Source organism: Legionella nigrisilvae (genome assembly GCF_977063395.2).
The window spans coordinates 115,343-346,028 of the sequence record NZ_CDRUGZ020000022.1 but is presented as its reverse complement, the minus strand read 5'-3'; the positions used below and the strand labels follow the sequence as shown (position 1 = coordinate 346,028).

The following is a 230,686-nucleotide window of genomic DNA, read 5'->3' as shown; positions in this document are numbered from 1 at the left end:
TATTCCAATTTTTAACCCACTGAGGATATTGGGTATAGTAGTAGGTACTGGTAACAAAACCACCATTAGTTGTATCAAACCAAAACGCTTTACCCGCATGTCCAGCTAGGGTTATAGCTGAACGATCTTTTAAAGACACACCAAAGACACGTCCTTTTTGGGAGAGTATCACTTCATCGCTTAATGTCGAGGTATACAAATTTTTAGGAGAGCGCCCTGGAATCACAATACGGGTATGAGGTGTTCGCAGTACATTAGTTTTTAAATCCTCCATGCAATAGACCATTTGCTGTGATTTTCGGTCATACCATTCATTATTTACAACGCCATGTAGTGCGGGGAAGCTTCCTGTTGCAACTGTAGCATGACCTGCACAAGTAGTAGTATTGGCATGCGGATGATGCGTATTATGGTAATCTATGGCATGACTTAATAGATAATTAAATCCGCCATTACCAAATTGTTGCTGATGTTGAAAGATTAAATCACCACGTAATTGATCAATTACCAGTTGAACAACCAATTTGGGTTGATTTATTTGTGCAAATGCATTGAGGCTAATTAGAACAAGAAAAAGGGAGCATAGGTATTTTTTCATAACCATTCCTGATGCGAACTTAAAGAGGTAAATTAATCAACACAGCGGAAAAAAGCAAATAAATAGGTTAATTTCCTGTTTAAACTCTTTTGACCTGGAGGAGAAGGCAACCAAAAGAATTGTTTTCATAAGGGACATCCTCAAAATCATCGAACCTATGTTATTGACTTTTAAAGATTAAAAATTAATTAAGCAGTAAAAGGAAAATGCATGACTGACTTTCTGAATTAGTTTAAACTTCGCGTTGGAGTAAATTTTACTAATCCCGATTCATGGAGTTTAAGGAGAGCAGAAATGGGTTTTCAGTATGTCGAATATGATAAATTAGCAAAATACATTAGGGAGAGTATTGCAACTGAATTAAAAAGCCATAAATTAGATGAAAAAAACATTCCAAAGTCATTAAAGATTCTCACCATTAGTCATCCAGAACGCGCGATTCAGTGTAAGTATTTATGTGCGGTCCTTAACTGTCTTGAACAATCTGAAAGTCCAAATAAAAAAATTGTACTTAATGCGGCGGCATTTTATATTCGTGATCAAATTTTTAAAAGTTATCAAGGTACTGTAACTCCTTATTTTTTATCTCCAGAAAACAGCACTCTATATAATGCATTAACCACTTCACTCAATCTTACTTGGGACAATTTCCCAGATTCTAAAGATTTGATAGATATGTATGATGCGTTGAGCAATTTTATGCACGCACATGTGTATGTCGACTCGGATCCCAGAAAAGGTTATTTAGCACCCAGCGAACAGCCTTTTTCAAAAAGGAAAATCAAGGATTATAAAGTAGAAGATGTACTCCAAGATTTACTAAAAAAAGTAGCGAATTTCAGAACAAAAGAGATTGATTTGACTAGGGTACAACAGATAGTTAAAGAATCTGATGTAAAAAATCGTGCAAGACTCTTTACAGACAAGGGAATTCCTCCAACTCTGGAGTCTCCTGGCAGCGAAGATTCTATGGAGCCGATCGTCTATACTCTGTTTACAAATAATGCCCTTTAATTGAATGTCTTACAACTCCAGTCAAATGCAGCGAAGTAGCCCCTATTTTTCGGTCAAAAATTGTAGGAACTCCTTTGCTGCATCGAGTTGTGCTTAGAATTTAGAATTATAATTGTGGCTCTAGTCGTTCTTTCTGTTGTTCTATTGGGTAACCCGATTTAGCCCAATCAATAATACCACCATCTACTGAATAAACTTCTTGATATCCTAAATCCATTAAGCATTGAGCAGCAAATAAAGATCGAACTCCACCTTTACAATGTAAATAAATGGGTTGATTTTTATTTGGGAATTGGACAGCAATAGAGGATGGAATAAGATCTTTAGGAATATGAAGCGCTCTAGCGATATGGAATTCTTGCCATTCTTCCAATTCCCTAACATCAATTAAACAAAGATCGGGATCATGATCCATCATTTTTTTTAGTTGATGCACATCAATGGTTTTAATATTAGGCTTGGTCATAACGAATCTCTCTTATGGTCGGTCTAGTAATTGTAGAGTGGTGAAGCAACCAATAAATCGTTGCAGTGAAGACACCGCCTATTAATGTAGCGAATGCCCAGGTAGCAGCAGAAACCAAGACTGGTTTTTGTCCGGTTCGATTCATATTCCCTGCATCGTGAGCTACAGCACCAGCAAAAATCAAATGTAAAATACCATTGATGATCATCATGATATATAGAAAAGTCTGTATTTGCGTGGAAAATTGTTGTATCAGCGCATTGATCATGAATAAGGTTCCTTTAGTTGTTAATCAATGTAGTGGACTTTAAACCCAAACAAAAATCTTTTTTAGTACGATCATGAAATTAACGGATTATGTTAGGTATAAAAATCGAACTTGCAATATAATAACAGAAAATCAATAAAATCTTTTATTTCTGTGATAACCCCGGTAACATCATCAAAAAAAATAGTAAGAGAGAAAGCATGAATGCACATGAAATCCCTGTTCCTCATTTAACCACCGCACATTCTGGACCATTGTTTCATGTTGAAAAAATTGTTTTAAATCAAATCGCAGCTATTGAGGCTTGGTTTAGGCATCAATGGAAGGAAACTCCCCCTCCTTTAACCTCATCAGTTGACTTACGTCATGCGGGATTCAAACTGGCGCCAGTAGATACTAATCTATTTCCAGCTGGGTTTAATAATTTGAATCCGGAATTCCTTCCCCTATGTATTCAGGCAACACAGTCTGTTTTAGTTGACTATATTCCAGATTGCACACGCATCTTATTGATTCCAGAAAGTCATACACGCAATATGTTTTATTTAAAAAGTCTTAATGTTTTAAGAACTATTTTTATAAAAGCGGGATTTGTGGTTCGCATAGGTAGTTTAGATCCTGAGATTAAAGAACCTACAGAGGTGCTTCTTGATGGGGGGGAATCGCTACTGTTAGAGCCTATTCAGCGCGATGGTGATAGAGTGGGCCTCGCTAATTATAATCCCTGTTTTCTTATGTTAAATAATGATCTCTCTCAGGGGATTCCTGAAATTTTACAAGGTATAAAACAAAAAATAAGACCTACAGCACAGTTAGGTTGGTCTTCACGCTTGAAATCGAGTCATTTTAATTTTTATGACAAGGTCGCGATGGAGTTTTCCGAATTGGTAGGGATGGATCCTTGGTTAATTAATCCTTATTTTAGTGCTTTAGAAGGTCTTGATTTCATGGCCCAGGAAGGTATAGATAAATTAGCTATTGAAGTGGAGAAAATTCTCACTTTAATGAATGATAAATATGCAACTTATGGGATAAAAGAAAAACCATTTGTAGTAATTAAAGCGGATAATGGCACTTATGGCATGAGCGTGATGATGGTGCATGAGGCAGAAGAAGTACGTAAATTAAATCGAAAACAGCGCACTCGAATGTCGACCAGTAAAGGAGGTCGCAAAGTGGATCGGGTTATTATTCAAGAGGGTGTCTATACCTTTGAAACCATGCCAAATGGCTCCGTTGCCGAACCTGTTGTGTATATGATTGGTCAGTTTGTAGTGGGTGGATTTTACCGAGTTCACAAAGAACGTGGCATTGATGAAAATCTGAATGCACCCGGAATGCATTTTGAACCTCTAGCTTTTGCCCAAGCCTGTAACATGCCTTGCGATGATTTAACTGAGGTAGATGAATCGAACCGGTTTTATGTATATGGAGTTATTGCTCGCTTAGCTGCACTTGCTGCAGCAAGAGAAATAGCAGCAATAGGAGATGAATAATGAAACTTGCTGTTTTACTAGATCCTCTAAATCAATTAAAACCTTATAAAGATACCACTCTAGCTATGATCAAGAAAGCTCAAGAAATGGGTTGGTCTTGTGTTGTTTTTACCCAAGAGGATTTATTTTGTAAGGATGGACGGGCTTTCGCACACGTTTATGATTTAAGTATCGGAGATTTGAATAGCAGAGATTGGGCCACCATTAATGCTTCATATGAAACGTCTTTGGGTGAGTTCGATATCATCCTCATGAGAAAAGATCCTCCTTTTAATACAGAATACATTTACACAACGTATTGTTTGGAGCTGGCCGAACACGAAGGGGTTCTTGTTGCCAACAAACCTCAAAGCTTGCGTGATGCAAATGAGAAGTTTTTTACTTTAAATTTTCCTCAGTGTTGTCCGACTACCCTGGTTTCGCGAAATATGAAGCAATTGAAATCATTTTGGGAGGAGCACAAACAAGTTATTTTTAAACCCTTGGAAGGCATGGGAGGTAATTCCGTTTTCCATGTTGAGGAGCAAGGAAATAATTTAGCAGTTATTTTAGAAGTCCTGACTAAAAATCAAACACAAACAATTATTGCCCAACGTTATATCCATGAAATAAAACACACTGGTGATAAACGCATTTTATTAATCAATGGTGAGCCTGTTCCTTTTGCTTTGGCGCGTATTCCCGCGCAAGGAGATTTACGCGGAAATTTAGCTGCGGGTGCACGCGGGGAGGTCGTACCTATTACAGATCGAGACAGATGGATTTGTGGACAAGTGGCTCCCACTCTCAAGGCCAAGGGGTTGTATTTTGTTGGTCTCGATGTGATTGGTGATTATTTAACAGAAATTAATGTTACAAGCCCAACCTGTTTAAGAGAAATAGAAGCAGAAACAAAACTTGATATCGCTGGTGATTTTTTGCGTTGCCTTGAGAAGATATGTAGGGCTTAATTAAAACTTGTAAGAGAAGCTTGGATGAAGCGTAGCGAAACCTGGAGTTGAGAAATTTATCTATATCCTGAAACCTGGGTTTCGCTACGCTTCACCCAGGCCACAAAGTATTGGAGTACTAAAATTATTCATCTACATAATCACTACCAGTTTCAGCAGCTGCTTCCTGATCGGCTTTTTTATCATCAACATAAAGAGAACCTGTGTCTGAATGAGCGCCGGTGATTAGATGATTTCGATATTGTAAATACGCATCTCTCATAAAGGCATATTTATCCAAAGCTTCATCCATTATTTGTTCAGTATCTAATAGTTGTGAGCGCAAATCCACTGTACGAAGAGCTAATAGACTATAGACTACAGCATCTTCATTTATATAAACATAGGGGCTGTATAAAGCAAATTGGAATAACCATCCTGCTCCATCTCTAAGGGTACTTGGACCTAATAGAGGAAGCATTAGGAAGGGAGAATTTTTATCGCCCCATTTAGCTAAAGTAAGACCTAAATCATTTGAATGGGGAGGTAAGCCAAAGGTTTTAGCTACGTCAAATAAGCCACCCACACCAAGAGAGGAGTTTATAATGAATCGCCACGAGTCACGAATTGCCCATTTTCCCTCAGCTTGCAGAAGATCGTTTCCTACAGATGGGATAAGATCAAGATTGTTGTAAAAATTATTTATACTTTTACGGACAGGAGCAGGTAAAACAGCCCGATATGCTTTTGCAGTCGGCTTTAAAATGGCATTATCTAAGGCAGAATTGAATTTATATACCTTGCGGTTAAAGGGTTCAAAAGGATCGGCTGGGTTCGTTCCCTTGCAAGCACATCCTGTTAAAGCTAGAGCACCAGTAAAGCTAATGATTCTTAAAGTTAATCGCATGATTTTTTTAATTATTTGATTTAGAGAACGATGTTACACGAGTTTGATGTTCTTGCAAACAATCATCCACGACCATAGTGTTTTGTTGAGATTTTACACTTGATATACGACCTGCCTTAGAATTTTAATAAAAAGGTCACAGGACCATCGTTGCACAAATGAACTTGCATGTCCGCACCAAAACATCCACTTTGTGTATGAGGATATAACTGAGCGGCTTGTGTTAAGAGATTATCAAATAATTGACGACCCAGCTCAGGTGGAGCTGCATTTGAAAAACTGGGACGCAATCCTTTTTGGGTTTCGGCCATCAACGTAAATTGAGGAACTAATAATAACCCACCTTGAACCTCTTTAAGGCTTAAATTCATTTTTCCTTGATTGTCATTAAAAATACGATAATTAAGACATTTATCTAACATTTTTTTGATATTTTGTTCTGTGTCCTCATGTTCAAAACCACAGAGTATCAGAAGTCCTTGGCCTATTGTTCCAACGGTTTCACCATCAATATCTACTCGGGCTTGATTTACCCTTTGAATTACAATCAGCATGCATCAGGCCCTTGTTTGGAAATTTCTTTACTCGCATAAATCAGGGCGTCAATGATTCCTGATTCTCTATCTGAATGTCCTGCATCACGAACTATTCTTAAATTGGATGCCGGGATTGCTTGATGAAGTTCAAAGGCGCCAGCCAGAGGCGAAATTAAATCAAAACGGCCGTGTACAATGTATGTTGGGATATGTCTGATTTTATGAACATTGTCCATTACCTGATTTTCTTCAATGAAAAAATGGTTATTAATGTAGTGAGATTCTAACGTTGCAAGAGCCAGCGCAAAATGAGGGTCGCTGAATTGATCAATGACATATAAATGAGGATGTAAGCTACTGCAACGAGCCTCCCACAATGCCCATGACTTTGCTGCACTCATCCGTGCCAGTTCATTGGGTCCTTGCAAACAGTTGGCATAATATTGGGGAATTTTATCTAGCATGTTTTCAGGCACACTGCTAATAAATTCTTGCCAGTAATCAGGATAAACCAGGTTAGCACCTTGTTTATAAAACCAATCAAAATCTTGCTGTCTTCCCAAAAAAACTTGATGCAGTTGTAGTGCCTTAATCTGTTGGGGAAATTTTTGCGCGTAGAGTAAAGCAAGTAAAGAGCCCCAGCCGCCCCCAGACAATACAAATTCGGACAATCCTAAAAAGTCTCTGATGGCATCGATATCATCTAATAATAAATTGGTCGTATTTTCACGAACTTCCAGGTGAGGAGTAGAGCGTCCACACCCGCGTTGATCAAAAAGTACGATACGATAGTGTTGTGGATCAAAAAAACGTCTAAGGTAACCATCTCCCGAAGAAGCACCAGGGCCTGGATGTAATACAATAACCGGTAATCCATCAGGATTGCCGGTTTCTTCAATATAAAGCGTATGCAGTTCACTGACTTTTAATTCGTGTTGCGCATAAGGTTTAATTGACGGATAGAGTGAGTGCATTTTAGTCCTTTGGGAATTTTGTTTTGCCATATTGGGTTATTTTGCGCTGGGAAGCATTTTAAAGCAATACGTAATCACTATAGCTTAAAAAAACACGCGTATAATTATAATTAGTATAGCTTCTATTTTCTTTCCCTTGCGGGATAGTGGGATCTATTAATAGAATACACCATCATTTTTTCCTGGAATTTATTTATGACTCTTGCTGCAATTCTTAAAGGACTGAACGAGCGACAACGCGAAGCAGTTACTTCTCCGCTGGGTAATACGCTAGTTCTTGCTGGGGCAGGAAGTGGAAAAACAAAAGTTTTGGTTAGTCGCATTGCATGGCTTATAGAGGAGAAACATATTTCCCCACATGGAATTCTAGCCGTAACGTTTACTAATAAAGCGGCTGGTGAAATGAGGACGCGCTTAAATCATATGTTGAGTACGCCTGTATTGGGGTTATGGGTAGGAACTTTTCATGGGTTGTGTCATCGTTTGCTCCGTCGACATTATCAAGAAGCTCGTTTGCCTGAACTGTTTCATATTTTAGATTCTGAAGATCAAGCACGATTAATCAAGCGAGTGATTAGTTCATTAAATCTTGATTCAGAACAATGGCCCGTAAAACAAGCTCAATCATTCATAAATGGACGTAAAGATGAGGGACTTCGACCTCAGCACGTCCATACATTGTCTTATGGGCCTGGTAAAACGTTACTCAATATTTATAGTGCCTATGAACAAGCTTGTCAGACAGCAGGAGTAATCGATTTTGCGGAATTGTTATTGCGAACTCATGAGTTGTTACGTGATAACCCAGAGATTCTTAATCATTACCGTCAACGATTTCAAGCCATATTAGTGGATGAGTTCCAGGATACTAATACAATTCAATATGCCTGGATACGTCTGCTTGCTGGTGAACATGCCGCTGTCTTGGCGGTTGGCGATGATGATCAATCTATTTATGGATGGCGTGGCGCTAAAGTTGAGAATATCCAGCAGTTTTCCCAAGATTTTAAAAACACACAGATTATTCGTTTAGAGCAAAATTATCGTTCAACCGCGACGATACTCGATGCAGCCAATGCTCTAATCACACATAATAATTCTCGAATGGGAAAAGACTTATGGACAGAGGGCGCCACTGGAGAAAAAATTATAGTCTATAGTGCTTTTAATGAGCTGGAAGAGGCACGCTTTGTTTGTGAACGAATTATGATGGAAATAAATCAGGGCGTAAGTGCTGATGAAATTGCTATTCTATATCGCTCGAATGCTCAATCGAGGGTTTTAGAGGAAGCCTTATTACGTGCTGGAATTGCTTATCGTATTTATGGGGGATTGCGCTTCTTCGATCGAGCAGAAGTAAAAGATGCTTTAGCTTATTTGCGTTTATTGGTGAATCCTGATGATGATAATGCTTTTGAGCGAATCGTTAATTTTCCCACTCGTGGTATCGGTGAAAAAACGCTTGAAGATCTGCGTCATTATGCCAAATCCGAACAGTGTTCTTTATGGCGCGCGGCCAAAACCTTATTACAATCAGGTGAAATGGCTCAACGGGCGGGTTCTTCTCTTGCAAAATTCATTGAGTTAATTGAACAATTGCAACAAAATACCGCAGCAATGGAGCTGGATGAGCAGTTATCCGTAGTAATTCAGCAGAGTGGATTGTATGCGCATTTTAGCAAAATCAAAGGCGACAAATCTGAGTCTCGTCTTGATAACTTACAAGAATTAATCAATGCGGCAAAACAATTCCGTTATGAACAAGAAGAGGAAGAAGAAATTCCCCTAGTGAATGCATTCCTAGCACATGCCTCTTTGGAGGCCGGAGAAATGCAGGCAGAAGAGCACGAACGTTATGTCCATTTGATGACCTTACATGCTGCTAAAGGGCTTGAATTTCCAATGGTATTTTTAGTGGGGATGGAAGAAGGAGTGTTCCCTGGGAAACAATCTTTGGAAGAGCCTGGACGATTAGAGGAAGAGCGTCGGTTATGTTACGTGGGAATGACGCGTGCGATGCGCAAACTGGTTTTATCCTATGCTGAAATCCGACGACAATATGGGCGAGAAGAATATCACCGGCCTTCACGATTTTTAAGGGAGTTACCTCAAGAATTGCTTGATGAGGTTCGTGTCAAGGCGAAGTTTCAAGCACCCGTTATTTCGCGAAATAAACCTTCAGTGGTACAAGAAACTGCAGGCTTATCTTTAGGCCAAAATGTAACTCATGCAAAATTTGGATCGGGCATCGTATTAGCAGTTGAGGGTAGTGGGGCACATACCCGCGTTCAGGTGAAGTTTAGTGAACATGGTGTGAAGTGGCTGGTCTTGGCTTATGCTAATTTAGCCGTAGAAATATAAGTAATTTTGCTTGAGATAGTAGAATTGTAAACAGGCCCTATTGAATTTTCTTCAAGTGGATGCTAGGGTGCCGGTTGGAAAGTTGTTGGTATTATGTAAACTATTAAATAAGGGGAACTGTGTGAAATTTACAAATTTATTAACAGTAGGAGCGCTGACCGCATCTTTAGTATCACCTGCAATTATGGCAGCAGATACCAATAATACAACTCCTATGTCTGATACCCAAAAAAAAGAAATTGAAAAAGTTATACACGACTATTTAGTTACTAATCCAGAAGTACTTTTGGAAGCTTCTCAAGCGTTGCAACAAAAACAACAGCAAAGTATGCAACAACAAGCTCAATCTGCAATTAAAGAAAACACAGACCAATTGTTCCAGGGTAAAACAACGGTTGTAGGTAATCCAAAAGGTAATGTGACCATTGTTGAGTTTTTTGATTATCAATGCATTCATTGCAAAAAAATGTCACCAATTATTAATAGTTTAGTCAAGAAAGACAGTGACTTGAGAATTATTTATAAAGAATTCCCAATTTTTGGTAAGAGTTCTGAATTGGCTTCTAGAGCCGCTTTAGCTGCTGGTATGCAAGGCAAATATCAAGAAATGCATAATGCATTAATTTCCATTGATAAGCGTTTAAACGACCAAATTGTTATGGCTACTGCTAAGTCGTTAGGTTTGGATATGAAGAAGTTAAAAACTGATATGCAAAGCAAAGACGTAACTGCTGCTTTGGATGCAAACCGTGAATTAGCAGAAAAGTTACACTTGATGGGAACTCCTGCGTTTATAATCGCTTCAACTCCAAATGGTCAGTTTAAAGCAGGTTCTGAACCTTCATTCATACCTGGTGCTGCCAGTGAAGAATCGTTGCAAGAGTTAATCAAAAAAGCAGCAGGTAATTCCTAAGTCATCGCATAAGTACAAGTAAACCTGGGTGAAGCGGAGCGGAGCCCGGGTTTCCCAGGATTCAGTTTTGCTTTACCAAGGCTATATCGAGATTTTCATGACAAAACCATCTACATTTCAGGATATTATACTTACCCTGCAGCAATATTGGGCTGCTCAAGGATGTGTTATATTGCAACCTTTTGATATGGAAGTTGGCGCGGGTACTTTCCATCCAGCAACGTTCTTAAGAGCAATAGGTCCCGAACCTTGGTCGGCAGCCTACGTACAGCCTTCCCGAAGGCCTACGGATGGTCGCTATGGAGATAATCCAAATCGTGTACAACATTATTACCAATTCCAAGTGGTTCTCAAGCCTTCTCCTTTAGATATACAAGATAAATATTTAGATTCATTGCGCGCCCTAGGAGTTGATCCTTTGGCGGATGATATTCGTTTTGTTGAAGACAATTGGGAATCGCCTACTTTAGGTGCTTGGGGACTAGGTTGGGAAGTCTGGCAAAATGGCATGGAAGTATCCCAATTTACTTATTTCCAACAAGCAGGTGGATTGGCGTGTAAACCTGTAACAGGCGAGTTGACTTACGGCTTGGAACGTTTAGCTATGTATATATTGGGGGTGGATAACTTATTTGATCTACCTTGGAGTAATACTGCAAATGGTATCATAACTTATGGTAACGTGTTTCATCAAAATGAAGTGGAGATGTCTGCTTATAATTTTGAACATGCTAATGTAGAAGAGTTATTTAAACAATTTGATTATTATGAACGTGAAGCGCAAAAGTTAATAGAATTACAATTACCACTTCCTGCTTATGAAATGGTAATTAAAGCATCGCACTCATTTAACTTACTTGATGCACGCAAAGCAATATCTGTTACTGAAAGGCAGCGTTTTATCTTACGGGTAAGACATTTATCAAGAGCAGTAGCGCAAGCTTATTATCAAGCACGCGAAGCTTTGGGTTTTCCTATGCTTAACCAAAAGGTGTGTGATGGTCAATGATTTTATATTTGAATTAGGTTGCGAAGAGTTACCTTCTGGTTCAGTATGGCCTCTTGCTGATGAATTTGCTAACCATTTATTGGCTGCATTGGACAAGGCACAATTAGGTTATGGGCAAGTGAAGCGTTTTGCTACGCCACGACGTATCGCAATTGTTATCTCTGATTTACAAGAAGAACAAAAAAGTCAAAGCGTGACCCGGCGTGGCCCTGCTTTAGCTGCTGCGTACGACAAGGAAGGAAAACCTACCCAAGCCTTACTAGGTTTTGCTAAATCGTGTGGTGTTGAAGTAGAGCAACTCTCTCGGATTGAAACAGAAAAAGGGGATTGGATTGCTTTCGAAGCAGAGAGCCAAGGAAATAAAACCAAAGATTTGTTGCCAGTTTTAATTAATCAATCTCTGGCTGCTTTGTCCATTGCAAAACCCATGCGTTGGGGGGCTGGGGATGAAGAATTCGCTCGGCCTGTGCATTGGGCAGTAATGCTCTATGGGGACAAGGTAATAGAACATACGGTATTGGGAATTAAAAGTGGCCGTGAGAGTAGGGGGCATCGTTTTCATCATCCCCAACCCATTGCTATTAACTCCGCACAAAGCTATGAATTGCAAATGAAAGAGGCTTTTGTTCTTGCTGATTTTTCCGCTCGAAAACACATGGTTAAAAAACAAGTAGAGGAATTGGCTGAATCCATCCAAGCTACAGCAATTATGCCTGAAGATTTGCTGGATGAAGTAACTTCAATTGTTGAGTGGCCTCAAGCTCTGATGGCGAATTTTGAAAAAGAATTTCTTGAGGTTCCTGCTGAATCCTTAATTGCATCGATGCAATCGCATCAAAAATGTTTTGCTTTAAAGGATAAGCAGGGAAAGTTATTGCCCCATTTCATTACTGTATCAAATATCGCGAGTACCAATCCCAAACAAGTTATTTTAGGGAATGAAAAAGTGATGCGAGCACGTTTGAGCGATGCTGCATTCTTTTTCAGACAAGATAAAAAATCACCTTTAAGTCAACATATAGCGGGTACCGAACACGTCATTTTCCAAGCAAAATTAGGTAGTTTAAAGGATAAAGCATTACGAATTGAAGCACTAATGACCTATTTAAGCTCTGCTTTACATTTAAGTTTACATCAGGCACAACGTGCAGCACAGTTAAGCAAATGCGATTTGCTGACCGGAATGGTGGGCGAATTCCCTGAATTACAGGGATTAATGGGATATTATTACGCGCTAAACGATGGAGAAGATCAAGGTGTTGCCCAAGCTTTAAATGAACAATATATGCCACGTTTCGCTGCAGACAGTTTACCGGAATCTGATTTAGGGTTGGCTCTATCGCTTGCAGATAGAATTGATACTTTAGTTGGCATTTTTGCCATAGGACAAAAACCTTCGGGGGTAAAGGATCCATTTAAATTACGCCGTCATGCTTTAGCTGTGGTTCGATTACTCATTGCCACATCAGCACAACTCAACTTAAGTACACTAATTGAGCAAGCCATAATTCATTATGGAACCCAATTATCTATGGAACCTAATTTATTGGATGAATTGAAATCATTTATTCTTGAACGCTTACAATCTCATTATCAAGCTCAAGGATTAAGTGTTGATTTAGTTCATGCTGTTAGAGCTCGTCAGGATGATTGGTTGTATGATTTGGACAAGCGCTTGAGTGCTCTACAGTTATTTGTAAAACTACCTGAAGCAGCTTCTCTTTCTGCCGCGTGTAAACGTGTGAATAATTTACTTACACAGGCAGGACGACAAACTTTATCCGCTGTGAATGAAGAACTGTTTACCGAGGAACCGGAGCGATTTTTATTTATCCACATTAATCAAGTTGCACGAGCTGTTGAGCCTTTATACCGTAGTGCCGATTATGGCCCATTATTGAAATTATTGGCCAGCCTTAAAGAACCGGTAGATTTGTTTTTTGATAAAGTCATGGTCATGGTGGAGGATAAGGCAATAAAGGTAAACCGTTTAGCCCTTTTAGCACGTCTGCAAGATTTATTGCAGGGTGTCGCAGATATTTCATTGTTGCAAATGGGGTAATACGTTATCTTGGATGTGAGTTCTGGATCACTACCATTATAAGCAAAATTTTCATTCCCGCGAAGGCGGGAATCTATTTCTATCAAGTTACAGTGCCATTTTAAGAATACAATTCCTCCTTCGCAGGGTATATAAAACTCTTAAATAATGGCAGAAAGGCAACACCCAGCTCCACTGGAAATCAATCTTACGGTTAGCAAATATGATCAATATTTCAGTAGTAGGTTATGAGCAGGACAACCTATATAACAAAGCAAAGGCAGTCGCAGATGAACTGAATTTTAACTTAGACAAAAACGCTGATCCTTGCCTTTTTGTTACCGAAGATAAGCTTTCATTAAAAATGCCGGGATTTTCCCCAATTTTTGCTGAATTTAGTGCTGAATTTTGGAATAAAAGAAAATCTGAGGGAAAAAAGCAAGGATTAGTTCGCGCTTGTAAGCCATCTCCTGGACTTACGGTTTTGGATGCAACAGCGGGTTGGGGACGTGATGCGGCTATTCTAGCCAGTTTCGGTGCGGAAGTGATAATGCTCGAACGCCATCCTGTTATGGCAGCGTTATTATCGGATGCCTTAGCGCGCCAAACGAAGTCGGATCAACAACAATTACATCTAATGCTTCATTCTGAAAATGCTCATACTTATTTAAGTTCCTTAGCACCAAACCATTACCCTGACATTATTTATATTGATCCCATGCATCCTGAACGGAGTAAATCCGCATTGGTAAAAAAAGAAATGCAAGCGTTACAACAAATAATCGGTGTAGATAAGGATGCGTTGGAGTTAATTCAATTGGCAATAACGCGTAGCAAACAAAAGGTCGTTGTAAAATGGCCCCAAAAAGCAAAACCTTTATTACCCGCAGATGCCTCGATAGAAGGGAAAACAGTTCGGTTTGATATTTATTTTTCTAATCTAAGGTAAATAAGTAGGGTCGCCTGGATGATGGAAGCGAACCCCGGGAAAAAAGTATGCCACAATCCCGGGTTCGCTGCGCTTCACCCATGTTACAGAAGCTACTTTTTATATTTAATTAACCAAATTCTGCGAGTTCATCTCGGAGGCGTTTTTCTTCAAACAAATCCTCTATCCGTCTTCGTCGTTCCAATTTTGTTGAAGGGCTTGTTTCAGGGGTCAGAATCGTATCGACACTAAACTCCTCTGTATCGTTTGCATCTTCATCAAATTCACGAGTATTCATAGCTATCTCCTTAGCATAACCCGTAGTGAACTTAATAAAATAACAGAAATTGTATTGAAGGGACAGTGGAATTTTTTGAGCATCTTTGTAATCACTACAAAGATAGATACCTAATCTTTCTGTTGTGTAACATCAGAAAGATCAGGTTGTTTTAAGGAGCATTAAGAACATTTTGTACTTTTTCTGCGTGTACTGTTTCTTCCTCTTGTTTAAAGGCCTCTTTACCTTTAGTAGCTCTTATTCGATTTCTACCCTCGTCTAATTCAGCGCGGAATTTTTTAACAGTTTCCTCGGGCACGGGTGTTGTAGGGGCCTTATCGAGTAATTTTGCCAGTTTTTCACGTCGTGCACTTGCATGCTCATGAAGTATTTGTAATTCACTGGGTGTGTAGAGTGTTTTTGGATCAATTTCTTTTCCATTTCCATCTTTGAGTACAATTCCTTTTAGTGCTTTTTCACCTTTTGATTCTTCTCCAGGTAGGGGTCCAGGATCAAAACCACTTTCAAGTAATGCTTCATAGGCTTGTCTGGCTCTTTGTTTTTGAGTTTTTGGATCATCAATGTTAATAACGGCGGTAACTGTATCAAATCCTGAGGCTCGCGCTGCTTGCGCCATAGTTAACATATCGACCTTGGGATTCTCTTGGCGGCTTAAATAATAAAAAGGAGAAAGTATTCGGGGTGACAATTGTACTCTCCAAGTACTTGGCTGATCATCTTTCTTCTTAATATGGGTTAACTTAGATCCTGATAAAGAAATGATGAAATTTAAGTCTTCAGGATTTATAGTCGAAATGGTTTTTTTATCAACATCGATTTCAGCAGATGTAAACCCTGTGGGGCTAGTTAAATTTCGTCTTTTACGATTCTCTTCCCTTGCCAGCTCCATTTCTTGCAGCATCTCATCTCTTTGTTTTGCACTAAGTTGATGAGCCCAACCCTCCAGTTGTCCAGAGAAAAGGATTTGTTTGCGTTCAAGAGCAGATGCTTTGTCGAGTATCGTTAGATTTTCACGAGTAACCGTATCAAATGCGCTGAGTTGTTCGTTATGTTTTGTTTCTAATTCAGCAATTAAATCTTTTTTTATTTTCTCTACTTCATCAGCGTCTTTATCTAAAACAGTTTGGAGTCGACCCATAAACCCAGCATTCTTTGTATCATCAAAAGTATCTTTGAGTCTTTGGAGTTCAATTTTCTGTTGGGCTTTTATTGCATCTTTTGCATCCTTCGCAATTCGTTCAAGCTCCCCTCGAAGCACTTCAACGGAGTATCCAGGAACTTGATTAACTCGTTTTTTAAAGGATTCTACGGATTCTTGATACTTCTCTTGGGCGGGGACAAAAAAAGATTCAGGTGTAAATACCTTATTAAGGTCTGCTATAACTTTATTCTTCTCAGGATCGTTTCCTTTGAGGGCTTTCTCAAGGGTATCGTCTTCTTCTGGACCAATTTTTGTTTTGAAACCTTTATGATCTTTGACTCGTTTACTGGCATGTTGTTCAAAAGCCCCTAAGCCAAAAGTAAGATCCTGAGTCAAATTGATGTCATCTCGATACTTTTGAAAAATTTCCTCTAGTTTTTCAGGTGAGAACTGACCTTTCCTATGTTGAGAGTTGAGCAAGTTAAAAAATGCTTGTCTATGTGAAGGCATAGTGTACCTCAAGAGCTTGTAGTTCTTATAAAGTATAACACTTTTTCATTAAGATAGAATTAAGATTTGGTCTAGGTTTTGATTTAGAATCATGGTAAAAAATTCTAAATGATAGCCTGATGCAGCGAAACAAAACCCTTGTCATCTCGAGTTTTTCTTCGCCGCACAGCACTATAAAATACTACCAAGCTGAAATAGCCGAGTCTCCAAATAATGTTTTAGCTTTTTCTTTAACTTCTTCTGAGTTTAAAGCTTTAACAAAAAGCTCCAATTGTGCTTTTTTGGGTGAGTCCTTACGAATAACAATGATGTTGGCGTAGGGTGAATCCTTGTCTTCACTAAATAGAGCATCATGCGAGGGATTCAAGCCTGCAGGTAAAGCAAAAGTAGTATTAATAACGGCTGCATCTACATCAGGTAAGACTCTGGGTAATTGTGCTGCATCCATCTCTTTGAACTGTAAATTATGTGGATTTGTTGCAATATCTTTTAAACCAGCATTTTGAGTTGTTTTCAATGTAATGAGTTGAGCTTTTTCCAATAATTGTAAGGCTCGCATTTCATTGCTGGGATCATTAGGCAGGGCAATGAGCGCTTTTTCTGGCAATTGGGTTAATGTCTTGTATTTTTTTGAATAAATTCCCATAGGATAAACAAAGGTTCTACCTATTGCCTCAAGCGTATATCCATGAGCTTTAACTGCGGCATTAAGATAAGGTAAATGTTGATAGACATTAGCATCCAGGCTACCGTCTTGTAATGCTTCGTTGGGTAAATTGTAATCATTGAAAGTTACAATTTTTATGTTTAAGCCATATTTATTTTTTGCGACTTCTTGTGCCGTCTCAACCAGTTCAGTTTCTGGTCCGGCAATGGTTCCTATCACCAGGGTATTTGGTGAAGGTTTGTTGCATCCAACAAGACTTAATAATAAAACGCAATAAGCTAAAATCCGCATTTAAAACTCCAAAAAGTGATTCAAATCAATTATGTAAAAAACGTTTCGCCAGATAATCCCCAACCATTTGCGTTAGTTGGACCATGACAATTAAAATAATTACTGTGGAAATCATGACTCCAGCATCAAAACGTTGATACCCGTAATTAATGGCTAAAGTACCCAAACCACCAGCACCAACGGTTCCTGCCATTGCGGAATAATTAACTAAAGTAATCGCGGTCACAGTAATGGCATGAATTAAAGCAGGTTTGGCCTCTGGCAATAAAATATGCAAAATAATCTGCCTGGTGCTTGCCCCCATTGCATAACCCGTTTCGATAAGACCCGATGGTAAACTCCGATAAACATTATCTACCAGTCGAGCAAAAAAAGGTGTTGCACCTAGGGTAAGAGGTACTATTGCCGCATTCATTCCGATTGAGGTTCCTACGATGAGCCGAGTGAATGGAATGATCGCTACCAATAAAATAATAAAAGGTATAGACCGTGCCATATTAATTAGGCCCGATAATGCTTTATGTAACTTCGGTCGGGGCTTGATGTGGCGTGATGAGTAGAGCCAAGTCCCTAAAGGTAAGCCAAGAACTACAGCAAATAAGGTACTGATTGATACCATGTATAATGTTTCAGTTGTTGCAATGAATAAATCATATGCCATTGGGAAGGACATAACCTAAAACCTCCACAGTTAATTTGGCTTGTTCGCAGCGTTCAATGAATGCTTGCAGTAAAAATTGATGTGCAGTTAATTCAACAACTAAAACGCCGCAGGTTACTGTATCATAACGATCAATATTGGCGAGTAAGATGTTAATATCAAGATTTAACTCACGACTTGTCCTACTAATAAAAGGTACCGTTGCTTCTTCCCCCTGGAAAAATAGACGTAGTAACGGTTTTTCGGTCACATAGTCAGCAAGTCTTTTGGTGAGGCACTCAGGCAATTGTGGACTCAGCTGAGCGTAGAGCATACTTCGTGCTAAGCTATCTTTGTTATTAAATACATTGGCTAGGGCAGTAGTTTCAGCCAATTCGCCCTCGACCATCACTGCTAATCGGTTACAGATACGTTTCACTACATCCATTTCATGCGTAATGAGCACTATAGTGATGCCATAAAGTGCATTAATTTTTTTCAGTAATGCTAAAATAGAGTCGGTTGTCTCAGGATCCAAGGCAGAGGTCGCTTCATCGCAAAGTAGAATTTTAGGGGAGCAACTTAAGGCACGGGCAATAGCAACTCTTTGCTTTTGACCGCCACTTAGCTGTGCTGGATAGGAGAATTTTTTATCGGTTAACTCGACAAGAGGTAGTAATTCTTCAATTTTATTACGAATGGTCTCTTCATCTATACCCTGAATGCGCATAGGAAGCGCAATATTGTCGTACACATTTTTGGAGTTGAGTAAATTGAATTGTTGAAAAATCATTGCCATTTTGTGGCGAGCTAAAGCTAAATTCTTTCTTGAAAGACTTGTCAAATCTTGACCATCTAGGATGACATGTCCTTCATCGGGTCGTTCAAGAAGATTAATACATCTTAATAGAGTTGATTTTCCTGCTCCACTTTTACCAATAATTCCGAAAATTTCACCTTCTTGGATAAACAGGTTAATGCCACGTAGGACAGGTTTACCCGAAAAGGATTTGAATAATCCGCTTAATTCAATCATTTATTATAACCTGAGATTATGCTGCGGGCGGGAGCTCAGAGGAATGCAAACATATCCGCTTTAGCCGTATTTTCAAAAAAGAATTCTTTTTTGAGCGTCCGCAAGCTGAAATTCAAATCGACGCCATGCAATATTATACATAAATTGTGAGCATAAACAACGTAAAGTTCCTTATTTATGGGCTTTGAAGGAAATCGGAATCTTGATAGAACGGTTTTTAAAATTTACTGGGGTGCGGAGCGAAATCCGGTGAGGGTTGCGATGGGATCCCGGGTTTCGCTACGTAACAAAGCTCCATTTTATCTTTATTCTTGTAGCTCTTCGCGATTCTTAAAATAATCTAAGGCTTCTGGATTTGCCAGAGATTGTAAATTATTCACTGGTAAACCATGAACAACTTGTCTAACTGCTATTTCAACAATCTTGCCGCTGATCGTGCGTGGGATATCCGCTACTTGCACTATTTTTGCTGGCACGTGCCTTGGTGAAGCATTTTGACGAATCGTTAAACGAATTTTATTCATCAATTCTTCTGTGAGTTCCATTTTGTCTCGTAATTTAACAAATAAAACAACTCGCACATCATCTTGCCAATCTTGGCCAATCACAATGCTATCAATTACTTCATCTATTTTTTCTACTTGGCGATAAATCTCTGCAGTACCAATACGGACTCCGCCAGGATTTAAAACAGCATCGGATCGTCCATAAATAATCAATCCATTGTGGGCGGTAATTTCTGCAAAATCACCATGGGCCCATACTCCAGGAAAGCGTTCAAAGTAGGCATGTTGGTAAGCGGTTCTGTCAGGATCATTCCAAAAACCTACAGGCATGGATGGAAAGGGTGCGGTACAAACTAATTCCCCTCGCTCTTCGTGAACCGGCTGGCCTTGTTCATTATAAACTTCAACAGCCATCCCAAGCCCAAAACATTGTAATTCACCTCGGTAAATAGGGAGTATGGGATTACCTAAGGCAAAGCAAGAAATGATATCCGTTCCACCTGAAATGGAACAAAGCTGGACATCATTTTTAATTTGTTCATAAACGTAATCATAATTTTTGGGGAGAAGGGGTGATCCTGTGGAAAGAATGCATCGTAAATGGGTTAAATCAAATTCATCTTTCGGTTTTACTCCTGCTTTTTCTATGGAAGAGATGAATTTGGCGCTGGTACCAAAAACAGTTACTTGTTCTTCAGCAAGGAGCTTAAATAAACGATTACTTTCGGGATAGGTCGGCGAGCCTTCATATAAGGTTAGCGTTGTTCCTAAGGCAAGCGCAGAAACGGTCCAGTTCCACATCATCCATCCGCAAGTAGTATAAAAGCATAAGTTGTCGTTAGGATGCAAATCTGTATGTAACCCTAATTCTTTAATGTGTTGCAATAGGGTGCCGCCTGCTCCATGGATAATGCACTTAGGTTTGCCAGTCGTTCCTGATGAGAACATAATATAAACTGGATGTTCGAAAGGTAAAGAAACAAATTCGCAGTGACTTGCTGGACGAAGAAAATCATTCCAATATTGTGCTTTGGGCAATCCAGAACTATCTATAGATTCATTTATATTGGGACAGATAACGATTTGCTTGAGCGAAGGAATAGCATCGTTTAGTTGTTTGATTTTTTCCAACCCACTGTGTTTTTTACCTTGGTATTGATGTCCATCACATATAAACAATATTTTAGGCTCAATTTGACCCAACCGATCAATTGCCGCTTGTGCGCCAAAATCAGGTGAGCAAGACGACCAAATTGCTCCTAATGAAGTAGTGGCAAGCATAGCAATAATGGTTTGCGATGTATTGGGCATTAAAGCAGCTATTCTATCACCAACCTTAACCCCTGCTGCTTTTAAACCTGCTGCACATTGTGCAACCAGTGCATAAAGTTGCTCATAGCTAATTACTTTTTTATCGTTATCTTCATTAAGACTAATCAAGGCTGGATGTTTGTCTGTACGTGATAATAGTTTTTCAGCAAAATTAAATTGAGCCCCCGCGAACCAATGCGAGTTGAGCATTTGATTATTTTTACCGTGATTCAAAATCTGGTATGGTACTGTATCGAACTTAACATGAAAAAAATCGCAAAGTGTGGGCCAAAATGAGTCTGGATGTTTAGTAGACCAGGTATGCATATCTTGGTAATTTTCAAAAATTTGGGCGTTTTTTTTGGCCGCGAATTCCATAAAATGCCACATCCTACTGTCTTTAGGGTGTTTTGGCTTCCATACGGTTTCATTCATGTTTCATTCTCTCTTAATTATTGAAACGATTCTATGCTAATTTTTACACTTCATATCGGTCAACTCGATGCAATTAGATAGTCTCAACGGAGTGAGTTGTAACTAGGATAATGTCTTAAGTACAAGGATTTGCTAACATTGCATTTGCAACTTTAGATTGATTTTTACGTCCTAAAATTTTACAGATCATGTCGCCAGCTGTCACAATTTTAAATATATCAACCCCAGTGTTAATTCCTAAACCATGCATTAAGTATAAAACGTCTTCAGTGGCTACATTGCCGCTTGCTCCGCGTGCATAGGGACAACCGCCCAGTCCAGCAACGGAACTATCAAAACGGTGAACTCCATGTTGTAATGAGGAATAAATATTAGCTATGGCTTGCCCATACGTGTCATGAAAATGCATTGCTAGCTGGTGCAAGGGTACTATTTTTAAGACGTGATCAAGCAAAAGATGGGTTTGATGGGGTGTTCCCACGCCAATCGTATCTCCTAATGAGATTTCATCGACATCTAGGTCTAACAACCGTTTAGTTACCTCAACGACTTTTTGTGGCGCTACACTTCCTTCATATGGACAGCCAAGAACACAGGAAATATAGCCTCGTACTCGGATGTTATTTTCTTTAGCTAAGGCGAGAACAGGTTTAAAACGAATAATGCTTTCTTCGATAGAACAATTAATGTTTCGTTGGTTAAACTGTTCGCTTGCTGCGGTAAATACTGCAATTTCTTTAACACCTGCTTCTAGTGCTTTGAGCATTCCCTGTTCATTAGGAACCAGTGCCGAATAGTGAAGGGATGATACTTTTTCTACAGCCCGGAATACTTCATTATGGTCCGCCAATTGTGGAATTGCCTTCGCAGATACAAAGCTGGTCACCTCGATATATTGCAGGCCGGATTTACTTAATAAATTGATTAATTCAATTTTGTGTTTGCTCGACACAAAAGAAGATTCATTTTGCAACCCATCTCGAGGGCCTACTTCTATAATGGTTACATTTTGCGGATAGTCCATAATTATCTCTTTTAATATTCCCGAGGCGGTTTTACGTGCTGGTGGACGAACTATAATCCACGCGAACCTGGAGTATTTTGGCTTCAGCCAGCTTAATCTACTGTTCAAACTTAGTTTAAGAATCTGCCTCACTTAATGCCAGTAATTCCTCTCCTTCATTCACTTGAGCGCCTACAGTATAAAATATATCCAGTAAAATTCCGTCGGTGGGGGCATGAATGGTATGCTCCATTTTCATAGCTTCTAATACAATCAAGCGATCACCAGCTTTCACCTTTTCACCAATATTTTTTAAAATGGCGACCACCGTAGCTGGCATGGGCGCAGTAAGTTGCCCTTTATGAGCAGTGGTTTGGGTACCTAGGGTTTCCCAATTAAATCGTTCAATAGTAATTTGCCCTTGATTCGTATACAAGGTTAGGGATTCTTTTTTATTCTCAATTGTAGCGTGAAAATATTGTTTTTTTGTTTCAATATGAAGTTTATTCCCGACTAAATGTGCATGGATCACATGTTCGTACGTTTTGAATTGCACTTTAAACTGACTCTTATTAATTGGAGTAATAAAAGCTTCAATCAGCTCATCCCTATCTTTATAGCGCCATATCCAATGACTTGTTAATTGAGATTGCCAAGAAAACGTTTCTGCCAATAAGGGATCTTGTAAAGAACTTATATTGTGCAAATAATCAAAGCCTACAGCCATGAGTAGGGCAGTTTCTTTGTTTGGTATTGGGAGTTTTATTTCTTCTTTACTTAAAAAATCAGTACTGAGTTCTGCCTGTTTAAATTTAGGGTGTTGGCAAATAGCTTGTAAAAATGGAATATTTGTTTTTACCCCACCAATAAAATATTGGGATAGAGCCTGTTCTAATCGAGATAATGCTTCATCACGATCAGTTCCCCACACAATAAGCTTAGCGATCATGGGATCATAGTACATAGTAATTTGCGAGGAGATTTGTACTCCAGTATCTATGCGTATGCCATCCCCTGAAGATTCTTGCAAAAAATGTATTTGCCCTATTGAAGGGATGAAATCGTGATGCGGATCTTCAGCGTAGATGCGGCATTCTATTGCATGACCCTGTGCTTGAATTTTATCCTGTGACAAAGGTAAAGGTTCATTAGCAGCAATTTTTAATTGCCAGGCCACTAAATCAAGTCCCGTAATCATTTCCGTTACTGGATGTTCTACCTGCAATCGAGTATTCATTTCCATAAAATAGAATTGTTCTGAGCCATCTACTAAAAACTCAACGGTACCTGCACCACTGTATTTGATAGAGCGTGCTACTTCGCAAGCGGCCTCAGCAAGTTTTTGGCGTAATGTTGAAGATAAATTGGGTGCAGGGGCTTCTTCAATAATTTTTTGATGTCGACGTTGAATGGAACAATCGCGTTCGAATAAATGAACTACATTGCCATGATTATCAGCCATGATTTGCAATTCAACATGTCGAGGATGAAGAACTAGTTTTTCAATAATCATGGTGTCATCAGCAAAACTTGCCATGGACTCACGTTTGGCTCCCGCTAAGGCAGCACTAAACTCCGATTCCTGGTGAACCGCCCGCATTCCTTTCCCGCCACCACCATTTGCCGCTTTAATTAAGACAGGAAATCCTATTTTTTTTGCCTCAGCCAGCAATTTGTCTTCGGCCTGTTCACTGCCATGATAGCCAGGGGTTAAGGGCACTTTGGTTCGTTCCAGTAATTGTTTGGCTAATTGTTTGGATGCCATCGCTTCCATAGCTTCAATAGAAGGGCCAATAAATATAATACCCGCCTCCCTACATGCTTTGGCAAACTCAGGATTTTCAGATAAAAATCCATAACCAGGGTGAATGGCTTGTGCACCAGATTCCTTGGCAATCTGAATTATATTAGTGATATTGAGATAGCTGTCTTTAGCAGGTGCATCACCCACAAAATAAGCACTGTCAGCACTGCGTACATGCAAACTGTCTTTATCAACCGAGGAATAAATAGCCACTGTTTGAATGCCCATAGAACGAGCAGTTTTGATAATTCTGCACGCAATTTCACCGCGGTTGGCAATAAGAATTTTATTAAACATAGTGCCTCATTAATTTAACTTTTATATGCTCTCATCATTATCTAACGTAGTCCGAATGCTTTGTAGCTTGGTGCAGCGAAGCGGAACCCGGGAATAATAGGTCACCAATCCAGGGTTTCACTGCACCTTCACTAAGCCCTACATTAACATACTACGATTTTAGCCCCAATTAGGCGTTTCTTTCTTTAAGAATGCATTAAGCCCTTGTTGTCCTTCACTGGATACTCTTTTTTTAGCAATCAAAGATGCAGTGTAAGAGACAAGCTCTTCATTTATTTTTTTATGTGCTACATAACTTGTTAGTAGTTTGGATGCTTTGACTGCTTCAGGAGCATTACTGCTGATTTGTTTTGCGTAATTAAGCGTGAACTCCAGCAATTTGTCTTCGGGAACACAATGTTGTACTAAATGCAACGACAATGCTTTAACTGCATCGAAAATTTCCGCGCTCATGAATAACGCTTTAGCGCTGCGCTCACCGATAGCTTGAACTACGTAAGGACTAATTACTGCGGGTATCAAACCTAATTTCACTTCCGAAAAACAAAAACGTGCTGATTCAGAGGCAATAGTAATGTCACATGCTGCAGCAAGTCCTGCGCCACCACCAAAAGCTGATCCGTGGACCATGGCTAAGGTCGGTTTGGGACTTTGATTTAATGTGAACATTAGCTTACCAAGTACCATGGCGTCTCGTAAATTTTCTTCTTCATTATACTGAGCCATGTTTTGCATCCAACCTAAATCAGCGCCTGCAGAAAAATGTTTTCCATTTGCCTTAAGGACAATAACTCGGACATTGGAATTGACAATTGCTGCATCAAGTTGGTGTTGCATTTCACTTAAAAGTTTATTATCAAAAGCGTTATGTTTGCTCACTCGATTTAGGGTGAGTAAACATAAGCGATCATGAATTTCGTACAACAAATCGCTCATGAGTATGCTCCTTACATGCGAAATACGCCAAATCGGGTTGGCTCGATAGGATTATTTAATGCTGCTGATAAACCTAAACCTAATACTTTGCGTGTATCCTGTGGCGCAATGACTCCATCATCCCACAACCGAGCACTGGCATAATATGGATTTCCTTGCATTTCATATTGAGAACGCAATTGTTCTTTAAAGCGCTCTTCCTCAGCCCGAGGCCAATCGCTCCCTTGCTTGGCTAATTTATCTCGATTTACTTGTGCTAAAACATTAGCTGCTTGTTCTCCACCCATTACTGAAATACGTGAGTTAGGCCAAGACCACATAAAATTAGGATTATAGGCACGCCCACACATGGCATAATTACCCGCTCCAAAACTACCGCCAACAATTACCGTAAATTTTGGAACATTTGCATTGGCCACTGCGGTCACCATTTTGGCACCATGTTTTGCAATACCCGAGGCTTCATATTTAGAACCAACCATAAAGCCGGTAATATTTTGCAGAAAGAGTAAAGGAATTTTACGTTGGCAACAGAGTTCGATAAAGTGAGTTCCTTTCAGGGCACTTTCACTAAACAAAATACCGTTGTTGGCAATTATTCCTATAGGATAACCATATAAATGTGCGAAGCCACAAACTAGAGTGGTACCAAAGAGGGCTTTGAACTCATCAAACTCTGAACCATCTACAATCCGTGCAATAATTTCACGAATCTCAAAAGGTTTTCTTGGGTCAGCAGGGATGATGCCGTTAAGATCCTTACTGTCATAGAGTGGTTCAACGGTCTCAATACGCTTTAATTGTTGCGGTTTTTTGCGGTTCAAATGACTTATAGCGACACGTGCCAGATGAAGCGCATGGGCATCATCTTCTGCATAATGATCTGCTACACCTGAGTGCCGGCAATGGACTTCTGCACCACCTAATTCTTCTGCACTGATGACTTCGCCTGTCGCTGCTTTGACTAGAGGAGGGCCGCCAAGAAAAATCGTGGCTTGATTCTTCACCATAATAGATTCATCTGCCATGGCTGGAACATACGCACCCCCAGCAGTACAAGAACCCATTACTACTGCAATTTGAGGAATATTTTGCGCCGACATTTGTGCCTGATTGAAAAATATCCGCCCAAAATGATCACGGTCAGGGAATACTTCATCCTGATGAGGCAGATAAGCGCCTCCTGAATCTACTAGGTAAATGCAAGGTAAATGATTTATTAAAGCGATTTCTTGCGCTCTTAGATGTTTTTTTACCGTTAATGGATAATAAGTGCCGCCTTTTACAGTGGCATCATTGACCACAATGACACATTCAATGCCTGAAACCCAGCCAATTCCTGTAATTATCCCTGCAGCGGGAACCGCATCATCATAAACTTGATATGCTGCAAGCTGGGAAAGTTCAAGAAAAGGACTGCCAGGATCAAGAAGTTGTTGTAACCGTTCTCTTGGTAATAATTTACCATGTTTTAAATGACGAGCTCGTGCTTTTTCGTCGCCGCCTAAAGCAATGTGCTGAATTCGATTTTGTAATTCATCTACTAAAGCTTGCATGGCCGCCTGATTGGTCTTGAACTCTTGACTGCTTGTATTGATTTGACTGATTAATTTTGCCATGCCTATCCTCATCGTACCAAAATATCGCTTAAAACGATGATTGTCCAAATAATCCAGGTAATCGCAATAAAGTGAGGCATATCCCCACCTTTTATAAGCCTATAAGCAAGCGCCGGAATGGCAGTAATGATCAGAGGCAATAGGATAAGAACGAGAATTTTGCGAATCACCAGTCCCCAACCCGTTTGGCTGAATATAGGGGTTAATTTCAAATTAATATAGGTAAAAAATACATCAATGTAGACAATAATGAGGTGAGCGTATTTAGCAAAAAGGACTACTAAAATACTCATTAATAGGTAGATAAGACTGTGTCGTATCATGAACATCCTTTTTATTAAAGATCCCCCATCTCACAGATAGGGGATGTTTTCATTTTAAATTAATTCAATTGCCATTGCGGTTGCTTCACCACCACCAATACATAATGAAGCGACACCACGTTTTTTCCCTTGATGTTTTAATGCGTGAATTAATGTTACTAAAATACGCGCGCCGGATGCCCCGATAGGGTGACCCAATGCACAAGCTCCGCCATGAATATTAACCTGTTCTGGATTTAATTCAAGTTGTGTCATAGCGGCCATTGTTACTACTGCAAATGCTTCATTTATTTCATAAAGATCTACATCATTTTGTTTCCAAGAGGCTTTATTCATGACCTTACGAATCGCATCTACAGGTGCTGTAGTAAACCACTCAGGGGCTTGCGAATGGCTGGCATGGGCAACAATGCGAGCAATGGGCTTGATCCCGCGTTTTTCTGCTTGTCCAGCACTCATTAAAATTAGACTTGCTGCACCATCAGAGATGGAGCTTGAATTGGCTGCGGTAACGGTTCCGTCGGATTTAAAAGCGGGTTTTAATTGAGGTATCTTTGACATTTTTGTGGCATCAGGACCTTCATCTACAGACACAGTGATGTCACCCTTACGAGTATTAATAGTTACTGGGACAATCTCTTCTTTAAAGGCACCGTTTTCGATTGCTTGTAACGCTCTGTTCATGGAACGAGTAGCAAATTCGTCTTGTTGCTCTCTGCTAAAATTAAAGTGACTTGCTGTTGCTTCGGCAAAAACACCCATTAATTTCCCTCTATCATACGCATCTTCTAATCCATCCAAGAACATATGATCTTTTAATTCACCATGTCCTAATCTGTATCCTGAACGTGCTTTACTCAAGAGATAAGGTGCATTACTCATACTTTCCATCCCACTTGCAAGAACAATATTTGTAGTTCCTGCACGGATTAAATCATGAGCGAGCATCACGGCTTTCATTCCTGAGCCACACATTTTGTTGATTGTAGTTGCTCCTGAAGAATTGGGTAAACCTGCTTTAATTGCAGCTTGTCGCGCAGGAGCTTGACCAATTCCAGCTTGTAAAACACAACCACTAATTACTTCATCTATTTCAGCTGGGCTAACTCCTGCTTGAGATAGGGCAGCCGCATGTGCAATTGCTCCTAATTCTGGAGCTGAAAGACCTGATAAATTGCCTAACATGCCCCCCATAGGTGTTCTTTTTGCTGCAACGATTACTATGTCATTCTGTTCCATTTTCATTCTTCCTTATGCTGTTTCTTTAAAAAGTTCTCGTCCAATAAGCATTCTTCTGATTTCAGAAGTACCAGCCCCTATTTCATACAATTTTGCATCACGCAGTAGGCGTCCTGTAGGATACTCATTGATATATCCATTACCACCAAGGATTTGTATTGCTTGTAATGCCATTTGGGTTGCTTTTTCAGCAGTGTATAAAATCACGCTTGCAGCATCTTTACGACTAACCTTACCTTGATCACAAGCACGTGCAATGGCATATAAATATGCTCTTGAGGCACCCAGGTCGGTGTACATATCGGCTAATTTCCCTTGAATGAACTGAAATTCGCCTATAGGTTGTTCAAACTGTTTACGTTCATGTATATAAGGTAAAACAACATCCATACAAGCTTGCATAATCCCTACTGGGCCTGCGGCCAAAACAGTACGCTCATAATCAAGTCCACTCATTAATACTTTTACACCTTGATTCACTTCACCTAAAACCTGTTCCGCAGGGATTTCACATTGTTCAAATACCAATTCACAGGTATTTGAACCACGCATTCCTAGCTTGTCGAGTTTTTGAGCTGTTTTAAATCCGGGCATTCCTTTTTCAATCAGAAACGCAGTGATACCTTTACTCGCAGCCTGTTTATCGGTTTTGGCATAAACAACCAGAACATCGGCATCAGGCCCATTGGTGATCCACATTTTTGTGCCGTTGAGAATATATTTATCGCCTGCTGGACGAGCATGTAATTGCATACTGACTACATCGGAACCTGAGTTGGATTCACTCATAGCCAGTGCCCCAACATATTCTCCACTAATAAGTTTAGGCAGATATTTTTGCTTTTGCGAATGATTACCATTTAAATTAATTTGATTGACGCATAAATTGGAATGAGCCCCGTAGCTTAGGCCTATGGAAGCAGATGCTCGAGAAATTTCTTCCATAGCGATGACATGTGCAAGATATCCCATATTGGCACCACCATATTCTTCACTGGCAGTAATTCCTAGTAACCCCATATCCCCTAATTTTCGCCATAAATGATTTGGAAAAGTGTTACTTTCGTCAATTTGAGCAGCAAGTGGGGCAATTTCAGCACGAGCAAATTGGTAGACACTGTCGCGCAACATGTCGTAAGTTTCGCCGAGTTGGTAGTTCGGGCCTATGTACATAGCTGACTTCCTGTTGTTGTAACTACCTCTCTGCACTAGATTTTAACGAACACAAAAAAATTCGTCTGTTAATGCAGAGTGGGTAGTCTGTTGATTTTTATAAATGTGTTAGACTATACCCAATCAAGTTGAAGATGCAAATAGAATTTCTCATATCTTTTTTGCAATGGAACAAGTTAAAGAAATGATTTGATGAACCCATTGAAATAAGCCTTGATGAAATCAGCTTTTTGGGGATTGACGGGCTTTGTTTAAGTTAAATAGGCAGGGTTAAATAATTATTTATTTTTACTATTCAATTTATAGAGTAATAAGTGTTTTATAAATGCTCCTTTACCTGATTTGAAAAATCGCCTAATCTTAAGCCAATGGAAAAACTGCTGAGATTTTTGAGGTAGTTACAACCAAGTTTATGCGTTTAGTTTTATCTATTTAGGAGAGTCATACATGCGTAAATTAGTACTCTGGGGACATAGTGTTGATGAGTATCGTGAGATGTTTGATTTGTCTCAAGAGGATATGAATTCAAAGATATTGGAATATGGATGTGGTCCCAGTGCAGTAAACGCTCAACAATTCCAAGAAGCGCATCAAGCTGTAAGTTGTGATCCCTTGTTTGTTTTGGATAAAGATACCTTATCCTCCAAAGCAGTTATGATTTTTGCACAAATGGCCGATGAAGTAGGTAATCACCAAGAACAATTCGACTTCAGTCGCTTTGGAAGTTTAGAACAATTGCTTGAGCATCGACGTAATGGAATGAAAAAATTTTTTGCTGATTATGAGCAAGGTAAGGCAGAGGGACGATATTATGGTGCAGCAGATTATCATTTGCCTTATCCCGATTTTTCTTTTGATTTTGCATTAAGTACGAATTACTTATTTGCAGACTTAGAAGATCAAACTGTTGAATTTCATTTAAATGTAATTCGTGAACTAGCCAGAGTAGCTAAGGATGTAAGAATCTTTCCCTTAAATGATATGGAGGGAAAAACTTCTGAGTTCTTAGGTCCTGTATTATTGGAACTCCAAAAACAGGGCTATGGTGTAGAAATTAGAGAAGTTGATTATCATTTGCATAAATCCGAAAGCGCTATGTTGCGTGTTTGGGCACAGAAATGTGATATTTAATTAAATACACCCTGGGTGAAGCGAAGCGAAACCCAGGGAAGAATCAACTCAAACCTGGGTTTCGCTTCGCTTCACCTAGGGCCAAAAGGTTTTTTATGTATTCGATGTTACGTCCTGTACTTTTTAGTATGGATCCCGAAAGGGCGCATACTCTTAGTTTGTCTGCTTTGCATTATATACCTAAGTTTTGTTTCAAAAAGATAAAGCCTAAACCTATTGAAGCCATGGGATTACAATTTCCCCATGTTGTTGGTTTGGCTGCCGGGTTGGATAAAAACGGCGAACATTTAGATGCATTAGCTAAACTAGGTTTTTCCTTTATTGAAATAGGTACGATCACCCCAAGACCCCAAATTGGTAATCCTCAACCACGATTGTTTCGTTTGACCGAGGCTCAGGCGATTATTAACCGTATGGGGTTCAATAATCAAGGTGTGGATGCGATGGTGGACCATGTAAAAAGAGCACGTTATAAAGGAATTTTGGGTATTAATATTGGCAAAAATAAAGATACACCTTTGGAAGATGCTGCAAATGATTACATTCATTGTTTGGGTAAAGTATATGAGTATGCGTCCTATGTGACCATTAATATCTCTTCACCCAATACCCCCGATTTACGTCAATTGCAGCAAAAAGAATATTTTGCCAATTTATTGTCGCAAATTCAGGCTGAACAAACTAAATTGTCCGATAAATTTCAACGCCATGTACCTTTAGTGGTTAAGGTTTCCCCAGACGAAGATTCAGAAACATTAAAACAGATGACTGAAGTAATTCTACAGTATGGCATTGAAGGAATTATTGCGACGAATACAACCTGTTCTCGAGAAGGGGTAGCTCATTTATCAGATGCTAAGGAAACTGGGGGGTTAAGTGGTAAACCTTTATGGGGGTTATCTACCCAGTGTTTGAGTTTGCTCAAACAATATGTGGGAAATGATGTTAGCTTGATAGGAGTCGGAGGTATCGATAATTGTGATAGTGCTCAGGCTAAATTGGATGCTGGTGCTTCATTAATCCAGGTGTATACGAGTTTGATTTACAAAGGACCTGGTTTGATATATGAGCTATCAAAAGAATTAAAATGGTAATAATTTGACCTACGGAATCCTGATCTTTATCACGATGCACTGAGGATAAATATTTAGATGAAATGCATTACTAAAAATTTGGCAAGACAAATGGAGTCTTGCATCAAGCAAACCCATATAGAAGTAACCAAGCAGTATTCCGAAGGAAAGATATTGGAACTTAACGGAGGCGCTGCTTGTTTTTCAGGAACTGACTCTTATTTATCACAAGTAGTGGGGTGGGGATTTAATACCAAACCCACGAATTTTCGTTCGGAAATAGAGCGTATAGAGCTCTTTTATAAAGCATTGAACCATACTCGTGTAGATATTGAATTATGTCCTTTTGTGGGAAACGACCTTACAGTTTTTTTAAGCCAGCGTGGTTATTGCATCAGCGAATTAAACAATGTCTCAATATTAGATTTAAATATATATCAGCCTTTTGACTGGGTTGCCGAGCCTTTAATTATTAAAGAAATAAAACCTCATGAATTGAATGAATGGGCTAAAAAGGTTGCCTTGGGTTTTGATGCTCCTGAGGCAGAAGATCAATTTTCTCGTTATGTTCAATCTAAAGGGGTCAGTGCTTATGCAGTTTACGATCAGGAGGTCATTGTTGCAGGCGCTACGATAGCTATTCACGGGGATTTTTGTGATTTAGGGGTGACCAGCACTTTGCCCGCTTATCGAGAGAAAGGTTTACAAAAAAAATTACTTAAGGCTCGATTGAATCATGCAAAACAACAAGGCGTGTCTTGGGCAACAGTTACTACAGAGCCGGGAAGTGTTTCTGATTGTAACGTGCAAAAGATAGGTTTTCATTGTGCTTATACACGGATCAAAATGACCTTAGAATGACAGTTGATCTCCATCAATTTTTGAAACCCTTAGTTTAACCTAATAAATTTGGATGGACATAACTCACTTATAATCGAATTCCATATGCGGAACCACTAGGGTACATTTTTGTATTTTAAGGAATATTAGCACTTCCATGTAATAACAGTTACAATAACCCATGTTTCGATTGAGTTACTTGAGTCATGAAAAAGAAACTTACTGTTAAAACCAGCATTTTATACAAACGTTTATTAGCTTATGTGAAACCCTTTTGGCCCATTCTGGCGTTAGGTATTTTCGCTAACATTTTGTACTCCCTGATTGACGCTGGTTTTACATACATGATGCGTCCTTTTTTCGATAAAAGCTTTATTAATGTCGACATGGATTTCATTAAGAAAATTCCTTACATCGTTTTAATAGGAATTACTTTGAGAGGGCTTGTCAGTTCATTGGGTAGTTATTGTATGACCTGGGTTGCCCGCTCGGTAGTTAAAGTATTAAGAGAAAAGGTTTTTAATCATATTCTTCACTTACCTGCTGATTTTTATGACGAGGCCACTTCCGGACAAATGCTTTCCAAAATTCTGTATGACGTGGAACAAGTTGCGCAGGTTAGCGCCGATGCTTTGACGGATATTGTACAAAATATTTGTTTAATTATAGGTTTTCTCACCGTTATGATGGTAATTTGCTGGCAATTATCCCTCATGTTTTTGTTAACTATTCCCTTTGTAGGCATTATTGTGAACTACACCAATAAACGTGTACGCCGAATAAGTCATAAAGTACAAAAAACCATGGGGGAGGTTACTGAAATTGCCAGTGAAGCAATTGAGGGCTATAAAGTAGTGCGTATCTTCGGAGGGGCTACTTATGAGTCTGGAAAATTTTGTAAAGCTATAGAACATTCACGCCAAAATGATATGAAAGTTGCTGCAAGTAAGGCGCTGAATGTGTCTGGGGTACAAATTGTTATCGCGGTAGGCATCGCAGCAATTATTGCAGCAGCAATTCAATTATCTACAGTAGTGATTATTTCTGCAGGTTCATTTTTAGCAATTATTGCTGCAATGATACAACTCATTAAACCGATGAAAACCCTAACTACATTAAACGCTGTAATACAAAAAGGTTTGGCCGGTGCTGAAAGCGTATTCACCATGTTGGATCTGCCTATTGAAGAAGAACAAGGTATCGTTTTATCCCGGAGATCCAAGGGCACTCTTGAATTTAAGCATGTATCTTATGCATATAGAAAAGGTGAACAAATATTACATGATGTAAGTTTCACTGTGGAAGCAGGTCAAACGGTTGCATTAGTTGGTCATTCTGGAAGCGGTAAAACAACGATCGCCAGTTTATTACCTCGTTTTTACGAAGTAACTCAAGGCGTTATCACGTTGGATAAGACTCCTATTAATCAGATAAGTTTGCCCAGTTTGCGTGAGCAAATGGCTTTAGTGAGTCAGAATGTGACTTTATTTAATGACACTTTAGCCAATAACATCGCATATGGTCGTTCGGACGTAAGTCGTCAACAAATTATTCATGCTGCCAAAATGGCTTTTGCTGATGAATTTATTATCCGTTTTCCCGAGGGTTATGATACGCGGATAGGTGAAAATGGTGTATTACTCTCTGGTGGCCAACGACAGAGAATAGCAATTGCACGTGCCATTCTAAAAGATGCCCCTATTTTAATTCTGGACGAAGCAACATCTGCTTTGGATAGTGAGTCAGAGCGATATATCCAAATCGCCTTGGATGAAGTGATGAAAAATCGCACTACTCTGGTTATTGCGCATCGTTTATCGACAATCAAGCATGCGGATAAAATCATAGTAATGCAACACGGCCGTATTATAGAACAAGGTACTCATCAGGAGCTGCTTGATTTACAAGGCTATTATGCACAACTTCAAGGAATGCAGCACATAGATATGTTTCGTGAGGACGTGGTAGCCTGATGTCTATTTTCCTAAATAGATTATGGTATGGTGACGAACATCCACTTCGTTGGATCTTGCGTCCCTTGTCTTGGGGATACTCCGCCGTAGTTTCAGCGCGACGTTTTTTTTTGCAACGTTTTAGTCAAATAGACTGTCCGGTTCCTCTGATAGTTGTAGGTAATATAACGGTAGGGGGAGTAGGTAAAACCCCTTTAGTTATTGAATTGACCAAGAGAATACAGCGAAAAGGGTTACGAGTTGGTATCGTTAGCCGTGGTTATGGGGCAGCGACCAAAAATTTCCCCTACGAAGTACATATTAATGATTCGGCTCTAAAAGTTGGAGACGAACCGTTACTATTAGCCCAAAAGACCCAATGCCCTGTAGTAATTGCGCCCAAACGCACCGAGGCTGTACGGTATCTTTTAGAAAAACATCAAAGTCAAATTATTATTAGCGATGACGGGTTACAACACTATCGGATGGGAAGAGCTATTGAAATTGCCGTCATTGATGGGACGCGAGGCTTAGGCAATGGCCTTTGTTTGCCTGCGGGTCCACTGAGAGAGTCTGCGGCACGTCTGGAACAGGTAGATTTTATTGTAGTTAATGAAGGCAAATGGCATGAAGACTCAAAGACCTTATCTGCGAAAAAATCCTCTTCAAGATCGTTTCAAAAGAGTTCTAATACCTATTCAATGGTATTAAAACCTGGAAAAATTAGAAAATTAAGCACAGATGAGGAAATTGAACCACCTCAAAATGAAAAATGGGAAGCGATTGCTGCGATAGGTAATCCCCAACGTTTTTATTCCACTTTGTTGCAATTAGGGATAGAATTCGATACCTGTTCTTATCCTGATCATTATCAGTTTAAGTCAGATGATTTGAATTATTCGAAATCACTTATTATTATGACGGAAAAAGATGCAGTGAAGTGCCGAGCATTCTGTTCGGATAATATGCATTATTTACCCGTAGAGGCTGTATTGGATGATGCATTTTGGGACGCATTGTGGTTACATCAACAGTTAAAAGGTTATTGCTGATTATGTTTGCTTGGATTCGCTGTTTTTTATTATTAATCATGTTCCCCATAAGTACAGGGCTGTTTGCATTTGAAATAGAACCAGTGCCGCAAATGATACAAGCTCTTGATCCTACGGTAGGAAGCTGGACATTTTCAGGTATGGTAAAAAATGAGAGCGGCGATCATTATGGCTATTTTTTTGAAATGCAGCGCCAAGGCTCAGATTTTCATACTAAAGCGGCCTTAATTGATGGGCAAACAAATCAATTGGTCTTTTTTTATGAAGGCCAGGAGAAAATAGAACAATCTACATCGCTTGATTGGCATATTGGTTATTCCTTTATTCGTCACAACCCCATCAATGACAGCTGGGTTTTTGGTGTTAAAGCAGCAGATAAGAAAGGCTTTAATTTCAAGGTGGATATGTTAAAGCAAGCAAATAATGCCAATGAATCGATATTGCGTCCTGGGGTTAAACTTCAAGTGTTACAGACCAGTCAGCTCAACGGACATGTCCGTATTGATGAAAAAGAGCAATTTGTTACCGGGAATAAAGCCTGGTTTGGTAAATTAGTATTAAATGATGTGCAGAAAGACACCCATGATATCAGCACAACTTTTTGCCGCTTAAACGATGATAACGGGTTTTACTCGGCAAACCTTAAAGAAAAGGATGCAACCAGTGCAGCTGTTGCAGGTTGGCTTGATCCATTAGGTAATAAAGTAAAAATGTCCCAATTTGTTGCTTTAAAGCCTTTAAAAGATGATCAGTGCATGCTTAGTATTGGTCTACCTAAATTGCACCTCACTCTAATTAATACCCTCAAGACGAACGATCCAGCACTACATACAGTTGCAGGGTTCTCTAAAGAGGGTCGAGAGGGTTTTTGTTTTGTAACACAACAATCTTTTTTAAAAAACCAACCGAATGAAGCCAGTGTGAATCAAGATAAGATTACGGCTTGAGCTATTTACTCTGTAGCCTCGATGCTTTTAGCGTGTTCTTGGCATAAAGAACTTCATATCCCGAGATATCGCTGAGCTACAATCAGGCTACATTGTGGGTATTGAAGGCTCTTGTTTTTGTAAAGTCTGTTCTTTGTCTTTATCCCATTGAGTTTGCAGCTTTTTCAATCGTTCTTTTACGTCAGGAGCCAGTTCAGGGAAAACTCTTTTGGGAAGAGGTTTTTTATCCACTTCGGGAGTATTCAATGCCCCTAGCATCATTCCAGATGAATCATGTTTTGCCAGATGAGGGTCTGATTGCTCTTCTAGTTCGCGTGCATGTTTGGGATCTACAATCCACATAGCATCCGATAGTGCGGGGATACACATATTCGGCTTATCATTAACCCACCAACCTAAATCACTCATGGCTGCACGTACGAAATCTGCATCATCGTTTTCTTCATCAAGTGCATAGCTTAGTATCGTCATGAGTGCTTTTTCTGGATTCTTATACTCAATTGGAAGTTTGGCATTTAAATTCAAGAAACTAAACCAACCATGGTTTAATTTTTCATGGTACTTTTGTGCAAATTGTTTGCATAATAGTTTAGCACTTTGTTCTGGAGGTGCTGAGAGTTTATATTTACCCAAACCTTCCGGACTTTTGTAGTATTCAGACATCAATAAAGCATGCATAGTAGCAGTTGGATGTACGTCATCCCAAAACATGTGTCCTTCGCCTGGGGAAACACCGCCAGGTTTTATGGTAATATTGTGTGACTTTGCATATTCCAGGTAAGGTTCTTGTAGTTTATCTTTCTTGAAGTAGCCAGAATATATAGAATTTTCGTTATCTCGGACATCTTCGTAAACTTTAGTAAAGACAGCATTTATATTAAAAAGATCCATTGAACATTTAGGATTCTCTTGTTTTAATTGTTCAAATTTTTTATTTAGTTCACTATTAAAATATTCTGAAATTGTGTGAGCTTCAGCTTCTTTATCCGTACCTTTGAAACGTGGGGTAAGGGATAAATCGGGCAAGTTACATAAAACAAAATTGGTATAGCCATTTGCCATTAATGTCTTAATATTTTCTATAGTACTTTGAACAGCAAGATCAGCGGCTCTTTTTGTCATGTCCGAATTAGCCGTAATTAAATCATTTGCTCCAGAAAACAAGGTGACTAGTGTTTTTTTCTTTTGCTCACTAGTAACTTCCTGTTTTTCATTATCTACTAAAAATTCTTTTACCTCCTTTGACAAGCTGGAGATAAGCAAGCGAGTGAAAAAAAGTTTTATCGCGGTGAGCGGGGAAAATATTGAAAGTAGGGTAAATTCCCAGCTGTAATCATGAGAAGTGGCACCACCTTGGCTGTAATTTGCAAAGAAATTCCGGCCGTTAAATTGAGCTGTGCGCCCATTATCGAGTGAGTAATAGTCTTGAACATATTGCCTATAACTAGAATCCGATATTAATTTATCTGATATATCATCTGAAGATTCTAGCAATGAAGCCTTAGTGAGTAGCTTTTCTCTCCGATGTTTTAGTACATCTTTTTTGTATCGACTGGCGAGGGCAGCATCAGCTAAATCTGCATTATCAAGTGCATATCGGGGTTTTTTTTCGGTTTCTGCGATGTTTTCTCGCTTTGCCCTGAATAAATGGGCTATTTCTCTATCCTTTGCTTGCTTTTTCCGTTTCACTTCATTGGATTCAGCGGTAACTGCATCCAAAGTGTATTTCTTTCGCTGGAAATGTGATTGAGAAAGAACATCATCACTGATATCTGCATTATCAAGGTTATATTTTCCAAACCGATGTTCAGTATCTTTCTTTATTTTGTCGTCATTAATAAATTTACTAATGAGCGTTGCTCGCAGCACATCTGCCCAAGTATAACCATTGGTAAAACGTTCTTTAGGAGACTGATCGAGTTTTAATGTTTTGCGCCACAGTTCACTCACTAAGGATCCCAGTGAAGAGAACTTTTCACCCATATTTTTACCGTCAGAAAGGCTATCGCCAAATACGACAAAGTAACTTATTTCTTTTGGAGAAGACTCAAGGGATTTAATTAATTCTTTAGGAGTCGCCATATAAAATATCAACATACTGGGCAATATTTGTAATTTTATAGATAAATTATTAAGGTTTTATTAATCAAGTAAGAATTACTGAATAGAGTGGGCTTCTAAAAATAAAGAAAAGGAGAAAAAGAAATATTTTGTCGCTTACATTTCTTTTTCGGGAAGAAATTGCGACAGCACACTTGCAATAATTAACGCAGAGGGAATAATTAATAGAGTCAGTTGATAATCGGCTAGGGTATGAAGATTTGTGTCGCCTTTAGAGAAATCCAGCAAATAGCCTACCAAAGGTTGCAAAAGAGGGGCTGAAGCCATTGCTAAGGTGTTGGTAAACCCTGTACAAGCAGAGAGCGACTCTGGTGGGGATAGTTCATTCGCAATAGTAAATGCAAGCATATACGCGCCGCAACAAAGCCCAATTGCAAACAAAAGTACTCCAAGAAGGAAAATGGAGTGTGTGGGTATGAAAAGAACAAAAATAAATAGAATGGCAGTAGATAAACATGAAATATGAATTAGGGGTTTGCGTTTAGGTAGATGAATGGAAAGCCAGCCGTAAATAGGGCAACTTAAACCCGCTCCTAATAAAATCATGGATGTAAGTATACTGGCAGTTTCTAGAGAACAATTTAATTTTAATTGGAGGAAAGGTACGGCCCACATTGCAGCAAAAACAGTGATAACAGAAAACTCCAGACCCACAAATAATCCGTTAATCCATACTAATTTATTTTTTAACATAAGGAGCAAATGGTTTTTATACTGTTGAGAATTAGTAATAACGGGTTGATTACTTGGAATGAAATTTGAGCATAAAAAAGCAATTAAAAGGCCGATGATACCACTTCCTGCAAGAAAATAATGCCAGCTAATCCGAGATATCTGTGAACCCATTCCAATCATGCAGACTACGGTAACAGTAAATCCTAGAGTTTCTGTAAGACCAATCATAAATGCATATAGTCTTAGGGGGTAATGTTGGCGCAGTACACGAGTCATACCTACAAAAGCAAAAGCAGAACCGCCACCGATAATGAGCCGTCCAAGAAAGAGTACAAATAAGTTATATCCTGTAGAAAATAACAAACAACCTACGGCACATAATAAGGCGTTTAAAGACAATAAAGTTCGCGTATTGTATCGATCAAAAAGCAGGCCTACGGGAATTTGCATTGTGGTATACACATAATAAAAAGCGCTACTTAATAGTCCAGCAGTGAATGCAGTGAGTTGTTTTTCCTGCATTATAGCGCCAATAATAATTCCTGAAGATAATTGCAAGAAAAATTGAAATAAGAGAAAAAATACACTGACCAACCATATAGTGGTTCTTTTTGAGCTGTTTGTAGGTGTTGAGGCCAATGAATTCATTAATTCTGTTTAAGAAAAAAGGCGAAATATATAGCATCATGGAGAAAGTGTAAATTTATTTTAAAAAATGAGAGCACTTTTATGGGTGTAATTAAACTTTAGTCTGGATGCAGTGCAGTTAGCTTCGTATTTAAGTTAAAAATTAATTCCCCAAGCAATGGGATAACCCACCCTATAAATACAACCAGGTTTTGATCGTATCTAAGGAAAATGAATGGTAGGTGCACCAACGCGCAATAATATTTTTATCTAATGTGGAAGATATTCCATGGACCTCATGAGTTAATTGTTTTGTAAGAAGTCCTATTGCAGCAAGGTTATGAAGGTAAAATTCGGGATCAATATATTTCATCGGTGTGGGGTCATTAAGTACAAAATTAATTGGCATTTTATGATTTAAAACCTCATCGTCACTAAAGTGAGGACCAAATTCATCATAGATTCCTAAGTTGGCGAGAATTTTTCCGCTAAACCAGGAGTGGGGATAATTGCTCATCACAGCTTTTTCACCAGTTGCGGTCACAACCACATTTGCTTCCATTAATACACGCTCTAACACACTGAAATCATCAGGAGCAATTGCTTTCATACCTAAGTTTTGGGCTAAATTTCGCTGGTTTTCATTCGGATCAACCACTACAACTGGAACTTTATTCTGAGTGCAGAAAAAGGCAAGCCCACGACCAATTTTTCCAAATCCAAAAATAACCCAGGAGGTTTCAGCGGGATTAATTCCTGTCAGTTGTGCCAGAGCCATATGACTGCTTTCAGCACATCCAAAAACTGTCTCGAGCTGTTTTGTCTTCGTACGATCCACACTAATCACAGGAAAATTAAGTGAAAGTTGTCGGTAAAATTGATCTCCAGAAGCAGTCAATTCAATCGCACCTATTTTAGGTTTTCCCAGGAATTGATAAAGCTGCGCACCACAATCGAAATATAGATCAAATGTTTCTCCAGCAAGTTCCCCTGGATCTTCTATATATCGGATTGTGGCTTCATTCAAAGAGGATACCGCTTGGGGATGAGCACGACAGAAGTTCGTAGGATTGGTTACTGTCACATCAGCACCTGCTGCGAGTAAGCAGGTTATTTTTAATAAGGTATTTGTTACTACCGGAACATGATGAGCTACTCTTAATCCAGCCAAAGGGCGTGTAGTACTCCATTCTGCAAGTTGTTCATGCATAAAAGGAGCTTCTGTGGGGGGATATTTTTGAAAGATCTTTTTTAGTGCGTCATGCATCATATTTCTGAGAAATAGTAAAGAAGGCTCCATCCTAGCATAATTGATCGATGTAGAATATTTTCCAAAATAAAAAATAGTTTGAGTAAGTGGCGCTTAATTCAGGTTTTTTAAGTAGGGGTAGATGCGCTACCCCGAACTTTTTGCGCTTTGAACCGGACTCATAGCGCAATGAGATTTTCATTTTCCTGAGGATAATTTATGTTCATTACTGGGGTTTATGGTGCCACTAAGCCAACTTACAACCCATTGTAAAAATCCTACAAGTGGATGCTGGGTATTAAAGAAAGAATAACTCTTCATGGGTCCTTGAGATCGAGGCTTACCTAAGTGTTTTAAATAATCCAATTCCTCTTGAAACAAGATCGAAGTGGCTTGATCATCACTTCCATTGGCTTTTTGGTTGATTGACTCAATTAGAGCATCTATATGAGGTAACTCATCCTTACCAAAAGAGTTTCTAATCATCACCTTGAGGTTTTTTTTGGCTGCATTCCCATCTTGAAGTTTAAGTTTAAACATCAAATCATTTTTCAGATGAGTAGTATCATCATTAACTAGAATGGCATATTTAAGGATATCTAATTGTCGTTCGGTTTGAGCTGATTTAATTAATTCAAGATAATGCTTTGCGCGAATTTGCCCGCAATAATAATCAAAAAAATAAGAGAAATAACTTAAAGTTTGATCGCGATGTTTTAGATAATAATCCATAGCCTCAGTACATTCTCTTTTTAATTGATCTAAGTTCGACTTTTTCAAATTGGATTTTTTCGCAACCGTTTTAGCAGGTAAAGATACTTTCTCCTTTTCGTGTTCCCCTGAAACAGATACTGTAACTTTCATTTCTGATTCTGGTGATGCTGGTTTTGAGGGTACAGAGGGGTTATCTTTCATTTCGGGTTCGGGTGATACAAGGTTTGAGTGTAATGAAACCACGTTGGTTTGAGACGGAAAAAAATGTTGAATTGCAGGCAAAACAAAATGTTCGGGTAAGTTTGCTTGAACTAAACGTTCGCGAAGTAATTTAATTGTTTCATGGAATTCTTTAGAAACTTTTTCATTTTGTTCCAACAGCGGTTTTTGAAATTGTCGGAGAAGACAGTGAAGTTTAAATTCCAATCGACAAACCTCTTTAAATCGAGGGTTTTCTAGCAATTGTTCTAATAGCTGATAATGGCTTTCACTTAAGTAATCCGGAGAGACATCTTTTCCAGCCATAACGATTTTTATTTGTGCTAGATGATTTACTATTTCCGGATTTTCAATGGGTTGATCCAAATCAATCTTCTGTTCGCTAATGATTTTCTGACATTCTTCAAATATTTTAGCAAGTTCTTCAAGGGCTTGATCTAATGAGATATAGTCAAAAGTATAACGATAAATGTGATTATTTAGATCGAGCTGTTTTTCCAACATCTTAAGCTCAATACGCTGTAAAGCTTCATAAATTTTTGCTTGATATGGGAATGCCAGTTCCTTGAGTAAATAAGGATTATCTCTATTAAGGAGTTGGAAAAGGCGAGGGCGGACATCAAGTTTGTCATAATAGGCCTCAAGATTTTGCAAATGAGCTAGGACGATATCTTGAGCATGATCCTGTATAACTTTTTGAAGCTCTAAGTCAACATCGGTCAATTTTTTATGTTCAATAAGATTTGCTACTGTTTCCCAGGCTTCTTGGTGCAAAGCTTCAACTAAGAGTTTACTCAGTGTGTATTTTCTTTCAAATAAGGGAAAAACTTTTTCAAAAAGGATCGGGTCTTTCAACGCATCTAAAATAACTTTATCTGGAGCATTGGGAAAGTTGCTTTGAGCATATAAAGTGTTAAATTTGTCTTCGTTTTTTTCCGCCACCGCTCTTTTTAAAATTTTTAAACACACTGTGTTTTTTTGGATGGAGGGGTCTTCCAATGGACTTTTAAGAGAACTCAGTAACTGGGCCCTGGGATTATGGACGTTTGATTTTAGTACAAGTTGATAAAGTCTTCCGTAGCCTTCTTTATAAAGAGTTTCAAATAAAACTGTAGGGTTTTTATCTTCAAATATGTTCTCACCAAATAATTGCTTAAGGGCATATTCTCTTTCAGACCGCATTAGATAAAATTGTTTAGAAAGGAGTTGATTGGCTATTCTTGTTTGCTTTTTCTCACAACTAAAAAGGAACAATTCTTTATAATCTAAACCGAAATCAAGATTAGATTCTATAAAGGGTGTTAAAACAGCGTCATGACCTTTTTCTATTGCCTCTTTAAGTAATTTTACTAGCGGTTGTTTTAAAGGGGTATGTGGGGTTATTATTTTTTGCTCCAGGAATTGGGCAACTAAGCGTTTATTGTTATTGGCTAAAGCAGAGGTAAAAATTTCCTCTGCTAAAACTTGATTAATAATAAATATAAAGGGTTTTAAAACAAATTCTTGCCCTTCTTTTATGGCCTTTTTGAGTAATTCAATGAGTTCTTCAGGAGTTTGAGGAGTTACTTCTTCTGTAGGGGGTTGGGAGGGTAGTCCTTCTTTAGGAGTTTTATCAACTATAGCTTTTTGTTTAAAAAATTTGGCTAATAAGCTTTCCTCGTTTTTTGCTAAAACAGAAACTTGTTCCGTTATTTCTTCATTAATTATAATTGTTTCGTTCTGGAACAGAGATTCCAGAGGTATTAAAAAGTTACATTTTGCAAGTCGAGCAATCAAATTTTGTTCTTGTTTTAATTCAGGCTTGAGTAGCAATAGTAATTTAATCCCATTTTCATTTTTGTCCTGGATTAACTCTTCTAAGAATTCCTTCAGTTCGTCGGTTTCCCATTGGACGGTTCTAAATAGTGTTTTCGCGAGAGCGGGTAGCTTATTCTTGAACAAATCCTTAATTCGCTTTTTTTGTTCTTGTGGATTTGTATTCCATGAAAAAGGCACTCGGGGAATACTGGGGATAGCTCGTTGGAGCTTGGCCAAATTTCTCGTATTTGTAGCGTTAGTATTAAGGTAATCATTAAAAAGTTCGGGTGCTTTTTCTGCGCATATTTCTATAACTGGTGCAATATTCCAATTTAAGCTGGATTCTAATATGAGTTTCTTCATTTCGGGGCTTGCAGATGCAAGACAAGTTTTGATGACGGAATAATCGTCATAATCAGAACACAGTATGAAAAGAGCTCGTATGTCCTTCGTTTTATGCAATACATTGAAATTTAAATAAGTAAGTGTATCTAGAATTGATAAGTTTGATTCTTCCAATCCTTTTTCGTAGAGAAACTCCAAGGTATCGGGTTCAATATTTGCCTTTTGGGATTGCAATTTCTCTTGCAGAAACAGACTCATATCTTTATTCCCATTCAATATGGCAATTGTGAGAGCGCTTTTAATCATTTCTACAGGAATATTAGCGTTCCATGCTCTTTTCACATGCTCATTTTTTCGTAGGAAAATAAGGGCATTGAGTAGAGTTATTGACCCAAGTGGTTTCGTTAGATCAATTAAATCATATTCTCGTTTCTCAACATGTTCCCAAAGCGTAGAATTTGATTGGGTAAGCCATGCTTGGGCATATGTTTCAAAAATGGTTTTATCATTTCGTTGCATGCATTGCGTCAGCAAGTCAGGATCTTGAATATTTACCAGGAATCCATTTTTGAGAAGTTTTTCAAGAGTTGTCACATTGATCTCTTCAATAAGCTCTTGGTTAAAAATGGAAGGGTATGATTGTGGGGTGATTTTGGCTTTTTCTATATGTTGAAATAATAAATGCAAAACATGATGTTGATTAGCAATAGCCGCATATTGAACTTGTGTCACTATCTGTTCTGGTGTCAATTTGTTTAAAAAAAGATCTATGGTCGGAGAGTCCACCTCTTTTTTAATAAATGTTAAAAGTTGCAAATGATTATAAATCGTTTGATTTTTGGGTCTTACTGTAAGATTCAATTGATCAAGTAATTTTAACACCCTAGTGTGATCGACTTCTCTTCTCATGAGCAGTTGAAGCTGCTTTATGGGTTCATCAAGTAGTAACTGCAACTCAATTTTTAATTCTTCTTGATCACCAAGCACAGTATAGGTCTTGAGATAGTGCTCAATCAGTTTTTCGGCTTCGTGGAGGTTTCCAACATACAGATTACATCGAATCCCTCGCAAAACAGCTTTTTTAATAACGGGGGAGACAGGTTGTTTAATGAGAAGATTATTGAATTCAGGACGGAAATATTCTTTTGTCAACTGGTCAAAACTAATTTTATCTTGTTGAAATAAGTATTCGAGGGTGGCGGTGTCATTTGCAACAGCAGCAAAGAAACTTGACTTGGCGTCGACTTGATTCGCAAAAGCAATTTTATGCAATTCATTGTGCGAAGGGTACTGTTCGGGTGCTGCTGAGGGAGAAGCAAAACCACGAATAGCTAGACCAAAAGAATCGTCTTTGTAATCAAAGCAATCTTTAATTTCCTTGATTAAGTCATCAATGGTTTCAAACTGTTTTGTTTTTCTGGTGTAATTTGGATCGTAAACAACGTATTTTCCATTTTCGACAGATAAAGTGATAGCATGGTTGTTGCTAAAAATGGAATAAGATCGGTTATTGCGAGTAATCTGTTTGAACAGTTCTTTCCATTTTGCTTCAGTTGTTACAAGTCCTAAATTTATTTCGTTTCTTAATGGCTTATTTTCAATATCTAATATTTTTTCGACGTCGGTTTGCAAAACCTCATAATAACTATATTCATCGGCACGGAATGTTTTTTCAATTTTGATTATGAAGTTGTCAATGGTGGGATTATCACCAATACAATAAGTGCTGGGTAGGTTCGCCAATTGGGTGAGCAAATCAAAAAACGGTGCAGTTTTAGTCTCTAAACTTTCTTTGGTATTTTTTGTAGCATATTTAATATATAGAGCAGCGAGTCCAGCGCAAATTCCTTTTTTATTTAAAGTAAAGTCAATATTGCCTTTTTGTTTTAGACAAAAATTTACTACATTAATAATTTTGCCTTGATTTGCCACAGTGATCCCCCTTTTTTTAAGTGTTGCAATTATAATTGACGTATTAATTTAATACAATTCATATTGAATTATATTTGGTCACTTTCGAGAGAGGATTGTACTAAAAAGTAGGCAAAGTTAAGGGTATTCTTCTAAAATAACCTCTGCTGCGGGGGGCCTTAAATTATAATGGGAGCTCATACAATATCCATATGCTCCAGCATTTGCAATTAAAATGATATCTTTTTCTCGAGTTCTCGGCAGTAAACGATCATATCCCAAAGTATCCCCGGATTCGCAAATTGGGCCTACCAGATGTGAAAAACCGGATTTTTTCGAGTGCAGTTGACTTAGATTGACAATTTCATGATAAGCACCATATAAAGAAGGTCTGATTAATGAATTCATTCCCGTTTCAATGCCTATAAATTGTATTGTTCCTTTTTCTTTACATTGAGTTACTTTTGCTAAGAGAACCCCACTTTCTGCGACGAAATAGCGCCCAGGCTCCAACCAGAATTTTAAATGGGGGTATTTTGCTTTTACTTTTAATAGTCGTGAATCAAGTTTTTTCAGATTTAAGGGTTTTTGTCCTGGCCTTTCAACAATTCCCAAACCACCACCTAAATTAATGAATTGGGTTTTAGGAAATTTCTCGGTGAGTAAGGAGAGCATTAAAGCAGTTTGTTCCCAAAGTTCTGGTGTAAGAATTCCGCTCCCCGAATGTGAGTGCAGGCCAATAACTTCGGTATTATACTTCTGAGTTAAAATTCTAAGTTGTTCTATGTCATTTTGATCAATGCCAAACTTTGATTCATTACCGCCAGTAACTACATGTTTGTGATGACCAGCGCCTGCGCCTGGATCGAAACGAACGATTATCTCGCGATTTTTAAATAGCTCAGGCCAGTTTGCCAAAGGGTATAAATTATCTATTGTGACATAACAGCCTAAATCCATGGCAAATTTATATTCTATCTTGGGTGCAAAATTCGGCGTGAATAAAATTCTTGTTTTATTTATATGAGGGAACAAATCGATTACTCGCTTTAACTCTTGAATGGAAACACATTCAAATCCAACTCCCTGTTGTTCCAATGTTTTTAGGATAGAGGGATGGGGATTGGCTTTGATAGCATAAAATAGAGTATCAATTGATTGTAATTTAAGTAACTGTTTAGCCCGAGAAACTTGTGTTGGGGTGTGATATACATAGCAGGGGGTGTCTTGTGCTCCAATTGCAAGCAGACGATTACGCTCGATTTCCCACCATGGGGTAGGGCGTTTAATTCGTTTTTCAGTTTTTTGAGGATGAAAAACTTTTTCAAATTGAATAATAAAACTATCCAAAATTGGATTATCTCCAAGAAAATAATCATTGGATATCATGCATAATTGTTCGAATCCTTCAAAAAATTGATCGGTTTTATTTTCGAGGGAATAATGTAGATATAAATCAACTAATCCGGCATAGGCTGCTGATTTATTCAATTTAAAATCCTTGTCGGACTTTTGTTTGATACATAGAGTGAGCGCATCAATAATTCGGCTATTTTGGGTCATTTATGAGCTCATGATTTGATTGCATCATATGAGAGTATAATTTACTAATTGGTCTAATTCAATTCACTTTGGGTCTGCTGTAATATTGGTCAATATGATGTATTCATTTATGCTTGCAATTTTATTGAGGCTCACTTAGTCTGTATTAAAAATAATTAATAAGGAATATTGATATGGCTCAAGATAAAATAAATATGGATGATGCAGGAAAGACGGGGACTTTAATTGCTCTGGGAAATACAATATTAGCACCTTTGTATTGGGTAGATGCGAAATTGGGGTTAACTACAGCCATTATTGGGACTGGTGTATTTTTATATGGGGCACATGAAATAGGCAAGAAAAGAAGACCGATTCAAAATGGGGTAAATAACTTAAATTCTTTTTTTGGTGGGAATACAGGGGACAAAAGTACTGAAGTTGAAAATGCTTTTGCAAATATCGTTGTTGGCGGTGCGGCTATGTTTGACGAAATTATGCCCAGTGATAAAAAAAGTCATCCATAATATTTTAGCATCTAAAATAATTACTCAAGGAAGTGTAGTATGCCCCGAGATCAAGTAAGTCCTGAAAAAGTTCTAAAAACTGGAGCATTAATCAGTTTCGGAAATTTATTTATGTCACCTTTTTATACGAGATTAGGTCCCTTTGCTTCACTAACTTTAACCGCAGCTGCGTTATTTGGACTGCATGAAGTAGGCAGGAACAAACAATCGGTAAATGGCTTTTGGAGTTTTTTTTCAAATAAAACCAATCCTAGAGATTCCGATTTAGATACTACCATCAAACAGGTTATGGAGGGTGGGGCCTCGGTGTTTGATCAGATTTTTCCTCCGGGGAAAAAATGAGTGAAATTGTCCTCCAGGACTCAAGAATATACTTGAACGATTACAAATGAGCTGGTAGAGAATGTGAGTAATCGAACTCTGGGAATCTACAAAGAAACCCCTGGGTTCGTTAAATCCTGACTATAATTATTTAACCTACTTTATGAATTTTAACTAACATGCCAATCTGAGCATTGTCGAGATAATAAACTACATTATCTTTTAAGCGTTGCTTTTGTGAAACACTGAATGATGTTTGTGGGTTATCAGGTGGTGATATCTGAAGTTCGGCATCAAAAGAATAATAATTGCTTTGCTTTATGTTTAAAGTACCTTGCATTTGCCAACCGTTATGATCCGCGAAAGGTAGGGCAACAGAACTTTGATTATTCCCAGGTTGCTTCCATGAATAATATCCCAAGACTTGATAACGGGATTTTCGAGTCAGGAGATAGTATTCATCGCGTAGGCTTGAAGATGAAGGGGATAATAAGTGATAAGGTTTTCCCGATTTTTCTGAATCTAATTTCAAGGATATTGCATTCGGGTTCGTTGGGATAAGCGGCACATCAACAGAGAATGTTTTGTTTTGATTTGGCTGAGCAAATATAATTAAATCAATTTGATAAGAAGACTTTGCTAAAGTCAGGGCTGAATAAAGCAGGCTTAGAGTTATTATTATTAATCGTTCCATGGCTTATCTATTGTTATTATTAATTGGTTTTAACCTATCGCATCACAGTCACTCTGCTTCTAGTTTAAAAAATATATGTCTTTCTCAGCAATGTTTTATAATGCGATTATAGCTGCCTCTATGGAATTCACTCAACAACAATTTTGGGAAACTTATCTGCATAATTAATTGGTTTTTTAGCTAACTCTATAGCACTCTTCATGGCTGTTTTAAGTAATGTATCCGTTAGCTCATTACGGTTTTGAGTAGCAGTAGGGTTTCCCTCATCACAGTTTTGTCTTATGCGTCCATCCAAAGGAAGTTGTCCTAGTAATGTGGTATGGTGTGCCGCACAAAGAGTTTCAGCACCACCTGCACCAAAAATGGCCTCTTGATGCCCACATTTAGTGCAAATATGGGTGGACATGTTTTCTATAATACCCAAGACATCAATGCTTGTTTTAGCAAACATGGTAATCGCTTTTTGTGCATCAAGAGTTGCTACGTTTTGTGGAGTCGTTACTACTATGGCTGCGGTTAAAGGGATTTTTTGGACTAAAGTCAACTGGATATCACCGGTTCCTGGTGGTAAATCAATGAATAAATAATCCAGATCATCCCAAAGGGTAATATCCAGCATTTGGATAAGCGACTTAGCAAGCATAGGACCTCTCCAGATGAGTGCCTGCTCACTGTTTGTTAAATAACCAATAGACATGGTCTGGATTCCATGGGCTTTTGCCGGAAGATAGTGCTCGCCGCTGAGGGCTACTGGTTCGGTTTTTCCAAGCATTAAAGGCATGCTTGGTCCATATATATCCGCATCCAGAATACCTACCCGCGCTCCTAACCGTGCTAATGCTGTTGCCAAGTTTACAGTTACAGTAGACTTTCCTACCCCTCCTTTCCCTGAGGCGACTGCAATCGTATTCTTAACGCCGCGCAATCCTTTCCCAGCAAGTTGTGTCTTGTGCGGTTTTATTCGTTGGGTGATTTGAATGATTATATCTTGATTGGGGAATGCAGATTGTAGCTCTGCGCATAATAAAGGTTTATATTGTTCTTCTAAGGAGTTACAAGGAAATCCGGCAGTTAAGTTAAGGAGCAGTTCTTTGTCGGTCATTTCGAGGCTGCACTGCAAATTCATTTCCTTACCGGTCAGATCAAGAAACGGATCTTTTATAGTACTCAGCAAATGGATTACAGTCTGTTCAGTGGTCATTGGTTGGCCTTTTAACACAAAAGATAAATAATAGCGCAGAGCAGTTTTATTTCATAGGATTAGTTTTCCAGATTAAAAAGTGACTTCAGCCGGCTCATATTCCCAACTAACCCAGTGATTAGTAGAGAGGTAATAAAGGCCACAATAAATAGGAAGCGACGTATGAATGCTAAGATAGGAAGCATATTCGTCTAATTGTTGTCGATGTTTCATCATGGATGCTTCATCTTCTTTTCCTGTCTTGAAATCGATAATCCAGCGTTTGCTTTGGTCCTCAAAAGTGCGGTCAATGATACGAGTAATCGGTCTATCTTGCTGTTTTACCAATAACTCATATTCATTTTGCTCCTGGTTATGTTGACTAATAATCCAGAGTCCTATTTGATCTTCAAACATTCGAGTAATTTGCTCTTGGATACTTGCCAGAGTCTCATGTTGCATATTTTCATCGAATCCTAATTTTCGTAACTCATAGTGTACAAGGTTCCAAGGAACATCAGCTATGCTTTCTGGATGATGATCACATATCCACTGCAATAGTTGATGCGTTACGATGCCTGCTAATCGAGGGATAGTTGTTGAGAAAGTAGATGGAGTAGTTTTGAGGCTAAGACGCACATCAAAAGATTCAGATTCTTTATTTTGGTAAAAAGCAAGTGGTAAACGTCCGAGTTTGGGTAAAGACCCGTTGATTTCTTCAATTAGGGACATAGTATTGTCTTCAGAAAATTCTAAATCTTTAAGAAGATATCTGAATGAAGCTTTGGAAGTACGTTCAGAGTGATCCATTAAATACAGACGTGATTTTGCCCTTGTTACGGCTACATAGAGCAATCGTTGTGCTTCATAATGACTTTTAACACCATCTAAACGACTTAAATAATCATATAAAGCACAATGTTCTTGGTGTGCCCCTTGTATTGGAGACATGAGTAGCAAATTGCCATGTTTTTGAGTCGGTAAATTAAGCCAACGTAACATAGGATTATCGCCGCGATTGGGTTGCATACCCAAACCTGGTAAAAGTACCGCATCAAACTCAAGCCCTTTGGATTTATGAATAGTCATTATTTGTAAACGAGAGGGATTCGCTTGCTGTGAGTAAAGCTTGTTTAATTCTGATAGAAATTCCTTTAGATCAGGTATACGACCATCTTGTTCATAACGATCCAGTAAGCTCCAAAATTGCTCCAAATCGTTGAGTTGAGCAGTCTTGAGAATATTATCCATATGTAATTCTTTTAAAGTTTGGATTACCCAAACTGAAAGCTTGCTTTCATATCTTTGAGTTAAAGCTTTATGCATGACGCGTATAAAAAAATCGGCACGAATCCTACCTTCTTCACTTAGTCTGGGAATTTTATTTAAATTTAATAAGGCAAAGTAAATCGATTTTCTCTTATTAAACTCAGCTATGGCATGAATGTCACTTAAAGCCAAACCGCAATAGGGACTGTGAAGTGCCGCAAGCCAGGAAAGACGATTTGCTGGCGTCAACAAAGCCTGGGTCAAGGACCACGCATCCCGTATATGACCTAGATTGGCTAACAGAGTAATATCTGTGCCTTGATAGGGAATTTGATGTTGGCGCAAGAGCTGGATGATTTCACCAAGTTGCGTTCTTGAGCGTACCAGAATCGCAATCGTTTGATCAGGAAAAGTTTGTAATTCGTTTTGAACAATTTCGATGAGTTTTTTTGCTTCTTGTTCCCGATTTTTAAATTGTAAAGAGTGAATGGTACTGCCGTGTTCATCTTGAATGACATTGACACTGGAATGAAATGAAACGGCCCCAGACTCTATATCCACTTGTTTTGGAAAAATATTGGCAAATTGATGATTGACCCAATTAACAATAGTTTGGGTCGAGCGGAAGTTGCAGCTTAATTCCAGTGATTTCAATTTAACTGGTCCAATGCCTTCTTCTTTAGCACGAAAAAATAAACCTACTTCAGCTTGCCTGAATCGATAAATCGATTGCATGGGATCTCCGACTATAAATAGAGTTTTCCCATCCTGTTCTTGCCAACCTAGAACAAGTTTTGTTAATAATTCAAATTGAGTAATTGATGTATCCTGAAACTCATCGACTAGAATGTGATGAAGCGTATGATCTAGATATAAAGCTAAATCAGTAGGATTTTCTGCATCGCCCAATGCATTCAATGCTTGCTGTGATATAGCAGTGAAATCCACTTCATTTTGCCCGCTAAACAAAACGTGTAGATGGCTTACAAGAAGGGGAAGCAACAAAAAGAGCGCTTGTAAGACCTCCCATTGTTCCAAATCATATTCAGGTTTAGGTAAATTACTTACTTGGATTAACGCCTCTAGAAAATCAGGATATTCATTGAGTTCGTTGAGTAATTCTTTGCTGGCATTTTTAAGTCTCTTGTATTCATCGGGAGCGCAAGAGGTACTAAGCAAACCTACGTGATGATCAAAGCTTTTCCGGAATTGGGCATCCCCTGTAAGTAAGAGTTTACTTAGAGCGGTTGCTATCTCTTGAGTGGTTTGTTGGAAATCATACCAATTTTTGAGTAGATATCGTGGTGAATTGGAATTATTTTCTATAATGGCCAATTCCCGGGCGCATTGCGTTAACTCTTGAGCCAAATATGAGGGCAAACTTTGGGTAAAGCGTTTTAACTCATGCTGCTCTATAAGAAGTAATGCATGTTCAAATGCTGATTTTTCCTGAGTTCGGGCTTGAAATAAAGGAGCTATCCATTGATCTCTTTTAGCCAGCAATCCAGTGAACAATTCAAGCAATCGATCCTGGCGATTATCCACATGCAACAACAGAGTTTTTATAGCATTCTTATATTCCGGGGATGTCAGAGCAAACTGAATACAGCATCGACTGGCGTTTAAATAATGATGTTCCGCTTTTTCAGTAATTTGTGAATAGGAAATTTGCTTTTCTAAAAGCGGAATTGACTGATTAATGCTTTGACATAAGGAATCTATTGTAATGATTCTTAGCCGATTAGGCTGCTGTAACAAATTCCATTCATAGGAAGCATCACGTTGAAGTGCTGCATGGGCAAAATCAAGCGTCTTTTGTTGATGCGGGCTATTTGCTTTATTATTGCGAGCAGCCTGTTGAAGCGCTAAAACGATACGCTCACGCATTTCACTCGCAGCTTTACGGGTAAAGGTTAAGGCGACTATCTGTTCTGGTGATGTTACGGTGCTTAACAATCGTAAATAACGCTGAGTCAGAATTTCAGTTTTACCCGATCCTGCAGGGGCTTGTACGATAAATGATAATGAAGGATCAGTAGCTTGACTTCGTTGATCACTGTCGACTAGCATTATTTTTATATCCCTGTATAAACATGATTGAAAAAACTTAGGGGGAAGGAGATTAATTTAGTCTTACGAATGCCTCTCAACCCCTGGAGAACACCTTCTCCCCGTAGGGAGAAGGGAGGTTAGTCAATAACAATTTCTTGTGCAGGTGGACGCAAATTGTAATGGGAACTCATACAACGACCATAAGCTCCGGCATTAGCAATTAACAATACATCGCCTTCTTCTGTTACGGGTAATAATCGGTCATAGCCCAAGGTATCTCCAGATTCACAAATCGGGCCTACGATATGAGAAAAACCCGCTTTTTCTTCATGTAATCGACTTAGGTTTACGATTTCATGATAAGCACCGTATAACGAGGGTCGGATTAATGAGTTCATACCGGTTTCTATACCCACAAATTTTACCTTTCCTTTTTCTTTGCATTGGGTAACTTTGGCGAGGATTACACCACTTTCCGCTACAAAAAAACGACCCGGTTCAAGCCAGATTTGAATTTGAGGATAACGTGATTTAACCGCCATTAGCGAAGCATCCATACTTGAAAAATCTAATGGTTGTTGGCCGGGCTTCTCTACTATACCCAGTCCACCACCAAGATTAATGGATTTGACCAGTGGAAATTGCTCTGTCAGCGAGGCGAGCATTAAAGCGGTTTGTTGCCATAATTCTGAGGTGAGAATGCCACTACCTGAGTGTGCATGCAAACCGACTACCTGGATTTTATATTTCTTGGTTAATGTGACAACTTGATCAATATCATTTTGCGTAATGCCAAATTTTGATTCATTTCCCCCAGTTGAAACATGTTTGTGATGCCCCGCACCAGTACCTGGATCAATACGAATAATAACTTCACGATTTTTAAATATATCGGGCCAATGTTCCAATGGATATAAACTATCTATAGTAACATAACAGCCTATATTTAGAGCATATTCATATTCTGCTCTAGGCGCAAAATTAGGAGTAAACAAAATTCGTTTTCGGTCTATATTAGGAAAGAGTTCCAGTACTCTGGTTAACTCTTGAATGGAGACACATTCAAAACCGATCCCTTCGTGTTCCATTGTTTTTAAAATCGATGGATGAGGATTGGCTTTGATTGCATAAAATAAGGTGTCTATGGACTTTAAGGCCAGTAGTTGCTTCGCTCGCTCCACTTGTGTTTGACTGTGATAAACATAACAAGGCGAATTAACTGAGGCTATAGTTAATAAATGATCGCGCTCTTTTTCCCACCATGGAATAGTGCGCGCCGAAGGTTTGCCAAACTCTTCATGCCAGCTTTTTGAGTAGTAAAAAATTTGAGGGTTATTTTCTATAAGTAAGTGGTGTAGTTTTTGGCATAATTGATTTGCTTGTGACTCATCCACCACAAATGTGAGGTTTAAGTCATTGGATGCCAGTGACATTAAGTAGACTTGTTTCGCTTCAAATACTTCTAATGCTGGGCCAAGTTGTGGCAATACAGTTCTGATATGATGACCAACGAGACTCACTGCACTACAGGGTTCAATGAGTTTTGCTCGACCAAATTGATTTAGCTCTGCAAGTAAGGCATTAATTGCAGGACGATCATGTATTTTACTATTAATATCCAGGGATAAAGTAACATTAAACTCGGAGGAGGAGAGTAAGTCTACTGAGAAGCCATGATGTTTGAAGGCTGTAAATACATCAGATAAAAATCCTACTTGTTGCCACATGTGCAAGGTATCTATAGAGATCAATAAAATACTGTTTTTAATCTGTATGGATTTTATTAAAGGGGCCGTTTCATCAATATCCTTAGTAATCAATGTTCCTGAATGTTCCGGCATTTGAGTAAATTTGACTGACATTGGAATATTGGCGCGTCGGACCGGAGGAATACAGTTTGGGTGTAATACCTTCGCTCCCATGGTGGCAATTTCCTGAGCTTCATCATAATTTAATTTTTTCAATAAACGCGCTTGAGGCAGTTGATGAGGATTGGCCGTATAAATTCCAGGAACATCAGTCCAGATTTCACATGATGCAGCTTGAAGTTTGCCTGCAAGTAATGCAGCGGATGTATCTGAACCTCCGCGACCCAATAAAACCGTCTCCCCTTGAGGATTGGCAGCAAAAAATCCTTGAGTAATAATGGCTTGAGCACCACTGTTAAGAAATTTTTCAACTAACTCGGGAGCATATTCACTTTCACAGCGAGCAGAAAGGTAATTTGCCGAGCCACCTTCAGGAAAGGGTGTACTGATTAAGAGTTCACGAGCATCATACCAAGTACAATGAATTCCTTGTTTTTCGAGAAATGCATGTCCTAAGCGGGTCATCATTAATTCACCCATACTTAGAATTTCCGCATGCGTTTTTGCAGGAGCTTGCTTTAGTAAGGCAATTCCAGTAAGCCATTGCTCGAGTTGAAGTAATTCTTTTGCTATTAATTCAGGATCAACTTCCAGCTGTTCAGCAAGATTAAGATGCCCATTACGAATATCAATAAGAATACTCTGATGTTCATTGATTAAAGCCGCTTCAATAGCCTTTTCGAGTTTGTTAGAAATTTGGGTTAGTGCGGAGCATACAATAACAGGCTGTACTCCAGAACTCATATGTTTTTTAGTAATGGAAACAATATTATTCCAATTGTTGCGAGTTGAAACGCTGGTACCACCAAATTTAGTTACTATTTGTTGCATGATTCATTTCCGCACAAAATTAATACACATTATCATGGACAGGAGTGGGTACACAAGTTCTTATAACTTGAATTACTGATCTAGCGCCATTTTTACTCATTAATTGCCCACGATGGATTTAATTAATTCACTCTGAATTAATTTTCATTACCTGTTGAATATAAATAAGAAAAAGGTATTTTTAATGATTTGAAAACAGGGTAAACTCGTTTTTTAGCGGACGTATTTTATTCAATTTTTGAAGTATGATATCTGAGGAGTAACAGGAGTGAAAAATATGTACAAACCTTTAAGAACACTGGTTAATGCAGCTGTTCTTAGTGTTCTGGCTAGTGGTGGAGTTCATGCAGCTGGATTTTCTTTATATGGAGAAGCTACCGGTTATACAGTGGGTAACTATGCAGCTGGTTCTGCCGCAGAAGCAGCTGATGCATCAACAGGTTGGTATAATCCCGCTGGTTTAGCTTTACTTCGTGAGCAACAAGTAGTTTTTAGCGGTGTTGGCATATTTCCTACTCTTAAGCTGGATGGTACAAGTACCTTTACTACTTCTACAGGTCTTCCTCCTCCGTTCCCCTCAGCAGTTCAATATGTACAAGAGTTTGAAGGAGTAGATGGCAGTTATAATGGTTTTGTTCCTTCATTCCATTATGCGCTTCCTTTAGGTGAGCGTACTACCTTCGGTTTTAGTGTTACTGCTCCATTTGGTTTGTCTACAGATTGGGCTCCTGATTCTCCTGTACGTTATTCTGCGACCTACACTGAAATTTTAACTACTAATTTTTCGCCAGAATTAGGCACTCGCTTAACAGAAAATTTTGCATTGGGAGCTGGTCTTGATTTGCAATGGTCTCGTGCTAAATTCAATCAAATGATTGGTGCACCAACTTTATTTCAAATTCTTGGAGAAAATCCTGCTACCGTTGATTCTTTAAGTTACAACAAAGCGGCTTCTTGGGGTGTTGGATTTCATGTTGGGGTGATGGGAATATTTAATGACAATCACACACGTATAGGTCTTAACTATCAATCCAGAGTAAGACATGTGTTCTATGGGCATAGTCGTTTTTCTGGAATTTTAGCCAATAATAATTTTAATCTGGTTTTCCCTGTATTACCTCCTTCAACATCTCGAACAAATAATGATTTATTCAGTGACCCACAAGAATTTCCAGATGTACTTACTCTAAGTGCTTATCAAGATATTAATGAGCGACTCGCTTTATTGGGATCTGTTGTTTATACCGGATGGGGTGTTTTTAAAGAAATCCAATTAAATAATGTGGCTGTACCCAATATCGGACATGCACCAATTTTTCCTGTGACTCAGGCAAATATTAATAGCAATGTACCCCAAAATTACCATGATTCTTGGCGTGTTGCGCTTGGTGCAAATTATCATGTAAATCCCAAGCTAATGCTTCGTGTAGGTGGCGGTTATGATGAGACTCCAACAAATGATACGGATCGAAATGTTCGTTTACCTGACGTAGATCGTTGGGCCGTGGCTGTAGGTGCTCATTACCAATGGCGTCCAAATGTTGGTGTTGATGTGGGCTACACCCATTTGTTTGCTGGGAACAAACCAAACGTTCATTCTGAACAGGCTCTCTCACAAACTTCTGTATATAATGTGGACGTGGATGACGGTAATTTTGGTGCAGATTTGGTCGGTGCTCAATTGACATGGATCATTGATAAAGCCCCACCAGCGCCTACAAAATAACTATTTATTAGATATAAATAAAAAGCCACTAAAAGTGGCTTTTTTATTTACTGAGTACATATGAGTTCAATTGGAGACGAGTTTTGTTCCCTAAACTCATTAAAATAAAATAAATTATTTTTTAGTTATGGTTGCTTCGCCGAGGCCATTTACCGTAAGTGTATATCCGTTTTTAGATAAAAACTTTGGAGTGATATCTCCAGTATCAAGATCCATATGAACCTCGCCAACCTCTATAGGATTGGATGTATTAGTGGCCATTTTAATTACTGCAGAACATTGTCTACCAGTTGTGTGTCCGTAGCAGGCCAATTTTACTAGATTCCAATAAACTCGTTGAGTTGAATTGGCGGGAGTTGGGTATGCAGAAGGTACGCCTGCTATATAAGCGTTTGATTCTTCAGAAGTATTATTATGAGTGATCAAATAAGTTGGACTTGCAAAAGCTGTTAAAGCACTAATGCTTAAAGCTACTGCTGAAAAACCTTTAAATATTAAATTCATTATATCTTTTTCTCCGTTTAATTATAATTGATTGGTTAGTTGTTATCGTGTCCACTATGACTAGTGGACAGTCAAATATTCGCACCAATCGGCTGTTCTACATCTAAAACCCATCAAGAGTATATCGGAAAATAACTAAGTGTCTATCACCATAAGCTTTTCGTAAACACTCTCTGGGTGGGTTTTTGTTGTAAGAATAAATGTCGCATGGGAGTCTTAGAGGGATGCATTATTTTGACTTAACATACGGGCAATATCTTTAGCAAAATAAGAAATAATAAAATCTGCTCCCGCACGTTTTATTGCAGTCAAGCTTTCTATAATAGCGTGTTCTTCATTGATAAGTTTGTTTTGAGCGGCTATTTTAATCATTGAATATTCGCCACTTACCTGATAAGCACAAAGGGGCACTTCAGGGAAGTTTTGTTTTAGTTTTGCGATAACATCCAAATAAAATCCAGCAGGTTTTACCATAATCATGTCGGCACCTTCTTCAAGATCAAGGGCTGTTTCTCTTAATGCCTCAGCTCCATTTGCAGGATCCATCTGATAGGCCTTGCGATCACCAAATTTTGGCGCTCCTTGGGCTGCTTCTCTAAAAGGGCCATATAGGCAAGAACAATATTTAGCACTGTAACTTAAAACAGGAATATGTTGATATCCTTGAGTGTCCAAGGCTTCGCGAATTGCATATACCATTCCATCAGTCATTCCGCTCGGTGCAACCCAATCAGCACCGGCTTGCGCATGACTTATGGCTTGTTTTGCGAGGAATGCTAAGGTTTTTTCAGTATCAATGCATTCTCCATCAAGCACACCACAATGACCATGGTCTGTGTACTCACAAAAGCAAAGATCGGTAATAATGAGGATGTCTTTATTTACAGCACGAATTTCTTTTATCGCTTTTTGAATAATTCCTTCGTTACTAAATGATTCACTTCCATAAGCATCTTTATGTTTAGGAATGCCAAATAGAAGTACTGCAGGAATCCCTAGGGAACTCAGCAATTCAATTTCCTTAGGGATGCACCCAAGACTCAATTGAAACTGACCAGGCATTGCATTTATTTCTTGAGGTTCATTGAGTAGTTCACTGATAAATAGAGGAGCAATAAATTGCTGCGGATGTAAGCGTGTTTCTTTAACTAAAGCTCGAGACATTGCATTACTTCTTAAACGAGTTAATCTTAATGGCATCTGATAATTGGTCATGGAATTCATCCTAATCATATAGTTCACTCTGTGTCTTAAAGATCGTAGAGCCTCAAATTGTGGATATTTTAACACAACTCGTAGCGATCTGAGTGGAGGCGCGTAAATCCGTAAACGCTGGGGTACTTTTACGAATTCTTAACCAGCTTATTTTTAGGTTTTCGTCGTTTTATTTTCTTATTGGAAGTATATAAAAAATCAATAGCGCTACTGGTATCACTGTTGCTTATTTGAATACTAAAAAATCGATTGAGTAAGTACCTCAGTGTCAACATATTCGTATCGGTTTGTGACAGCCCGATGTTATAACTTAAATAAAGCCGCTTTGAAATAGATTTACCTACTATAAAAGAAGTCGTGTCGCTTGAAGTATTGGTGAGTTGATTGTAATTGGTATTCGTTTGTACATTAAAATCAATACCCGCAGTCTGCTTGAGTTGCTCTAAAAGTTGAAGACCGTTCGTATTACTACCAAGATTCATTGAAGAAATCGCTGCTAAAAGTAGTTGTCCTCCAGCTTTGTCTGCTTGATTTGCTGGACGACCTAAAACAAGCCAGGAAAGAATTTCTGCTTGAGGAAGCGTTGCTGGATCAGAAAATAATTGTATTTTGGGACGAGTTAATCGCCCTGTGGCTTCTACGCCTAAAATCATGGTTTCCCCATAATTCATATTTTGTAGATTGCTACTATTAAAGTCTAAAAGTTGACTTGAACTGGAGAAGGAGGTTGAGGTGGTTGTAATTTTTTTCGCAGCTCGAAGGTTAATTCCCGGGTTACTAATGGGGCCACCTGTGAAAATTAATTGTCCTTGTTGTATGGCTAAATCTTGCCCATAAGCTTTATAAATACCCTGTCTTACTGATAACTCACCATAGGCATTGATTGAGCTTTGTTGCGATTGTTTTAAATGGAGTATTCCATCCAAATAACCCTTTAATCCTTTGATATTGACTGTAACTTCTTTTCCCATCTCCAGATCAATATCCATACTGTTAAACAGGCTAAAAGAAGGGGATGATTTATCTTTACGTTTAAAAACCACATCATCGGGCAAGGATACACTGTTATGGAAGGAGCGGGGTTTTATTTCAGCATAAGGAACCAAGATAGTACCTGAAATGGATTGTATCTTTGGTGTAAAATGTAGATTGAGTTTTGGTGAAATGTCAATTTTGTATTCGCGGGTTTGCACCAGTGGAAAATCATTGCCTTCTAGTAGGATATCACCTGTATATCGGGAGGTAAGAGTCCCTTTCCCAGTCAGTGATAAGTGTTTATCTGAGGATTTGATTGAGCCGGCCATTTCCCAAGAGCGTTCTTTTCCGTGCACATTCATTTCCAAAGCATTTATATTAAGTCCTAATCTAGGTAATTCAAAACTGGTATTAATCAGTTTTATTTGACTTTCGATTTTGCGTTTATTCAAAGTACCACTTACTTTTAATGAAGCAATTAATTGCCCTTTGAGTTTGTTAATTTCAGGACTAATTTTTTGTAAAAAATCCATAGAATTTATTTCCAATACTACTTCACTGTTAATTAATTGTTCCTCCTTCAGACCGGTATCCAGTGCAAATTTAGGTAATTGAAACTCCAATTTTAAATCTTTATGTTCATCAATTGTCAAAAGACCTGTTCCTTTAAGAGATTGAGGTGAGAGGAGAATCTTTAAAGAACCCCCTTTGAATTGAAGAACCGGGAGAATGTCATTACTAGGTTCACGATAAAAACCAGGGCGTATTGTAAGTGATAAAACCCCCTGATCCTTAGCAGTGATCTCACCTTGCGCTGATAAATTGGTATACAAACGAGCATTTTTTGGGGGGAGATTCTGAGGACTTAGGCTGGCATCAAAAGTCCATTGCCAAGGTAATCTTCCGTGAATTTTTGCTTTTATAAGCCAATGGTCCTCAGGGGCAGTGAGTATTTGGGAGCGTATAGCAATTTGTAGATTAGGAAAGACCCCGGTTGCTGTAATCGTTCCGCTTTTGCTATCGATGATTTTATCTTCCGCAGTATTCCATTGCAAACCTTGCCACTGAGCCGTTATTAACTGACTTTCTCGTAGATAATGAGGATGCCATTCGACATTCAATTGTTCAATTTTTAGAGTAAGTGATTTATTTTGATATTCGATTCCGCTCACAGTGAAGTGATTTAATAAACTTCCCTCAATTTGTTGAACTTTTATACTTCCGGGAAGATATAAGCGGCTGAATTGAATTACAGTATGGAGTCCTGACTTGGTTCCTAATAAAAATAAAGCAATACCCCCCAATAGAATAAGGAATATCAAGCTAATATAAAGTACTTTGACTAACACTTGCAGCGTTCTAACCAGAATCCGGTTCATAAGTCTGGTCCCATTCTGATCACCAATCGTGGACTGCTGCTATTTCGCTGCCAACGTTTATTAATTTCTTGAGCCAATCCTACTTTAATTGGGCCTATTGGTGAAACCCACATTAATCCACCGCCTGCATCGTAATAACTAGCTAAAGGAGAAGGATTGTACACAGCTCCTGCATCATAAAATGCAACGAGGTACCAATTTTTTTTCGTTTCTTTTTGAATTTCAAATCCAGCATAACTAATTACTCTGCCTGGACCTATTGAATTAAAACTAAATGCTTTTAAATTATCTGCTCCTCCTAAAAGTAATGCAAGTGACAAGGGTTGTTCATTGATGTTATTGATGGCAGTAGCCCCTTGAATTGCATGTCCGTAGAGCCGTAAACGGATGGGTTCTATTCGCATCGCCGCTTTCATATCTACTGAAGCTTGAGCAAAATTAATCGTGGACAAAAGAGCTTGGTTTGCAGCAAGCGCATTTAGGGTGATGTTATATCCTGATGGTGAAAAAAGCAGATCTTGTGTTTTGCTAAACGTTAAACTTGCTTTAGGGTAGAGTAAAAATTGTTTTGTATTTTGCTGTAACGCATAATGAAAGCCCTCATATAAGGTATTTACTGATAAAGTACGTTGATAATTAGTTACACGATGCTGTTGCGCCAATGAAATAAGAAAAGAATTACTATAGCCTGCACTGTAGCTTAAATTCGAGAAATTTCCGGTTAGAGTGTATTGATCATTTACAGGATTTTTTCCTGGAACAACATACTGGGCTTGCAAGGCATTTTGGACAAAAGAACCTTGCGCCATAAGATTGAATTTATGTCCTTGCCTATTGACAGGTATTACATGCAAAGCAGCTCGGCCACGAGGCCCTGTATCGGTTCCATAACCTGCACCAAGGGTATAGGAGTACTTGGATACGGGTTCAGTATAGATTTGCACAGGAGTTGTGGGGTTTTCTGTAATTTGTGGTTTAACCAGAACGGAACTAAAGTAGCCGCTGTTTGATAAATCATTATTTAATTTGAGTATCTTATCTCCGGAATAGACTTGTCCTGGATGAAAAGGGACAAAACGATGCAGTAATTTGGGATTAATGTAGGTAGGATTAAATTGTATTTGTCCAAAATAATAAAGAGGTCCAGTGTCAAGAATGATTGTGATTTCTGCTGTATAGTTATCTTCATCGATTAAAATTTCACTTTTCTGAAATCCTGCACGCATGTAACCCTGCGTTTCTGCGCTATCTAGAAGCTTTAATTTAGTCTGTTCATATTGTTCCGTGAAAAGGGGATTTCCTTGTTTTAGCGGTACATTTTTTATTGCATCACGTAAGATTGGATTATGTGAGCCTTCGCCAATGACTTCCATTTTGAGCTGTGAAATCATTATTTGAGGGCCAGGATGGATGGAAATAATCAACTGCTGCGTGTTAGGTCTTTGAAGTATTGCTTCTGCTTTAAAATAGCCAAAAGGTTGCACTGCTTGGATTACTTGTTCCTTCAATTCTTCCAAACTAAATTGAGAGAGGGGTTTTAATTTTTGTAATTCACTCAATCGTTTTTCAACGTTTGCTTCTACTTTCCCAGCGACTCCATGAATTGTAATGGATGCTAGGTTATTACTTTTAGCAAATAAGGTAAAACAGGTAATGAGAAGTATCATATAAATTAATTTTTTCATGATAGTCTCAGTACTCGTTTCACCAGAAATATCCTCTTGTTCAGCGTATAAAACGCTTTTACGAATATACACTTAATCGAAATACAGAGCTAGAATAAAACTTAGCCGCATTATAATGTAGCGCAGCGAAACTCACGATTTCTGAAATTAAATAAAATTCTGCTCCCGGGGTTTCGATGAGTTTATGCTTTTATTACACATCCGCGGTTTCCATCTCTTTAAGTTTATAAATCAAATCGAGAGCTTCTCTTGCCGTCAATTGATCGGGATCAATTTGCCTCAACTCACGTAAAATAGGTGATTTAGGATTTACCTGGACTATTGCTTGTTCTTGAACTATTGAAGGGGTCTGATTTTGTATTTGATTTAAGTGCGTATGAGCAATTTTTAAAACTTCAGCTGGTATCCCGGCCAGCTCAGCGACTTCAAGCCCATAGCTTCGACTTGCACTTCCTGGCTCCACTCGATATAAAAAGATGATGCGGCCAGTATCTAATGAGGCTTGTAGATGGACATTCCGAATACAGGACCATTGTTGGGGAAGCTTGGTTAATTCAAAGTAGTGAGTGGAAAATAATGTATAGGCTTTGATGGTTGTTGCCAAATAAGTGCAGGCAGCATAAGCCAACGCCATTCCATCGTACGTACTGGTGCCACGACCGATTTCGTCTATTAAAACCAAACTTTCATGGGTGGCTTGTCTTAAAATTTGTGCTGTTTCAGTCATTTCTACCATGAAAGTTGAACGTCCCGAGGCCAAATCATCACTAGCACCAATACGAGTAAAAATTCTATCAATAGGTCCTAAAGTTACTGATTTAGCAGGTACAAAACTGCCTATATGAGCGAGAAGTACAATTAACGCAGTTTGGCGCATGTATGTGGATTTACCGCCCATATTTGGACCGGTGATGAGTAAGATATTTTGCGAGGGTTTCAGGTGGAGGTCATTGGCGATAAATCGTTCTTGTAGCAAATGTTCAATGACTGGATGGCGACCAGCCTCAATGATTATTTGGGGCTCCGTCACGAGATTTGGACAACACCAATGGAGACTTTGTGCACGCTCCGCTAGAGTGGTTATCACATCCAGTTGTGCTAGAGCCTGGGCTATCTGTGTTAATTCCCTTATATTTTTCTGGATTTCTACCAGTAAATTCTCATACAACCATTTTTCGCGTGCTAAGGCTTTTACTTGTGCCGATAATACCTTTTCCTCAAATTGCTTCAATTCTGGAGTGATATAACGTTCTACATTTTTTAAAGTTTGTTTTCTATGGTAATGAGGAGGAGCTTTTTCTGATTGCATTTTGGACAGTTCAATAAAATAGCCTTGTACGTTATTGAAGCCAAATTTAAGAGAGGAAAGTCCCGTTCTTTGTTTTTCTTCCAACTCCAGTTGCATCAGTTTATCGTTGGCACGTGTGCTGAGCATTCTTAGTTCATCAAGCTCTTCATCAAAACCCGGAGCGATAACCCCGCCATCACGAATTAATACGGGTGGGTTTTCGATGATTGCGATTTGAAGCAATTCCTGGAGTACTGGTACTGGTTTAAGATGATTTTTTAAGTGTAACGTGAGCTCGCTTTTGTTGTGTACTAATACAGCATTCAATTGGGGAAGAAGGGCTAAAGTATGACTTAAAGCTACTAAATCACGTGGTCGAGCTGATTTTAGAGCAATGCGTGAAATAATTCGTTCCACATCACAGGTTTGTCTCAATAACTCATGGATGGATGCATCGTTTTGTAAATGCATTATTTCCATGACTGCATCCTGACGGGCGATGATCTGGTCACGATGTTTAAGTGGTCTACCTAACCAGCGTTTGAGTAAACGACTCCCCATGGAGCAGGCGGTTTTATCCAAAAGAGATAACAAGCTGTTTTCATAATTACCACTTATATTATCAAATAATTCTAGGTGTTTTTGGGTTGCAGCATCGAGTTGCAAGTAATCCTTCGTATTTTCGAGGGTTATAGTAGTTAAATGAGGCAGCGCTTGTTTTTGTGTGGTGTGTAAATAAGCCAATAAAGCACCGGCAGCGACCAACGCGGTGGTATATTCATTTTCCCCAAATGCAGTAAGATCATGTACTGAAAATTGTTCGCATAAAAGTTTTTTGGCATTGTCGAAGCAAAACTCCCAACCTGGTCTTTGTTTTATGGGAAAATTTTGGCAATATTCTTCTAGAAAGGAGGATTCTTTTAAGAGGAGTTCAGCCGGTTGTAACCTCGTAAGCTCTGCGCTCAGCTGGTTAACTTCTGCGAATTCCAGTAAATGAAAACGGCCACTACTTAATTCAACCCATGCAAGACCGATTTTTTGCTTTTGGTGGTGAACAGCTAAAAGTAAATTATCCTTTTTAGCTTCCAAAAGCGCTTCATCAGTCACAGTTCCCGGAGTAATAATACGGGTAACTTTTCGTTCTACAGGTCCCTTGCTCGTTGCAGGATCTCCTATTTGTTCACAAATAGCTACTGATTCCCCTTTTTTAATCAATCGAGCCAAATAATTTTCTACAGCATGATAAGGAACACCAGCCATGGGAATGGGTTTGTCAGCAGATTGGCCACGATGGGTTAAGGTAAGATCTAATAATTGTGATGCACGTTTGGCATCATCAAAGAATAATTCATAAAAGTCACCCATACGATAGAGCAGAAGCATATCAGGATATTCTGATTTTATGCGTAAATACTGTTGCATCATCGGGGTATGGGAAGTAGTCATGAATGGTTACACTCAAGTTGAAGTTTCGGGGATTTTAACAAAATCACATAAGGTAGAGTAGACTCAATTTGAAGTGACTGATGAGAAGATGCGTTAATACGAGTTGTAGAGATAAAATGGGTGCAATTTTTACATTTATGCCATCTTAAACATCAATAAATACTCCTGGATCCAAGAACAGAATCTGGATATTATCAAATAGACTAATTTAACGATTCATCATGAACAGGCAAAGGAAATGCTATGTTAAATCCAAAGGATGTAAAGACCGTTGAAGCAGCAAGAAAAATTGTTGAGGAGCGTAATCTAACCCACGTCAAAGTTGGTTTATTTGATATCGATGGGGTAATGCTTGGAAAGTACATGAGCCGTAAAAAGTTCTTCTCGGCTCTGGATAATGGTTTTTCTTTTTGTGATGTGATCTTGGGGTGGGACTCCAAAGATAAACTTTACGATAATGGAAAATATACCGGTTGGCACACGGGTTACCCTGATACTTTAGTGCGTATTCTTCCCGAAACGTGTCGCGATCTCGTTTTTGAAGAAAATCAGTTGTTATTTATGGCTGAATTTGCTGGAGAGGCTGAAACCATATGTCCTCGAGCGTTGCTGCGTCGGGTTGTTAATAAAGCAGATTCAATGGGGTTTGCCGTCTATGCAGCATTAGAATATGAATTCTTTATGTTTGATGAAACACCTGACAGTGTGCGTTCTAAAAGTTTCCGCAATTTAAAACCTATAACACCTGATTTCTTTGGTTATTCTATGATTCGCAATACCGTTCATGCGGATTTATATCATCAGATCCTTAATATGAGTGAGATTATGGATTTCCCTATTGAGGGTTTGCATGCGGAAACAGGGCCTGGGGTGATCGAAGCAGCGATTGCTGTAGATAAGGCCATTGAAGCCGGGGATAAGGCTGCCTTGTTTAAAACGTTTATGAAGATTTTAGCGCAGCGCAACAATATGATGGCAACTTTTATGGCTAAATGGTCGCCGCATTATCCTGGTCAAAGCGGGCATATTCATCTTTCTTTACGTCATAAAGAGGAGGGAGCTAGTGCATTTTATGAACCTTCTATGCCTTATAATATGAGTGAAATTCAACGGCATTTTGTCGCAGGCCAACAGAGACTCATGCCCGAGTTCTTGGCAATGGTTTCACCCACTGTGAACAGTTTCTCTCGCTTGGTTCCAGGATTCTGGGCTCCAACTGATGCAACCTGGGGTGTAGAAAATCGTACCACGGCTATACGAGTTATACCCGGAAGTGACACATCCCAACGAGTTGAATATCGTTTGGGTTCTGCAGATTCGAATCCATATTTAGCTCTGGCTGCCGCTTTGGGCTCTGGTTTGTATGGAATTGAGCAAAAACTAGAACCCTATCCTGAAATTAAAGGCAATTCTTATACACAACAACACGAAGTTGAGCTTGCTTTACCACGAACTCTTTGGGAAGCAGCGACTCGTCTTAGAGAGTCAAAGGTCGCTCGTTCTTTATTTGGCGATTCATTTGTTGAACATTTTGCCGGTTCTCGTGAATGGGAAGAGCGCGAATTTCGTCGTCATATTACAGATTGGGAATTGGATCGTTACTTTGAAATTATTTAACCAGGGTTTGCTCGATTATGAACGACACTTTGAAAACCTATTCGCCTATAGATAATTCTCTATATGTAGAGCGTGCATTTGCCAAAGACAATGAGATTCAATTTGCTTTGGATAGCGCATTAAGTGCAAAAAAACAATGGGCAGCCACTACCTTATCCGAACGTGAGAGTTACTGTATTGCAGCAGTAGAGGCTTTGGTAGCTAAAAAGGATGAGATAGCCAAAGAAATTTGTTGGCAAATGGGGAGACCAATTCGTTATGCTGCTGGGGAAATAAATGGTTTTGAGGAGCGAGCTCGTTATATGATCGCTGCTGCACGCGATGCACTTGGGCCTATCTCATTACCTGAAAAAACGGGCTTTATTCGTTACATCAAACGTGAACCATTAGGGCTGACATTTGTTATTGCTCCTTGGAACTATCCTTACCTCACTGCCGTCAATGCCATCATCCCAGCTATAATGGCTGGAAATGTGGTCTTACTCAAACATTCAGCGCAAACACCACTTGTAGCGGAGCGATTTGATCAAGCTTTTAGAGAAGCAAATCTTCCTCGAGGAGTGTTTCAGTATTTACATCTGACTCATTCAGATACTGAAAAAATTTTGCGTGATTCGTCTATAAACAATGTCGCTTTTACAGGTTCGGTTGCGGGTGGGACAATGATTGAACGAGTAACCGCCGGGCGTTTTTTGAGTATTGGCTTGGAACTTGGAGGGAAAGATCCCGCTTATGTTCGTTGTGATGCGGATATTGATAATGCCGTAGATACACTGATGGATGGGGCCTTCTTTAACTCCGGTCAATCCTGTTGCGGTATTGAACGTATTTACGTTCACAAGAGTATTTACGAACAATTTGTTAATAAGGCAGTAGCCTTGGTTAAACAATATAAACTTGGGCGTCCCGATGATCCGGAAACAACCTTGGGACCCCTTGTTCGTCCTTCTTCTGTCGCTTTTGTGCAGGCACAGATTCACGAAGCATTGGCGCAAGGGGCTATAGCACATATTGATAGTCGAGATTTTTTGATGGATCAACCTGGAACTGCTTATATGGCGCCCCAAATTTTAACGCAAGTAAATCACAACATGCGGATAATGACAGAAGAGACTTTTGGGCCAGTGGTCGGTATCATGGCTGTTGATAATGATGAAGAAGCGATTACATTGATGAATGACAGCCAGTATGGATTAACCGCTGCTGTTTTTACTCAAGATATACCCCAAGGAGTGGCTCTTGGTGAACAACTTCATACAGGAACATTTTTTATCAACCGTTGTGATTATCTAGATCCTGCCTTGGCTTGGACTGGAATTAAAAATTCTGGGCGTGGATGTACGCTTTCTTCTATAGGATATGACGTATTGACTAGACCCAAATCGTATCATTTAAAAACGGTTAATTTAGAAAGGAATCTATCATAATGAGTACCTCACTGACGGCTAATTGGAATTATCCTACTTCGATAAAGGTAGGAGCAGGACGTATTCGTGAACTTGTCGAAGTATGTCATACCTTAGAAATGAATGCGCCTCTCCTAGTCACCGATAGTAATTTCGCAAAATTGCCGGTGGTTGAGTCCATCCTGGCACATTGCCAAGATGCGGGGTTGTTTTGTTCTGTATTCGCCGATGTTAAAGCCAATCCATCGGGAGAACATGTTATGGCCGGTGTAGATGCGTATCAAAAGGGGAACCATGATGGGATTATTGCTTTGGGTGGAGGCTCTGCGCTTGATGCCGGTAAAGCCATTGCCTTGATGGTTGGACAAGATCGTCCACTATGGGATTTTGAAGACATAGGAGATAATTGGCGCCGGGTGAATGCTGCAGGCGTAGCGCCCATAATCGCTGTACCCACTACAGCAGGTACTGGTTCAGAGGTGGGACGTGCTTCGGTAATTACCGATACCCAAGAGCAACGCAAAAAGATTATTTTTCATCCAAAAATGATGCCAGTTATGGTTATTTTAGATCCGGGGTTGACTGTTGCTTTACCACCGAACATTACGGCAGCAACTGGGATGGATGCACTGTCTCACTGTTTGGAAGCTTATTGTGCTCCTAGTTATCACCCGCTTGCCGAAGGAATTGCTCTGGAAGGGATTCGTCTAATAAAAGAACATTTACCCCGAGTAATGCAAAATGGTACTGATATCAATTCGCGGACCCAAATGCTCGTAGCTTCTTCGATGGGGGCAACGGCTTTTCAACGTGGGTTAGGGGCTATGCATGCACTTGCTCATCCTTTGGGAGCAATTTATGACGCACATCACGGACGATTAAATGCCATTCTCATGCCGTATGTGCTACTCGCGAATCGATCTGAAATTGAATATAAGATAAGTAGGTTAGCAACCTATTTAGAGATTGAAAGTGGGTTTGATGGATTTCTTGAGTGGATAATCCAGTTGCGACGTGAGTTAGGTATCGAGCACTGTTTAATTGAAATTGGTATTGATGAACGACAAGTGAAACGTATTGCAAATATGGCCACAGAAGATCCTTCTGCCCAGAGCAATCCCATTCTCTTCGATACAGAACAATATGAACGCATTCTGTTGGGAGCAATCCGCGGCAATTATCCCCATCCTTCACAGACAATAATGAAGCGATTGGCAGAAGCACCTTAAGGACTGCCATGAAAATTGGAATATTGCAATGTGACCAAGTAGACTCAAGGTTAATTGCTGTACATGGAACCTATCTTGAAATGTATATCCAGCTCCTACAAGTAGAAGAACCCAATTTAAAGTTCACTGTTTTTGATGTTCGTTTTGGTGAATTACCTAGCAATATGGATGTCGTGGATGCTTATATTATTACTGGAAGTCGCTATGGCGTTAATGAGGATTTATCTTGGATTAGAGCGCTTGAAGAATTTGTTCGATGCCTTCATGCGGCAAGGAAAAAAATCATAGGGATTTGTTTTGGTCATCAACTTATTGCAAAGGCATTAGGAGGAAAGGTTATAAAAGCTCATCAAGGGTGGGGTATTGGAGTGTCCGTAAATAAAATTACGCAACTCAAGCCATGGATGTCGCCATCTCTCGGAATTTTAAATCTAATCGTTAGCCATCAGGATCAAGTGGTACTCCTTCCGGAGGGAGCAGAGGTTTTGGCAGCGAGTGACTTTTGTCCATTTTACATGGTGCAGATTCGCGACAACCTACTTACTGTACAAGGTCACCCTGAATACAGCAAAAGTTATTCCCGGGCCTTAATTGAACTTCGCAAAAATAATTTAAGCCAAGAAGTAGCTGCGCAGGGATTAAAATCGCTGCAGCAACACTGTGATGACAGGGTATTTGCTAAGTGGGTTGTTAATTTTTTGAATATCTAAATAAGATAATGGCATACTTTTTTACTGAAATATCAATAGGTCATGGTTGAAGTCAAATTTATTTGCTAGAATCTAAAGGGATTTAAAAAAAATATTAAACTTATAGGGAGAAATTAAATGAATCGTATCGCTTTAATCGCTGCAACTGGTTTTTTAGCGTTAACGCTAACTGCATGTGGTGAGTCAAGTAACAAACAACCTACTGCTACCACTACTACTGAAACTACTACAACACAACAACAACCAGCTCCAGCACAACAACCTGCTGGTGGAAATCAAACTCAAAACCAGTAAATCTTTAACCTGGGTGAAGGCTTAGGCCGTAACCCAGGAAAATTACGACCTGTCATGAGTTCTTTTGAGAAACTTATCAAACAAATATCAGCAATTCTTAAAAAAATGAATTGGCAATTAGTTACGGCTGAATCATGTACTGGCGGGCTCATTGCAAGTTATCTCACTGAAGTTCCTGGAAGTTCAGTCTGGTTTGAGCGTGGATTTGTTACGTACAGCAATCTCGCGAAAGAAGAGTTACTTTCAGTGCCTAAGCAATTGATTGAAGAATACGGTGCGGTCAGTGAACCTGTTGCCCTGGCGATGGCGACTGGTGCGTTACAACATAGTGTAGGGCATGTAGCTGTATCGGTTACGGGTATTGCTGGACCTGATGGGGGCAGCTCTGAGAAACCTGTAGGAACGGTGTGTTTTGGTTGGGTAGCTAGGGACATGAAACCCAAAATATTAAGAAAGCAATTCACTGGAAGTCGGAACGATATACGTTTGGCTGCATGCGAAGAGGCGTTATCTGGTATTCTTTCTTATATCAAAAACCGATAAATATTACGACGATAAGGTAATCTAGACAGGAATATCTTAGCCCATAGTAATTCCGATCTATGTAAATTTGATATTTACTCTAGTTAAAACCTCTAGTGCATTTATTTATTTTCCTATGGTTATGGAGGTCAAATCTTCAGCTATTGGGAGTGCTTTTCGTTCAAATTGAACTTGCATACGATCTTTAAAGGGTACATTAGCTTCCTCGGGTGTCTGAAAAAATATATGTTTGGCTGCATTAGAAATATTTATTGCTAGGCGTGCTGCATATAATGAATTCGCTGCTACCTTAGAACTCAGTTCCTCGCTTTTACTTTGCATGATCTCAACCTCAAAAAAATATGTTCTTAAATTTTACCAAATGATTAATGTTTGTTCAATGCCTGTCGATTTTTCAGTAGCGCGCTGGTTTTTGGCCTGAATGCAATAGTTTATTTTTACTTCATTTGAGTTTGAGGCAAAAAACTCCTTAAATAGGGTGAATCAATTGCTGCTTATTCCTATCTGTGTGATAATTTTACCCTTGCATATAACTATCTGGAACTATTATGGAAGAAAATAAACAAAAAGCATTATCCGCAGCCCTCTCGCAAATTGAACGTCAGTTTGGCAAGGGATCAGTGATGCGTATGGGTGACAGTACTGTCTCTCGAGATATAGAGGCCATTTCAACAGGGTCTTTAGGATTAGACATTGCATTGGGAATTGGCGGTTTGCCCAAAGGACGTATCGTTGAAATTTATGGCCCAGAGTCTTCTGGTAAAACCACTTTAACATTACAAGTTATTGCCGAATGTCAAAAAATAGGAGGCACTGCCGCATTTATTGACGCAGAACACGCTTTGGACCCAAGCTATGCGCAAAAACTGGGTGTAAATGTGGATGAGCTATTGGTCTCTCAACCTGATACCGGGGAGCAAGCTTTAGAAATTACCGATATGCTGGTACGTTCCGCTGCAGTTGATGTCATTATCGTGGACTCTGTTGCTGCCTTAACCCCGAAAGCAGAAATTGAAGGAGAAATGGGAGATTCACATGTGGGTTTACAAGCTCGACTGATGTCCCAAGCGTTACGGAAATTGACTGCTAATATTAAACGTTCCAATACGCTGGTCATTTTTATTAACCAGATTCGTATGAAAATTGGCGTAATGTTTGGTAGTCCCGAAACCACCACTGGAGGTAATGCATTAAAATTCTACGCTTCTGTGCGCCTGGATATTCGTCGTATTGGATCAATTAAAAAAGGCGAGGAAATCTTGGGTAGTGAAACACGAGTTAAAGTGGTTAAGAATAAAGTGGCTCCGCCATTTAAGATGACCGAATTTGATATACTGTATAACGAAGGTATTTCTCGTGAAAGTGAAATTATCAACTTAGGTGTCCAACTCAATCTGATTGAAAAATCTGGAGCTTGGTACAGCTATAAAGGTGAGAAAATTGGCCAGGGGAAAGATAATGTTCGCTTATACTTAAAAGAGAATCCTCAAATTGCAGCAACTCTTGAACATCAAATTCGTACGGAGCTTTTAGAGAAAAAACTCCCTATGCTTGCGTCAGCTAGTGCGGAAGAATTTGAGGCCGTTGATGACTAAAGCATTTGATTGTGCTGTGCGTCTGTTGTCCAGGCGCGAGCACAGTGCCTTAGAGCTTTGTGATAAATTAAAGCAAAAAGGATATAGTGCGATAGAAGCAAAAAAAGCATTGGATGAATGCCAACGCTTGGATATACAAAGTGATCGACGCTTTGTAGAACTATGTTGTCGCTTACGAATACGTCAAGGTTATGGACCTTTAAAAATAAGCCAGGAATTGAGTAGTAAAGGGATTGATAAGGAATTAATTAATCAATTCTTACAGCAGGAAGAAGATAATTGGCTGACTTATGCTTTAGATGTATGGCAGAAAAAAACTAAAGGTCAATGTGATTTATCGTTTGATGAACTTCAAAAACATCAGCGTTTTTTGCTTTACCGTGGATTTGGTATGGATACCATTGCTCAAGTGAAAAAAGAATTAAAAAAATAAAAATGAAATCGTAGCCTAGGTGCTTGTAGCCTGGGCGATGTGTAGTGATTGTGCTGCGCATTTGCATAGTACGACCGAAATTAAAATTAACTCAAATTGGTGTTGATTCGAAATGAAAAGTTCTGAAATTAGAGAAGCATTTTTTGATTATTTCACACAACGTGGTCATCAACTCGTGGAATCCAGCTCCTTAATTCCTGCTAATGATCCGACTTTATTGTTTACTAATGCGGGGATGGTGCAATTTAAGGATTTATTTTTGGGACTTGAAACACGCTCGTATCAGCGAGCGGTTACGGCACAGCGCTGTGTTCGTGCAGGTGGTAAACATAATGATTTGGAAAATGTAGGATATACAGCAAGACACCATACATTTTTTGAAATGTTGGGTAATTTTAGTTTCGGTGATTATTTCAAGAGAGAAGCAATAAAATTTGCTTGGGAATTTTTAACTCAAGTGCTGCATTTGCCTGAAGAGCGGTTGTGGGTAACTGTTTATAAAGAAGATCAGGAAGCAGAAGATATTTGGTTAAAAGAAATGAATGTTTCGGCTGCACGTTTCTCTCGTTGTGGTGAAAAGGATAATTTTTGGTCTATGGGGGATACAGGTCCTTGTGGTCCATGCACTGAAATTTTTTATGATCATGGCCCTGAAATTCCAGGAGGTCCTCCAGGCAGCCCGGATGAGGATGGGGATCGATATATTGAAATCTGGAACCTGGTGTTCATGCAATTTAATAGGGATAAAGATGGAAATCTGCATCCATTACCCAAACCCTCTGTGGATACAGGAATGGGACTTGAACGCCTTGCTGCAGTTGTTCAAGGCGTACATAGTAATTATGAAACGGATATATTCCAGTATTTGATTCAAGCAACAGCGAAACTTGGATCTGTTACCGATCTAAATCACACTTCTTTGAAAGTAATTGCTGACCATATTCGTTCTTGTGCATTTTTAATTGCTGATGGAGTAATCCCTGGAAATGAGGGACGAGGCTATGTGCTAAGAAGAATAATAAGAAGGGCTATAAGGCACGGGAATAAGTTAGGTTTACCGACGCCATTCTTTTCACAATTAGTAGATCCTTTAATTACGGTAATGGGTGATGCATACCCGGAATTGATAAAAGCTAAAGCGCATATAGAAAAAATTCTTAGCCAAGAAGAAAATCAGTTTGCCCGCACCCTTGATCAGGGGTTACGTCTGCTGCAAGACCAGATGCATTCTCTTGGAGGGCACGAAATATCAGGGGAAATCGCATTTAAACTATATGATACCTACGGATTTCCAGTGGATTTAACCGCGGATATAGCTCGAGAACAAGGGCTCTATGTAGATATGGATGGTTTCAATCAATTGATGCGACAGCAAAGAGAGCAATCTCAAGCAGCAAGTCAGTTCAGCGTGGATTATAGCAACAATGCCCAATTGGATTATCAATCCAATTTTCATGGGTATGAGCAAAAAGAGACCGAAGCAAAAATTATTGCATTGCTTCGAGATGGAAATGAAGTCGAAGTCTTGAGTAAAGGTGCAAAAGGAGCTGTAGTTTTAGATCATACACCTTTTTATGCAGAAAGTGGTGGGCAAGTAGGGGATAAGGGAATATTAACAAGTACAGGTTTACGGTTTCGTGTGGATGACACACAAAAAAAAGGTTTAGCCATAGTGCATTATGGTGAAGTTGTGGAAGGTTCTGCAACTTTAGATCAATTGGTGAGAGCTGAAATAGATAACGAGCGTAGAGAAGCAATCCGTTTAAATCATACAGCAACTCATTTATTACATGCTGCATTAAAAACAGTAGTCGGACCACAAGTCCAACAAAAGGGATCCTTGGTTGATGCTGAACGCGCCCGTTTTGACTTTTCCCATTTTGAATCATTGACTACAGAACAAATAAAAGAAATTGAAATATTAGTTAACAATCAAATTCGAGCCAATAACGAAGTAGTTACCCGGGTTATGGATATTGAGTCTGCCAAAAAAAGTGGTGCAGTCGCTCTTTTTGGAGAAAAATATACCGATGAGGTGCGTGTATTATCTATGGGTGAGTTTTCTAAAGAACTTTGTGGCGGAACCCATGCACGACGAACAGGTGATATTGGGTTGTTTAAAATTGTTGCTGAATACGGAATTGCAAGTGGGGTACGACGTATCGAAATGGTAACAGGTCGTTATGCATTAGGCTGGGTTAATGAACAACAATCGCTTTTAAGTGAGTTGGCTTCATTATTAAAAACCACCCCGAATAACTTACCGGATAAATTAGAGCAACTTATTGCCGAAAGTAAAAGTTTAGAAAAAGAAATTGCCAAACTGCAAAGTGAAAAAGCACAAAAGTCAGGGGCAGATCTGGCTAATGAAGTAGAACAAATCAATGGAATTAGTTTGCTGGTTAAACAATTGGAGGGTGTTGACAGCCAAACCATGCGAACTACTCTGGATCAATTAAAATCTAGACTTGATTCAGCTGTAATCGTTTTATTTACAGTGGATCAAAACAAAATGAATGTAATTGCCGGTGTAAGCAAGAGCATTTTAGGGAAAGCTCCCACTGCAGCTACATTGGTAAGACATCTCTGTGGAAAAGGTGGCGGTCGAGATGATATGGCTCAAGGAGGAGGAGAGGTTCCGGCTGATTTGGAGAAAAAGATAGAGGAAATTAGGGAGATGGTGCGTCATTCATAAATGGTATTTGTGTAGCCTGGATTTTCTTCTCCCGGCTACTATTTGTAGAATAATCATTGCATAAGGAAATGGCATGAGATTTATAAATGAATTCAAAGAATTTGCGATCAAAGGAAATGTAATTGATCTTTCAGTGGCTGTTGTTATCGGGGCGGCATTTGGCAAAATCATTAGTTCATTAGTTAGCGGCATTCTTATGCCATTAATTGGTTTATTATTAGGTGGGGTGAATGTCGCAAAGAAAACGTTTACTGTAGGAGATGCAATTGTAAAGTGGGGTGAGTTTCTTCAGGCAGTAATTGACTTTACTATCATTTCATTTTCAATTTTTATCGCAATTAAAGCACTTTCCTTATTAAGAAAAAAAGAAGAAAAGAAAGAAAAACTCACTAGAGAAGAAAGATTATTAATTGAAATTCGCGATCTGTTGAAAGAAAAAAATGTAAAAAACGAATGATTTTCTGTAATCTTGTCCTTCATTATCCCTGTCTCCAGTATCAAACTCCTAAGTCTTTGTAAATCTGCTATAATTTAAAACAGAAAATCATAATAAATAAGGACAGTTATGAACGAGCTCTTGAATTTAATTGCTATAATTGTTGTCTTCGGGGTGGTTTTATGGCTGATAGATAGGTTTATACCTATGCCGCCTTCAATTAAAAGCTTACTGAATGTGCTAGTTCTTATTATTTTGGTTATCTATATTTTACAATTTTTTGGGCTCATAAAAACAATATTACCCATGATTAAAATTATGAAGTAAACGAGTGGGATGCGCCAAAGAAATTTAGAAAACAATGCACTTGGCCATAGCGTACTTTGGTAATTAAGGGGTATTACATCTTTCCCATTTTCTTATAAAGAAAGAATGGCAATCGGGTAATAATTGCCATAATAAAGCGCCAAAAAAAAGGATAATAAAATAGTCTTTTTCTAGTTCGCAGTGCGTTCCAACAGGCTTTTGCACAAGAGTTCGGTGGGGCTGCATAAAAAATTCCGGGCATGCCATAGGTTTGTTTGGTGTCAATAAAACCCAAGCGAGCAATGGTGATGTTTAAATTACTTTGAGCTGTTTGTTGCAGCCCTTGCAGATAAACTTCAATACATGCTTTACTTGCTCCATAAAGACTGTTTTTGGCGCGTCCACGACATGCAGCAACAGAACTTAAAAACAATAAATTATATTCTTTTTGCTGACGATTTAAGTAGGTGTGGATCAACAAAGTAGTAGCCAAAATATTTACTTTGATGAGGTGAGAAATTGTTTCGATATTCAAATGATCGTTATCGGTGAAGTCACTGTGTGCGATCAATAAATCGAGTTCGTGCTGATTATTTTTAAAAAACTCGATCAGATCATTAACTTGCTCGACCAAATCCAAAACAAGTACATCACAACTCACGTGATATCGAAGTTTGATATCATTTGCAATGAGTTGGAGCTGATTTGGCTGACGTCCTACAAGAATTAATGGGTGTCCTGATTGGGCAGCAATGTGAGCCAATTTTTCCGCAATGATTGAAGTTGCACCTAGTATAACCCACGTCCTTGGTATCATTTTTTAATTCCTAACCGTAGTGCCATGTCAGAGTTCATAGGGCATGCATGACGTTCAAGAGTTTGAGAGAATTGCTCATGTTGATCATACATCGTTTTAAACTGGTCTTCGGTTAAAAGGAAATCTTTAGCTAGATACACTCGACCATTAAGTTCACTGATTAATTGATTCATTGCATAAATTGCCTGTTTCGAGTGTAGATCATGAATAAAATCCACCGCTAGGGTAAATCCAGGTTTGCAAAAGGAAAGCAAACCTTCTCCTGATTGGGTAAACAACTTGAGTACGGCAAGAGTGGGTGTGGCTTTATGAAGCCGCATCAATTGAACTAATCGATCTAAAATTTCTGAGGCATGCTCTGTATTAAAAACTGCCTGAAATTGAACTAATCCTTTGGGACCATAAAGTCGGTTCCAATGCAGGAGTTTATCTAGTGGATTATTAAATTGCTCAAGAGCTAGTTTTTCTTGCCCTTTTTTATGATTAAAAAAATACTGATTAAATAATTTGATACCCCACGGCTTGATTAAAGAAAATGGAGTTTTTGGTACTGTGTGGATCTTTAATTTCTTATCCTCGAACGGTTCACAATAATCTGCCACAGAAAAAACAGCACGGGGAATAGGATGAAGAAGATCAAGCCAGGCGACTTGATAATCATGATGAATACCCTCTGTTCCCATACATTCCACAAGTGTTTGCAGCGATTCAAATTGTTTATGTGTGGTTTGCACAAAACGAGGAGCCTTTTTTAGACGGAGTGCCGCCCGGGTAATAATTCCTGTAAGACCAAATCCGGCAATGGTGGCATGAAATAAATCACTATTTTCTTTACGGCTGCAATGAACTTTCTTACTTCCGATCAATAAATCGAATTCAATGAGATGATGTCCAAAACTACCCTCGTGATGATTATTTTTACCATGGACATCATGAGCAATTCCACCTGCGACTGTAGCATGGACAGTGCCAGGGAGAACAGGAGGAATAAAATCGGGATGCACTAAAAATAAATCTTTAAGCGGCACGCCCCCCTGGCACACTACAATGCCCGTTTCAGGGTTAAAATCGATAAAATGATTCAGGCGTTCGCTATCAATAATAAAACCATCCGTATTAAAACAACTGTCGTTGTAACATAGTCCTGAACCACGTACGAGAATGTTGTTCTGATGATTGTAAGAAAGGTATTCAACAAGTTGTTCTTCGCTATCTGGACGTAAACAGAACGACTGGCTAAAGTGCGCACGGCTAAAATTGGTGAATATTTTGGTTTTGCTGTGCATTGTATGTGTTGTTTCATTATTTCCAATATTTAAGACTATAATTCATTTAGAGATATATCAAAAGGAATTATGATGATGAAAACTATTTTAATCGTTTTTGGCTTTCTCTTTTCCCTTTCGCTTTATGCAGCCGATATTCCGCAAGATTATTTGGGTGCACAAAAATATGACAGGACCCAGTGTTTCCACAACGCAAGCCAAGATTGTATCAACTCGCAATGTCTGAATTCAAATGAGATTGATTGTCAGGAAAATTGTCGAAAGATGGCAAAGTCAAAATGTCAGCAAGATATTAATGAGTAGGATTTTTTGAATGGTTTCAACCATTTGGTTTGATTGTCAAATGATTGGCGGTGATTTTATAACCTGTCAAATCATGAGTCCATAAGGTGGCTTATACCTTATCTTTTCAAGAGTCTGTAGCCCGGGTAAAGATGGACGCCTCACACTGGCTATAATTATCCAGCTCATTTTATAAATGGCATATAGTTTGCATAATGGTATTCAATAAAAAATCATGTGGATTACTTGAATTCCCTTAGTGAATTCAAGTAAAAAAATTAGTATGGATAGCTTATATGGCTGATAAAAACGTTTTATCACAAGAAGAAATAGATGCATTACTAAAAACAGTGGGGGAGTCTTCTGAAGAGGAACATCTAGAATTAGAAAGTGCAGCAGGTACTAAGGAAAAATCGGATAAAAAAGCAAAAGCGGATAAAAATGATGTCGCAAGTTCTGCATTTGAGCCTATTGAAATAAAAAAAGAGAATGATGTTAAAACACTTAATTTTACTGCTCAAGAACGTATCGTCAAAGGTAAGTTGCCTGTATTAGATAGAATTTATGATCGGGCGGTGCGCTTATTTGCATCAGATATCTACAATGTCACAGCCAAGGATTTTGAGATCAAGCAAGATTCATTACTTATTATAAAACATCGCGATTTTATGGAGAGTTTGCCCAACCCAAGTTTAATGAGTATTTTTAAATTTAAACCATTACGAGGCAAAGGGATAATTCTTTTTGATAGTACTTTTGTCTATGATCTTGTCGACTATTATTTTGGGGGCAGCTCTCAATTCTTTGCCCAAAAAGACAGAACTGATTTTACTGCTACCGAGCTGCGTGTAATGGATGTGATAACGAAAAAGCTTATTGCCAATCTGAGCCAAGCCTGGAAGCCTATTATTCAGCTTGATATCACTAAATTTAATGATGAAACAAACCCACAATTAGTCAATATAGCAGAACCTGAAGAAATGCTATTGGTGGCACGTTTTTCTATGGATTTTGGTAAGGAAGTAGGTATTTTCTATTTTATTTTGCCTTACTCCATGGTTGAGCCAATTAAAGAGCAACTAGAGCTTGGTGCTTCTCGTCCAGATGACGAAATTGATCCGAACTGGGTCAAATCACTCAAAGAAGAATTAATGGATGTTGAATTAACTGTAAGTTCGATAATGGCTGAAACAAAAAGCTCTCTCGGAGCGGTAATGTCATGGCAAGTAGGAGATTTTATACCTATGGAAATGAAAGAAATAGTTACTTTAGATATTGAAGGGACCCCAGGATTTACAGCAACTCAAGGTACTGCAAATGACAAGCGTGCTGTGAAAATAATAAAAAATATTAGTTATTAGGAGATAAGTAATGTCTCAAGAAGCAATTGAACAACCCAAACCATCGAATACTCTTCCCCAGGAAGCAGACAGTGAAAAAATGGATTTGATTTTGGATATCCCAGTCTCAGTGACCGTAGAAATCGGCCGCACTAAAATGACTATTCGTAATTTACTCCAACTAAACCAAGGAGGAATTGTAGCACTGGATCGTTTGGCAGGGGATCCGCTTGATGTCCTAGTCAATGGGACTTTAGTTGCTCATGGGGAAGTGGTTGTGGTTAATGATAAATTTGGAGTTCGATTAACCGATATCGTCAGTAAAGCAGAACGTATTAAGCGATTAAGATGATGGACTCTACACTCAATCATGGGGAACTCATCCGGGTTCTCATGGGTTTATTGTTGGTTTTATTGATCATTCTTATATTGTCTTGGGTGGTGAAGAGGTTACATGGTATGCAAATGGGCTCGGCCAAAGGATTTCAATCCGTAGCGAGTATGATTTTAGGTCCTAAGGAAAAAATTACCTTGTTAAAAGTGGGAACGCGTTATTTGTTGATTGGATCGGGTTCAGGATATGTCACCATGCTTCATGATTTTGGTGAACAATTACCTACAGGATTTGAGTCCATAAATAAAGCTTCGTTTGCCGATCTCCTTAAATCAGTTAAGAAATCATAAAATGACGATGAATGTATATGGACAAAAAGGGTTATCATTTTCCAATCGAAAATCGATGCTAATTCACAAATGGATTTCTGTTTGCACGGGAATAACAAGATTAATAGCAGAGGGAGATAGAGAATTTAAATCCCGAATTCCGCTGCGCTGCACCCAGACTACATTATTTCTTATGCTATTTTGTTTTTTCCCCTTAGTCTTACAGGCTGCCCCTTTATCCTTACCGGCAATGACGGTTCAACCTGGAGCAAACGGGGAACAAACTTATAGTGTTAATCTGCAAATTTTGATTTTTATGACCTTGTTAACTGTTTTGCCAGGGATGTTGATGGCAATGACGGCTTTTACAAGGATCATCATCGTATTGTCTATATTACGTCAAGCTATAGGTATGGCGCAGACGCCTACAAACCAAATCTTAATTGGTATTGCGTTATTCATGACTTATTTTGTGATGTCTCCGGTTTTTAATAAAATCAATGATACGGCAGTGCAGCCTTATCTCGCAGAGACGATGAAATTCCCTCAAGCTTTAGCCAATGCACAGGCTCCTTTGCGTGAGTTTATGTTAAATCAAACGCGTAAAAATGATTTATCTTTATTTGAAAAATTTGCGCAAAAAAATCCAGCCAACCTTAACGAGGTGCCAATGAGTGTAGTGATTCCTGCATTCATTACTAGTGAATTAAAAACAGCATTCCAGATTGGCTTCATTTTGTTTCTACCCTTTTTAATTATTGATATGGTGGTGTCTAGTGTTCTAATGGCTATGGGTATGATGATGCTATCACCTTTGATTATCTCATTACCCTTCAAGATCATGCTGTTTGTTATGGTCGATGGGTGGACCCTTATTTTGGGATCGCTGGCGTCGAGTTTTGCTATGAGCTAAAAACTTTTCGCTTTCAGATCATGAATCAAAGGAAATAAAAATTATAGGGAAATAATATGACTCCAGACTCTGTAGTTTCTATATTCAGTGAAGGTGTGTATTTGATGCTGTTATTGATCATGGTACTCATTCTTCCTGGTTTGATTGTTGGTGTGATCGTTTCTATGTTTCAGGCAGCAACACAAATAAATGAAACAAGCCTAAGCTTTATACCCAAATTATTTATTACTTTTTTAATGCTTGTATTTGCCGGTCCTTGGTTATTGAAGACTATGGTGAATTACACCGATTCTTTAATTACCAATATTCCTTATTTAATCGGTTAACTAAAGATGAAGCTGGATTATCCAACAATAATAGATATGATAAGCCAGGTGATTTGGCCAATGGGGCGCATTGGTGGATTACTGCTTACTGTGCCTGTGTTTTCTTCTATCTTGGTACCCACTCGCATTAAAATTATTTTACTTTTTGTTTTAAGTTGTGTCTGTGCGTTTATGGTTCCTAAAGAGCTTTCTTTCCTTAATTTCAATGGACTTTTTTTAGCTTATATTATCCAAGAAGTTCTGTTTGGATTGTTAATGGGCTTTGTCTTACAGCTTGTTTTTCAGGTTTTTGTTTTGGGTGGACAAATTATTGCGATGCAGGCAGGTCTCAGTTTTGCTTTGATGGTGGATCCATCAAGCCGAGCAAGTGTTCCCTTAGTAAGTCAGTTTTATTCTATGATGATGACCCTAATATTTTTGTCACTTAATGGTCATTTAACCGTTTTCGAAACCTTGTTAGATAGTTTTAGAGTAATGTCTATAGGGCAGTTATCTGTAACCCCATCGATGGTGTGGAATGTTGTGTTATTTTCGGGATGGATGTTTAAACAGGCGCTACTCATCTCAATTCCTGCATTGCTGTCTTTGCTTATTGTGAGTCTAGCATTCGGAATTATGTCGCGAGCAGCGCCTCAATTAAATATTTTTTCTTTAGGATTTCCCATTACCTTAATTATGGGAATGGTGGTGATTAAGGTAGGTTTGTCGAGTATTGCAATACAGATGGCAGATCTGATCAAAGAAGGGATGCGTTTTATGGTGGGGATGGTACCCTGATGAGTGATCAAGAGCAAACACAAGAAAAAACAGAACAACCCTCGGCCAAGCGACTGAAAGATGCCCGTAAAAAGGGGCAAGTTGCACGCTCGAGGGATTTCAATACTACAGTAACCTTACTTTTTACTGCCTTAGGATTTTTAATTTTCGGAAAACAATTAGCCATGCAATTAGCAGTCCTGATGCGAGATGCATTTGAATTTAATACGCAAGTTACGCAGACTTCTGTGGTAAGTGCGGAGCGCTTGTTTTTTTTAGCTAAAATGGGATTTTGGTCTTTAATGCCCCTATTGCTAGTTATTTTTCTCATTACCTTAGCCGCCCCTTTGCTAATGGGGGGGTGGGTTTTTAGTGCACAAGTAGTACAACCCAAATTTTCTCGACTCAATTTATTTCAAGGACTCAAACGCATGGTTTCGTTGAAAGGTTTTGTCGAGATGTCCAAATCATTCTTTAAATTTCTTTTAGTCGCAGTGGTTGCCATAGCAGTGCTTAAAATACAAATTCCTGCATTACTCCATTTAGCTCATGTTCCTATAGAGACAGCAATTGGCAGCGGTAGCTTAATCGTAGTGAAATCATTTGTATTGATTTCTGCTAGTTTGATTTTGATCGCTGTCTTTGATGTACCTTTCCAATTGTATGAACATCAAAAAAATATGAAAATGACCATGCAGGAATTGCGAGATGAATACAAAGAAATAGAAGGTAAGCCCGAAATAAAAAGCGCTATTCGTCGTGCGCAGCAAGAGATATCAAGACGACGTATGATGAATGAAATTGCTAAAGCAAATGTGGTGTTAACAAACCCTACCCATTACGCGGTAGCAATCTGTTATAAAGAAAAAAGCCATAAAGCACCAATAGTCGTAGCAAAAGGCAAAGATTTGATTGCTTTTCAAATCAACAAAATTGCAACATCACATAAAATTCCCATTATTTCAGTACCACCTTTGGCTCGAGCGCTTTACTTTTCTACAAAATTAAATGCAGAAATACCAAGAGGACTTTATGTTGCTGTAGCTCAGGTTTTGGCTTATGTATTTCAATTGCGGGACAAGGAACGTTATGACTATAAACCTACTGTACTACAGAATGTTCCTATTCCAACAGAGTTAGTCCGTGATGCAGAGGAGGCTGATAATGAATAAGGCATTACAGTATATGCAATATTGGATGCATCAAGGGTTGGGTACACCCTTGGTCCTAATCACAATGCTTGGCATGATGATGTTACCTTTGCCTCCATTTTTATTGGATGTGTTTTTTACTTTTAATATTGCTTTGTCACTTGTAGTCTTGTTAGCCGTGATTTATAGCGAAAGACCTTTAGATTTTGCTGTATTTCCAACGGTTATTTTACTCGCAACTTTATTACGTTTGTCGCTAAATGTTGCCTCAACGCGAGTGGTTTTATTAAATGGCTATAAAGGTACTGATGCAGCTGGTCATGTAATTCAATCATTTGGTGAGGTTGTTATTGGAGGAAACTATGCTGTAGGTTTAGTTGTTTTTATAATTTTAGTAGTCATCAATTTTGTGGTGGTGACTAAAGGTGCTGGTCGGGTATCAGAAGTAAGTGCACGTTTTACTTTGGATTCTTTACCTGGAAAACAAATGGCTATCGATGCAGATTTGAATGCGGGATTAATTAATCAGGAACAAGCGGTAAAACGTCGATTGGAAGTTGCGCAGGAAGCCGATTTTTATGGTTCCATGGATGGTGCTAGTAAATTTGTCCGTGGCGATGCAATTGCCGGGATTTTAATTCTAGTTGTTAACATTATCGGCGGATTGATTATTGGAGTTTTTCAGCATGGAATGAGTGTTTCGGATGCCTTGCATAATTATATTCTACTAACTATTGGGGATGGTTTAGTGGCGCAAGTGCCTTCGCTTGTTTTATCCACTGCAGCCGCCATCATAGTGACTCGTGTTTCCAGTGCACAAAATATGGGGCATGCGGTAATTTCTCAGTTATTAGCTAACCCACGCTCATTGATTATTGCATCGGGTATCATTGGATTAATTGGTGTTATTCCTGGGATGCCTCATGTTGCATTTATTCTTCTTTCTGCAGGTTTGGCAGGAATTGCTTATCTATTTCTCAAGCAAGACAAAGCAAAACAAAAGGAGCAGCTTACCCAGGAAAATGAATCTCTTGCTGTTCCAAATTCAAATCTCTCTACGGAATTGTCTTGGGATGATGTGAATCCTGTTGATGTGATAAGTCTTGAAGTAGGATATCGCTTAATACCTTTAGTGGATCAAGCACAAGGAGGGATTTTACTTTCTCGAATTAAAGGGGTACGGAAGAAAATATCACAAGAGTTGGGTTTTTTGATTCCTTCAGTACATGTACGTGATAATTTGGATCTAAAACCTAACCATTATCGAATTAGTTTGGCGGGAGTAATAATGGGAGAAGCGGCGATTCATCTTGATCGTTGCTTGGCGATAAACCCTGGACAAATTTTTGGCGAAATAGAAGGGATAAAAACTCGTGATCCCGCTTTTGGTATGGAAGCGGTTTGGATAAATGAAAGCCAAAGAGAGCAAGCCCACACGTTAGGGTATACTGTAGTCGACTCTTCAACAGTCGTTGCTACACACTTAAGCCAAATATTGGAGCAGAATAGCCAACAATTATTAGGTTATGAAGAAACCCAACAACTTTTAGATAAACTTGCAGTGAGCTCACCCAAACTCGTGAAAGAATTAGTACCTGATGGCTTGTCCTTAGGAATGGTGAGTAAAGTCTTACAAGGTTTATTAATAGAGCATATTCCTTTAACAGATATTCGCACCATAGTCGAAACTTTGGCGGAATTAGCGCCAAAATCTAAGGATACTGAGTATTTAATCAGTCAAGTACGTATTGCTTTATCTCGATTAATTACTCAAAAAATCAGTGGTGTTCATGAAGAGTTACCTATTATTACGTTAAAACCTGAGTTGGAACAATTATTGCAAAACATTATTCAGAGTAGTGGATCTGGAGGTGTAAATTTCGAGCCAGGAATGGCAGATAAAATACAACATTCACTGACTCAATTAGCAATGCAACAACAGGCAAAACAAGAGAGCTCTGTATTAGTGGTACAGCCCGGGATACGCGCAGTGTTGGCACGATTTGTGCGTAATATATCCTATGACTTTCATGTTTTGTCTTATCAGGAGATCCCTGATAATAAACAAATAAGAATAGTAGGCACAGTAGGATAAAAATGAAGAACTGTAGATGTGGAATATAATGTAATAAGCAATACAAGTTACAAACTTCTCAGTTTTCTTACAAGCAGGCTACAATTTCTAAAGAGGCATTGCGTGAATAGTGACAAATTTCTTCATAAGCAGGAGGCTTTATGAAATTAAAACGTTTTGTTGCGGCCGATACACGCAGCGCTATGAAACAAATTAAAGAGACACTTGGTGCCGATGCTGTCATTTTATCCAGCCATCATGTTGATGCAGGTGTGGAGGTTGTTGCTGCGATTGATTTTGATGAAACCATTCTATCAACTTCAGCAGCAGTAGCTTGTGCTGAACCGATCAGCCAAACACCAAAATTTCAAATGCAAACTCCGCTTGATGATATGCGTCAAGAGATTCAAACATTAAGAGGGATGCTTGAGGCACAATTAAGAGGGAATGTGGGTGTCTATGAGCCCTTGCATACTATTTTACTCCAAAAACTTTTGTATCTGGGAGTAAGTCATACAACTGCTGCGACTTGGGCATGCTCCGTGCGATCTGATTTAAACCAACAGAGAGGGTGGGAATCTGTACTAAATATTATTACGGATCAATTAAGCATTTGTGACACACGTAGAATAGAAGAGGGGGGTGTTTATGCTTTTGTTGGACCAACTGGTGTTGGGAAAACAACAACACTCGCTAAAATTGCAGCGCGATTTACTTTAAGATTTGGAGCAGATAAGTTAGGTCTAGTCACTATGGATACTTATCGAATCGCGGCACAAGAGCAACTTATGATGTATGGAAAAATCTTAGGAGTTAAGGTGTGTGTTGCTCAAGATGAGGTTTCTTTGGCCCGAGTGTTACGGCAATTAAGTGATAAGAAACTCATTTTGATAGATACAGCCGGAATGAACCCTGCAGATGAGCGAGTGGTTAAACAAATGCAAGTGTTAGGCACATATTTACAGTCTGTTTCTAAGGTTCTAGTTTTACCGGCAACAAGTCATTATCAAGTATTAATTGATGCTATTAGACGTTATGAAGCGAATCAAATTGATCAGTGTATTTTGACTAAACTGGATGAATCGTTAGCTGTGGGCGGAGCATTAAGTGCACTTATTGAATCGGGTTTGGGTGTGAGCTATTTGACACACGGACAACGTGTACCCGAAGACATTAAAATGGCAACACGCCATCAGCTCGTTGAGTTATTTGCTGAACAGGAAACACAACTGTTTCTGGCAGATAATGTTAAGAAAGCACATCAGAGTGCTGGGAGAGAATATCATGTCTAAAGTGAGACGAAATATAAGTGATCAAGCTTCGGGGCTGAGGAGTCTATCGCGTGCGAAGCCAATTAAAGTAATTGCAGTTTCTGCTGGAAAGGGTGGAGTCGGCAAGAGCAACGTTTCTGTTAACTTGGCGGTTGGATTGGCTCAACTTCATAAAAAAGTAATGTTGCTTGATGCTGATTTGGGGTTGGCAAACATCGATATCATGTTAGGGCTGCATACTAAATATAATCTATCGCATGTAATTCAGGGAATTTGCCATTTAAGTGACATTATTTTACCTGGACCTAATGGTATTAGTGTTATTCCTGCCGCTTCTGGAACAGAATTTATGACCCAACTCTCTCCACCTGAGTTAGCTGGAATTATTGATGCGTTTAATGAGCTTACTGATGATTTGGACTACATGATTATTGATACTGCGGCGGGTATATCAGACACCGTTTTAAGTTTTACCCGGTCATCGCAAGAATTAATTGTCGTTGTATGCGATGAGCCTACGTCATTAACCGATGCATATGCTTTAATTAAAGTAATGAGTAAGCGGTATGAATGGACACGATTTCATATTCTCGCCAATATGGTGAGAAATGAGCGGGACGGACGTGAATTATTTAATAAATTATTCAAAGTTTCCGAGCAATTTCTTGAGGTTCAGCTAGACTATTTAGGAGCAGTTCCTTTTGATGAACACATACACAGGGCAGTGAAAATGCAAAAACCCGTATTAATTGCTTATCCAGATTCTGCCGCTGCTTTAGCGATGAGGCAATTAGCAGACGAAGTATCTGAATGGCCACCTTGCTCTTTGTTGGGGGGTAATACCAGTTTCTTTTTAGAACGTTTAGTTGCGGGTGAATTTTAAGGAGATTAATGTGGATGCTTTGGCTGCCTATAGCAAAGTGAACCAGCAAATTCAGGAAACGCTGGTAAAAACTCATGCCTTGTTGGTGAAGCGCATAGCACATCATTTATTGGGGCGTTTGCCGCAAAGTGTACAACTGGATGACTTAATACAAGCGGGAATGCTTGGTTTGCTGGAAGCAACAAGACATTATGATTCTTCCAAAGGAGCATCATTTGAAACCTATGCGGGAATACGTATCCGAGGATACATGCTTGATGAAGTAAGACGTAATGATTGGGTTCCACGTTCAGTGTATCGTAATGCAAGAATGATTTCTGAAGCAGTGAAAGCAGTTGAACATCGATTAGGAAGAGAGGCCAAAGATTCAGAAATAGCGACTGAACTTGGAATAGCCCTGAATGAATATCATGAAATGTTACAAGACTCAGTGAGCAGCCATTTGTATGGTTTTGAAGATTTGGGTGTGACTGATGATGCCCTACAGGCTGAAGATGGGCACGCCTCTACCGAACCTCATGTCAATGTATTTCATAGTGATTTAATGCGACGTTTATCTGAGGTGATTCGCGGCTTACCTCAAAAAGAACGAATGGTACTCTCTTTATACTATGAACAAGATTTAAATTTAAAAGAAATTGGTGAGGTTATTGGCGTTAGTGAGTCACGTGTCTCACAGATCCTTAGCCAAGCAACACATCGTATAAAATCAAGATTACCGGAATAAAAAAGAATGGATGCGTTAACTTTAATTGGGATGTTAGTCAGTTTTTTAGCGATTACACTAGGGCAAGTTTTGGAAGGTGGAAACATGCAAGCCCTACTCAACTTTTCTGCGTTGTTAATTGTTCTGGGAGGAACAATTGGTGCGGTGATGGTGCAAACACCACTGAGTACCTTTAAACGAGCCTTTAAAATCTTGCCCTGGGTTATCACACCACCAAAACTCGATTTTGAACACTGCCGTAATAAGATGTTTGATTTGGCACGTAAAGCCCGTCAGCTGGGTTTGCTTTCCTTGGAGGAGCATTTAGAAGTTGAAAAAAATCCACTCATCAGTAAAGGATTAGAGTTGTTGGTTATTGGCGTAGATAAATTCACCATAAGACAAGTTCTAGAGGAAGAGATAGATCGTGTGGAGACACATGATTCGCACGCAGCACAAGTTTTTGAAAGTATGGGGGGGTATAGTCCAACCATAGGAATTTTGGGTGCTGTATTGGGATTGATTCAAGTGATGCGCCATTTATCGGAACCGAGCGAATTGGGATTAGGTATTGCAGTAGCGTTCGTAGCTACGATTTATGGAGTAGGAATGGCTAATTTAATTTTTCTACCCGTGGCAAATAAATTAAAAAGTTATATTGCGCGCCAGGTTCACTACGATGAAATGATTGTAGAAGGGTTAGTTGCCATAGCTTCCGGAGAAAGTCCAGGAATTTTGCTGTTAAAACTCAATAATTTTGGCCAACAGAAGAAAGATGAAACAAAGAAAAAAAAGAAATGAGCAACATAACGATAATCACCGTTGGGTTGTCTCCTATGCTGATTTTATTACCTTGCTATTTGCATTCTTTGTAGTGATGTATGCTATTTCCTCTGTAAATATTTCAAAGTATCGCTCTCTTTCTGAGGGGATGAAATCAGCGTTCAATAAAAAAGATGAAGCTCGGGCACTTAAATCAACGAAGAGTATAAAAGATGGACCACAAACGACACCATTTCAAAGTCCCTTTAATGATGGACTTGATGAATTAAATCAATCACTAGCAGAATTGGAAGATGGAAATTATAAAATCAATCGACAAGAAGGTTGGGTTGAGTTGGATATTAAATCTGGGGCTTTATTTGACTCGGGCGAATCCGATTTAAAACCAGAAGCTTTTGTTAAATTGATGCGATTAGCCAGTAAAATTAAAAAATCGTCTTCTATTGTTGCCATAGAGGGATATACAGACAATATTCCTATAGAAACCCCACAGTTCCCCTCAAATTGGGAGCTTTCAGCTATGCGCGCAGCAGTTGTTGGCCGAATTCTAAACTCATTTGGGATTGCAACCCAACGCCTTTTAGTAACGGGATATGGAGAACAATATCCAGTTGCTGATAATGTTACAGAGCAAGGACGGGCTGCAAATCGTAGAGTGATTATTATCATTGCTTTGGACCGAAATGTTCCCCGCCTATTAAATCCAGCATTAAGTCATCCAGCAGCTCATCGTGTAGTTATCGGCAATAAGGATACAAAATGATTAATTTTCTTTTAAGTTTAAATGGGGTTATTTTTCTATTCGTACTGAATTACTTATTTAGCCAGCGGAAGAAATTAATTGATTTTCAAGGACGATTGGATATGCAACAAAAGCTAATTGATCAAATTAACAAAGATCATCCCATGTTAATCCATGCTGATTTGTTATTCTCAAAACAATTAAAAGAGATAAATACCCAAATGATTAGTATGGATAACCAAATTCAGGATTTGGAAAATAAAAGAGCTAATGATGGCGGGTATCGTCATGCTTTGCGTATTTTGGAAATGGGGGGTAATCGCGATGAAATTGTCGAAAGTTGTCATTTATCACTGGCAGAAGCAGATTTATTAATGAATTTGCAAGCATATCGAACAGCAATGAAGACTTCATAGCTGTTTTTTTGCCTACTTTCACGGTAAAATCTCAAACTTATTTTTACGAGTCATACTAAATCATCATGGAGCCCAGTAATGTAGCTGGATGCCGCGAAGCGGAGCTCTCGTCATCCCCCAAGTGCTGCGAGGTATCACCACGCTTTAGTACCAGGCTACGATGGGCGATCCCTTCGCCTCACTCGGGGTGATGGCAGAATGCCAGGGCATGCTTCGCCGCACGCAGGCTATCTTATGATAAGGTATTGATCCAATTAATATTTTTTAAAGAGACACTATGTTAGAAGTAAACCAAATTAATCTTAATCTGGTGGATCTTCTTAAGCGAATAGAAGCGCTTAGGGGGTATCTTTGACTTTGACGCTAAAAGTGAGCGTTTAGAAGAAGTCGTTCGCGAGTTGGAGTCATCTAATGTTTGGGATAATCCGGAAGTTGCCCAAGCTTTAGGTCGTGAACGAACCCAACTGGAAGCAATTGTTTCAACTTTAACGCAATTAGGTCAATCCATAACTGATTTAAATGAGTTGTTTGAAATTGCACGTGAGGAAGGGGACGAACAAACCATTAATGAAATTGGTGACGAATTAGTTTCCATTGAGAAAAAAGTTGCTGATTTAGAGTTTCGTCGGATGTTCTCCGGAAAAATGGACGATTCAAATGCATACTTAGATATTCAATCAGGTTCTGGGGGTACAGAAGCTCAAGATTGGGCAGAAATGTTATTGCGGATGTATTTACGCTGGGGCGAACAACATGGATTTACTACAGAACTAATTGAGTGTTCTCCAGGAGAGGTTGCCGGTATTAAAAGTGCCACTATTTATTTTAAGGGAGAGTATGCTTTTGGCTGGCTGCGTACGGAAAGCGGTGTGCACCGGTTAGTGCGAAAATCTCCTTTTGATTCAGGTAATAGACGACATACTTCATTTGCAGCAGTATTTGTTTCGCCTGAAATTGATGATGATATTGATATAGAAATTAACCCAGCTGATTTACGTATTGATACGTATCGAGCTTCCGGAGCGGGGGGCCAGCACGTTAACCGGACTGATTCTGCAGTTCGTATTACTCATGCTCCCAGTGGAATTGTAGTACAATGTCAGAATGATAGAAGCCAGCATCGTAATAAAGATCAGGCATTTAAGCAGCTGCGCGCTAAGTTATATGAACTGGAAATACAAAAGAAAAATGCAGAACAGCAGGTGTTAGAAGCCAGTAAATCAGATATAGGTTGGGGATCCCAAATTCGTTCCTACGTATTGGATCAATCTCGTATTAAAGATCTACGAACCAATGTGGAAACAAGCAATACACAAGCTGTATTAGATGGGGCGTTGGATCAATTTATTGAAGCCAGTTTAAAGGCAGGAGTAGGGCAGCATGAGTGAAGAACAAATTGAACATATAGATGAAAGCGAAGTTTATTATATTCGTAAACAAAAATTGGCTGAGTTACGGACAAAAGGTTTTAATTTTCCAAACCAATTTCGTCGTGAAAATTTAGCTCAAGAAGTCACAAAACATTATGATTCATTAGATAAAGAAACCTTAGCGCAAGAGCATGTGAAGGTAACAGTTGCCGGTCGTATCGTGTTGAGACGTATTATGGGCAAGGCGAGTTTTTTTCATATTCAAGATTTCTCCGGTCGGATCCAAGTATATATCCGCGCCAATGATCTCCCTGAGCAGTACGAGGAATTCAAGCATTGGGATTTAGGCGATATTGTTGGGGTTAAAGGTGAATTATTTAAGACCAATACAGGTGAGCTTACTGTAAACGCAGAGCATATTGAATTATTAACTAAATCATTGCGCCCCTTACCTGATAAATTTCATGGCTTAGCTGACCAAGAGGTTAAATATCGTAAACGGTATGTAGATTTAATCGCCAATGATGAAAGTCGGCTTACTTTTCTAACTAGGTCGCGATTAATTCAAGCATTTAGACAGTTTATGGATCAAAACTATTATCTAGAAGTAGAAACACCCATGATGCATCCTATCCCGGGTGGAGCTTTGGCACGTCCTTTTGTGACACATCATCATACTTTAGATATGACTATGTATTTACGTATCGCTCCAGAACTTTATTTAAAACGTCTCGTGGTGGGTGGATTTGAGCGTGTTTATGAAATTAACCGTAACTTCCGTAATGAGGGTATTTCAACCCGTCATAATCCAGAGTTTACTATGGTGGAATTTTATCAAGCCTATGCAGACTATAAAGACTTGATGAATTTTACTGAAGAATTATTACGTTATCTCTGTGATACCGTGATGGAAAAACGGCAGATTGAATATCAAGGTCAAATTATTGATTTTAATAAACCATTTACACGTATGACAGTGAAAGAAGCAATTTTATATTATCATCCAGAAATTAACCCGCAACAGCTGGAAAGCATTGTTAGTTGTCGTGAGATTTTGCAGAAAAAAGGGTTTCCTTTCAAAGCAACGGATGGTTTAGGGAAGCTGCAAATCATATTGTTTGAAGAAACAGTGGAACATCAATTATTTCAGCCCACGTTTATTACGGGTTATCCGACTGAAATTTCACCTTTAGCCCGTCGTAGTGATCATGATTCGGATGTGACTGATCGCTTTGAATTTTTTATTGCGGGTCGAGAAATTGCCAATGGATTTTCTGAGTTGAATGATGCAGAAGATCAGGCCGAGCGTTTCCGTAAGCAAGTTGAAGAAAAAGATGCCGGTGATTTAGAAGCCATGCATTTTGATAGCGATTACATTGAAGCACTGGAGTATGGATTGCCTCCTACAGCAGGAGAGGGTATAGGGATAGATCGTTTGGTCATGTTATTTACTAACTCTCAATCAATCCGTGATGTTATTTTGTTCCCACATTTGCGGCAATAATAACAGCAATAAGCCAGAACTATAGCCTGACTATTGATGGGTTCATAATCTAGGTTTTGTGATTATCACAAACCACTTTATGGCTTTCTTCAAGTCAGGCTATTTTTAGGCGCTCTAATTGGGTTAAGCCCATGCAAAGGAATAATAATAATTTATCAGGTGGCTTATGTTTGTTACTCACTTCCAGAAGGCGATTACATACATTAGAGAAACTCAGGAAATAGCTTTATTTGCTACGATGGCTGATGCAAGGCTATCCGCAGCATTTAGAGCTTCTCCTTTGTTTTATATCATTTTGCCTTTTATTGGTTTTTTACTAACTGTAAGTGCCTTAATCAATGGGTATCACCTCGCAAAAGCCAGCAATCAAAATGTAGATCGGTGGTTACTTTTCGCTGTTTCAGCTGTTTGTGCTGTTTTAGCAAGTATCTCACTTTATGGGGCTGCAATATCAAAGATTTTTGATTTTAGCTTCGTAGCAGGCCCTTGGTTTTTCTTTAGTAGTTTAATGGTAGCATTGAGTCATCAGCTCATAATGTTTGGACTCAATTTATATAGGGCTTTTGAATCTCCCAAAGACAGTATTCAACGCATGCGTTATATGCAGGCAGCTTTAAGTAACACGTTTGCAATGGCCTTTTTAGCTGCGGCGTTAGGTGCAGTGGTTTTTGTATTGCTTTTTCCTCTGGCTCCAGCTGCAGGTACAGTTTTTTCAATTACAGCAGTTTTATTTACTGGTGTAGATTTATTGTGGCGTATGGCTCCATATTCTATAAAACAACTTATCAAAGGTTGGCTTAACCTGAGCAAACCTGATCTAACGCAAGACGCAATTGTGAATAGGGAAGCAATTAATCCGCAAAATAAGGTAGAGGAACCGAAACATTACCGAATGTTTACTTCTTGTGATTACAGTGCAGTCATTCGAACAATGGATAGAGGAGTAGCTAAGCTTTATCTTGTAGAGCTGATGCAAAACAAATTGAAACTATTGGAGCAAAAATTCAATTCCGGGAATGATAAAATAAAAGATAAGATTGAATTATTAAAAATGCTATCAAAAGAAATAGAACATTCCCAAGAAATTTCTAAAAAGGATGTAAGGGCTACATATCCTTTAGCTTTTCAGAGTTTTTGGTCTGAAACCGGTGAGGTGGAACAAATATTAGATGCAATCATTGCGTTTCAGAAGAAGCAGCAAATTGAGCAGTATACTCGAATAAGCCTAGTCATGGGATAAACACATATCTGCTGTATGTAACATAGATTATAATGAAGGTATCCCAAATGAGGATGAAGAAATGTGTGACGAAAAGCATAATCTCAGTTTAAGCATAATAGAACTTATCAGGTTAAAGTGATGGTTTGGGAAAATACTTTAAAAAGAATCAGTACTGAGACAGCTTTTAAAGCCGCTTTGCAGTGGGTAGAAAATCCTGAGAATTTGCAACTGGTTAATAACCAAATCAATTGTGTTTATCGTTTTGAGGCGGAGGGCAATAGATTCTATTTAAGAATAACTCATGAAAAAATTCGTCCTCAAAAAGAATTACTAGCTGCGATCGATTTTCAACAGCACTTGTTTCGGAATGAAGCCCCAATTTGTGAAGTACTTCCTTCAAAAAATGGAGCTTATATTGAAACTGTAATACAGGAGGAACTCCATTTTTTAACCCAAGTATGTTCTGAGGTACCGGGAACGATCATGCATTTCGGGTATCCGGATAAAAATGCATACGTTCATTGGGGGGAAGCATTGGCTCGTTTACATCGCGCTGCAGAGAGTTATAAAGCGAATGGCCATCATTTTAGAAATTGGCAGGATTTATGGAGCGAAACGGCGGGCTACCTGACTCATGAAGACTCAGCTATCCAGGATTTGTTCCAAACGATCGAGGAGCACTTCAGAAATTTTACAATAAATAATGTTAATTTTGGTCTCACACATGGGGATCATCGTCCAGGGAATGTATTGTTCGACGGCAAACAAATTCATTTTATTGACTTCGATGAACCCGTTTATCATTGGTTTATAGCGGATATTGCTAAACCTTTTTTAGATTTATGCGGCACCCCTTATTCTGAATGGGCTGAAAAATTTGCATGGATGATAGAAGGATACCAGCGGATCTTACCTATAGATGCTGGTTTATTACATGCAATTAATGATTTTAGCCAAATGAAAAGCTTGGAGATTTATCTTTGGTGTAAAAATAATTGGTATGAATCTACGGCACCAGGTGGAAAACCAAGGGAGCAGTGGCTCAATGAGCTAAGGCATATGGCATTTAAACCCTTATTTAAATTTTCAACTGAAGAACGCAATGGTAAAAAAATCAAATAAAAATAAAGTCTATGAAACTTATGATGAAATAATTGATTGGTATGATGCGCATCGCAATAAAGAGCTCATCATGGAGCAATTTTATTTGCAACAAATAAAAAAATATGCACCCCCTGGGGGACGTGTGTTGGATATTGGTTGTGGCACAGGAGAACCTATTGCAAAATTTTTAATAGAATCGGGTTTCGAATTAACCGGTGTTGATGCCAGCAAAAAAATGATAGACCGTTGTAAACATAACTTCCCACAGGCGCGATGGCTCTTAAAGGATATGAGGACAATGGAATTTGCTGAACCGTTTGATGTGGTCATTGCCTGGCATAGTTTTTTTCATTTACCACAAGCTGATCAACGTAAGGCCTTGAATTTATTTTCTTCATTAGTCAAAACCAACGGTCTATTGCTTTTTACTACCGGTCCTGACGCTGGAGAGGTTTGGAGTGACAATGGTGGCCATGATTTATACCATGCTTCACTGGATGCTAAAGAATATGGAAGGATTTTGCATGCGAACCATTTAAAGATATTGGTCCATAAAGTGAGTGATCCAGATTGTGGCGGAGCTACGGTGTGGCTTGCCCAGAAGAATTAATAAATAGGTAACCTGGGTGAGGGTATGCCATAACCCAGGATTTAAGAAGGTATTTCTAAACTACAATTATCAGTTACTTAAACTGCAAACTTTCTGTATTTGGGGATATCAAAGAAGAATTGTTATTCACTAGAGGGTCAAAGAAAGCTTGGTCAGTTAATGAAAGCACAGATTGAGATTTTGATTGTTTTAGATTCTCCATTTCTTTAACTATCTCTGGATCTTGAGGTGCTAATCTCTTTGCTACATTGAGAGATGCTTTTGCTTTTTCCCAATTTTTTTCTAATCGATAACAACAGGCTATATTTAACCATGCATCCGCTTTATCCTGTTTGTCCTCAGAGAGGTCAATTAGTTTTGCAAACGGAGCTCTGGCTTCAGCATAATTACCTTGTTTAAATAAACACATACCCATTTGATTGAGTGCGGGGATATGAGTTTGGTCCAACTCAAGAGCTGCTAGGTATAATTCCTGTGCTTTTGCATATTCTTGGTTCTGATACAGATAATGGCCAAATTGTGCATAACATTCAGTAAGATTTTCTGTGATTGCACTGTGCAGTAATTGGTCATTTTCATGGCAGTGAGCTAGAGCTTCAAGATAATAGTGAATTGCATGATTAAACTGTTTGTTTATCATTTCTGCTAGACTGTTCTCTTCCGATAATTTCTTCAGTAGCTCGATATACTGTTCATACCAACTTGCAATAGAATGCAAAAACATAGGATTATTACTACATAATTCCAGAGATGATTTAAGCGCAATTTGAGCATCACGTAATAAAGTAAGACATTTTTCTAAATTGAGCTCAAGGTATTCCTGAGCTTGCTTCATATAAAGCAAACCTAAATTTTGTCGTACGGATGCGCAGGAAGGATCAATCTCTATAACATTTAAGTAACAAGTGATGGCTATCTCGTCCTCATTGTCAGCGGCATAACATTGTCCTAACAGATCAAAAGCATACGATTTATTTGGCTCGTCTTTTAAATCCTGAGTTAATTCGATAAATTTTTTTAAAAAAAATAAGGCTTCCTTTTTTTCATCGGCTAAAAAACAGGTTTTTCCTAAAAAAAAGTAGGTTTCGTGAACTTCGGGATTTTGTTCTATTGCTTGAAGTAAGAATTTTTTGGCTTGTGTAAGGTCTCCTTTATTAAGGGCTTCTACACCTTGTAAGTGGAACGAATTAAACATATTTACCCTCCTGTAGAGTAGTTAATTTTACGTCCCTATAGATCCAATCCAACTGGAGTGTAGAATATAATAAACAAATATTTTTTAATAGTAACCAAGCGGAAGCATTGATGACAATGATATAGTGCATGCCTATTTGATATGAGTAGTTGAAAAAAACTTGATTTGACACTTCATAGCCTATATGCAACTGATTCAGGTACAATGGTTTAGACGTTTTAAGTCCAAAGGAAAAGCCGCGAATGCAAACCAATCCTATTATTGAACTGAGTTTTTGGCTGACCAGAGAACGGGAAGCTGGAGCTCCTAATCCAAGCCACGCCGTGTTGTCGTCAAATTCATTAGAGGGTGTCCCACATAGTCGTGTCGTGGCTATTCGCGAAATTTCAGATGAAGGTATTTTATTTTTTACACAAAAAAATACTCGCAAAGTAAACGAGTTAAAAAATAATCCTGAGGTAAGTCTGGTATTCTGGCTGGAACTTTTGCAACGAGAAGTGATAATTGAAGGAAAAAGCCTATTTTTAAACCATGCGGAGAATAAACATTATTGGGATAGTTATCCGCGATGGTCTCAAATTCGCTTTTTAAGTTATGCACCTACGTCAATGCAATTGATTGAGAATAAACAAATAATAGAAAACAAGCGCCAGAAGATAGAAGATTCGTTTTTAAATAAAGCAATCCCTCTAAGTCCTGAATATTGCGGTGTTCGGATTCAGCCGAAACGCATGGTATTTTATTCTTACCGACAAGACGAACTATCCGATGTTTGGGAGTATGTAAAGCGTAATGAATGGAATTTACAACGCTTATCCCCTTAAAACCTAGGTGAATTGCTTAATCTGAGTGAGTGACCTGCTACATTAAGTTTAAAAATTTAATAATTGTGCTAGAAGAACATTTTGATTTTTATTTGATCTGAGGGGGTATTCTCAACTAGAATTTGCCTGTTTTTTAATTTAAGGAAGAGTATTATGAAAAAACAAACTTTTGTTAGCAAATCGCAACCCTCATCTCCCCGCAATTACGAATCTCCCCAAACCCCCAGAAGCAAATCCCGGCCTTCCTCGCCACGAGAGATTAATGTTCCTGATTCTCAGGGAGAAATAAAAGTAGGTGACCCTCCCCTTATTGACGAATCAATTAAAGAGAAGAATGGGTCTTCAGAGACGTCCGCGGGTAAAGGATCAATTACCCAGGCTTTAAAATTCTTTCGAAGTGGAAAATCCACATCCTTCCCAATCTTACCCTCCGTCACTCCTCAAGCCCCTCCTTCTCATACTCCACCAGCGATACCTTTAGCGCTCAGTAGTGAAATAATAAAAAGTAAGAAAAAAACGGCTAAGGTTTCAGAATCTAAAGAGGTAGAGGTGCCCGTATTAAAAAAAGTCGAAAGTCATCGAACTGTGTTTGGTGTGCTTAGCCTGGATAATTTAATTTCAGAAGAAAAGTACCCCGAGTTATATCGTCGAACGATCGCATGTATCGTTTTAGCGAAGCATTACAATGCCTATATCGAATCGTTAGCTGAGTGCCAGTGGTACACAGCAGCAAGCTTAAAGTCTATACACACTGAAAAAGCTCAAAGACTCCTTCAACATGCGCAAGGTGAGCAGGTGAAACTAATAAAAGAGCTTTGCCAAATACTTGATAAAGCATTAACTGTGTATTTAATAGAGACAAGTGATAAGGCAGGGCAAGTCGATAAATTTTGTGATTTTTTAAGAGAACGTATCGATACCGTAATGGGGCTCACACAATTTGATAATTACCCATTCGTCAAAGGTCTTTCTTATAAAGACAAACGTCATTTTTTTCCTAAAGAGATAGATTGTAATTTAATAACAATGAAGAGAATCCAAAAGAAAGAATATGAATTAAGAGCGGAAATTCAAACAGCTGCCTTGGATTTCTTGCAAACAGAACAATTTAATGAACCCCTGGCAATAATTTTACCGTTTTTGGCACATTATGTGAATGTTTATCATGGGCCAGCATACGTTAATGCCTTAGAGAAATTAGGTCACTCAATAGTTCAGGTATATGATTATTTGGAGGAGCTACGAATCAAGGAGGCTACTTTTGACTCTGCTATAAAAAATAAATTTACTCCTCCTGGATTTATTAGCTTTAGTTCCTTGTTACCGAAGCATGATGAGTTTCGGAGGCTTCTCATAAGTCAAATAAGTTTGATCTTAAAGCAGAAGGATTCTAAGCCCACATGTTCTTCTTCTGAGACAGACTTTTTTATTTGCAAGGATAGTGAATTTCTTTCAGCGATAAAGAATGAAATTTCTTCTTTTACAAAAGGATTTAAAAAGACCTATAAAGAGGTTCCAAAAAATCTGCCAAAATTGGCACAAAAAATTGCTGAAAAGATGTTAGAAGCGAATGCAACCTTAGAGCCTCAAGAAAACCAGGAAAAGGTTGAGTCTCGGGTTTTGGGCTGTTAAACCTATTTCTTTAAAAATCTGAGGGATATTTTACTTCAGCAAGCATAGCAACTCTCTTCAAGACAGTTGCTCCTTGCTGAAATATAAGAATTTACACGAAATGATGAATATTGAATTCATACCTATTCCAAAACCTCATCAGACTGTTTCTCCTGGTTTTCGGGTAAAAAACCACCAACCTGGGCATCCCATAAGGTTTTATACAAACCACCTTGTTTGAGTAGTTCACTGTGAGTTCCATCTTCAACAATATGTCCGTTATCGAATACTAAAATACGATCCATGTGGAGAAGGGTAGACAAGCGATGGGCAATAACCAAAGTTGTTTTTTCTTGCATTAGTTGCCATAAACTATCTTGAATATTCGTTTCGGTAATGGAGTCAAGCTGCGAAGTGGCTTCATCAAGCATTAAGATCGGGGCATTTTTTAATATGGCTCTTGCAATTGCAATGCGCTGGCGCTGACCGCCGGAAAGCTTAATTCCCCGCTCTCCTACTAATGCACTGTAGCCTTCTGGCAATTTTTTAATAAACTCATGAGCATGAGCTTTTTGGGCGGCATCAATAACTTCCGCCTCGGTCGCATCAATCTTTCCATAGCGGATGTTATCCGTCAAGCTTCGATGAAAAAGCGTTGGATCTTGTGGAATCATAGCAATGGCTCGTCTTAAACTTTCTTGGGTGACCTCTGTGATATTCTGGCCATCGATGAGAATTTGACCATCCACTACATCGTAAAGTCTTAATATCAGATTAATAAAGGTTGATTTGCCACTTCCTGAATATCCAACTAATCCAACTTTCTGACCCGCTTTGATAGTCACTGACTTATTTTGAAATAGCGAATATGTGCCATGATAATGAAACTTAACCTTAGAAAACTTTATTTCCCCCTGAGGTACAATTAATTCCAATGGGTTGTTTTTATCCTTAATTTCATGAGGTATAACCAAGGATTTTAAACTTTGCTTACATTTACCCTGAGCTTGGTTAAATAAATCCACTTGGAACATGGTGTACCACATCATATGCCCCAACTCCATTGATAGTCCGATAATTAAAGCAAAATCTCCAATACTTATTAGTTTTTTGCTGTATAAATGGATTAATGTAAATCCTGCCACTCCCATCATCACTGCAATCATGGCGCCTTGAACACTTCCTAATAACATAATGAAACGTTCTTTTTTCTGAAAGGCCTCTTGGACCCGCTCAGAGTAGGTGTTCATGCGATTTATTTCATAAGTCTTTTGTGAAAAGATGCGGATATTTGATTGGTTACTTAATGCATCGACCAACTGGCCAGAAAGCTGAGACTCACTGCTTGCATGTTTATCAGACAAGAGCACTAGTCGTGTTGACATCCAAATGCTAAATGATGCAAAGGCAATGAACCAAATCAACAAAATATAAAAAAACAGGGGGTTGACATAATAAGCTGTGATAAACGAAACGATCAGTAACGAGGCTCCCCGAATGAAATCCACAGTTACTCTATGAAGTATAATTTCAAGATTATCTGCAAGTGTTGTAATTTGATCCGTAATTCGCCCTGATAAGTTATCTTGAAAAAATTGATGAGAAGAACCTAAGACATAATTAAAAGTTTGGCTAATAACTTCATTTTTGATGAGCGTTTCAAACTTGTAATTTAGATAACCAATTGTTCTCCAGGTGATATTATCAAACACGATAAAGTTCAAAACCAATAATCCTGCTATCCAATAAAGATAGGAGGTATCAATGCTTTGCTCAGATGCTAACGCGTTAATGAAGGATTTAATCAATAGACTATTAAATGGACCCCAAAATCCAGCTAAGATGGCTATGAAGATAAATAAAACAACCATTTTACGATACGGTTTTAAAAAATGTCCTATAAAAGATCCTAAATGGTTCGGTAAATTGGTGTTGTTCATTTGCTAACTCCCACAGCATACCAACGGTCGCAGTGAACGTTCAGTAGTATCGACTTATCTGTTTCACTACGGATAATTAGTTCAACCAAATTCATAGACATAGGTTACAAATAAAGGGTTCAAAATCGGATCTAGGAGAATAGACAAGACTTAAACATCGAAGTTGAGTTCAGTTTATAGTTTATGATTTACTCTTAAGTTTGCCCTTCAGGGCAGTAAAATAAAAAGTCAAAAAAGACTATGTTCACATTCTCCTATGGATGAACGTTTTAAGATGTAGTGTTTATGACGCTCTAAACCTAATTTTTATTGGCCTTTTAAACTAAATTTACATCTTAATGTAAAACAATTGAACAGTCAATGGTGTTCATGCAAAGTTTTTGTTCCTGATCAGTCTCATTTATATCGATGAGGGATAACACCTTAGTAACCGGGTGAAGCGACGTGACTCATTGAATTTAGCTCGAGAGTCAATTTAAAACTTCGCTTCACCCATTTCATTATTAGTTATATGGCTATACTGTGAAATGAGATTCAACTTCATTTTGTTCAACTAATCGCTCATTTGCTTGCATTAAACCCTTGAGACAATCTTCTGTTACTCTTTGATAATCATCAAAACTTAATTGGGTATCAAATAGTTTAAATAATTGTTCAATAATTTCTTGAATTTCTAAGCCACGAAATGAAATATTAGAGGGCGCCTCAGAAGCAAATTGCATTCTTAGATGTCCAATCAATCTTTCATGAGGAACATCAAGAAATGAACGAATAAACGGTTTCAGAAGTGGAGCATAGGTTTTTGATAATAAATTTTGTTTTTCTAATGCTTCAAAATTTGATTGTGTTCCTACTCCACATATAAATAAAAGAAACTGCACTGCCACCTTAACCACTGGATTAAATTGTTTGTCTTTAAATACAGGGCTTTCTTTTTTTAATCGAACAGCTGCTAATAATAAGGAATGAGCGATTTTCTCTAAAGATTTTTCAGTTTGTTTCAGTTTTGAGTAATGGTCATGTCGATCAAAATACATCTTAGACCATACTTGAAACTTATCCAGGAATGTTTTGCTGTCTTCAATATAGCGTAAGGAAGGTTGGGGAGCGCTAGGGATCATCATCTCAGGTTTTTGAGGAGTTTCCATGGGAGCTGAATTCGACGCCGCTACAATTAATGCAGCTAAACCATCCCATTCAGGCTTGAAGTATTCACTATTTGAACCCGGTTGTAATGGAATTTGATCTGCTGGGCTAGATTCATTCTTGTTTGCTACGGTTTGCCTCATTTTCTTTCTTAATGGTGTAACTACCGGACTTTTCTCTTGAGAAGGTTCCGAAACAGTTTCAGAAAGCTGACGTTTTGCGGTTGGATTTCGTGGTAGTTTCTCTAATAAATCCCTTGCCTGCTGGAGTCCCATTTCAATTGATGAGTAGAGGTGGTTGTTTATTGAAAGTTGAGCTTGGTGAGTCCTATCTTTATATTTACTTTCTAAAATTCTTTTAAACTTAATGTATTCATCAATAATATTTGTTAGCTCTTTTCTGATTGAAGCAACATTTGACATATTATTTACTTCTTCTTTTTGAATATAAAAGAGCTGCATCTCCGCTTTAAGTAATTTAATCTTATGGAGATGAAAATTAGCTTTTAGTATGTGCTCTGAGTGTATTTCATTTAATTGAGAAGGGTGGAGCAATAAATAGGAATCAATAATTCTTTGAAAACAATGATTCGCTTTGTTTAACATAATAAGCGCGTCATTAAGGTTGGTTGCTTCTTTATTTTCATAAGCATAATGGATATAGCTGTAGGCCATAATTAATAAAGCATCATTGTTTTTCGCAAACTCAAAGGTTGTGATAGTTTTATAGAGTTTATCTAGATATTTATTGGGTATGGCTTCGAATAGTTCAATATTGTTAGCTAATAACTGAATTTGATTTGTGTCGGAAACAAAATTGTTAAAATTAGTAAGTATCTTTTTATGTATTTTTGTAAGTCTGGACATGGGTACACCTTAATATGTTTTAATGTAAAAAACAGCACGAGGCTTTTACTATTAATTTTTCGTGGCGAATTATGATTGAGAATGATTAAAAAAACACTAAAAAAATGGCATTTTTTTGAAAGAGTGTGCAATAAATGAATAAATTCAGGTTGAATTTTAAACCCAACCTGTTTCGATGGTTACATTCCTGAGTAATTGGGTCCGCCCCCTCCTTCCGGGGCATGCCAAACAATATTTTGTCGAGGGTCTTTGATATCGCACGTTTTACAGTGGATGCAGTTTTGAGCATTAATTTGCAATCTTGGGCCTTGCTCTTCCTCAATAATTTCATATACCCCTGCAGGACAATATCGGCCCTCTGAAAATGCATAAGTCTTTAAATTAATCTCTATTGCCAATTGTGGTTTTTTCAATACGAGATGGCAAGGTTGATTTTCTTCATGATAAGTATTCGATAAAAAAACAGAGGACAACCTATCAAAAGTAAGCACACCATCAGGTTTAGGATACTCTATTTTCTTTGCTTTTTTTGCTGGAAGTAAAGTCGTGTGATCGGCATGATTTGTCAGTGTCCAAGGGGAATGTCCACGGGTAATATATGTTTCAAAGGCGGCATTGATCAAGCCAGGAATTAAACCATATTTAAACCCTGGTCTTATATTGCGTACCGAATAGAGTTCTTTCTCTAACCAGGATTTTTTGATTTTTTCTGAATAGCGGGTTAATTCAAATTGTACTTTACTTTCTTGTTGTAAAGCTTCGAAGCATGCTTCTGCTGCAAGCATTCCTGATTGCATTGCTGTATGTATCCCTTTAATTTTAGGGACATTAAGGAATCCTGCTGCATCACCAATTAATGCTCCTCCCGGGAAGGTGAGTTTGGGTAAAGATTGCCATCCCCCTTCATTAAGTGCGCGTGCCCCATAACTGATTCGTTCGCCTCCAGTTAAAATAGGTTGCACCAAAGGATGGGTTTTGAAACGTTGAAGCTCTGCAAATGGATTTAACCATGGATTTTTATAGTCCAAACCCACTACAAAGCCAAGGGCAATACGTTGTTTTGATAAGTGATAGATAAATGAACCACCGTAGGTTGAATAATCCATTGGCCATCCCACAGTATGAATCACTTGCCCGGGCTTATGGTGTTCTGCTTTGACCTGCCATATTTCCTTAATACCCAACCCATAGGTCTGGGGATTTGCTTTATCCCTCAGGTGGTAACGTGTCATTAGGCTTTGGCTAAGTTGTCCACGACATCCTTCAGCAAGCAGAGTTTGCTTAGCTAGTAAATGCATCCCGGGTTGATAATTGTTTGTTTTCTCTTTATTTTTATCGAGACCTACACTCCCAGTTGCAACGCCAATCACTTGATCGTGATCATTGTAAAGCGCTTGAACTGCAGCAAATCCAGGGTAAATTTCGCAACCCAGAGACTCTGCATGTTGGGCAAGAAACATGCAAAGTTCACCCAGACTAATGATGTAATTGCCATCATTATGCATGGGCTTAGGAGTAGGGAGCTTATAGTAGTTTTTTTGAGTTAGAAAATAAAACAGATCTTCGCTTACAGGAGTATCAAGTGGTGCCTCTTGCCAGACATTAGGAAGTAATTCTTTTAGGCTTCTCGGTTCCAGAACCGCCCCGGAAAGAATATGAGCCCCAACTTGTGCCCCTTTTTCTAGTATACAAACAGATAATTCCTTTTTTTCAGCTAAAGCCAGCTGTTTTAATTTAATCGCGGCAGATAGTCCCGCCGGTCCTGCACCGACGATGATTACATCAAATTCCATGGTCTCGTGTTCCACACGCGCTCCTACTGTGATTATAAAAAGATAAAATAATCGCTTTTCTATGCGCTAATATCAAGATTTATATTTAAAATTAATGTACTTTGGAGTGGGGAGACGCGTATTGAAAATGCGGGATGGTTTATATTGCATTTTTAGGGTGTGCATAACGCGTCAGCCTAGCTTAAACCATACGTTAAAGAGTATATTGATAACCATCATCACAACCATCGGTTGTTGCTGAAACTGCTGTGGCGACTGGACGGCTAAAAAGCGAAAAAATGCTATGTGGAATACTGAGAAGGGCAACCAACACACCTGCTCCCGTCCCAAGAAGCATTAAACCCGTTAGGGCAAGACTGTCTGTAGCTCCTTCTAAAGCAGTGTTACGGTATTCGGCACTCATCATTATAATTGATAAAAGCGCGAGTAACATGCATCCAACGAAGTAGCACGCAGCCACAACTGCAGTAAATGCCATAAGTGCACTACCCAGTGAAGAAATTAAAGGATACCAAACCGGTGCTAATAATTCTCCCGCAAACTCCTGGCCATTTTGATACGGAGTAAAAAAACCAGGACGTTCTCGATATTTACTTGTTGTTCGCTCAATAATTCCTGAAAGGTAATTTTCATCTCCTGCTTCATTTTTTAAATCCAGTATTTCACAAATTTCATCCCAGCCAATTAAATTTAACATAAAATCCTCTCGGTGATTGAGCTTCGGGCAGAGTATCCAATTTTTTTAATAGAGTCAAATAGTTAAAATTTATTCGTGCAGTTGCAATTTGATAAGTTTCTGCGCAATCGCATTTGACAATCTTTTGGGCAGAATGAAGAACTTAAGATAACAGAACCCAACGAAATAGGCTAAACTGATTGTAGAATATCCAAAGGGAGTTGTTCATGAAAACCGTACTCTATTTATTGCTTCTTAGTTCTTCCACGTTGATTTATGCAGATAATAACTCGTCCATGAACGTTGATGTGAATGATCCGAGTTTTGTAGTAACGTTACCCGCAAACCCAACCACCGGATTTCAATGGTCGATTGTACGCTTCGATAAAAATTTATTAACACTACGTAGTAGCAATTATGAAAGACCGAAAACTAACCTAATTGGTGCGGGTGGACAGATGCATTTTACCTTTACTCGACAGAAGGGTAAAAGCTATCCCGAAAGTACGGTTATTGTTCTTAAATACGCGCGTTCTTGGGAACCGGATACGGCTACGTTGAAAAGTATTCAAGTAAATTTTGTTAAGTCTAATGGGAATTAGATATCCTGGCGCAGCACGGTCTAGCATAATAAAAACCAGGGTTACTCTGCGCCGCACCAGCCTACTAATGTTATCCTTTTTTATATTTAAATGGTAAATATCTTGGTTCCCAAAACATATCTTCGATAAGTTTTTCTAAATCAGCATCCTTATTTTTTTGCGCAAGCCCTGAATCGATAGCGCAACGTGCAACCGCAACGGCAATTTCTTTAGCTACGGTTTGTGCATCATCTAAAGAGGGTAATAAAGGTAAATAACTTTCTTTTTTACTGGGCGCAAATTTACATAAAGCATGTGCTGCGGCCAGGATCATTTCTTTTGTTAGTTTTGTAGCGTTTACCGCGAGGACTCCCAATCCTATTCCAGGAAACACCAATGCATTATTGCATTGGGCAATTTGTACCATGCGATTATGATATTCAACTGCAGGAAAAGCTGTACCGGTAGCAATTAGAGCTCTACCTTGACTCCAGTTTAGTATGTCTGAAGGTTTAGCTTCGCATTTTTCATCTGGGTTAGACAAAGGAAAAATAATAGGGCGCTCACAATTGACTGACATAGTTTCAACGATGTCTTGCGAGAACGCTCCTGGTTGCGCAGAACAACCAATAAGTACTGTGGGTTTTACATGTCGTACAGTATCCGTAAGAGAGGGATGTTGTTTTTCATTAATAGCCCATTTATTTATTTCTTTGGGATCCCGCGCATAGCATTTTTGTGCTTCGGTAAGCTCGGGATCAGTATTGAGCAATAAACCTTGACGATCAATTAGCCAAAATCGTTTATAGGCTTCATCTGGGCTAATCCCCTCCCGTACCATCGCATCAATAATTTGATCGCTTATACCAGTTCCTGCTGATCCAGCACCAAAAACTACAATACGCTGCTCATGAAGCTTTGAACCCGTTACATCACAGGCAGCTAATAAAGCAGCTAATGTTACAGCACCAGTACCTTGGATATCATCATTGAAAGTACACAATTGATCTTGGAATTTTTCCAAGATGCGTCGGGCATTACCTCGACCAAAATCCTCCCAGTGTAAAAAAGCATTGGGAAATTGTTTGTGTATCTCATGAACGAAAGTGGAGATAAACTCATCATATGCTGCTGGACTGATGCGAGGATGACGACAACCTAAATACATAGGGTCATTGAGGAGATCTTGGTTGTTTGTACCTACATCAAGAAATATCGGTAAGGTGCGAGTTGGTTCAATACCGCCGCATAAACAGTAGACCATCAGTTTGGCAACTGGAATATCCATCCCTCCGATCCCTTGATCACCAATACCCAAAACTCCTTCGCCATCAGTAACAACAATCACATCAATTTCTGGATTAGAACGATTTTTTAATATTTCTTCGAGTTGATTTTTATCTGAATGCGAAATATATAAGCCGCGGGGTTGGCGGTATTCATGACTGAATCGTTTTACCGCAGTCCCTACTATAGGGGTATATATTGTAGGTAACATTTCACCTAAATGACGATTGATTAATTTGTAGAATAAGATCTGATTCTTATCGTGCAAATTATTTAAATAGATATTTTGTTGTAGACGTGTTGTATAACTGGAGTATTGTAAATAAGCGCGCTTGACTTGTTCATCCAATGTTTCAACCCGATGTGGTAGCTTTCCTAATAGGCCAAACTCTTTTCTTTCTTCGTTTGTGAACGCCGTACCTTTGTTCAACTGAGGAGTGGTAAGAAGTGGTTTGCCGCAAAGAGAAGTTTCTATATATTGTTCTCCTGTTTGGGGATCACGTAGCAATTTAAAATCAAGCATGGGTCTCTCATAAGATGGCGTTAGCAGTTGTGTAATGATAATATCGGTTTTTTGTAGTTTACAATAGGTTGCTTATGAATAAATGTTTGATAGCACTATGGGTCATTTTCGGATTAACCTCTTGCTCAGCGAAAAATGAACATTATTACAAATCACATCCTAATGAATTGCAACAAGCGATCAAAGCTTGTCCTGAACGACAACCACAGGGTATGACGTGTAAAGAATTAGAAGTGCTTGCCAATCGTATGAATAAACTAGCATACCAGTTGCAACTCAGTCCCCAGGGTTTTGGGAAAAAAATTATGGCCTTACAAGAGACGATTATTAAAGAACAAGCACAATTAAAAGCTGAAAATAACAATGCAAATTTACAAGCCAATTTAAACCAAAATAAACGCGACTTAGCTGACCATTTAGCAGTGGTTAGATGGTTTGAATCACCTACGAGTTAAAAATGAAAGTACTAATAAGTAATGATGATGGGGTTTATGCACCTGGAATTAATAAACTAGCCAATGAACTATCGACTTTCGTATCAATTGAAGTAGTTGCTCCAGATAGAAACAGAAGTGGCGCGAGTAATTCTTTAACTTTGTCACGTCCAATCAAAGTCAAAAAATTGGATAATGGCTATTATAGTGTTGAAGGAACCCCAACTGACTGTGTGCACCTAGCAGTAACTGGTTTTTTGGATACTGAGTTCGATATGGTTGTTTCTGGGATTAATGATGGGGCTAACTTAGGCGATGATATTCTTTATTCAGGCACAGTAGCTGCAGCCATGGAAGGTCGTTATCTAGGATTGCCTGCCCTGGCGATATCCATGGTAGGGGAGAATATCCAGCATTATGATACGGCAGCGACAATTGCGAAACAGTTGGTGATGAAGTTAAGTAAACATCGCTTGCCTTCCCAAACCATTTTAAATGTTAATGTTCCTAATCTGCCCTTGGACAAAATTAAAGGGATGCAAGTAACTCGTTTGGGAACGAGACATGGCGCTGAGCCTGTAGTAAAAGATCAGGATCCCAGAGGACGCCCAATCTATTGGATAGGTTTGCCTGGGGCGGAAGCTGATGCCGGACCTGGAACTGATTTTTATGCAATAAGCGAAGGGTATGTTTCAATTACCCCACTTCATTTGGATATGACGAATTACAAATTGTTCGATCAATTAGCTAACTGGCTCGATGGGATCAACATTCAATTTGCTTGAGGTAATAAATGATAGTCACATTTTGCAAAAGATTTTTATGTCTTTTCCTCATTATAACTTTAGTAGGTTGCGGAAATAATTTAGCTCCCGTTATGGAATCTAGATGGAATCCATATTGGCGCCATCAAAAAGTGTATGTCGTGAAACGGGGAGACACCCTGTTTTCTATTGCATTTCGCTATGATACTGATTATATAACTCTAGCTCGCTTGAATCGTATTAATCCCCCTTATTCTTTGAGAGTAGGGCAAGTCATTAATTTGCGAGGCATTACTCCAAGACATAGACAAATGGCCCGTCGGCCAACTCAAAAGAGAAACTATTATATTGCACCCAAAACACCAGCACGGCCTGCTGTAATTTATTCTCCCGCAAATCGATATGCTCGCTCTGCTTCGGGTTGGATTTGGCCTGTGAGCGGACGTGTTGTTGCATCATTTGTTCCTGAGCAAGGTAAGAAAGGCATAAATATTGCATGTAAAAAAGGTGAGCGAGTAATTGCTGCGGCGAGTGGTGTGGTCGCTTATGCTGGAAGTGGTTTAGCTGGTTATGGTAATTTGATTATTATTAAACATAATCAGGGATATTTAACTGCGTATGGTAATAACTCACGAATTATGGTTTCTGAAGGACAACATGTAAGAGCAGGACAAATTATTGCAATAGCGGGTGTTATAGATCGCAAGTATACAGGTGTACATTTTGAAATCAGAAGGTCGGGTGTACCCGTCAATCCTTTGAATTATCTACCAAAAGGTTGACAGATAACTTATAGTTATAGCAACAATGATATTTTTATGAAGTATAATGTAGTTATGGATTAAATATTTCAACATAACGAAACACTATAGGTGAAAAACAATGCACGAGGACGATGAGTCAATTAAAGAACCGGAACTTAAGGATGAAGATTGGTCTGAACCAGACGATGAATCGCTCTTAATAGAGGAGGACATTGATTCGCTTATTGAAAAAGGCGAAGAAGAAGTCTCCGAGTTTCCTGATTTTTCAGATGATATCGCGTTCCCTTCATTTCGGGGCAAAAATGCACAAAAAATGATGGATGCGACCCAGCTTTATTTAAGTGAAATTGGATTTTCTCCTTTGCTCAGCGCCGAAGAAGAGGTGCATTATGCAACTCTTGCTTTAAAAGGAGATGTTGCTGCTCGTAAAAAGATGATCGAATCCAATTTGCGTCTCGTAGTTAAAATTTCACGTCGCTATCTTAACCGGGGTCTACCTCTTCTTGATTTAATTGAAGAGGGAAATTTAGGCCTAATGAAATCAGTCGAGAAGTTTGATCCTAAACGTGGTTTTCGATTTTCAACTTATGCTACATGGTGGATTAGACAAACCATTGAGCGTGCTATTATGAATCAGACGCGCACAATCCGTTTACCCATACACGTGGTAAAAGAATTGAATGTATATCTTAGGGCTGCAAGACAGCTCACGCAAAAACTAGATCATGAACCCTCACCTGAAGAAATTGCAGAAATGGTAGATAAACCATTGGAAGATGTACAAAAGCTGTTGGGTTTAAATGATAAAGTAACTTCTGTTGATACACCCATTGGCTTTGATGAAAATAAATCATTATTGGATACTATTGCTGATGAAAACAGCGTGAATCCCGCAGAGCTTCTAACTAACGAAAATTTACGTTTACATATAGAATCTTTATTGGATAAGCTGACTGAAAATCAACAACAAGTTATTGCAAGAAGATTTGGTTTAAGAGGGTTTGAAAAAGCCACGCTTGAAGATGTAGGTAAAGAAATTGATTTGACTCGAGAGCGCGTTCGTCAAATCCAAGTTGAAGCATTGAAAACATTGCGTGGCTTATTGGAAAAAATGGGATTAACGCAGGAAGATTTGTTTTAAATTTTAATGAAAAATCTCAAAGCTACTATTTTAGCCTGGTAAAAATGAAGGAACTGCTTCATTTTTACCAGGCTAATTTTTTATGTCATAACAAAAAGATAAGGAGTAGTTGTAATGAAGAAAATGATTTTATTGATTTTAGTTGTTTTAACATCAAGTGTTCGTGCAGAACAATTAACCACATTTATGGATATCGCTGATACAATCTCCCAAGGGAAAAAAATTACTTTAGTTATGAATATTCAAGAATGCAGCTCACAAAAAATGCCAGTGAACTCTGTAATCGCCTCAGTACAACCAGCTTCTTTTCTTATTATTGATAACGATCGAATTACTACTTCAATAAAGCATTTTACTTTGGATAATCCTATTGCGCGCGGTAATCCCATCTTTGAATTTGTTAAATATAATATTCATTCAGATGGAAGCATTTCTATAAAAAATACTGTAATGGACGCTGGGAATTTTAAACAACTTGCAACGTATCAGCTTAATTGTACTTTAAATAAAGGATTTAAAGTTTTTAGTTGAGAAACAATTGCCTCGTGAAAGTTTGTTTATACTATTACCCTGGGTTAAGGCTTTGGCCTTTCACCCAGGCTACAAAATTAGGGGTATTTAAAATTTGCTTTAAGTCCTTTCCAGCAATCAGTATAATCTTTTTGCATTTGAGGAATACGCATTGCTAGCTCAGTAACCTTCCATGCATCTCTGGTTTCAAACATAAAAGCCAAGGTATTCAAGTACAATTCAGGCTCTAATTTTTGTGCTATCGCTTGTTCATAACTTACTTGGTCGGGTCCATGGGGTGTCATGCAATTATGAATACTTACTCCGCCGGGCAAGAACCCTTCCTTTTTAGCATCGTATTCACCACGGACAAGACCCATGAGCTCATTCATATAATTTCGATGGTAATAGGGAGGTCTAAATGTATGTTCGGCAACCATCCAACGAGGAGGAAAAATGACAAAGTCTAAATTCGCTACACCGGGTGTATCACTTTCGGAAGTTAATACGGTGAAAATGGAAGGATCCGGATGGTCAAAACTTACTGTATTTATAGTATTAAACAAGCTTAGATCATAACAATAAGGGGCATAAGTACCGTGCCAGGCAACTACATTAAGAGGGGAGTGATCACATTTAGCTATCCATAATTTATTTTGGTATTTGCAAATAAGAGTTGCTTGCGTAATCCCTTGTTCAAACGCTGCAACGGGATATTGAAAATGCCGTGGATTAGCTAAACCATTTGCACCTATAACTCCTAACGGCGGCAGAGTAAGTGGGCTACCACTATTTTCGCATAAATATCCCTTTGTTTCGCTACCAATGACTTCCATTTTGAATTTAACACCTCGAGGGATAACAGCTATCATGCCAGGGCATATATTTAATTTTCCAAACTCAGTGTGTAGGTTTACTTCCCCAAGATAAGGAACAAAAAGCATTTCTCCGTCATTATTGGCAAAGTATTTATTCTGCATAGATCGAGTACAGTGATAAACGTATGCATTCACATGTGGGCTTCCGGCAAGATGAAACATGCCGTCAACAAAATCAAAATCTTCTTCATTAAATAGTTCAATTGGGGACCACCGTAAGGGATTTGGAGATTGTTCCGCATAATAGGGTTTAAACAGCTCCATTTCATAGGCTTGATAAGTACCTTGAGCCACAGAAGGTAATATGCGATAAAGCCAGCTATGTAAGTTATTCTGTCTTGGACGAGTAAAGGCAGTTCCACTTAATTGTTCCGCATAAAGACCTAAGCTACAGTGTTGTGGTGAATTTTGGCTACTGGGTAAAGCGCCTGGAACTGCTTCAGTTTGATGATGATTACCAAATCCCTGCAAATACACTGTGATCTCCTTTAGTATTTATGGTTCATTGAGTAGCCTTGGTGGAGCGCAGCAGAAACCAGGGAAACATAACTCTAGCGTTAACCTAGGGTTCACGTGCTTCACCCAGGCTGCATTTATTTTCGATAGCTTAAAAACGTAATGATGGTGGCTACTATAGTCTAAAAAAGTTAAAAATGTCGAGTCCAAATGTAAGTTAAGTTATTCTTTTTAACAAAAGAGCATGTATAATTTATACAAAATTAAATATGGTTTTGAGGTAGTGTATGGCAGGTCATAGTAAGTGGGCAAATATTAAATTCCGTAAAGGAGTTCAAGACGCAAAACGTGGAAAAATATTCACTAAGTTAATTCGTGAAATTACCGTTGCGGCTCGTATGGGGGGAGGAGAGGAGTCTTCTAATCCAAGATTAAGGGATGCAGTTAAAAAAGCGCTTGCTGCAAATATGAAGCGCGACACAATTGATAATGCCATCAAGCGCGGTGTAGGCGGACTAGAAGGCGAAACAATGATGGCTATGCGTTATGAAGGCTATGGGCCAGGAGGAGTTGCAGTCCTCGTGGATTGTTTATCTGATAATAAAAATCGAACTGTATCCGAAGTTCGTCATGCTTTCACTAAGTGCGGCGGCAATTTGGGGACCGATGGTTCAGTATCTTATCTCTTTAATAATCAAGGAGAGATTCTTATGGCCCCGGGACAGTCTGAAGAACAGATTATGGAAATTGCTCTAGATGCTGGCGCCAATGATGTTTCTGTGGATGAGGGTCAGATTGAAGTAATTACTCCTGTAGAAGCGTATCATAGTGTATTGAATGCGCTAACAGAAGCAGGTGTGGATATTGAGCAATCTCATTTAACCATGCGTGCACAAACTTTAGTTTCTATCGATGATGAATCAGCAGAAAGCCTCTTGAAATTAATCGATATGTTGGAAGACTTAGATGATGTTCAAGAAGTATACAGTAATGCTGAATTCTCAACAAAACTCTTAGAATCCATGAACTAATGACTATTATTTTAGGGATAGATCCCGGATCAAGGATTACGGGTTACGGTCTGATAAAAGAATCAGACCGTAAAATCGAGTACGTTGATAGTGGGTGCATCCGTACAACTCCGGAGGGTGAGCTAAGCCAAAAATTATTGCAAATATATAATGGTATTTGTCAATTAATGGATCATTACTCGCCTACTGAAGTAGCTATCGAACAAATATTTATGCATGAAAATCCAAACTCAGCTCTAAAATTAGGGCATGCACGTGGGGTTGCTATGGTTGCTGCTGCATCTCATCGTGTTAAAGTGAGTGAATATTCGGCTCGAGAAATAAAGCAAATGGTGGTCGGTTACGGAGCTGCAGAAAAAGCACAAGTAAGTCATATGGTTGTGCATTTGCTTGCCCTTAATAAGGCGCCACAGAAAGATGCTGCCGATGCATTGGCCATAGCGATTTGCCATAGTCATATGCGTCATAATTTGTCCTCAGTAATTGGACGTCGAGGATTAAGGAGAAGAAAGAGATGATTGGTTGGTTGGATGGACAAATTATTGATAAACATCAACCAGGGAAATTGGTTCTTAATGTCCATGGTGTAGGATATGATGTCGAAACCTCATTAAATACCTTTTTTCAGCTGGATAGTTTAAATGGCTCAGTCGGGTTACATATACACACTGTAGTTCGTGAAGATGCCTTGCTTTTGTATGGTTTTTTGGAGAGACAAGAGAGAGAGCTATTTAGAGCGTTAATTAAAGTCAATGGTATTGGTCCAAAACTTGCTATGTCAATTCTTTCCAGTATTACTCCGCATGAGTTTGTTCAATGCATTCAACAAGAAAATGCTTCCATTTTGATGAAGTTACCTGGCATAGGCAAAAAAACCGCGGAGCGTTTGGTAGTTGAAATGCGCGATAGCATGAAGCAGTTTTCTGGATCCACTTCGGTTTCCCCAAATAAATCAATTCCTATAATGAGTGGTCAAGATGAGGCAGTGTGTGCTTTAGAAGCATTGGGTTATAAGCCTCAGGAAGCATTAAAAGCAGTTAATAAAGTCAATGATAGCTCTAAAAGTTGTGAGCAACTTATCCGAGACGCATTGCAAGTTTTAGCAGCCCGCTAACTAATTGCATGAATTGGAACGACATTTTATTCATTCTGATGCGATACGCACCCGATTAAACCTTATTTATTTTCTTGGACAGGTATAAAGAATCTTACAATTAAGCCTGTTCCCTCTTTAGGGGTGTCAAGCATAAGTCTTCCCCCATGCAATTCGGAAATTTGCTGGACTATTGCTAAGCCAAGACCACTTCCTGGACTTTTGTTTCCTAAGACACGGAAAAAACGCTCAAACACACGTGATTGTAATTCAGCTGGAATACCTGGTCCGTTATCACAGACCTCAAGCATTATTTCATTATTCAATTTTGCCAAACGTACGATGATTCTTCCATGCGCATTACAGTAGCGTATGGCGTTATCAACAAGGTTACGAATTAATATCCCTAAGGCAGTGGAATTACCATAAACAGTTAAATTTTCTGCGTCACTTTCAAATTCAAGATCGATTTGTTTTTCTACTGCAGCTGGTGCAAGCATAGCAAGTATTTCGCGAGTTAATCGGCTTAAGTTAACTTCATCTTTCTCGTCCATGTGCGCTGCTTCTGGTACAAGTCGGCTCATTGTAAGTAACTGTTGAACGATGTGGGTACTGCGATTAACACTTGCAATAAGCTTTTGTAGTGCCTGATTTTTTTCTTCAATATCATTAGAGTGCAACGCAACCTGAGCTTGTGTTTTCAGGGCGGCAAGTGGGGTACGTAGTTCATGCGCTGCATCTGCAGCAAACCGTTTTTCCCGTTCAAATCCTTCTTTTAACCTGAAAAACAATTTATTTAATTCATCAATTACGGGTTTAATTTCTTCTGGAACTTCATGCAAATCAACCGGTTCAAGATGGCTGGGGGCGCGGTTAGCTACTTCCTCTGCAACCTTATCCAGACTATCCAAGCCTCGTCCAATAATAATCCATATTAATAAGCCAGATAATGGGAATGTTAAAAGCATAATATAGAGGTCATCTTGAGCAATTCTATGACCTAGTTCATTTCGTGTATCGTAGCGCTCAGCTAGAACCGTACGAATTCCTGCTTTATCATTGTACGTAGTGAAGACACGCCAATCTTGAGTGGATATTTTTTTATCACTAAAGCCGTCAATTTCAGAAGTTAAAGGAATTTTGGGGGCTGATGAGGAATGCAATAAGAGTTTTCCACCATTGGTCCAAACCTGAAAATTAAACTTATCCAGATAATTTTCCGGGGGCTCTTCATTTAGAAATCTTTTTTGATAGTAGGTGTCAATCTTTTGAGGAATTGTTTCAAGGGCTTCTTGAATTTTCGCGAGAGGGCGTTGATGGAGATCATCACCTAGTAATGCTTGATACGAAAGTGCCGAAACGGCCATTAAACTATCCAAGTGATCTTGAATATCCTTTTGATCAAGATAATAGTTACCTATAGCAGTTAATGTGGTCGTTATAGTAATGGCCAACAATAGATTGATTAGAAGAAACTTTCTTATAGAAGATTTCACGATACAGCAATACCATCATTTTTTTCTGCCATATATCCTACACCTCTAATTGTTCGAATAAAATTGGCATTAAGTTTTTTACGTAAATTATGTATATGAACTTCCAGTGCATTACTATCTACATCTTCTTCCCAACCATATATACTTTGCATGAGCTGTTCGCGTGATAAAACCTGACCGCTGTTTTCCAGAAGTTTCTGGAGTAATGCAAATTCTCTACGTGGGACATTAACTAAAACATCATCAACGAATACCGAGTGTGCTGCGGGATCCAGAGTTATATTTCTGTATTGCAGAACGGAGTCAGCCCGACCTTGTGAGCGTCTGACCAGTGCTCTGATTCTCGCGCTAAGTTCATTGAGATCGAAGGGCTTAATTAAGTAATCATCTGCTCCGCTATCCAATCCTTTCACACGATCTTCAACTGATTCTCGGGCAGTTAAAATAATAACCGGGGTCGGATTGCCATCATGACGTATACTTTGTAATAATGCGAGTCCAGATAGCTTGGGTAATCCCAAATCTAGAATAATTAGCTCAAATGATTCAGATTTTAAAGCAGCTCGAGCTGCTTCCCCATCTTTAAGCCAATCGACAATATAACCAAATTGGGTTAATCCGGTTTTTACCGCATCACCCAGTAATTCGTCGTCTTCTACTAGCAATAGTCTCATTCTTGCTCCTATTGTTTTTCAAGGCCAGTCTCATCCATGTGTTTTGTTAGATAAAAAGCTTGAATTAGTACAAAAAGCAGAGTAAAACCAACCCCACCAAATAACTTAAAGTTCACCCAGGCATCCGTATTAAAATTATAGGCAACGTAAATATTTACGGCTCCCATTAAAATAAAAAACAATACCCACGCTGTATTCAGTCTATACCAGATCCGTCCAGGTAGCGTTACATTCGCTTCCATCATTTTTTGGATCAATGGTTTGCTGCCAATGTAACCTGAACTAAAAAAGACTAAAGCTGAGAGCCAATAAATACCGGTTGGCTTCCACTTAATAAACCAGGGATTATGGAAAAAGAGAGTAGCTCCTCCCAAAATCATAATTATTGCAAGGCTGATAATATGCATTTTTTCATAATGCTGGAATTTTAATCTGTAAAAAGCGACCTGACTCACAGAGGCTATCATTGCAATAGCCGTCGCAGTATAGATACCAAAAAATTTGTATACTATAAAGAATAAAACTATAGGAAAAAAATCAAATAGTAATTTCATATAATTTAATGCAATAAAATAAGTTACTTTCAGTATAACACAAGTTTTTGTGCTCACCTCCTTGCTTTATACTAGAAATGCAAAATAATTGTTAGCAGAAGGACATTATGTATTGATTAAAACGATTAGTTCAGTACAAGAACAGATATCGATGAGAAGTCATAAATTCCTTTTGAATTTATAAATTAATTAACCCACTAATATCTTTTGTCCACTATATAAAGGCTCATTCCGGTTGAGGCCAGGGTTTAATGCCATAATACGTTCTATTTTGGTTCTATGTTGTTGAGCTATAGTGCTGAGGCTATCGCCCTTTTTTACAATGTACTGAATGGGTTGGACTACTTTTTTCCAAATTATAAGTTGTTGGCCTTTTTGCAATGATTGGTTGTTTGCTAATTTATTCCAAATTTGAATGTCTTTAGCACTGACGTTATAAGCTTTTATCAGGGTTTGATAGGTCTCATTTTCTTGAACAATGTGAATTACACGTTGATTTTGCGGCATAGCTATTTGATGCGGCACTTGTTGGACAGGAGTAGAGGGCTCTTTTCTAACTATAACAGGAGCGTTTCGAGTGCTCGGAATTAAAAGGAATTGATTGGGCGCTACATGATTGCTCCTGAGTTGATTCAATTGTTTTATTAAATTCACGGTCGTATGATAGCGAACAGCGATATTATCCAAGTTGTCACCGGGTTGTACTATGTGTTTTTCCCAGCTAACCCGTTTTTCTGCAGGCAGATTAGCTAAGTTAAAATTAAATTGATGCACTTTTTCCGCAGGGATAAGTAATTTAATCGGTTTGTTTGGATCGGTAGTCCAACGGTTAAAACCAGGATTTAATTTGATTAATTCTTTATAGCTGATCCCTGCCATTTTGGCCGCATGGTTTAAATCAATTGGACTTCCAATATTTACTTCCACGAAGTAAGGGAGGTAGGGTATCTCAGGTAGCGTCAATTTATATTGTGCTGGACTTTGAATTAGTTCAGCCAAGGCGAGAAGACGAGGAACATAAACTTGAGTTTCTCTAGGCACACTCAAATCCCAAAAACTTAAAGCGCGCCCCCCTGTAGCTTTTATGGCTCGGTCTATAGTTCCTTCACCTGCATCATAAGCTGCTATGGCCAATACCCAATTACCATTGAAGAATTTATTAAGATAGAGAAGATAGTTGAGCGCAGCATCGGTTGAGGAACTAACACTACGTCGCGCATCAAACCACCAATCTTGTTTTAATCCTAAGCCTGCACCGGTTTGAGGCATTAATTGCCATAGTCCAGCGGCACCTGCAACAGAATAAGCAAACGGGTCATAAGCACTTTCAATCATAGGTAACAGGGCCAACTCTCCAGGGAGATTTCTCTTTTTTACTTCATAAATAATATGATAAAGATAGGGTTCAGATTGACGACATACTTTAGTAAGAAAGCCCGGATGAGCTAAAAACCAACGGATTTGCTCCTGTACTTCAGGCCGCGATGTTTCATGGTTTAAGCTAAATTGGGCGCGCAACACTTCCCATGAATCAGCCGCTGCAAACGCTAGAGTATCATTAGTAATACCAAAAAAAATGAGTAGGCAGAATAAAAAAACTTTTGTTTTGAAAAGCTTAAATATCAATGATAATTACCGATGAATAAATTGGTTACTGAGTTTACTAAAATAAACCTCAGGATTAAACCCTTCACTGAGAACGCAACTAATCCTTTTGATAATTATTTAGATGCATGAAACAATCGAGCCTGTTTCGCTGCAATTTTAATACCTTCTTTATTGTGTAACACTCAAGAAAAATATAATATCACCTTGCTCATTGAATAATCAGTGCTTGAATTGATAGCTCTTGTTATAACATGGCATAAATACTCAAATTAGAATAATTACTCAAATTTAGATATTAAAATAAAAGTGATTTGTGGATGCATGATTCAGTTGTTCCTTTTCTTTACATAAAAAAACAGCCTACTTCTTTTTTTTCTGGCTCTGATAAACCAAAATATATGTGGAGTTCTTCTGAGTCTGGGGTAATAAATGATGTAAGTTTTACTTTGCTGAAAAGTGTTTTAAGCTGGTATAAAAATCCATTTACCGAAAAAATTTCTGCTCTAGTACCTAAAGATACTCAAGCCATAAAAAAAAATGACAATAAGCAATTTTGGAAAAGTAGAAAAGGATATATTTCTTTAGAAACTATTGCCGAACTTGATGATATTGGAAATTGGCGGGATAAATCTTTTTTAATCAATATCCTTCTTGATGAATTTAATCTTTATCTCCAAGAAGGTTTTACAATTGGTATAAATTTTCGTGAAATATTTCTTGTGCCGGAGGGTGAAGAGCCACCTTCTCACTTTCGGCCGGGTATCGATCTGTGTGTAAGAAGCCATGTCGAATACAAAGAAATGACGGGACGACTATCTTATCAACTCGGCAAGGCGATATTTTATCGCTATAAACCGTTCATTTCCTCGGATCGTACAAAAGATTCTGTAAATCAAACCATTATTGACTATTACTCCAATAATCCTTTTTGCTCAACTTGGAATAAACCTTATATTGATTACACCACCTCTCTGAAAAATTATCATTTCTTTGATTCTGCTTTTGCCTGTTTTATTGCTTACAAAATGCCTCTCTCCTATGAGTACTTATCAGCGTCTCGTCCCATCTCTAAAGTTGTTGCACTGACATATCCGGTGCAGGTTACCGAACTGTTGCCTTTTTTTCAAAATAGTACAGCGTACGGTAATCAAGAATTCACCATTGTTCTTAAAGGGAGTCAATATAAAGATAAATCCATACGACAAAGTGTTTATGAAGAGATTGCTCAGTTAATAAAAGAAAGCAAGTGTACTTCAATGATACACCTCTTTTTAATAACAAAAGATGATATCGATGCGAATCTACTTTCACTTAAACCTGAATCCCAGGAAAAAAACTCACTCTATGAGTCACTTCCTCAAGATGCGGGATATTACCTCTCTTCAAGCAAACTTCTATCTTTGACCTACAGAAACATCCAATCATTAGCATTATCTTCTGAGTTGTTTGATAAAGAGCTACGAGTGTTGGATAAAGTTTATGAGGGTAGAGCCAAAAAAAAACCAGGAGCTTATATTTATGCGAAAGAAGTGAGCAATAATATACGCAAATCAAAGACAATGACTATTAGCCAACTCAAGTCAAAAGCACGATTATCAGTAACCCAACAACAATCTGTTGCGCAGACCCAAGTGGTTAATCAACAAGTACAAGAGACACATCAGCAGACCTTAAACCAGCAAACCATGCAAAATGTAGCCATTTCTACCCAAATGACTTCAAAATCTTCGTGGGATTTAAAAGTTAATTTAGATAGTTTTTGTAAAAGATTGGAAAGTTGTGCCAAAAAATATTTATCGCAAGTAACTGATGAAGAACAATTATTAAAGCAAGCCGGTTGTCTTACAGAGTTTTATCTTAAGCACCACAGCCGAAGTCAATTTTACAATCAACTTGCCAATGATAAAGGCTTCCGTTTGCAAATGGCTGCTAAATTATTTGGTACCGCATTGGTCTCTAAGCATGATTCATCCTCCTTAGTTAAAATTAAATTACCTCATTATGCCGTTGATAATATTGAAGTTGTGGTAGCTAATTCGTTAATCACTAATATTGAATCAGTACGAGATGGACTGTTTGAAAAATATCGAGAAGTTAAGAATTACTATCTATTTGGGCAGACGATTGATAATTACACACTAGTCTCTTACCGAAGCCATATAATACCCCGTCTTGCTCTTTCTCAATTGTGGAATATGTCTACAACAAGTCAAGAGGAGCACCTTGCGAGACCCTTCGTACCCTCTCTTTCATATAATATATTGCTTAGTGAAGAAGAACTGGCTTCTGTAGAGAGCGGAAAAAAACTAGAGCTCATTGAGTGTGTTGAATCCCTGCTAAAACTGTTCAAACCGCATCCCCCTTGCAATCCTGATGAGATTCGTATTCTTGAACAGCAAATGCTCGTTTTGATACGTTTTTATTGTATGAACCGTAATGAGGAAATTGAGCAAATAGAAGATTTTATAAAATGTTTTCCCACCCATAATGAAGACAATCTAAAAATTCTATTACATGTACTTACTTGCAATCACAAAAAAGGACTGGACTCATTATTAAAATTGTTATCATTTTTAAACGATAGAGGGTTATTAGCTTATTTTTATAAAATTTATTTCCAGTATGCAGTTGATACTTCAGTACTCAAAGAGCTCCTTAACTCTCCCCTAAGATCTATTTTTTTAAGATTAGCGGCACGAATTCCTACAGCAAAATCAAAAGAATCGTGGCCTGATTTTGAACGATTTTGCTTGCACTTAAGTTTATTTGCAGCGCAGAATAATTTCCAACTTGATGCGAATGATTTACGTACGGTCGAAAACTTATGGCATCGTTTATATGCAAAATTTTTAGCATATAGCGGAAACAAAGAAACAGAGGCACAAAAATTATTATCCCAGCTCACATTAAATTTAATAGATGAGCACAGCTTATGCATTGCTCCAGTAAGTAAACTCGACACATTTTGTACGGGTTTAGAATATTTACTTGACCATGCCATGTCAAAGCAGATGTTGGAAGAACAAATTGAAGAAATTAAAGGGATTTCCCTGTTACCCATGGATGCACCTTATGCTTGTGAATGGAATGGATTTCGTCTTGTATCTTCTGAAATGCAGATTTATTCCTCAGCAATCAACCCTGAAAATAAAGCTTATTCAATTTCCCCGGATGAACTCTTACAAATTATGTCCTCTCATCAACGAGGGAAGGATGATCTTAAAGTAGCTGTCTTTCGATATTTGGGTACGCAAAACTTACGTGAACATCTTAGTTTTTATAGAAACCTATACCAGTCACTGACTCAAAAAGCGATAGAGCCGAACGAGATGGATATTGCAGAACTGTTATTCAGCTTCTATGTTATTCAGTTTACTGGGAAAGGATATTATCGGGATATTGATAAAGAAAAATTCACAAACCAATTAATTCTCTTTTTAAAGAACCAAAATTTATACCATTTATTTCCAACTCAGAAAGTTTATTCACTCATAGACGATTTATTTCTTTCATTAAGTCAATCAACAACCGACAAACTAAAAGGAACTGTCAGCATATGGTGTCTCTGGCGAGAACAGCAAAATTTTTCTCATAAGATAACAAAACCAATTCCCGAAATTTTCCTAAGGAAATTTTCAAGAAACAACATAGAGCATTTTTTATTAACGCAAAAAGAAAATTTAATTCAGTCACTCCCTGATATAAATGATGTTGGTGAGAATGCCTGGTCACTCATCAATGTTTGGTGTGATGAATTAAATAGCTCCCCAGAATATAAAAAAATTGTTAGGCATTACCTAATGACGCTTTATCCAGAGATGGATATGGGAATTTTATTGAGGGATATTGATAAGATTGCTGTGTTTTTACATTCCATTACTTCAGTTTACCAAATGAACTCGAGAAGTTTAATTTATCTTGTCTTTGATCAATTTCTTGATAAAACCCCGAACAAAGAAGCCTTCTTTTCTCTCAGTGAACTTGTAATGAATGAGATGGCGAAACATCAGAATCCAGCGTCAAAAGATAAGTTAACCAACAGTTTCTTACTGATTCTTAGGAATAGTTCACAACTTTACCAAGGACTCCCACAAACAAAGGATTTAATAAGTCTTCTCCTGGATACTTTTTTCAAAATGGAGATTACAGAAAGCCCTAAATTACTGTTCACTCTAATGGAAATTTTATTGCCATTAGGGATGGACGAAGCTCAGCAACTTTTTAAAAAGCTTCTTCCTATGGTTGCTAGTGAAGAAGGGAGGAAATTTCTAAAGTTTCACTCTGATTTAAATACAACTCAACTCAAAGAAATAATACTATTTGCACAAAAAGTGAAATCCACTGCACTTGCCTTGAGTGCCCTGGAATGGCTTTTTCAACAGGGTCTTTCCAAAGAATTGACTGGAATGACTTCATTGTTTGAGCAAAAGGATGAGGAAGATATCCGTTGCTTATTGCTTCTTGGTCAAATCCTTTATCAGAAAAAAGATAAATCGCTACTGACTCAATTGCATAAGTTAAATAATAAACCCATACAGGTTTTAAAGAAGATTGTATCTCTTTATCAGCTAAAAACTGCAAATGCAGAAGAAGTAGTCGAATTATTGAGCACATCTTCCTTAGAGGAAGGAATTGCATTATTTTTGCGTAAAAAATATCAACACAATCTCGAGCGATACGACTACCATTCTGAAAGAGTAAGAGAACACATAGCCCAAATTAAATTAAAATCTCCGGAAAGTGATGCCGATTTACCATTGAGCCATCAGGAACAAGAAGAGTTATGGCATGACTATCAATTTTTAATGTCCTTTCTGGCAAAGAAGACTATCAAAATTAATTTTCGGGGATCCAATAAAGAAGTCACTATTAATGAGTTGACTGAGAAAGAGTTTCAGCTTTTATTTAAGGAACTCCAAGAACAAATTAAAAATGGACTAAATGTCCATCGTAACCAATTACTCTTAATTGCTTTAAGCGCTGAAGCTCTTTATAGAACTACAAACAAGTTTCCTCGTCATACTCAAATATTAACTCTTCTCAAACATCTTCACCATCCAGGTAACATCATACATGAAATTAAAACTGGAGAAGGGAAGAGTATCGTTGCTGCAATGCATGCTGTTCTATTATGTGGGAATGGTCGGACGGTTGATATTGTCACCGAAAATGAGCAATTAGCTAAAAATGCTCTGGAGAAATTTGCGCCATTTTATCAGTATTTGGGAATACCTCATGGAACGAGCATTATATCAGCGCAAAGCACCCATTCGGAATATATCCCTAATGGGATCAACTATTCGACGGCATCTGATTTGTCTTTATTTCGTATGCGGATGGCTTTGGAGAAAAGAGCAATGCCAACCAATCCCTCCCTAATTGGGGATGAGATTGATGCAACCTTAACTTCAACAGTGCAATTTCGTTTGGCAGCACCAATAGATTTTATATCTAATGATACGAAATTTTGCCACCAAATGAATCAATTGGTCCTTGATTTTGTCAAAGAAAAGGAGATCTATTTAAATAACCCATGCAGCCAAACGGACGATATCCTTAATTTAAAAAATTATTTTATTGCCAAGAATCCTAGTAAAGAATTTCTTGATTTTACCCAAAAAGTTTCTGATGAGATTTTAGGGATATTAATTGAATCAGCGATGATAGCTCAGGAGCTGGAAGAAAATGAAGATTATTATATTGTTAAAAAGAAGGATAGCAAAAATGAATACTTCTATGCCGCCCCAATTATTGCCAGCACTAAAAGACCAGCTCCCTATGTAAACTATTCTGATTATGTTCAACAGTTGTTGCATACCTTACTCAATAATAAACAACCACCTCCAGCTTATCCATTCAAAATAGAACCAAATACAGAAACGATCCTTGCCACTAGTTCCAAAAATTTTTTTGACTATTATCGATTACATGAAGGCCCTATAATTGGTTTGACTGCAACCGCAGGAGCCTGTGTAGAACGTGCTGAGTTTTTTGAACAACAGGGTTTAGTAGCATACAGTTATCCTTCCTTTTACCCAGATCGGTCTACAGATTTGGGATTAATAACGGTATTTGGAAAAGAGCCACTTCTTCAAAAAACATTCGAATGGATTAAACAACACAAACAACAAAATCCCACTCAACCTATTTTGTTAATTACGCGTTCACCGCAAGCTACTGAGCAATTCAAGAATTTTATTATGTCTCAAACGGACTGGAAAATTCAGAGTTATCATGGCCTCGAAGATGCAGGAAAATCAGAAGAAAACATTATTTATACAGCTGGAAAAGATGATGTTCTCACTGCTGCAAATCAAAGCCTGGCTCGGGGTGCAGATATTGATCCTGACTATGAGTATGGTTTATTAGCCATCAATACATGTACTGATTTAACACCGAGCGAATTGCGTCAAATTCAAGGAAGAGCTGCTCGTAATGGAAAACCTGGACAATTCATTTCGATCATTGATGCACAGAACCTAGGTTCTCCTTCTGACTCCGCCGAATCTTTGGCGGCTGCTTATAAAAGACATCAACTCGATATTAGTATATCTCAACAAAAAATGCGTGCAAAAAGTCGCTTATTGGAGGAGTCTCGTTATTGTATAGTGAGTCATCTTCTCAAACTACGTGAAGCTGCTGACAAAATATTAGCATCTCAATTTGGGGAAGAGCATTCTATTGCGGATCATCAACAATTAATGCGTTCCTTGAGTTCATTGAATCGGAGAGCAGAAAAACATTATGCAAAGTTATTGGAGCAACACTCTGAAATAGATGATGAAACAACCAATGAATTTCTTTTCACACTAATTAATGATTACCAGCAGGTCTTGGACAATTGGCTTCCAGAAGATCAATTTAGTCAGATGCAATTCGTCCAACCATCGATTCCACTTGAATCCTTGAAAATGCTTTCACTAAAGTTGCAAAAAACTTCAGTGGGGCAATTACGGAATTTTGCCGAAATTTTTCACCGCAAATGGAAATTAGATGGACATAAACAAACCAAACAACACTTGGATAGTTTGGATGAATTAGCGGAGCTGTTTGAGCCTTATTTTAAAAAGAGATGTAGCTTTAAGTTTGCACTGGGGCATGCATTGAATCAAAAGGAGCTTCTTGAAACAGAAAAAATAAACGCTCAATTTACTGTTATTAAAGAAAGTATTGATGAAATGCTGGAGTTTGCCCAATCCATTCCTGTAATTGGTAAATTAGTTCCTGTCGTAAGTATCAGAACATATGTGGAGCAGTACCTTGATGTAACTAAAAATCAAATTCGAGAAAAAAAATGGGATGAGATAAGTCCTCCGACCATAGATATTTCTAGTATCACTAATTGGTTTCAAGGAGTAAGTCAAATACTTTCCGTGGGCTCCATTTTAATTGGAGGACCAATGTCTTTTGTTATAAAACGTTTTATCATACCCACTATATTGGGATGGATAAAAAAAGCGCTTAAACGTAGTTTTGCAAATTCAGAATCACTGGTTGCACAAATACTTATTGGTATCGATGACATAGGCAATGATTTATCGGAAGCAATTAATGCCCTTACTACTTTAGATAAAGAAAAAAATATTACAGTAGGACTCTTATTAGATAAGTTTGGCCCGTTGTTAAGAAATAAAGCACTTCTGTTGGCTTTATCAAAATATTTGGAGCTTATTGAAAAGCCGCAATACATTCCATGGTTGGAAGCTATTCCGGATGTACTGGCTATGTTTGAACGTTATCGAAACAATAAACCTGATGAGTTGCTGAAAGTTAATACTGTAATGTTGTTTTTAAAACAGGCCGCAAGTTCAAAGTTGATTTTAAAAGTACTTAAAAATAGCTCGTATCACGAAAGTTTCCAGCGATTAAGTCAGTTAGACTCAAGATTTGTAAACCAAATGAGTACCCTTTCTTTTACTGATTTTATCAAATTAATCAGGATTGCCGCTCATCCCAATTTCTTTATATTAATGGAAAAACTCCCGGAAAAAACTACCTTTGTAGAATTGGCCCAATGGTTAGAATCCATCCCAGAGGATCTGCCCAATGAGACTCGACAAACGATTCAAGAGCTCCTGGATTACCAAAGAAATCATGAACGAATTGCTGAAGAAAATAAGCAAAATATACTAAATTTACGTAAAAAAAGTTATTTAACACTTAGTAAGTTTAAAGACGAACTTGAAAAATTGAAGCCTGTGTTCAAACCAGGGGGATTAAAGCCAGAGCCAGAGGTTAAAGATTCTTCTAAACCTTTTGACATGAAGAACTTGGTCTTTCTATTGGCAGTAGCAGCATTTATAAGTTATAGTGTTTTATATTTTTCTATTCCCATTGCATTAGTAAGTTTGGCTCTTGCTGCGTGGATACTCGCTCCCACCGTTCTCAATCATTTTTCACAACAAGAAAATGAACTTGTAAAATCATCGGAAAATTCCTTATCTTCGGAAGATGTTCCTTCATTTATCTTAAAGGAAGACCTTAAATCACAGTTAATAACAGGTAAAACAAATAATATTGTACGTGAAGTGAAAGAAAGCACACTCTCTGGTATTGGAGAGGCAAAATTAGGTTTTTTTAGAGGAAAAATACAAAAAAATGAAAAAGGAATAATGGAGAATAAATTACCTCCCACATCTATCGATCAAGAATTACAAGTACAGCAATTGATAGGGCATGCTTCGTTGTCATCTCGATAAACCATTCAAAGTTTATTAAAATACGTTTTTTTCTTCTCTTAAGATTCTAAATATTTCAAACGAATTTTTTGATGCTGCTCCATGTGCGAGTGCATATTTATGTACTTCAGGTTCATCGGTACGTAAAAAAGGATTAATTAATAATTCGAGTTCTAATGTCGATGGAAGGGTGCAGGCTCGGGGTGAATTATGTATGTTGTTTAAGTATTGTTGAATCACCTGGTTATTAGGTTCCACTGTTTGAGCGAAGCGTAAATTCTGTTCTGTGTACTCATGGGCGCAAAATATTTTTGTGGTAGGTGGTAAGGTTTTGAAAAGATGCAATGATTGATGTAATTGTTCCATTGTTCCGTCAAAAACACGGCCACAGCCCGCAGAAAAAAGGGTATCCCCACAAAATAATAATCCCTTACTTGACTCATAATAACTAATATGACTTGAGGTATGTCCCGGATTGAATAAAATTGTGAAAAAACATTGTCCGATTCGAAGGGATTGATGTTCACATAGCCTATTATTTACATTCGGAATGCGAGGATCGTTTGGACCATAAACAACACATGAGGGATAGACTTTGAGTAATTGACTTACTCCTCCAATATGATCATGATGATGGTGAGTTAGCAGAATAGAATCCAATTGCAGTTGGTGTGTATGAGCAAATTGCACTACTGGTTCTGCATCACCAGGATCGACACAATCAAATGTTCCTGCAGCTTTATCAATAATTGCCCAAATGTAATTATCGGAAAAAGCAGGAATAGGGTAGATATTCATGAATAAGCCTCAATGAGAAAAGAGGAACTACCTGAATTAAAATAAGTTTTAAGGGTATTTAAGACTGTTTTCATTTCTTCTGCTAAAGTGAAGGGTGGATTAATTATCCATAGACCACAACCCCCCATACCGTTCATTGGTGTTGAAGTCAGATTGAATTCAATACGTAGCGCATTTGTGGGATTGATTTCTTTCATCCCTCTATTAAGTCTATCATTTAGTTTTTTATCGACCAATGGATACCAAAGACAAAATACACCTGTAGCAAAACGAGAATAAGCATGTTTAATTGCAAGAGGAATCTCTTTATATTCTTCTTTTATTTCAAATGAAGGATCAATAAAAATTAATCCTCTCTTTTCTGGGGGGGGAAGTAGTGCTTTCATCGCTGCGATACCGTCAGTATTGCTGAAATGTACTTTTTTATTCATGCACTTAAGCTGACTTAGAGCTTCGAACTCTCTAGGATGAAGCTCACAAAAATACATCCTGTCCTGCATGCGGAGCATGTTAATCGCGAGGAACGGTGAACCCGGATAATATCGCAATGAATGAGTAGAGTTGATTTGATTGAGCGATTGAAAATAGTTTTGAAAAACAGAGGGCAGGGATTGTCGGTCATGCCAAATTAATTGAATGCCTTGTTTGTATTCCTGAGTTTTTTCAGCTTGCTTATTCTTTAAATCATACAACCCTTTCCCGGAATGAGTTTCAAGATAAAATAGAGGTTTATCTTTACGCGTTAAGTAATCCAAAAGATGGGTTAAAACGATATGTTTGATGACATCCGCAAAATTTCCTGCATGATATCCGTGTTGATAACTGAGCATGGTGTTCCTAAAACATTTTTATAATTGTCTACTATACTCTTTTTAAGAGAGTATAAAAGGGGAAATCTATGGATCTTCACGAAGACTATGATGACCAATCATTCTCTGATTATAATTACGATGATGATATCGAATCTACAGCTCATCGAAAAAATGTTAGACGTATGCTTGAGGAGAAATTGGAGCGTAAACGTTTAAAAGAGGAATTTAAAGATGATTTCGATGAGTTGAGCGGAGATTTTGACTGGGATATTTTAGATAAGTAATTGAGCCTCTCTTACTGATGCTCAAATGAAAAACGCTTTGAAACAACATGCGGTGTATCTTATTATCACAAGAAAAGTCGTCTATTGATGAACTAATGTGGCTGCTTTTAGGGTATTTTCGAGTAATGTGACTATGGTCATTGGTCCTACGCCACCTGGTACGGGGGTTATCCATGAGACTTTGTTTACGGCATTTTTAAAATCTATATCACCTCTAATGCTGCCATCTGCGAGTCTATGGATGCCTACATCAATGATGATCTGTTTTTTACTAAGCCATTCACAATCAATAACATCCATTTTTCCTGTGGCTATAATGACAATATCAGCAATACGCACAAATTTTTCTAATTCTTGAGTGAATTTATGGGCGATAGTTACTGTCGCTCCAGCAAGGAGTAATTCTAAACTCATAGGGCGTCCGACAATATTAGACGCACCAATAATCAGAGCATGTTTCCTTTTCACTTCAATTTGGTAATGTTGTAAGAGGTGCATTATGCCAAGAGGCGTACATGGACGTAATAATGGGTTACGTTGTGCCAGTCGGCCCAAATTATAAGGATGAAAGCCATCAACATCTTTTTCTGGTTTGATATGTTCAATAATCACACTTTCGTTTATATGCTTCGGTAAAGGCAGCTGGATGAGGATCCCATCAATTTGATCAGAGCCGTTTAATTCATCAATTAGTTTGATAAGTTCTTTCTGGGTTGTTTTTTCTGGCAGATCGTAGGAATGGGAAATTATACCTACTTCCAAACATGCTTTACGCTTATTGGCAACGTAGACAGTAGAAGCAGGATCGTTGCCAATGAGAACTACAGCAAGACCGGGGGCGCGATGATATCTTTGTACATAATCATGCACATGGTGTTTTAGTTCTTCTCGACGAAGAGAGGCGACAACCTTTCCTTCAATCAATGATGCTGACATAGTTACCCATAAGAAAAGCAAGGTAATAAATTATGAATTAGAGGTAGGGGTAATGCAATAGATTAATGATGTCTGAAGTAATTATCCAGAATTTTAAAGATACTTACCCCGTTTTTAATTTAATATTTTAGGTCCTAGTTCAAACCTTTGTCCTTAACGTGTTGTAGAGCCAAGCGATTAGAAAGCTACTAATAAATGTACTAATAAATACTCCGACTGCACCAAGAACGCATTGAAGTAAGGAAAGATCATAGGTCATGTATACTGTCCCCATTACCCCAGTAAAGGGTTTGCCTTTATTAAAAATTAAAATCATCAATCCCATGAAGAATGTAGAGATTCCCGATAGAGCGCCAAGAGATACTCCTAAAGCAATTGGATCTATTTTGCCGAATTTCATATAGTTACCTATTATTTTCCAAATAATTCGTACCATTATTCATTATTATGATTGTTATGTGAAGCATCTTACTTTATGCAAGAAGGATTAAAAATTGAGTATATTTTGTTCAGGAAAGCCATGGTTAAATTACTAAAAGTTTTGCTAGAGAGCATGATTGACTCATAAGCTTGCTATCTCTATACTGAAATCCCTTTGATTTTAAGGTAAATATCGTGGAAGAACTTAGTGAATTACTTAGACCATCTTGGGGTGCAGAAAAATGGATTTTAGAAGGATGGAACAAGATTACCGCAGATGAGAAACAACTCATTAAAAATAGAATAGATGAGTTATTTTGCGATGGTTTACCTTTTGAACTTCAATCTGACAAGCTATTTTATATTTACACGTTTTCACTTTTAGCACAGCTCGAAGTATTGGCAGTTCAAATTCCCCTGAAATTTGAATCAAAAATGTCAACCGTTGAATACAGAGAGCGTATGCGTCAACAATTGCTTGACGAAATATTTCATGGCTTAGTATTCACTAAAATCGTTTACATGCTTTGTGCTCCATATGCTTCGCCACCTCCTTACAGCCCACATATTGAAATCATTTGCAACTTTATTCGAGCAGAAAGCTGCCCTAAAGTAGCAATTATGTTGCTTAACCTCATTGGTGAAGGATGGATTGAGGAAATTTTTGAAAGTTTACACCGCTATGGTGTTGCACCAAAAGTGTTCACCACAATTCTCGAAGATGAGCATCGTCATGTGTGTGAAGCAGATTTATATCGTGATATTGGCATGCCAGATGTTGAGCAAATAAAACCGAAAATTGCTTATCTGGAAGAACAATTAATCACCAATATTTTTATGCAATATAAATATATGTCTTCTGTTTGTGCTTTGTTGGGTGTTGATGGAGTGATGCATTTTAAAGAATCATTGAATAACAAACATACTCAGCAGCTAAATAAAGTCAATCTTGAACCCAGTGAAAATTGGAAAAATTTCATGGAATTTGCAGATGAACTTTTGCCCAGAGTTCGAAATTATACTGAGTCAAATCGCGAAGTTGAGATGACTCCAATTCGCAAAGCACTCATGACGCAGTGGGATAATCCTAGCGATCCAACTATGACTGGGCAGTTTAGTATCGATGTCTCATGTCTTGATTTTTTTAATAAAAAATTTGCCTCAGAGACATTAACTACTTTAATGTTGCAGGCAGTTAGTTCCTGGATGACTTTATCGGATTCATTTAGAAATTATTTGAGTTTTAGAAAAATTTTTCAAACGAAAGAAGCTTATGTCGGTCTTGTTGTCTTGCTACCGGGATGTGGGGATCATTTAGGTACAATTGTTTTCGAAAATTGTCATAATCTTAGCTTTTATGAGTTATCTGCAAAAATTCGCGCCATAGTCGGCATGATGGTTTATTGCTATAAAAAACGTGAACAATTAGAAAAAACAAATCCACGTGTACAGCAACTTATGAAAGATATGGTTTATGAATATGCATATAACACTTATCCCTATCCTCTAGCAGGAACACCGTATATTTCGTTAAGTAATATTGGCGTTTTTGGCTATACCCAATCTATGGCCCCCCTTCGTAAAACTGAGTCCATGCGCTTTACTATAATGGAAGTTGATCGAAGACCTATTTGGCAACATGAAACTGAGTCATTTGTACCTAAGGATATGTTGCCTGTATCAATCAGCGCTGATCATCGTATTTTTGATGGTAATTCGACCGTACCTAAAATGGTTGAAGAAAGGTTCCAGGCTATGTTTGCTAAAATGTGCAAGGAAAAGCCTAAATCAAAACAACCATCGCATCAGCATGAACAATTAGAGTTACTTATAGATCAATTGATTGAAACTAATGTTGAAATGGGATACAAGACTTTAATGCTACTTCAAACCTGTTGGTTTGATTTTATTTCCATTGAAGACTGTTATACTGCATCCCATTATCATGGGATACAAGATTACACTCAGGAACCCACCCTTATCTAATGTAATCGAGTAAAAAGTTATATACCCAAGCAGCAATATAACTACTAACAAAAGTGTTCATAAGTACTATGCCTGCACCTAGACCCGCATTAGCCACGGAAGGAGTATATGAAAGATATATACTTCCAACCATGGCTACAAAGGGTTTACCTGTATAAAAAACAAAAGCCGCCAAACCCATAAAAAATGAAGCAAGTGCTGATAGAATACTAATAGAAATACTTAAAGCAAGTGGGTTTATTTTGCTGAATTCCATGATTTTTATCCTATTTTTAATAATAATTCATGCTATTATTAATTATTCCTTTTGAGATGGGAAGCTCAATTTTATTAGAAATTTTATAGAGATAGCCATGGACTCTTGTCTGCATTACAAGTAGAGTTATCAAATTAATAATGCATTTTAATAGAGCTTTGCTTCGTGAGCCAAGTAGAATATTTTAAAATGGAAGAATTCTATGTAAGATGCTCATAAGAACGCTAATTACTTGAATGGATTAGTAAAGAATGTTAATTTTTTTTAAACTAATTTCCTGTCTTCAACCCCAAAGGGCATGGAGCTCTGATTGAAAAAAACGGTTTTATTCTCATCTCTATTTTCCCTTACTTTGCCAATAAGTGCGTACACTTTAGGTTTGGGTGAAATGAAAGTAGAATCAGCGTTAGACCAGCCTTTTCTGGCTGAGATTGAATTACTTGATGTACACGATGTTTCTTTGTCAGGTATCAAAGTAGGACTTGCGGATCCACAAAGCTATCGAAGTCTAGGTATTGAGCAATCTGAAATAATTGGTTCTCTTTTCTTTGATATTAGAAAAAATAAACAGGGAAAATTCGTGGTGGTGGTTCATTCAACCGACCGAATGACGGACCCTTATATGCAACTTGTGGTTGATTTGATCTGGTCTAAAGGGCAAATTAATAAAGTTTATACAGTATTGTTGGATCCACCTGGCTATAAACTAGCAAGTACCACTGCACAAAGCGGTTTAACCTATCAGAGAAAATTTACAAGTTATCATCAAAATGCAACGAGTTCGACTAAAAAATATCGTGAAGTAAGTCATGTTGTACAGAAGAAAAAAGCAGTATATGGCCCGACAGTATCTAATGAAAATGTCTGGCAAATTGCACAAAGATATAAAACTTCTGATGCTATTTTACCGCAAATTGTTCTTGCAATTGTGGGTGCAAATCCAGATGCCTTTACGGATGGAAATTTAAACGGATTAAAAACGGGAGTTCGCCTTAAAGTTCCTTCTGATAAAGATTTTCAGGAAGTTCCTGCTGACTTAGCTACAGTTGAAGTAATGGCTCATGACAAAGCATGGAACGAAAAAACATCAATTAATCATGTATTAGCTCCGCCTTATATAACAGGACAAGCCTCCAGTGCAGCCTCTGAGTACTCACAAATACCTCCGGTGCCAAAGTTTTCTGATGTTTCAACTTTGATGCCCAGTCAAACATTGTCTCGATTTACTGTGCCCAGTTCCATTCCGTCCTTGGATACTAAAAAACAAGTAAGTCCCGAGCAGAATAGAACATTGAAGGCTGAAATATCAATTACATCTGCTGCAGTAGATTCTTTGAGGGAATCTAATGCACTATTAACAGAACAACTTAGTTTATTACAAACACAAAATAAAAAATTACAAAAACAATTAGATATACGGGATCATGAGCTTCAATTAATTCGTAATCAAATTCAAACTATGATGAAAGAGCGGATAGCCATTGCAGGACAAAGCAGCTCCATGAACAATTCAGATCCATCCTATGAGTTTTGGATGTTATTCCTTTTATTGTTTGTAGCGGGAGGGACAAGTGGTGCTGCTGCATATTTTTATTTTAAATGGCGTGATCAAGGAAAAAAAGCCAAGAGTTCAGTCACTAATACTCCACCCATCATACATTCTACTCCAACTCAACCAACTATTGGTGCAGATGAGCAACTCATTACGAAAGAACCCTTACAGGAATTTAAAGCTGAATCTCAATTAAAATCTGGGCCTGAGACAGAATTGAAGCCTGAGCCTAAATTAAAGCCTAAGTCTGAATTAAAGGCTGAGCCTGAGTTAAAGCCTGAGCCTGAGTTAAAGTCTGAGTTAAAGCCTGAGTTAAAGCCTGAGCCTGAGTTAAAGTCTGAGCCTGAGTTAAAGTCTGAGCCTGAGTTAAAGGCTGAGCCTGAGTTAAAGTCTGAGCCTGAGTTAAATCATGAGCCTGAGTTAAAGGCTGAGCCTGACTTAAATCCTGAGCCTGAGTTAAAGGCTGAGCCTGACTTAAATCCTGAGCCTGAGTTAAATCCTGAGCCTGAGTTAAATCCTGAGCCTGAGTTAAATCCTGAGCCTGAGTTAAATCCTGAGCCTGAGTTAAATCCTGAGCCTGAGTTAAATACTGAGCCTGAGTTAAATCCTGAGCCTGAGTTCAAGTCTGAGCCTGAGTTAAAGTCTGAGCCTGAGTTAAAGCCTGAGTCTGAGTTAAAGTCTGAGCCTGAGTTAAAGCCTGAGCCTGAGTTAAAATTTGAAACAGAGATAAAAACTTCGCCTAATGTAGAGAATGCTACTAAGTCTCAATTATTGGCAACAGATGAAGAGCACTTGTTGGAAATTATACCTACGGAAAAGAAACTTGAATCATCTAAGCAAACTGATGAGGGCACAAAAAATAAACCGCAAGAGGATAATTTACTTGAGTTTGAATCGGGCTTACATCATGAACTTACATCCAAGTCGCCTGCTAAAGAAGAGAATTCTCAAGAACATATTGATGAAGACAATGGTTTAGATTTTACTCTTTCATCCTCTGATGATGAAATTCAAACCCCGAAGAAAGAAGAGAATAATGATCTCTCGCTGTTAAAAAATAAAAAGGCTTTAGATACCCTTTTAGCACTGGCAAAAACTTATATAGGAATGGAAGATATAGAATCCGCATTGCATTCATTAAATGAAGTTATGGAGCATGGGACTAAGTCTCAAAAAGAAGAAGCACAACGCTTAATTGATGAAATCAAAGGAAAATCTTAAATTTACTGGTTGCCTAGTTGCATACACAGCCGTAACCTGGAAATCCAGGCGACGATGCTTTATTTCTTCATTTAATAAAGTTCTTTTCTTTGCCGAAAAGATAGGTGGCTGTAATTAGGACTTCATTTGTACGATAGGAACCCAGAGTTAATGATTCCCCCGTCCAAGTATTAACCCCGTTACCAGAGGCGAGTGGCCCTAAATCCTGAAAAATATAACCCACTGAAAGAAACAATTGTGGAAGGAGTTGCACATCCACCCCGGCACCTATATTGTATGCGAACTCACTTGTATTAGAGTTTCTAAATTCAGGACTAACTCTGGGGTTAACTCCTGCGAAAGCTGATTCATTATAGTTAGAAGCATTGTTAAAAGAACTACCTATTCCTCCGTTAACAAACGGTGAAAATATTCCATATCGCATTACATTTATTTTTCCCGAGGCTAATAAGAGATTGGAAGTAAAGTCGAGATTATATTTGTAATTTGTAAATTGAGGTAAAGAATACTGTGTAATTTCGCCACTAATATGTGTTGTAAAAAAATACTGCCAAAAGATGCTTAATGAATAAGAAGGGAACCAGATACTCTCATTTTGCCAACGCCGGCCAGCAGATACAGCAACAACTCCTCCATTATTATCCCTAATTGAATAACGATCAGCACCATAAGGAGCTGGAAACCCAGATCCATTATTTACTTTCGTATGGGAATTTAATTCAGGAAATTGTGCGCCGCCTCCAAGCGATATAAACCAACTACCTTGTGCATTGGAAAGGGAGTGATGTAAGGAATTTTGTATATTATCGATATTTTTAGAGAAAGAGGGGCTTTGGCAGACAAATAATAAAGTAGTAATGCCAAAGTAAAATAAATTCCTTTTCATATATAGGTCTCAATTAATGATTATAATGTTATGCAAAATTAATGGCGCCAATTAATTGCGGCATGAGAAAGTATCATAATTGAATGAATCAAATCAATAAAATAGTCGAACACACTTTGTAAAAGGGATTACAGCTGTAAATTTATATTAAGCAACATCTTTAATTAATAAAACAGAATTGAGACAAAAGAAATTACTATAATATTTAATAAACTTGTAAATCAATTATATTAAGGTATAGACAAAACATATACTGTATTATAAATTGACCCTTTTATCAGGAATATTCATGCGTATCGCCTTAGTGCTTGAGTACGATGGTAGCCAGTATCATGGCTGGCAAGCACAAACAGGCTTGCATACTGTGCAACAAGCCGTAGAACATGCTTTATCAAAGGTAGCGGATGGCCCTATTTCTGTAGTGTGTGCAGGTAGGACAGATACTGGAGTACATGCTACCAACCAAGTTATTCATTTTGACTGTGATAAAGTGCGCAGTATTCGTGCATGGATTCATGGTGTGAACTCTTTTTTGCCCAAAGATATTTGTGTTAAATGGGGAAAAGAATTAACCGAAGAATTTCATGCAAGATATTCTGCTACAGCGAGAAGGTATCGTTATGTTATTTATAATGGCGCCATTCGCCCCGCTTTATTTAGAAGTAATATAACTTGGCAATATCGGCAATTAGATCATCGCCTGATGCATCAAGCAGCCCAGGTTTTGTTAGGCGAGAATGATTTTACTTCATTCCGTTCTGTTGAATGTCAGTCGAATACGCCTATGCGAAATATCCATAAATTACAGGTTAGTCGCTCTGGTGATTTAGTGATAATAGATATTACTGCTAATGCTTTTTTACATCATATGGTACGAAATATTGCTGGTGTACTCATAGCAGTAGGGTCAGGAAAACATCCTGTATCTTGGGTAAATGAAGTACTACAAGCAAAAGACAGAAGACTAGGTGCTGAAACAGCACCTGCTTATGGATTGTATTTAGTACAAGTGACTTATCCTCAGACATTTTCTATATTACAGAATAATCCGGGGCCTTCTTTTCTTGTGGAGAAATAATGAATTTGGCACGAATACGAGTCAAAATGTGTGGTATGACGCGTAGCCAAGATGTCGCACATGCGATTAATCTAGGGGTTGATGCTATAGGTTTGATTTTTTACCCGAAAAGTGCACGTCACATTTCAATAGATAAAGCAAAAGCTTTATTAAAAGATGTGCCTGCATTTATAGACTCTGTTGCTGTTTTGGTGAATCCTGAGCGAGATTTCGTCCATCAAATAGTAGAAGAATTACCTATTCAATTATTGCAGTTTCATGGTGATGAATCTTCTGAGTTTTGCGCTCAATTTAATAAGCCTTTTATTAAAGCCATACAGTGTAATTCAGAAGCATATATTCATCAGGCCGCACAAGATTTTGCAATGGCGAAGGCGCTATTGTTAGATACACCTTCAAAGAATGCGCGGGGTGGGACTGGATGTACGTTTGATTGGAACATTATTCCACAAAGGGTAGAAAAACCATATATATTGGCGGGTGGATTGGATGAGTTTAATGTACTCGAAGCAATTAAATCATGTCATCCTTATGCCGTAGATCTGTGCAGTGGTATTGAGGTATCACCTGGGATTAAAGATCATAACAAAATGAGCCGATTTATGCAGAAATTGTTACATTGGTAGTATAGTAACCTGAGTGAAGCGCAGCGTAACTTGGGAAATTTGGATCGTTGATCTCGGGTTACGCTGCGCTTCACCCAGGCTATATTTTAGAAGTTAATGAAGGTAGACATGAACAAAAAAGAACTTCCTGACGAGCACGGACACTTCGGTCCTTATGGTGGTATTTTTGTAGCAGATACTTTGATGTATGCACTCAAGCAATTAGAAGAAGCTTATGCAAAATATCGGAAAGATCCCAATTTTTTAGCCGAGTTGAATGCTGAATTAAAAGATTATGTAGGACGACCCAATCCACTTTATCATGCACAACGCTTAAGTAAGGAAATTGGAGGTGCACAAATCTATTTAAAACGTGAGGATTTAAACCATACCGGAGCCCACAAGATTAATAATACAGTAGGCCAAGCCCTACTTGCTACACGTATGGGAAAAACTCGGGTAATTGCCGAAACAGGCGCCGGTCAACATGGGGTGGCTTCTGCTACAGTAGCGGCTAAATTGGGTTTGGAATGTGTGGTCTATATGGGGGCTGAGGATATAAAACGGCAGTCATCCAATGTTTATCGCATGAAATTGTTAGGGGCGGAAGTTGTCCCAGTTACATCAGGCTCTCAAACATTAAAAGATGCATTAAATGAAGCGATGCGTGATTGGGTTAGCCATGTGGATGATACTTTTTATATTATCGGGACAGTTGCCGGGCCTCATCCTTATCCGCAGATGGTTAGAGATTTTCAATCGGTTATTGGCATTGAAGCAAAAGCTCAATTTATGGAAAAAACTGGACGTTTACCCGATGCTTTAGTTGCTTGCGTAGGGGGTGGTTCTAATGCAATCGGTTTATTTTATCCCTTCCTAAGTGACTCAACGGTTGCTATCTATGGAGTTGAAGCAGGAGGAAAAGGTTTAGAAAGTGGAGAACACTCGGCCTCGTTGATTGCCGGAAAACCAGGTGTGTTGCATGGTAACCGGACTTATTTACTCTGTGATGAATACGGTCAAATTAAAGATACTCACTCGGTCTCAGCTGGTCTTGATTATCCTGGGGTAGGTCCTGAACATGCTTATTTAAAAGATACTGGGCGTGTAATTTATGAAGCAATTAATGATGATGAGGCATTGAATGCTTTTCGTACTTTAACACGGGTTGAGGGAATTATTCCTGCTCTTGAGTCCAGTCATGCAGTGGCTTATGCAATGAAACTTGCCAAGAAGATGTCAGTGGATCAAAGTATCATCGTGAATTTATCAGGTCGCGGTGATAAGGATATGCACACTGTGGCACAAATTGATGGGATTACCGTATGAATCGAATCGACAAAACATTAATGCGCCTTAATGCTAATGATAAAAAAATGCTTAGCCCGTACATTACTGCCGGAGATCCTTATCCTGAAATCACGGTGAAACTTATGCATGAGCTAGTTAGAGCCGGGGCTGATATTTTAGAACTAGGTATTCCTTTTTCTGATCCTATGGCGGAAGGACCAGTTATTCAAAGAGCCATGGAACGAGCGCTTGCTCAGGACGTGCACTGTCAGACTGTATTGAATATGGTGAAAGAATTTCGCTTTCAGGATCAAGAGACGCCCGTTGTTATAATGGGTTATTTAAATCCTATTGAACATTTTGGTTATGAACGTTTTGCGCAACAAGCAATAGAATCCGGGGTGGATGGAACAATCCTGGTAGATTTACCCCCAGAGGAAAGTGGAGAAGTAGCTAAAATCTGGCAAAAATATGGTTTATACAGTATCTTTCTTTGTTCTCCTACGACCTCAGATGAGCGAATGTCATTAATAAACCAATTCGCAAAAGGATATTTATACTATGTGTCTTTAAAAGGTGTTACGGGTTCAGATACGTTGGATTTATCCTCGTTACAAGCACAGTATCAACACCGAAAAGCACAAACTAAGCTTCCATTAATGGTAGGTTTTGGCATTAAAACACCGGAAATGGCTGCAGAAGTTGCAAGATTTGCAGATGGGGTTATCGTGGGTGCTGCCCTGATTACGCGAGTTTTGGAAGCTTATAACCTGAACAAAGATATGTTGGAAGCGGGAGCGGATTTAATTTACTCTATGCGGCATGCAATGAATAAGAATTAAAATAGTAACAAAAGGCTACTTTAAATTTGTTCCAGTTTATTGAGTTGTAAAAAAATGCATTATGGGGTGGGCTTGAATGAACTTCCAAGCGTACCCTAGGAATCCGGTTCCATAACCGGAATATAAGTTTAATCGAGTTATAGCTTATTTTACTGAAGCTACTTAGTAATAACAGTGACGGAAAAATCCCAATGATAGAATTAACTGAAAAACGAGCTCATTTTATAAGACAACTGATTACTGATGAACTGGCGAGTGGCAAACATAAATCTGTAGTGACTCGTTTTCCTCCTGAACCTAATGGATATTTGCACGTAGGGCATGCTAAATCGATTTGTTTGAATTTTGGTTTGGCACAAGAGTTTGGTGGGATCTGTTACCTACGTTTTGATGATACGAATCCAATTAAAGAAGAGGAAGAGTATGTCAACGCTATTATTGATGATGTACGCTGGTTAGGATTTGAATGGCATGACATGACACATTCTTCAGACTACTACCATGAGTTGTATGATTTTGCCGTGTTACTCATTAAAAAAGATTTGGCTTATGTAGATAGTTTAAGTATGGAAGAAATTCGTGCTTATCGCGGAACCCTACAAGTGCCTGGGCGGGAAAGTCCATACAGAAATCGACCCATCGAAGAAAGTTTGGATTTATTCGCACGCATGAAGGCAGGGGAGTTTGCTGATGGTGCCCATGTATTGAGAGCAAAAATTGATATGCAGTCCGGTAATCTAAACATGCGTGATCCAGTCATCTATCGCATCCGACATGCACATCATCAACGTACAGGTGACGAATGGTGTATTTATCCGATGTATGATTATGCACATCCTATTTCTGATGCTTTAGAAAAAATTACTCATTCTTTATGTACTTTAGAGTTTCAAGATCACCGACCGCTATATGATTGGTGTGTTGATAATTTGCCGTTACCTGCAAAACCAGTCCAAACGGAGTTTGCTCGGTTAAATTTATCTCACACAGTTACTTCCAAGCGAAAATTACGTGAGCTGGTTGAACAAAAGGCTGTCAATGGATGGGATGATCCAAGAATGCCTACTATACGTGGAATGCGAAAACGGGGTTATCCAGCGGCTGCAATTCGTCAGTTTTGTGAAGTCATAGGAATATCTCGTAGTGATTCTGTAATTGATATGTCCATACTTGAGGAATGTGTTCGTGACGAGTTAAATAAAACAGCGAAAAGAGCTTTATGCGTAATGGACCCTATAAAAGTAGTTTTAGAAAATTATCCTGAAGATAAGGTAGAAATACTAAAACCCGCTTATAATCAGCACGATCCTGATTCGGAGCGTCGTGATTTACCGTTTACTCGAGAGCTTTTTATTGAACGTTCAGATTTTATGGAAGAGCCGCCTAAAAAATACTTTCGTTTATCTCCCGGAGCTGAAGTTCGTTTACGTCATGCTTATGTAATTAAATGTAATGAAGTGATTCATGATGAACAGGGTAATATTATTGAATTGCGCTGTACCTATGATGAAAAAACTTTAGGAAAAAATCCTGAAGATAGGAAAGTAAAAGGCGTCATCCATTGGGTATCGTGTGCGCATGCTTACCCTGTGACCGTATTGGAATATGACCGTCTATTTAATGATCCAAACCCAGGTCGAGAGGACGATTTTTTCCAATTTTTAAACCATAATTCATTGCAAATAAAACAAGCTTATTGTGAACCCGCTTTAGCAAACCAGCAACTAGGTGAGGTGTTTCAGTTTGAGCGATTAGGATACTATGGTGTTAATGAATTAAAAGATGGACGTGTAAGCACATTTCATCGTGTCGTTGACTTGAAAGATACTTGGGGAAAACTAGGGTAAGCTAGAGGGGCAGATATGTTGCATTTATATAATTCTTTAACTAGAACAAAAGAACCATTTGTTTCCATTTCACCGGGAAAAATTGGGATCTATGTTTGTGGCATTACTGTATATGATCATTGCCATATAGGTCATGCTCGCTCTATGGTAGCTTTTGACGTTATTGTTCGTTATTTGCGGTCTCAAGGGTATGAGGTGAAGTATGTGCGTAATATTACCGACATTGATGACAAAATTATTGCCCGGGCACATGAGCGTGCAATACCAATAGATGAACTGACTGCTCAATATATTGCTGCAATGAATGAAGATACACAAGCTTTAAATATTTTAGCACCGGATGTAGAGCCTCGGGCTACAGAACATATAGACAGTATTATTCGATTAATTGAACGATTGCTTGCGAAAGGAAATGCGTACCTCAGTGATAATGGTGATGTATGTTATCAAGTCGACTCATTCGCTGACTATGGAAAATTATCCCACAAGGATTTAGAGGGATTAGTCGCTGGAGCGCGGGTGGAAATTGTGAAAGAAAAACGTTCTCCATTGGATTTTGTTTTATGGAAAAAAGCAAAACAAGGTGAGCCTAGCTGGCCATCTCCGTGGGGGGAAGGACGTCCAGGCTGGCATGTTGAATGCTCTGCAATGGCTATGAGTGAACTAGGCGAGCAATTCGACATTCATGGAGGAGGATTGGATTTACAATTTCCTCATCATGAAAACGAGATCGCTCAGAGTGAAGCAGCTACTGAAAAACAATTTGCAAATTACTGGTTGCATGTAGGAATGTTGCAAGTTAATAATGAAAAAATGTCAAAATCATTGGGTAATTTTTTCACTATAGCTGATGTTTTGGCCCAACATCATCCTGAAGTTGTCCGTTATTTTCTTCTAAGTAGTCATTATCGTAGTTCATTGAATTACTCTGAAGAAAACTTGGGGAATGCAAAAAAAGCACTAACTCGTTTGTATCAAACCATAAAAGACATCCATGATATTGCTGACGGTGAATTAGATAATCATTGGATTAATGAATTTAACCAGGCAATGAATGATGACTTTAATACCCCCGTTGCATTATCTGTTTTGTTTCAACTTAGTCATGAAGTAAATAAGAATAACTCAGCTGTTTTAGGGGCCACATTGAAGTATTTAGCTGGGATCATGGGGCTATTACAGGCCGATCCTGCTTCGTTTTTACAGTCTGGATTTGCTGAAGAGGATAGGGTAGAAATAGAGCAATTAATTGCTGAGCGGCTTCAAGCACGTGCTGATCGGAACTGGGAACGTGCTGACCAGATAAGAGCAGACTTACTACATCGTGGCATTGAGCTAGAGGATGGAGTTAACGGGACCACCTGGCGTCGAGTCGAATAGGTTTAGAGTTCAAAATAGAGAAACCGGGGGTTATGAAATAGAACTCCCAGGTTTCGCTTCACGATAGTTCATCAAAATTATAAAGTTTCAACGGATGGGAACCTCTTTCCAATTGCTATTTTGAATTAACTCTTGATTACTTTATAATCACCCCGATTATTTTTAATGACTGTTTTTGGAACTTATTTTTGTATAGTGTACCTGTGAAATTTTTAATTTGTTTAATATTATTTTGTTCTGCTGTAAGTTATGCAGAAATTGCTGATTCGATCTTAGATAATTATCAAACCAATTTAGATAAATTGCCTATAATAAGACAAGAACACTTTTCAATCCGAATGTATCGCATAACAGGCGACAAAAAGCATTTGAATTCTGTTGTCGATTATGTGTATTTTTTAAGCAACAAATATCAATATCTATTTTCAGGTCTTGACCAACCGGAGCTCACTCTCCAAAAATCAAAGAATTTATTATTAGATGCTAACGAAAAGCTTGCACATAAGCATAAGTTACGGATCAAAAAGATATCAGAATATGGTGATTTGTTTTTTTATCTTTATTTATTAGAGACAACTAATAAGATTTTTTCATACCATTTGGAAAATACTTCGTTATTCCCACAAACAAATACAGTTATTGACGTTTTAAAAACTCAAGTCCCTCGCTTGGAGGAGTTTATCGTTAATGAGGAAAATATTAGAATTTATGGGGCTCAATTAGTTAATTATGTTTATTATTTATATGATTTAAATATTGTTGATTTAAGAAAATCCTATACCAAACTTTTCCAGCAAACTTTTCCAGACTCTATGGATAGTCAACTATCTGAATGGGAATATGAAGCAAAACTTTATGGAATGACGCATTTCATAACTGCGGCGAGTCATTATTATCAAAACTTTGTTAACGACGATTCCTTTTTCTGGATAAGCGATTATTTTGAGCGTAATATGGAACAAATAATGGAGCGGGCTGAAAATGATGTTATTGCTGAAGTAGGGGTTTGTTTATTGTTATTAAATAAAAAAGACTCTCCAGGGATTAAAAAAATAAGGGAGCATTTAGAAACAGTGTATAACCCGCAACATCAGATGATTCCTGCCCGCACTAATTCAGTAGATTTTATATTTGGTGAACATCGAAATATTCTTACAGTGATGCTTTTTAAATGGCCCGAAAGATTAATGGACGGTCCATTTTTTTCAGAGGAATTAACATTAATTCCTAATATTTTTAGTGGAGCAAGTTAGAGTTAGCTTCTCTTTAGCTTTAAACATGTGAGCGGAAACCAGGTCATTGATTTCAAATTTTAACTCAATTTGGTCGGGGATACGATCTGGGCTCCACTGATCTAGGGAAAGACAGTGAAAGATTTTACTAAAGAAGATATATGCACTATGTACCATATTTTTTTAGGACGTGAACCGGAAAATATGGAAGTATTAGATTATCATTATGCCTTGTATCACTCCTTAATTGAAATGTTGAATTCATTTTGGCACTGTGGTGAGTTCCAAAAAAGAATAGAATCAATAAAAAAGTCAGTTGTTAAGAAAAGTCAAAAAACGGATAGTCTTACCTACCATATCACTGCTACCGGAAATTATTTTTTGCCAACCGATGCGCATGAAGATATTATTGCGAATGCCATCATTGCTGGAACCATTTTTGATAAGCCTATTTATGACGTGGCAAAGTCTTATATTAAACCAGGGACTACCGTATTAGATATAGGTTCTAACTTTGGTCAAATGGCAGTTTTGTTTTCTAAATTAGTAGGTGATGAAGGTGTGGTACATGCGTTTGAAGCAGATGATTTCGTTCATGCTTTATTGGTTAAAAATATATCAGTAAATGCCCAAAATATAATAAGTCATTTTGGTGCAGTCCATAATCGTAGTGATGAGATTCTATTTTTTCCAGTACAAGATTTTGAGCGATTTTCTACCTACGGTTCTTACGGAATAGATTATGTCCATGGGAAAGGGCGACCGGTCAAATCCCTAATGATTGATGATCTTGAGTTTGAAAAACCAGTTAGCTTTATAAAAATCGATATTCAAGGAGGAGATTTATTTGCAATGCAAGGGGCGGTAAAAACAATAGCGCAACATAAAATGCCAATTGTTTTTGAGTATGAATATTTATTTGAGGAGGAATTAAATTTAAGCTTTCAGGAATATGTGGATTTTGTGAAAACTATAAACTATCAATTCAAGAGAGTAATTAATGGACAAAATTTTCTAATTGTTCCGAAGGATTAAGCGATTTGAAGATAGGTCCCAAAATTGTTTTAGATTCCCTCTTTATTCTGATTAAATATAAAGCCTCTACGAGTGCGAAGTTTCTTTGTACGCATTAGGTAAATGAAAACCAATACAAAAAGCATTGAAAGAGCCATATATCCCATAAGATAAAAACAATCATCAAGTGCCAAAGCAATAGACTTACGTGTAAGGTAGTCATTTAACTGAGCGAAAGCATGCTTTCCTGAAATATGGAATAGTTTTGCTTGTTGTAAAAAATTTTGAGTTTCATGGGAAAATGGAGTCAGACTGCTTCCTAATCGAAGATGAAAAAAAACTTCGCGTCTATGCCATAAAATAAGAAATAAAGAGACTCCTAGCCCACTTCCAAGCAAACGTGAAATATGAAACAAGCAAAGGCATTCAGCGAACTTTGTTTCATGACAAGTGGCTACTGATAAATGAAAGAGGGGAGATAAAAATAATGCTAGGCCTATACCTGCTAAACCTCGTGAAAATGCAATGCGATTAAAATTTATATCCACATTAAAGTAGGCAGTATAAAAACAGGATAAGGCAAAGAACAGTAAAGCAATGAATAAAGGATAAAATGGTTCATATTTTCTTTTATTAATAAGTACTGGAATCCATCCACAAAATGCCATTGTTCCTATGATCAGCGCGATCCAATCAGGAGTATAATTAACATAAAGTTTTAACCACAAAGACAATAAGATAACCATTCCAAAATAGAGTCCGAAAAATAGGGCGATATAAATCATTGCAAAGCAAAAATAAAAATTTTTAAGTAATTTCAAATCAATGACAGGATGCTGAGCTGACCAGCTGCGTAAAATAAAGAATACAAGACTGATTACACCGAAAATCAATAAAAAAGTAATTAAAGAAGAGCGAAACCAATCTAACTCTTGGCCAGTAGTTAAAGCGGTTCCAATAAACACCATGCTGATGCAATAGTAAAAATATCCAATTTTATCAAAATATATCTTTTTTACAGGCTCATGATATCTTCTATATCCAAAACCAACATACAAAATTAAAAAAATACATAAAGGAATGTTTGAGAAAAAAAGGAATCGCCAATGGTAGTTGTACGCAATCCAGGCACCATATGAAGCGCCGATTACAGGGATTATTGAAAGACACATTAAAACCAAGGAGACAATATAGACTTTATCTTTATTAGGGGAGAGCAAAGGGATAAGCGTACATGCGATCAGAAGAAACATCGGTCCTGAAGCAAACCCTTCTAAAAATCTGAATAAGATAAACGTAAAGAAATCCTCCGCTGTCGCACATCCCCATGAACAAAATGCAGTAAGACTGAAACAGACAACAAAAAGTTGAATAGGACTTAAGCATGTTACGGCGGGTTTTCCTAAAGGTACCCCTAGAAGATTTCCAATGCAGAAAAAACTGACTGTATACGAAGTCATATAAGAACTGCCACCCAGATCACTCACAATATATAAACCTGCCATTATGGGTAAAGTAAGATTAAAGATTACTGCGGCAAGTGATAAAAGTAAGATATAGAGAATCATTATTTATTCATCTCTTTTAGGTTGATTTTATTTATGATGAGGGGGGATTTTGCATAGTGCTTAAGATTAGGGTCCAAATTACTCTTAATAATTTCAGCGATTAACTTTTCATTGCCTATCTCTTCTTTTTGGAAAATATCAGTAACATAATGGGGAGACTCTGAGGTTGTGGTGGGCACTAAGGGGCCATTTTGATCAGAGAGATCTGTCGTAACCTCCAAAGAAAGGCCGATTCGCAGAGGATGTTTTATTAATTCATCTTGTACTAGAGCAATCCGAACAGGTAACCTTTGAACGATTTTAATCCAGTTCCCTGAAAGGTTTTCGGGGGGTAATAGTGAAAAAACATTACCTGCCCCTCCTGGTAAACCCACAATTTTTCCATGAAATACCACCCCAGAACCGTAAAGATCAGAAGTTATCTTAACGTTTTGTCCAATGCGCACTTTGTTCAGTTGGGTTTCTTTATAATTAGCATTTACCCATATTTGATCGAGAGGGATAATAGACATAAGTGGTTCTTTTGGTGAAATCCACATCCCGACTTGAATTGTTCTTTGTGCTACCAATCCATCTACGGGCGCATAAATTTTAGTTCGATATAATTGGACCCATGCATCACGTACTTCTTGCGCCACTGCCTGCACCGATGGATGCTCGGTTATGGATGTGCCTTGTACGAAGGCGAGCATCTTTTGATATTTATTTTGAGTGCTTTTTAATGAAGCAATGGAAGCCTTTAGATCATCTTGTGCATTTTGATAATCCTCTAAAGAAACACCTTTAGCCCCAATGAGATCACGGCGATGTTTAAGGTTTTGTTGTGCTTTTAAAAGTTGCGCTTTTCTCATTTCAATGTCTGCTGCCAGTATAAACACATCATGAAATGCCTGGGATATATCACGTACCGTACTGGCAAGTTTCTTTTTCGCTTTTTCCAAAGCGATATGTGAATCGGTTTCATTTAATGTAACAAGGAGCTGTCCTTTTCTTACCAGAAAACTATCGTCAGTATAGATCCCTGTAACAAATCCTGGGCGTAACGATTTGATATAGACCTGATTCCCTTGTACGTAGGCATCATTGGTATAAACTTGCCGGCTCCATACAATAAGCCAATACACAAAAAAGAAAATAAATAGAACAATAAGAATGACTGTAAAATAAAAAGAGGCGGATCGTTCTTTCATGAGTTGTTCACCAACGGAATCGTATTTTGATAGTAGCCTCCTCCCAAAGCTCTGGTTAATTTTATAGAGGCTAAGTACTGGTTATAAAGTAGAGTAACATCTACAAGTTCTTTTTGAATCACTTCTTCTTGTAAAAAGTAAAGATCAAATAAACTATCCAAGCCCTTTTTTTGACGCAGGGAACTTAATTGATAACGTTGTTTTGCATACTCTACAACTTGTTTTTGTTCTATTTTTTGTTGATAGATATTCTCAGCGAAAGCCAATACATCAAGTACTTCTTGGGTACTGAATAAGAGTAAACTATTGTATGCTTCGATTGCTGCATCAAATTGTGCCTTAGTCGAATTGATGTTTGCTTTTATTGCACCTGCCGTGAAAATAGGTAATTGTAAAGCAGGTCTAATTGCTGCCGTCCCACTCGATAAATCAAAGAACTTTCTCCAACTTGTGCTTTCCAGCCCAATCAGACCAGCGAGGTTAATATCAGGATAATATTCTGCCATTGCTGCCCCTGCTCTGTAGGCTAAAGCTTTAGCTCGCCATATTTGTGCCATTAGATCAGGCCTTCGAGCTAAAAAATCCAATGGGAGTATTTGGGGGATATTTAGTGTTTTAGGTAATGAGGGTAATGTGGGTTTAATTGATAGGTGTTCGTCTGGTCCACGGCCAGCTAATATATTGATTAAATGTTTGTTGGCAGTTAATTCATCGGTAATACTTGAAAGTAATTTTTGGGATTCGAGTAATTTCTCTGAGGTTTCTAAGGCGGGCAATTTCGACGAAAGTCCCTTTCGTACCATTAAGTTTTGTAATTTAGCTATTTTTTGTCGTACTTCGATGAGTTGGGAAAATAATTTTTTTCTAATTAGATTTGTTTTATAGGCAAAAAAAGTTTGAGCCAGTGCAGTGCTAGTAATTAACTCAACCTCTGCAGCTTCAGCCTCTCGAACTTTTGCTTCTCCTAATGCAGCATAAAAAAGATTACGGTTTTTTCCCCAAAAATCAAACTCATAAGTAAACGAAAGCGAAAGATCTAAGAGTCTAACGTTTAAAGGAAAGTTATGATTGAATGCACGATATAAACCGTTTTCACTGACATATTGTCGATTTTCATGGGCATTAAAAAAAACTAAAGGTGATAATAATGAACGGGTAACGATGGCTTGCTGCTGAGCAACTTCAATACGCTTTTTGATTTCATGAATGGAAGGATTATTTGCTAAAGCTTCTGTTACTAGCACATTGAGTTCCGGGGTATTATAAGACAACCACCAGTGGTTATTTGGCCAATTACCTCTAGAGAAAATTTCTTTTTTTTGTAAACTTTTTTCAATGGAGTGCTTCATGCTTGGAACTGTTTTTATATTTTTAATCTGGCTTTGATGCGGTAGCGAAATAGTACAGGATACTAATGGATATAAACTAAAAAAAATAAATCCTCTGATCCAAAGCCGCATAATAATCCCATTTTATTTTCCAAGACATCTTTAAAAGTAAACTTTAATTCCGTATTAACATAAGCTGTTGGCAGGCTTCTAAGCTACCTTATATAGTAACCATTAACGTTTGATTTTCAAAGGAATTTTATGGTGTTTATAGGTGGAAAGTTCCTAGCATATCTAGTACTTAACAAACTTCGTTCTAGTATCTAAAGTTTTATAGCTCGAGTGTACTTACTATAAAGGTTTAGGAAGTAATGAGCTATTAGGCAGTGATTTAAATTATAACGCTATTAAGGATTAATTTTGAGTGGTTACTCGAAGAATTTCTGCAAGGGATGTATCACCGGCAAGAACTCTTTTAAATCCATCATCTCGAATACTGGGTGTGGTGGGCCGTAAATAATTTTCCATTGTCTGTGAATTTTCCTGTCGATGAATCATTCCTCTAAGTACTTCATCGACCGTAATGAGCTCATAAATTCCTGTTCTTCCTTTATAGCCTAAGTGATTGCAGAAGTCACAACCTTTAGGCTCAAAAACTTTTGAGATATCTGTGTCTGCTGTAAGCCCCATAAGTTCCTTTTCATCATCTCGTAATTGATGGGGAGTTTTGCATTGAGGGCATAATCTTCTAACGAGACGCTGGGCAATAAGTCCCACAATACTTGAGGATAGAAGAAAAGATTCTACTCCCATATCACGCAAACGAGTCAGGGCTCCTAGTGCGCTATTGGTATGTAAGGTGGATAGTACTAAGTGTCCTGTAAGACTGGCTTGAACTGCAATTTCTGCAGTTTCCAGGTCACGAATTTCTCCAATCATAACTACATCCGGATCTTGCCTTAGAATTGCCCTTAACCCTTTAGCAAAGGTCATTTGAACTTTGGTATTAACCTGGGTCTGACCAATACCCTCCAGATCATATTCTATAGGATCTTCAATGGTTAGAATATTACGTGTGACTTGATTTAATTCAGTTAACATAGCATATAGGGAAGTAGTTTTTCCGGAGCCGGTGGGCCCAGTAACTAAAATAATGCCATGTGGCTCTGCGATCATTTTTCGCATATTTTTGACTGTGGATTTAGGCATTCCCAACAGGTTTAAATCCAATTGAGCCGCTTGTTTGTCTAAAATCCTTAACACCACGCGCTCACCATGATTAGAGGGAAGGGTTGATACCCTGACGTCAATATTATGCCCACCAATACGTAGAGAAATACGGCCATCTTGTGGAATACGTTTTTCTGCGATATCTAGTTTAGCCATCACTTTGACCCTAGATATAACTAAAGGAGCGATAGCGCGCTGAATCTCTAAAACTTCATGTAAAACGCCGTCAATTCGATTACGTACCAGTACTCTATCTTCATAAGTTTCAATATGAATATCAGATGCTTTTTGTTTAATTGCTTGAGTAAACAATGCATTCAATAAGCGAATTATTGGTGCATCATCTTGATTTTCCAATAGGTCTTCACTGACTGGCAATTGACTCGCTAGTAGTGAAAGATCCATATCTTCCTCCATACCTCCAGCAGCTTCGAGTATCGATGATTTTGATTGATACACATGAGCTAAATGTTGTTGAAACGCTGATTCATCAACCTGTTTTAAAGTAAATTCACATTGTAATAAACGTTTTATTTCGGCAAGAGATTGCAATGAAGTATTGGGTAAATGATAAACGAGAGCTTGGTTGTCACTCTTTTCATTGGCAACAACAATCCCATGGTTTTTTGCAAAACTGTAGGGGATTTTTAGTAATTTTTCTTCGCTGTCCATGGTTTATTTCGTGACTAACAAAGGTGGACGATTAAACGGTTTTGGTAATTCGGCGCGTTTCAAAGCGGGTAATACCGTTGCGTTATTGCTTTGTACAAAAGCATCTTGCGATTTTAACCAATCCAGTTCGAATTGGCGTACATTATTGTATTTTTGACTGGTCATAAGCATATTTTCTCGTTCATTACGCAAAATAATTGGCTTTATGAAGACCATAAGTACTCGTTTTTCCCGAGAATTTATATTTCGTTTGAATAAACGACCCACACCCGGTATATCTCCCAAAACAGGTAAACGATTATTGTCATTACCTAAACTATCTTGCGTCAAACCTCCTAAAACAACTATATCACCGCTCTCAACATGAACCGAGGTAACGATACTACTAATTCTAAATGTCGGTGTGGTTGAGTTTGGTGCAACAACGGGGGGATCCAACGTGTCATTTCCTTGATCAATTTGCAGTTGGATTCCATTTCCGCGTGTAATTTGTGGTCTGACATAGAGATGTAATGCAACATTGACCCGATCAAATGTGGTAAATGGGACCCCATTATTTGTTGTACCTCCGGCATTTGCAGGTTGAGTGGTGGACGCTATCGAAACCTGTTTACCCACTAATATCTTAGCTTGGCGGTTATCAAGAACTACAACTGAAGGTGTTGATAAAATATTCGCTTTATTTTCTCTTGCTAAAGCATATATTTGTGCTTGAAAATCATCAAGTCTTGTACTGCTGTTAATTATAGCAAATCCTGGTCTAAAGGTGTCAGGTCTTCCTGTTTGTTGATCACTTCCCCATTCAATACCTAAGTCATTAACATCCGATTGATTAATTTCGGCAACTAACGCTTCAATTAGTAATTGGGCTGGTTTGATGTCCAGTTGGGCAATTACCCTTTTCAGAATACGGATTACCGATGCTGGCGCATTAAGGATGATAGAGTTCGTATTGGGTTCAGCAATAATTTGTACTGAGGGTTTGGTCGTTCCTTCATTTTGTGTCGTGGTAGTCGTAGTATTTGCAGTAGCTCCTGAAGCAGTTAATGAAGAACCACCCCCACCGCCACCTGATCCGGTTGAGTAAAGAGAAGTGGAAGTGGTGGTAGAGCCTTGTATATTTGAGTTACTGGCAAGATTGGAAGCGGGATTAGTACTATCCAAAATAGGGCGAGTAATGGTACCAATGGTTGTTCCAACATTCCCACTAAAATTTGCCTGGGCAATTCCGGCCAGGATGGGGACCAAGTCTTCAGCTCTAAGGTAATTTAGATAGACTACCTGCGTGTTTGAGTTAAGGCCTTCGGAACTTTCCCTATCTAACTTTAATATCAACATTCTAAGGCGTATTCTGTCGGTTTTAGAGCCGCTGACTAATAGAGAATTGGAGCGGTCATCTGCCGCTACAGTGAGTTGAGTGCGTGTCCCCCCCATGTTGGGCTGGGTTTTAACAAGATCTTTTAAGGTGGCAGCAATATCCATTGCTAATGAGTGTCTTAAATGAACTATATCAATGCCATTTGCAGATGAGTTATCCACTTGCTTTATGATGTCTGCAAGACTACGAATGTTATTTGCTCTTCCTGATAAAATAAGCATATTTGAAGGAGCGTAAGCAGAAATGCTACTCCATTGTGGCATTAAGGGGCGTAAAACCGGAACTAATTGCTCTGATGGAACATAATGAACAGGGACTACAGCCACCATCATGTCGTCGCCTCTAGGAGGTTGTTTTATGCCGCTTAAAATATCAGGAGATTGTGTTTTTGCATCAATATTGGGAATAATTTTAATGATTGCACCACTGGGTATTGCAGCATAGCCTGAGACTTGTAAGACTGAAAGAAATACTTGATAAAGCTCGTTATTGTTCATTGGTGTTGCCGATACGATTGATATTTTCCCTTGCACTCGGGGGTCAATGACAAAATTTTTACCAGTAACTCGTGACACCTCAGCGATAACCGCTCTAATATCAGCATTCCTTAAATTCCATAGTTTGCCATTTATTGGCGGAGTTTCAATTGGATTGCTGGAGCTTTCAGGCGGAGTGGATTGGTTTATGTAAGGATGTTGATTCTCGTTGGGCTCATTTTTCTTTGAACTGATCTTTTGGGATAGCTTATTTTGTAATTCTCGTGCTGTGAGGTAATCGCTAATTGGTCCTATTTGTATCAAATAAAGTTTTTTATCGGATAGATTCTTAATTTCAACAGGTTCGCTGACCAGTGCAGATAATTCTTTTTGACGTTGCTTTGCATCTTTTTCCAAATTAAATGCGCCAGCTTGCAGATAAAAAGTAGTATTCCCATTTTTAGTGGTCGTGGAAATATTAATTTCGTTTGCATAAGTTAATGCTGAGCAAATAAATGTTAAAATTATAATGACTATCGAGCGCATCAAAAAATCGTAAAATCTTAGGTAAATAACATAATAACTAAATTTATAAACTTACCATAGCTTTTTTGGCGAGTATCTGAATGTATTTTGAAGCATTTTGCAATTCTGCTTCAAGATTATCTTAATTGGTAAAAAAATCTAGAATGTGTTGATTTTTGTCACGAATCTCCATTGTGCATCGTATTCTCTTTGCTTACAGATTTTATACTGACTAGCGCAAAAATAGTTCGACTTTTTTTGTCTTTCTTGATAATACTTCCGCCCCGTTAGAGCATTCAAATATTTTAAACAACAAAGGAGCTTAACACATGCAACAAAAATTTGATGAAAATACAATAAAATATGGGCCGGATTTCAATCTTATTCGTTCCCTTCAGGGAAAATTTTATTCCATTCTAGATGATATTAAGGCCACTGCAGATCCAGCATTTATTGCGCATTGTCTTGGGGAATGTCAGAAAATGCTTTCTATGGGAAGTGAGATTATCAGGATGGATACGATGCAAACATCTGTTAATGATCCTGATACACCAATGGCAACCTCAACAATAACCCCGTCAAAGACAGCTATCATCGATATTATTCCTGTGAAAAAAAGAAAGCACTCCGAAATAGTTGATCCCAGAACAGATATTGGAAATGGAGAGCGGTTCATCCCCCAACCCACGATGAAACCACAAGACACTTCTGGTTTAATTAAAAGATCTAAAACGACACATCCTCATGCAGAGAAAAAGCATACTCCAGAAGAAAAAGGAAAAGAAAAAGAAATTCCTCAGGCTATGACGGTAAATCGAATTAAATCAAAGCCAGCTAAAATAGAACGAAAATTAATTTCACCTTTTTTAAATGAATATATTAAACAAATGGCGGAAGGCGATCCTAAAGAATATTATCAAGTGCAACGTGAAATGATGCAAAGAAATGAGCGTTATAATCAACAGATTTCAATGAAGCACATATCGTCTATAGGACGGCGATCGGATTTAAAAAACGAAATTAAAGCAAAATATCCTGATGAGCTTAGAAATAAATTTATCTATAGCCATCATGTCAGTTTTCCTTTTACTGTAAAAAAAAGCGACCATAGCCTGAAACGATCAGCTCTCTACCAAAATGAACAATCAAGACGAGAATTTGTTTCTAAAGAAATTACTCCCTATATAAAAACGTCTCCCTCAATGGCTGCCCAGAATTTAATTTATTTATATCAGCATCATTTGATGTACAGCATTTATTTACAACGTAAATCAGGAGAAAATTTAGGTGAAATCCTAATTTATCATTTGCAAAAATTGGGTTTAAATTTAGAAAAAGCAGAAATAAAAAGATTAAAATCGGCTATCAATTCGAGTTACGCTCTTATTAAACGCAAGAAGCCTTTTGATAATCTTGTTATGCGAACACCTATGCTTCAAGTTGAACTTCCTGCGGAAAGACCTCAGGATAGAACTCCTGATGGGACTAAGATTGCTACATTAGTATTGCACGATAATCCTCTAAAAACAGTTAAAATAAATGATAGGTTCGATGAACCTTTTCCTAATTCCACGAAAATTACTCAAGATACTAATTTTTATGATAACAAAGGAAGATTAATAGGTGTATATCGTATTGGTGCGATTCAACCCGAGATGATAGCGGATAAATTTCGTAAAGAACTTTCTTCGATAAACGAAACACAGTTAAGTAGGATGGGCGCTGTATCTTCAGAAGAAGCTGTTACAAAAAAGCAAAATAAAGAAAAAACCCACGCAAGGATCCGTTCAGCTCCGTTTGGTGTGCTAGGAAAAAAAACGGGAAGAATTAGACCTACTCAATTTTCAGAGACAAAATTTGAAATTGAAGAAGGGCTAGCGCCTCTTTTTAAAATGGTTGAAAAGCTCTATGCAGAATGTGCTCCAGTTGAATATGCAACCCGCCGTCGGATGATGGATTATGCATCTTATTTTACCCTCAAGGGCTCGAGTTATCTTTTGTCCGCCGAAGCAAATTATGACAAACAAACCAGTGCTCACTTGGACAGCAATAAGTTTCCTATCCACAGTCTGAATCCACTCTTTATTATCTACCCCACTAATCATGGCGAGCAGGGTGCTCCTCAACGAACTTATGAAGGGGCATACACTTTTTTTCCTGGCGTAAAGGGTATTTTGGCAAATAACTCTCAGTCTTATTTTGAAGGCATATATTTTGACTTAAAAGAGGGGGATATATTGTTATGGGATTTTGATAAATATTTCCATTGCAACACAAAATTGATTCCTACTAATGGAACCTCTGATTCAAGATGGCATCGTATCTCGATTGTTGGATTTACCAAAGGTGAAGCATTAGACAAAATGATAGAACCCCTTGTACTTGAGGACTCTGATGATGAGGATAGTTCTCTTTTTATCGCTGAGGAGAATACACCCTCCGGGCAATCCTTAGAGGAATCATTATCTGAACTTCCACAATGCATGCAAATTAAGGAACAAACTGCCTCGCAGGATCAGTATGCTGAAAGCAATATTTCATATGGAAAAGAAGATGAAACGATTGATGGATTGCAGCTAATGAGCCTGGATTCATTGTTATCATCCGATAATGTCATTGGATTAGAACAATTTAATGATCAAGTGGAAGCTATATTAAAAAATACTCCTTCAGGAGATGTGGTAGGACAGGAAGAAAGTCGAGCCCCTGTGTATGCTAGAACAAATCCTTCAAACCTTACATTTTTTAGGGCTGAAAAACCATCACAAGGTAAAGAATCATTAACAAGTGCGCTCACTATAACAAGTGCATCCACTATTAGACATAATTAATAGATGGGTTTACATTATAAACATTGTAGTTTCGACCCGGATTCCATGAGGTTAATCCGGGTATTTTTGTTAGAAGTGATGATGCGTATTTGTCTGAGTCTCGTGATCATGATGATGAACGTGTGGCTGATGTAAATGTTGTACTTGTGGGTACGGGGGATGGGCATGAAAATGTGGTTGAAAGAACCCATTAGGGTGTGCACCTTGCAATGGAGGCGTAACAACCACTACAGTTTGCGGCTGGGTAGTTGTTGGATGATTATGTTGGTGATTGTGGTGCTGATGTCCTGTTCTTTTCATATGTTCGTCCTCGCTAAATAAAAGAAATCGATTTTATTTATTAATTCGTGTCCTAGATGATAATGCACAGTTGTACATTTTAAATATCATCTTAACGCATTATAAACAGATGGTTTGGTAAATGTATATGATTTTCCTGAACCTTTAACTGGAATGGCAGAGAGTAGCCTTCGACTTTTATTCGATTTCATTATGCAGAAGGCTTTGTAGAAATTTTATTTTTGGGGGATTAAGGGCAATAAATTGTATCTTGAACTTCTTCCAGATCCTTATTAGTTGGATGCTTTAAATCAAAATTGCCGTGATATTCTTCTCCTAATGCGCTTATATAATGCCTTTGAAAATATTTTCCTGCTGACGCATTTTGTCTGTGAAGTTGAGGAGTTGGAGGCATTTCTTCAGGATCAGGTAATTGAATTAACGGATTGTCTGATAGATCCGTTACGGCAGTTTTTCCTCCGGTAATAAACAACGTTTTAGTTTTCTTATCAAAAAATTTTGTCATGATAATCTCCAGATGAATAGGTTTTGTGGTGATTACATACAACATCAATTGGACTGATGCAAAAAGTCCAGTCAATAACTTTTCTACACGAACCCGATTACTGCGTCAACAATCCTATAGAGGTGCTACTTTATTATTCAAACTTTTTTAGTCACGACCTGATATTTCAATTGAACAATTCCACAACCTATATTTTTCGTTTCCATCAATTCGAGATCGATATCCTGTTTTAGCGGACCAAATAATGAACGCCCAGAACCAAGTAGTATAGGAATTAATGTAATTGTTAATTCATCGATAAGATTTTCAGAAATAAATCTTTGAATGGTGATTCCTCCATCAATATAAAGATGTTTCATTCCTTTTTCTGCCAAGCGTTCAACAAGGACGGATGGTTTTTCAGCAGATAAAGAAACGCATTTTTGCAAATGTCTGGGAATATTTATTGTTTTGCTACTCAGGACCACTACGGGAAGATCCCCATATGGCCATTCATCAAATGATAGGACCTGTTCAAAGGAGTTTCTTCCCATAACCAATCCATCGACTGTAGAAATAAATGATTGATAACCGCCATCTTCACCTGGGGGCACTAGAGAATTAAAGTGGTTAAGCCAATCAATAGAACCATTCTCTCGAGCGATAAATCCATCCACAGTTGTGGCAATAAATACGGAGCACTTCATGGACATGCGAAAATTCCTTGTGAAATAATTTTGACTTGTGAACTGAGTCATTGAATCTAGGCTTAACTTACTAGGAAAAATATTACAAAAACAATACTTAATAATAAGAGTAAAAGATTAATTTTTTGTCGTGTTAAAAGCTTTAATAAAGTATATAGAATAATACCTCCACCAATTCCATCAGCAATAGAAGCAGTAAAAGGGATCATCATAATCGTTACCATACATGGAGCGGTTTCACTGACATCATGCAACTTCATATCGGTGAGATGTTTCATCATACAGCAAGCCACATACAAAAGGGCGGGACCTACTGCATAGTTAGGAATCATCCGTGCCAATGGTGAGAAAAACAACATAAGAAGAAATCCGATAGCAATCACTATAGCTGTTATTCCGCCGCGTCCACCGGCTTCAATTCCTGCAGCAGACTCGATGTAGGGAGAGGTACTCGCAGAGCCTAATAATCCTGCTACAGCAGAAGCAGCTGCATCTGCAGTTAAACAATTGCTAAGACGTTTTGAATAATTTTCTTGTTGTTTAAATACAGATGGATTTAATAAACCAATCAACGTCCCAGTAGCATCGAACACAGCAATTAAAAAAAAGGTAAATGTGGCTTTTAAAGCAAGAGCGGTATTTAGGCCAGAAAAATCAAGTTTTAAAAAAGTAGGTTCCATGGAAGGGGGCATGGAAATTAATCCTTGCCAGGTCGATAAACCCAGCAATAAACTTAAGAGAGAAATACTGAGTATTCCAAGAATTATTGCTCCTGGAATTTGAAAATAATCTAAAATCAATATGAGTAAAAAACCTAAGAAAAATAAGCCGCTTTCCGGACGATTGAGTTCACCAAGACGCATTAAATTGTGCTGATCCTCAATAATAATTTGATTGTTTTGCAAGGTAATTAAAGCAATTAATAAACTGATTCCTATTAAGATAGCAATTTGTAAATTATGGGGAATTGCTTCGATTAAAAGACGTCTCAGACTGGTAAGTGACATTATAAAAAATAAGACACCTGAAAGAAATACAATGGCTAAGGCTTGTTGCCAAGGTATTCCCATGCCTTGAACTACCGTATAAGAAAAGAAAATATTTAATGCCATACCAGGCGCAATCCCTATAGGAGTGTTGGCAAATATTCCTGCAATGAGACAAGCGAAAGCAGTAATCAGACAAGTGGCTGTAAAGACGGCTCCCTGATCCATCCCAGCATCATGAAGTATGCTTGGATTAATGAAGGCGATATATACCATGGTTAAAAAAGTGGTAATTCCCGCAATGATTTCAGTTCTCAAGGTAGTGTCTTTGAGAAAATAGGACTTTAACCGTTCCATAGTATTCTATTCTCGTATTTAAAAGAAAATTTAAAGGCACTGGCAATCTTATGATTGTGGGCCCTAAGTAATTGTCCTACTAAACATAACAAAAAATCAATTTAAAGTATCTAGGGTTATTGTAATTAATGACCGCTCTCTGAGTCTTGCTCAATCAATCATTTGCACAGACTCCATTCATTAACCATTGTGCCGATTGGTTACTCAAAGGTTAATATTTTTATCATACGATAGTTTTTAAATTGAATACCATACAACTCCTTATTTTGTTTCGCTTCAGTAAAATACCCACAATGTTCGAAAAATGCTTTGGCGGTAATGCTCACGTCAGCGAAGAGTTTTGGAATTCCTAATGCTATGGCTAAATGTTCGCGAACTTCTAACAATGCTTTACCAATACCTTGATTTTGATAGTCTTTATGCACATAACCTCGATTGAGATAACCGTTTTTTTCTAAGTCGGAAAATCCAAGGATTTTGCCATTTTTCTTATCAATAGCAACAAAGGTATAGTTTTCAGCTAGAGATTTTCTCCATTGGGATAGATCGGGATTTTTTGGTGCCCATACATCGAGTTGTTCTTTGTTATAATCCCTACAGTTGACATAATGGACGGTATCATAAAAGAGTTGATAAATTTCTGCCTCATCTCCCTGTTCATAAGCTCTAATATAAAATTTTTGATTTGCAATTGATGTTTTAAAGGCAGGGTAGAATTCTAAGAGTTTTGCATCAGTCCAGAGTTGTTTGATTTCAAAGAGCATGTCTTCTGCCATTTTTCTTAAGTGAGGCAATAAATTGTTTCTGGATGCAATATGAATAAATGCTTGTAAACGCGATAAAACTCTCGGTCGTACCCAATTTTCTTCAGCCTTCCACAATGAATCCTCTGGAACAGGACCTGAAGGACCTAGTCTGTCTTTTTCAAAAGTTGAATCAAGGAAAGGGAGCGTTTGTTGTAATAACCAAAAACCACAGGCTTCAGTATAGGCTTTGGCATAAGCTAAATCATTTGATGCCGCAGGAATGGTTAGTTTGAGTTCTTCTCGATAAATAATTTCTAAAGAATCGATGACTTCTTCTGGGATGGCCTTGGCGCACCAACACGTGGGCATGCTCATCCTCAGATAGGTACCATCCAATAGCGCATTTCGAATAAAAGACCACTCAAAATCAATAAGTTGTAACTCAAATGTTTTTTCATGATCGAAAACATTATCTGGGCAAATATCACCATGAGTTAGAACAGTAAATGGACCTGGCTTGAAAAGAGAATGAATTAATAACATTGCCTCATCAATACATTCAGTTGTGAGAGATAGTTTTAATTTTTTATTAGCAGATTGTAATTTTTCAAGTAAATCAGCTTGAGTAGAATCTAGATCTTCTTGCAAGGTTGCGGCACTTTTATGAATTTTTTTTAAAATCGTTTCATATATAGCCGTTTTACCAAAGCTTGCCGCATGGAAACTTCCTAATGCCTTCATAAAACGACTTAATGCCCCAATCGCTTGTTTTTTATTTGAACTGGTCAATGAGTCGACTAAACTTATATGTAATTCTCCTAAATCTTCAACAAGAATAAATCGGTGCTCTTTGTTACCGCCGTAAAAGTAGGGAACATTATGCATGCTTTGATGAATTTGATTTGCAAACTCAAGACCAGCCCAATCACGAGCAAATCGGGCGTTAGCATTTTCGTCATCACAATCTGATTTTTCAGGTAGAGACTGTTTGAGAATGATGCTTTTAGGTACAGAGTCCGAGTTGCTTCTAAGGAAGATGCGCACGATTATATTTCGCCGTTCTTGTTCACTTAAAAAGTGAAGAGAACTTATTTCTAAAACCGTTTTAAAATGGTGTTGAAGTATTTGAATCGCTTTTTGTAAAACATTGGGATTAATTTTTTGTTCATGTACTGTCATGCTATTCAACCTTTTAAGATAGAGGTTTAATTAGGATTAAATAAGCGTTGTCTTCACTATAATCGGTACGCGTAAAACCTGCTTTTTCATAACAATGAATTGCTTGATGATTATACACTTGTGGATCAACAAGAATGGCATCAATGGTATTTGGAAGCTTTGTTACGAACGAATCTAAAATCTGTTTACCTAATCCTTTTCCACGTTGATTACTGGACGCGATAAAGAGGTCAATACCTGCTAATTTATGAGGTGAATAACAATGAAACAATGGATGATTATTGTGATGTACACCTTCTGGAAGATGATCACTTAGATAATAATATTGGATAAAGCCAAGAGGAAGATCTCCAGAATAAATAATAAAACTTGGTACTTTATCTTCGCCTAAAATTCGAGGGAGATATTTTTGTTGAATCTTCTCAAATGACCAGGATTGATCTCGAGCGTACCACTGATTGATGAGGGGTTCTTGGAACCAGTGATATAACAATGTGAGGTCATTTTCGCTCAATGGTTTAAAGATAAAAGACTGAGTCTGATTCATTTTGAGTTATTATTTAAGCCAACATGAGGAGGTTTTTGGGGACATAAATGAAATTTTATTCATTTTTGTGTCCAAAAGTATTTTTGGTTTTTTATTGTAACTTATTGATTTGATGGTGGCTATGGGTGGACTCGAACCACCGACCTCAGCATTATGAGTGCCGCGCTCTAACCGGCTGAGCTACATAGCCACAAGACGCGTGATTTTGTCTTTTTAAGGGAAAGATGTCAAGTCTGTAGCGTGTTTTTTTTGATTTTTTTTCTATGGATAGATGATTTTACTTGCCTTGTGTTTGTAATTTCGAAATTTGAAACTTAGGGATAAGTGAACCATATTTTCAATATTCTGCAGGTCGTTATCTAACATTTAAACAACTAGCGCAAAAAATGTTTCTTTGGCTGGTATTCTAGAGTATAATGCGCCGAAATTTTATTCAGAAAGGAGATTTAATGTTACAGAAGTGTATTTTAAAACTTGTGTGTGGCGTAATTGTATTAGTGAGTTTGTCATCTTGCGCTGTAGTAAAGGCGACTAATCAACCTGGAAAAAAAGATTTATCTGTTTTACGGCTTCATACACCTCGTTCTCATGTTATTGCAGAGTTGGGTAAGCCAGTGAATACTCAAATTCATAATGGAAAAAGAACAGATATTTACAGTTTTGTACAAGGATATTCTAAGGGCAATAAAGCGGCTAGAGCAATTGGACATGGTGTAGCTGATGTTTTCACTTTAGGTTTATGGGAAGTTGCGGGCACCCCTCTGGAAGGGATTGCAAATGGTCGCAATGTACAAGTAGAAGTAACCTACGGTAAGACCGATCATGTAGAAAAAGTTAATTACATCAAAGGTCTTCCTAGCGACTATACTCAGACTAGACGATTACATCGTTAATTTCTTCCTTAAATTCACCATGCTACCAGGATAAATAAATTACTCATCCTGGTGGCATAACATCTTTCAGCATTCAAATTGATAAGTTTAATTGTACGTTTGGTCATCAGCTTGACGTAGGGTTTTTTTGATACCGTTTGGTGAATTCATCATTGGAGGAAAAATTATCAAATTAACGTCTGAAATCATTAAACTCGTCTTCACATTTTATGCCAAATTTAATTTGTTAATTAATAGATTAAATTTAGATAGTTCATTATTCCATAATAGTCTATCCCATCAGGATTCATTAATTCTGATGCCTTATGCAATTCCAATAAAGATTTTTTCAAACTCTTAAGAGGAGAATACCTAGGTTGCTAAAAGATGCAGCAAAAAAAGCATTAATTTACATAATCCATAATATATTTAATATTTCCTTTTTGCTCATTTTAGTTCTTCAATAATTAGAATCTCGTTACTAGAATCTAAGAAAGACGGCATTAAATTCTTAAGAAGGTTACTCGAGGAGAGGAGGATATTGGAAGAGCCTGGGTGTATCACATTCACCCAGGCTAATGTGCAGAAGGTTTAAATAATCAATAAATACATGGCTCCGGGTCCACGTAATATTTGAACTAACAATTCTTGCTTTTTCTGTTGAGCAACTTGCTGTAGTGATTTAACGTCTTTAATAGGTGACTTATTTGCAGAGATAATGATGTCTCCGGGTCTTAAACCAGCACGCCATCCAGCACTTGTTTCTGAAGCCCCCACGACTTGTACACCAATGACATTACCATGAGGTGGTGTTTCTTGCTCAAAGTTTCTTAATGCAAGCCCATAAAGAAAAGGGTTTTCTGATTGGAGTTTTTGTTCGTGTGATTTAATGTCAGTTACCACTGCATCAAGGGAGATTGTTTTGCCGTCACGTAGAACAACCATTTTAACATTAGAACCGACACGTAAGAGGCTAATGGTTGTTTTTACCTGAGTTGCTTGGGTTATTTTTGTATTGTTAATTTGAGTAATAATATCACCTGATTTCAACCCAGCTCGTTCTGCGGGTGAATTTGGATTAACTTGTGATACCAATGCACCTTGGAAATCTTCGGGATATCCTAAAGAATGGGCAAGTTCAGGTGTCAAATGTTGAACAAATATACCCATTAAGCCCCGATGAATTGAGCCGAACTTAATAATTTGTTGCGCTACATCTTTTGCCATATTAATGGGTATAGCAAAACCAATTCCGACATTACCGCCATAAGGAGAAAGAATTGCAGTATTAATTCCAATCAATTCTCCTTTTGTATTAACCAATGCACCCCCAGAGTTACCTGGATTAATTGCTGCATCAGTTTGAATAAAGTTTTCTACTCCCTCGATATTTAGGTCACTACGTTTTAATGCACTAACAATACCAAAGGTCGCAGACTGACTGTTACCAAAACTGTTTAAGCCGAAAGGGTTACCAATAGCAACTACAAAATCACCTACTTGTAATTGATCTGAATCCCCTATAGGCAATGATTTTAAGTTTGTTGCGCTGATTTTTAAGATAGCTAAGTCTGTTTCGCTATCACTACCAATCAGCTTCGCTTTTAAACGTCGACCATCTTGTAGCGTAATGGTAACAAGGTTCGCATTGCGAATTACATGATCGTTAGTAATAATAATTCCGTTTTGCGCGTCTACGATAACACCAGAGCCTATACTTTCAAATTTACGCCCTTTTTCAGGAGCAGTTTGATTAGGCTGTCTACTATTCTGCGCTTCCTCATCATTGCCAGCAGAACCGGGTGACGTAGCATTAGGGGGTAAATAACCCTGTACCGCAACATTGACTATTGCGGGCATAATATTTTTTAAGACCGGAGCTAAACTCGGTATAGGAGCGGGAGCTGCTTCGTTAGCCGCATAGGTGAATGTGGCTGTCAAAAGAAGCAGGGTACTTATAATGAATTTGATATGTTTAATCATATTATTAGTCCTGAGGTTGATCATTAAACCAGATTAAGGTAGCTATTCTACCTGTTTGTGACGTTCTTCGATAGGAATACAACTCATTTTTTAACTCAAAAGTACATAAACCAGACTGATAAACCGCTTTAATCCCTTTAGAGATCAGAACAATTTCAGCAATTAGAGGTAAATTAGCCAGCCATTTTCCGTTAGCAGGTTTAAAAGCTTGCTTACTTAAAGGGTAATGGTTGGTAAATGTTTGGTATACCTCCTCTCCAATTTCATAACACTTTTGACAAATTGATGGCCCTATCCAAGCCAATACATCAGATGGAGTGCTCTTCATTTTATCAAGTGTATTTTCAACAATACCTTGAGCCAGGCCTTTCCAGCCTGCATGAATTGCTGCAATCTCAGTGCCTTGCACATTACAAAGCATAATAGGAAGGCAATCGGCAGTAAGGATCACTAAAGGGAATTTTGCTGAACGAGTTATGGAGGCATCTACATTTCTATTGGAGTCGTCTTCAACAATAACACAGCGAGTGCTATGAGTTTGGGATAACCACTGAGGTTCACCTGGAAGATGTAACATCTCCACAAGTTGTTGTCTATTTTTTAGCACATGTTCCTCACGATCCCCCACACCCAATCCCATGTTATTGCTGTCATAAGGAGCTTGGCTATATCCTGATAAACGTGTTGTACTCAAAGCCATGACATTTTTTGGCGCTGGCCAATTTGCTAAGTTAGTCTTCATAATGCGCGTCCAATGTGTTAAGAAGAAGGGTAAAATCATCAGGCAGGGGAGCCTTAAACGTCAACTCATTTTCCGTTTTGGGATGATAAAATGAGAGTGTGGCGGCATGCAGGGCTTGTCTTTTAAAATCTTGGAGTAGGGTACGTAACTCTTCGGTGGCATGAGTTGGAAATCGCATGCGACCACCATACAATGGATCACCGACTACGGGGTGGTGGATGTAAGCTAAATGAACTCTTATTTGATGGGTTCGCCCAGTCATTAAATTGACGTCTAATAAAGTAAAATCCTGATATTGTTTTTTTACCGAATAATGGGTGATTGCTTGTCGTCCTTGCTCCTGAACAGCCATTTTTAATCGATTTCTTGGGTGTCGTCCAAAACCAGTATCAATTGTCCCGCCAGAAATAATATGACCTTGGACTAAAGTAACATAATGACGCTGAATTTCGCGAGCTTGCATTTGTCGTATTAAAGAGGTATGTGCTGGTAAAGTTTTTGCTACGACCAATAAACCTGTTGTATCTTTATCTAATCGATGAATAATGCCCGCCCTCGGTAAATGGTGTAAGGAGGGGGCATGATGCAGCAGAGCATTCACTAAGGTATGCTCTCTATTCCCAGCTCCAGGATGAACTACCATATTCTCTGGTTTATTGAGTACTAAAATCTCTTCGTCCTCATAAACTATGTTTAAAGGAATTTCTTCGGCCGCACATTGATTAAAATCCTGCTCTGTAAAGGTAAAATCAACGTTAATTTCAATCACATCGCCATCTAAAACCTTGTCTTTGGGTTTGCATGGTCTTTGATTGAGTATTATTGTTCCGCTTTTAATCCAATTACTGAGTTGCGAACGAGAGTAATCTGGAAGTAGATGCGCGAGCACACTGTCAATTCTTTGATTGTGATACTCGCGAGGTACAGTTAATTGTTTATGAATATGTTCTATCATCAAATCGTTTCAGTCTCAACTGCGGTGAGACGACCTCGTAAGGAGTTAGGTAATGCCTCACTGATTTGGACATCAACAAATTGCCCTATTAAATGAGCTGGACCGTCAAAATTTACCACTCGATTGCATTCGGTACGACCCGAAAGTTGTTGAGAGTCTTTTTTAGCATGACCGGTAACTAATATTTTCTGGATGCTGCCAGTCATTGATTGACTGTAACGAGATGCTTGTAATAGCAGTCTATTTTGTAAGATCTGTAATCTTTGTTTTTTTACCTCGAGAGGGGTGTCATCGGGTAAATTCGCTGCAGGGGTACCTGGTCTTGGACTGTAAATAAAACTAAATGAGGTATCAAACCCTATTTCATGAACTAAATCCATGGTGTCCTGAAAATCTTTATCTGTTTCACCTGGAAAACCAACAATAATATCCGTAGATAAACGAATATCTGGGCGTACTTTACGCAGTTTTCTAATCTTGGATTTGAATTCTAATGCCGTATACCCTCGTTTCATTAGACCTAAAATACGGTCAGAACCGCTTTGTACCGGTAAATGTAGATGATTTGCTAATTCAGGTACTTCTGCATAGGCATTAATTAAATTATCTGAGAATGCCAAAGGGTGCGATGTTGTAAAACGGATTCTACCTATTCCTTCTATGGCAGCAAGATAATGAATTAAAAGGGCCAAATCGGCGATATCACCCTGTTCCATTTTCCCACGATAATCGTTAACGTTTTGTCCTAATAAATTGATTTCTCTGACGCCTTGAGTTGCTAATTGATAACACTCAGCAAGCACATCATCGAATGGACGGCTAATCTCCGTACCACGTGTATAGGGTACAACACAGAAACTACAGTATTTGCTACAGCCTTCCATTATCGAAACAAATGCAGTTGGTCCTTCAGCTTTGGGTGCTGGTAAATGATCAAACTTTTCGATTTCAGGGAAACTGATATCAACAACAGGCTTTTTCTTTTCCATTCGTTGGTTTAGTAATGCTGGAAGTCGATGTAAGGTTTGTGGACCAAACACGATATCAACAAAAGGTGCGCGTTTAATAATATCTTCACCTTCTTGGCTAGCAACACAACCACCTACACCTATAACCACATGGGGATTTTTAGCTTTATATTCTCGCCATTGACCTAATTGAGAAAAGACCTTCTCTTGTGCTTTTTCACGAATAGAACAGGTGTTGAGCAATATTACATCGGCTTCTTCAACACGTTCAGTTTTGACTAAGCCATGTGATTGCAACAAAACTTCTGCCATTTTAGTTGAATCATATTCATTCATCTGGCAGCCGTTGGTTTTGATGTATAATTTTTTAGCCATATCAAATCTACTTTAAAAACGTGCCTGAGTGAGGGGCGCAATCCGTGACAGGGGACGCGGGTTCCATTGCTGCACCCAGGCTACTATATTCTAGGAAGTTCCGTATTATTTCATTAATGTACACTTTGGCAATAAGTTTCTTTAATTTTCGGTAAAATAATTAAGGCAACGAGCATTCCTAGCGGGAGAATCGCTAGTCCTGTATGATAAGCCTCCAAGGGATAAACTCTAACATTTCCATTCATTTCACCTTCCCACATCTTGTCAAGAATATAACCAATGAGCGGTTGTGCAATTGCTATACCTACCATGTTCATCATGTTCATAAAGCTTAAACCTGTAGCAACATATTTTTTATTACATAATTCTTTGGCCACGGTAAATGCAGGTAGAAACCCCGCTGAAAAAATACCAAATGCAAATAATAAAAGTTCCATATAAATTGCGGTACTAATTGGAACAAAAATAAAGAGTAGAGAGCATATAAGTGCGCCAATACATCCAATGTACATAGGTGGTTTGCGCAATCCAATACGATTGGAAAGTAATCCCCATAAGGGGCTAGCAATTGCCCAGCCAATGAAAACTAGCGAAATATAGTTTGCCGCAGTCGTCTTAGTAATCATCATTTTATTCATCAAAAAAGGGACTCCCCAGAGGCCACAAAAAACTGGAGTTGCCATATACATCAGACCGCCATAGCATGCCACTAACCAAAGTTGTTTATTCTTCATCAGTGCTAATAGGCTGGGAATGAGATGTTCTTCTTCAATAGGATGATGTGAGTGAACTATTTCGTGATTTTTAGGAGTATCTTTGGCTATAACAATAAGTAAGACTGCAAGAATAAGTCCAATAGTACCCATAATGAGCATACTGTGGCGCCATCCAAAATTCTCAATTAATAAAGCAAGAGGCGCTTCTCCACCAATAGCTCCGAGCATCCCTATTGTGACCATGAGACCAGTAAGTAAGGCAAAACGTTGAGCTGGAAACCAATTCGCTGCAAGTTTCATAGTGCCTACCGCGGCAAATGCGGAGCCAAAGCCTATCATCAAACGAGCCACACAGGCCATAAAAAAATTATCCGTCATTCCAAATGCAATAGTACTTACCGCACATACAACTGTTGCCAAAGTAAGCAACCGATGGGGCCCAAAATAATCCATTAATACCCCGCCCGGTAATTGCATGGCCGCATAAGAATAAAAATAGACACCGGATAAAATTCCTAATGTTTGGCTAGTAACTGAGAAATCTCTCATTAATTCGTTACTCATAACGCTAGGTGAAACTTGTAAAAGGCATTCGTAAAAATAAAATAAGCAACCTAAGCCCCATACCATCCAAGGCATTATTGATTGTATCCCAAAATTTGCTACTGATGCGGACCGTGTATTGTAGTGTGCCATTCTTTTATCATTCTCCAGATTTATCTATACGAAGTTGACTTTATGTTCTCTTGGGGCCATAAGATATCAGTATCATGTTGACCAGCCATCCTGGCATTCTTCAATTAATTCTCGTTGTAGTCCTTTTTACAACGGAACTTCTTTTTAGACTAATATCCACCTAAACTTCACTGCACGAACATATGAAGTATGTGTTTATTTTGAATAAAAACTGGAAAATACTTCGTAGATCAGATTGTTAAATCTCACTTCGCATATAAAACAGTTTTTTAAATCAAAAAGTCAACCGGCAACGTTATCACAGAAATATGCAAATTTCACCATGTAAAATATTAACATTTTGTTCAGTATTTGTCTATTTGTCGTTTGATTAATCAGCGGAGTCTACAACTACTCGAGTTCCTTTCATACCATCACCGGGAAGATCCACAAATTCTTCGTTAAGCCAACGTGCGTCCTCAATAAACATTCTGACACAACCATGGCTGGCTCTGTATCCAGGGACTTCATAACTACCATGGAGTGCATAGCCTCTGAAGAAATGCATACAATAAGGCATTAATGCTCCACCATCATTCCCGTCAGATCTTCTAGGAAAAACAGTGGAAACACAGTCTATGTCTTGTTTGCGAATAACACGAAAAGAACCTGTGGGAGTACTACATCCCCCTATAACCCCGGTGCACTTTCCTATTCCTGCGGAAATAGGCCCCCACCAGAGTAGTTCCCCATCTTGATCATAGGCAGCCCAGGCTAATTTTTTTTGACTTACATAAATTGTTTTTTCTCCTTCGGAGTCAATATACCTAGGGAAGGGGGAAACATCATAGATAGTTAATCGATCGATATTTTTGGGCACAGCAATAGTCATACCTGGACGTAATGAGACATTCATACGATTGATTCGCCGTACCATATCTCGTTCTTCAGCATTAGGAAACAACTTCTCCCAGTCCTCTCCATTTTTAACTTTCATACAAAAATAATCAGGTGAGTTACATAAAGTTTCACCGTATCGCGTATAGGCGAGAGCAAGTTGACTCATTGACCATAAACAAATAGATACTGTCATTGATATCATAAGTTTCATAAATGATCTCAATTTAAGCTGTTGTACTCTCTATAGCGACACTTTAAAAAATAACTTTAAAATTATATGAGTTACTAATAAAGGTACCACATGAGAATAAATTCCTGGGTTACTCTATTAGAAATATAATAAAGTACAAGAATATAAAATTAAGAGGTTTACTCCTCGGACTCTGGATGGCCAGGAGAAACTTTTTGCCAAGCTTCGTGCACTTGAGCCAGCAATGAATTGGATTGAGATAATAGTTCCTTGTCATTATTAAGATTGGCTTTTAAGAGCAAGTATTCAATATGCATGTATATTTGGAGTAAGTTCTCTGCTATTTCACCGCCGTGTTCATGATTTAGACTAGTTTTTAAACCTTCAATAATACTGAGTGCTTTACTAATATGTTCCCCCTTTTGTTGAACTTCACTACGATCAATATTACCTTGAGCAGTCGCAATATGTGTTCGTGCTCCTTGTAATAATAAATTAATTAATTCATGAGGGGAGGCTGCATCAATACGAGTTTGTAATTCAATAGTCTTATATTGATTTATAACTTGTTGATTAGAATTTTTCATCAATTTGCTCCATTATTTGCTTTTGAATTTGGGTAGATTCGACAAGATTTGGGTGAGCGTATTGCTGGTGTTTTGCATCTGGGAGATTAAGAGATCTACCGCATTCCATTGTTTGTAGTATCTTTTTTCAAGAGTTATGCTGCGATCATTAATGCGCTCTTGCATTTCGTCTAATTGTTTTGCTTGGGTGTTTAAGCGATCTATTCTTTCTGCAATTTCACCATTTTCATCTACCAGGGATTCTAAATAGCCATCAATCAATGAGGCTAAACCATCACTGACAATTATTTGCCCCCTGTTCCCTGTGAGTCCAGAAAGTACATCAACTGATAAGGAATTGAAGTCACCTGTGCCATTAAGAGTAATTCCATCTGTTGAAGTTGCTAAAATACCTCCTATAGTTCCAGCCATACTAACTCCAGGAGTATATTCGTTTAAAATAACATCATAGGTTCCGGCAACAACTTTAGTATCCACAGAATTAATTTTAATACCTGGATCGGTGGCGGTTATTTTTTTTGCAAATAATTGACTAATGTCTTGATAATTTTTATTGATTACCTCATCCAATCTTTCAGAATCAATTTCTAATAAACCATTTTTATCACTTGTGATTCCCAAGTCTCCAAGACTTTTAATTGAGCCAACTGTAGTTAATGGGTTAGTAGCTAAGTTATATAAGTTTGTTTTTAATTCTCTTAATTTATCATCGCCTTGTAGAACGCCTCTTTTTCTAGTTTCCATATCGAAACCGGTTAAGGTTGTGAGGAAGTTAATGAAATCATTATATTTTTTTACGAAATCATTAATTAAACCTTTAAGATGTTCGACATCTTTTTTTACCGTCAAGGACACTGTGGTACCTGGATCAGCCTTTTGTAAGTCGAGAGTGATCCCCGTAATTGCATTCTTAAATTGATTACTGCTTTCACTAAGAAGCAAACCATTAATTTGGACTTGGCTATTTTGGGCAGCCATGGTTTGACTTAATGAGGCATTGCTCGTTGTTGGATCATAATTCAAAGCACTCAAACTACCTGTAATTTGCATTGCATATTTTTCACCTGTTTGAGATGAGGTGAGGGTCAATCTTGAGCCGGTAGCATCTTGTACAATTGATGCTGTAACTCCTGCATTTGCAGCATTAATTGCATCACATACTTCAGTAAGGCTATCATTTCCAGAATTGATGTTAATTGTTATTGGTGATACCTCAGTATTTAATGTAAACGTGGAATTATTATTGCTGTAGGTACCAAAATTTATCGTTATGCTACCACTACCTATTGAAGAATTATTATTAGTGAAATAGCCACTTACAAGACTTTGTGACTGGGCTAATTGATTTACTTTAATTTGATATATGCCTTCAATTGCTTGTCCTGTAAGAGAGGCAGATATATATCCAGTTTCGCTAAGTAAGCAATTCATTTTATTAAATTCACTAGCGTGAGATAGGGTATCGAGTGTTGTTTGAAAGCTGGACATGGCACTTTTTAGTTGTCCAAAAGCAGACAGTTCGGTTGTGACGGAATTAAGCTTTTTGTCATGTCGCAACTGTAAAGGCATGAGATCGGCTTTTACCATGCTTTCGACCATTGCTTTAATATCCAAACCTGATCCAATGCCTGGAGTTGATAGGCCCATAATATTCCCTTATCTATTTTAGTAATTTCAATAGAAATTACATGTATCCATAAATTGCGTTAAACATGTTTGTCTATAGAACCACTAATTATCCCATCAAGCAAGTTCAGTAAATGCAAATACTCATCGGAGGGTATTTTGCGAATTACTTTGTCTGAGATTTTATCGGTAACTATAGTTTGCAATAGACCTGTGGCGTGATCTATGGCCTGTTTTGAGTCTGTATCTAGATTTAGATCGGATGTGGCACATTTTGTCACAGGTTTAATGTTTTTATCTTTTAGTTTGACTGAATCTGTTTGTAGCAATTTATTATTTGCTGGAGGTATCGATTCCATAGTCATTTTCTAACTCCTTTCCCTTGATTTGAATGCTTAATCATTGGGATAAATAAGCCGAAAAGCGGCAAGTGCCGCATTTCGGTTTGTTACCGTTACTTCTATAGCATCTATCCTAACAAGGAAAGAACAGATTGTGGCATTGCATTTGCTTGGGCCAACATTGCTGTTCCTGCTTGTTGCAGGATTTGGTTCTTAGTTAAAGATGCCATTTCAGCTGCATAATCTGTATCTTGAATACGGCTGCGTGCAGCAGACATGTTATCAGATACGTTTTGCAGGTTAGCTACTGTAGCATCAAGTCGGTTTTGCAAAGCACCCAATGCAGCTCGGTTGTTAGTAACGCTATCTAAAGCAGAACTAATTCTCAGTATAGCCTGTTCTGCTCCAGATTGAGTTGTAATGTCAATACTATTAACTCCATTAGTATCCAGACTTATCGTGCTTGATAAACCAATATCAGCCACAGTCCCACCTAAAGTAATGGCTTGTGCAGCACTCATAGTGAGATTTCCACGTAAGGTAGCGGCAAATGAACCGCCTGTAACGGTCAGTCCGTCAGTGCCTGCAGTAAAACCAGTACCGCTTTCAGTTACTGCTATATTTCTTCCATCAGCTGCAGTTAAAGTCATGCTACCACCGTTGAGAGAAGCTACCACTCCAGTCTGGCTACTTACAGCGTTGATTGCATCCATAAGGTTGGTATTGGTGAGGGCAGTGGCGACGTCTTGGTTGGTAAAAATGTCCACACCATTAATATTCAAGTTATAAGTATCCCCCGCAGTTCCCCCTATAGTTCCAACAGTTGCAGTACCGGCAGTGGATGCAGTTACAGTTAAACCGGGAACACCTGCTGCATTAATTGCTGCTGCTTTGGCATATGCAGAGGAGCTGTCTTGACCGCTTGCCGTACCCACAAAGTTTGCGGAAGAGCTAATGCTGATTGCAGAGTTAGTGCCTAGAGCAACGGTAATATCTGCAGCGGCGTTGGCCGTAACTGTACTTCCTTGTTGATAAGCAATGCTACCTATTGTTGAAGAGCCTATACTATTGATTGAAAACGAAAGAGTTTCACCCGCATTTGAACCAATTTGCAGAGAAGCGTTGGTATAAGAACCATTCAAAATGCTTTGACCATTAAATTGCGTACTTAAAGCGATATGGTCCATTTCACTTAGAAGGTTATTTACTTCATTTTGTAATGATTGACGGTTAGATTGGCTATAGGTTCCGTTTGCAGATTGCAGTGCCAACTCTCTCATACGTTGTAAAAGGTTCGTTGATTCTTGCATTGCACCTTCAGCAACCTGGGCCAATGAAATCCCGTCATTCGCATTTTTTACAGCTTGGTCCATACCACGAATTTGAGATGTCATATTTGTAGCAATTGCTAACCCTGCAGCATCATCTTTAGCGCTATTAATTTTTAGACCAGATGATAATCTTTGGATTGCAGTCGCCATAGCGTTACTTGATTTAGACAAGTTACGTTGAGCAACTAGCGACGGTACGTTAGTATTAATAATTTGAGCCATATTATAGTCTCCTCAGACCTAAATCCCTGGTTTGGGACATTGAAAATTGGTAAATTCCTTTTTAATGGCGAATTTACCGTACGCACAAAAGTTATCGGACGCACCGCAAAAAACTTTAGGTTAATGCCTGTTTTTTTTCAAAAAAATGGGAGATTTATTTATTAAAATGAACGTGTTATATTTTTTGTGCAGTTTGTTCGCTAGGACTTTGCTTCATCTAGGTTACAGATCCCATAATTTAAGTTCACGAAAAATCCCACTACGACTCAATGTGCATTTCAGAATATTTTTTTCCGTGTATAATGTTACGATTTATAATCTTAGGTTCCAATTATGAGTTGGTTTAAAAAACTGTTGCCCTCAAGAGTTAATACAGACTCCTCCCAAAAAAAAGGAGTTCCTGAAGGTCTATGGCTGAAATGTTCAGGCTGTAGTGAAGTACTTTATAGTACAGAATTAGAAAGAAATTTAATGGTTTGCCCATCTTGTAACTTTCATCACAGGATATCAGCACGTGTTCGAATTAAGCAATTTCTCGATGAAGGTGGCCAGGAAGAAATTGCTGCCTCTTTGGAGCCCCAAGATCGATTAAAGTTCAGAGATTCAAAAAAATACAAAGATCGAATCGCACAAGCTCAAAAAGCAACTGGTGAGAAAGAGGCTCTAATCATTGTTAAAGGGACGCTATTACAGCAACCAGTAGTGGTTGGCTCCTTTGAGTTCAACTTCATGGGTGGATCCATGGGGGCTACAGTCGGAGAGAAATTTGTCCGTGCAATTCAAGTAGCAATGAAAGAACAAAGACCTTATATTTGTTTCACTGCCAGTGGTGGGGCACGTATGCAAGAAGGACTTTTTTCCTTAATGCAAATGGCTAAAACTTCAGCTGCTCTTGCCCAATTCGCTGAAATGGGTTTGCCTTTTATTGTAGTTCTAACTGATCCGACCATGGGCGGGGTTTCTGCTAGTTTTGGAAGTCTTGGTGATCTAATTATTGCTGAACCCAATGCATTAATTGGCTTTGCTGGTCCAAGAGTTATTGAGCAAACTGTAAGACAAACCTTACCCGAAGGATTTCAACGGAGCGAGTTTTTGTTAGAACATGGACATATTGACATGATTCTGGAACGAAAAGATATTCGTCCAGTTGTTGCTGAATTGATAGCTAAACTAACCCGTAAAAGTACAGGGGATTTAGTTACCAAAGCAGTATCGTATTAGACTACTTGCGAAACATGCCAAAAAGAGAAGTGCAACTAAACTCATTGCACAAAATCGAAGCGTGTGCAGGCATAATAGGATCTGAGGATCGATGGAACATTCACCTACAGTAGCGTTTCCCAAGAGATCTGTTGATGAGTGGCTCCACTATCTAGAAACAAGAACTACTCAAGAAATACAACTTGGTTTAACCCGTATCATGGAGGTTGCAAAAAAAACATCTTTGCAACTTCCTAATTGTCCCGTTATTACTGTGGGAGGAACTAATGGAAAAGGCTCAACAGTAACTGCACTTGAAACAATTTATCACGTTGCCGGTTATAAAGTAGGTGCATTTACCTCACCCCATCTTATCCAGTTTAACGAACGTATCCGTGTCAATTTAACTCCTATTGCCGATGAGGAGCTGTGCGAGGCTTTCAGCATAATTGATGAAGCTTGTGGAGATTCCATATTAACTTATTTTGAAATGACTACCTTAGCAGCATTGTGGTTTTTCAAAAAAATGAAGTTAGATATTATTATCCTTGAAGTAGGATTAGGTGGTCGTTTAGATGCTACGAACATCGTTGATGCAGCTCTATCTATCATTACTACAATAGATTTCGACCACCAGGATTATCTGGGGGATACCCTTGATGCAATAGGTTATGAAAAAGCGGGTATACTTCGTCCAGGGAAACCATTCATTTACGCTGATACCGATCCACCCACCACAGTCACCGATGTAGCAACACAACTTGGTGTTCCTGCTTATTTTTGGGGGCAAGAGTTTTCTATTCACGAGCAAGATTCTACCTGGGATCTCCATTACAACGAACTTGAGTTTCCTTCATTGTATGGGTTACCAAAACCTTCAATTCAGTTAAAATCGGCTGCTGCAGCAATTACAGCATGTCTTTTATTGGCAAATGATTTGCCAGTCATGCATCACCATTTTCAAATTGCTATGCAACGTGTTTTTATTCCTGGTCGATTGCAAGTTCATGAGGATATAGTGAGCACTTTATTTGATGTTTCTCATAATCCTCAATCGGCAAGGCTACTCGCGAATAAGTTACGCACGATGAAAAAAGCAAAAGTTCATGCCGTATTTTCAGCCTTGAAAGATAAAGATATTTTAGGTCTTATTATGCCATTAAAGGATTGTATTGATCATTGGTATCCGGCACAATTGCAGAACAAACGCGCGGCCAGTGAGGACTTATTGCTCACTTTTTTTAAGAATGCAGAAATTCCTGTAGAAATTTGTTATAATAATCCGCTTGTAGCGTTTGAAACTGCATTGAAACAAGCAAAACCTGGTGACTTAATTGTTGTTTATGGGTCTTTTTTTACTGTGAGTCATGTAATGGCTAATAGGAGATTCAATGAAATTAGTAATTGATGAGAAGCTAAAACATCGGTTGGTTGGTGTGGCTGTTGTTTTATCATTAGGAGCAATTTTTTTGCCCGCAATGATGAAAAAATCAAGTCAGCGCCTTGAAAATAATTTTAGTGTAAATGTACAGCTACCTCCTAAACCCACTAGCCCTAATGTAGTGATGACCGACGAAAAGGAAATGTTCGAAACTATTAAAGTGGCTAAGGTGGAAATTCCTGCCGCCACCGAACATAAAGGATCCGATCTGGGTAAAGAAGACTTCATCCAATCCATTCAAGGAGCTGATGATGCGGCTGTTTCTGTTGCTAAATCGGAGTCTGTACCTAAGGTCGATGCAGTAGCTAAACCAATTGAAATCGCTTTAAGTAATGCTGCAAAAAATGTTGTTAAAAAACAAATAAACCCAGCAACTGCAACCAAACCTGTTAAACCGATTGCGAAAGCAAATGTCGCACCAATTAAAAAACCAGCGGTTGCTAAAGTAAATAACAGACCTGCTCCGAGTAAACAGAGTATTTATGCTGTTCAATTGGCTTCATTTTCCCAGCTCGCTAATGCTCAAGCTTTGGTTAATAAATTGCATGCCAAGGGTTATAAGGCAAATTACATTAAAACTACTGGAAGACAAGGGCCCATCTACAAAGTTTATGCCGGACACTCACCTGTTAGAAATGATGTAATGAAATTGAAACTTCAATTAGCAAGTGCTATGCAGCTGAATGGTTTTATAGTCAATACCGGAGTTAGCTAATGATGCAATTTCAATGGGTTGATATAATTTTAATAATAGTTATTGGTTTATCTACCATTACTGGCTTATTAAGAGGATTCATTAAAGAATTTATTGCTTTAGGAGTATGGATATTAGCTGTTTGGGCCGGTTACAACTATTCAAGTAGTCTCAATCCTTGGTTGCAACCTTATATACAAGATCAATCAATTCGATCAATAATTGGTTTTATTATTGTTGTTCTGGGAGTTTTAATTACCGGAGGCATCGCTAATGCGATCCTTGGTTTGTTCTTAAGGGGAAGTGGTCTAGGTGCTATGGACAAAGTTTTAGGTGGGGGATTCGGCTTTGCCCGTGGAGTCTTCATCCTTTCGCTTGTTTTCGCGGTGCTCAGTATGACTTCGATGCCTTATCAGCAATATGTCCAAGGTTCTAGAGTTTATAATCAACTTTTACCGGTTATAAGTTGGGTTTCTGGATACTTACCTGGGCTTATTAATAAAGCAAAACAAACGGTATCAGCAAATGAGTCTTTTAAACTTATTGATATAATTCCTGAGACTTAATGTACTCATAGATTCTATAAGGGAGCTTGTTTTGGACATCAGCTCCTTTTTTTATTGCTTCCCGAAGTGAAGTAGAAGAAATTTCATAATTACCCGCATCAAATAGAAATATGTTTCCCGATGGAGCATTTAGAAGTTCATCTTTGTTTATGGTTTGATATTCTTTCAAAAATTTTTGCATAACTTCTGGCGGAACCAGATCCGCAAACTCCATTCTATTGATGATTACCAAATTAGCCAGAGTAATGATTTTTTGCCATTGATACCACTTAGGCAATGAAAGAAAGGCATCATACCCGATAATTAATGTTATGGATGAATTAGGATATTCCAACCTGAAACTCTTTAAAGTTTCAACCATATAGGATGGGCCATCCCGTTCAATCTCGCGTAAATCCAGTTTAAAGTCTGGTATCTCTTGGATTGCCAGTTTTATCATCTCTATTCTTTGGGAATTACTTGCTTGAGATGGAGGTTTTAGAGGCGGTACTCTACAAGGAAGAAAAAAATAGGAATCAAATTTAAAATAGGCTTGGATGGATATACTGGCTTGCAAGTGGCCATTATGTATAGGATCAAAGGTACCACCAAAAATAGCTATGCTATGCATGCGTCACCTATTAATTTACCCAAACAAAGTGAAAGTGTAGCGTTTTCTAGGAAGTTCCATACCTGAGTATAGTGGTTGCTCGATTTAATTCGCTCATCGATTGAATAGCAGTATCGATGGAGTTGTTGCAACATGGTTTTATTGATTCGATTACAGCAAGACTTATAAAGATTAATACGTTGAGGCCAAATTTTTAATTGGCTACAAGCACTTTGAATGTCAATTTTTTGTTCTATTAAATTAGATAGCTGCATGATTAATCTTATTTCTTGACTGAGTAACCATAAGACTAAAGTTGCTTCGGTCTTATTATTTGCGGCATGCCGTAAAATCTGAATTGCTTTATCACCGTTACCAAGTAAGCATGCATCTACTAATTCAAACAGATCGTGGTCACATTGATATGATAAGTGTTCTAATACCTGTTGTATCTCAATTTTGCTATCCGGTATATTTGATAATGCTATTTTTTCAATGACCTGGGAACAAGCCAACATATTTCCCTGGGTGTATTGATGAATTAAATCGAGAACTTGGGGGGCATAACTCAGGGAGTTTTTCTTTAACTGCATGGCTATCCAACTTTTTACTGCTTCTGAATTAAGTGGATAAGCAAGAACAAGCATGACAGATTCATTAGAGGATAACCATTGCAACTGTTTCGCGGGTACATTAGGTGCTCGGATAACAATAAAGCAACGTGAATTAATCGAGTTGAGGTATTCGGTTAAAATTTTTTTTCCGGTAGCATCTACGGACTTCTTATCATAAAAAATATTTAAGAACACAATATCCGAAAACAAAGAATAACTATTTGCTTCTTCTTTGACTTCATTCCAATCTTCTGCAGACTGAATGGAGATAACTTTTTCATCAAAATTATATAGGGTTTTAATGGCTGATTTTATGGTCACTAAAGAATCTTCCAACAAGTAATTATCTTGCCCGATTATCATATAGAGCGGGGCAATTTTTTTTTGTACTTGCTGAGCGAGCATTTGTTGTTTGATTTGCATGATAATTTTAGCGTGAGTTGGGTATGTTGTTTTCTTTACTCAAACTACTCATATTCTTAGCTAAAGTTGGGGATTGTGTACGTGGCTAAGTCGATAAATTATTTGGGTAACTGCATCTTGCTTCATTTCACCGATTAAAATACTTTCTTCATCTTTAGAGCCTAAAATTCTGTCATTATTTAATGTAAGTTCTCTAGAAACGCTTATTTTACCAGGAGTATCTATTATTTGACCTGAGCGAGCTTTCAGTACAAATGCTACATTCAAAGTAAGAGTATATTGTCTGGGGTTGGTACTTGCACCAATACTAATAATTTGTTGATGTAAGTCCACCTCGTCAATTATGAGCCAATATTTAGCTTGAGAAGGCTCCGGATTGACATCAATTTTCGAGCTCTCAAGCCGAGATTGCAATATAGAAACAAACTGTTTGTCATTATTTTCAGAAATAATGGCCACATTACTAAGCCAGCTAGGTACATTACTCATGCCACGTAGATGGAAACCACATGCTGAGAGTAACAACACCAGCAGCAAAGGCACTATACCACGTAACGTTGCAAATTGATGTGGTGAATGTCCCGCTGATTGGTTGTGGGGCAGATGCGAGACATTAGACATCTTAGTGCAACTTGATTTCATTAGCTAACAACCAAATTAATTAATTGCCGGTGTGCCACTACAATGGCTTTTTTTACTGTTTTGTCAGCCAGAAAGTCTTTTACATGTTCTTTTGCTGTGTCTATTAATACTTCTTCTGCCGCATCTACACTCGCAGTAAATTGAGCTCGGAGCTTTCCATTAACCTGAACGACGTAATCCACCTCGTCGGTTTTGAGGGCACCTTTATCCACTCTTGGCCAATTGGCATCAATAATTGCTTTTTCAAAACCTAATTGCTGCCATATATGATGTGTAATATGAGGTGTAATAGGAGCCAACAATCGCAACAGAATACTCATACTGGAATGAATAAAAAACTTATCTTCTTCAGTTTCTATGGAGTAACTGGATAGTTCATTAAATAACTTCATACAACCTGAAACGACGGTATTGAATTGATTACGATCATAATCATGAGTTGCTTGGGCGAGTATTTGATGCACAACATGGCGTGATTTTTTTAAACGACTTTCAGCTTGTTGCCAGTTGACATGTCCATTGCCACTTAGGATGATATCATTGACTTCAATAAACATATTTTGATGCTGATAGGCAAAAGTCCAAATTCGTTTTAGAAAACGGTGTGCACCTTCTACAGCAGCATCAGACCATTCCAGAGATTGTTCTGGAGGCGCGGCAAACATAACAAACAATCGTGCTGTATCAGCCCCAAAGGTATTAATTAGATGGTTAGGATCGACGACATTGCCCACGGATTTAGACATTTTATGTCCATCTTTTAAAACCATACCTTGAGTTAACAGGGCTTTAAATGGCTCATCGGAATTGACTAAACCTTCATCTCGCATTAATTTGTGGAAAAAACGTGCATAAAGCAGATGCATTACTGCATGCTCAATACCACCTACATATTGATCTACAGGAGTCCAATATTTCGCCCGGTCATCAAGCATGGCATTTTCCTGGCCTTTACACGCAAAACGAGCATAATACCAAGAAGACTCGACAAACGTATCAAAAGTATCTGTTTCACGAGAAGCATCTTGACCACATTTAGGGCAACTTACATTTACAAATTCAGGACATTGCGCAAGGGGAGAACCTGTGCCAGTAAATGTGACATTTTCTGGTAAGACCACGGGGAGATCTTCATCTGGAACTGGAACAGTACCGCATTGCTCACATAAAATCATGGGTATAGGGGTACCCCAGTATCTTTGTCTTGATACGCCCCAATCACGCAATCTATAATTGATTGTGGCTTTTCCTGTATCATGTTCTTCAAGGAACGTAGTTATGGTTTCCACTGCTTGAGAGGAACTTAATCCATCAAACTGACCTGAATGAATCAATGTACCTTCCCCAGTGTAGGCAGATTGGTTCAGATCATGTTTTGTTCCGTTGGTAGGCTTTATCACTTCTTTTATAGGTAATTGATATTTTTGTGCAAACTCCCAATCTCTTTGATCATGGGCAGGAACGGACATTACAGCCCCAGAGCCATACTGCATAAGTACAAAATTTGCCACCCATATAGGTAATTCTTCGCCTGTTATGGGATGGATAGCAGACATTCCTGTGGCTACCCCTCGTTTCTCCATAGTAGCAAGTTCAGCTTCAGCCATTTTAGTGCCTTGACAGCTGTCAATGAATTCCTTTACTTCCTTACGAGTACTTGCTGCTTCTTTAGCGATAGGGTGATCTGTTGCCACTGCAAGATATGTCGCTCCCATTAAAGTATCAGGACGAGTGGTATAAATTTTTAAGCGCTTTGGATAATTATTGACATTAAAATAAATTTCGGTACCGGTAGAGCGACCTATCCAATTGCGTTGCATTTGTTTCACTTGTGCAGGCCATTCATCTAATGTATCGAGTGAACTCAGGAGTTCATCAGCATAAGCGGTAATTTTAATAAACCATTGAGAAATTTCTTTTCGTTCAACAAGGGCACCAGAGCGCCAACCGCGTCCATCAATAACTTGTTCATTTGCTAAAACGGTTTGATCTACTGGATCCCAATTTACAACGGCGTTCTTCTTGTAAACTAAACCCTTTTCAAATAGGCGAATAAAAAACCATTGCTCCCAACGATAATATTCGGGTGTGCAAGTACAAATTTCACGTCGCCAATCATAGGCATTGCCAAGACGTAAAAACTGCTTTTTCATAGACTCTATATTTTTTCTAGTCCATTCAGCCGGGGGGATTCCGTTTTTGATGGCTGCGTTTTCAGCAGGTAGACCAAATGCATCCCAACCTATCGGTTGCAAGACATTTTTACCCAAAGCACGCTGATAACGAGCAATAACGTCACCAATAGTATAGTTACGAACATGCCCCATGTGCAATGTTCCACTCGGGTAAGGGAACATGGATAAACAATAAAATTTCTCTCTGTTTAAATCTTCTGAAACATTAAATGATTGTTTTTTATGCCAATACTGTTGAGCTTGTTCCTCAACTTCTTGTGGTATATAGGTATTATCCATAGTCCGATTTTTTAAGTGACTCTAAATCGCTAAGGATAACTCCTCTTGTGTCTGCCAGCAATAGATTATTGTTGGAATACGCGACGAAGTTGAATAAATAGTATAAAAATAAGAAAAATTGAGCAAAAAATTAGAGTTGGATACTCATGCCAAATAATCCAAGGAGTGAAACCTTCTGCTGGGAATATATTACTTTCTAAGATACCAGAACTAAATGGAGGGAGACTTTCAACTATATCTCCATTTGAATCAATTACTGACGATAAACCATCGTTATTGACGACTACTTGATATCGGCCGGTAAGTAAAGAAAGTATTTGAGCCATTTGCAATTGTTGATAACTCGCCAATGAATGACCGAACCATCCATTATCGCTTATTGAAACGATCCATTGAGCTTTAGGCATTTGTTCCCGCAAAATATGGGGATACGCAATTTCATAACAAATAAGACTTGCTATTGGATGATTTTCAATGCGAATCAGCGACTGCTTTCTCCTTCCAGGCAACAAATTAGGCTCGGGTAAATTTAGCCAATGATTAATTGCAACAAGCGGTTTGGGAATGTACTCTCCGAAGGGAACGAGTTGACGCTTCAGTTTTTTTCCTTTGGCCAGCCCAAGGGTAATAACTGAATTGTAATAATTTGTTTCACTATCATTTGTTGGTTGTAAAATGCCAACCATAAGTGCGCTTTTCGCTTTCAGCGCTTTGTTGTTTAATTTTTGTAAATATTTATCTAAATAACTTGCTGGGAGTGGTATAGCTGACTCCGGTAAAATAATCAATTGTTTCCCTAAGAGCTTATTAATTGCATCTTCATAATACTTTAATAAATTCCAAAATAATGCTTCATCCCATTTATCACGCATCGATAAATTAGCCTGTACAGCACCAATACTGACTGGTTCTTTACTGACATGCGACCATGTAATGTTTTTGCATAGCATGGGACTGATAATAACTAAGACAATTACGATGAGGTAGGAATAGCGTTTTGGAGAATTTTGTGAAACAGCTAAAGTAAGAAAGGTTGAGAGAAAGATGCACACTAAACTTAGCCCATATATGCCTAAAACAGGTGCGATATATTTAATCGGAGTATCAATGAGGATAGTGCCTACTAATAACCAGGGAAATCCAGTAAATAAAGTAGCACGGCAGTATTCACTCAAACACCATAAGACACAGAATAAAGTTAAGGACAGTAGTTTACGATTGTTGAGTTCAAGTGATTTATATAAATAAGCAACGAGGGCAGGGAATAGCGAAAGATAGGCAATGAATATTAGAGTAACTAAACCTGAGAAGAAATAATTCATTTGTCCATAATCATGAATACTGACTATGACCCAGGAAACTCCGAAACCAAAATAACCTAATCCATAAAAAAAACCTAGGTAAAAGCATTGTTTTATGGAGCAATTCTGGAGACTCGAATAGAGAAATGCCAAACTTAATAAGGTTAATCCTGGGATATGAAAAGGAGCAAAACCAAAAGGCGCAAGCAGGCCTGCTATAAATACAAAGAAGTATTTAACATAGCCAAGACGAATTGAAGAATTTAGTGGAATTGAATTGGCTAAAGCGGTTTGCTTCATGGCTGTTAAAAAATTATAAAATGATAAGATAATTGAGTCCTCTATTCAGGTCAAGAATTAGTGAAATATTTTATAATCCTGTCGCTTTCATAGCCTTGCTCCCTTGCGCTTCACTAAGGTACCATTTATTTTTTCAAAACATAAGTTCCTGGTGCATCACAAATTGGTCTTAAATCTTTTTCCGGATTGCCTAGAGTAGGTGGTTTCTTTTTTGCACCGGAATAATCTGTAAGCCATTTTTCCCAAGCTGGCCACCAAGAATCTTCGAACTGAGGAGCTCGTTCTAACCAAACTTCAGGTGCTAAATGTTTATCTGTTAATTTATGGGTAAGCATTTGATAACTTCGGCCTGTCCCTCCTGGCTCATTAACAATCCCTGTGTTATGTCCTGCATTAGTCAATACAAAGGTAATATCACTATCAGTAAAGTAATGAATTTTGTAAACAGATTTCCAAGGGGCTATATGATCTTTTATTGTGCTTACTGAAAAAATGGGTACTGTAATGTCGGCTAGATTAATACTCTCATCAAGAATTTTAAAACGGCCTTCTACTAGGTCATTATCTAAAAAGAGTTTGCGCAAATACTCGCTATGCATTTTATAGGGCATTCTCGTAGTATCGTAATCCCAGGCCATTAAGTCACTTATTTTCTGTCTTTTACCTAGTAAATAGTCATAAACTACACGAGACCAAATGAGATCTATAGATCGTAACATACTAAATGCTCCAGCCATCTGGGAGCCTTCCAAATAACCTTTCTCCCACATAATATCTTCAATATAAGTGAGTTGGTTTTCGTCAATAAATAATTGCAGCTCGCCTGCATCCTGAAAATCGGTTTGGGCAGCAAACAAACTCATTGTTTTTAAGCGCTTATCATTATTCGCTGCCATCTTTGCGGCAACCATGGTCAATAAAGTTCCCCCGATACAATAACCAACCGTATGAATTTTCTCTTTAGGAATAATTTGATTGATTGTATTTAATGCATCCATTACTCCGCGGAGTGCATAATCAGAAAAATCCAAGTCTCTATCTTTAGAAGTTGGATTATTCCAGGAAATCATAAATACAGTATGACCTTTATCTACTAAAAATTTCACCATAGAGTTATTAGGGGAAAGATCCAAAATGTAATACTTCATGATCCAAGCTGGAATGATTAAGATTGGTTCAGGATATACGGTGGATGTTGTTGGTGCATATTGGATCAGCTCAATTAAACGATTTCTATAAATCACTTTACCAGGAGTTATTGCTACATTCGATCCTACTTTATATTGCTCACTACCTACCGGCGGTTTATTATTAAGGTACCTGATGAGGTCATCATTAAAATTATACCAACCTTTTATGAAATTCATACCTCCTTCGTTCATTGTGGTAGCTATGACTTCAGGATTCATTCCCGGAACATTTGATGGAGCAAAAATGTCCAAAATTTGGCGTGTTACAAAATTAACAATCGCTTCATGGTGCTTGGAAACCCCTCGTAGGTGAGTGGTTGCGTTATCCCACCATTCTTCAGTTAATAAAAACGATTGGCTGTATAGATTAAATGGAAATTGAGACCATAATTCATTTTGGAAACGATGATCGCTTTGGCGGACTTCGACACAAGGCTCGCATTTACCTTGGTTTTGTTGCTGAATGTATAATAACAATTCTCCCAATTTTTTGAGTGCATCTTTGTTTAAATCAGCTCGTTGCGCGGGTGAAAAAAGCAAATAAATTAACCAGTCTGCAAAAGACATAATGAGTGTGCCTGGTGATATCCAATTGCATAATTGACTGATTGTAGCGTGGAATAATTTATCGAAACTTATTCCTTCATAGTCGTCTTTTTCTGATCCGGTTAATAAGGAGTCTATCGATTTTTCGGTTGATTTTGGTGGTTTCTTTTTTGATTTATTCATACCCATCCCTTTGCGAATTTCAAGAATCTTTAATATCGTCCTTTTCAACATTATGCATCAAAAAATGGAATAACTCGATTTTTAAAAATTGTTATTTTGTATGCACATAGTTTAGAGAATACTATTCAATTCCAAAGATTTTGTGTAGGATGATTGCGTTTTATAATGGAGAGGGATTAAATGTATAATGTAATGATTACTGGTGCAGGGAAAATTGGTAGCTTAATCGCTTGTTTATTATCAGAAAGCGGTTCTTACCAGGTCCATTTGGTTGATATTGATTTTAATGGATCCGATGTAAAAAGGCTTTTGGAAGCAGTACCCAAAATTAAAACAGTAGCCTTAGATGTTCAAGACCAACAGTCCACGCAAGCATATATGGAAAAAAATAGTATCGTGGCTGTTATTTCAAGTCTTCCATATTTTTTAAATACTTATGTTGCGGAAGCAGCAAAAGCAGCAAAAGCGCATTATTTTGATCTTACAGAAGATACCGCAGTCACTGAAGCTGTAAAAGCAATCGCGCTTGACGCAGAAACTGCTTTCGTTCCTCAATGTGGATTAGCTCCAGGGTTTATCAGCATCGCTGCAAATAGTCTCATGCAGGAGTTTGAAGAGTGTCATCATGTAAAATTACGTGTAGGAGCTCTTCCACAAAATGCAAACAATGCACTTCAATATTCATTAACTTGGTCCACTGATGGAGTCATCAATGAATATGGCAATCCCTGTTATGCAATTAAATATGGAAAAGCGGTAACCTTGGCACCTTTAGAAGGATTAGAAACCATTCAAATCGATGGATGCGAGTATGAAGCCTTTAATACCTCTGGTGGACTCGGCAGTTTGGCAGAGATGCACGCGGGTAAAGTACAAACCATGAATTATAAAACAATGCGTTATCCTGGCCATTGCTCAAAGATGCGTTTATTGATGAATGATTTGCGCTTAAACCAAGATAGACCTACGCTAAAGCGTATTCTAGAAAATGCAATTCCTAAGACATACCAAGATCTAGTCATTGTATATGTTTCTGTGGAGGGCATGAAACAAGGTGAACTTACAGAAAAAAATTATGTGAAGAAGATTTACCCTGAAGAAATTTGTGGCTTGGAGTGGTCTGCAATTCAAATAAGTACCGCTTCTGGTGTTTGTTCAGTAGTTGATTTAGTGCTCGGACAAGAAAATGAATATAAAGGGTTAGTGTTGCAAGAAAAATTCCATTTGTCTGCTGTGCTGGAAAATCGTTTTGGTCGCTATTACGCATAACTAAGAATATTATAGTGATGTGTCCCCGGGTCTGTTTCATTGTACCCGGGTTACTACGGAGATAATTAATGGATATATTAAAACGCTTGAAAATTCATGCTGTTAATCCTGGAGCCTATAGTGGTCAAGGTTGGCAAAGTGGAATTCATGAGCACAAGTTAATCTCTAATAATCCAGCAAATGGTGAGAAGCTTGCAGAAATAGCAACCTGCACTATGAGTGATTACGAAGAGATAATGACTCGTGCTCAATATGCTGCTCATGAATGGAGAAAAGTCCCTGCTCCTAAAAGAGGGGAAATCATCAGGCAGATTGGGCAAGCATTGCGCGAACATAAAGATGCGCTAGGTAGTTTAGTTTCCTTGGAAATGGGTAAATCCAAGCAAGAAGGAGACGGTGAAGTTCAGGAAATGATTGATATAGCTGATTTCGCAGTAGGTCAATCCCGAATGTTATATGGTAATACCATGCATTCCGAGCGTCCACAACATAGAATGTATGAGCAGTGGCACCCCTATGGTATTGTGGGTGTTATTTCCGCTTTTAACTTCCCTGTTGCAGTTTGGTCTTGGAATGCTTTTCTTGCGGCCATCTGTGGGAATGTGACATTGTGGAAACCCTCAGCAAAGACTCCGTTATGTGCTGTAGCTGTTCAGCATATTTGCAATGATGTATTAAAGGCTAATGGTTGTCCGGAAATATTCAGTTTGGTTATTCCTGAGAGCCACGATGTGGTTGAAGAAATGGTGAATGACAAACGAATACCACTAATTTCTTTTACTGGTTCCACAGCAGTTGGAAAAGAGGTCGCTGCCAAGGTTGCTGCCCGATTGGGTAAGACAATTCTAGAATTAGGCGGTAATAACGCAATTATTCTCGATGAGTCAGCTGATTTACATTTAGCAATCCCAGCTATTGTATTTGGTGCTGTTGGTACTGCGGGTCAACGATGTACCTCTACTCGACGTTTATTTGTCCATCATTCTAAATACGATTATGTTATTGAGCGTTTACGTTTTGCTTACGAGCAAATAACAATTGGTGATCCTTTAGATAAGAAAAATTTAATGGGGCCACTGATTGATAAGCAAGCTGTTGAGCAATTTAATCGGGCAATAGCTCGTATTAAAGAGGCTGGTGGCCGTATTATTTTTGGTGGTGAGCCAGCCCATGGCCCGGGCTTCTTTGTTGAACCGACTTTAGTCTGTGATGTAAAAAATCATTGGGAAATTGTTCAAGAGGAAACATTTGCTCCGATTTTATACGTTATGTCTTTTCAGACAATTGATGAAGCAATTGCTTTACAAAATCATGTTCCTCAAGGATTGTCTTCTGCGCTCTTTACTCAAGATTTAAAAAACGCAGAACACTTTTTAAGTGCTTGGGGAAGTGATTGCGGTATCGCTAATATTAATATTGGTACTTCAGGTGCTGAAATTGGTGGAGCATTTGGTGGGGAAAAAGAAACAGGTGGCGGGCGTGAGTCTGGTTCTGATTCTTGGAAGGCGTATATGCGTCGACAGACCAATACTATAAATTGGGGAAATGAATTACCGTTAGCTCAAGGTATTCGATTTGATTTGTCTTGATTTAAGTAGCAAATGTAGCCTGGGTGAAGCGAAGCATGACCCAGGTAATTCTATGTTCCATGAACCCGGGTTATGCTTCGCTTCACCCAGGCTACTTTAACGAGGAAAAAAGAATGCAGGGATCTTTTTTTATAAAAAAAGTCGCAGTTCTGGGATCTGGTGTAATGGGTGCACAAATTGCAGCGCACTGTGTTAACGCTGGTATAGAAACGCTACTCTATGATTTGGCATCTAAAGAAGGAGATGCGAATGCGTTGATTGATAAAGCAATCGCTAATTTAGGGAAACTAAAACCCGCTCCACTTGCTACACCCCAAACCGCAACATTGTTGCAAGCGCGAAATTATGAGCAACATCTTGCTGATTTATCCTCTTGTGATTTAGTTATTGAGGCAATTGCTGAACGCTTGGACTGGAAGGAAGACTTATACAAGCGTATTTCTCCATTCTTAACTAAAGATGCAATTTTAGTGAGTAATACCTCCGGTTTGAGTATTAATGCTCTTTGTTCTGTTTTACCCGAAGTACATAGAGCCAATTTTTGTGGCGTCCATTTTTTTAATCCTCCTCGTTATATGCATCTTGCTGAACTTATTCCTGCAAAAACGACCAATAAAGAATTAGTGGATAATCTGGAGACTTGGCTAACTCGTTATTTAGGTAAAGGAGTTGTGCGTGCCAAAGACACACCAAATTTTATTGGAAACCGCATTGGGGTATTTTCTCTCTTAACAACATTGCATCATGCTTTTGCCATGGATATGGGATTGGATGAAGTCGATGCATTAACAGGCCCTTTGCTAGGAAGACCAAAATCTGCCACTTTTCGTACTATGGATGTGGTGGGTCTCGATACCATGCAGCATGTAATCCATACAATGCAGCAACAGTTACAAGATGATCCTTGGCATCACAGTTTTAAATTACCTGAATGGCTCCTTAACCTAATAAAGGAGGGGCATTTAGGACAAAAAACAGGCCAAGGCATTTATAGAAAAAATGGTAAGCTTATTGAGGTATATGATGTTAAGTCAGCACATTATCGTCCAGCTCAACCGGTCGTGAGTGATGAGTTAAAAACGATTATGGGTAATCCTGATCCTGCTGTGCGCATGCAAAATCTGATGACTTCAAAAAACAAGCAAGCACAATTTTTAACTGCTTGTTTTAGGGATTTATTTCACTACTGTGCCTATCATCTCGAGGAAATTGCAGAAAATGTCAGAGACGTTGATTTGGCAATTCGTTGGGGCTTTGGTTGGATACAAGGGCCATTTGAAACATGGCAACTCGCTAATTTTGCAACAATGACACAGTACATTAATGAAGCAATAAAAGAAAAATCATCTCTTAGTACGGCTCCTCTACCTGGATGGCTTTTTGAAATCGATGCCTTTTATACTGAAAAAGGTGCTTATTCTCCTCACATGAATGAATACCAACCTCGACGTCAATTGCCCGTTTATAAACGTCAATTTTTTACTGACCGGGTCATCAAGGAATCCGTTCACCCTACACCTGTGATTTATGAAAATGAGGGTGTTCGTTTGTGGCATTTACAAGATGATGTAGCGGTAGTGAATTTTAAAAGCAAAGCGAATACGGTTGGACAATCCGTTCTTGATGGGTTGGAGGCTGCTGTAGAAACTGCAGAGAAACAATGTCGTGGACTAATTATTTATCAACACGATGCGACTAATTTCTGTTCTGGTGCTGATTTGCGGGGTGTCCTTAATTTAATTAAGGAAAACAAAATGCAGGCTTTAGACGAGATGATCGCTCAATTTCAACGTGTTGCTTTACGCTTAAAATACAGTGCGATTCCCACTGTTGCCGCAGTAAGAGGGCGTGCTCTTGGGGGTGGGTGTGAGTTGATGATGCATTGTGATGCCGTAGCTGCAGCATTTGAATCCTATCCTGGTCTGGTTGAATTTGGTGTTGGGGTAATACCTGCAGGGGGTGGATGTAAAGAGATGGCAATACGTGCTGCCCACCTCGCTCCAAAAGGGGAATTAATGACAGTAATTCAAAATTACTATCAACAAATTGCTACGGCGCAAGTTGCAGGTTCCGCGGCTGATGCAATGCAAATGGGATATTTGCGAAGTACTGATAGCTACGTGATGAATGCTGACGAAGTACTCTATGTTGCTCTAGCTAAGATTAATTGTATGCATGCAGAAAATTACCAATCTCCTTTAAAGAAACAGTTTCCAATTGCTGGTATTGAAGGTAAGGCACGATTGCAAGCAGGTTTGGTTAATTGGTTAGAAGGCGGATTTATTTCTCAGCATGATTATTTCATTGCTACGGAGTTAGCAACTGTACTCTGCGGTGGCAACCTCAATCAAAATACGTTGGTGGACGAGAATTGGATGCTTAAGTTAGAGCGAGAAGCATTTATAACGCTTGCTGCAACACCATTAACCCAAGCACGGATTAGTCATTTACTAGAAACTGGCAAGCCGTTACGCAACTAAGGGAGAATTGAAATGACTAATGTATATATCGTTGATGCATTACGTACTCCAGTAGGTAAAGCACCCCGTGGTGTATTTAAAAATACATTACCAGATGATTTATTGGCTCACGTAATGAGAGATTTAATGAAACGCAATCCCTCTGTGGATCATCAAAAGATTGGGGATGTTGTAATAGGGTGTGCTATGCCTGAGGCTGAACAAGGTATGAACGTGGCTCGTATCGCGTCATTACTGGCTGATTTACCGCAATCTGTTCCTGCGATGACAATTAATCGCTTTTGCTCTTCAGGGGTACAAAGTATTGCCACAGTTGCAGAGTCTATACGGAGTGGGGATATGCACCTGGCCCTTGGTGGTGGCGTTGAAAGCATGTCTATGGTGCCTTTAGGCGGCAATAAATATACAGCAAATCCGGTTATCTTCAATAATGAAGATGTTGCAATAGCATATGGGATGGGCATTACAGCGGAAAATGTTGCAAAACGCTGGCAAATTACTCGTGAGCAACAGGATGAATTTGCTGCTGAAAGTCATAAGAAAGCGGTTGCTGCACAGCAACGTGGCGACTTTAAAGCAGAGATCAGTCCCGTAGAAATTACCATACGACAGGCGGATTTAGGAAATGGTACAGCAATAGTAAAGAAGAGATGGGTCAATGACGATGAAGGACCACGAGCTGATACTTCTTATGAAGTCATTTCTAAATTGAAACCGGTTTTTGCCGCAAAAGGAACAGTTACTGCAGGAAACAGCTCCCAAACTAGTGATGGGGCCGGCATTGCTCTTTTAGCTAGCGAACAGGCTTTGCATCAATATGATTTAAAGCCCATGGGACGATTACTGAGTTATGCTGTAGCGGGTGTTCCTCCTGAAATTATGGGAATAGGTCCTATCGAAGCGATTCCTATTGCTTTAAAACGAGCTGGTATTACTTTAGATCAACTGGATTGGATAGAGCTCAATGAGGCGTTTGCCGCTCAAGCTTTGGCAGTAATTAAAGAACTTGATCTACCTCGAACCAAGGTGAATCCTTTAGGAGGAGCTATTGCATTAGGTCATCCTTTAGGTGCCACAGGTGCAATAAGAACGGCTACTTTATTGCATGGATTAAGAAGAACTAAAGGACGATATGGAATGGTAACCATGTGTATCGGAACAGGCATGGGGGCTGCGGCAATATTTGAAGCTTTATAGCCTCTGAGTATTGTAGTCTGGGTAAAGGAGCAAGCCGAAGGTTCATTTAGTCATCCCGAATACAACCCGGGAGCTCCACGCTGTAAGATGATGAGAGAGCCCTCGTTCAACTCGTGAAGACGGGCTTGCTGCTTCACCTAGGCTAAAATTTGCATACCATCTTAAATGAGTGCAATGCAAAAACCCGAGTAACGGTTTATCGTGACTCAGGCCACTGTGATGGAAAAGAGTTTAATAAGGTACTATTTAATTTTTATCGCGGAATATAATGCGGCCTTTAGTTAAGTCGTAGGGAGTTAATTCGACCTTAACTTTATCGCCAGTTAAAATTCTTATGTAATTTTTACGCATACGACCCGAAATGTGGGCAGTGATAACATGTCCATTTTCTAATTCAACACGAAACATAGTGTTGGGTAAGGTATCAATAACCGTACCAGCCATTTCTATATGATCTTCTTTTGCCATAGGACTCTCAGTGATGTACCAAAGTTTATTATGTGTGATTATATACTTACAGCGTGTATACTGCACTAAAATGAGGAAAATGGCAATCAAAGCCCAGCAAAATTTAACTATTTATCACTTCATAGACGGCTTAAGACCTCACTCTGAGGGGAACTCATATCAAGATAAATTAAGCTTGCTTACTTTATTGCTGCGTTAAGGGTGTTATTAACTATAAATACATCACCTACGTAATTAACATAGTGTCTTTCTTTGCTGGCTTCCTCCCGACTGGGTCTAATAAGCCCATGCAGGCTAAACTCGTTTTTTTGTAATTCAGAACATAGTGCTTTAATCAATTCAGGCGGACAATTTTGTTCAAATAATTGTTTTGCTGTATTTACAAAGCTCTGTATTTCCGCATCGAATTTTGCCTTATCGTGTGCATATCTTGTCTTTACCTCAAGTGTCTCTGTGAATGCAGGTTCTTTGGGAGGTTTAGGTACTGTTTTCCAGCCATCATGGGTTAAGCCAAATCGAAGATCTTTTACCATTTCATGTTCTTGAGAGTAGTATGAAACTGTTATTAATCCCCCTGAATTATCCCTTATTAAAAAAACAGCCTTAGTTTCTTTTTTGGTAGCACCATGATGTTCCAAAATATCATGTAATTTATTACTGCTAAGCGGTCGAAAAATAACAGGAATTTTAGATTCTGGTTCATTACTTTGTTTTGACTTCATAGGTCAATACTCCGAAGTTCTTTAATAAAACAAATGATCAATTATTGAAGCCATAACGAGATGAAATGGTAATAGTCTGTCTATATGGTATAATAATAGTACAATGTTCTTGCTATTTGAAATATTCAGTGCTTTCCCAGGGACCTTTTTTTGTAAGATGTTCTAAAGATTTATAAAGCATATGAAGAAATTCTCTTCGATCAATAATTTTGGCACCTAAACTTTGCAAATGCTTCGTTGGAATCTGGCAATCAATAAAATCATAGTTCCAATCGCTCATCGTTTTGCATAGATAGTAAAAGGCAATTTTTGAGGTATCTGTCATTTTATGGAACATGGATTCCCCAAAAAAAGCATGACCTAAACTGAGTCCATATAAGCCCCCGACCAGTTTGTTTTCATACCATATTTCAAAGGAATGGGCATAACCCATGATGTGTAATTGAGTATAGGCTTCCATCATTTCCGTAGTTATCCAAGTATTATTGATTCGATCAACACATGAAGCACATTCTGAGATCACTTGTTTAAATGCAGTATCTATGGTGAATTTGAACGGTTTTTTTAATGATTTTTGCAAACTACGAGATAATTTAAATTCAGTAGGAATCAATATGAGTCTTGGATTTGGAGACCACCAGAGAATAGGTGTTCCGGGTTCATACCAGGGAAAAATTCCTTGTCTATAAGCTTGAAGGATACGTTGTGGTGATAAATCACCCCCAATGAATAATAAGCCTTGATCATCACTTGTTTCCGGATTTGGAAACAAGTGGATTTCATCATAATTCAACGCAAACTCCTCAATTAACAGGAAATTTATCCTTATAAATCTTTTTTTATTCTACACTTATTATAAGCGAAAATGGGAGGAAGTAATTGGACCATCTCTATAGTTTGGGCAATATTTTAATGCTCCTCAGCCTTTGTTTCAGAAAAGTGCTCTTTCTTCGCACCATCTTCATATTATCTGATTTATCATTTTTACTTTATGGTGTATTAGCTAATGTGCCACCGGTTGCTTATTGGGCAATCGCATCGTTAATTATTAATTTTGTACAGATTGTTTTTTTGTTAAGAGATCTGATGCCGAGAGATTTGCCTTATGATTTACAACAGATAAAGGATCTATTTTTTTTAAGCATGCAAACAAGTGACTTTATTCGTCTAATTAAACTAAGTAATCAAGGTAATTCAAGAAATGAAAAAATATTAACTAAAGGTGAGCCAGTAGAATATTTAATGTTGATTACTAAAGGATCGGTATACATTGAGTTAGAGGAAGAGATTATAGAAGTAGGACCGTATCATTTTATTGGAGAGATGAGTTATTTTAGAGATGGAAAAGCTAGCACTACCATATATGCAAAGGATCCTGTAGATTATTTATACTGGAATTATTCTGACTTACATCGTTTACAAGAAAACAAACCTTCATTATTTATGAGAATGGTAGAGGCAATGGGGAAAGATATTATATTGAAAATGCTCAATCAAACAGAACAACAAAGAAATTAGGGTGATATTCTTTAGTTGCAGCGAAGCAGGTAATATTAAGAACAACTTCACTGCACCCATTTCCAACACTAATTTTTTAAATTTAAATCCAAATATTGTTCTGCATCCAGAGCTGCCATACATCCCACTCCCGCAGAGGTAATGGCTTGTCGGTACACATGGTCAGCCACATCACCACAAGCAAATACTCCAGGAATGGATGTGCTGGTAGCCATACCTTCCAATCCCGATTTAATAACAATATAACCATTATTCATAAGAAGTTGATCTTTAAATAAGTCCGTATTAGGTGTATGCCCTATAGCAATAAATACCCCGTCCACGTTTAATAATTCCTGTGAATCGGTTTGTAAATTGCGAATTAAGGCGCCAGTGACTTTTTTACCATCTCCGATGACTTCATCAAGGGTGGAGTTCCATATTATTTTAATATTGCCTGTACGCGTTTTTTCGAAAAGTTTATCCTGAAGTATTTTTTCAGCACGTAGACTGTCACGTCGATGGATCAAAGTTACTGAAGAAGCTAGGTTAGATAAATACAGTGCTTCTTCAACTGCCGTATTTCCTCCACCAATAACACACACGGTTTTATTGCGATAAAAAAACCCATCGCAAGTCGCGCAGGCAGAAACCCCTCGACCTTGATAGGCTGATTCTGATTCGAGTCCTAAATAACGAGCGGAAGCTCCTGTAGCGATGATAAGAGCATCACACGTGTACGTATCACTATCACCATGAAGTATAAAAGGTGCTTGTGCTAAATTTGCTTTAACAATATGATCAAAAATAATTTGAGTTTCAAAGCGTTCAGCATGTTTTTGCATGCGGTCCATCAGGGCAGGGCCTTGTAATCCCTCAACATCGCCGGGCCAGTTATCTACATCTGTTGTGGTCGTTAATTGACCTCCTGGCTGCATGCCAGTGATTAAAACGGGATGAAGATTGGCTCTTGCAGCGTAGACTGCAGCGGTGTAACCTGCTGGTCCTGAACCTAATATAATTAAGCGGTGATGATTGCTTGAGCTCATTCTCTCTGCCTTCCTTAATATTTTGATATTTTGTGTTAAGATGGCGAATATTATGACAAAAACAAAGATATGAAAATACCTATGGAAAAACAACATTCGGGAAAAAAATCTGGTCTTTCTAAAAAACACATGCCTAGCTATGTTGTGAAACGACTTAGCGAAGGTAGTTTTATATTAATTTTAACGAGTGCTTTTTTTGTGCTCTTGTCTTTGCTCTCTTATAAAAACAGTGATCCAGGGTTTTTCCATGCTTCGCGTGCTGGAGCTGCTGTTGCAAACTCAGGCGGACAAGTAGGTGCATACATTGCTGATGCTCTTTATTTTACATTTGGGTATTTTGCTTATTTGGTACCTATCGCTTTTGCTTATATTTCATGGGCTTTATTGCATGATGTTCATACCTTAAAAATTCTTGATAAACGAGTTTTATTGCTTCGCTCTATTGGTCTGATGCTTATGTTTGCTGGAGGGTGTGGCTTATTAAGTCTTGAAGCGGAAATGAGTCGATTAAGCTTCATCCATGGCCCCGGAGGATTAATAGGGCAAACTGTGGGTGGTGGTTGGTATCAAATGCTGAACTTACACGGAGCGAGCTTGGTTTTATTGGCCATGCTTTTAGTAGGAACTACTTGGTTAACCGGTTTATCCTGGATAAAAGCCATCGAGCTTATTGGTTTATATACTTTATTCACTGCAAATTATATTTCTAAAACGGTACAAAAAGCAGTACTTTTTTTTAAGAATCAGTTTGCACGAACCCCGTCAAAAGAATCCACCAAAATACCTCGTGAAAAACCTGCTCCAAAATTATTTAAGCCTAAGGTAGAGAAAGAAAAAGAGGTGGTTATTCCTCCTGTTCTACTGAGTAATGAAATAAAACCTGAAATGGTTAGAAACGAAAGTAATAAACCTGAAATTAATAGACCCGAAATTGTTAAGCCTATTAAAGAAGTAAAAGAAATTCGTCTTCCCAAGGTTAGTACTTCAGGCGAATTGCCTTCTTTAAGTTTATTGGATAAAGGTGAGCCAGGTAAGCCTATGGGTGGGTATACTCATCACGAGTTAGAGAATTTATCGCGAGAAGTAGAGCAACATTTGTTAGATTTTGGTATTCAGGCGGGTGTGGTTGCGGTTCACCCAGGACCTGTCGTGACTCGTTTTGAGTTGCAATTGGCTGCAGGTGTTAAAGTAAGTAAGCTTACGGCCTTGGCTAAAGATTTAGCTCGCTCTTTATCGGTAACTTCAGTCCGTGTAGTCGAAGTAATTCCAGGTAAAACTGTGGTTGGATTGGAATTACCCAATCATTCACGAGAAATGGTTCGTTTATCAGATGTTTTATTAGCGGATGTATACCAACAGGCTCACTCACCCATTTCTTTATCTTTAGGTGTGGATATAGCAGGGCATCCTGTCGTTGTTGATTTAGCAAAAATGCCTCATCTCTTGGTCGCTGGAACGACGGGCTCTGGAAAATCAGTGGGCATCAATGCCATGATTCTAAGTATCTTATTTAAGGCAACTCCGGAGCAGGTACGTTTGATTATGGTGGATCCTAAGATGTTGGAGTTGTCTGTTTATGATGGTATCCCTCATCTGTTAACTCCTGTTGTTACAGATATGAAAGAAGCTGCTAGTGCTCTGCGTTGGTGTGTTGAGGAGATGGAGCGACGTTATCGATTAATGGCGGCAATGGGAGTACGAAATTTAGCTGGATTCAATAGTAAGATCGCTGAAGGAATCGCTAATGGCCAACCGTTAGTTAACCCTTTATGGAAACCTGTTGACTCAATGGATGAATCCGCTCCAGAGTTAGAACCCTTGCCTTATATTGTTGTCATGATTGATGAGCTTGCGGATATGATGATGGTCGTGGGTAAAAAAGTAGAACAATTAATTGCACGTATTGCCCAAAAAGCACGGGCAGCAGGAATTCACATGATTCTTGCTACTCAAAGGCCTTCAGTAGATGTATTAACTGGATTAATTAAATCAAATATTCCTACACGAATATCGTTTCAAGTTTCGTCAAAAATTGATTCTCGTACTATATTAGATCAACAAGGTGCGGAACAGTTATTAGGGCACGGGGATATGCTGTTTTTGGCTCCCGGAAGTGGCGCACCCTTACGAGTTCATGGCGCTTTTGTTGATGATAAAGAGGTACATCGTATTGCTGATGACTGGCGCGCACGTGGAGAGCCTAATTATATTGAGGATATTTTAAAATTAACGAACGATGGCAATGAAGGTGGTTCGGATGAAGATGGTCAATCTGCAGAAGATGATGATCCTCTTTATGATCAAGCAGTAGAGTTTGTTATTCAAACACGTAAGGCAAGTATTTCTGCAGTTCAACGACGGTTAAAGATAGGGTACAACCGGGCAGCGCGAATGGTTGAGGAAATGGAGCGAACTGGGATTGTGGGGCCATTAGATGGTGGTTATCGAGATGTCTTAGTATCATCTGTAACGGAGGATTAGTTATGAAAAAAATATTAATAGCATTACTTTTAAGCGTTTCTACTGCAGTTTTTAGTGAAACCCCAGATGTATTGTTACAGAATAAATTAAATAGTATTCGCTCAATGACCGCAGTTTTTAAGCAATCTGTAAAAGCAAAACATCGTGTAGTATCTCGTTCATCAGGAACTATGGCATTACAAAGACCTGGTCGATTCCGATGGCAAACTTTGCAGCCTATGGCGCAATTAATGGTAGCTGATGGCCAGAAAATTTGGGTTTATGATAAAGACTTAGAACAAGTCACTGTTAAAACACAAAGAAAAGGCTTAGGAGGAACTGCGGCTTTGTTCTTAAGTGGTTATGACAATACTGTGACACGAGACTTTAATGTGACTCAGAGCAACATGGGAAATGAAATCGTTTTTGATTTGAAATCAAAATCACCTAAAGCCAATTTCCAACGCATAAAACTCGTCTTTCGGCAAAACAATTTAACAGGATTAGAGTTATACGATCAATTAGGCCAAGTAACTACGGTCCAATTATCCCAAATTAAATTAAATCCTAAATTGGCTACTAATTTGTTTCAATTCAAAACGCCAAAAGGGGTTGATGTGGTTCAGCAATGAGTTTATTTGAAACCACGCCTACGCCGCCACTCGCTGAGCTTTTAAGACCTCGAAGCCTCGATGAAGTGATTGGTCAGAGTCATTTATTAGGTGAGGGGAAATCCTTACGGCTCAGTTTTGCTGCTAAAAAACTTCATTCAATGATCCTATGGGGGCCACCCGGGGTCGGGAAGACCACAATTGCTCGAATTACTGCTGAAGCTTTTGATTGCGAATGGATAGCACTTTCAGCAGTATTTTCTGGAGTTAAAGATATTCGGGCCGCAGTTGAAAAAGCACAAGAAAATCTAACTTTGGGTACACATACCATCTTGTTTATTGATGAAATTCATCGTTTTAACAAAGCCCAACAAGATGCATTATTGCCCTTCACAGAATCAGGTTTGGTCACTTTCATAGGTGCTACTACAGAAAATCCTTCTTTTGAAGTGAACTCTGCTTTGTTATCACGAGCTCAAGTTTATGTTTTAAAGTCCTTGACTGATGAGGAGTTGAAACAGTTATTTCAAAAAGCGTACCAGGCTGTTTTATCCTCTATTCAATTTGATGACGATGCGATAGATATGCTTATTGCATTTGCCGATGGGGATGCAAGACGGTTATTAAATAGTCTTGAACAATTACAAACGGCCTGTGCTGCAATGAATAATACACATGTAACAAAAGAATTTGTGGTGAATTCATTGGCAGAGCAGGTCAGGCGTTTTGATAAAAGTGGAGATAACTTTTACGATCAAATTTCTGCCTTACATAAATCCGTTCGTGGCTCTAATCCTGATGCGGCTTTATATTGGTTATGCCGTATGCTCGATGGAGGAGCCGATCCACGTTATTTGGCACGGCGTATAGTGAGGATGGCTTGGGAGGATATCGGTTTAGCTGACCCGCGTGCCATTCAAATTGCGAATGATGCCGCACTAACTTACGAAAGACTAGGTTCTCCTGAAGGCGAACTCGCTCTGGGAGAAGCGGTCATATATTTATCAATTGCAGCAAAAAGTAATGCGGCCTATGTGGCTTTTAACCAAGCGAGGGATTTTGTAAAAAAAGATAAATCGCGAGAAGTCCCTATTCATTTGCGCAATGCACCAACGCATTTAATGAAAAAACTAGGACATGGAAAAGAGTATCGTTACGCTCATGATGAACCACATGCTTACGCTGCTGGAGAACATTATTTACCTGAAGGCATGCAGGAGCCTGGTTGGTATAACCCTGTTCCTCGTGGTCTGGAAATAAAAATTGCAGAGAAACTTGCGTTTCTAAAATCACTGGATGAAAACGAACCAAAATCTTAGTTTTGAACACAGCAAACCACTCCTTATCCTGAGTGCAACAAGGGATCTTCACGCTGTAACATCGTGTTGCGATGGGAGAGCCCCTCGTCACCCCCCGATTGACAGGCCCAATAGATCCCAGGTTTGGCTGCATGTCTAAATGCTGCGCTGGGATCTAAGCTACAATACCTATAAAAGTACTTTAGGTTCCAACTACTCTCATAATTTACAATCTGGAAGATTCCAACTGGACTCAATGATATTGGCGCCAGCTTCGTGCTGTTTGCTATAATTAAATATCAAGGGCTTATCGTAACTAAAAAAGGGTGCATAAAAATTTTTATAAGATACTTGTCCATCGGTAAGAAATACAGAACATGTATTGGGTAAGAGTTCCGCTACACTTTTAATGTTTTTATATCGAGAATTTTCACCAATGTAACTGTGATCAAAACCCAAGAAAGCCAGGTAAGGTTCCTTATTATTTTCCTTTTCAATAATTTTTGCTGCGTTACCATTGAAACTATGAATTCTGAACTGTTCATCTCCATCTAAGTATTTCATTTGGAAACTTTTAATACAGGATAAGATTGCAGGATAAGAATCGAGCGCCACGATACGAATCCCGGCTTTTTTGGCTGCTTTTACTATATCCGTATACCCCGAAAATCCGCATCCACTTGCCAGATCTTTGAAGTATAAATAGGCAGCTAGTTCGGGTGGAAGCTCGTCACTCGTGCTATGAAAATAGGCATCGAGCAATTGTTGATGGCGATCATAAAAAAGAAATTCAAAAAATAAAGTTTTTATGCCTAATTGCTTAAAGTATTCTAAATTTCCAATAAGAAATTTTTTGGGAAATTTGTGATGATGAATTTCGCCTAAGAAGATTCCATTAGGAAGTGTTTTATTATTTTTTAGTTCCTCAAATGATTTTTTTAATGCCTCTTTTCTTTGTGGTACTGAGAAGTAAGAATGTGATGCTTGTGAAAAACTCCAGCCAGAATGAGAGTAATTTGTTTTTTGGGCCAAATTTATGGATAGTTGGCATAATGATTTAATTTCAGATATATATTCATCCACGGGTTTATTATGCCAAAGACGATAGCGGTTACTCTCCCAAGTGGAAGCAAAAGGTTTTTCAGTTAGATGAAGTTGTAGTTTTTCATCAAAATCAGTATAGGTGATTAGAACCTCTAATTCATCGGGATAATAGTCAAAGTAAATTTGTCGTTGTTCATCATCAAAATAAATTTTAATATGTTCCCGTGGAAAACCTTTTTTAACTAAAGCATCAATTAATTGCTGATAACATTGTTTAATGATCGGGTAATTAATCTCTTCAATTGATTCGCTATTGATTCCTTTTAGAATGCATATGCTCATGGGTAAGCCCTCTAATTTTAGTAGGGGCGCTTTTTAGAGATTGTATCCTGAACATTGGTATTGAGTTTGTGGAGAAGTTATAGCGCCAAATCCAACTGTACATACTCAACCTGAAAAACAATGTTCAGGTTACTCATGCACATATTCATATTTGGACGCATTATTGTCATAAAATTACTATGTTTGAATAATTTAATAACAATATATTTATCATGTTTACTCTTGAATGTCAATAAAAAAGTCATGTCGTGGGTAAGCAATTAATTACATGATTTTAAATGTATTTTCATTTTATTATAAATTTGCTACAGTCATCTAATTAATTATAATAATTTCATCAAGTATGCATTATTCTAATTACCAAACATGTGCTGTAAGACCACAAATACCTCTTTCTGAGTGGGATATCTTATCTAGTTTGCCAACTGCTTTGGTAATTATCAATTCTCAAGGACGAATTGTGTGGTTAAATCCACCGGCCGAAGCTATGCTAGGCTATGGATTACTTGATTCCCTATGGTTGGATGTGATTCTACGTGCTTTTGTACCTCGTGCTGACGATGGGCATGAAGTTTCTCTGGCAGATGGGCGTCGGGTTCACGTAGCAATCGCCACCTTGGATAGCTTGCCAGGTATATTAGTTAGTTTAACGGATATAACTGCTACACGGGATTATGAAAAAGCCAAAGAAAATGAAAAACGTTTGGTCTCAATCGGTACAATGACTGCACAACTCGCGCATCAAATCAGGACACCATTAGCTTCGGCAATGTTGTATACAGAACATTTAAACAACCTTCCTGATTTAGAATTTCGTACTCAAAATTGGATTCATCGATTACAAGAATGCCATACCAGTATTGAACAACAAATCCAGGACTTGTTACTGTTTGCACGAGGTACTACAATCGAACCCACCCGCATGGATATGAATTATTGGTGTTCCTTACTCGTGCAACGTGCACAGCCATATGTCTTAGCTAATAATGTCAGCTTCAATGTAAATAATAAGCTGTATACTCGTGAATCATTAATTCATGCAGAGTCATTAATTGGTGCTGTTTTAAACTTGGTGATCAATTCCTTGCAATCAGATGCGACAGAAATTAATTTAACACTTGCATCTATAGATAATTCAGGTATACAAATATCAGTAGAGGACAATGGTAAAGGAATGACAGAAGAGGTGAAGAACCAGGCTTTTTCCCCTTTTTATACTACAAAAGCCCAAGGCAATGGTTTGGGATTAGCAGTCGTTTACGCAGTAGTTAAAGCACATGGTGGTCGATTGAGTCTAGAATCTACGGAAGGAGTTGGTACACAGGTTAATTTGTTTTTGCCGTAAATATGTTGAGTGGTCATCCTGAACATGGCAAAGTGCTCTGATTTAACTTAGGTTAAATTCTTGAAGTGCTTAACCAAGCTTAGGATGATATCCTTTTTATAACACTTAGAAAAAGGACTTTCTATGAGTCATGTTTTAATCGTTGAAGATGATCCAGTATTAAGGGAAGCGCTGGCTGAAACAATGACTATTGCTGGCCATACATATATTACCGCTAAAGATGGCAAGGAGGCTTTGGCTCTTTTAGAAATCCATAATCCATCAGTGGTATTAACGGACATTCGTATGGATGAACTAGATGGAAATCAATTACTCGCGGAAATCCAAAAGAGAAGACTTGGATTACCGGTGATTTTGATGACCGCTTATGGGTCAGTGCAAGATGCCGTGAATGCGCTTCATCATGGTGCGGTAGATTATTTACAAAAACCATTCAGCGCTCAAGTACTGACTGAAAAAATCAATCAATACATTAAAGTTGAGTTTGATGAAGATACTGGAGAGCCCATCGCTAAAGATCCAAAAAGCCAGGCTTTATTAACGATGGCTTTAAAAGTCGCTCAATCAGATGTTGGCGTTATGATTAGTGGTGAAAGTGGAACAGGAAAAGAAGTCTTAGCCCATTTTATTCATGATCATTCCTCTCGAAAAAAGCAACCCTTTATTGCAATTAATTGTGCGGCAATTCCTGAGCAAATGCTTGAAGCGACATTATTCGGTTATGAAAAGGGTTCATTTACTGGGGCGTATAAATCAACCCCTGGAAAATTCGAACAAGCGCAGGGAGGAACTTTACTTCTTGATGAAGTGAGCGAAATGCCTTTAAGCCTACAAGCTAAATTACTCCGCGTTTTACAGGAGAAAGAAGTAGAGCGAATTGGTGCTAATAAAACAATTAGTTTAGACGTTCGGATTTTAGCTACTACGAACCGACAACTCAAAGATGAAGTCAAGGCGGGCCGATTTAGGGAAGATTTGTTTTATCGGTTAAACGTGTTCCCTTTGCAGTGGCATCCTTTACGTGAAAGGAAGAATGATATCATTCCCTTGGCTAATTATCTGATTCGTAAACATTGTCAACATAAACAACCAGTGGTTCCTGTGATATGTCCAGCGGCTCAAAAATTGATGTTGGCATATCCTTGGCCAGGAAATGCGCGTGAGTTGGATAATGTGATTCAACGCGCTTTAGTTCTACAAACTCAAGGCATTATAGAAGCAGAGCATTTACAATTGTCATTAACTGCTACCTTAGTTCCCGATACTGCTCCAGGTGCTAATAGTAAAAACTTACAAATCCATGAATTTGAATTGATTGAAAAAACATTATTGGAGAATGAGGGAAATAGACAAAAAGTAGCTGCTTTATTGGGTGTAAGTGAGCGTACGTTACGCTATAAATTAGCAAAAATGCGCGAAGAAGGTTATACAGTATAAAAATTTTAGTGGCCGGTGCTTTGAGGACCTGAATGAAGATAAAGCCATCACTGTGGATTAACCGGTTTACTTGAAGCAGATAAAAAAGGATGTAACATCAAATACAATGAGGTTAATAGGGATATGAGTGAAATTAATACAGCTAATATACTAAATCAGATCAAAACAATGTCTGCTAAAGCTGAAGGAAAAATTCTTGAGGCAGAAGCAAATCAATCTCCTTTTGGCTCTGTATTTCAACACGCTATGAATCAAGTCAATGACTTACATCAATCTGCGGATGCATTAAAAACCCGTTTTGAAATGGGGGATCCTAATGTAAGTCTTGGGGAAGTGATGATAGCAGCCCAAAAATCCAATTTGGGGCTTGAAGCTACTGTTCGAGTTCGTAACAAAGTGGTACAAGTGTACCAAGACATTATGAATATGCCAGTATAATTAGGAGCTTAGTATGGCATTGGCTGATAGTGCATCAACAGTTGCTGCAAAATTTGCAAATCTCTCTATTGCTCGACAAATTGGTTTATTAATAGGTGTGGCTGCAAGTATTGCGATTGGCTTGGCTGTTGTTTTATGGTCTCGTGATCCGAATTATGTTCCATTATATACGCAAATGAATGCGCGTGATGCTGCTGAGATAGTATCTGCTCTAGAACGTAACGGTGTTGATTTTAAGATTGATAATAACAACAGTATGATTTTGGTTGCGGCGGATAATCTGCAAAGTGCGCGGCTTAAATTGGCTATGGAAGGATTGCCTCGTGATCCAGTGGGTTCAGAAGAACTTTTTTCCAATGCTAATGCATTTAATAGTAGCCAATTTATGGAAAATGCACGTTATAAGCAAGCTTTGGAAGCTGAATTGGCCCGTACTATAAGTAAGTTCAATGATATTAAATCAGCTCGAGTCCATTTAGCAATTCCACGCGAATCAGCTTTTGTTCGTGATGCTCACGAACCCAGTGCTTCAGTGTTCCTGGATGTCTATTCTGGTTTAGAACTTAAAAAACATACAATTGCAGCCATTGTGAACTTAGTTGCATCAAGTATCCCAAATTTATCTGCATCTCGGGTGACCGTTGTCGATCAGGATGGGCAATTGCTAAATGAAGGTGGGGGACAAACCTTTTTTACTGAGACGGAACGATTTTTAGATTATAGACAAAATTTAGAGCATCAATATGCTCAAAAAATTCAAGATATTTTGACGCCAATATTGGGTTATGGGCGAGTAAGGGCGAAAGTTTCTGCGGATATTGATTTTACAAGTTATGAACAAACACAAGAACTGTTTAATCCTGAACTCCCTTCTTTGCGTAGCGAGCAAACCATGGAAGAAAAACGCAGTGCGTCAAGTGATGCTGTTGGAGTTCCAGGCACTTTATCCAATACACCGCAAACGAATCCTGCTCTTGCTGCCAAGAATGTACCGCCTAAAAATGGGCCGCCCCCCCCACAGCAGCAAACAGCATCGGATACAAATCAGTCCACCGATATACGTACGCAAAGTACCAAAAATTTTGAGTTGGATAAAACGGTTAGTCATACCAAAAATCAGCCTGGGACGATTAAACGACTTTCAGTTGCTGTATTAGTAGATAATCGAGCCGTAATGGATGAGAAAACTAAAAAAATGACTAAAGCTCCTTTGACTCCAAAGGAAATTGATCAAATCAAATTACTGGTTGCAGATGCAATTGGGTTAAATGTACAGCGTGGTGATAGTCTGAATGTAATTAATACGGGATTTGTTAAACCTGACCCTGTTGCAGCTATTCCTGAGGAACGTTTTTGGCAGAAAGATATCTTCTGGTCGATAGTGAAGCAGGCAGGAGCTGCGATATTTGTTCTGGCACTAATCTTTGGCGTACTAAGGCCTATGCTCAAAACCCTTGCCACTAATCGAACTGTTAGTAGTATTGTAAGTGATGAGCCCCCTATAGGAGATTTAACTTACGATGGAACCATCTCCATTAAAGACGCTAATGATTATGAGTCACAGTTAAATTTATTACGGCAGGTTGTGGATAAGGAACCCAAACGTGTGGCACAGGTAGTTAAAAATTGGGTTGATCGGGGGTAACTATGGATGGAATAGAGCGTGCGGCCATCTTGCTATTAAGCATGGGTGAGAAAAATGCTGCTGAAGTATTAAGACATTTGGAACCGAGACAAGTTCAAAAGGTTGGTGTTGCGATGTCGACATTGAGTAATGTTACTAAGGCAAAAATGGAAAATGTCCTGGTGGAATTTACCCATGCTATAGGAGATCAAACGAGCCTAACCGTCGACACTGAGCATTATTTACGCACAGTGCTCATTGAAGCTTTAGGCTTGGAGAAGGCAACTCCATTTATTGACCGAATTTTGGTCTCTGATAAAGACAGTGGACTTAACCGTTTAAAATGGTTGGATGGTCGATTAATTGCTGATGTAATTCGCAACGAGCACCCACAAATTATTGCCACCATATTAATTCATTTGGATAGTGAGCAAGCAGCTGAAGTAGTACGCTATTTTAGTGTTGATAAACGATCGGAAGTCTTATTGCGTATGTGCAATATTGATACCGTAAAACCAGAAGCCATCTCCGAGCTAGGACAGGTTATAGAGAAACAACTAAGTGGTCAGAAAGTGAGTAAAACCGCCTCTGTAGGAGGAATTAAGAGTGTTGCTGATGTAATCAACTATTTCGATGGTGCTATGGAAGAAGAGGTATTGAATAAAATAAAAGATTGGGATGAAGAGTTAAGCGAAAAAATCAGAGACAAAATGTTTGTCTTTGAGAACTTGGTAGATATGGATGATCGAAGTATGCAAACGTTATTGCGTGATGTGACGCCTGAACAATTAAAACTGGCTTTAAAGGGGACTACCGAGCCTACTAAAGAAAAAATATTCTCCAATATGTCTAAACGAGCTGCGGATTTATTGCGTGAGGATATTGAACTACAAGGACCTGTAAAAGTTGTTGATGTAGAGCGTGCTCAACGTGATATTTTAGGTATAGCAAAAAACCTTGCTGAAGACGGTAAGATTGCTCTGGGCTCTAAGGGTGGCGATGATATGATTTAGTGGGTTGGGAGGCAACCAACTCGATTTCTGATTGGATATGATTTGCAGGATAAGCATATGTCGAATGAATTTAAGCCTTACCTTAACAAAAAAGAAAGTAATAGTGGGTTTAGTGCTTGGGATTATGAATCAATTATAAATAATGAAGCAAAAGCAGAAATTAATGAGGAGGAACTATTTCTTGCGGAATGTGAACGCTTGAAGCAAGAAGCTATAAAGAAGGGCTATACGGAGGGAATGCAGCAAGCCATGGCCGAAATTAATGACAAAAGAGAGCAGTTCATACGTTGGTTTGATTTATTACAAAATCCAGTAAAACTTCTAGATGAACACGTTACCCAAGAAATCATTCAAACCATAATTTGGCTCAGCAAGCATTGTATTGGGGTCGAGTTATCCGTTAATCCAGAGCAATTAAAAAACTTATTCAATATCATCAAATTAGAGTTACCTTCTTTACAAACTAATAAAATACTTGCTATGCATCCAGAAGATGTAAATTGGGTTAAAAATGAATTTGGTGAAAAAGAAATACCTGGTTTACAAGAGATTTTGGTAGCAGATCCTTTATTGAGCCGTGGAGATTTCTATTTAAAAGGTGAATACAGCGAGTTAGATGGCCGAATATTTACTCGTTTCGCAACTTTGTTTACAAAATATATTAACCAGGATAACTTGATTCCACCCTTAAAAGATCAGGGTAACCAATGAAAATTTATGAGTCTCATCTGGTTGAGGTATTGTCTGAAATTCGCGAAAAAGAACATTCAGGACTATTGCATTGCGGCCGAGTAAGTCGTGCAGTAGGTCTTACTTTAGAAGCCAAAGGATTTCACCAACCTATTGGTGCACGTTGTTTTATTAATATTGATGGATCACGTACGATTGAAGCCGAAGTAGTTGGTTTTAGCCAAAATTGCGTTTATTTGATGTCTATAGGAGCGATCCAAGGACTCGCCCCTGGTATGATCATTACCCCAACTGGACGGGTCGCTCAGGTGGGAGTGGGAGCTCAATTACTTGGACGAATTGTTAATGGAGCGGGGGTTCTTATTGATGATGGCCCACCTCTTGAGATGAAGGATTCCTATCCTTTAATTAGCCCAGCAGTTAATCCTTTAAAAAGAGCAATCATCGATACACCCTTGGATGTAGGCATTCGTGCAATTAATGGTTTACTCACTGTGGGGCGCGGACAGAGGATCGGTTTATTTGCGGGATCCGGTGTAGGAAAATCTGTGTTATTAGGAATGATGACTCGTTTTACCCAAGCGGATGTGGTGGTAGTTGGATTGATTGGTGAGCGCGGTAGAGAGGTTAAAGAATTTATTGAATCGAATTTAGGTGAAGAAGGTTTAAAACGCGCGATTGTTGTAGCTGCACCCGCAGATGAAAGTCCACTAATGCGTTTGCACGGTGCTAAAGTAGCGACTAGTATCGCTGAGTATTTTCGTGATCAGGGTAAACATGTGCTTCTCTTAATGGATTCATTAACTCGTTTTGCTCAGGCTCAACGAGAGATTGCTCTATCTATTGGAGAAGCCCCAGCAACGAAAGGTTATCCTCCTTCAGTTTTTGCCAAATTACCAAAGCTTGTTGAGCGGGCTGGTAATGGAGAACCAGGTAGCGGTTCGATTACTGCATTTTATACCGTTTTAACTGAGGGGGATGATTTGCAAGATCCGATTGCTGATGCAGCACGGGCTATTTTGGATGGGCATATTGTTCTAAGTCGATCGATTGCGGAAGAAGGACAATATCCTGCTATTGATTTGGAAGCTTCGATAAGTCGAGTAATGCAAACTATAGTACCTGAACAACAAATGAATGATATGCTATTATTCAAAAAATATTTATCCCTGTATGAGAAAAACAAAGATTTCATACTTCTTGGCGCTTATGTTAAAGGAAGCGATCCTAATCTTGATAAAGCGATTCAAGCTCGAGATAAAATTAGGGAATATATGGAACAAGGAATCAACGAACGAGTTGTTTATAAACAAAGTGTAGGGATGTTATCCCAATTAGTATCATCTTTTGGAGCTAATTGATGAGTCAGCGATTAGAGCGTTTAAAACAACTGTTGCAGATGAAAAAAGAAGCGACCTATGCCGCATACCAGGATCTTTTAAAAGCCCAGGAGCAATTCAAACATAATAAGTTAAAGCATGAGCAATTAGTATCTTATCGACAGGATTATTTAAAGCAAGTTGAAAAAATTGGTGAACAAGGAACTGTAGTGGCTCGACTACGTAATCGTATCGATTTTATTAGCCATTTGGATACAGCTTTAATACAATTGAATACGCATTTAGCATATTTAGGAAAGGTAAGGTCTAAAGCCGAACTTAATTACAAGCAAGCTAAAATTTCTGAAGAAGGAGTCAATCATTTGATTGACCGGGTTAACAAGAGCGAACAACTCAAAATCCAGCGCATAGAACAAAAAGAAAATGATGAGTATGCGCAAAAGCAATGGTATAGTAAAAAAATCAATGAGTAATCGAACACTAAGCGTTAGGAAAGTAGTAAAAAGAATATGGATGCTTTTAGCTATCTTTATTATCTTTATGGCTGTTTTATCCAGTATATTTCGATCGTTGACTCCTTGGGCAAAAGAATATAAGGGGGAAGTCGAACAGCATCTTTCAGTTCTCATAGGGCAACCGGTAACGATACAAACGATGGAGACAGGATGGTATTGGTTTCAACCAGTACTTAAATTACATCAGGTTACATTGGGCAATGATTCAGACCATACCTTTCGTATCAACAAATTGTTAGTTGGTATTAACTTATTTAAATCATTATGGAGTTGGCAGATTCAACCCGGAGTCCTCTATATTGATGACATGCATCTCAATTTGAGAGAAAAAGATCATCACTGGACTATTGATGGTGTTGCAACTGACTCGCTCAATAGCAGCGATATGACTCCCGAGAAAACTAAGCAAATATTAATCTGGCTATCGCAACAAGAACATTTAATTATCAAACAGGTTTCAGCGTATTTTCATTTTAGCGACGGGGGATTGATTCCTGTTAATGGTTTAAATGTATCGGTAGTAAATCGAGGGGGACATTATAAATTTAAGGGCGAAGCACGACTTGCACAAACCAGTAGCACTAATTTTCAGCTGTTAGGTGATGGATATTTTGATCCGGAACATTTCGAGGACATTGAAGGAAAATTTTATTTCTCAGCCAAAAATGTTGTGCCTGCTCAATGGCAAAGTTTATTTCCTAAAGCCACAGAACATTTGGAAGGCGGTAAAGGTTATATAAATTTATGGCTTGATGTGCATCATGGTGCCATCTCTTCCATACAAGCGCAGATAACTTTTAAGCGACTCGCTTGGAGATTATTGAACAATCAACAGAGCCAACTCATCCAATCATTTTTTGCCAATCTTTCTTGGAAACCCAATAGTTTGGGTTGGCAGTTTCAAGCCGATCCAATTAGATTGCGAATAGGTGGTGTGACATGGCCCGAGAATAAATTATTGCTTAAATACAATAAAGAGCAACAAAGTTACCAATTATTTGTAAAGTCAATCATTATTGAATCATTGTTTTCTAATGCGATTAACTGGCCTAAAAGTATCCAAGATATATTGAGCATGAAGCCTAAAGGAGTCCTAAAAGATACTCAACTTCTTGTCGCTTTAAATACTAATGTGTCAGTTATTCCACCCGTTCCCGTTTTTAACACCTTTACTGTAAATGAACAGTCAACGTCAAAATCATCGTCCTCTCTTAGTACCTCTCAGAATATTACTGATCCATTACTAATAAGAAAAAATGATTTTTCCATTAGTGACTATTCAATAAATTATGTTTTAACACGTTTTGAGGAGTTAGAATGGAATGGCAAAGGAACAATTCCTCAAGTAAGAAATCTCTCAGGTGTTATAAATTGGCAGCCGGAACAAGGACGTTTAGAACTAGATTCTGAAAATACCTCGGTAAAAGTTAAAGGATATCCAGAACAAATCTTAACATTACTCAATGGAGCTTTTGAATGGAAAGAGTTAAGTGATGGTTTGCGAGTAAGTATGGAACGACTGGTAATAAATCAGCCCGAACTCACATTAAGTATGCGAGGCGCAATCGATCAGGTGACTCGAGAGTCTGTAGGTACTATTCGTCTCGGCATTGAGTTTTCTGGAAAGAATTGGCAAAAATGGGTGGCGTTTTTACCTAAAAAGTACATGAAACCCAAATTATATCTCTGGCTGAAAAATGATGTAAAACGTATTGCAGTCGCGAGTGGAAGGATAATTGTTAATGGTTTGGCAAAAGAATTTCCTTTCGATAACAATACTGGTGAATTCACTTTAGAAAGTTATGCAAGCGGAGGAGAGCTTGCCATTAACTCAAAATGGCCGGTTGTCAAAGAGATTGATGGATACATTCATCTAAAAAATCGTAATCTCAATATTGATATAGTCCATGCTAATTTTCAGGGTGTACCGGCTAAGCAAATGTTTTTGCGAATTTATGACATTGGAAAAAATAAAGAGAATTTACTGGTGACTGGGAAAATTGATGCATCAGTACAAAAAATGATGAATTATGTGATGGCGTCACCTTTAAAGAAAAAACTGTCGCTTTTAAAAATGTTGTCCGTCAAAGGCTCCGCTTTACTTGATTTAAGTGTACAGGTTCCTTTATATCCAGAGAATGATGAGGTCCTTGCTAAAGGAAATGTGGCCTTTAAAAATAATACGATAACTGTCAATCATGAATTAGGCCAATTTGCTGTACGAAATGTTTCAGGGGGTTTGATGTTTAATGAAACTGGAATAATCGACAGTTACCTGTTCGCCAATATCTTGGGTCATCCAATGAACATCAAAATTCAATCCGTTAAAGACCCCAAACCCGCTACAACAATTGCAATTACTGGAAAATGTACCGTTGATTCTTTGAAAAACCAATTTAAATTGCCACTTCTTTCTGTAGTTGATGGCTCATTTGATATGAATGCAGTTTTGAAGTTGAGTGATAAACCTTCTGAGGCTGATAGCATCAGTTTTAATAGTACTTTGGAAGGATTGGAAGTTAATTTACCTGAGCCTTTAGGTAAAAAATCAGATACAAAGGCGCCTCTTCAGTTAAATCTTGACCTTAATGCAAAGAAAATGATGCGTTTGAATGGAAATTACGACAATCGTTTAAGTGCGGATCTTCTTTTTAAAAATGCGAAAGAAGCTTATGTTTTTGATTCAGGACAAGTACGTTTAGGTAGTGCTAATGCTGTAAATCAAAAATTGCCTGGGCTTTCAATTGTAGGTGTATTAAAAGGATTTGATTTACACGCATGGAAGGATGTATACAATCAATTTTCATCACCAAAAACAGGCGCATCCTTATTTAACAATTTGCGAATTATCAATGTAACTATAGATAAATTGGGTTTTTTGAAACAGCAATTTAATAAAATGAAAGTGAAAGCAAAAATTTTGCCGAATAAGGATTGGTCTTTTAATTTGCAACAGAAAAATATTGCAGCGGATTTAATCTATCGAGCACCTGGAAATGAATTAAGTGGTCATGTCTATCATTTAAATTTAGAGAAGATTGATACAGTAGGTGGCGATCTTGCCGAGAGCACCCAAGTACATCCAAAACAAATACCCAATCTTAACTTGCGGATTGATAATTTATCCGTAGGCAAAGTGCAAGTGGGGGATGTAACTTTAAAAAGTCAATCCACAGCTGAAAAGTGGAAAATGGATTATTGCCAAATTACTTCACCCGTATATCAATTTAATATTCAGGGCGAATGGATTCAAAAGGAGAATAGAGATCAGACAAATTTTGACCTCAAACTGAGTATCGCCAATCTAGCTAAAACTCTGGAACGTTGGAATGTCACTCCCACGGTCCATGCAAAAAAAGGATATATGGAGTTTCATGGCGGTTGGAATAAGAGTTTATATCAATTCTCTCTTGCATCGTTAAAAGGGACTATGTATTTGCAACTTAAAAACGGAAGGATTACGCATTTAAGTAAGGAGACAGAAGAAAAGTTAGGTCTCGGTAAATTATTAAGTATCCTAAGCTTGCAAACCATTCCGCGCCGTTTACAATTAGATTTTAGTGATTTGGCACATCAAGGGTATAGCTTCGATATTTTTCAGGGAAATTTTATTGTAAATAAGGGAATTATGGGCACACAAGACAGCTATCTTGATGGTCCTGTCGCTTATGCAAGCATGAAAGGCGATCTTGATTTGGTTAAACATACTTATGATCTAAACTTGAAAATATCCCCTCATATAACAGCCAGTTTGCCTGTTGTTGCAACTATTGCTGGTGGGCCTGTAGCTGGTGTTGCAGCCTGGGTGGCCAATAAAATTATTAATCAAAGTATGCAGAAAATTTCTGCGTATAGTTATAAAATTTCAGGACCTTGGGATGAACCTGTTGTACAACAGCTCGATATTGTAAAGAAAATAATGAGAAAGGAAGAGTCCTAATCTTATGGATTTAGCTTAATGTTACATCTTATATTTGATCGTTATTGGGATATTTGTTTATTAAAAGAAAGTCCAGAAAATACACCATATTCCATTTCTCTAATGGTATTAAGTAGTATTTTACTGATTTTACTGATCACGATTGAATGGGATTATTCTTATTTTAATTCTTCCGAAGATCTCGTTAATAATGTCGCTACTTCAATATACTTGGTGATTTCTTATATCATTTATACCTATCTGGCTTTGTATTTAAAAGGATTAACTTCACGCTTGGTGCAAACAGTTACATCGTTATACTGTATCAACATTATCATCCATATATTAGTGGTACCGTTATTGATTTTAGCACCTTACTTGTCTCTTCCTAATCTAAAAAATCCCTTATTAATATTTGTAGGCATTCTTTATTTGTTTTTCAGTTTAGGATTATCAGTTTGGCAGTTTGTTATCATAGCCCATATATTTAAGTTCGCGTTAAACACAACAGCAATTCAATCGGTCTTAGCCGCATTTGGTTTAATAGCGGTTAATATATTAACTGTTTCTTTTTTACAATGAGATAGGATTATCATGCATTTACATATTTTAGGTATAAGCGGAACTTTTATGAGCGCTCTAGCTTTATTAGCACGGGATGCCGGTCATAAAGTTACTGGTAGTGATGCGAATTGTTATCCACCCGTGAGCGATTTGCTTACTGCAAAAGGGATAATCTGGACTGAAGGGTATGATGATCCTACTTTAGCCTTGCAAGCAGATCTCGTTATTGTGGGGAATGCGATGAAAAGAGGGATGCCTGTACTCGAAGCGGTCATTGAATCAGGTAAGCAGTACACTTCTGGACCACAGTGGCTTGCGGAAAATATTTTATCCAAATATCGAGTAATCGCTGTTGCTGGGACACATGGTAAAACGACTACTACATCAATGATTGCATGGATTTTACATCAAGCAGGATTGAATCCTGGCTTTTTAATTGGTGGCGTATCTTCTGATTTTAAGACGAGTGCTTGTCTCGGAACAGGTAAATGGTTTGTGATCGAAGCAGATGAATATGATAGTGCTTTTTTTGATAAACGTCCTAAATTCATGCATTATCGCCCAAGAATTGCTATTTTGAACAATCTGGAATTTGATCATGCTGATATTTATCCTGATTTAGCAGCGATTCAATTGCAATTTCATTATCTGTTGCGAACTATCCCTGCCAGCGGTGTTGCCATAAAACCTCGAGATGATAAAGCACTTAATGAAGTTATTGAGCGTGGACAATATTCACGCATTGAAGAGTTGGCTTTGGAAGGGAACGCTCAATGGTCAGCCCAATTAATTGAGGAAAATGGCTCTGCCTTTAAAGTATTACATCATGGAAAAGAAGTCGCTGAGGTGAAATGGCCATTAATAGGGCGTTTTAATGTTGAAAATGGCCTAGCAGCTCTTGCTGCGAGTGTAAACGCTGGGATCGAGCCTAAAGTTGCAGCTGAGGCTTTAGAACGGTTTACGCCTGTAAAACGTCGATTAGAGGTTCGCTCAAATAAACATGACATAACGGTTTATGATGATTTTGCACATCATCCTACAGCCATTATGCGAACGGTTGATGCTTTAAAACGAAGCAATAGACATCAACGTATTTTTGCAGTGTTAGAGTTTGCATCCTACACCATGCGAACAGGGGTTCATGCGGATGAAATGGCGCATGCCTTGCAACCCGTTCATGGAGCGTATGTTTTAGAACCACAGGATTTCAATTTGCATGAAACAATAAGCAACTGGACGTGTCCCTATAAGATTTGTAAAAATCATGACGAAATAATTAAAGAAATAACCCATACAGTACAAGCAGGAGATGCTGTTTTGGTTATGAGTAACCGAGGTTTTAATGGAATTCATCAAAAGTTAATCAATTCTATAGACGAGCGGTTTTCAAGATAGATTTGGGACTCAGGACAGAGGATTACGATGAGAGATCCCTTGTTGCACTCAGGATGATTGCAAGAGATCCCCGGGTTCCTCTGCACCCATGCTAAATCTAAGTTTAAACATTTCTTCATATCTGACTTGCTGAGTTATCCTCGAACTTATTGGGCATAAAAAAACTAGAAAAAAGACGTTTAATTCTTTTTATGTTCAATTAGTTAAATTAATAGTTGCAATATTTTTTATAGGTTGCTATAAAAAATGAAGGCGTTTACATTTTTGGACAATGACGCGTTGCAGTTATTGCGGGTCAGATTTGCAGGAGGGACGCAATGACAGAGTTTGCCGAATTTCAGCAAAAAGCGAAAAAACTAGCAACGTGTTTGGCGCGATCTTATGGACACCATGTGGGATGTTTGAATTTTTTTTCTTTATTCGTTCCTAATCATGTTGCTATCGATGATGCGGCTACAATAAGCATGCTGGCTCACAGTTTAGATGAGACCTATGAACTAATCCAATATGTTAAAGTTGTTAAGAGAGATCTTACGCTAACTCTAGATGATTTCAATGAATTTAAAAGTAAGGTTATTATTGGAATATATTTGGTCAAGTGGACCCAATATAATTCTTCAGTCAGTAATTATCTTTACCAATCTTTGATTGAATTATTTCGTAGTCATTTAGAAATCCAATCTCTTGATGAAATGGATAAGGATTTTTTTAATTCATGTTTGAGCGAGTTCAGTTATTATTGCACTTTTGTATATGAACGGCGCGAAGAAGAAACATACCGGGAACTAAATAAGCGATTAGGAGCAACAATTCAAAAGGACATTCATGAAGCAAAATATTTTTCGTCTAGCAAGAATTCTTCAGCTTTATTTGGGCTTTATAGAGGAATTATGAATTCTTTGGGAATGAGTATGTATTAAGGAGGATGTATGACTTTTATTCCGCCAACGTTTGCAAAACTTAGAGTCAATACGCTGAACTTAGAAACTAAATATTCCACTATATTGGGAAGGTATACAGTAGTGGATAGTCAGGTCAGTGAGGGATCCTCTGCACTGGATGTATTAATAGCTAGAACAAATGAAGTAATTAAATGTAAATCAGATCGAACTCCTCAAATTGAAGTGTTTAATCAATTGGTTAATGAATTACGCCAAATTCCGAAAGAAAACAAAAAGGATACAGAGCAAGGAACAATGTTTTTATTAGGGGCCTTAATTCATCGTTATTTTCGATTGATTAAGGAGTATGACAATCATAATTATTATGCCTCTTGGACGATATGGGGTAAATGTAATGTAACTGATTGCAGGTTATTTCAAGCGATAAGAAGAGCATTGCAATTTAAAGAATTAGACGAAGTAAAAAAGACTTTTAGAGTAGATGATTTAAAAATTCTTGATGTTGTAACTATTGTCAAAGCACTAGAGGTTTTTCGTAATAACATGCTGCTTGAAGATAAAGAACATGTTGCTCGATTTATGAAATACCCGCACTTTGCTGAAGATAAAAATTTCAAACCTTACTTACAGGACATTATCGATGAACATGCGCGAAGAGGAGCAGCTATTCTAAATCAGTTTGCAGCAATTGAATTCATTAAAACTTTAGCAGAACAAATTGAAAATGAACGGCAACAGCTGGAGAAAGATATAGAAAAATGGTGTAAAGGGGTAGCCAAAGATTATAAAGATTTTAAGGTCTTTAAAAATTTAGATGATGAGGCAATAAATGCAAGCCTAAGTAAATATGTGGAATCAGAAACATCCAGAAATATAATTTTTAGTTTATTTTATACTCCATTAATACAAGACAACCTTGAGTCCACAGAGCACAGCTCCTTTTTAACCAAAATGAAAGGTTGTTATGATTCAACATGCAGCTATATGCTTTTTGGTGGCTATGTATTGCTATTACAACAGTCAAAAACGCTAGATACGGATCTACTCTTTACGCTTCAGCAAGCTTTAGGTTTGGAAAAAAATCTGGATGAATTAACTCAAGACGATATGCTCAATGGGGTGAAGTTTCTCAAACAATTCCTTGAAACAGAGCCTGGCGCTGTCTTGGATTGCACATTTTTCAATGGAAAAGTTAAAATGCTTACGGCCATCGCAAGAGCTGAGAAAGAGCTCACCTATCAGGAAGAGCAGAAAAAAGACGAAGTGGTGATACTTACTGTTTAAATTTTATTGAAAAAGTATCTTATTTGGATTATTTATATACAAGTCGACAGTATAAATTATCTTATAGCAGTTATTGGTGGTAAATTGGGTGAAGTCTTGGGCAGAAGAGTCCTGTCGATTAACTTGGAGAACTTGATCTAGCCCAAGAAGATTGAGTTGGGTCAGAATTTCTCCAAGAGAGATCTGAATTATCAGAATTTCTTACGTAAAGCACCTTCAATATAGGTTCACAGACCTTTTCTTAGATAAATTCTTATTAAGAATTTGCTGTGCTCCTCTATATTATCTACAGAGGTAAGTGCACTCTTTCTACTTTCTTCCAGTACTTTGAAATGAATACCATTCCTAACATATGTGGTTCGTATTAGTCCAAATTTGGCTCCATTTGTAAGCTGGAGTTAATAATGATCGGATTAAAGAAGAAAATAAAGGATGAGGTGCACTTAAATACATCCAAGAAATAAACAAGGAACGGAAACAATTTTCTATTCCCAGAGATATTTGTTGTTTTATGAATAATCAAAGCGCTAATGAAAACGGATTAAAATCGGTTTTCACATCATAATGATCTACATTATCCTTTCGCTTTAAATAATTGGAAACATGATAAGTAATGGGTAATGCACATATTTCATACAATACTTTGAATAAATACATCGTTCCAATAATTTGCCAAATCGCCGCATAGGGAATCATGAATAAAAAAGCAATATGAGTAAAAAGTAAGGTATCGATACCTACACCGATCATTGTGCTTGTAATTGCTCGCAACCAAAGCCGCTCACCAGATGTTAACACTTTCAGTTTGGCCAGAATAATTGAATTGGCAAATTCACCAAAAAAATAACTAATGACAGAGGCTGTGAACACCCTTAATGTTCCTTGATATACAGTTGCATAAGCTTCTTGATGAGACCAAAAGGGTGAAGGAGTCAGATAAATGGTAAGCCAGGTGCCCAAAAAAACGATAGTATTCGCCAGTAATGCCATCCAAATAATCCGTCGACTCACTTTAAATCCATATACTTCAGTCAAAATGTCATCAAAAACATAGGTTAAAGGAAAAAAAATCAAACCCGCAGCAAAACTAATTGAACCAAAAGCAGCAATTTTAAAGGCTGCTAAATTCGATAAAATTAAAAAAGTTGTAAACAAAATTCCTACACTAATGACACTGGATTTGTTGGCGGATGTATGTTTAGGGAACCTTTTAATTAGATCCAGGTTATTTGTTTGTTCGGCCGAATATAAAGCTGCGATATGTGCTACATCTTCATGCGAAAAATTATCCAACCATTTTTTATGGTACAGTTCACTTATAGGCTTATCAAAAGTGACTGCCCCACCAGTAACTTGGACTTTAACGTAAACTTTAGCTGTATTAAGATAGTTCTCGTCAACTGAAATAATCCGATATGCATTTGAAATAATTTTACCTGTAGAGGTCTGAAACAGTTGTTTTATTCGCTGAAATAATTTATTGATCATGGTTTTATATATTGAGAAACGATAATGACTGACGCCCTTATTATGCCTAAAAATAAAGCTAAAGTCAGTACGATTACGCTTGAGACGCTTATTGGACAATCCATTCAAATGGAGCCACTTACTATAAATCATTATGCCAATTTGCGTTATCCGGCTAATGATGCCCGTATTTGGACTTACATGCCAAATAAAGCGAATGGTGAGTTTTATGATTCCTGGTTTCAAGATTGTTTGTTAAAGCAAGTGCAGGGTTTACAATTCACGTATGTGATAAGAAGATTTAAAGATAACGAGTTAATTGGAAGCCGAGCTTATTATGAGATCGACTTGCAACATAAAAAATTGGAAGTGGGCTATGGCTGGCTGACGCCATCAGTATGGGGTAAGCAGTACAATCATGAGTCGTTATTTTTGTTATTTCAAAATGCATTTGAAGCGTGGAGCCTTAATCGGGTTCAAATCGCAACAGATCCTCGTAATGTGAAAAACTACAATACATTAAACAAATTAGGCGCTACAAAAGAGGGTATTCTGCGTCAACATATGATTCATCACAATGGACAGGTCACAGATACGGTTTTATATAGTATCCTTGCTGAAGAGTGGCCTGAAGTGAAAAAGAAGTTAGTAGAACGATTAAAACGTGTAGAATGTTAATGAAGGAGCTGCTTTAGGTTTTATAGTGTTGTTATGGGCCCTTAGTACTTGGGGTTATACGTATACGCTTGTTTTTAGCACTTTTTGTATCGTCATCTGGAATATTGCTATCACAATCTAGTTCGCTTTGATGTGGATTATCAGCACTACTTGGATTAAAAAATTTTATTGATTGTTTACGTTTTTTTGGGGGGCCTATAGGATTTGATTCATCATGCTCGTCTGCTTCAGTTTCATCAAAAACATTTGTTTCGAGATGATTAATAAATGTTTTATATAGTTCTCTACGAGCAAGTAATTTTTCTATCAATTTTTCCGCTATAGAGAAATGAAATGCAGTAAAAGATTTCCTTTTTACTGAATGTAAATCTTTTTCTGAAAGTTTTGCTATTTTTATCATTGTTGATATTATTCTTTCTCTATCTGAGAATAAGATTTCAGCAACAGGACTTTTAAATTTCTTATGCTCGTGATCTAAAATTTCAGTTAAATACTTATCATCCTCCGAGTTACTTGTGATTTCATTGGTAAGATAATTAAGTACAAAATTATTAATATATTTTTCTAAATTAATATTATTATTTTCAATAATAAATGAATTAAAACTACATCCAGGGTCTAATCGGATTCCCAAAAAAGTATCATTATTCTTGATAAACCCAAAATTTCCACCTTCCCAATCGATTTCTCCTAAAAAATGACATACTACAAATAAGTCGATTAATCCGACTATATTAAGTTCTAGAATATTTGTAGGCGGTTCTTCTGCATATTGGAAATATATAGAGCCATCTGGTGATATTTTAATTACCTCATCCCAATCACGGTAGTTTTTTAATAGTTTTGCAGCTCGATAATAATTCGTATTGGTTTTATTTCTTAAAAGATGGTACTCCGGATGTTCAGGGCCTAAAATATGGCGTAGTAAATTACCTGAAAAGACTGCATATTCAGCTGCGAGGAGAGGGTCCAAAGATTCGTGTTGATTATTTGAACTTATGTAGTATTCATCCCCTCGTTCTAAAGGATATTCTTCTTCCTCTTCATCTTCTAAAGATTTTTGGCCCAACACAAAGAAATACTTTCCCATGGGATCTCTTAATTGATAAATAGTACAAATAAGTATAGTTAAAAATCGAATGTACTGAGGCTTTGTTTGGGGGAGGGTTCTAACGTCCCGATTTACGAGTTAGCAAGTTTGTTTGAATGATTTTAGTTGAATGATTGATAAGTGCCTGGCGGTTTTTAGTCGCCAGGCTGGATGTTTTATATCGCAAAACATGAATAGGTATTTTTACAATTAATGCTAAGAGAACTTGATTTCCCCGTTTTTATAAGTGACTTTAATTGTATCACCTGCTTTGAATTTCCCAGTCAATATATCTTGTGCCAAAGGATTTTCCAGTTGCTGCTGAATGGTGCGTTTTAACGGTCTTGCTCCATATACTGGATCAAAACCTGCTTCTGCTAAGTGAGATAAGGCATCCTGCGTTACATTGAGATGGATATCTTGTTGATTCAAGCGTTTTTGCAAGTAACTAATTTGAATTCCTGCAATTTTTGCAATTTGATCTTGAGCAAGAGCGTGGAAGACCACTGTATCATCGATACGGTTAATAAATTCAGGACGGAAGTGTTGGCGTACCATTTCCATAACCGCATCTTTAATTTGCTCGTATTTAAATTTATTGCCCATTTCTTGAATCAAATTGGAGCCAAGATTCGAAGTCATGACAATAATGGCATTACGAAAATCAACGGTACGCCCCTGGCCATCAGTCAAGCGCCCATCATCCATAACTTGCAGAAGTATATTGAACACATCGGTATGGGCTTTTTCTACTTCATCAAGTAAAACTACGGAATAGGGTCTGCGCCGGACTGCCTCTGTTAGATATCCGCCTTCCTCATAGCCTACGTATCCAGGAGGAGCACCAATCAGACGAGCCACAGAATGTTTTTCCATAAATTCAGACATGTCGATACGTACCATCGCTTCTTCTGTATCAAAGAGGAATGAAGCCAAGGCTTTACATAATTCCGTCTTACCCACGCCTGTAGGACCAAGGAACAAAAATGAACCAATAGGGCGGTTAGGGTCGGATAAACCGGCACGGGAACGACGAATGGCATTAGATACAGCATTGATTGCTTCATTTTGACCTATGAGGCGATGATGAAGGACTTCTTCCATACGAAGTAATTTTTCTTTTTCACCTTCCATCATTTTGGCTACAGGGATACCTGTCCATTTCGATACGACTTCTGCAACCTCATCTTCGGTCACTTTATTACGGACTAATTTGTTCTCATGCGATTCAACTTCAGCTACTTGGGATAAACGTTTTTCAAGCTCTGGAATGCGGCCGTATTGTAATTCCGACATTCGACTCAAATCTCCAGCTCGACGTGCAGTTTCCATTTCAAGTTTTGCTTGTTCCAGGGCTTCTTTGATTTGTGTAGCCCCATGCATGGTTGCTTTTTCAGCTTTCCATACTTCTTCTAAGTCAGAATAGTTCTTTTCTAATTCATCAATTGAATGCTGCAGATCTTCAAGGCGTTTTTTAGAGGCTTCATCATGTTCTTTTTTTAGTGCCTCACGTTCAATTTTCAATTGAATCAAACGTCGCTCTAATTTATCCATGCTTTCGGGTTTTGAATCTATTTCCATACGAATCAAACTTCCTGCTTCATCAATTAAGTCAATTGCTTTATCAGGTAATTGTCGGTCCGTAATATACCGGTGTGATAAAGTAGCTGCTGCAACGATTGCAGGATCCGTAATTTCAACTCCATGATGTACTTCATAGCGCTCTTTTAAACCACGAAGAATAGCAATGGTGTCTTCCACAGTCGGTTCATCAACCAAAACTTTTTGAAAACGTCGTTCTAGAGCGGCATCTTTCTCGATATATTGTCGGTATTCATCTAGAGTAGTGGCACCGATGCAATGGAGTTCACCCCGGGCTAAAGCAGGTTTTAACATGTTTCCTGCATCCATAGCACCCTCAGCTTTTCCAGCACCCACCATGGTATGAAGTTCGTCAATAAAGAGAATGATTTGACCTTCCTGTTTTGCTAAATCATTAAGAACTGCTTTGAGCCGCTCTTCAAATTCCCCGCGATATTTTGCTCCCGCAATCAATGCACCCATATCCAAAGAGAGCAAGCGTTTATTTTTTAGGCCTTCAGGAACTTCGCCATTAATAATGCGTTGGGCTAATCCCTCAACAATTGCAGTTTTACCTACTCCCGGCTCACCAATCAAAACAGGGTTGTTTTTTGTACGTCTTTGTAATACCTGAATGGTTCTTCGAATTTCATCATCGCGACCAATTACCGGATCCAGTTTCCCTTGTTCTGCTCGGGCGGTTAAATCAAGAGTATACTTTTCTAAAGCTTGGCGTTGTTCTTCGGCATTAGCGTCATTAATGCTTTCACCGCCACGCAACTCACTAATTGCGTTTTCTATTGCTTTGGCTTCACCGCCAGCTTGTTTAAGCATTCGAGAAAGGCTACCTTCCTCGTTTATTGCTGCTAGAACAAAAAGCTCGCTCGAAATGAAATTATCCTTTTTCTGTTGAGCCAGTTTATCAGTAAGGTTTAAGAGACGATTTAATCCATTGGAAATATGAATATCACCACCCATTCCAGATACTTTGGGAAGTTTGTCTAATGCTTGGTCTAAAAGAGTCCTTAATAAAGGGATATTGACACCCGCTTTACTCAGTAGAGGTCTACAACTGCCTCCTTGTTGATCCAAAAGCGCTTTCATTAAGTGCTCTGGTTCGATAAAACCATTATCTCTCCCTAAAGCGAGAGACTGAGCATCTGCCAAGGCTATTTGAAACTTTGATGTTAGCTTATCCATTCTCATGATATATAACCTTCTAATGGGTTAATGGGTGTTAATTTTATTGTATCTACCGTAAAATGAGGCCTATTTTAATAATTTCAAGTGATGATTATGACAAACAACCATTCTCCTAATTCTACTTCGGATTCTCAAGCTTTGCTGAATCAAATCATTATTGATTATATGAAGGAAGAAAAAAGGAAACGCAGATGGAAGTGGTTCATGCGGATTATTTATTTACTTATCCTTGTCTATATAGTATATCAAGTGTTTATAAATACCAATGAAGACCTAGGCACTAACATCAAACCTCATGTTGGTATCGTCGATATCACAGGTGAAATGGCAGAATCCAAAGCCAATTCTGATGATTTCGCCAAGGGCTTAGATTCAGCTTACAAAAACTCTGGATTAAAAGCTGTAATTGTACGTATTAATAGTCCTGGGGGTAGCCCTGTGCAGGCTGAATACATGTATAACCTGATCAAGTTTTATCAAAAAAAATACCCTGATATAAAAATTTATGCTGTTTGTGTGGATGCATGTGCTTCTGCCGCTTATTATGTTGCTGTTGCTGCAGAAAATATTTATGCCAGTCCGGCAAGTATGGTTGGCTCAATAGGTGTTTTGTATAATGGTTTTGGTTTTGTAGATCTAATTAACAAAGTGGGAATCACCCGAAGATTACAAACCTCCGGGGTGAATAAGTCATTGTTGGATCCTTTTACGCCTGAAACAGATTTTGCAAAGCAAAAACTACAAATTATGCTGGATCAGGTTCATGAACAATTTATTAATCGCGTAAAAGAAGGTCGAGGAAAGCGTTTACATATTGATAATGATACATTTTCCGGTCTTTTTTGGACTGGGGAGCAAGCTTTAGCAATGGGTTTAATTGATGGATTTGCAAGTAGTGGGCAGTTAGCTCGTGAAATAGTTAAGATTCCTGATTTGATTGATTATACCCATAAGCAAAATCTTTTTGATCGCGTGACTAAAAATCTAGGGACTGCTCTGGCTGACGAACTTCCCTTAAGTTTTGGAGTGAAGCCTGGATTTAAATAAGTAAGACCTCGGTCTCGTAGCCTGGGTGAAGCGCTTCAACCAGGCTTTTCAATAGAGACGCTTCAATTTACTTTAGGACAGGGGAGATGGTTTGTAATAATGATTTAAACACTTTAGGTGTTCCAGCAACGATGTCTCCATGTTTGAGGAAATCATCGCCACCGTGTAAATCACTAATCAAACCACCCGCTTCCCTAATTAATAGTGATCCTGCCGCAATATCCCAGGGCCGTAAACCAAACTCCCAAAATCCATCAAGGCGTCCGCTGGCAACATAAGCTAAATCCAGCGCAGCAGATCCAGTTCTTCTGACTCCTGCACATTTACCAAATAATGCTTCGAAGGTAGGTAAATATTTTTGTGCGATACTGATGTCGCGAGATGGAAAACCAGTTCCTAGCAGCGATGACACGAGTTGGGTTTGTTTGGAAACACGTATTCTTCGATCATTCAAACGCGCTCCGCGTCCTCGGCTTGCAGCAAAACACTCATGGCGTAATGGATCATAGATAACACCATGTTCTATTCTTCCTTTAACTTTCACTGCGATTGAAACGGAAAAGAAAGGAAAGCCATGTAAATAGTTTGAGGTCCCGTCCAAGGGATCAATAATCCAAATCGACTCATTATCACCTTCTTGAAGACCACTTTCTTCGGCGAGGATTCCATGATCTGGGTACGCTTTATGAATTGCATGAATAATAGTTTG

Annotated in this window: 187 protein-coding genes, 1 tRNA gene and 1 pseudogene (2 of these 189 cut by a window edge); 99 read left to right on the top strand and 90 right to left on the bottom strand. The window is 38.2% G+C overall.

The features are described 5' to 3' along the window. A protein-coding gene (locus ACWTE2_RS14650) for an alkaline phosphatase family protein (RefSeq protein ID WP_454785924.1) crosses the window boundary here: on the bottom strand, nucleotides 1-598 show its 5' portion. 1,022 nt of this gene lie to the left of the window's left edge; 598 of the gene's 1,620 nt are visible here — the first part of the coding sequence; it begins with the start codon at nucleotides 596-598; its stop codon lies off the left edge, out of view. Between the two features lie 294 nt (nucleotides 599-892). Between ACWTE2_RS14650 and ACWTE2_RS14645 the strand changes: the two genes are divergently transcribed. Next, nucleotides 893-1,612 (top strand): hypothetical protein, encoded by a 720-nt coding sequence (locus tag ACWTE2_RS14645; protein ID WP_454785923.1) that lies wholly within the window; start codon nucleotides 893-895, stop codon nucleotides 1,610-1,612. A gap of 106 nt (nucleotides 1,613-1,718) precedes the next feature. Here ACWTE2_RS14645 and ACWTE2_RS14640 read toward each other — a convergent pair whose 3' ends face one another. Next, nucleotides 1,719-2,078: a rhodanese-like domain-containing protein gene (locus ACWTE2_RS14640; RefSeq protein WP_454785922.1), complete on the bottom strand. Its 360-nt coding sequence runs from the start codon at nucleotides 2,076-2,078 to the stop codon at nucleotides 1,719-1,721. Continuing rightward, nucleotides 2,065-2,346 carry a hypothetical protein gene (locus tag ACWTE2_RS14635; RefSeq protein WP_454785921.1) on the bottom strand — a complete coding sequence of 94 codons (282 nt, stop codon included), beginning with the start codon at nucleotides 2,344-2,346 and terminating at the stop codon, nucleotides 2,065-2,067. Before ACWTE2_RS14635 ends, ACWTE2_RS14640 begins: the two co-directional genes overlap by 14 nt. A 200-nt stretch (nucleotides 2,347-2,546) precedes the next feature. Between ACWTE2_RS14635 and gshA the strand changes: the two genes are divergently transcribed. Next, nucleotides 2,547-3,842 carry a glutamate--cysteine ligase gene (gene gshA / locus ACWTE2_RS14630; protein ID WP_454785920.1) on the top strand — a complete coding sequence of 432 codons (1,296 nt, stop codon included), beginning with the start codon at nucleotides 2,547-2,549 and terminating at the stop codon, nucleotides 3,840-3,842. Next, nucleotides 3,842-4,792 carry a glutathione synthase gene (gshB, locus tag ACWTE2_RS14625; RefSeq protein WP_454785919.1) on the top strand — a complete coding sequence of 317 codons (951 nt, stop codon included), beginning with the start codon at nucleotides 3,842-3,844 and terminating at the stop codon, nucleotides 4,790-4,792. The genes gshA and gshB overlap by 1 nt, the downstream gene beginning before the upstream one ends. A 124-nt stretch (nucleotides 4,793-4,916) precedes the next feature. Here gshB and ACWTE2_RS14620 read toward each other — a convergent pair whose 3' ends face one another. From ACWTE2_RS14620 to pip, 3 genes are all read right to left on the bottom strand, one after another. Then, nucleotides 4,917-5,678, bottom strand: coding sequence for an MlaA family lipoprotein (locus tag ACWTE2_RS14620; protein WP_454785918.1), 762 nt, complete (start codon nucleotides 5,676-5,678; stop codon nucleotides 4,917-4,919). Nucleotides 5,679-5,794: 116 nt separating this feature from the next. Next, complete coding sequence (gene dtd, locus ACWTE2_RS14615) at nucleotides 5,795-6,232, bottom strand: D-aminoacyl-tRNA deacylase (RefSeq protein ID WP_454785917.1); 438 nt, start codon at nucleotides 6,230-6,232, stop codon at nucleotides 5,795-5,797. Continuing rightward, the gene (gene pip, locus ACWTE2_RS14610; protein WP_454785916.1) at nucleotides 6,226-7,188 is read right to left on the bottom strand and encodes a prolyl aminopeptidase; all 963 of its coding nucleotides are present in this window, start codon (nucleotides 7,186-7,188) and stop codon (nucleotides 6,226-6,228) included. Before pip ends, dtd begins: the two co-directional genes overlap by 7 nt. Nucleotides 7,189-7,383: 195 nt before the next feature. On the opposite strand from pip, the gene uvrD reads away from it, so the two are divergent. The 5 genes from uvrD to ACWTE2_RS14585 all read left to right on the top strand — a co-directional run bounded on the left by uvrD (nucleotide 7,384) and on the right by ACWTE2_RS14585 (nucleotide 14,461). Further along, complete coding sequence (gene uvrD / locus ACWTE2_RS14605; RefSeq protein WP_454785915.1) at nucleotides 7,384-9,549, top strand: DNA helicase II; 2,166 nt, start codon at nucleotides 7,384-7,386, stop codon at nucleotides 9,547-9,549. Nucleotides 9,550-9,670: 121 nt separating this feature from the next. Beyond that, a complete protein-coding gene (locus ACWTE2_RS14600; protein WP_182393215.1) occupies nucleotides 9,671-10,462 on the top strand; it encodes a DsbA family protein in 792 nt (263 codons plus the stop codon). A 97-nt stretch (nucleotides 10,463-10,559) separates the two neighbouring features. Next, entirely contained in the window at nucleotides 10,560-11,471 is a 912-nt protein-coding gene (gene glyQ / locus ACWTE2_RS14595; RefSeq protein WP_182393216.1) for a glycine--tRNA ligase subunit alpha, read from the top strand. After that, complete coding sequence (gene glyS, locus ACWTE2_RS14590; RefSeq protein ID WP_454785914.1) at nucleotides 11,461-13,533, top strand: glycine--tRNA ligase subunit beta; 2,073 nt, start codon at nucleotides 11,461-11,463, stop codon at nucleotides 13,531-13,533. Before glyQ ends, glyS begins: the two co-directional genes overlap by 11 nt. A 202-nt stretch (nucleotides 13,534-13,735) precedes the next feature. After that, nucleotides 13,736-14,461: a class I SAM-dependent methyltransferase gene (locus tag ACWTE2_RS14585; RefSeq protein ID WP_454785913.1), complete on the top strand. Its 726-nt coding sequence runs from the start codon at nucleotides 13,736-13,738 to the stop codon at nucleotides 14,459-14,461. Nucleotides 14,462-14,570: 109 nt separating this feature from the next. On the opposite strand, the gene ACWTE2_RS14580 is transcribed toward ACWTE2_RS14585, so the two are convergent. From ACWTE2_RS14580 to ACWTE2_RS14520, 13 genes are all read right to left on the bottom strand, one after another. Next, nucleotides 14,571-14,738 (bottom strand): PA3496 family putative envelope integrity protein, encoded by a 168-nt coding sequence (locus ACWTE2_RS14580; protein WP_182393219.1) that lies wholly within the window; start codon nucleotides 14,736-14,738, stop codon nucleotides 14,571-14,573. Nucleotides 14,739-14,889: 151 nt separating this feature from the next. Beyond that, nucleotides 14,890-16,389, bottom strand: a complete 1,500-nt coding sequence (locus ACWTE2_RS14575; RefSeq protein ID WP_454785912.1) for a hypothetical protein — start codon at nucleotides 16,387-16,389, stop codon at nucleotides 14,890-14,892. Between the two features lie 181 nt (nucleotides 16,390-16,570). Beyond that, the gene (locus ACWTE2_RS14570) at nucleotides 16,571-17,347 is read right to left on the bottom strand and encodes a MetQ/NlpA family ABC transporter substrate-binding protein (protein ID WP_454785911.1); all 777 of its coding nucleotides are present in this window, start codon (nucleotides 17,345-17,347) and stop codon (nucleotides 16,571-16,573) included. A gap of 25 nt (nucleotides 17,348-17,372) precedes the next feature. Beyond that, entirely contained in the window at nucleotides 17,373-18,020 is a 648-nt protein-coding gene (locus tag ACWTE2_RS14565) for a methionine ABC transporter permease (protein ID WP_182393222.1), read from the bottom strand. Then, nucleotides 17,998-19,023: a methionine ABC transporter ATP-binding protein gene (locus ACWTE2_RS14560; protein WP_454785910.1), complete on the bottom strand. Its 1,026-nt coding sequence runs from the start codon at nucleotides 19,021-19,023 to the stop codon at nucleotides 17,998-18,000. Before ACWTE2_RS14560 ends, ACWTE2_RS14565 begins: the two co-directional genes overlap by 23 nt. A gap of 305 nt (nucleotides 19,024-19,328) precedes the next feature. Further along, a complete protein-coding gene (locus tag ACWTE2_RS14555; protein ID WP_454785909.1) occupies nucleotides 19,329-21,275 on the bottom strand; it encodes an acetoacetate--CoA ligase in 1,947 nt (648 codons plus the stop codon). A 115-nt stretch (nucleotides 21,276-21,390) separates the two neighbouring features. Next, a complete protein-coding gene (locus ACWTE2_RS14550; protein ID WP_454785908.1) occupies nucleotides 21,391-22,299 on the bottom strand; it encodes a hydroxymethylglutaryl-CoA lyase in 909 nt (302 codons plus the stop codon). A gap of 115 nt (nucleotides 22,300-22,414) precedes the next feature. Continuing rightward, nucleotides 22,415-24,379, bottom strand: a complete 1,965-nt coding sequence (locus ACWTE2_RS14545; RefSeq protein WP_454785907.1) for an acetyl/propionyl/methylcrotonyl-CoA carboxylase subunit alpha — start codon at nucleotides 24,377-24,379, stop codon at nucleotides 22,415-22,417. A gap of 159 nt (nucleotides 24,380-24,538) precedes the next feature. Then, nucleotides 24,539-25,315: an enoyl-CoA hydratase-related protein gene (locus ACWTE2_RS14540; protein WP_454785906.1), complete on the bottom strand. Its 777-nt coding sequence runs from the start codon at nucleotides 25,313-25,315 to the stop codon at nucleotides 24,539-24,541. Nucleotides 25,316-25,326: 11 nt separating this feature from the next. After that, a complete protein-coding gene (locus ACWTE2_RS14535; protein WP_454785905.1) occupies nucleotides 25,327-26,934 on the bottom strand; it encodes a carboxyl transferase domain-containing protein in 1,608 nt (535 codons plus the stop codon). Between the two features lie 8 nt (nucleotides 26,935-26,942). After that, nucleotides 26,943-27,257: a hypothetical protein gene (locus ACWTE2_RS14530; RefSeq protein WP_182393229.1), complete on the bottom strand. Its 315-nt coding sequence runs from the start codon at nucleotides 27,255-27,257 to the stop codon at nucleotides 26,943-26,945. Nucleotides 27,258-27,311: 54 nt separating this feature from the next. Next, entirely contained in the window at nucleotides 27,312-28,496 is a 1,185-nt protein-coding gene (locus ACWTE2_RS14525) for an acetyl-CoA C-acyltransferase (RefSeq protein ID WP_454785904.1), read from the bottom strand. 12 nt (nucleotides 28,497-28,508) lie between these two features. Continuing rightward, nucleotides 28,509-29,669, bottom strand: coding sequence for an isovaleryl-CoA dehydrogenase (locus ACWTE2_RS14520; RefSeq protein WP_454785903.1), 1,161 nt, complete (start codon nucleotides 29,667-29,669; stop codon nucleotides 28,509-28,511). A 447-nt stretch (nucleotides 29,670-30,116) separates the two neighbouring features. On the opposite strand from ACWTE2_RS14520, the gene ACWTE2_RS14515 reads away from it, so the two are divergent. The 6 genes from ACWTE2_RS14515 (at nucleotide 30,117) to ACWTE2_RS14490 (ending at nucleotide 36,664) form a co-directional block, all read left to right on the top strand. Further along, entirely contained in the window at nucleotides 30,117-30,800 is a 684-nt protein-coding gene (locus ACWTE2_RS14515; RefSeq protein ID WP_182393232.1) for a hypothetical protein, read from the top strand. A 95-nt stretch (nucleotides 30,801-30,895) separates the two neighbouring features. Continuing rightward, nucleotides 30,896-31,894, top strand: a complete 999-nt coding sequence (locus ACWTE2_RS14510) for a quinone-dependent dihydroorotate dehydrogenase (RefSeq protein WP_454785902.1) — start codon at nucleotides 30,896-30,898, stop codon at nucleotides 31,892-31,894. A 57-nt stretch (nucleotides 31,895-31,951) separates the two neighbouring features. Beyond that, nucleotides 31,952-32,734, top strand: coding sequence for a GNAT family N-acetyltransferase (locus ACWTE2_RS14505; protein ID WP_454785901.1), 783 nt, complete (start codon nucleotides 31,952-31,954; stop codon nucleotides 32,732-32,734). Nucleotides 32,735-32,919: 185 nt separating this feature from the next. Next, entirely contained in the window at nucleotides 32,920-34,686 is a 1,767-nt protein-coding gene (gene msbA, locus ACWTE2_RS14500) for a lipid A export permease/ATP-binding protein MsbA (RefSeq protein WP_454785900.1), read from the top strand. Further along, nucleotides 34,686-35,717 carry a tetraacyldisaccharide 4'-kinase gene (gene lpxK, locus ACWTE2_RS14495; RefSeq protein WP_454785899.1) on the top strand — a complete coding sequence of 344 codons (1,032 nt, stop codon included), beginning with the start codon at nucleotides 34,686-34,688 and terminating at the stop codon, nucleotides 35,715-35,717. The genes msbA and lpxK overlap by 1 nt, the downstream gene beginning before the upstream one ends. Before the next feature lie 2 nt (nucleotides 35,718-35,719). Next, complete coding sequence (locus ACWTE2_RS14490; protein WP_454785898.1) at nucleotides 35,720-36,664, top strand: hypothetical protein; 945 nt, start codon at nucleotides 35,720-35,722, stop codon at nucleotides 36,662-36,664. An 87-nt stretch (nucleotides 36,665-36,751) separates the two neighbouring features. On the opposite strand, the gene ACWTE2_RS14485 is transcribed toward ACWTE2_RS14490, so the two are convergent. The 5 genes and pseudogenes from ACWTE2_RS14485 to lysA all read right to left on the bottom strand — a co-directional run. After that, complete coding sequence (locus tag ACWTE2_RS14485; RefSeq protein ID WP_454785897.1) at nucleotides 36,752-38,746, bottom strand: SGNH/GDSL hydrolase family protein; 1,995 nt, start codon at nucleotides 38,744-38,746, stop codon at nucleotides 36,752-36,754. Nucleotides 38,747-38,881: 135 nt separating this feature from the next. After that, nucleotides 38,882-40,108, bottom strand: coding sequence for an MFS transporter (locus ACWTE2_RS14480; RefSeq protein WP_454785896.1), 1,227 nt, complete (start codon nucleotides 40,106-40,108; stop codon nucleotides 38,882-38,884). 172 nt (nucleotides 40,109-40,280) lie between these two features. Further along, nucleotides 40,281-41,354: an NAD-binding protein gene (locus ACWTE2_RS14475; protein ID WP_454785992.1), complete on the bottom strand. Its 1,074-nt coding sequence runs from the start codon at nucleotides 41,352-41,354 to the stop codon at nucleotides 40,281-40,283. Nucleotides 41,355-41,534: 180 nt separating this feature from the next. Continuing rightward, on the bottom strand, nucleotides 41,535-46,343 hold the full coding sequence (locus ACWTE2_RS14470; RefSeq protein WP_454785895.1) for a hypothetical protein: 4,809 nt from the start codon (nucleotides 46,341-46,343) through the stop codon (nucleotides 41,535-41,537). A gap of 117 nt (nucleotides 46,344-46,460) precedes the next feature. Next, nucleotides 46,461-47,606, bottom strand: a pseudogene (lysA, locus tag ACWTE2_RS14465) (diaminopimelate decarboxylase); the annotation flags it as partial. A gap of 452 nt (nucleotides 47,607-48,058) precedes the next feature. Here lysA and ACWTE2_RS14460 point away from each other — a divergent pair. Further along, nucleotides 48,059-48,391 carry a hypothetical protein gene (locus tag ACWTE2_RS14460; protein WP_454785894.1) on the top strand — a complete coding sequence of 111 codons (333 nt, stop codon included), beginning with the start codon at nucleotides 48,059-48,061 and terminating at the stop codon, nucleotides 48,389-48,391. 39 nt (nucleotides 48,392-48,430) lie between these two features. Then, nucleotides 48,431-48,733 carry a hypothetical protein gene (locus ACWTE2_RS14455; protein WP_454785893.1) on the top strand — a complete coding sequence of 101 codons (303 nt, stop codon included), beginning with the start codon at nucleotides 48,431-48,433 and terminating at the stop codon, nucleotides 48,731-48,733. Between the two features lie 130 nt (nucleotides 48,734-48,863). Here ACWTE2_RS14455 and ACWTE2_RS14450 read toward each other — a convergent pair whose 3' ends face one another. The 4 genes from ACWTE2_RS14450 to ACWTE2_RS14435 all read right to left on the bottom strand — a co-directional run bounded on the left by ACWTE2_RS14450 (nucleotide 48,864) and on the right by ACWTE2_RS14435 (nucleotide 56,606). Then, on the bottom strand, nucleotides 48,864-49,406 hold the full coding sequence (locus ACWTE2_RS14450; protein ID WP_454785892.1) for a CsiV family protein: 543 nt from the start codon (nucleotides 49,404-49,406) through the stop codon (nucleotides 48,864-48,866). Nucleotides 49,407-49,533: 127 nt separating this feature from the next. Beyond that, on the bottom strand, nucleotides 49,534-50,607 hold the full coding sequence (gene apbC / locus ACWTE2_RS14445) for an iron-sulfur cluster carrier protein ApbC (protein WP_454785891.1): 1,074 nt from the start codon (nucleotides 50,605-50,607) through the stop codon (nucleotides 49,534-49,536). A 72-nt stretch (nucleotides 50,608-50,679) separates the two neighbouring features. Next, nucleotides 50,680-53,925, bottom strand: coding sequence for a UvrD-helicase domain-containing protein (locus ACWTE2_RS14440; protein WP_454785890.1), 3,246 nt, complete (start codon nucleotides 53,923-53,925; stop codon nucleotides 50,680-50,682). A 119-nt stretch (nucleotides 53,926-54,044) separates the two neighbouring features. Further along, nucleotides 54,045-56,606: a bifunctional aspartate kinase/diaminopimelate decarboxylase gene (locus ACWTE2_RS14435; RefSeq protein ID WP_454785889.1), complete on the bottom strand. Its 2,562-nt coding sequence runs from the start codon at nucleotides 56,604-56,606 to the stop codon at nucleotides 54,045-54,047. 268 nt (nucleotides 56,607-56,874) lie between these two features. Here ACWTE2_RS14435 and ACWTE2_RS14430 point away from each other — a divergent pair, with 268 nt between their 5' ends. Continuing rightward, a complete protein-coding gene (locus ACWTE2_RS14430; protein ID WP_454785888.1) occupies nucleotides 56,875-58,332 on the top strand; it encodes an OmpP1/FadL family transporter in 1,458 nt (485 codons plus the stop codon). 114 nt (nucleotides 58,333-58,446) lie between these two features. Here ACWTE2_RS14430 and ACWTE2_RS14425 read toward each other — a convergent pair whose 3' ends face one another. The 5 genes from ACWTE2_RS14425 to mutS all read right to left on the bottom strand — a co-directional run bounded on the left by ACWTE2_RS14425 (nucleotide 58,447) and on the right by mutS (nucleotide 66,824). After that, nucleotides 58,447-58,836: a hypothetical protein gene (locus ACWTE2_RS14425; protein WP_454785887.1), complete on the bottom strand. Its 390-nt coding sequence runs from the start codon at nucleotides 58,834-58,836 to the stop codon at nucleotides 58,447-58,449. A 216-nt stretch (nucleotides 58,837-59,052) separates the two neighbouring features. Then, nucleotides 59,053-60,051, bottom strand: a complete 999-nt coding sequence (gene hemB / locus ACWTE2_RS14420) for a porphobilinogen synthase (RefSeq protein WP_454785886.1) — start codon at nucleotides 60,049-60,051, stop codon at nucleotides 59,053-59,055. Nucleotides 60,052-60,179: 128 nt separating this feature from the next. After that, the gene (locus ACWTE2_RS14415) at nucleotides 60,180-62,405 is read right to left on the bottom strand and encodes a translocation/assembly module TamB domain-containing protein (protein WP_454785885.1); all 2,226 of its coding nucleotides are present in this window, start codon (nucleotides 62,403-62,405) and stop codon (nucleotides 60,180-60,182) included. Beyond that, the gene (locus ACWTE2_RS14410) at nucleotides 62,402-64,090 is read right to left on the bottom strand and encodes an autotransporter assembly complex protein TamA (protein ID WP_454785884.1); all 1,689 of its coding nucleotides are present in this window, start codon (nucleotides 64,088-64,090) and stop codon (nucleotides 62,402-62,404) included. The genes ACWTE2_RS14415 and ACWTE2_RS14410 overlap by 4 nt, the downstream gene beginning before the upstream one ends. 193 nt (nucleotides 64,091-64,283) lie before the next feature. Further along, the gene (mutS, locus tag ACWTE2_RS14405) at nucleotides 64,284-66,824 is read right to left on the bottom strand and encodes a DNA mismatch repair protein MutS (RefSeq protein WP_454785883.1); all 2,541 of its coding nucleotides are present in this window, start codon (nucleotides 66,822-66,824) and stop codon (nucleotides 64,284-64,286) included. Nucleotides 66,825-67,067: 243 nt separating this feature from the next. On the opposite strand from mutS, the gene ACWTE2_RS14400 reads away from it, so the two are divergent. The 6 genes from ACWTE2_RS14400 (at nucleotide 67,068) to ACWTE2_RS14375 (ending at nucleotide 72,623) form a co-directional block, all read left to right on the top strand. Continuing rightward, nucleotides 67,068-68,441: a glutamine synthetase family protein gene (locus tag ACWTE2_RS14400; RefSeq protein ID WP_454785882.1), complete on the top strand. Its 1,374-nt coding sequence runs from the start codon at nucleotides 67,068-67,070 to the stop codon at nucleotides 68,439-68,441. A gap of 17 nt (nucleotides 68,442-68,458) precedes the next feature. Beyond that, complete coding sequence (locus tag ACWTE2_RS14395; RefSeq protein ID WP_454785881.1) at nucleotides 68,459-69,868, top strand: aldehyde dehydrogenase family protein; 1,410 nt, start codon at nucleotides 68,459-68,461, stop codon at nucleotides 69,866-69,868. Beyond that, complete coding sequence (locus tag ACWTE2_RS14390) at nucleotides 69,868-71,076, top strand: iron-containing alcohol dehydrogenase (RefSeq protein WP_454785880.1); 1,209 nt, start codon at nucleotides 69,868-69,870, stop codon at nucleotides 71,074-71,076. The genes ACWTE2_RS14395 and ACWTE2_RS14390 overlap by 1 nt, the downstream gene beginning before the upstream one ends. 8 nt (nucleotides 71,077-71,084) lie before the next feature. Beyond that, a complete protein-coding gene (locus tag ACWTE2_RS14385; protein ID WP_454785879.1) occupies nucleotides 71,085-71,786 on the top strand; it encodes a glutamine amidotransferase-related protein in 702 nt (233 codons plus the stop codon). Nucleotides 71,787-71,903: 117 nt separating this feature from the next. Then, nucleotides 71,904-72,080 carry a hypothetical protein gene (locus ACWTE2_RS14380; RefSeq protein ID WP_182393256.1) on the top strand — a complete coding sequence of 59 codons (177 nt, stop codon included), beginning with the start codon at nucleotides 71,904-71,906 and terminating at the stop codon, nucleotides 72,078-72,080. 54 nt (nucleotides 72,081-72,134) lie between these two features. Continuing rightward, nucleotides 72,135-72,623, top strand: a complete 489-nt coding sequence (locus tag ACWTE2_RS14375) for a CinA family protein (RefSeq protein WP_454785878.1) — start codon at nucleotides 72,135-72,137, stop codon at nucleotides 72,621-72,623. A 105-nt stretch (nucleotides 72,624-72,728) separates the two neighbouring features. Here ACWTE2_RS14375 and ACWTE2_RS14370 read toward each other — a convergent pair whose 3' ends face one another. Then, entirely contained in the window at nucleotides 72,729-72,944 is a 216-nt protein-coding gene (locus ACWTE2_RS14370; RefSeq protein ID WP_454785877.1) for a hypothetical protein, read from the bottom strand. Between the two features lie 227 nt (nucleotides 72,945-73,171). Here ACWTE2_RS14370 and recA point away from each other — a divergent pair, with 227 nt between their 5' ends. The 5 genes from recA to ACWTE2_RS14345 all read left to right on the top strand — a co-directional run bounded on the left by recA (nucleotide 73,172) and on the right by ACWTE2_RS14345 (nucleotide 78,109). Continuing rightward, a complete protein-coding gene (gene recA, locus ACWTE2_RS14365; RefSeq protein ID WP_182393259.1) occupies nucleotides 73,172-74,218 on the top strand; it encodes a recombinase RecA in 1,047 nt (348 codons plus the stop codon). Beyond that, nucleotides 74,211-74,651: a recombination regulator RecX gene (gene recX, locus ACWTE2_RS14360; protein ID WP_454785876.1), complete on the top strand. Its 441-nt coding sequence runs from the start codon at nucleotides 74,211-74,213 to the stop codon at nucleotides 74,649-74,651. Before recA ends, recX begins: the two co-directional genes overlap by 8 nt. Before the next feature lie 112 nt (nucleotides 74,652-74,763). Beyond that, nucleotides 74,764-77,346 carry an alanine--tRNA ligase gene (gene alaS, locus ACWTE2_RS14355; RefSeq protein WP_454785875.1) on the top strand — a complete coding sequence of 861 codons (2,583 nt, stop codon included), beginning with the start codon at nucleotides 74,764-74,766 and terminating at the stop codon, nucleotides 77,344-77,346. A 73-nt stretch (nucleotides 77,347-77,419) separates the two neighbouring features. Then, nucleotides 77,420-77,803, top strand: a complete 384-nt coding sequence (mscL, locus tag ACWTE2_RS14350; RefSeq protein WP_454785874.1) for a large conductance mechanosensitive channel protein MscL — start codon at nucleotides 77,420-77,422, stop codon at nucleotides 77,801-77,803. A 108-nt stretch (nucleotides 77,804-77,911) separates the two neighbouring features. Further along, nucleotides 77,912-78,109, top strand: coding sequence for a Thivi_2564 family membrane protein (locus ACWTE2_RS14345; protein WP_454785873.1), 198 nt, complete (start codon nucleotides 77,912-77,914; stop codon nucleotides 78,107-78,109). A 73-nt stretch (nucleotides 78,110-78,182) separates the two neighbouring features. Here ACWTE2_RS14345 and ACWTE2_RS14340 read toward each other — a convergent pair whose 3' ends face one another. Together ACWTE2_RS14340 and ACWTE2_RS14335 are read right to left on the bottom strand one after the other, a co-directional pair. Continuing rightward, nucleotides 78,183-78,905, bottom strand: coding sequence for an SDR family NAD(P)-dependent oxidoreductase (locus tag ACWTE2_RS14340; protein ID WP_454785872.1), 723 nt, complete (start codon nucleotides 78,903-78,905; stop codon nucleotides 78,183-78,185). Continuing rightward, nucleotides 78,902-80,191 (bottom strand): FAD-binding oxidoreductase, encoded by a 1,290-nt coding sequence (locus ACWTE2_RS14335; protein WP_454785871.1) that lies wholly within the window; start codon nucleotides 80,189-80,191, stop codon nucleotides 78,902-78,904. The genes ACWTE2_RS14340 and ACWTE2_RS14335 overlap by 4 nt, the downstream gene beginning before the upstream one ends. 578 nt (nucleotides 80,192-80,769) lie before the next feature. Here ACWTE2_RS14335 and fliM point away from each other — a divergent pair. The 19 genes from fliM to ACWTE2_RS14240 all read left to right on the top strand — a co-directional run bounded on the left by fliM (nucleotide 80,770) and on the right by ACWTE2_RS14240 (nucleotide 98,307). Next, nucleotides 80,770-81,834: a flagellar motor switch protein FliM gene (gene fliM / locus ACWTE2_RS14330; RefSeq protein ID WP_454785869.1), complete on the top strand. Its 1,065-nt coding sequence runs from the start codon at nucleotides 80,770-80,772 to the stop codon at nucleotides 81,832-81,834. A gap of 10 nt (nucleotides 81,835-81,844) precedes the next feature. Then, nucleotides 81,845-82,165: a flagellar motor switch protein FliN gene (gene fliN / locus ACWTE2_RS14325; protein WP_076547449.1), complete on the top strand. Its 321-nt coding sequence runs from the start codon at nucleotides 81,845-81,847 to the stop codon at nucleotides 82,163-82,165. Then, entirely contained in the window at nucleotides 82,165-82,497 is a 333-nt protein-coding gene (fliO, locus tag ACWTE2_RS14320; protein WP_454785991.1) for a flagellar biosynthetic protein FliO, read from the top strand. Before fliN ends, fliO begins: the two co-directional genes overlap by 1 nt. 172 nt (nucleotides 82,498-82,669) lie before the next feature. Next, the gene (gene fliP / locus ACWTE2_RS14315) at nucleotides 82,670-83,389 is read left to right on the top strand and encodes a flagellar type III secretion system pore protein FliP (protein WP_454785990.1); all 720 of its coding nucleotides are present in this window, start codon (nucleotides 82,670-82,672) and stop codon (nucleotides 83,387-83,389) included. Between the two features lie 56 nt (nucleotides 83,390-83,445). After that, nucleotides 83,446-83,715, top strand: a complete 270-nt coding sequence (gene fliQ, locus ACWTE2_RS14310) for a flagellar biosynthesis protein FliQ (protein WP_182393266.1) — start codon at nucleotides 83,446-83,448, stop codon at nucleotides 83,713-83,715. A 6-nt stretch (nucleotides 83,716-83,721) separates the two neighbouring features. Continuing rightward, on the top strand, nucleotides 83,722-84,492 hold the full coding sequence (gene fliR / locus ACWTE2_RS14305) for a flagellar biosynthetic protein FliR (RefSeq protein ID WP_454785868.1): 771 nt from the start codon (nucleotides 83,722-83,724) through the stop codon (nucleotides 84,490-84,492). After that, the gene (gene flhB / locus ACWTE2_RS14300; protein ID WP_454785867.1) at nucleotides 84,492-85,643 is read left to right on the top strand and encodes a flagellar biosynthesis protein FlhB; all 1,152 of its coding nucleotides are present in this window, start codon (nucleotides 84,492-84,494) and stop codon (nucleotides 85,641-85,643) included. The genes fliR and flhB overlap by 1 nt, the downstream gene beginning before the upstream one ends. Beyond that, the gene (gene flhA / locus ACWTE2_RS14295) at nucleotides 85,636-87,717 is read left to right on the top strand and encodes a flagellar biosynthesis protein FlhA (RefSeq protein ID WP_454785866.1); all 2,082 of its coding nucleotides are present in this window, start codon (nucleotides 85,636-85,638) and stop codon (nucleotides 87,715-87,717) included. The genes flhB and flhA overlap by 8 nt, the downstream gene beginning before the upstream one ends. Nucleotides 87,718-87,857: 140 nt before the next feature. Beyond that, nucleotides 87,858-88,988, top strand: a complete 1,131-nt coding sequence (gene flhF / locus ACWTE2_RS14290) for a flagellar biosynthesis GTPase FlhF (protein WP_454785865.1) — start codon at nucleotides 87,858-87,860, stop codon at nucleotides 88,986-88,988. Next, nucleotides 88,981-89,850, top strand: a complete 870-nt coding sequence (locus ACWTE2_RS14285) for a MinD/ParA family protein (RefSeq protein ID WP_182393271.1) — start codon at nucleotides 88,981-88,983, stop codon at nucleotides 89,848-89,850. The genes flhF and ACWTE2_RS14285 overlap by 8 nt, the downstream gene beginning before the upstream one ends. A 10-nt stretch (nucleotides 89,851-89,860) precedes the next feature. Then, nucleotides 89,861-90,577 (top strand): RNA polymerase sigma factor FliA, encoded by a 717-nt coding sequence (locus tag ACWTE2_RS14280; RefSeq protein ID WP_182393272.1) that lies wholly within the window; start codon nucleotides 89,861-89,863, stop codon nucleotides 90,575-90,577. A 6-nt stretch (nucleotides 90,578-90,583) separates the two neighbouring features. After that, nucleotides 90,584-91,357 (top strand): flagellar motor protein, encoded by a 774-nt coding sequence (locus tag ACWTE2_RS14275; RefSeq protein ID WP_454785864.1) that lies wholly within the window; start codon nucleotides 90,584-90,586, stop codon nucleotides 91,355-91,357. Continuing rightward, nucleotides 91,332-92,102: a flagellar motor protein MotB gene (locus tag ACWTE2_RS14270; RefSeq protein WP_182393274.1), complete on the top strand. Its 771-nt coding sequence runs from the start codon at nucleotides 91,332-91,334 to the stop codon at nucleotides 92,100-92,102. The genes ACWTE2_RS14275 and ACWTE2_RS14270 overlap by 26 nt, the downstream gene beginning before the upstream one ends. After that, complete coding sequence (locus ACWTE2_RS14265; protein ID WP_454785863.1) at nucleotides 92,099-92,497, top strand: DUF2802 domain-containing protein; 399 nt, start codon at nucleotides 92,099-92,101, stop codon at nucleotides 92,495-92,497. The genes ACWTE2_RS14270 and ACWTE2_RS14265 overlap by 4 nt, the downstream gene beginning before the upstream one ends. Nucleotides 92,498-92,774: 277 nt before the next feature. Beyond that, a protein-coding gene (gene prfB, locus ACWTE2_RS14260; protein WP_454785862.1) for a peptide chain release factor 2 occupies nucleotides 92,775-93,885 on the top strand; the annotation gives its coding sequence in 2 pieces (ribosomal slippage) (nucleotides 92,775-92,849 and nucleotides 92,851-93,885; 1,110 coding nt in all). Further along, complete coding sequence (lysS, locus tag ACWTE2_RS14255) at nucleotides 93,878-95,371, top strand: lysine--tRNA ligase (RefSeq protein WP_454785861.1); 1,494 nt, start codon at nucleotides 93,878-93,880, stop codon at nucleotides 95,369-95,371. Before prfB ends, lysS begins: the two co-directional genes overlap by 8 nt. A gap of 166 nt (nucleotides 95,372-95,537) precedes the next feature. Then, complete coding sequence (locus tag ACWTE2_RS14250; RefSeq protein ID WP_454785860.1) at nucleotides 95,538-96,611, top strand: hypothetical protein; 1,074 nt, start codon at nucleotides 95,538-95,540, stop codon at nucleotides 96,609-96,611. Between the two features lie 120 nt (nucleotides 96,612-96,731). Further along, nucleotides 96,732-97,715, top strand: coding sequence for a phosphotransferase enzyme family protein (locus tag ACWTE2_RS14245; RefSeq protein WP_454785859.1), 984 nt, complete (start codon nucleotides 96,732-96,734; stop codon nucleotides 97,713-97,715). Beyond that, entirely contained in the window at nucleotides 97,696-98,307 is a 612-nt protein-coding gene (locus tag ACWTE2_RS14240; protein WP_454785858.1) for a class I SAM-dependent methyltransferase, read from the top strand. The genes ACWTE2_RS14245 and ACWTE2_RS14240 overlap by 20 nt, the downstream gene beginning before the upstream one ends. A 73-nt stretch (nucleotides 98,308-98,380) precedes the next feature. Here ACWTE2_RS14240 and ACWTE2_RS14235 read toward each other — a convergent pair whose 3' ends face one another. Further along, on the bottom strand, nucleotides 98,381-99,502 hold the full coding sequence (locus ACWTE2_RS14235; RefSeq protein ID WP_454785857.1) for a tetratricopeptide repeat protein: 1,122 nt from the start codon (nucleotides 99,500-99,502) through the stop codon (nucleotides 98,381-98,383). A 242-nt stretch (nucleotides 99,503-99,744) separates the two neighbouring features. On the opposite strand from ACWTE2_RS14235, the gene ACWTE2_RS14230 reads away from it, so the two are divergent. After that, nucleotides 99,745-100,326 carry a pyridoxine/pyridoxamine 5'-phosphate oxidase gene (locus ACWTE2_RS14230; RefSeq protein ID WP_454785856.1) on the top strand — a complete coding sequence of 194 codons (582 nt, stop codon included), beginning with the start codon at nucleotides 99,745-99,747 and terminating at the stop codon, nucleotides 100,324-100,326. Between the two features lie 153 nt (nucleotides 100,327-100,479). Beyond that, nucleotides 100,480-101,958, top strand: a complete 1,479-nt coding sequence (locus ACWTE2_RS14225) for a hypothetical protein (RefSeq protein ID WP_454785855.1) — start codon at nucleotides 100,480-100,482, stop codon at nucleotides 101,956-101,958. 122 nt (nucleotides 101,959-102,080) lie between these two features. Here ACWTE2_RS14225 and ACWTE2_RS14220 read toward each other — a convergent pair whose 3' ends face one another. The 4 genes from ACWTE2_RS14220 to ACWTE2_RS14205 all read right to left on the bottom strand — a co-directional run bounded on the left by ACWTE2_RS14220 (nucleotide 102,081) and on the right by ACWTE2_RS14205 (nucleotide 108,379). Further along, on the bottom strand, nucleotides 102,081-103,877 hold the full coding sequence (locus ACWTE2_RS14220; RefSeq protein WP_454785854.1) for an ABC transporter ATP-binding protein: 1,797 nt from the start codon (nucleotides 103,875-103,877) through the stop codon (nucleotides 102,081-102,083). A 515-nt stretch (nucleotides 103,878-104,392) separates the two neighbouring features. Further along, complete coding sequence (locus ACWTE2_RS14215) at nucleotides 104,393-105,889, bottom strand: hypothetical protein (protein WP_454785853.1); 1,497 nt, start codon at nucleotides 105,887-105,889, stop codon at nucleotides 104,393-104,395. Between the two features lie 179 nt (nucleotides 105,890-106,068). Next, nucleotides 106,069-107,697, bottom strand: a complete 1,629-nt coding sequence (locus ACWTE2_RS14210; RefSeq protein WP_454785852.1) for an electron transfer flavoprotein-ubiquinone oxidoreductase — start codon at nucleotides 107,695-107,697, stop codon at nucleotides 106,069-106,071. A 178-nt stretch (nucleotides 107,698-107,875) separates the two neighbouring features. After that, nucleotides 107,876-108,379 carry a hypothetical protein gene (locus tag ACWTE2_RS14205; RefSeq protein ID WP_454785851.1) on the bottom strand — a complete coding sequence of 168 codons (504 nt, stop codon included), beginning with the start codon at nucleotides 108,377-108,379 and terminating at the stop codon, nucleotides 107,876-107,878. 206 nt (nucleotides 108,380-108,585) lie between these two features. On the opposite strand from ACWTE2_RS14205, the gene ACWTE2_RS14200 reads away from it, so the two are divergent. Beyond that, complete coding sequence (locus tag ACWTE2_RS14200) at nucleotides 108,586-108,960, top strand: protease inhibitor I42 family protein (RefSeq protein ID WP_182393288.1); 375 nt, start codon at nucleotides 108,586-108,588, stop codon at nucleotides 108,958-108,960. Nucleotides 108,961-109,030: 70 nt separating this feature from the next. Here ACWTE2_RS14200 and ACWTE2_RS14195 read toward each other — a convergent pair whose 3' ends face one another. Beyond that, nucleotides 109,031-110,749: an NAD-dependent malic enzyme gene (locus ACWTE2_RS14195; RefSeq protein WP_182393289.1), complete on the bottom strand. Its 1,719-nt coding sequence runs from the start codon at nucleotides 110,747-110,749 to the stop codon at nucleotides 109,031-109,033. Between the two features lie 74 nt (nucleotides 110,750-110,823). On the opposite strand from ACWTE2_RS14195, the gene ACWTE2_RS14190 reads away from it, so the two are divergent. From ACWTE2_RS14190 to ACWTE2_RS14170, 5 genes are all read left to right on the top strand, one after another. Continuing rightward, the gene (locus ACWTE2_RS14190) at nucleotides 110,824-111,204 is read left to right on the top strand and encodes a hypothetical protein (RefSeq protein ID WP_182393290.1); all 381 of its coding nucleotides are present in this window, start codon (nucleotides 110,824-110,826) and stop codon (nucleotides 111,202-111,204) included. Nucleotides 111,205-111,206: 2 nt separating this feature from the next. Next, nucleotides 111,207-111,968, top strand: a complete 762-nt coding sequence (surE, locus tag ACWTE2_RS14185) for a 5'/3'-nucleotidase SurE (RefSeq protein ID WP_182393291.1) — start codon at nucleotides 111,207-111,209, stop codon at nucleotides 111,966-111,968. 8 nt (nucleotides 111,969-111,976) lie between these two features. Beyond that, nucleotides 111,977-112,729, top strand: a complete 753-nt coding sequence (locus ACWTE2_RS14180) for a peptidoglycan DD-metalloendopeptidase family protein (RefSeq protein WP_454785850.1) — start codon at nucleotides 111,977-111,979, stop codon at nucleotides 112,727-112,729. 100 nt (nucleotides 112,730-112,829) lie between these two features. Further along, nucleotides 112,830-113,852, top strand: coding sequence for an RNA polymerase sigma factor RpoS (gene rpoS / locus ACWTE2_RS14175; protein ID WP_454785849.1), 1,023 nt, complete (start codon nucleotides 112,830-112,832; stop codon nucleotides 113,850-113,852). Nucleotides 113,853-113,966: 114 nt separating this feature from the next. Next, nucleotides 113,967-114,383, top strand: a complete 417-nt coding sequence (locus ACWTE2_RS14170) for a VirK family protein (protein WP_454785848.1) — start codon at nucleotides 113,967-113,969, stop codon at nucleotides 114,381-114,383. Between the two features lie 77 nt (nucleotides 114,384-114,460). Here ACWTE2_RS14170 and hmgA read toward each other — a convergent pair whose 3' ends face one another. Continuing rightward, nucleotides 114,461-115,717, bottom strand: a complete 1,257-nt coding sequence (hmgA, locus tag ACWTE2_RS14165) for a homogentisate 1,2-dioxygenase (RefSeq protein WP_454785847.1) — start codon at nucleotides 115,715-115,717, stop codon at nucleotides 114,461-114,463. Between the two features lie 266 nt (nucleotides 115,718-115,983). Here hmgA and ACWTE2_RS14160 point away from each other — a divergent pair, with 266 nt between their 5' ends. The 3 genes from ACWTE2_RS14160 to ruvA are packed head-to-tail and all read left to right on the top strand — an operon-like array spanning nucleotide 115,984 to nucleotide 117,841. Continuing rightward, nucleotides 115,984-116,727 (top strand): YebC/PmpR family DNA-binding transcriptional regulator, encoded by a 744-nt coding sequence (locus tag ACWTE2_RS14160; RefSeq protein WP_454785846.1) that lies wholly within the window; start codon nucleotides 115,984-115,986, stop codon nucleotides 116,725-116,727. Next, nucleotides 116,727-117,245 carry a crossover junction endodeoxyribonuclease RuvC gene (ruvC, locus tag ACWTE2_RS14155; protein ID WP_182393297.1) on the top strand — a complete coding sequence of 173 codons (519 nt, stop codon included), beginning with the start codon at nucleotides 116,727-116,729 and terminating at the stop codon, nucleotides 117,243-117,245. Before ACWTE2_RS14160 ends, ruvC begins: the two co-directional genes overlap by 1 nt. After that, a complete protein-coding gene (ruvA, locus tag ACWTE2_RS14150) occupies nucleotides 117,242-117,841 on the top strand; it encodes a Holliday junction branch migration protein RuvA (RefSeq protein WP_182393298.1) in 600 nt (199 codons plus the stop codon). Before ruvC ends, ruvA begins: the two co-directional genes overlap by 4 nt. Before the next feature lie 62 nt (nucleotides 117,842-117,903). Here the strand turns inward: ruvA and ACWTE2_RS14145 are convergent, their stop codons facing one another. From ACWTE2_RS14145 to ACWTE2_RS14130, 4 genes are all read right to left on the bottom strand, one after another. Then, nucleotides 117,904-119,316 carry an ATP-binding protein gene (locus ACWTE2_RS14145; RefSeq protein WP_454785845.1) on the bottom strand — a complete coding sequence of 471 codons (1,413 nt, stop codon included), beginning with the start codon at nucleotides 119,314-119,316 and terminating at the stop codon, nucleotides 117,904-117,906. Beyond that, nucleotides 119,313-119,990, bottom strand: a complete 678-nt coding sequence (locus ACWTE2_RS14140) for a response regulator (RefSeq protein WP_182393300.1) — start codon at nucleotides 119,988-119,990, stop codon at nucleotides 119,313-119,315. Before ACWTE2_RS14140 ends, ACWTE2_RS14145 begins: the two co-directional genes overlap by 4 nt. A gap of 8 nt (nucleotides 119,991-119,998) precedes the next feature. Then, the gene (locus tag ACWTE2_RS14135; RefSeq protein ID WP_182393636.1) at nucleotides 119,999-120,544 is read right to left on the bottom strand and encodes a septation protein A; all 546 of its coding nucleotides are present in this window, start codon (nucleotides 120,542-120,544) and stop codon (nucleotides 119,999-120,001) included. Nucleotides 120,545-120,733: 189 nt separating this feature from the next. Further along, complete coding sequence (locus tag ACWTE2_RS14130; protein WP_454785989.1) at nucleotides 120,734-122,167, bottom strand: lytic transglycosylase; 1,434 nt, start codon at nucleotides 122,165-122,167, stop codon at nucleotides 120,734-120,736. Nucleotides 122,168-122,469: 302 nt separating this feature from the next. Between ACWTE2_RS14130 and ACWTE2_RS14125 the strand changes: the two genes are divergently transcribed. Next, nucleotides 122,470-130,851, top strand: a complete 8,382-nt coding sequence (locus tag ACWTE2_RS14125) for a preprotein translocase subunit SecA (RefSeq protein WP_454785844.1) — start codon at nucleotides 122,470-122,472, stop codon at nucleotides 130,849-130,851. 15 nt (nucleotides 130,852-130,866) lie between these two features. On the opposite strand, the gene gloB is transcribed toward ACWTE2_RS14125, so the two are convergent. Both gloB and ACWTE2_RS14115 read right to left on the bottom strand, forming a co-directional pair. Continuing rightward, nucleotides 130,867-131,628: a hydroxyacylglutathione hydrolase gene (gloB, locus tag ACWTE2_RS14120; RefSeq protein ID WP_454785843.1), complete on the bottom strand. Its 762-nt coding sequence runs from the start codon at nucleotides 131,626-131,628 to the stop codon at nucleotides 130,867-130,869. Continuing rightward, entirely contained in the window at nucleotides 131,625-132,458 is an 834-nt protein-coding gene (locus tag ACWTE2_RS14115) for a 23S rRNA (adenine(2030)-N(6))-methyltransferase RlmJ (RefSeq protein ID WP_182393305.1), read from the bottom strand. Before ACWTE2_RS14115 ends, gloB begins: the two co-directional genes overlap by 4 nt. 68 nt (nucleotides 132,459-132,526) lie before the next feature. Here ACWTE2_RS14115 and ACWTE2_RS14110 point away from each other — a divergent pair, with 68 nt between their 5' ends. Continuing rightward, entirely contained in the window at nucleotides 132,527-132,724 is a 198-nt protein-coding gene (locus ACWTE2_RS14110; protein WP_182393306.1) for a PA3496 family putative envelope integrity protein, read from the top strand. An 81-nt stretch (nucleotides 132,725-132,805) separates the two neighbouring features. On the opposite strand, the gene folD is transcribed toward ACWTE2_RS14110, so the two are convergent. Both folD and ACWTE2_RS14100 read right to left on the bottom strand, forming a co-directional pair. After that, nucleotides 132,806-133,660, bottom strand: a complete 855-nt coding sequence (folD, locus tag ACWTE2_RS14105; protein ID WP_454785842.1) for a bifunctional methylenetetrahydrofolate dehydrogenase/methenyltetrahydrofolate cyclohydrolase FolD — start codon at nucleotides 133,658-133,660, stop codon at nucleotides 132,806-132,808. Nucleotides 133,661-133,799: 139 nt separating this feature from the next. Continuing rightward, nucleotides 133,800-134,060: a hypothetical protein gene (locus tag ACWTE2_RS14100; RefSeq protein WP_182393308.1), complete on the bottom strand. Its 261-nt coding sequence runs from the start codon at nucleotides 134,058-134,060 to the stop codon at nucleotides 133,800-133,802. A gap of 215 nt (nucleotides 134,061-134,275) precedes the next feature. On the opposite strand from ACWTE2_RS14100, the gene ACWTE2_RS14095 reads away from it, so the two are divergent. Next, complete coding sequence (locus ACWTE2_RS14095) at nucleotides 134,276-136,066, top strand: 2-oxo acid dehydrogenase subunit E2 (protein ID WP_454785841.1); 1,791 nt, start codon at nucleotides 134,276-134,278, stop codon at nucleotides 136,064-136,066. On the opposite strand, the gene ACWTE2_RS14090 is transcribed toward ACWTE2_RS14095, so the two are convergent. Then, nucleotides 136,059-136,322, bottom strand: coding sequence for a hypothetical protein (locus ACWTE2_RS14090; RefSeq protein ID WP_182393310.1), 264 nt, complete (start codon nucleotides 136,320-136,322; stop codon nucleotides 136,059-136,061). The two genes, ACWTE2_RS14095 and ACWTE2_RS14090, sit on opposite strands and share 8 nt — an antisense overlap. Before the next feature lie 310 nt (nucleotides 136,323-136,632). Between ACWTE2_RS14090 and ACWTE2_RS14085 the strand changes: the two genes are divergently transcribed. After that, nucleotides 136,633-139,095 (top strand): FimV/HubP family polar landmark protein, encoded by a 2,463-nt coding sequence (locus tag ACWTE2_RS14085; RefSeq protein ID WP_454785840.1) that lies wholly within the window; start codon nucleotides 136,633-136,635, stop codon nucleotides 139,093-139,095. Between the two features lie 67 nt (nucleotides 139,096-139,162). Here ACWTE2_RS14085 and ACWTE2_RS14080 read toward each other — a convergent pair whose 3' ends face one another. After that, a complete protein-coding gene (locus ACWTE2_RS14080) occupies nucleotides 139,163-139,981 on the bottom strand; it encodes an outer membrane protein (RefSeq protein ID WP_454785839.1) in 819 nt (272 codons plus the stop codon). Between the two features lie 289 nt (nucleotides 139,982-140,270). Between ACWTE2_RS14080 and truA the strand changes: the two genes are divergently transcribed. From truA to ACWTE2_RS14040, 8 genes are all read left to right on the top strand, one after another. Beyond that, on the top strand, nucleotides 140,271-141,059 hold the full coding sequence (truA, locus tag ACWTE2_RS14075) for a tRNA pseudouridine(38-40) synthase TruA (protein ID WP_182393313.1): 789 nt from the start codon (nucleotides 140,271-140,273) through the stop codon (nucleotides 141,057-141,059). Further along, nucleotides 141,059-141,685, top strand: a complete 627-nt coding sequence (locus tag ACWTE2_RS14070; RefSeq protein ID WP_454785838.1) for a phosphoribosylanthranilate isomerase — start codon at nucleotides 141,059-141,061, stop codon at nucleotides 141,683-141,685. The genes truA and ACWTE2_RS14070 overlap by 1 nt, the downstream gene beginning before the upstream one ends. 108 nt (nucleotides 141,686-141,793) lie before the next feature. After that, the gene (gene trpB / locus ACWTE2_RS14065; protein WP_182393315.1) at nucleotides 141,794-142,993 is read left to right on the top strand and encodes a tryptophan synthase subunit beta; all 1,200 of its coding nucleotides are present in this window, start codon (nucleotides 141,794-141,796) and stop codon (nucleotides 142,991-142,993) included. After that, nucleotides 142,990-143,796 (top strand): tryptophan synthase subunit alpha, encoded by an 807-nt coding sequence (gene trpA / locus ACWTE2_RS14060; protein ID WP_454785837.1) that lies wholly within the window; start codon nucleotides 142,990-142,992, stop codon nucleotides 143,794-143,796. The genes trpB and trpA overlap by 4 nt, the downstream gene beginning before the upstream one ends. Before the next feature lie 191 nt (nucleotides 143,797-143,987). Further along, the gene (locus tag ACWTE2_RS14055; protein ID WP_454785836.1) at nucleotides 143,988-145,643 is read left to right on the top strand and encodes a glutamine--tRNA ligase/YqeY domain fusion protein; all 1,656 of its coding nucleotides are present in this window, start codon (nucleotides 143,988-143,990) and stop codon (nucleotides 145,641-145,643) included. A 15-nt stretch (nucleotides 145,644-145,658) separates the two neighbouring features. Beyond that, nucleotides 145,659-147,023 carry a cysteine--tRNA ligase gene (cysS, locus tag ACWTE2_RS14050; protein ID WP_454785835.1) on the top strand — a complete coding sequence of 455 codons (1,365 nt, stop codon included), beginning with the start codon at nucleotides 145,659-145,661 and terminating at the stop codon, nucleotides 147,021-147,023. Between the two features lie 203 nt (nucleotides 147,024-147,226). Continuing rightward, nucleotides 147,227-148,276 carry a DUF3541 domain-containing protein gene (locus ACWTE2_RS14045; protein WP_454785834.1) on the top strand — a complete coding sequence of 350 codons (1,050 nt, stop codon included), beginning with the start codon at nucleotides 147,227-147,229 and terminating at the stop codon, nucleotides 148,274-148,276. A 114-nt stretch (nucleotides 148,277-148,390) separates the two neighbouring features. Continuing rightward, on the top strand, nucleotides 148,391-149,290 hold the full coding sequence (locus ACWTE2_RS14040) for an FkbM family methyltransferase (RefSeq protein WP_454785833.1): 900 nt from the start codon (nucleotides 148,391-148,393) through the stop codon (nucleotides 149,288-149,290). Between the two features lie 29 nt (nucleotides 149,291-149,319). On the opposite strand, the gene ACWTE2_RS14035 is transcribed toward ACWTE2_RS14040, so the two are convergent. The 5 genes from ACWTE2_RS14035 to lspD form a co-directional block, all read right to left on the bottom strand. Further along, nucleotides 149,320-150,837: an MFS transporter gene (locus ACWTE2_RS14035; protein ID WP_454785832.1), complete on the bottom strand. Its 1,518-nt coding sequence runs from the start codon at nucleotides 150,835-150,837 to the stop codon at nucleotides 149,320-149,322. After that, on the bottom strand, nucleotides 150,837-152,027 hold the full coding sequence (locus ACWTE2_RS14030; protein ID WP_454785831.1) for an efflux RND transporter periplasmic adaptor subunit: 1,191 nt from the start codon (nucleotides 152,025-152,027) through the stop codon (nucleotides 150,837-150,839). Before ACWTE2_RS14030 ends, ACWTE2_RS14035 begins: the two co-directional genes overlap by 1 nt. After that, nucleotides 152,024-153,487, bottom strand: a complete 1,464-nt coding sequence (locus ACWTE2_RS14025) for an efflux transporter outer membrane subunit (protein ID WP_454785830.1) — start codon at nucleotides 153,485-153,487, stop codon at nucleotides 152,024-152,026. The genes ACWTE2_RS14030 and ACWTE2_RS14025 overlap by 4 nt, the downstream gene beginning before the upstream one ends. Nucleotides 153,488-153,769: 282 nt before the next feature. Then, nucleotides 153,770-155,257 carry a GspE family T2SS ATPase variant LspE gene (gene lspE, locus ACWTE2_RS14020; protein ID WP_454785829.1) on the bottom strand — a complete coding sequence of 496 codons (1,488 nt, stop codon included), beginning with the start codon at nucleotides 155,255-155,257 and terminating at the stop codon, nucleotides 153,770-153,772. A 3-nt stretch (nucleotides 155,258-155,260) separates the two neighbouring features. Continuing rightward, entirely contained in the window at nucleotides 155,261-157,657 is a 2,397-nt protein-coding gene (gene lspD / locus ACWTE2_RS14015; protein ID WP_454785828.1) for a GspD family T2SS secretin variant LspD, read from the bottom strand. Between the two features lie 308 nt (nucleotides 157,658-157,965). Here lspD and ACWTE2_RS14010 point away from each other — a divergent pair, with 308 nt between their 5' ends. Then, nucleotides 157,966-160,467: a hypothetical protein gene (locus ACWTE2_RS14010; protein WP_454785827.1), complete on the top strand. Its 2,502-nt coding sequence runs from the start codon at nucleotides 157,966-157,968 to the stop codon at nucleotides 160,465-160,467. Nucleotides 160,468-160,536: 69 nt separating this feature from the next. On the opposite strand, the gene ACWTE2_RS14005 is transcribed toward ACWTE2_RS14010, so the two are convergent. The 7 genes from ACWTE2_RS14005 to ACWTE2_RS13975 form a co-directional block, all read right to left on the bottom strand. Beyond that, complete coding sequence (locus tag ACWTE2_RS14005; RefSeq protein WP_454785826.1) at nucleotides 160,537-160,767, bottom strand: hypothetical protein; 231 nt, start codon at nucleotides 160,765-160,767, stop codon at nucleotides 160,537-160,539. A 229-nt stretch (nucleotides 160,768-160,996) separates the two neighbouring features. Continuing rightward, nucleotides 160,997-161,272: a hypothetical protein gene (locus ACWTE2_RS14000; protein ID WP_182393328.1), complete on the bottom strand. Its 276-nt coding sequence runs from the start codon at nucleotides 161,270-161,272 to the stop codon at nucleotides 160,997-160,999. A 137-nt stretch (nucleotides 161,273-161,409) separates the two neighbouring features. Beyond that, nucleotides 161,410-161,964, bottom strand: a complete 555-nt coding sequence (locus ACWTE2_RS13995; RefSeq protein WP_454785825.1) for a dihydrofolate reductase family protein — start codon at nucleotides 161,962-161,964, stop codon at nucleotides 161,410-161,412. Nucleotides 161,965-162,020: 56 nt separating this feature from the next. Next, nucleotides 162,021-163,301: an NCS2 family permease gene (locus tag ACWTE2_RS13990; protein ID WP_454785824.1), complete on the bottom strand. Its 1,281-nt coding sequence runs from the start codon at nucleotides 163,299-163,301 to the stop codon at nucleotides 162,021-162,023. A gap of 200 nt (nucleotides 163,302-163,501) precedes the next feature. Beyond that, nucleotides 163,502-165,226, bottom strand: a complete 1,725-nt coding sequence (locus ACWTE2_RS13985) for a GNAT family N-acetyltransferase (RefSeq protein ID WP_454785823.1) — start codon at nucleotides 165,224-165,226, stop codon at nucleotides 163,502-163,504. A 13-nt stretch (nucleotides 165,227-165,239) separates the two neighbouring features. Continuing rightward, nucleotides 165,240-165,773 (bottom strand): GNAT family N-acetyltransferase, encoded by a 534-nt coding sequence (locus tag ACWTE2_RS13980; protein ID WP_454785822.1) that lies wholly within the window; start codon nucleotides 165,771-165,773, stop codon nucleotides 165,240-165,242. Nucleotides 165,774-165,886: 113 nt separating this feature from the next. Next, nucleotides 165,887-165,963: transfer RNA gene (locus tag ACWTE2_RS13975), tRNA-Met, on the bottom strand. Nucleotides 165,964-166,222: 259 nt separating this feature from the next. On the opposite strand from ACWTE2_RS13975, the gene ACWTE2_RS13970 reads away from it, so the two are divergent. Further along, entirely contained in the window at nucleotides 166,223-166,666 is a 444-nt protein-coding gene (locus ACWTE2_RS13970; protein WP_220471010.1) for a hypothetical protein, read from the top strand. A gap of 570 nt (nucleotides 166,667-167,236) precedes the next feature. Here ACWTE2_RS13970 and ACWTE2_RS13965 read toward each other — a convergent pair. From ACWTE2_RS13965 to ACWTE2_RS13920, 10 genes are all read right to left on the bottom strand, one after another. Then, nucleotides 167,237-168,628 (bottom strand): Do family serine endopeptidase, encoded by a 1,392-nt coding sequence (locus tag ACWTE2_RS13965; protein ID WP_182393334.1) that lies wholly within the window; start codon nucleotides 168,626-168,628, stop codon nucleotides 167,237-167,239. A 4-nt stretch (nucleotides 168,629-168,632) separates the two neighbouring features. Further along, nucleotides 168,633-169,370 carry a peptidoglycan editing factor PgeF gene (pgeF, locus tag ACWTE2_RS13960; protein ID WP_454785821.1) on the bottom strand — a complete coding sequence of 246 codons (738 nt, stop codon included), beginning with the start codon at nucleotides 169,368-169,370 and terminating at the stop codon, nucleotides 168,633-168,635. Continuing rightward, complete coding sequence (gene rluD, locus ACWTE2_RS13955; RefSeq protein ID WP_454785820.1) at nucleotides 169,360-170,325, bottom strand: 23S rRNA pseudouridine(1911/1915/1917) synthase RluD; 966 nt, start codon at nucleotides 170,323-170,325, stop codon at nucleotides 169,360-169,362. Before rluD ends, pgeF begins: the two co-directional genes overlap by 11 nt. Continuing rightward, entirely contained in the window at nucleotides 170,325-171,668 is a 1,344-nt protein-coding gene (gene miaB / locus ACWTE2_RS13950) for a tRNA (N6-isopentenyl adenosine(37)-C2)-methylthiotransferase MiaB (RefSeq protein WP_182393340.1), read from the bottom strand. Before miaB ends, rluD begins: the two co-directional genes overlap by 1 nt. A 113-nt stretch (nucleotides 171,669-171,781) precedes the next feature. Next, entirely contained in the window at nucleotides 171,782-173,080 is a 1,299-nt protein-coding gene (locus tag ACWTE2_RS13945) for an MFS transporter (RefSeq protein ID WP_454785819.1), read from the bottom strand. A 370-nt stretch (nucleotides 173,081-173,450) separates the two neighbouring features. Further along, nucleotides 173,451-174,161: a L,D-transpeptidase gene (locus tag ACWTE2_RS13940; protein WP_370530122.1), complete on the bottom strand. Its 711-nt coding sequence runs from the start codon at nucleotides 174,159-174,161 to the stop codon at nucleotides 173,451-173,453. 167 nt (nucleotides 174,162-174,328) lie between these two features. After that, nucleotides 174,329-174,736, bottom strand: a complete 408-nt coding sequence (gene fliS, locus ACWTE2_RS13935) for a flagellar export chaperone FliS (protein ID WP_182393345.1) — start codon at nucleotides 174,734-174,736, stop codon at nucleotides 174,329-174,331. Between the two features lie 12 nt (nucleotides 174,737-174,748). After that, nucleotides 174,749-176,383: a flagellar filament capping protein FliD gene (gene fliD, locus ACWTE2_RS13930; RefSeq protein ID WP_182393346.1), complete on the bottom strand. Its 1,635-nt coding sequence runs from the start codon at nucleotides 176,381-176,383 to the stop codon at nucleotides 174,749-174,751. A 59-nt stretch (nucleotides 176,384-176,442) separates the two neighbouring features. Next, the gene (locus ACWTE2_RS13925; protein ID WP_182393348.1) at nucleotides 176,443-176,727 is read right to left on the bottom strand and encodes a flagellar protein FlaG; all 285 of its coding nucleotides are present in this window, start codon (nucleotides 176,725-176,727) and stop codon (nucleotides 176,443-176,445) included. A gap of 104 nt (nucleotides 176,728-176,831) precedes the next feature. After that, the gene (locus ACWTE2_RS13920) at nucleotides 176,832-178,256 is read right to left on the bottom strand and encodes a flagellin N-terminal helical domain-containing protein (RefSeq protein ID WP_454785818.1); all 1,425 of its coding nucleotides are present in this window, start codon (nucleotides 178,254-178,256) and stop codon (nucleotides 176,832-176,834) included. A 333-nt stretch (nucleotides 178,257-178,589) separates the two neighbouring features. Between ACWTE2_RS13920 and accD the strand changes: the two genes are divergently transcribed. The 4 genes from accD (at nucleotide 178,590) to ACWTE2_RS13900 (ending at nucleotide 182,157) form a co-directional block, all read left to right on the top strand. Then, nucleotides 178,590-179,477: an acetyl-CoA carboxylase, carboxyltransferase subunit beta gene (gene accD / locus ACWTE2_RS13915; protein ID WP_454785817.1), complete on the top strand. Its 888-nt coding sequence runs from the start codon at nucleotides 178,590-178,592 to the stop codon at nucleotides 179,475-179,477. A 91-nt stretch (nucleotides 179,478-179,568) separates the two neighbouring features. After that, nucleotides 179,569-180,864: a bifunctional tetrahydrofolate synthase/dihydrofolate synthase gene (folC, locus tag ACWTE2_RS13910; protein ID WP_454785816.1), complete on the top strand. Its 1,296-nt coding sequence runs from the start codon at nucleotides 179,569-179,571 to the stop codon at nucleotides 180,862-180,864. Then, nucleotides 180,848-181,612 carry an SPOR domain-containing protein gene (locus ACWTE2_RS13905; protein WP_454785815.1) on the top strand — a complete coding sequence of 255 codons (765 nt, stop codon included), beginning with the start codon at nucleotides 180,848-180,850 and terminating at the stop codon, nucleotides 181,610-181,612. Before folC ends, ACWTE2_RS13905 begins: the two co-directional genes overlap by 17 nt. A gap of 2 nt (nucleotides 181,613-181,614) precedes the next feature. Continuing rightward, on the top strand, nucleotides 181,615-182,157 hold the full coding sequence (locus tag ACWTE2_RS13900; protein ID WP_182393637.1) for a CvpA family protein: 543 nt from the start codon (nucleotides 181,615-181,617) through the stop codon (nucleotides 182,155-182,157). Here the strand turns inward: ACWTE2_RS13900 and nadD are convergent. The 6 genes from nadD to ACWTE2_RS13870 all read right to left on the bottom strand — a co-directional run bounded on the left by nadD (nucleotide 182,132) and on the right by ACWTE2_RS13870 (nucleotide 190,419). Continuing rightward, on the bottom strand, nucleotides 182,132-182,767 hold the full coding sequence (nadD, locus tag ACWTE2_RS13895) for a nicotinate-nucleotide adenylyltransferase (protein ID WP_454785814.1): 636 nt from the start codon (nucleotides 182,765-182,767) through the stop codon (nucleotides 182,132-182,134). The genes ACWTE2_RS13900 and nadD overlap by 26 nt on opposite strands. After that, nucleotides 182,755-183,783: a DNA polymerase III subunit delta gene (gene holA, locus ACWTE2_RS13890; protein WP_454785813.1), complete on the bottom strand. Its 1,029-nt coding sequence runs from the start codon at nucleotides 183,781-183,783 to the stop codon at nucleotides 182,755-182,757. The genes nadD and holA overlap by 13 nt, the downstream gene beginning before the upstream one ends. Before the next feature lie 60 nt (nucleotides 183,784-183,843). After that, nucleotides 183,844-184,404, bottom strand: a complete 561-nt coding sequence (locus ACWTE2_RS13885) for an LPS-assembly lipoprotein LptE (RefSeq protein ID WP_483099550.1) — start codon at nucleotides 184,402-184,404, stop codon at nucleotides 183,844-183,846. A 20-nt stretch (nucleotides 184,405-184,424) separates the two neighbouring features. Further along, nucleotides 184,425-186,899: a leucine--tRNA ligase gene (leuS, locus tag ACWTE2_RS13880; protein ID WP_454785811.1), complete on the bottom strand. Its 2,475-nt coding sequence runs from the start codon at nucleotides 186,897-186,899 to the stop codon at nucleotides 184,425-184,427. Nucleotides 186,900-186,964: 65 nt separating this feature from the next. Then, on the bottom strand, nucleotides 186,965-188,500 hold the full coding sequence (gene lnt / locus ACWTE2_RS13875; protein ID WP_454785810.1) for an apolipoprotein N-acyltransferase: 1,536 nt from the start codon (nucleotides 188,498-188,500) through the stop codon (nucleotides 186,965-186,967). A gap of 125 nt (nucleotides 188,501-188,625) precedes the next feature. Next, nucleotides 188,626-190,419, bottom strand: a complete 1,794-nt coding sequence (locus ACWTE2_RS13870) for a PHA/PHB synthase family protein (RefSeq protein ID WP_454785809.1) — start codon at nucleotides 190,417-190,419, stop codon at nucleotides 188,626-188,628. Between the two features lie 180 nt (nucleotides 190,420-190,599). Here ACWTE2_RS13870 and ACWTE2_RS13865 point away from each other — a divergent pair, with 180 nt between their 5' ends. From ACWTE2_RS13865 to ACWTE2_RS13850, 4 genes are all read left to right on the top strand, one after another. Next, nucleotides 190,600-191,688 carry a saccharopine dehydrogenase family protein gene (locus ACWTE2_RS13865; protein WP_182393366.1) on the top strand — a complete coding sequence of 363 codons (1,089 nt, stop codon included), beginning with the start codon at nucleotides 190,600-190,602 and terminating at the stop codon, nucleotides 191,686-191,688. A 68-nt stretch (nucleotides 191,689-191,756) separates the two neighbouring features. Beyond that, complete coding sequence (amaB, locus tag ACWTE2_RS13860) at nucleotides 191,757-193,277, top strand: L-piperidine-6-carboxylate dehydrogenase (RefSeq protein ID WP_182393368.1); 1,521 nt, start codon at nucleotides 191,757-191,759, stop codon at nucleotides 193,275-193,277. Between the two features lie 113 nt (nucleotides 193,278-193,390). Then, a complete protein-coding gene (locus ACWTE2_RS13855) occupies nucleotides 193,391-195,757 on the top strand; it encodes a 3-hydroxyacyl-CoA dehydrogenase/enoyl-CoA hydratase family protein (protein ID WP_454785988.1) in 2,367 nt (788 codons plus the stop codon). Between the two features lie 12 nt (nucleotides 195,758-195,769). Beyond that, on the top strand, nucleotides 195,770-196,954 hold the full coding sequence (locus tag ACWTE2_RS13850; RefSeq protein WP_454785808.1) for an acetyl-CoA C-acyltransferase: 1,185 nt from the start codon (nucleotides 195,770-195,772) through the stop codon (nucleotides 196,952-196,954). Nucleotides 196,955-197,200: 246 nt separating this feature from the next. On the opposite strand, the gene infA is transcribed toward ACWTE2_RS13850, so the two are convergent. From infA to aat, 3 genes are all read right to left on the bottom strand, one after another. Then, nucleotides 197,201-197,422, bottom strand: a complete 222-nt coding sequence (gene infA / locus ACWTE2_RS13845; protein WP_019233117.1) for a translation initiation factor IF-1 — start codon at nucleotides 197,420-197,422, stop codon at nucleotides 197,201-197,203. Nucleotides 197,423-197,601: 179 nt separating this feature from the next. After that, a complete protein-coding gene (locus ACWTE2_RS13840) occupies nucleotides 197,602-198,144 on the bottom strand; it encodes a hypothetical protein (RefSeq protein WP_454785807.1) in 543 nt (180 codons plus the stop codon). A 112-nt stretch (nucleotides 198,145-198,256) separates the two neighbouring features. After that, a complete protein-coding gene (aat, locus tag ACWTE2_RS13835) occupies nucleotides 198,257-198,937 on the bottom strand; it encodes a leucyl/phenylalanyl-tRNA--protein transferase (RefSeq protein ID WP_182393375.1) in 681 nt (226 codons plus the stop codon). 86 nt (nucleotides 198,938-199,023) lie between these two features. On the opposite strand from aat, the gene ACWTE2_RS13830 reads away from it, so the two are divergent. Continuing rightward, nucleotides 199,024-199,662 (top strand): cyclic nucleotide-binding domain-containing protein, encoded by a 639-nt coding sequence (locus ACWTE2_RS13830; protein WP_454785806.1) that lies wholly within the window; start codon nucleotides 199,024-199,026, stop codon nucleotides 199,660-199,662. A 68-nt stretch (nucleotides 199,663-199,730) separates the two neighbouring features. On the opposite strand, the gene trxB is transcribed toward ACWTE2_RS13830, so the two are convergent. Continuing rightward, entirely contained in the window at nucleotides 199,731-200,690 is a 960-nt protein-coding gene (trxB, locus tag ACWTE2_RS13825; protein WP_454785805.1) for a thioredoxin-disulfide reductase, read from the bottom strand. Between the two features lie 81 nt (nucleotides 200,691-200,771). Between trxB and ACWTE2_RS13820 the strand changes: the two genes are divergently transcribed. The 3 genes from ACWTE2_RS13820 to ACWTE2_RS13810 are packed head-to-tail and all read left to right on the top strand — an operon-like array spanning nucleotide 200,772 to nucleotide 205,080. Next, nucleotides 200,772-203,171, top strand: a complete 2,400-nt coding sequence (locus ACWTE2_RS13820; protein ID WP_454785804.1) for a DNA translocase FtsK — start codon at nucleotides 200,772-200,774, stop codon at nucleotides 203,169-203,171. Nucleotides 203,172-203,173: 2 nt separating this feature from the next. Further along, a complete protein-coding gene (lolA, locus tag ACWTE2_RS13815) occupies nucleotides 203,174-203,782 on the top strand; it encodes an outer membrane lipoprotein periplasmic chaperone LolA (RefSeq protein ID WP_182393383.1) in 609 nt (202 codons plus the stop codon). Further along, a complete protein-coding gene (locus ACWTE2_RS13810; protein WP_454785803.1) occupies nucleotides 203,779-205,080 on the top strand; it encodes a replication-associated recombination protein A in 1,302 nt (433 codons plus the stop codon). Before lolA ends, ACWTE2_RS13810 begins: the two co-directional genes overlap by 4 nt. Nucleotides 205,081-205,278: 198 nt before the next feature. On the opposite strand, the gene ACWTE2_RS13805 is transcribed toward ACWTE2_RS13810, so the two are convergent. Further along, nucleotides 205,279-206,445: a TraB/GumN family protein gene (locus tag ACWTE2_RS13805; protein ID WP_454785802.1), complete on the bottom strand. Its 1,167-nt coding sequence runs from the start codon at nucleotides 206,443-206,445 to the stop codon at nucleotides 205,279-205,281. A 343-nt stretch (nucleotides 206,446-206,788) separates the two neighbouring features. Here ACWTE2_RS13805 and ACWTE2_RS13800 point away from each other — a divergent pair, with 343 nt between their 5' ends. From ACWTE2_RS13800 to ACWTE2_RS13740, 13 genes are all read left to right on the top strand, one after another. Beyond that, nucleotides 206,789-207,790, top strand: coding sequence for a sensor histidine kinase (locus tag ACWTE2_RS13800; protein ID WP_454785801.1), 1,002 nt, complete (start codon nucleotides 206,789-206,791; stop codon nucleotides 207,788-207,790). A gap of 123 nt (nucleotides 207,791-207,913) precedes the next feature. Beyond that, nucleotides 207,914-209,227: a sigma-54-dependent transcriptional regulator gene (locus ACWTE2_RS13795; protein WP_182393391.1), complete on the top strand. Its 1,314-nt coding sequence runs from the start codon at nucleotides 207,914-207,916 to the stop codon at nucleotides 209,225-209,227. A gap of 123 nt (nucleotides 209,228-209,350) precedes the next feature. Next, a complete protein-coding gene (fliE, locus tag ACWTE2_RS13790) occupies nucleotides 209,351-209,665 on the top strand; it encodes a flagellar hook-basal body complex protein FliE (RefSeq protein WP_182393392.1) in 315 nt (104 codons plus the stop codon). A gap of 13 nt (nucleotides 209,666-209,678) precedes the next feature. After that, nucleotides 209,679-211,310, top strand: a complete 1,632-nt coding sequence (gene fliF, locus ACWTE2_RS13785) for a flagellar basal-body MS-ring/collar protein FliF (RefSeq protein WP_454785800.1) — start codon at nucleotides 209,679-209,681, stop codon at nucleotides 211,308-211,310. Between the two features lie 2 nt (nucleotides 211,311-211,312). Then, nucleotides 211,313-212,302, top strand: a complete 990-nt coding sequence (fliG, locus tag ACWTE2_RS13780; protein ID WP_182393397.1) for a flagellar motor switch protein FliG — start codon at nucleotides 211,313-211,315, stop codon at nucleotides 212,300-212,302. A gap of 57 nt (nucleotides 212,303-212,359) precedes the next feature. Then, nucleotides 212,360-213,013 carry a flagellar assembly protein FliH gene (locus tag ACWTE2_RS13775; RefSeq protein WP_454785799.1) on the top strand — a complete coding sequence of 218 codons (654 nt, stop codon included), beginning with the start codon at nucleotides 212,360-212,362 and terminating at the stop codon, nucleotides 213,011-213,013. Continuing rightward, nucleotides 213,010-214,353 carry a flagellar protein export ATPase FliI gene (fliI, locus tag ACWTE2_RS13770; protein WP_454785798.1) on the top strand — a complete coding sequence of 448 codons (1,344 nt, stop codon included), beginning with the start codon at nucleotides 213,010-213,012 and terminating at the stop codon, nucleotides 214,351-214,353. Before ACWTE2_RS13775 ends, fliI begins: the two co-directional genes overlap by 4 nt. Next, nucleotides 214,353-214,805 (top strand): flagellar export protein FliJ, encoded by a 453-nt coding sequence (fliJ, locus tag ACWTE2_RS13765; protein ID WP_182393402.1) that lies wholly within the window; start codon nucleotides 214,353-214,355, stop codon nucleotides 214,803-214,805. Before fliI ends, fliJ begins: the two co-directional genes overlap by 1 nt. After that, nucleotides 214,765-218,787, top strand: coding sequence for a YhdP family protein (locus ACWTE2_RS13760; protein ID WP_454785797.1), 4,023 nt, complete (start codon nucleotides 214,765-214,767; stop codon nucleotides 218,785-218,787). The genes fliJ and ACWTE2_RS13760 overlap by 41 nt, the downstream gene beginning before the upstream one ends. A gap of 18 nt (nucleotides 218,788-218,805) precedes the next feature. Continuing rightward, nucleotides 218,806-219,348, top strand: coding sequence for a hypothetical protein (locus ACWTE2_RS13755; RefSeq protein ID WP_454785796.1), 543 nt, complete (start codon nucleotides 218,806-218,808; stop codon nucleotides 219,346-219,348). A 12-nt stretch (nucleotides 219,349-219,360) separates the two neighbouring features. Beyond that, nucleotides 219,361-220,725, top strand: coding sequence for a UDP-N-acetylmuramate:L-alanyl-gamma-D-glutamyl-meso-diaminopimelate ligase (mpl, locus tag ACWTE2_RS13750; RefSeq protein WP_454785795.1), 1,365 nt, complete (start codon nucleotides 219,361-219,363; stop codon nucleotides 220,723-220,725). 317 nt (nucleotides 220,726-221,042) lie between these two features. Next, on the top strand, nucleotides 221,043-221,645 hold the full coding sequence (locus tag ACWTE2_RS13745; protein ID WP_454785794.1) for a hypothetical protein: 603 nt from the start codon (nucleotides 221,043-221,045) through the stop codon (nucleotides 221,643-221,645). A 9-nt stretch (nucleotides 221,646-221,654) separates the two neighbouring features. Next, the gene (locus tag ACWTE2_RS13740; protein ID WP_454785793.1) at nucleotides 221,655-222,911 is read left to right on the top strand and encodes a hypothetical protein; all 1,257 of its coding nucleotides are present in this window, start codon (nucleotides 221,655-221,657) and stop codon (nucleotides 222,909-222,911) included. 519 nt (nucleotides 222,912-223,430) lie between these two features. On the opposite strand, the gene ACWTE2_RS13735 is transcribed toward ACWTE2_RS13740, so the two are convergent. Further along, nucleotides 223,431-224,399: a queuosine precursor transporter gene (locus tag ACWTE2_RS13735; protein WP_454785792.1), complete on the bottom strand. Its 969-nt coding sequence runs from the start codon at nucleotides 224,397-224,399 to the stop codon at nucleotides 223,431-223,433. Nucleotides 224,400-224,423: 24 nt separating this feature from the next. Here ACWTE2_RS13735 and ACWTE2_RS13730 point away from each other — a divergent pair, with 24 nt between their 5' ends. Continuing rightward, the gene (locus ACWTE2_RS13730; RefSeq protein WP_454785791.1) at nucleotides 224,424-225,056 is read left to right on the top strand and encodes a GNAT family N-acetyltransferase; all 633 of its coding nucleotides are present in this window, start codon (nucleotides 224,424-224,426) and stop codon (nucleotides 225,054-225,056) included. Nucleotides 225,057-225,087: 31 nt separating this feature from the next. Here ACWTE2_RS13730 and ACWTE2_RS13725 read toward each other — a convergent pair whose 3' ends face one another. Further along, the gene (locus ACWTE2_RS13725; RefSeq protein WP_454785790.1) at nucleotides 225,088-226,146 is read right to left on the bottom strand and encodes a hypothetical protein; all 1,059 of its coding nucleotides are present in this window, start codon (nucleotides 226,144-226,146) and stop codon (nucleotides 225,088-225,090) included. 216 nt (nucleotides 226,147-226,362) lie between these two features. Continuing rightward, nucleotides 226,363-228,933, bottom strand: coding sequence for an ATP-dependent chaperone ClpB (gene clpB, locus ACWTE2_RS13720; RefSeq protein WP_454785789.1), 2,571 nt, complete (start codon nucleotides 228,931-228,933; stop codon nucleotides 226,363-226,365). Between the two features lie 90 nt (nucleotides 228,934-229,023). Between clpB and ACWTE2_RS13715 the strand changes: the two genes are divergently transcribed. Next, the gene (locus ACWTE2_RS13715; RefSeq protein WP_454785788.1) at nucleotides 229,024-229,977 is read left to right on the top strand and encodes a S49 family peptidase; all 954 of its coding nucleotides are present in this window, start codon (nucleotides 229,024-229,026) and stop codon (nucleotides 229,975-229,977) included. A gap of 67 nt (nucleotides 229,978-230,044) precedes the next feature. On the opposite strand, the gene ACWTE2_RS13710 is transcribed toward ACWTE2_RS13715, so the two are convergent. Next, on the bottom strand, nucleotides 230,045-230,686 hold the 3' portion of the coding sequence (locus ACWTE2_RS13710; protein ID WP_182393417.1) for an inositol monophosphatase family protein. 144 nt of this gene lie beyond the right edge of the window; only the last 642 of its 786 coding nucleotides appear in the window; its start codon lies beyond the right edge, outside the window; it ends in the stop codon at nucleotides 230,045-230,047.

Excerpts from the sequence above, each read along its gene's own strand:
- ACWTE2_RS14645 (WP_454785923.1), top strand. The coding sequence starts at position 893 with ATGGGTTTTCAGTATGTCGAATATGATAAATTAGCAAAATACATTAGG.
- ACWTE2_RS14640 (WP_454785922.1), bottom strand. The coding sequence starts at position 2,078 with ATGACCAAGCCTAATATTAAAACCATTGATGTGCATCAACTAAAAAAA.
- ACWTE2_RS14635 (WP_454785921.1), bottom strand. The coding sequence starts at position 2,346 with ATGATCAATGCGCTGATACAACAATTTTCCACGCAAATACAGACTTTT.
- gshA (WP_454785920.1), top strand. The coding sequence starts at position 2,547 with ATGAATGCACATGAAATCCCTGTTCCTCATTTAACCACCGCACATTCT.
- gshB (WP_454785919.1), top strand. The coding sequence starts at position 3,842 with ATGAAACTTGCTGTTTTACTAGATCCTCTAAATCAATTAAAACCTTAT.
- ACWTE2_RS14620 (WP_454785918.1), bottom strand. The coding sequence starts at position 5,678 with ATGCGATTAACTTTAAGAATCATTAGCTTTACTGGTGCTCTAGCTTTA.
- dtd (WP_454785917.1), bottom strand. The coding sequence starts at position 6,232 with ATGCTGATTGTAATTCAAAGGGTAAATCAAGCCCGAGTAGATATTGAT.
- pip (WP_454785916.1), bottom strand. The coding sequence starts at position 7,188 with ATGCACTCACTCTATCCGTCAATTAAACCTTATGCGCAACACGAATTA.
- uvrD (WP_454785915.1), top strand. The coding sequence starts at position 7,384 with ATGACTCTTGCTGCAATTCTTAAAGGACTGAACGAGCGACAACGCGAA.
- glyQ (WP_182393216.1), top strand. The coding sequence starts at position 10,560 with ATGACAAAACCATCTACATTTCAGGATATTATACTTACCCTGCAGCAA.
- glyS (WP_454785914.1), top strand. The coding sequence starts at position 11,461 with ATGGTCAATGATTTTATATTTGAATTAGGTTGCGAAGAGTTACCTTCT.
- ACWTE2_RS14585 (WP_454785913.1), top strand. The coding sequence starts at position 13,736 with ATGATCAATATTTCAGTAGTAGGTTATGAGCAGGACAACCTATATAAC.
- ACWTE2_RS14580 (WP_182393219.1), bottom strand. The coding sequence starts at position 14,738 with ATGAATACTCGTGAATTTGATGAAGATGCAAACGATACAGAGGAGTTT.
- ACWTE2_RS14575 (WP_454785912.1), bottom strand. The coding sequence starts at position 16,389 with ATGCCTTCACATAGACAAGCATTTTTTAACTTGCTCAACTCTCAACAT.
- ACWTE2_RS14570 (WP_454785911.1), bottom strand. The coding sequence starts at position 17,347 with ATGCGGATTTTAGCTTATTGCGTTTTATTATTAAGTCTTGTTGGATGC.
- ACWTE2_RS14565 (WP_182393222.1), bottom strand. The coding sequence starts at position 18,020 with ATGTCCTTCCCAATGGCATATGATTTATTCATTGCAACAACTGAAACA.
- ACWTE2_RS14560 (WP_454785910.1), bottom strand. The coding sequence starts at position 19,023 with ATGATTGAATTAAGCGGATTATTCAAATCCTTTTCGGGTAAACCTGTC.
- ACWTE2_RS14555 (WP_454785909.1), bottom strand. The coding sequence starts at position 21,275 with ATGAATGAAACCGTATGGAAGCCAAAACACCCTAAAGACAGTAGGATG.
- ACWTE2_RS14550 (WP_454785908.1), bottom strand. The coding sequence starts at position 22,299 with ATGGACTATCCGCAAAATGTAACCATTATAGAAGTAGGCCCTCGAGAT.
- ACWTE2_RS14545 (WP_454785907.1), bottom strand. The coding sequence starts at position 24,379 with ATGTTTAATAAAATTCTTATTGCCAACCGCGGTGAAATTGCGTGCAGA.
- ACWTE2_RS14540 (WP_454785906.1), bottom strand. The coding sequence starts at position 25,315 with ATGAGCGATTTGTTGTACGAAATTCATGATCGCTTATGTTTACTCACC.
- ACWTE2_RS14535 (WP_454785905.1), bottom strand. The coding sequence starts at position 26,934 with ATGGCAAAATTAATCAGTCAAATCAATACAAGCAGTCAAGAGTTCAAG.
- ACWTE2_RS14530 (WP_182393229.1), bottom strand. The coding sequence starts at position 27,257 with ATGATACGACACAGTCTTATCTACCTATTAATGAGTATTTTAGTAGTC.
- ACWTE2_RS14525 (WP_454785904.1), bottom strand. The coding sequence starts at position 28,496 with ATGGAACAGAATGACATAGTAATCGTTGCAGCAAAAAGAACACCTATG.
- ACWTE2_RS14520 (WP_454785903.1), bottom strand. The coding sequence starts at position 29,669 with ATGTACATAGGCCCGAACTACCAACTCGGCGAAACTTACGACATGTTG.
- ACWTE2_RS14515 (WP_182393232.1), top strand. The coding sequence starts at position 30,117 with ATGCGTAAATTAGTACTCTGGGGACATAGTGTTGATGAGTATCGTGAG.
- ACWTE2_RS14510 (WP_454785902.1), top strand. The coding sequence starts at position 30,896 with ATGTATTCGATGTTACGTCCTGTACTTTTTAGTATGGATCCCGAAAGG.
- ACWTE2_RS14505 (WP_454785901.1), top strand. The coding sequence starts at position 31,952 with ATGAAATGCATTACTAAAAATTTGGCAAGACAAATGGAGTCTTGCATC.
- msbA (WP_454785900.1), top strand. The coding sequence starts at position 32,920 with ATGAAAAAGAAACTTACTGTTAAAACCAGCATTTTATACAAACGTTTA.
- lpxK (WP_454785899.1), top strand. The coding sequence starts at position 34,686 with ATGTCTATTTTCCTAAATAGATTATGGTATGGTGACGAACATCCACTT.
- ACWTE2_RS14490 (WP_454785898.1), top strand. The coding sequence starts at position 35,720 with ATGTTTGCTTGGATTCGCTGTTTTTTATTATTAATCATGTTCCCCATA.
- ACWTE2_RS14485 (WP_454785897.1), bottom strand. The coding sequence starts at position 38,746 with ATGGCGACTCCTAAAGAATTAATTAAATCCCTTGAGTCTTCTCCAAAA.
- ACWTE2_RS14480 (WP_454785896.1), bottom strand. The coding sequence starts at position 40,108 with ATGAATTCATTGGCCTCAACACCTACAAACAGCTCAAAAAGAACCACT.
- ACWTE2_RS14475 (WP_454785992.1), bottom strand. The coding sequence starts at position 41,354 with ATGCATGACGCACTAAAAAAGATCTTTCAAAAATATCCCCCCACAGAA.
- ACWTE2_RS14460 (WP_454785894.1), top strand. The coding sequence starts at position 48,059 with ATGGCTCAAGATAAAATAAATATGGATGATGCAGGAAAGACGGGGACT.
- ACWTE2_RS14455 (WP_454785893.1), top strand. The coding sequence starts at position 48,431 with ATGCCCCGAGATCAAGTAAGTCCTGAAAAAGTTCTAAAAACTGGAGCA.
- ACWTE2_RS14450 (WP_454785892.1), bottom strand. The coding sequence starts at position 49,406 with ATGGAACGATTAATAATAATAACTCTAAGCCTGCTTTATTCAGCCCTG.
- apbC (WP_454785891.1), bottom strand. The coding sequence starts at position 50,607 with ATGACCACTGAACAGACTGTAATCCATTTGCTGAGTACTATAAAAGAT.
- ACWTE2_RS14440 (WP_454785890.1), bottom strand. The coding sequence starts at position 53,925 with ATGCTAGTCGACAGTGATCAACGAAGTCAAGCTACTGATCCTTCATTA.
- ACWTE2_RS14435 (WP_454785889.1), bottom strand. The coding sequence starts at position 56,606 with ATGCAACAAATAGTAACTAAATTTGGTGGTACCAGCGTTTCAACTCGC.
- ACWTE2_RS14425 (WP_454785887.1), bottom strand. The coding sequence starts at position 58,836 with ATGAATTTAATATTTAAAGGTTTTTCAGCAGTAGCTTTAAGCATTAGT.
- hemB (WP_454785886.1), bottom strand. The coding sequence starts at position 60,051 with ATGACCAATTATCAGATGCCATTAAGATTAACTCGTTTAAGAAGTAAT.
- ACWTE2_RS14415 (WP_454785885.1), bottom strand. The coding sequence starts at position 62,405 with ATGAACCGGATTCTGGTTAGAACGCTGCAAGTGTTAGTCAAAGTACTT.
- ACWTE2_RS14410 (WP_454785884.1), bottom strand. The coding sequence starts at position 64,090 with ATGAAAAAATTAATTTATATGATACTTCTCATTACCTGTTTTACCTTA.
- mutS (WP_454785883.1), bottom strand. The coding sequence starts at position 66,824 with ATGACTACTTCCCATACCCCGATGATGCAACAGTATTTACGCATAAAA.
- ACWTE2_RS14400 (WP_454785882.1), top strand. The coding sequence starts at position 67,068 with ATGTTAAATCCAAAGGATGTAAAGACCGTTGAAGCAGCAAGAAAAATT.
- ACWTE2_RS14395 (WP_454785881.1), top strand. The coding sequence starts at position 68,459 with ATGAACGACACTTTGAAAACCTATTCGCCTATAGATAATTCTCTATAT.
- ACWTE2_RS14390 (WP_454785880.1), top strand. The coding sequence starts at position 69,868 with ATGAGTACCTCACTGACGGCTAATTGGAATTATCCTACTTCGATAAAG.
- ACWTE2_RS14385 (WP_454785879.1), top strand. The coding sequence starts at position 71,085 with ATGAAAATTGGAATATTGCAATGTGACCAAGTAGACTCAAGGTTAATT.
- ACWTE2_RS14380 (WP_182393256.1), top strand. The coding sequence starts at position 71,904 with ATGAATCGTATCGCTTTAATCGCTGCAACTGGTTTTTTAGCGTTAACG.
- ACWTE2_RS14375 (WP_454785878.1), top strand. The coding sequence starts at position 72,135 with ATGAGTTCTTTTGAGAAACTTATCAAACAAATATCAGCAATTCTTAAA.
- ACWTE2_RS14370 (WP_454785877.1), bottom strand. The coding sequence starts at position 72,944 with ATGCAAAGTAAAAGCGAGGAACTGAGTTCTAAGGTAGCAGCGAATTCA.
- recA (WP_182393259.1), top strand. The coding sequence starts at position 73,172 with ATGGAAGAAAATAAACAAAAAGCATTATCCGCAGCCCTCTCGCAAATT.
- recX (WP_454785876.1), top strand. The coding sequence starts at position 74,211 with ATGACTAAAGCATTTGATTGTGCTGTGCGTCTGTTGTCCAGGCGCGAG.
- alaS (WP_454785875.1), top strand. The coding sequence starts at position 74,764 with ATGAAAAGTTCTGAAATTAGAGAAGCATTTTTTGATTATTTCACACAA.
- mscL (WP_454785874.1), top strand. The coding sequence starts at position 77,420 with ATGAGATTTATAAATGAATTCAAAGAATTTGCGATCAAAGGAAATGTA.
- ACWTE2_RS14345 (WP_454785873.1), top strand. The coding sequence starts at position 77,912 with ATGAACGAGCTCTTGAATTTAATTGCTATAATTGTTGTCTTCGGGGTG.
- ACWTE2_RS14340 (WP_454785872.1), bottom strand. The coding sequence starts at position 78,905 with ATGATACCAAGGACGTGGGTTATACTAGGTGCAACTTCAATCATTGCG.
- ACWTE2_RS14335 (WP_454785871.1), bottom strand. The coding sequence starts at position 80,191 with ATGCACAGCAAAACCAAAATATTCACCAATTTTAGCCGTGCGCACTTT.
- fliM (WP_454785869.1), top strand. The coding sequence starts at position 80,770 with ATGGCTGATAAAAACGTTTTATCACAAGAAGAAATAGATGCATTACTA.
- fliN (WP_076547449.1), top strand. The coding sequence starts at position 81,845 with ATGTCTCAAGAAGCAATTGAACAACCCAAACCATCGAATACTCTTCCC.
- fliO (WP_454785991.1), top strand. The coding sequence starts at position 82,165 with ATGGACTCTACACTCAATCATGGGGAACTCATCCGGGTTCTCATGGGT.
- fliP (WP_454785990.1), top strand. The coding sequence starts at position 82,670 with ATGCTATTTTGTTTTTTCCCCTTAGTCTTACAGGCTGCCCCTTTATCC.
- fliQ (WP_182393266.1), top strand. The coding sequence starts at position 83,446 with ATGACTCCAGACTCTGTAGTTTCTATATTCAGTGAAGGTGTGTATTTG.
- fliR (WP_454785868.1), top strand. The coding sequence starts at position 83,722 with ATGAAGCTGGATTATCCAACAATAATAGATATGATAAGCCAGGTGATT.
- flhB (WP_454785867.1), top strand. The coding sequence starts at position 84,492 with ATGAGTGATCAAGAGCAAACACAAGAAAAAACAGAACAACCCTCGGCC.
- flhA (WP_454785866.1), top strand. The coding sequence starts at position 85,636 with ATGAATAAGGCATTACAGTATATGCAATATTGGATGCATCAAGGGTTG.
- flhF (WP_454785865.1), top strand. The coding sequence starts at position 87,858 with ATGAAATTAAAACGTTTTGTTGCGGCCGATACACGCAGCGCTATGAAA.
- ACWTE2_RS14285 (WP_182393271.1), top strand. The coding sequence starts at position 88,981 with ATGTCTAAAGTGAGACGAAATATAAGTGATCAAGCTTCGGGGCTGAGG.
- ACWTE2_RS14275 (WP_454785864.1), top strand. The coding sequence starts at position 90,584 with ATGGATGCGTTAACTTTAATTGGGATGTTAGTCAGTTTTTTAGCGATT.
- ACWTE2_RS14270 (WP_182393274.1), top strand. The coding sequence starts at position 91,332 with ATGAAACAAAGAAAAAAAAGAAATGAGCAACATAACGATAATCACCGT.
- ACWTE2_RS14265 (WP_454785863.1), top strand. The coding sequence starts at position 92,099 with ATGATTAATTTTCTTTTAAGTTTAAATGGGGTTATTTTTCTATTCGTA.
- lysS (WP_454785861.1), top strand. The coding sequence starts at position 93,878 with ATGAGTGAAGAACAAATTGAACATATAGATGAAAGCGAAGTTTATTAT.
- ACWTE2_RS14250 (WP_454785860.1), top strand. The coding sequence starts at position 95,538 with ATGTTTGTTACTCACTTCCAGAAGGCGATTACATACATTAGAGAAACT.
- ACWTE2_RS14245 (WP_454785859.1), top strand. The coding sequence starts at position 96,732 with ATGGTTTGGGAAAATACTTTAAAAAGAATCAGTACTGAGACAGCTTTT.
- ACWTE2_RS14240 (WP_454785858.1), top strand. The coding sequence starts at position 97,696 with ATGGTAAAAAAATCAAATAAAAATAAAGTCTATGAAACTTATGATGAA.
- ACWTE2_RS14235 (WP_454785857.1), bottom strand. The coding sequence starts at position 99,502 with ATGTTTAATTCGTTCCACTTACAAGGTGTAGAAGCCCTTAATAAAGGA.
- ACWTE2_RS14230 (WP_454785856.1), top strand. The coding sequence starts at position 99,745 with ATGCAAACCAATCCTATTATTGAACTGAGTTTTTGGCTGACCAGAGAA.
- ACWTE2_RS14225 (WP_454785855.1), top strand. The coding sequence starts at position 100,480 with ATGAAAAAACAAACTTTTGTTAGCAAATCGCAACCCTCATCTCCCCGC.
- ACWTE2_RS14220 (WP_454785854.1), bottom strand. The coding sequence starts at position 103,877 with ATGAACAACACCAATTTACCGAACCATTTAGGATCTTTTATAGGACAT.
- ACWTE2_RS14215 (WP_454785853.1), bottom strand. The coding sequence starts at position 105,889 with ATGTCCAGACTTACAAAAATACATAAAAAGATACTTACTAATTTTAAC.
- ACWTE2_RS14205 (WP_454785851.1), bottom strand. The coding sequence starts at position 108,379 with ATGTTAAATTTAATTGGCTGGGATGAAATTTGTGAAATACTGGATTTA.
- ACWTE2_RS14200 (WP_182393288.1), top strand. The coding sequence starts at position 108,586 with ATGAAAACCGTACTCTATTTATTGCTTCTTAGTTCTTCCACGTTGATT.
- ACWTE2_RS14195 (WP_182393289.1), bottom strand. The coding sequence starts at position 110,749 with ATGCTTGATTTTAAATTGCTACGTGATCCCCAAACAGGAGAACAATAT.
- ACWTE2_RS14190 (WP_182393290.1), top strand. The coding sequence starts at position 110,824 with ATGAATAAATGTTTGATAGCACTATGGGTCATTTTCGGATTAACCTCT.
- surE (WP_182393291.1), top strand. The coding sequence starts at position 111,207 with ATGAAAGTACTAATAAGTAATGATGATGGGGTTTATGCACCTGGAATT.
- ACWTE2_RS14180 (WP_454785850.1), top strand. The coding sequence starts at position 111,977 with ATGATAGTCACATTTTGCAAAAGATTTTTATGTCTTTTCCTCATTATA.
- rpoS (WP_454785849.1), top strand. The coding sequence starts at position 112,830 with ATGCACGAGGACGATGAGTCAATTAAAGAACCGGAACTTAAGGATGAA.
- ACWTE2_RS14170 (WP_454785848.1), top strand. The coding sequence starts at position 113,967 with ATGAAGAAAATGATTTTATTGATTTTAGTTGTTTTAACATCAAGTGTT.
- ACWTE2_RS14160 (WP_454785846.1), top strand. The coding sequence starts at position 115,984 with ATGGCAGGTCATAGTAAGTGGGCAAATATTAAATTCCGTAAAGGAGTT.
- ruvC (WP_182393297.1), top strand. The coding sequence starts at position 116,727 with ATGACTATTATTTTAGGGATAGATCCCGGATCAAGGATTACGGGTTAC.
- ruvA (WP_182393298.1), top strand. The coding sequence starts at position 117,242 with ATGATTGGTTGGTTGGATGGACAAATTATTGATAAACATCAACCAGGG.
- ACWTE2_RS14140 (WP_182393300.1), bottom strand. The coding sequence starts at position 119,990 with ATGAGACTATTGCTAGTAGAAGACGACGAATTACTGGGTGATGCGGTA.
- ACWTE2_RS14135 (WP_182393636.1), bottom strand. The coding sequence starts at position 120,544 with ATGAAATTACTATTTGATTTTTTTCCTATAGTTTTATTCTTTATAGTA.
- ACWTE2_RS14125 (WP_454785844.1), top strand. The coding sequence starts at position 122,470 with ATGCATGATTCAGTTGTTCCTTTTCTTTACATAAAAAAACAGCCTACT.
- gloB (WP_454785843.1), bottom strand. The coding sequence starts at position 131,628 with ATGAATATCTACCCTATTCCTGCTTTTTCCGATAATTACATTTGGGCA.
- ACWTE2_RS14115 (WP_182393305.1), bottom strand. The coding sequence starts at position 132,458 with ATGCTCAGTTATCAACACGGATATCATGCAGGAAATTTTGCGGATGTC.
- ACWTE2_RS14110 (WP_182393306.1), top strand. The coding sequence starts at position 132,527 with ATGGATCTTCACGAAGACTATGATGACCAATCATTCTCTGATTATAAT.
- folD (WP_454785842.1), bottom strand. The coding sequence starts at position 133,660 with ATGTCAGCATCATTGATTGAAGGAAAGGTTGTCGCCTCTCTTCGTCGA.
- ACWTE2_RS14100 (WP_182393308.1), bottom strand. The coding sequence starts at position 134,060 with ATGAAATTCGGCAAAATAGATCCAATTGCTTTAGGAGTATCTCTTGGC.
- ACWTE2_RS14090 (WP_182393310.1), bottom strand. The coding sequence starts at position 136,322 with ATGGAATTCAGCAAAATAAACCCACTTGCTTTAAGTATTTCTATTAGT.
- ACWTE2_RS14080 (WP_454785839.1), bottom strand. The coding sequence starts at position 139,981 with ATGAAAAGGAATTTATTTTACTTTGGCATTACTACTTTATTATTTGTC.
- truA (WP_182393313.1), top strand. The coding sequence starts at position 140,271 with ATGCGTATCGCCTTAGTGCTTGAGTACGATGGTAGCCAGTATCATGGC.
- ACWTE2_RS14070 (WP_454785838.1), top strand. The coding sequence starts at position 141,059 with ATGAATTTGGCACGAATACGAGTCAAAATGTGTGGTATGACGCGTAGC.
- trpB (WP_182393315.1), top strand. The coding sequence starts at position 141,794 with ATGAACAAAAAAGAACTTCCTGACGAGCACGGACACTTCGGTCCTTAT.
- trpA (WP_454785837.1), top strand. The coding sequence starts at position 142,990 with ATGAATCGAATCGACAAAACATTAATGCGCCTTAATGCTAATGATAAA.
- ACWTE2_RS14055 (WP_454785836.1), top strand. The coding sequence starts at position 143,988 with ATGATAGAATTAACTGAAAAACGAGCTCATTTTATAAGACAACTGATT.
- cysS (WP_454785835.1), top strand. The coding sequence starts at position 145,659 with ATGTTGCATTTATATAATTCTTTAACTAGAACAAAAGAACCATTTGTT.
- ACWTE2_RS14035 (WP_454785832.1), bottom strand. The coding sequence starts at position 150,837 with ATGATTCTCTATATCTTACTTTTATCACTTGCCGCAGTAATCTTTAAT.
- ACWTE2_RS14030 (WP_454785831.1), bottom strand. The coding sequence starts at position 152,027 with ATGAAAGAACGATCCGCCTCTTTTTATTTTACAGTCATTCTTATTGTT.
- ACWTE2_RS14025 (WP_454785830.1), bottom strand. The coding sequence starts at position 153,487 with ATGCGGCTTTGGATCAGAGGATTTATTTTTTTTAGTTTATATCCATTA.
- lspE (WP_454785829.1), bottom strand. The coding sequence starts at position 155,257 with ATGGACAGCGAAGAAAAATTACTAAAAATCCCCTACAGTTTTGCAAAA.
- lspD (WP_454785828.1), bottom strand. The coding sequence starts at position 157,657 with ATGCGCTCGATAGTCATTATAATTTTAACATTTATTTGCTCAGCATTA.
- ACWTE2_RS14010 (WP_454785827.1), top strand. The coding sequence starts at position 157,966 with ATGCAACAAAAATTTGATGAAAATACAATAAAATATGGGCCGGATTTC.
- ACWTE2_RS14005 (WP_454785826.1), bottom strand. The coding sequence starts at position 160,767 with ATGAAAAGAACAGGACATCAGCACCACAATCACCAACATAATCATCCA.
- ACWTE2_RS14000 (WP_182393328.1), bottom strand. The coding sequence starts at position 161,272 with ATGACAAAATTTTTTGATAAGAAAACTAAAACGTTGTTTATTACCGGA.
- ACWTE2_RS13995 (WP_454785825.1), bottom strand. The coding sequence starts at position 161,964 with ATGTCCATGAAGTGCTCCGTATTTATTGCCACAACTGTGGATGGATTT.
- ACWTE2_RS13990 (WP_454785824.1), bottom strand. The coding sequence starts at position 163,301 with ATGGAACGGTTAAAGTCCTATTTTCTCAAAGACACTACCTTGAGAACT.
- ACWTE2_RS13985 (WP_454785823.1), bottom strand. The coding sequence starts at position 165,226 with ATGACAGTACATGAACAAAAAATTAATCCCAATGTTTTACAAAAAGCG.
- ACWTE2_RS13980 (WP_454785822.1), bottom strand. The coding sequence starts at position 165,773 with ATGAATCAGACTCAGTCTTTTATCTTTAAACCATTGAGCGAAAATGAC.
- ACWTE2_RS13970 (WP_220471010.1), top strand. The coding sequence starts at position 166,223 with ATGTTACAGAAGTGTATTTTAAAACTTGTGTGTGGCGTAATTGTATTA.
- ACWTE2_RS13965 (WP_182393334.1), bottom strand. The coding sequence starts at position 168,628 with ATGATTAAACATATCAAATTCATTATAAGTACCCTGCTTCTTTTGACA.
- pgeF (WP_454785821.1), bottom strand. The coding sequence starts at position 169,370 with ATGAAGACTAACTTAGCAAATTGGCCAGCGCCAAAAAATGTCATGGCT.
- rluD (WP_454785820.1), bottom strand. The coding sequence starts at position 170,325 with ATGATAGAACATATTCATAAACAATTAACTGTACCTCGCGAGTATCAC.
- miaB (WP_182393340.1), bottom strand. The coding sequence starts at position 171,668 with ATGGCTAAAAAATTATACATCAAAACCAACGGCTGCCAGATGAATGAA.
- ACWTE2_RS13945 (WP_454785819.1), bottom strand. The coding sequence starts at position 173,080 with ATGGCACACTACAATACACGGTCCGCATCAGTAGCAAATTTTGGGATA.
- ACWTE2_RS13940 (WP_370530122.1), bottom strand. The coding sequence starts at position 174,161 with ATGATATCAATGACAGTATCTATTTGTTTATGGTCAATGAGTCAACTT.
- fliS (WP_182393345.1), bottom strand. The coding sequence starts at position 174,736 with ATGAAAAATTCTAATCAACAAGTTATAAATCAATATAAGACTATTGAA.
- fliD (WP_182393346.1), bottom strand. The coding sequence starts at position 176,383 with ATGGGCCTATCAACTCCAGGCATTGGATCAGGTTTGGATATTAAAGCA.
- ACWTE2_RS13925 (WP_182393348.1), bottom strand. The coding sequence starts at position 176,727 with ATGACTATGGAATCGATACCTCCAGCAAATAATAAATTGCTACAAACA.
- ACWTE2_RS13920 (WP_454785818.1), bottom strand. The coding sequence starts at position 178,256 with ATGGCTCAAATTATTAATACTAACGTACCGTCGCTAGTTGCTCAACGT.
- accD (WP_454785817.1), top strand. The coding sequence starts at position 178,590 with ATGAGTTGGTTTAAAAAACTGTTGCCCTCAAGAGTTAATACAGACTCC.
- folC (WP_454785816.1), top strand. The coding sequence starts at position 179,569 with ATGGAACATTCACCTACAGTAGCGTTTCCCAAGAGATCTGTTGATGAG.
- ACWTE2_RS13905 (WP_454785815.1), top strand. The coding sequence starts at position 180,848 with ATGAAATTAGTAATTGATGAGAAGCTAAAACATCGGTTGGTTGGTGTG.
- ACWTE2_RS13900 (WP_182393637.1), top strand. The coding sequence starts at position 181,615 with ATGCAATTTCAATGGGTTGATATAATTTTAATAATAGTTATTGGTTTA.
- nadD (WP_454785814.1), bottom strand. The coding sequence starts at position 182,767 with ATGCATAGCATAGCTATTTTTGGTGGTACCTTTGATCCTATACATAAT.
- holA (WP_454785813.1), bottom strand. The coding sequence starts at position 183,783 with ATGCAAATCAAACAACAAATGCTCGCTCAGCAAGTACAAAAAAAAATT.
- ACWTE2_RS13885 (WP_483099550.1), bottom strand. The coding sequence starts at position 184,404 with ATGTCTAATGTCTCGCATCTGCCCCACAACCAATCAGCGGGACATTCA.
- leuS (WP_454785811.1), bottom strand. The coding sequence starts at position 186,899 with ATGGATAATACCTATATACCACAAGAAGTTGAGGAACAAGCTCAACAG.
- lnt (WP_454785810.1), bottom strand. The coding sequence starts at position 188,500 with ATGAAGCAAACCGCTTTAGCCAATTCAATTCCACTAAATTCTTCAATT.
- ACWTE2_RS13870 (WP_454785809.1), bottom strand. The coding sequence starts at position 190,419 with ATGAATAAATCAAAAAAGAAACCACCAAAATCAACCGAAAAATCGATA.
- ACWTE2_RS13865 (WP_182393366.1), top strand. The coding sequence starts at position 190,600 with ATGTATAATGTAATGATTACTGGTGCAGGGAAAATTGGTAGCTTAATC.
- amaB (WP_182393368.1), top strand. The coding sequence starts at position 191,757 with ATGGATATATTAAAACGCTTGAAAATTCATGCTGTTAATCCTGGAGCC.
- ACWTE2_RS13855 (WP_454785988.1), top strand. The coding sequence starts at position 193,391 with ATGCAGGGATCTTTTTTTATAAAAAAAGTCGCAGTTCTGGGATCTGGT.
- ACWTE2_RS13850 (WP_454785808.1), top strand. The coding sequence starts at position 195,770 with ATGACTAATGTATATATCGTTGATGCATTACGTACTCCAGTAGGTAAA.
- infA (WP_019233117.1), bottom strand. The coding sequence starts at position 197,422 with ATGGCAAAAGAAGATCATATAGAAATGGCTGGTACGGTTATTGATACC.
- ACWTE2_RS13840 (WP_454785807.1), bottom strand. The coding sequence starts at position 198,144 with ATGAAGTCAAAACAAAGTAATGAACCAGAATCTAAAATTCCTGTTATT.
- trxB (WP_454785805.1), bottom strand. The coding sequence starts at position 200,690 with ATGAGCTCAAGCAATCATCACCGCTTAATTATATTAGGTTCAGGACCA.
- ACWTE2_RS13820 (WP_454785804.1), top strand. The coding sequence starts at position 200,772 with ATGGAAAAACAACATTCGGGAAAAAAATCTGGTCTTTCTAAAAAACAC.
- lolA (WP_182393383.1), top strand. The coding sequence starts at position 203,174 with ATGAAAAAAATATTAATAGCATTACTTTTAAGCGTTTCTACTGCAGTT.
- ACWTE2_RS13810 (WP_454785803.1), top strand. The coding sequence starts at position 203,779 with ATGAGTTTATTTGAAACCACGCCTACGCCGCCACTCGCTGAGCTTTTA.
- ACWTE2_RS13805 (WP_454785802.1), bottom strand. The coding sequence starts at position 206,445 with ATGAGCATATGCATTCTAAAAGGAATCAATAGCGAATCAATTGAAGAG.
- ACWTE2_RS13800 (WP_454785801.1), top strand. The coding sequence starts at position 206,789 with ATGCATTATTCTAATTACCAAACATGTGCTGTAAGACCACAAATACCT.
- ACWTE2_RS13795 (WP_182393391.1), top strand. The coding sequence starts at position 207,914 with ATGAGTCATGTTTTAATCGTTGAAGATGATCCAGTATTAAGGGAAGCG.
- fliE (WP_182393392.1), top strand. The coding sequence starts at position 209,351 with ATGAGTGAAATTAATACAGCTAATATACTAAATCAGATCAAAACAATG.
- fliF (WP_454785800.1), top strand. The coding sequence starts at position 209,679 with ATGGCATTGGCTGATAGTGCATCAACAGTTGCTGCAAAATTTGCAAAT.
- fliG (WP_182393397.1), top strand. The coding sequence starts at position 211,313 with ATGGATGGAATAGAGCGTGCGGCCATCTTGCTATTAAGCATGGGTGAG.
- ACWTE2_RS13775 (WP_454785799.1), top strand. The coding sequence starts at position 212,360 with ATGTCGAATGAATTTAAGCCTTACCTTAACAAAAAAGAAAGTAATAGT.
- fliI (WP_454785798.1), top strand. The coding sequence starts at position 213,010 with ATGAAAATTTATGAGTCTCATCTGGTTGAGGTATTGTCTGAAATTCGC.
- fliJ (WP_182393402.1), top strand. The coding sequence starts at position 214,353 with ATGAGTCAGCGATTAGAGCGTTTAAAACAACTGTTGCAGATGAAAAAA.
- ACWTE2_RS13760 (WP_454785797.1), top strand. The coding sequence starts at position 214,765 with ATGCGCAAAAGCAATGGTATAGTAAAAAAATCAATGAGTAATCGAACA.
- ACWTE2_RS13755 (WP_454785796.1), top strand. The coding sequence starts at position 218,806 with ATGTTACATCTTATATTTGATCGTTATTGGGATATTTGTTTATTAAAA.
- mpl (WP_454785795.1), top strand. The coding sequence starts at position 219,361 with ATGCATTTACATATTTTAGGTATAAGCGGAACTTTTATGAGCGCTCTA.
- ACWTE2_RS13745 (WP_454785794.1), top strand. The coding sequence starts at position 221,043 with ATGACAGAGTTTGCCGAATTTCAGCAAAAAGCGAAAAAACTAGCAACG.
- ACWTE2_RS13740 (WP_454785793.1), top strand. The coding sequence starts at position 221,655 with ATGACTTTTATTCCGCCAACGTTTGCAAAACTTAGAGTCAATACGCTG.
- ACWTE2_RS13735 (WP_454785792.1), bottom strand. The coding sequence starts at position 224,399 with ATGATCAATAAATTATTTCAGCGAATAAAACAACTGTTTCAGACCTCT.
- ACWTE2_RS13730 (WP_454785791.1), top strand. The coding sequence starts at position 224,424 with ATGACTGACGCCCTTATTATGCCTAAAAATAAAGCTAAAGTCAGTACG.
- ACWTE2_RS13725 (WP_454785790.1), bottom strand. The coding sequence starts at position 226,146 with ATGGGAAAGTATTTCTTTGTGTTGGGCCAAAAATCTTTAGAAGATGAA.
- clpB (WP_454785789.1), bottom strand. The coding sequence starts at position 228,933 with ATGAGAATGGATAAGCTAACATCAAAGTTTCAAATAGCCTTGGCAGAT.
- ACWTE2_RS13715 (WP_454785788.1), top strand. The coding sequence starts at position 229,024 with ATGACAAACAACCATTCTCCTAATTCTACTTCGGATTCTCAAGCTTTG.